General features: G+C 44.3%; 215 protein-coding genes, 2 pseudogenes and 1 riboswitch (1 of these 218 running past the window's edge). Of the genes and pseudogenes, 79 read left to right on the top strand and 138 right to left on the bottom strand.

Annotated features, from left to right (window positions below):
• Positions 1-89: 89 nt before the first annotated feature.
• Positions 90-992: a LysR substrate-binding domain-containing protein gene (locus AYW75_RS09180; RefSeq protein ID WP_067098551.1), complete on the bottom strand. Its 903-nt coding sequence runs from the start codon at positions 990-992 to the stop codon at positions 90-92.
• A gap of 175 nt (positions 993-1,167) precedes the next feature.
• Here AYW75_RS09180 and AYW75_RS09175 point away from each other — a divergent pair, with 175 nt between their 5' ends.
• The gene (locus tag AYW75_RS09175; protein WP_067098548.1) at positions 1,168-2,046 is read left to right on the top strand and encodes a pirin family protein; all 879 of its coding nucleotides are present in this window, start codon (positions 1,168-1,170) and stop codon (positions 2,044-2,046) included.
• Positions 2,047-2,178: 132 nt separating this feature from the next.
• On the opposite strand, the gene AYW75_RS09170 is transcribed toward AYW75_RS09175, so the two are convergent.
• The 11 genes from AYW75_RS09170 to AYW75_RS09120 form a co-directional block, all read right to left on the bottom strand.
• Positions 2,179-2,562: a nuclear transport factor 2 family protein gene (locus AYW75_RS09170; protein ID WP_067098545.1), complete on the bottom strand. Its 384-nt coding sequence runs from the start codon at positions 2,560-2,562 to the stop codon at positions 2,179-2,181.
• 170 nt (positions 2,563-2,732) lie between these two features.
• Positions 2,733-3,155 (bottom strand): GNAT family N-acetyltransferase, encoded by a 423-nt coding sequence (locus AYW75_RS09165; RefSeq protein ID WP_067098543.1) that lies wholly within the window; start codon positions 3,153-3,155, stop codon positions 2,733-2,735.
• Between the two features lie 132 nt (positions 3,156-3,287).
• Positions 3,288-3,809, bottom strand: coding sequence for a cysteine hydrolase family protein (locus AYW75_RS09160; RefSeq protein ID WP_067098540.1), 522 nt, complete (start codon positions 3,807-3,809; stop codon positions 3,288-3,290).
• A gap of 109 nt (positions 3,810-3,918) precedes the next feature.
• Entirely contained in the window at positions 3,919-4,260 is a 342-nt protein-coding gene (locus tag AYW75_RS09155) for a hypothetical protein (protein WP_067098537.1), read from the bottom strand.
• Between the two features lie 75 nt (positions 4,261-4,335).
• Entirely contained in the window at positions 4,336-4,632 is a 297-nt protein-coding gene (locus tag AYW75_RS09150) for a putative quinol monooxygenase (protein WP_067098534.1), read from the bottom strand.
• Positions 4,633-4,635: 3 nt separating this feature from the next.
• A complete protein-coding gene (locus tag AYW75_RS09145) occupies positions 4,636-5,118 on the bottom strand; it encodes a GNAT family N-acetyltransferase (RefSeq protein ID WP_067098531.1) in 483 nt (160 codons plus the stop codon).
• Between the two features lie 98 nt (positions 5,119-5,216).
• Complete coding sequence (locus AYW75_RS09140; RefSeq protein ID WP_067098529.1) at positions 5,217-5,639, bottom strand: hypothetical protein; 423 nt, start codon at positions 5,637-5,639, stop codon at positions 5,217-5,219.
• Between the two features lie 23 nt (positions 5,640-5,662).
• Positions 5,663-6,280, bottom strand: coding sequence for a transglutaminase-like domain-containing protein (locus tag AYW75_RS09135; protein WP_067098526.1), 618 nt, complete (start codon positions 6,278-6,280; stop codon positions 5,663-5,665).
• A 45-nt stretch (positions 6,281-6,325) separates the two neighbouring features.
• A complete protein-coding gene (locus AYW75_RS09130; protein ID WP_067098524.1) occupies positions 6,326-7,531 on the bottom strand; it encodes a DNA cytosine methyltransferase in 1,206 nt (401 codons plus the stop codon).
• Entirely contained in the window at positions 7,518-8,123 is a 606-nt protein-coding gene (locus AYW75_RS09125) for an Eco29kI family restriction endonuclease (RefSeq protein WP_156490834.1), read from the bottom strand. Before AYW75_RS09125 ends, AYW75_RS09130 begins: the two co-directional genes overlap by 14 nt.
• Before the next feature lie 131 nt (positions 8,124-8,254).
• Positions 8,255-8,596, bottom strand: coding sequence for a hypothetical protein (locus tag AYW75_RS09120; protein ID WP_067098522.1), 342 nt, complete (start codon positions 8,594-8,596; stop codon positions 8,255-8,257).
• Positions 8,597-8,824: 228 nt separating this feature from the next.
• Between AYW75_RS09120 and AYW75_RS09115 the strand changes: the two genes are divergently transcribed.
• Positions 8,825-9,049, top strand: coding sequence for a hypothetical protein (locus tag AYW75_RS09115; RefSeq protein ID WP_067098519.1), 225 nt, complete (start codon positions 8,825-8,827; stop codon positions 9,047-9,049).
• A gap of 50 nt (positions 9,050-9,099) precedes the next feature.
• Here AYW75_RS09115 and AYW75_RS09110 read toward each other — a convergent pair whose 3' ends face one another.
• Together AYW75_RS09110 and AYW75_RS09105 are read right to left on the bottom strand one after the other, a co-directional pair.
• Entirely contained in the window at positions 9,100-9,888 is a 789-nt protein-coding gene (locus AYW75_RS09110) for a DUF2971 domain-containing protein (protein ID WP_197478925.1), read from the bottom strand.
• A 129-nt stretch (positions 9,889-10,017) separates the two neighbouring features.
• Positions 10,018-10,881: a hypothetical protein gene (locus AYW75_RS09105; protein WP_067098511.1), complete on the bottom strand. Its 864-nt coding sequence runs from the start codon at positions 10,879-10,881 to the stop codon at positions 10,018-10,020.
• A gap of 727 nt (positions 10,882-11,608) precedes the next feature.
• Positions 11,609-11,707, top strand: a riboswitch (TPP riboswitch).
• 77 nt (positions 11,708-11,784) lie between these two features.
• Between AYW75_RS09105 and thiD the strand changes: the two genes are divergently transcribed.
• From thiD to thiE, 7 genes are read left to right on the top strand one after another with little or no spacing between them, the layout of a single operon-like run.
• On the top strand, positions 11,785-12,597 hold the full coding sequence (gene thiD, locus AYW75_RS09100) for a bifunctional hydroxymethylpyrimidine kinase/phosphomethylpyrimidine kinase (protein WP_067098509.1): 813 nt from the start codon (positions 11,785-11,787) through the stop codon (positions 12,595-12,597).
• A complete protein-coding gene (locus tag AYW75_RS09095; protein WP_067098508.1) occupies positions 12,597-13,346 on the top strand; it encodes an ABC transporter ATP-binding protein in 750 nt (249 codons plus the stop codon). The genes thiD and AYW75_RS09095 overlap by 1 nt, the downstream gene beginning before the upstream one ends.
• Positions 13,339-14,133, top strand: coding sequence for an ABC transporter permease (locus AYW75_RS09090; protein WP_082856459.1), 795 nt, complete (start codon positions 13,339-13,341; stop codon positions 14,131-14,133). The genes AYW75_RS09095 and AYW75_RS09090 overlap by 8 nt, the downstream gene beginning before the upstream one ends.
• Positions 14,134-14,151: 18 nt before the next feature.
• Positions 14,152-15,102: an ABC transporter substrate-binding protein gene (locus AYW75_RS09085; protein WP_067098505.1), complete on the top strand. Its 951-nt coding sequence runs from the start codon at positions 14,152-14,154 to the stop codon at positions 15,100-15,102.
• 9 nt (positions 15,103-15,111) lie between these two features.
• Positions 15,112-15,786, top strand: a complete 675-nt coding sequence (gene tenA, locus AYW75_RS09080) for a thiaminase II (RefSeq protein ID WP_067098502.1) — start codon at positions 15,112-15,114, stop codon at positions 15,784-15,786.
• A gap of 3 nt (positions 15,787-15,789) precedes the next feature.
• Positions 15,790-16,581, top strand: a complete 792-nt coding sequence (gene thiM / locus AYW75_RS09075) for a hydroxyethylthiazole kinase (RefSeq protein WP_067098499.1) — start codon at positions 15,790-15,792, stop codon at positions 16,579-16,581.
• Positions 16,582-16,600: 19 nt separating this feature from the next.
• Positions 16,601-17,233, top strand: coding sequence for a thiamine phosphate synthase (thiE, locus tag AYW75_RS09070; RefSeq protein WP_067098497.1), 633 nt, complete (start codon positions 16,601-16,603; stop codon positions 17,231-17,233).
• A gap of 89 nt (positions 17,234-17,322) precedes the next feature.
• Here thiE and AYW75_RS09065 read toward each other — a convergent pair whose 3' ends face one another.
• The 3 genes from AYW75_RS09065 to dctP all read right to left on the bottom strand — a co-directional run bounded on the left by AYW75_RS09065 (position 17,323) and on the right by dctP (position 20,215).
• Positions 17,323-18,621 carry a TRAP transporter large permease gene (locus AYW75_RS09065; protein WP_067098495.1) on the bottom strand — a complete coding sequence of 433 codons (1,299 nt, stop codon included), beginning with the start codon at positions 18,619-18,621 and terminating at the stop codon, positions 17,323-17,325.
• Position 18,622: 1 nt separating this feature from the next.
• The gene (locus AYW75_RS09060) at positions 18,623-19,135 is read right to left on the bottom strand and encodes a TRAP transporter small permease (protein ID WP_067098494.1); all 513 of its coding nucleotides are present in this window, start codon (positions 19,133-19,135) and stop codon (positions 18,623-18,625) included.
• Positions 19,136-19,207: 72 nt separating this feature from the next.
• A complete protein-coding gene (gene dctP / locus AYW75_RS09055) occupies positions 19,208-20,215 on the bottom strand; it encodes a TRAP transporter substrate-binding protein DctP (RefSeq protein ID WP_067098491.1) in 1,008 nt (335 codons plus the stop codon).
• A gap of 731 nt (positions 20,216-20,946) precedes the next feature.
• On the opposite strand from dctP, the gene AYW75_RS09050 reads away from it, so the two are divergent.
• Together AYW75_RS09050 and AYW75_RS09045 are read left to right on the top strand one after the other, a co-directional pair.
• On the top strand, positions 20,947-21,291 hold the full coding sequence (locus tag AYW75_RS09050) for a cupin domain-containing protein (protein WP_067098488.1): 345 nt from the start codon (positions 20,947-20,949) through the stop codon (positions 21,289-21,291).
• A gap of 299 nt (positions 21,292-21,590) precedes the next feature.
• Positions 21,591-22,877, top strand: a complete 1,287-nt coding sequence (locus AYW75_RS09045; RefSeq protein ID WP_067098485.1) for a cation:proton antiporter — start codon at positions 21,591-21,593, stop codon at positions 22,875-22,877.
• A 73-nt stretch (positions 22,878-22,950) separates the two neighbouring features.
• Here the strand turns inward: AYW75_RS09045 and AYW75_RS09040 are convergent, their stop codons facing one another.
• From AYW75_RS09040 to AYW75_RS09015, 6 genes are all read right to left on the bottom strand, one after another.
• Positions 22,951-24,738 (bottom strand): diguanylate cyclase, encoded by a 1,788-nt coding sequence (locus AYW75_RS09040; RefSeq protein WP_082856458.1) that lies wholly within the window; start codon positions 24,736-24,738, stop codon positions 22,951-22,953.
• 134 nt (positions 24,739-24,872) lie between these two features.
• Positions 24,873-26,189: a GGDEF domain-containing protein gene (locus tag AYW75_RS09035; RefSeq protein ID WP_067098481.1), complete on the bottom strand. Its 1,317-nt coding sequence runs from the start codon at positions 26,187-26,189 to the stop codon at positions 24,873-24,875.
• Positions 26,190-26,281: 92 nt separating this feature from the next.
• Positions 26,282-26,884 carry a flavin reductase family protein gene (locus AYW75_RS09030; protein WP_067098478.1) on the bottom strand — a complete coding sequence of 201 codons (603 nt, stop codon included), beginning with the start codon at positions 26,882-26,884 and terminating at the stop codon, positions 26,282-26,284.
• 21 nt (positions 26,885-26,905) lie between these two features.
• The gene (locus tag AYW75_RS09025; protein ID WP_067098880.1) at positions 26,906-27,997 is read right to left on the bottom strand and encodes an endonuclease/exonuclease/phosphatase family protein; all 1,092 of its coding nucleotides are present in this window, start codon (positions 27,995-27,997) and stop codon (positions 26,906-26,908) included.
• Between the two features lie 218 nt (positions 27,998-28,215).
• Positions 28,216-30,798: a TRAP transporter permease gene (locus tag AYW75_RS09020; protein ID WP_067098475.1), complete on the bottom strand. Its 2,583-nt coding sequence runs from the start codon at positions 30,796-30,798 to the stop codon at positions 28,216-28,218.
• Between the two features lie 87 nt (positions 30,799-30,885).
• Positions 30,886-31,851, bottom strand: a complete 966-nt coding sequence (locus AYW75_RS09015) for a TAXI family TRAP transporter solute-binding subunit (RefSeq protein WP_067098473.1) — start codon at positions 31,849-31,851, stop codon at positions 30,886-30,888.
• Between the two features lie 365 nt (positions 31,852-32,216).
• Between AYW75_RS09015 and AYW75_RS09010 the strand changes: the two genes are divergently transcribed.
• Positions 32,217-33,899 (top strand): transporter substrate-binding domain-containing protein, encoded by a 1,683-nt coding sequence (locus tag AYW75_RS09010; RefSeq protein ID WP_231886175.1) that lies wholly within the window; start codon positions 32,217-32,219, stop codon positions 33,897-33,899.
• A gap of 24 nt (positions 33,900-33,923) precedes the next feature.
• Positions 33,924-35,327: a sigma-54-dependent transcriptional regulator gene (locus tag AYW75_RS09005; protein WP_067098470.1), complete on the top strand. Its 1,404-nt coding sequence runs from the start codon at positions 33,924-33,926 to the stop codon at positions 35,325-35,327.
• Positions 35,328-35,342: 15 nt separating this feature from the next.
• Here AYW75_RS09005 and AYW75_RS09000 read toward each other — a convergent pair whose 3' ends face one another.
• From AYW75_RS09000 to AYW75_RS08990, 3 genes are all read right to left on the bottom strand, one after another.
• On the bottom strand, positions 35,343-36,281 hold the full coding sequence (locus AYW75_RS09000) for an AraC family transcriptional regulator (RefSeq protein WP_082856457.1): 939 nt from the start codon (positions 36,279-36,281) through the stop codon (positions 35,343-35,345).
• Between the two features lie 73 nt (positions 36,282-36,354).
• Positions 36,355-37,404, bottom strand: a complete 1,050-nt coding sequence (locus tag AYW75_RS08995; protein WP_067098467.1) for an NAD(P)-dependent alcohol dehydrogenase — start codon at positions 37,402-37,404, stop codon at positions 36,355-36,357.
• 312 nt (positions 37,405-37,716) lie between these two features.
• A complete protein-coding gene (locus tag AYW75_RS08990) occupies positions 37,717-38,199 on the bottom strand; it encodes a GNAT family N-acetyltransferase (protein ID WP_067098464.1) in 483 nt (160 codons plus the stop codon).
• A 431-nt stretch (positions 38,200-38,630) separates the two neighbouring features.
• On the opposite strand from AYW75_RS08990, the gene AYW75_RS18790 reads away from it, so the two are divergent.
• Entirely contained in the window at positions 38,631-38,768 is a 138-nt protein-coding gene (locus AYW75_RS18790) for a hypothetical protein (RefSeq protein WP_156490832.1), read from the top strand.
• Positions 38,769-38,771: 3 nt separating this feature from the next.
• On the opposite strand, the gene AYW75_RS08985 is transcribed toward AYW75_RS18790, so the two are convergent.
• The 3 genes from AYW75_RS08985 to AYW75_RS08975 form a co-directional block, all read right to left on the bottom strand.
• Positions 38,772-39,650, bottom strand: a complete 879-nt coding sequence (locus AYW75_RS08985) for a GGDEF domain-containing protein (RefSeq protein ID WP_197478924.1) — start codon at positions 39,648-39,650, stop codon at positions 38,772-38,774.
• A 398-nt stretch (positions 39,651-40,048) separates the two neighbouring features.
• The gene (locus AYW75_RS08980) at positions 40,049-40,609 is read right to left on the bottom strand and encodes an LOG family protein (RefSeq protein WP_067098455.1); all 561 of its coding nucleotides are present in this window, start codon (positions 40,607-40,609) and stop codon (positions 40,049-40,051) included.
• Positions 40,610-40,660: 51 nt separating this feature from the next.
• Positions 40,661-40,963 carry an antibiotic biosynthesis monooxygenase family protein gene (locus AYW75_RS08975; RefSeq protein ID WP_067098454.1) on the bottom strand — a complete coding sequence of 101 codons (303 nt, stop codon included), beginning with the start codon at positions 40,961-40,963 and terminating at the stop codon, positions 40,661-40,663.
• 220 nt (positions 40,964-41,183) lie between these two features.
• Between AYW75_RS08975 and AYW75_RS08970 the strand changes: the two genes are divergently transcribed.
• The gene (locus AYW75_RS08970) at positions 41,184-41,927 is read left to right on the top strand and encodes a class I SAM-dependent DNA methyltransferase (RefSeq protein WP_067098449.1); all 744 of its coding nucleotides are present in this window, start codon (positions 41,184-41,186) and stop codon (positions 41,925-41,927) included.
• 25 nt (positions 41,928-41,952) lie between these two features.
• Here the strand turns inward: AYW75_RS08970 and AYW75_RS08965 are convergent, their stop codons facing one another.
• On the bottom strand, positions 41,953-42,993 hold the full coding sequence (locus AYW75_RS08965) for a PLP-dependent cysteine synthase family protein (protein WP_067098439.1): 1,041 nt from the start codon (positions 42,991-42,993) through the stop codon (positions 41,953-41,955).
• Between the two features lie 137 nt (positions 42,994-43,130).
• Between AYW75_RS08965 and AYW75_RS08960 the strand changes: the two genes are divergently transcribed.
• Both AYW75_RS08960 and AYW75_RS08955 read left to right on the top strand, forming a co-directional pair.
• The gene (locus AYW75_RS08960; RefSeq protein ID WP_067098437.1) at positions 43,131-43,598 is read left to right on the top strand and encodes an Lrp/AsnC family transcriptional regulator; all 468 of its coding nucleotides are present in this window, start codon (positions 43,131-43,133) and stop codon (positions 43,596-43,598) included.
• A 51-nt stretch (positions 43,599-43,649) separates the two neighbouring features.
• Positions 43,650-44,081, top strand: a complete 432-nt coding sequence (locus tag AYW75_RS08955; RefSeq protein ID WP_067098434.1) for a DUF3010 family protein — start codon at positions 43,650-43,652, stop codon at positions 44,079-44,081.
• A 67-nt stretch (positions 44,082-44,148) separates the two neighbouring features.
• Here the strand turns inward: AYW75_RS08955 and AYW75_RS08950 are convergent, their stop codons facing one another.
• A complete protein-coding gene (locus tag AYW75_RS08950) occupies positions 44,149-45,351 on the bottom strand; it encodes an MFS transporter (protein ID WP_067098431.1) in 1,203 nt (400 codons plus the stop codon).
• A 146-nt stretch (positions 45,352-45,497) separates the two neighbouring features.
• Between AYW75_RS08950 and AYW75_RS08945 the strand changes: the two genes are divergently transcribed.
• Complete coding sequence (locus AYW75_RS08945) at positions 45,498-46,355, top strand: LysR family transcriptional regulator (RefSeq protein WP_067098428.1); 858 nt, start codon at positions 45,498-45,500, stop codon at positions 46,353-46,355.
• Between the two features lie 115 nt (positions 46,356-46,470).
• On the opposite strand, the gene AYW75_RS08940 is transcribed toward AYW75_RS08945, so the two are convergent.
• The 13 genes from AYW75_RS08940 to AYW75_RS08880 all read right to left on the bottom strand — a co-directional run bounded on the left by AYW75_RS08940 (position 46,471) and on the right by AYW75_RS08880 (position 58,934).
• Positions 46,471-46,737 (bottom strand): hypothetical protein, encoded by a 267-nt coding sequence (locus AYW75_RS08940; RefSeq protein ID WP_067098426.1) that lies wholly within the window; start codon positions 46,735-46,737, stop codon positions 46,471-46,473.
• A gap of 54 nt (positions 46,738-46,791) precedes the next feature.
• Entirely contained in the window at positions 46,792-47,052 is a 261-nt protein-coding gene (locus AYW75_RS08935) for a hypothetical protein (RefSeq protein ID WP_067098423.1), read from the bottom strand.
• A gap of 441 nt (positions 47,053-47,493) precedes the next feature.
• Positions 47,494-48,765, bottom strand: a complete 1,272-nt coding sequence (gene umuC / locus AYW75_RS08930) for a translesion error-prone DNA polymerase V subunit UmuC (RefSeq protein ID WP_067098420.1) — start codon at positions 48,763-48,765, stop codon at positions 47,494-47,496.
• Positions 48,762-49,205, bottom strand: a complete 444-nt coding sequence (gene umuD / locus AYW75_RS08925; protein ID WP_067098417.1) for a translesion error-prone DNA polymerase V autoproteolytic subunit — start codon at positions 49,203-49,205, stop codon at positions 48,762-48,764. The genes umuC and umuD overlap by 4 nt, the downstream gene beginning before the upstream one ends.
• A gap of 166 nt (positions 49,206-49,371) precedes the next feature.
• Positions 49,372-49,641 (bottom strand): hypothetical protein, encoded by a 270-nt coding sequence (locus AYW75_RS08920; RefSeq protein WP_067098414.1) that lies wholly within the window; start codon positions 49,639-49,641, stop codon positions 49,372-49,374.
• 468 nt (positions 49,642-50,109) lie between these two features.
• Complete coding sequence (locus tag AYW75_RS08915) at positions 50,110-51,009, bottom strand: prenyltransferase (RefSeq protein ID WP_067098412.1); 900 nt, start codon at positions 51,007-51,009, stop codon at positions 50,110-50,112.
• A gap of 139 nt (positions 51,010-51,148) precedes the next feature.
• Complete coding sequence (locus tag AYW75_RS08910) at positions 51,149-52,834, bottom strand: SulP family inorganic anion transporter (RefSeq protein WP_067098410.1); 1,686 nt, start codon at positions 52,832-52,834, stop codon at positions 51,149-51,151.
• A 70-nt stretch (positions 52,835-52,904) separates the two neighbouring features.
• Positions 52,905-53,594 carry a pseudouridine synthase gene (locus AYW75_RS08905; RefSeq protein WP_067098408.1) on the bottom strand — a complete coding sequence of 230 codons (690 nt, stop codon included), beginning with the start codon at positions 53,592-53,594 and terminating at the stop codon, positions 52,905-52,907.
• 423 nt (positions 53,595-54,017) lie between these two features.
• Positions 54,018-55,508 carry a methyl-accepting chemotaxis protein gene (locus AYW75_RS08900; RefSeq protein ID WP_082856456.1) on the bottom strand — a complete coding sequence of 497 codons (1,491 nt, stop codon included), beginning with the start codon at positions 55,506-55,508 and terminating at the stop codon, positions 54,018-54,020.
• A 99-nt stretch (positions 55,509-55,607) separates the two neighbouring features.
• Entirely contained in the window at positions 55,608-56,405 is a 798-nt protein-coding gene (locus tag AYW75_RS08895; protein ID WP_231886174.1) for a LytR/AlgR family response regulator transcription factor, read from the bottom strand.
• Entirely contained in the window at positions 56,392-57,513 is a 1,122-nt protein-coding gene (locus AYW75_RS08890) for a sensor histidine kinase (protein ID WP_067098405.1), read from the bottom strand. Before AYW75_RS08890 ends, AYW75_RS08895 begins: the two co-directional genes overlap by 14 nt.
• Positions 57,506-58,192: a hypothetical protein gene (locus AYW75_RS08885; protein ID WP_067098402.1), complete on the bottom strand. Its 687-nt coding sequence runs from the start codon at positions 58,190-58,192 to the stop codon at positions 57,506-57,508. The genes AYW75_RS08890 and AYW75_RS08885 overlap by 8 nt, the downstream gene beginning before the upstream one ends.
• Complete coding sequence (locus AYW75_RS08880) at positions 58,182-58,934, bottom strand: MipA/OmpV family protein (RefSeq protein WP_067098399.1); 753 nt, start codon at positions 58,932-58,934, stop codon at positions 58,182-58,184. Before AYW75_RS08880 ends, AYW75_RS08885 begins: the two co-directional genes overlap by 11 nt.
• A 281-nt stretch (positions 58,935-59,215) precedes the next feature.
• Here AYW75_RS08880 and AYW75_RS08875 point away from each other — a divergent pair, with 281 nt between their 5' ends.
• The gene (locus AYW75_RS08875) at positions 59,216-60,934 is read left to right on the top strand and encodes a sensor domain-containing diguanylate cyclase (protein WP_082856455.1); all 1,719 of its coding nucleotides are present in this window, start codon (positions 59,216-59,218) and stop codon (positions 60,932-60,934) included.
• Between the two features lie 82 nt (positions 60,935-61,016).
• Here AYW75_RS08875 and AYW75_RS08870 read toward each other — a convergent pair whose 3' ends face one another.
• The 4 genes from AYW75_RS08870 to AYW75_RS08855 all read right to left on the bottom strand — a co-directional run bounded on the left by AYW75_RS08870 (position 61,017) and on the right by AYW75_RS08855 (position 63,640).
• Positions 61,017-61,367, bottom strand: a complete 351-nt coding sequence (locus AYW75_RS08870; protein ID WP_067098397.1) for a hypothetical protein — start codon at positions 61,365-61,367, stop codon at positions 61,017-61,019.
• A 222-nt stretch (positions 61,368-61,589) separates the two neighbouring features.
• Positions 61,590-61,862 (bottom strand): hypothetical protein, encoded by a 273-nt coding sequence (locus AYW75_RS08865; protein ID WP_156490831.1) that lies wholly within the window; start codon positions 61,860-61,862, stop codon positions 61,590-61,592.
• A 77-nt stretch (positions 61,863-61,939) separates the two neighbouring features.
• Positions 61,940-62,224 (bottom strand): hypothetical protein, encoded by a 285-nt coding sequence (locus tag AYW75_RS08860; RefSeq protein ID WP_067098391.1) that lies wholly within the window; start codon positions 62,222-62,224, stop codon positions 61,940-61,942.
• 471 nt (positions 62,225-62,695) lie between these two features.
• Positions 62,696-63,640, bottom strand: coding sequence for a hypothetical protein (locus AYW75_RS08855; RefSeq protein ID WP_067098866.1), 945 nt, complete (start codon positions 63,638-63,640; stop codon positions 62,696-62,698).
• A gap of 126 nt (positions 63,641-63,766) precedes the next feature.
• Between AYW75_RS08855 and AYW75_RS08850 the strand changes: the two genes are divergently transcribed.
• Entirely contained in the window at positions 63,767-64,231 is a 465-nt protein-coding gene (locus AYW75_RS08850) for an Lrp/AsnC family transcriptional regulator (protein ID WP_067098388.1), read from the top strand.
• Positions 64,232-64,316: 85 nt separating this feature from the next.
• Here AYW75_RS08850 and AYW75_RS08845 read toward each other — a convergent pair whose 3' ends face one another.
• Together AYW75_RS08845 and AYW75_RS08840 are read right to left on the bottom strand one after the other, a co-directional pair.
• Positions 64,317-64,586 (bottom strand): hypothetical protein, encoded by a 270-nt coding sequence (locus AYW75_RS08845; protein ID WP_067098385.1) that lies wholly within the window; start codon positions 64,584-64,586, stop codon positions 64,317-64,319.
• A gap of 451 nt (positions 64,587-65,037) precedes the next feature.
• Positions 65,038-65,283 (bottom strand): hypothetical protein, encoded by a 246-nt coding sequence (locus tag AYW75_RS08840; protein ID WP_067098382.1) that lies wholly within the window; start codon positions 65,281-65,283, stop codon positions 65,038-65,040.
• A 350-nt stretch (positions 65,284-65,633) separates the two neighbouring features.
• On the opposite strand from AYW75_RS08840, the gene AYW75_RS08835 reads away from it, so the two are divergent.
• Complete coding sequence (locus AYW75_RS08835) at positions 65,634-67,811, top strand: EAL domain-containing protein (protein ID WP_197478923.1); 2,178 nt, start codon at positions 65,634-65,636, stop codon at positions 67,809-67,811.
• Positions 67,812-67,840: 29 nt separating this feature from the next.
• Here the strand turns inward: AYW75_RS08835 and AYW75_RS08830 are convergent, their stop codons facing one another.
• Positions 67,841-68,536: an META domain-containing protein gene (locus AYW75_RS08830; protein WP_067098377.1), complete on the bottom strand. Its 696-nt coding sequence runs from the start codon at positions 68,534-68,536 to the stop codon at positions 67,841-67,843.
• Between the two features lie 235 nt (positions 68,537-68,771).
• Between AYW75_RS08830 and codA the strand changes: the two genes are divergently transcribed.
• Complete coding sequence (gene codA, locus AYW75_RS08825; RefSeq protein WP_067098374.1) at positions 68,772-70,016, top strand: cytosine deaminase; 1,245 nt, start codon at positions 68,772-68,774, stop codon at positions 70,014-70,016.
• 221 nt (positions 70,017-70,237) lie between these two features.
• Here codA and AYW75_RS08820 read toward each other — a convergent pair whose 3' ends face one another.
• The 5 genes from AYW75_RS08820 to AYW75_RS08800 form a co-directional block, all read right to left on the bottom strand.
• On the bottom strand, positions 70,238-70,591 hold the full coding sequence (locus AYW75_RS08820; protein ID WP_067098372.1) for a hypothetical protein: 354 nt from the start codon (positions 70,589-70,591) through the stop codon (positions 70,238-70,240).
• A 132-nt stretch (positions 70,592-70,723) separates the two neighbouring features.
• Positions 70,724-71,344 carry a GIY-YIG nuclease family protein gene (locus AYW75_RS08815; RefSeq protein WP_082856454.1) on the bottom strand — a complete coding sequence of 207 codons (621 nt, stop codon included), beginning with the start codon at positions 71,342-71,344 and terminating at the stop codon, positions 70,724-70,726.
• Positions 71,345-71,379: 35 nt separating this feature from the next.
• Positions 71,380-71,997 (bottom strand): transglutaminase-like domain-containing protein, encoded by a 618-nt coding sequence (locus AYW75_RS08810; RefSeq protein ID WP_067098369.1) that lies wholly within the window; start codon positions 71,995-71,997, stop codon positions 71,380-71,382.
• 70 nt (positions 71,998-72,067) lie between these two features.
• Complete coding sequence (locus tag AYW75_RS08805; RefSeq protein WP_067098366.1) at positions 72,068-72,847, bottom strand: alpha/beta fold hydrolase; 780 nt, start codon at positions 72,845-72,847, stop codon at positions 72,068-72,070.
• Between the two features lie 83 nt (positions 72,848-72,930).
• Positions 72,931-73,443 (bottom strand): DUF6998 domain-containing protein, encoded by a 513-nt coding sequence (locus AYW75_RS08800; RefSeq protein WP_231886172.1) that lies wholly within the window; start codon positions 73,441-73,443, stop codon positions 72,931-72,933.
• Positions 73,444-73,853: 410 nt separating this feature from the next.
• Here AYW75_RS08800 and AYW75_RS08795 point away from each other — a divergent pair, with 410 nt between their 5' ends.
• Positions 73,854-75,641 (top strand): hypothetical protein, encoded by a 1,788-nt coding sequence (locus AYW75_RS08795; protein ID WP_067098363.1) that lies wholly within the window; start codon positions 73,854-73,856, stop codon positions 75,639-75,641.
• A gap of 118 nt (positions 75,642-75,759) precedes the next feature.
• Here AYW75_RS08795 and AYW75_RS08790 read toward each other — a convergent pair whose 3' ends face one another.
• Positions 75,760-76,074, bottom strand: a complete 315-nt coding sequence (locus tag AYW75_RS08790; RefSeq protein ID WP_067098360.1) for a hypothetical protein — start codon at positions 76,072-76,074, stop codon at positions 75,760-75,762.
• A gap of 13 nt (positions 76,075-76,087) precedes the next feature.
• On the bottom strand, positions 76,088-76,312 hold the full coding sequence (locus AYW75_RS08785) for a hypervirulence associated TUDOR domain-containing protein (protein ID WP_067098357.1): 225 nt from the start codon (positions 76,310-76,312) through the stop codon (positions 76,088-76,090).
• Between the two features lie 165 nt (positions 76,313-76,477).
• Between AYW75_RS08785 and AYW75_RS08780 the strand changes: the two genes are divergently transcribed.
• Entirely contained in the window at positions 76,478-77,560 is a 1,083-nt protein-coding gene (locus tag AYW75_RS08780) for a mechanosensitive ion channel family protein (protein ID WP_067098355.1), read from the top strand.
• A 189-nt stretch (positions 77,561-77,749) separates the two neighbouring features.
• Here the strand turns inward: AYW75_RS08780 and AYW75_RS08775 are convergent, their stop codons facing one another.
• From AYW75_RS08775 to msrP, 6 genes are all read right to left on the bottom strand, one after another.
• A complete protein-coding gene (locus tag AYW75_RS08775; RefSeq protein WP_067098352.1) occupies positions 77,750-78,070 on the bottom strand; it encodes a hypothetical protein in 321 nt (106 codons plus the stop codon).
• A gap of 60 nt (positions 78,071-78,130) precedes the next feature.
• The gene (locus AYW75_RS08770; protein WP_067098349.1) at positions 78,131-78,814 is read right to left on the bottom strand and encodes a helix-turn-helix transcriptional regulator; all 684 of its coding nucleotides are present in this window, start codon (positions 78,812-78,814) and stop codon (positions 78,131-78,133) included.
• A 68-nt stretch (positions 78,815-78,882) separates the two neighbouring features.
• Complete coding sequence (locus AYW75_RS08765; RefSeq protein WP_067098346.1) at positions 78,883-81,132, bottom strand: hybrid sensor histidine kinase/response regulator; 2,250 nt, start codon at positions 81,130-81,132, stop codon at positions 78,883-78,885.
• Between the two features lie 9 nt (positions 81,133-81,141).
• On the bottom strand, positions 81,142-82,410 hold the full coding sequence (locus AYW75_RS08760; protein ID WP_067098343.1) for an ABC transporter substrate-binding protein: 1,269 nt from the start codon (positions 82,408-82,410) through the stop codon (positions 81,142-81,144).
• A gap of 186 nt (positions 82,411-82,596) precedes the next feature.
• Complete coding sequence (locus AYW75_RS08755) at positions 82,597-83,202, bottom strand: protein-methionine-sulfoxide reductase heme-binding subunit MsrQ (protein WP_231886171.1); 606 nt, start codon at positions 83,200-83,202, stop codon at positions 82,597-82,599.
• A 1-nt stretch (position 83,203) separates the two neighbouring features.
• Positions 83,204-84,193: a protein-methionine-sulfoxide reductase catalytic subunit MsrP gene (msrP, locus tag AYW75_RS08750; RefSeq protein WP_067098340.1), complete on the bottom strand. Its 990-nt coding sequence runs from the start codon at positions 84,191-84,193 to the stop codon at positions 83,204-83,206.
• A 343-nt stretch (positions 84,194-84,536) separates the two neighbouring features.
• Between msrP and AYW75_RS08745 the strand changes: the two genes are divergently transcribed.
• Positions 84,537-84,875: a hypothetical protein gene (locus tag AYW75_RS08745; RefSeq protein ID WP_067098337.1), complete on the top strand. Its 339-nt coding sequence runs from the start codon at positions 84,537-84,539 to the stop codon at positions 84,873-84,875.
• Between the two features lie 115 nt (positions 84,876-84,990).
• Here the strand turns inward: AYW75_RS08745 and AYW75_RS08740 are convergent, their stop codons facing one another.
• A complete protein-coding gene (locus tag AYW75_RS08740) occupies positions 84,991-85,515 on the bottom strand; it encodes a TetR/AcrR family transcriptional regulator (protein WP_197478922.1) in 525 nt (174 codons plus the stop codon).
• Between the two features lie 64 nt (positions 85,516-85,579).
• On the opposite strand from AYW75_RS08740, the gene AYW75_RS08730 reads away from it, so the two are divergent.
• The 5 genes from AYW75_RS08730 to AYW75_RS08710 all read left to right on the top strand — a co-directional run bounded on the left by AYW75_RS08730 (position 85,580) and on the right by AYW75_RS08710 (position 90,343).
• Positions 85,580-86,527 carry a DMT family transporter gene (locus AYW75_RS08730; protein WP_170756305.1) on the top strand — a complete coding sequence of 316 codons (948 nt, stop codon included), beginning with the start codon at positions 85,580-85,582 and terminating at the stop codon, positions 86,525-86,527.
• A gap of 46 nt (positions 86,528-86,573) precedes the next feature.
• Positions 86,574-87,434 carry a TauD/TfdA dioxygenase family protein gene (locus AYW75_RS08725; RefSeq protein ID WP_331709521.1) on the top strand — a complete coding sequence of 287 codons (861 nt, stop codon included), beginning with the start codon at positions 86,574-86,576 and terminating at the stop codon, positions 87,432-87,434.
• 155 nt (positions 87,435-87,589) lie between these two features.
• Complete coding sequence (locus AYW75_RS08720) at positions 87,590-88,420, top strand: polyphosphate kinase 2 family protein (RefSeq protein ID WP_067098331.1); 831 nt, start codon at positions 87,590-87,592, stop codon at positions 88,418-88,420.
• A gap of 128 nt (positions 88,421-88,548) precedes the next feature.
• Entirely contained in the window at positions 88,549-89,325 is a 777-nt protein-coding gene (locus AYW75_RS08715) for an MBL fold metallo-hydrolase (RefSeq protein ID WP_067098328.1), read from the top strand.
• 49 nt (positions 89,326-89,374) lie between these two features.
• Positions 89,375-90,343, top strand: coding sequence for a GlxA family transcriptional regulator (locus tag AYW75_RS08710; protein WP_067098325.1), 969 nt, complete (start codon positions 89,375-89,377; stop codon positions 90,341-90,343).
• A 42-nt stretch (positions 90,344-90,385) separates the two neighbouring features.
• Here the strand turns inward: AYW75_RS08710 and AYW75_RS08705 are convergent, their stop codons facing one another.
• Complete coding sequence (locus tag AYW75_RS08705) at positions 90,386-91,003, bottom strand: LysE family translocator (RefSeq protein ID WP_067098323.1); 618 nt, start codon at positions 91,001-91,003, stop codon at positions 90,386-90,388.
• A gap of 21 nt (positions 91,004-91,024) precedes the next feature.
• Positions 91,025-92,068: a GGDEF domain-containing protein gene (locus AYW75_RS08700; RefSeq protein WP_067098320.1), complete on the bottom strand. Its 1,044-nt coding sequence runs from the start codon at positions 92,066-92,068 to the stop codon at positions 91,025-91,027.
• A 288-nt stretch (positions 92,069-92,356) separates the two neighbouring features.
• Here AYW75_RS08700 and AYW75_RS08695 point away from each other — a divergent pair, with 288 nt between their 5' ends.
• Both AYW75_RS08695 and AYW75_RS08690 read left to right on the top strand, forming a co-directional pair.
• Complete coding sequence (locus tag AYW75_RS08695; RefSeq protein WP_156490830.1) at positions 92,357-92,515, top strand: hypothetical protein; 159 nt, start codon at positions 92,357-92,359, stop codon at positions 92,513-92,515.
• 205 nt (positions 92,516-92,720) lie between these two features.
• Positions 92,721-93,188, top strand: coding sequence for a CreA family protein (locus AYW75_RS08690; protein ID WP_067098315.1), 468 nt, complete (start codon positions 92,721-92,723; stop codon positions 93,186-93,188).
• 18 nt (positions 93,189-93,206) lie between these two features.
• Here the strand turns inward: AYW75_RS08690 and AYW75_RS08685 are convergent, their stop codons facing one another.
• Entirely contained in the window at positions 93,207-93,788 is a 582-nt protein-coding gene (locus tag AYW75_RS08685) for a 3'-5' exonuclease (protein ID WP_067098313.1), read from the bottom strand.
• Positions 93,789-93,864: 76 nt separating this feature from the next.
• Positions 93,865-94,284 (bottom strand): Replicative DNA helicase, encoded by a 420-nt coding sequence (locus AYW75_RS08680; RefSeq protein ID WP_067098310.1) that lies wholly within the window; start codon positions 94,282-94,284, stop codon positions 93,865-93,867.
• A gap of 295 nt (positions 94,285-94,579) precedes the next feature.
• Here AYW75_RS08680 and AYW75_RS08675 point away from each other — a divergent pair, with 295 nt between their 5' ends.
• Complete coding sequence (locus AYW75_RS08675; protein ID WP_067098308.1) at positions 94,580-96,178, top strand: ATP-binding cassette domain-containing protein; 1,599 nt, start codon at positions 94,580-94,582, stop codon at positions 96,176-96,178.
• A 58-nt stretch (positions 96,179-96,236) separates the two neighbouring features.
• Positions 96,237-96,488: a hypothetical protein gene (locus AYW75_RS08670; protein WP_067098305.1), complete on the top strand. Its 252-nt coding sequence runs from the start codon at positions 96,237-96,239 to the stop codon at positions 96,486-96,488.
• A gap of 83 nt (positions 96,489-96,571) precedes the next feature.
• On the opposite strand, the pseudogene AYW75_RS08665 reads toward AYW75_RS08670, so the two are convergent.
• Positions 96,572-97,104, bottom strand: a pseudogene (locus tag AYW75_RS08665) (YoaK family protein).
• Positions 97,105-97,219: 115 nt separating this feature from the next.
• Complete coding sequence (locus AYW75_RS08660; RefSeq protein ID WP_067098857.1) at positions 97,220-97,972, bottom strand: DeoR/GlpR family DNA-binding transcription regulator; 753 nt, start codon at positions 97,970-97,972, stop codon at positions 97,220-97,222.
• Between the two features lie 128 nt (positions 97,973-98,100).
• Between AYW75_RS08660 and AYW75_RS08655 the strand changes: the two genes are divergently transcribed.
• From AYW75_RS08655 to AYW75_RS08630, 6 genes are read left to right on the top strand one after another with little or no spacing between them, the layout of a single operon-like run.
• Positions 98,101-99,075: an ABC transporter substrate-binding protein gene (locus tag AYW75_RS08655; protein WP_067098302.1), complete on the top strand. Its 975-nt coding sequence runs from the start codon at positions 98,101-98,103 to the stop codon at positions 99,073-99,075.
• 6 nt (positions 99,076-99,081) lie between these two features.
• A complete protein-coding gene (locus tag AYW75_RS08650; protein ID WP_067098301.1) occupies positions 99,082-100,785 on the top strand; it encodes an ABC transporter permease in 1,704 nt (567 codons plus the stop codon).
• Positions 100,767-101,813 carry an ABC transporter ATP-binding protein gene (locus tag AYW75_RS08645; RefSeq protein ID WP_067098298.1) on the top strand — a complete coding sequence of 349 codons (1,047 nt, stop codon included), beginning with the start codon at positions 100,767-100,769 and terminating at the stop codon, positions 101,811-101,813. Before AYW75_RS08650 ends, AYW75_RS08645 begins: the two co-directional genes overlap by 19 nt.
• The gene (locus AYW75_RS08640) at positions 101,803-102,867 is read left to right on the top strand and encodes an MBL fold metallo-hydrolase (RefSeq protein ID WP_067098296.1); all 1,065 of its coding nucleotides are present in this window, start codon (positions 101,803-101,805) and stop codon (positions 102,865-102,867) included. The genes AYW75_RS08645 and AYW75_RS08640 overlap by 11 nt, the downstream gene beginning before the upstream one ends.
• Before the next feature lie 2 nt (positions 102,868-102,869).
• The gene (locus tag AYW75_RS08635) at positions 102,870-103,424 is read left to right on the top strand and encodes a histidine phosphatase family protein (RefSeq protein WP_067098293.1); all 555 of its coding nucleotides are present in this window, start codon (positions 102,870-102,872) and stop codon (positions 103,422-103,424) included.
• Positions 103,421-103,873 (top strand): phosphatase domain-containing protein, encoded by a 453-nt coding sequence (locus AYW75_RS08630; protein ID WP_067098290.1) that lies wholly within the window; start codon positions 103,421-103,423, stop codon positions 103,871-103,873. Before AYW75_RS08635 ends, AYW75_RS08630 begins: the two co-directional genes overlap by 4 nt.
• Before the next feature lie 87 nt (positions 103,874-103,960).
• Here the strand turns inward: AYW75_RS08630 and AYW75_RS08625 are convergent, their stop codons facing one another.
• Together AYW75_RS08625 and AYW75_RS08620 are read right to left on the bottom strand one after the other, a co-directional pair.
• Positions 103,961-105,349, bottom strand: a complete 1,389-nt coding sequence (locus AYW75_RS08625; RefSeq protein WP_067098287.1) for a DUF3999 family protein — start codon at positions 105,347-105,349, stop codon at positions 103,961-103,963.
• Positions 105,346-108,135, bottom strand: coding sequence for a DUF2339 domain-containing protein (locus AYW75_RS08620; RefSeq protein WP_067098284.1), 2,790 nt, complete (start codon positions 108,133-108,135; stop codon positions 105,346-105,348). Before AYW75_RS08620 ends, AYW75_RS08625 begins: the two co-directional genes overlap by 4 nt.
• A 233-nt stretch (positions 108,136-108,368) precedes the next feature.
• On the opposite strand from AYW75_RS08620, the gene AYW75_RS08615 reads away from it, so the two are divergent.
• The gene (locus tag AYW75_RS08615) at positions 108,369-109,217 is read left to right on the top strand and encodes a TauD/TfdA dioxygenase family protein (RefSeq protein WP_067098282.1); all 849 of its coding nucleotides are present in this window, start codon (positions 108,369-108,371) and stop codon (positions 109,215-109,217) included.
• 100 nt (positions 109,218-109,317) lie between these two features.
• On the opposite strand, the gene AYW75_RS08610 is transcribed toward AYW75_RS08615, so the two are convergent.
• The 4 genes from AYW75_RS08610 to lldD form a co-directional block, all read right to left on the bottom strand.
• On the bottom strand, positions 109,318-109,527 hold the full coding sequence (locus AYW75_RS08610; RefSeq protein WP_067035774.1) for a cold-shock protein: 210 nt from the start codon (positions 109,525-109,527) through the stop codon (positions 109,318-109,320).
• A gap of 273 nt (positions 109,528-109,800) precedes the next feature.
• Positions 109,801-111,117, bottom strand: a complete 1,317-nt coding sequence (locus tag AYW75_RS08605; protein WP_067098280.1) for a radical SAM family protein — start codon at positions 111,115-111,117, stop codon at positions 109,801-109,803.
• 259 nt (positions 111,118-111,376) lie between these two features.
• Entirely contained in the window at positions 111,377-111,586 is a 210-nt protein-coding gene (locus AYW75_RS08600) for a cold-shock protein (RefSeq protein ID WP_067035771.1), read from the bottom strand.
• 366 nt (positions 111,587-111,952) lie between these two features.
• Positions 111,953-113,089, bottom strand: a complete 1,137-nt coding sequence (lldD, locus tag AYW75_RS08595; RefSeq protein WP_067098277.1) for an FMN-dependent L-lactate dehydrogenase LldD — start codon at positions 113,087-113,089, stop codon at positions 111,953-111,955.
• A gap of 135 nt (positions 113,090-113,224) precedes the next feature.
• On the opposite strand from lldD, the gene AYW75_RS08590 reads away from it, so the two are divergent.
• A complete protein-coding gene (locus tag AYW75_RS08590; protein WP_067098274.1) occupies positions 113,225-114,124 on the top strand; it encodes a LysR family transcriptional regulator in 900 nt (299 codons plus the stop codon).
• A gap of 30 nt (positions 114,125-114,154) precedes the next feature.
• Here the strand turns inward: AYW75_RS08590 and AYW75_RS08585 are convergent, their stop codons facing one another.
• The 4 genes from AYW75_RS08585 to AYW75_RS08570 all read right to left on the bottom strand — a co-directional run bounded on the left by AYW75_RS08585 (position 114,155) and on the right by AYW75_RS08570 (position 117,562).
• Positions 114,155-114,436, bottom strand: a complete 282-nt coding sequence (locus AYW75_RS08585; protein WP_067098272.1) for a hypothetical protein — start codon at positions 114,434-114,436, stop codon at positions 114,155-114,157.
• Positions 114,437-114,490: 54 nt separating this feature from the next.
• Positions 114,491-114,892, bottom strand: coding sequence for a GFA family protein (locus tag AYW75_RS18635; protein ID WP_082856452.1), 402 nt, complete (start codon positions 114,890-114,892; stop codon positions 114,491-114,493).
• A gap of 88 nt (positions 114,893-114,980) precedes the next feature.
• Entirely contained in the window at positions 114,981-116,573 is a 1,593-nt protein-coding gene (locus AYW75_RS08575; protein ID WP_067098266.1) for a sensor domain-containing diguanylate cyclase, read from the bottom strand.
• Positions 116,574-116,809: 236 nt separating this feature from the next.
• The gene (locus AYW75_RS08570) at positions 116,810-117,562 is read right to left on the bottom strand and encodes an SDR family oxidoreductase (RefSeq protein ID WP_067098263.1); all 753 of its coding nucleotides are present in this window, start codon (positions 117,560-117,562) and stop codon (positions 116,810-116,812) included.
• Positions 117,563-118,208: 646 nt separating this feature from the next.
• On the opposite strand from AYW75_RS08570, the gene trpB reads away from it, so the two are divergent.
• Positions 118,209-119,465 carry a tryptophan synthase subunit beta gene (gene trpB, locus AYW75_RS08565; RefSeq protein ID WP_067098261.1) on the top strand — a complete coding sequence of 419 codons (1,257 nt, stop codon included), beginning with the start codon at positions 118,209-118,211 and terminating at the stop codon, positions 119,463-119,465.
• A gap of 2 nt (positions 119,466-119,467) precedes the next feature.
• Positions 119,468-120,256: a tryptophan synthase subunit alpha gene (gene trpA, locus AYW75_RS08560; protein WP_067098258.1), complete on the top strand. Its 789-nt coding sequence runs from the start codon at positions 119,468-119,470 to the stop codon at positions 120,254-120,256.
• 76 nt (positions 120,257-120,332) lie between these two features.
• Here trpA and AYW75_RS08555 read toward each other — a convergent pair whose 3' ends face one another.
• The 5 genes from AYW75_RS08555 to AYW75_RS08535 all read right to left on the bottom strand — a co-directional run bounded on the left by AYW75_RS08555 (position 120,333) and on the right by AYW75_RS08535 (position 125,366).
• Positions 120,333-121,328, bottom strand: coding sequence for a YeiH family protein (locus tag AYW75_RS08555; RefSeq protein WP_067098255.1), 996 nt, complete (start codon positions 121,326-121,328; stop codon positions 120,333-120,335).
• 87 nt (positions 121,329-121,415) lie between these two features.
• Positions 121,416-122,486: a TRAP transporter substrate-binding protein gene (locus tag AYW75_RS08550; protein ID WP_067098253.1), complete on the bottom strand. Its 1,071-nt coding sequence runs from the start codon at positions 122,484-122,486 to the stop codon at positions 121,416-121,418.
• A 37-nt stretch (positions 122,487-122,523) separates the two neighbouring features.
• Complete coding sequence (locus tag AYW75_RS08545; protein ID WP_067098250.1) at positions 122,524-123,816, bottom strand: TRAP transporter large permease; 1,293 nt, start codon at positions 123,814-123,816, stop codon at positions 122,524-122,526.
• A gap of 46 nt (positions 123,817-123,862) precedes the next feature.
• Positions 123,863-124,417, bottom strand: a complete 555-nt coding sequence (locus AYW75_RS08540; RefSeq protein WP_067098247.1) for a TRAP transporter small permease — start codon at positions 124,415-124,417, stop codon at positions 123,863-123,865.
• 46 nt (positions 124,418-124,463) lie between these two features.
• A complete protein-coding gene (locus AYW75_RS08535; RefSeq protein ID WP_067098245.1) occupies positions 124,464-125,366 on the bottom strand; it encodes an aldo/keto reductase in 903 nt (300 codons plus the stop codon).
• A 319-nt stretch (positions 125,367-125,685) separates the two neighbouring features.
• Here AYW75_RS08535 and AYW75_RS08530 point away from each other — a divergent pair, with 319 nt between their 5' ends.
• The 3 genes from AYW75_RS08530 (at position 125,686) to AYW75_RS08520 (ending at position 128,727) form a co-directional block, all read left to right on the top strand.
• Positions 125,686-126,402 carry a GntR family transcriptional regulator gene (locus tag AYW75_RS08530; protein WP_067098855.1) on the top strand — a complete coding sequence of 239 codons (717 nt, stop codon included), beginning with the start codon at positions 125,686-125,688 and terminating at the stop codon, positions 126,400-126,402.
• 29 nt (positions 126,403-126,431) lie between these two features.
• The gene (locus tag AYW75_RS08525) at positions 126,432-127,556 is read left to right on the top strand and encodes a Gfo/Idh/MocA family protein (RefSeq protein ID WP_067098243.1); all 1,125 of its coding nucleotides are present in this window, start codon (positions 126,432-126,434) and stop codon (positions 127,554-127,556) included.
• A gap of 190 nt (positions 127,557-127,746) precedes the next feature.
• Positions 127,747-128,727: a TauD/TfdA family dioxygenase gene (locus AYW75_RS08520; protein WP_067098240.1), complete on the top strand. Its 981-nt coding sequence runs from the start codon at positions 127,747-127,749 to the stop codon at positions 128,725-128,727.
• Positions 128,728-128,773: 46 nt separating this feature from the next.
• Here AYW75_RS08520 and AYW75_RS08515 read toward each other — a convergent pair whose 3' ends face one another.
• Both AYW75_RS08515 and AYW75_RS08510 read right to left on the bottom strand, forming a co-directional pair.
• The gene (locus AYW75_RS08515) at positions 128,774-129,292 is read right to left on the bottom strand and encodes a DUF7482 domain-containing protein (protein WP_231886169.1); all 519 of its coding nucleotides are present in this window, start codon (positions 129,290-129,292) and stop codon (positions 128,774-128,776) included.
• 81 nt (positions 129,293-129,373) lie between these two features.
• Positions 129,374-131,284, bottom strand: a complete 1,911-nt coding sequence (locus AYW75_RS08510; protein WP_067098850.1) for a sigma-54-dependent Fis family transcriptional regulator — start codon at positions 131,282-131,284, stop codon at positions 129,374-129,376.
• Between the two features lie 454 nt (positions 131,285-131,738).
• On the opposite strand from AYW75_RS08510, the gene AYW75_RS08505 reads away from it, so the two are divergent.
• The 6 genes from AYW75_RS08505 to AYW75_RS08480 all read left to right on the top strand — a co-directional run bounded on the left by AYW75_RS08505 (position 131,739) and on the right by AYW75_RS08480 (position 137,792).
• On the top strand, positions 131,739-132,827 hold the full coding sequence (locus AYW75_RS08505) for an ABC transporter ATP-binding protein (RefSeq protein WP_067098847.1): 1,089 nt from the start codon (positions 131,739-131,741) through the stop codon (positions 132,825-132,827).
• Position 132,828: 1 nt separating this feature from the next.
• Positions 132,829-133,929 (top strand): ABC transporter ATP-binding protein, encoded by a 1,101-nt coding sequence (locus tag AYW75_RS08500; protein WP_067036703.1) that lies wholly within the window; start codon positions 132,829-132,831, stop codon positions 133,927-133,929.
• The gene (locus tag AYW75_RS08495; RefSeq protein ID WP_067036700.1) at positions 133,922-134,788 is read left to right on the top strand and encodes a carbohydrate ABC transporter permease; all 867 of its coding nucleotides are present in this window, start codon (positions 133,922-133,924) and stop codon (positions 134,786-134,788) included. The genes AYW75_RS08500 and AYW75_RS08495 overlap by 8 nt, the downstream gene beginning before the upstream one ends.
• 183 nt (positions 134,789-134,971) lie before the next feature.
• Positions 134,972-135,721, top strand: coding sequence for a carbohydrate ABC transporter permease (locus tag AYW75_RS08490; RefSeq protein WP_197467788.1), 750 nt, complete (start codon positions 134,972-134,974; stop codon positions 135,719-135,721).
• Positions 135,722-135,731: 10 nt separating this feature from the next.
• A complete protein-coding gene (locus AYW75_RS08485) occupies positions 135,732-136,004 on the top strand; it encodes a DUF2160 domain-containing protein (RefSeq protein ID WP_067098237.1) in 273 nt (90 codons plus the stop codon).
• 69 nt (positions 136,005-136,073) lie between these two features.
• Positions 136,074-137,792, top strand: coding sequence for an ABC transporter substrate-binding protein (locus AYW75_RS08480; RefSeq protein ID WP_067098234.1), 1,719 nt, complete (start codon positions 136,074-136,076; stop codon positions 137,790-137,792).
• A 109-nt stretch (positions 137,793-137,901) separates the two neighbouring features.
• On the opposite strand, the gene AYW75_RS08475 is transcribed toward AYW75_RS08480, so the two are convergent.
• Entirely contained in the window at positions 137,902-138,198 is a 297-nt protein-coding gene (locus tag AYW75_RS08475; protein ID WP_067098232.1) for an antibiotic biosynthesis monooxygenase family protein, read from the bottom strand.
• A gap of 204 nt (positions 138,199-138,402) precedes the next feature.
• Entirely contained in the window at positions 138,403-139,887 is a 1,485-nt protein-coding gene (gene glpK / locus AYW75_RS08470) for a glycerol kinase GlpK (RefSeq protein ID WP_067098229.1), read from the bottom strand.
• Between the two features lie 164 nt (positions 139,888-140,051).
• Between glpK and AYW75_RS08465 the strand changes: the two genes are divergently transcribed.
• Positions 140,052-140,816: a DeoR/GlpR family transcriptional regulator gene (locus AYW75_RS08465; protein ID WP_067098226.1), complete on the top strand. Its 765-nt coding sequence runs from the start codon at positions 140,052-140,054 to the stop codon at positions 140,814-140,816.
• A 185-nt stretch (positions 140,817-141,001) separates the two neighbouring features.
• Complete coding sequence (gene glpD, locus AYW75_RS08460; protein WP_067098223.1) at positions 141,002-142,528, top strand: glycerol-3-phosphate dehydrogenase; 1,527 nt, start codon at positions 141,002-141,004, stop codon at positions 142,526-142,528.
• 87 nt (positions 142,529-142,615) lie between these two features.
• Here glpD and AYW75_RS08455 read toward each other — a convergent pair whose 3' ends face one another.
• From AYW75_RS08455 to AYW75_RS08440, 4 genes are all read right to left on the bottom strand, one after another.
• Positions 142,616-143,545 (bottom strand): LpxL/LpxP family Kdo(2)-lipid IV(A) lauroyl/palmitoleoyl acyltransferase, encoded by a 930-nt coding sequence (locus tag AYW75_RS08455; RefSeq protein WP_067098221.1) that lies wholly within the window; start codon positions 143,543-143,545, stop codon positions 142,616-142,618.
• Positions 143,546-143,634: 89 nt separating this feature from the next.
• Positions 143,635-144,816 (bottom strand): AAA family ATPase, encoded by a 1,182-nt coding sequence (locus tag AYW75_RS08450; protein WP_067098218.1) that lies wholly within the window; start codon positions 144,814-144,816, stop codon positions 143,635-143,637.
• A 128-nt stretch (positions 144,817-144,944) separates the two neighbouring features.
• Positions 144,945-146,585 (bottom strand): BCCT family transporter, encoded by a 1,641-nt coding sequence (locus AYW75_RS08445; protein WP_067098215.1) that lies wholly within the window; start codon positions 146,583-146,585, stop codon positions 144,945-144,947.
• Positions 146,586-146,901: 316 nt separating this feature from the next.
• Entirely contained in the window at positions 146,902-148,245 is a 1,344-nt protein-coding gene (locus AYW75_RS08440) for a DUF3422 family protein (RefSeq protein WP_231886168.1), read from the bottom strand.
• A gap of 187 nt (positions 148,246-148,432) precedes the next feature.
• Here AYW75_RS08440 and AYW75_RS08435 point away from each other — a divergent pair, with 187 nt between their 5' ends.
• Entirely contained in the window at positions 148,433-149,932 is a 1,500-nt protein-coding gene (locus AYW75_RS08435; protein ID WP_082856451.1) for a glycosyl hydrolase family 79 N-terminal domain-containing protein, read from the top strand.
• A gap of 19 nt (positions 149,933-149,951) precedes the next feature.
• On the opposite strand, the gene AYW75_RS08430 is transcribed toward AYW75_RS08435, so the two are convergent.
• The gene (locus AYW75_RS08430; protein ID WP_067098206.1) at positions 149,952-150,896 is read right to left on the bottom strand and encodes a LysR family transcriptional regulator; all 945 of its coding nucleotides are present in this window, start codon (positions 150,894-150,896) and stop codon (positions 149,952-149,954) included.
• Positions 150,897-151,036: 140 nt separating this feature from the next.
• Between AYW75_RS08430 and AYW75_RS08425 the strand changes: the two genes are divergently transcribed.
• The 3 genes from AYW75_RS08425 to AYW75_RS08415 all read left to right on the top strand — a co-directional run bounded on the left by AYW75_RS08425 (position 151,037) and on the right by AYW75_RS08415 (position 155,933).
• On the top strand, positions 151,037-152,452 hold the full coding sequence (locus AYW75_RS08425) for an acetyl-CoA carboxylase biotin carboxylase subunit (protein WP_067098203.1): 1,416 nt from the start codon (positions 151,037-151,039) through the stop codon (positions 152,450-152,452).
• A 23-nt stretch (positions 152,453-152,475) separates the two neighbouring features.
• Complete coding sequence (gene oadA / locus AYW75_RS08420) at positions 152,476-154,284, top strand: sodium-extruding oxaloacetate decarboxylase subunit alpha (RefSeq protein ID WP_067036660.1); 1,809 nt, start codon at positions 152,476-152,478, stop codon at positions 154,282-154,284.
• A 185-nt stretch (positions 154,285-154,469) separates the two neighbouring features.
• Complete coding sequence (locus tag AYW75_RS08415; RefSeq protein ID WP_067098201.1) at positions 154,470-155,933, top strand: diguanylate cyclase domain-containing protein; 1,464 nt, start codon at positions 154,470-154,472, stop codon at positions 155,931-155,933.
• On the opposite strand, the gene AYW75_RS08410 is transcribed toward AYW75_RS08415, so the two are convergent.
• The 4 genes from AYW75_RS08410 to glsB form a co-directional block, all read right to left on the bottom strand.
• The gene (locus AYW75_RS08410) at positions 155,923-156,612 is read right to left on the bottom strand and encodes a response regulator (protein ID WP_067098198.1); all 690 of its coding nucleotides are present in this window, start codon (positions 156,610-156,612) and stop codon (positions 155,923-155,925) included. The two genes, AYW75_RS08415 and AYW75_RS08410, sit on opposite strands and share 11 nt — an antisense overlap.
• Positions 156,612-157,592, bottom strand: coding sequence for a sensor histidine kinase (locus tag AYW75_RS08405; RefSeq protein WP_067098195.1), 981 nt, complete (start codon positions 157,590-157,592; stop codon positions 156,612-156,614). The genes AYW75_RS08410 and AYW75_RS08405 overlap by 1 nt, the downstream gene beginning before the upstream one ends.
• Before the next feature lie 24 nt (positions 157,593-157,616).
• Positions 157,617-159,071 (bottom strand): TrkH family potassium uptake protein, encoded by a 1,455-nt coding sequence (locus tag AYW75_RS08400; RefSeq protein WP_067098192.1) that lies wholly within the window; start codon positions 159,069-159,071, stop codon positions 157,617-157,619.
• 108 nt (positions 159,072-159,179) lie between these two features.
• On the bottom strand, positions 159,180-160,088 hold the full coding sequence (gene glsB / locus AYW75_RS08395) for a glutaminase B (RefSeq protein WP_067098186.1): 909 nt from the start codon (positions 160,086-160,088) through the stop codon (positions 159,180-159,182).
• 220 nt (positions 160,089-160,308) lie between these two features.
• Between glsB and AYW75_RS08390 the strand changes: the two genes are divergently transcribed.
• Together AYW75_RS08390 and AYW75_RS08385 are read left to right on the top strand one after the other, a co-directional pair.
• Complete coding sequence (locus AYW75_RS08390; RefSeq protein WP_067098184.1) at positions 160,309-161,055, top strand: siderophore-interacting protein; 747 nt, start codon at positions 160,309-160,311, stop codon at positions 161,053-161,055.
• A 159-nt stretch (positions 161,056-161,214) separates the two neighbouring features.
• Positions 161,215-161,703, top strand: a complete 489-nt coding sequence (locus AYW75_RS08385; protein ID WP_067098181.1) for a hypothetical protein — start codon at positions 161,215-161,217, stop codon at positions 161,701-161,703.
• Here AYW75_RS08385 and AYW75_RS08380 read toward each other — a convergent pair.
• The 12 genes from AYW75_RS08380 to apbC all read right to left on the bottom strand — a co-directional run bounded on the left by AYW75_RS08380 (position 161,700) and on the right by apbC (position 176,169).
• Complete coding sequence (locus AYW75_RS08380; protein ID WP_067098178.1) at positions 161,700-162,830, bottom strand: GGDEF domain-containing protein; 1,131 nt, start codon at positions 162,828-162,830, stop codon at positions 161,700-161,702. The two genes, AYW75_RS08385 and AYW75_RS08380, sit on opposite strands and share 4 nt — an antisense overlap.
• Complete coding sequence (locus AYW75_RS08375; protein WP_067098175.1) at positions 162,823-163,278, bottom strand: hypothetical protein; 456 nt, start codon at positions 163,276-163,278, stop codon at positions 162,823-162,825. The genes AYW75_RS08380 and AYW75_RS08375 overlap by 8 nt, the downstream gene beginning before the upstream one ends.
• 99 nt (positions 163,279-163,377) lie before the next feature.
• Positions 163,378-164,553, bottom strand: a complete 1,176-nt coding sequence (gene fadA / locus AYW75_RS08370; RefSeq protein ID WP_067098172.1) for an acetyl-CoA C-acyltransferase FadA — start codon at positions 164,551-164,553, stop codon at positions 163,378-163,380.
• Positions 164,554-164,580: 27 nt separating this feature from the next.
• Complete coding sequence (fadB, locus tag AYW75_RS08365) at positions 164,581-166,731, bottom strand: fatty acid oxidation complex subunit alpha FadB (RefSeq protein WP_067098169.1); 2,151 nt, start codon at positions 166,729-166,731, stop codon at positions 164,581-164,583.
• A gap of 334 nt (positions 166,732-167,065) precedes the next feature.
• Positions 167,066-167,815 (bottom strand): enoyl-CoA hydratase-related protein, encoded by a 750-nt coding sequence (locus AYW75_RS08360; protein ID WP_067098166.1) that lies wholly within the window; start codon positions 167,813-167,815, stop codon positions 167,066-167,068.
• A 71-nt stretch (positions 167,816-167,886) separates the two neighbouring features.
• Complete coding sequence (locus AYW75_RS08355; protein ID WP_067098163.1) at positions 167,887-169,572, bottom strand: AMP-binding protein; 1,686 nt, start codon at positions 169,570-169,572, stop codon at positions 167,887-167,889.
• A 78-nt stretch (positions 169,573-169,650) separates the two neighbouring features.
• Positions 169,651-169,968 (bottom strand): SCP2 sterol-binding domain-containing protein, encoded by a 318-nt coding sequence (locus tag AYW75_RS08350; protein WP_067036618.1) that lies wholly within the window; start codon positions 169,966-169,968, stop codon positions 169,651-169,653.
• A 28-nt stretch (positions 169,969-169,996) separates the two neighbouring features.
• Positions 169,997-171,796 carry an acyl-CoA dehydrogenase C-terminal domain-containing protein gene (locus AYW75_RS08345; RefSeq protein WP_067098845.1) on the bottom strand — a complete coding sequence of 600 codons (1,800 nt, stop codon included), beginning with the start codon at positions 171,794-171,796 and terminating at the stop codon, positions 169,997-169,999.
• Between the two features lie 174 nt (positions 171,797-171,970).
• Entirely contained in the window at positions 171,971-172,990 is a 1,020-nt protein-coding gene (locus AYW75_RS08340) for a CobW family GTP-binding protein (protein ID WP_067098161.1), read from the bottom strand.
• 165 nt (positions 172,991-173,155) lie between these two features.
• Entirely contained in the window at positions 173,156-174,352 is a 1,197-nt protein-coding gene (gene fdhA / locus AYW75_RS08335; RefSeq protein WP_067036609.1) for a formaldehyde dehydrogenase, glutathione-independent, read from the bottom strand.
• Positions 174,353-174,514: 162 nt separating this feature from the next.
• Complete coding sequence (gene dcd / locus AYW75_RS08330) at positions 174,515-175,099, bottom strand: dCTP deaminase (protein WP_067036606.1); 585 nt, start codon at positions 175,097-175,099, stop codon at positions 174,515-174,517.
• Positions 175,100-175,107: 8 nt separating this feature from the next.
• A complete protein-coding gene (gene apbC, locus AYW75_RS08325; RefSeq protein ID WP_067098158.1) occupies positions 175,108-176,169 on the bottom strand; it encodes an iron-sulfur cluster carrier protein ApbC in 1,062 nt (353 codons plus the stop codon).
• A gap of 228 nt (positions 176,170-176,397) precedes the next feature.
• Between apbC and metG the strand changes: the two genes are divergently transcribed.
• The 9 genes from metG (at position 176,398) to AYW75_RS08280 (ending at position 186,401) form a co-directional block, all read left to right on the top strand.
• A complete protein-coding gene (gene metG / locus AYW75_RS08320) occupies positions 176,398-178,443 on the top strand; it encodes a methionine--tRNA ligase (RefSeq protein WP_067098155.1) in 2,046 nt (681 codons plus the stop codon).
• A 239-nt stretch (positions 178,444-178,682) separates the two neighbouring features.
• Positions 178,683-179,264 (top strand): electron transport complex subunit RsxA, encoded by a 582-nt coding sequence (rsxA, locus tag AYW75_RS08315; protein ID WP_055463267.1) that lies wholly within the window; start codon positions 178,683-178,685, stop codon positions 179,262-179,264.
• A gap of 9 nt (positions 179,265-179,273) precedes the next feature.
• Positions 179,274-179,870 carry an electron transport complex subunit RsxB gene (rsxB, locus tag AYW75_RS08310; protein ID WP_067098152.1) on the top strand — a complete coding sequence of 199 codons (597 nt, stop codon included), beginning with the start codon at positions 179,274-179,276 and terminating at the stop codon, positions 179,868-179,870.
• On the top strand, positions 179,870-182,884 hold the full coding sequence (rsxC, locus tag AYW75_RS08305; protein WP_067098149.1) for an electron transport complex subunit RsxC: 3,015 nt from the start codon (positions 179,870-179,872) through the stop codon (positions 182,882-182,884). The genes rsxB and rsxC overlap by 1 nt, the downstream gene beginning before the upstream one ends.
• A complete protein-coding gene (gene rsxD / locus AYW75_RS08300; RefSeq protein WP_067098147.1) occupies positions 182,885-183,943 on the top strand; it encodes an electron transport complex subunit RsxD in 1,059 nt (352 codons plus the stop codon).
• Positions 183,943-184,560, top strand: a complete 618-nt coding sequence (gene rsxG / locus AYW75_RS08295) for an electron transport complex subunit RsxG (RefSeq protein WP_067098143.1) — start codon at positions 183,943-183,945, stop codon at positions 184,558-184,560. Before rsxD ends, rsxG begins: the two co-directional genes overlap by 1 nt.
• 8 nt (positions 184,561-184,568) lie before the next feature.
• On the top strand, positions 184,569-185,324 hold the full coding sequence (locus AYW75_RS08290; protein WP_082856448.1) for an electron transport complex subunit E: 756 nt from the start codon (positions 184,569-184,571) through the stop codon (positions 185,322-185,324).
• Positions 185,325-185,343: 19 nt separating this feature from the next.
• Positions 185,344-185,979, top strand: coding sequence for an endonuclease III (nth, locus tag AYW75_RS08285; RefSeq protein ID WP_067098140.1), 636 nt, complete (start codon positions 185,344-185,346; stop codon positions 185,977-185,979).
• A gap of 95 nt (positions 185,980-186,074) precedes the next feature.
• Complete coding sequence (locus AYW75_RS08280; RefSeq protein ID WP_067098136.1) at positions 186,075-186,401, top strand: hypothetical protein; 327 nt, start codon at positions 186,075-186,077, stop codon at positions 186,399-186,401.
• A 40-nt stretch (positions 186,402-186,441) separates the two neighbouring features.
• Here AYW75_RS08280 and AYW75_RS08275 read toward each other — a convergent pair whose 3' ends face one another.
• The 4 genes from AYW75_RS08275 to AYW75_RS08260 form a co-directional block, all read right to left on the bottom strand.
• Positions 186,442-187,389 carry a nucleoside hydrolase gene (locus AYW75_RS08275; protein ID WP_067098133.1) on the bottom strand — a complete coding sequence of 316 codons (948 nt, stop codon included), beginning with the start codon at positions 187,387-187,389 and terminating at the stop codon, positions 186,442-186,444.
• A gap of 25 nt (positions 187,390-187,414) precedes the next feature.
• A complete protein-coding gene (locus AYW75_RS08270) occupies positions 187,415-188,308 on the bottom strand; it encodes a ribokinase (protein WP_067098130.1) in 894 nt (297 codons plus the stop codon).
• A 165-nt stretch (positions 188,309-188,473) separates the two neighbouring features.
• The gene (locus AYW75_RS08265; protein WP_067036576.1) at positions 188,474-189,703 is read right to left on the bottom strand and encodes an argininosuccinate synthase; all 1,230 of its coding nucleotides are present in this window, start codon (positions 189,701-189,703) and stop codon (positions 188,474-188,476) included.
• A gap of 153 nt (positions 189,704-189,856) precedes the next feature.
• Entirely contained in the window at positions 189,857-190,795 is a 939-nt protein-coding gene (locus tag AYW75_RS08260; RefSeq protein WP_231886167.1) for a flagellar protein MotY, read from the bottom strand.
• Between the two features lie 68 nt (positions 190,796-190,863).
• On the opposite strand from AYW75_RS08260, the gene rnt reads away from it, so the two are divergent.
• The 4 genes from rnt (at position 190,864) to AYW75_RS08240 (ending at position 195,979) form a co-directional block, all read left to right on the top strand.
• Entirely contained in the window at positions 190,864-191,532 is a 669-nt protein-coding gene (gene rnt, locus AYW75_RS08255) for a ribonuclease T (RefSeq protein WP_067098127.1), read from the top strand.
• Positions 191,533-191,680: 148 nt separating this feature from the next.
• Entirely contained in the window at positions 191,681-192,061 is a 381-nt protein-coding gene (locus tag AYW75_RS08250) for a YbaN family protein (protein WP_067098124.1), read from the top strand.
• Positions 192,062-192,211: 150 nt separating this feature from the next.
• The gene (locus tag AYW75_RS08245) at positions 192,212-195,574 is read left to right on the top strand and encodes a DUF748 domain-containing protein (RefSeq protein ID WP_067098121.1); all 3,363 of its coding nucleotides are present in this window, start codon (positions 192,212-192,214) and stop codon (positions 195,572-195,574) included.
• A gap of 141 nt (positions 195,575-195,715) precedes the next feature.
• The gene (locus AYW75_RS08240; RefSeq protein WP_067098118.1) at positions 195,716-195,979 is read left to right on the top strand and encodes a YdcH family protein; all 264 of its coding nucleotides are present in this window, start codon (positions 195,716-195,718) and stop codon (positions 195,977-195,979) included.
• A gap of 57 nt (positions 195,980-196,036) precedes the next feature.
• On the opposite strand, the gene AYW75_RS08235 is transcribed toward AYW75_RS08240, so the two are convergent.
• The 6 genes from AYW75_RS08235 to arfB form a co-directional block, all read right to left on the bottom strand.
• Positions 196,037-197,704 carry an amino acid ABC transporter ATP-binding/permease protein gene (locus AYW75_RS08235; RefSeq protein WP_067098115.1) on the bottom strand — a complete coding sequence of 556 codons (1,668 nt, stop codon included), beginning with the start codon at positions 197,702-197,704 and terminating at the stop codon, positions 196,037-196,039.
• Positions 197,691-199,388 carry a thiol reductant ABC exporter subunit CydD gene (gene cydD, locus AYW75_RS08230; protein WP_067098112.1) on the bottom strand — a complete coding sequence of 566 codons (1,698 nt, stop codon included), beginning with the start codon at positions 199,386-199,388 and terminating at the stop codon, positions 197,691-197,693. The genes AYW75_RS08235 and cydD overlap by 14 nt, the downstream gene beginning before the upstream one ends.
• A 43-nt stretch (positions 199,389-199,431) precedes the next feature.
• Positions 199,432-199,548 carry a cytochrome bd-I oxidase subunit CydX gene (gene cydX, locus AYW75_RS08225; RefSeq protein ID WP_067098109.1) on the bottom strand — a complete coding sequence of 39 codons (117 nt, stop codon included), beginning with the start codon at positions 199,546-199,548 and terminating at the stop codon, positions 199,432-199,434.
• 46 nt (positions 199,549-199,594) lie between these two features.
• Positions 199,595-200,731 carry a cytochrome d ubiquinol oxidase subunit II gene (cydB, locus tag AYW75_RS08220; RefSeq protein WP_067098106.1) on the bottom strand — a complete coding sequence of 379 codons (1,137 nt, stop codon included), beginning with the start codon at positions 200,729-200,731 and terminating at the stop codon, positions 199,595-199,597.
• Between the two features lies 1 nt (position 200,732).
• On the bottom strand, positions 200,733-202,310 hold the full coding sequence (locus tag AYW75_RS08215) for a cytochrome ubiquinol oxidase subunit I (protein WP_067098103.1): 1,578 nt from the start codon (positions 202,308-202,310) through the stop codon (positions 200,733-200,735).
• Between the two features lie 384 nt (positions 202,311-202,694).
• Positions 202,695-203,111: an alternative ribosome rescue aminoacyl-tRNA hydrolase ArfB gene (gene arfB / locus AYW75_RS08210; protein ID WP_067098100.1), complete on the bottom strand. Its 417-nt coding sequence runs from the start codon at positions 203,109-203,111 to the stop codon at positions 202,695-202,697.
• A 128-nt stretch (positions 203,112-203,239) separates the two neighbouring features.
• Here arfB and hisA point away from each other — a divergent pair, with 128 nt between their 5' ends.
• Positions 203,240-204,004, top strand: a complete 765-nt coding sequence (hisA, locus tag AYW75_RS08205) for a phosphoribosylformimino-5-aminoimidazole carboxamide ribotide isomerase (protein ID WP_067098097.1) — start codon at positions 203,240-203,242, stop codon at positions 204,002-204,004.
• A gap of 138 nt (positions 204,005-204,142) precedes the next feature.
• A complete protein-coding gene (locus AYW75_RS08200) occupies positions 204,143-204,889 on the top strand; it encodes a hypothetical protein (RefSeq protein ID WP_067098094.1) in 747 nt (248 codons plus the stop codon).
• A 33-nt stretch (positions 204,890-204,922) separates the two neighbouring features.
• Here the strand turns inward: AYW75_RS08200 and AYW75_RS08195 are convergent, their stop codons facing one another.
• On the bottom strand, positions 204,923-206,566 hold the full coding sequence (locus AYW75_RS08195) for a diacylglycerol kinase family protein (RefSeq protein WP_067098091.1): 1,644 nt from the start codon (positions 206,564-206,566) through the stop codon (positions 204,923-204,925).
• Between the two features lie 328 nt (positions 206,567-206,894).
• On the opposite strand from AYW75_RS08195, the gene rsgA reads away from it, so the two are divergent.
• Positions 206,895-207,860: a GTPase RsgA gene (gene rsgA / locus AYW75_RS08190; protein WP_067098088.1), complete on the top strand. Its 966-nt coding sequence runs from the start codon at positions 206,895-206,897 to the stop codon at positions 207,858-207,860.
• A gap of 73 nt (positions 207,861-207,933) precedes the next feature.
• On the opposite strand, the gene AYW75_RS08185 is transcribed toward rsgA, so the two are convergent.
• Positions 207,934-209,310: a peptidoglycan DD-metalloendopeptidase family protein gene (locus AYW75_RS08185; RefSeq protein ID WP_067098085.1), complete on the bottom strand. Its 1,377-nt coding sequence runs from the start codon at positions 209,308-209,310 to the stop codon at positions 207,934-207,936.
• Between the two features lie 388 nt (positions 209,311-209,698).
• On the opposite strand from AYW75_RS08185, the gene AYW75_RS08180 reads away from it, so the two are divergent.
• Complete coding sequence (locus tag AYW75_RS08180) at positions 209,699-210,487, top strand: formate dehydrogenase accessory sulfurtransferase FdhD (protein ID WP_067098082.1); 789 nt, start codon at positions 209,699-209,701, stop codon at positions 210,485-210,487.
• Between the two features lie 62 nt (positions 210,488-210,549).
• On the opposite strand, the gene AYW75_RS08175 is transcribed toward AYW75_RS08180, so the two are convergent.
• The 15 genes and pseudogenes from AYW75_RS08175 to AYW75_RS08105 all read right to left on the bottom strand — a co-directional run bounded on the left by AYW75_RS08175 (position 210,550) and on the right by AYW75_RS08105 (position 230,283).
• On the bottom strand, positions 210,550-212,118 hold the full coding sequence (locus tag AYW75_RS08175; protein WP_067098079.1) for a sensor domain-containing diguanylate cyclase: 1,569 nt from the start codon (positions 212,116-212,118) through the stop codon (positions 210,550-210,552).
• A gap of 156 nt (positions 212,119-212,274) precedes the next feature.
• The gene (zapE, locus tag AYW75_RS08170; protein ID WP_067098076.1) at positions 212,275-213,408 is read right to left on the bottom strand and encodes a cell division protein ZapE; all 1,134 of its coding nucleotides are present in this window, start codon (positions 213,406-213,408) and stop codon (positions 212,275-212,277) included.
• A gap of 41 nt (positions 213,409-213,449) precedes the next feature.
• The gene (locus AYW75_RS08165; RefSeq protein ID WP_067098073.1) at positions 213,450-214,490 is read right to left on the bottom strand and encodes a protein-glutamate methylesterase/protein-glutamine glutaminase; all 1,041 of its coding nucleotides are present in this window, start codon (positions 214,488-214,490) and stop codon (positions 213,450-213,452) included.
• Positions 214,491-214,503: 13 nt separating this feature from the next.
• A complete protein-coding gene (gene cheD / locus AYW75_RS08160; protein ID WP_067098070.1) occupies positions 214,504-215,115 on the bottom strand; it encodes a chemoreceptor glutamine deamidase CheD in 612 nt (203 codons plus the stop codon).
• A gap of 10 nt (positions 215,116-215,125) precedes the next feature.
• The gene (locus tag AYW75_RS08155) at positions 215,126-215,923 is read right to left on the bottom strand and encodes a CheR family methyltransferase (RefSeq protein ID WP_067098067.1); all 798 of its coding nucleotides are present in this window, start codon (positions 215,921-215,923) and stop codon (positions 215,126-215,128) included.
• Between the two features lie 38 nt (positions 215,924-215,961).
• Positions 215,962-216,918, bottom strand: a pseudogene (locus AYW75_RS19220) (methyl-accepting chemotaxis protein); the annotation flags it as partial.
• Between the two features lie 1,111 nt (positions 216,919-218,029).
• Positions 218,030-219,913 carry a methyl-accepting chemotaxis protein gene (locus AYW75_RS19130; RefSeq protein WP_067098061.1) on the bottom strand — a complete coding sequence of 628 codons (1,884 nt, stop codon included), beginning with the start codon at positions 219,911-219,913 and terminating at the stop codon, positions 218,030-218,032.
• 92 nt (positions 219,914-220,005) lie between these two features.
• The gene (locus tag AYW75_RS08140) at positions 220,006-220,488 is read right to left on the bottom strand and encodes a chemotaxis protein CheW (RefSeq protein WP_067098058.1); all 483 of its coding nucleotides are present in this window, start codon (positions 220,486-220,488) and stop codon (positions 220,006-220,008) included.
• On the bottom strand, positions 220,466-222,679 hold the full coding sequence (locus tag AYW75_RS08135) for a chemotaxis protein CheA (RefSeq protein WP_067098055.1): 2,214 nt from the start codon (positions 222,677-222,679) through the stop codon (positions 220,466-220,468). The genes AYW75_RS08140 and AYW75_RS08135 overlap by 23 nt, the downstream gene beginning before the upstream one ends.
• Before the next feature lie 36 nt (positions 222,680-222,715).
• Positions 222,716-223,081 (bottom strand): response regulator, encoded by a 366-nt coding sequence (locus AYW75_RS08130; RefSeq protein WP_067098052.1) that lies wholly within the window; start codon positions 223,079-223,081, stop codon positions 222,716-222,718.
• A gap of 8 nt (positions 223,082-223,089) precedes the next feature.
• Positions 223,090-224,748 (bottom strand): ATP-binding SpoIIE family protein phosphatase, encoded by a 1,659-nt coding sequence (locus AYW75_RS08125; protein WP_067098050.1) that lies wholly within the window; start codon positions 224,746-224,748, stop codon positions 223,090-223,092.
• A gap of 9 nt (positions 224,749-224,757) precedes the next feature.
• Entirely contained in the window at positions 224,758-225,036 is a 279-nt protein-coding gene (locus AYW75_RS08120; protein ID WP_067098047.1) for an STAS domain-containing protein, read from the bottom strand.
• Between the two features lie 17 nt (positions 225,037-225,053).
• Positions 225,054-226,196 carry a methyl-accepting chemotaxis protein gene (locus AYW75_RS19125; protein ID WP_082856446.1) on the bottom strand — a complete coding sequence of 381 codons (1,143 nt, stop codon included), beginning with the start codon at positions 226,194-226,196 and terminating at the stop codon, positions 225,054-225,056.
• An 810-nt stretch (positions 226,197-227,006) separates the two neighbouring features.
• Positions 227,007-228,401: a sigma-54-dependent transcriptional regulator gene (locus tag AYW75_RS08110; protein WP_067098044.1), complete on the bottom strand. Its 1,395-nt coding sequence runs from the start codon at positions 228,399-228,401 to the stop codon at positions 227,007-227,009.
• Positions 228,394-230,283: a sensor histidine kinase gene (locus tag AYW75_RS08105; RefSeq protein WP_067098041.1), complete on the bottom strand. Its 1,890-nt coding sequence runs from the start codon at positions 230,281-230,283 to the stop codon at positions 228,394-228,396. The genes AYW75_RS08110 and AYW75_RS08105 overlap by 8 nt, the downstream gene beginning before the upstream one ends.
• A 388-nt stretch (positions 230,284-230,671) precedes the next feature.
• Between AYW75_RS08105 and AYW75_RS08100 the strand changes: the two genes are divergently transcribed.
• Positions 230,672-230,686 carry the start of a cytochrome ubiquinol oxidase subunit I gene (locus AYW75_RS08100; RefSeq protein WP_067098038.1) on the top strand. 1,392 nt of this gene lie beyond the right edge of the window, so only the first 15 of its 1,407 coding nucleotides appear in the window; its start codon is at positions 230,672-230,674; its stop codon lies beyond the right edge, outside the window.

Below are 230,686 nucleotides of genomic sequence, written 5' to 3'. Positions count from 1 at the left end.
AGGCAGCGCAGAAAAAGCTTGATCTGTGCGTTGTCAACGGTGCCCAAATCGAAGATCTACAACCTTTCCTAGTTTTCCGGAAACACCAACTAGATTGCAACAATCCTCGGCAATTCGTCGCGAAGAAAATTTGCAAAATGTGATACCGTCGGCGGGACGCCTTGGCGAGAAGGCATCAGCAGGCTGATATCTGCGTTTCCTGCTGTCCAGTCTGGCAGAACACGTACTAGGCGCTTGGCACGCAGTTCGTCCCGGCAGGTGTAAAGCGGTAAAGCCACAATACCCAGACCCGCCGACGCCGCATGCTTGAGCGTCACCATATCATCACTGCACAGAAGCGGCTGATAAGGTTTCGAAAAGGTAGAGCCATCAGAAGTACGCAGAACCCAATGACCCGTATCCTGCTTCCAGCCAAGTTTTAGTCCAGCGTGACCTTCAAGATCTTCTGGATTCATAGGTATGCCAGCCTGCTCGAGATACGACTGTGAGGCAAGTAGCCCCCAGGTTACGGTGGCCAGTCGGCGTTGTATTAGCGTAGAGTCTGGCAAGGGCGCAGCGTGCGCGCGAATCGCGATATCCACACCAGTGTCAATTATATCTATCGCCTGGTTGGTAACCTGCTGAATGATCTCCACACGAGGATACGATTTCAGAAAACGGGCGACCAAAGGGCTTAGTGCAAATTGCGCCATGCCCACAGAACAGGTCATGCGGACTTTGCCGGTCAGTATGTTGGAGCTTTCTTGAATGGCGGTATTTGCCGCCTCGATCTCATCGACCGCTTTGCGCGCGTGCTGATAAATGGCTTCACCCATCTCGGTCACTTTGAACTGGCGCGATGTGCGCTGAATGAGCCGGACACCCAACTGGTCCTCAAGCTGGCTGACATGGCGGCTGAGGCGGGACTTGGGGATGTTAAGTGCTCTCCCCGCTGGTGCAAAACCCTTTTTCTCGACCACCTTTACGAAATAGAAATAGCCGTTCATATCCATCACTCCCTCCCTCAATAGCCGAAACACTACTCGCCGGTTACGGACTTATTGGCCCATATCGTTCCAATTATAGGATGATAAGTTCGAATATTGCCACTTTTTGCGCTCGTCGTTCCAAAGTATGCTTGCCTTCAACGAGTTAAGAGACTAACCAGACAGCCATTGGGAGATGAACATGAAACTGCAAGCCACTTACAACAATGATCATAAGAGCCTTCAGTTAAGCCAGCCAGCCAGAGGCAAGCCCCTGAACATTGGCGAGGGCTTTGAGGCGCTGAGCTTCAAGCACGACCAATTCAGCGGCCTGATGGACCCGTTGGTCATGCTCGACCATTACACCATGAGCCGCCCTACCTTTGGCGCTCACCCGCATGCGGGTATGTCGGCCCTGTCCATACTGTTTGAGGACAGCGAAGGGGTATTCAACAATCGCGATTCGCTGGGCAATAACATTGGACTGCTGCCTGGCGACGCCTACTGGCTCAAGGCCGGAAGCGGCGCCGTCCACGATGAAAAGCCCACCGAAGGGTCGCGCACTCACGGACTACAGATCTTCGTGAATTTACCGCAGCGCCACAAACAAGATGCACCCACCTCGAGACATGTGCCCTCTAGTGCGATGCCGGTAATCACAGGCGAGGGTTTCAGGGTTCGAGTCGTGCTGGGGGAGAGCAATGGCACGCAAGGGCCGCAATCGCCGGCACTGCCGCTGACTGCACTGGACGCCTTTCTGGATGCCGGCAGCGAATACGCCCACGACGTTGACGCCCATCAGTCACTGCTGGTCTATGCCGCGAGTGGCCATCTCACCGTCCGCCTGGGCGATCAGGACATCCACTTGCCTGAACAACACGCCATTGCCATGCAGCCTGGCGCGAGCACTCAAACCTTGCACTTGGCCAGCGCGAAAGGAGCTCACTTTGTGGCTCTGCAAAGTGCGCCAGTTCATGAGCAGTTCGTCCAGAAAGGGCCGTTCGTGATGAGCACTATGGCCGACATTCAAAAGGTAACCGCTGCATATGAGGCTGGCCAGTTCGGGCCCATAGCCGAATAGCAGCGTTTGCCACATCCGCACTAAGCTGTAGGCGGATAACGCCGTATCGAAATTGTATCTATCCAAACCAATGATTGAGAAGCAAAAGCGCCATGCCTTAGAAGTCCGCTTAAACGCCTTGTTACGTAACGATTAAAACATCGAATTGTTGTTGGCTGATTCTTTTGGGACCGCTTGAATTGAATCCCAATGTTCGACTATTTTTCCGTTTGAATCAAAACGGAAAAAGTCCATCGTTACGTACTCTTCACCGGCTGGCCATGTTTGCCTTGTATGCAAAGCAACCTGATCACCTTCAGCAATAACTCTCAAAAACTCTATATCCTTTTTTGGATAGTCCCGAGACATTTCTTCAAAGTAATCAATAAAGCCCTGCTTACCATCAGCAACAACTGGATTGTGCTGGATGTAATCATCACCAACATACAACTCTACTGCTTTAGCTGGCTCACCCATGTAAGCAGTTCTATAAAAAGCGATTGCATTCTCTTTGTTGTGTTTATGTTTATTCATCATAGCAACCTCATGAAAGATAGTTTTAGACTAACAGTATGAGATATCGAGGTTTTTCACCAGCAATGGATTAATACTTGTCATATAACACCGCATTAAACTGTGACGCATAAGTCCCATACTTCGAGCGAAGCAAAACCGTTAAGCGTTAGGAATCATCCTTAAATGCTTTGTTACGAGCACCCTTGAAACACACACTGAACCTTCTTGCCATTAAATCCGATGCTTTCGTAAAACTTGTGCGCATCATGCCTCTTTTCGTTACAACGTACTCTGAATTTACCTAAATTTTCATCTTGAGCATATTGGACTAAAGCTCGACCAATACCCTGACCACGATTTTCAGGAGAAACAACTAAACCACCAATTTCAAAAAAGTTGTCAGACGCTAGACGTCTAGCATAGAAAAGATGTAGCCAACCAATAATTTGACCTTGCCACTCCGCTACAAATACTTGGTCTTGAGCGGAATTGAGCAATTCTTGAAGTTTTGTAACGGATTCAGTGGAGGATAACCGAGAATAGCCAAGGTGTTTAGAAACTTTATTGATACCGTTGGCATCGGATTCTGAAGCAGATCTGATGATGTATTCCACTCGAAATTTCCTCCTAATTCATAACACCCACCTAAGAGGCTGGCAACGCATTACCACTAAACTCAAACGCAACCACCGCGGTTAATTGGAACTCGAAACGCCGCGCGTTGACAGCTCCTATTGATGACTTTGTTAGCCCGAAGTTAATGTTGTCGTAGAAATAAGCTCAATATTAGGATGCTTAGACAAAGTAAAGCTATGGTGAGCGATAATTGAAGAGGCATCTGAATGAGCTTTATCATGAGTTGTATGGGCGTCATCTACTAAAGTAACTTTATAGCCTTTGGTTGCAGCACTAAACGCCGTTCTATCTATACAGAAATCTGTTGAATAACCGCATACAAATACATGCTCAACCCCATTTTTGTCTAGATACTCGTCTAAATCGGTATTCTGGAACGAATCTGGCGTACTTTTTCGAACCTTGTAGCTGGAAGCATTAATTGTTAAGCCTGAAAACAGTTCCCAAGCATCGCTCCCTGGCACTAATACCCCTGGTATTTCGTGCTGTATAAATACAACCCCAATTTCAGACGAGCTAGCGTGACTCAGTAATTGCTCAATGTTGCTAATTACATTCTCTGATAAATATGGTGGGTTGGTTGATCCAAAAACTCCATTTTGTACATCTATGACTAAAAGTGCCGATTTCATGTTATATCTTCCTTGGTCAAACGCCGCCATATGAGGCATTGTTTATAGAGTGGAGATTTGAGGTAAAGTGGCATAGACACCCCAAATCTCTATGATGGTCTTGTTAGAACTATTGCTTCCGATAGCCACTGAACCCGACTTCTGAATATTGTTTAATTTGTTCTTGGTTACCACAGTGAACCGTCCAAGATGATAGATAATCTGGATCGATAACTGTTTCGCCAGTTGAACGTAGATTATATTCGCCCGGTTTCGCCTCAAATACATTTTCAAAATCAGGAGGAACAGTGAATTCATTTTGTAATTGATTGCGGCAACTTACAATACCATCCGCATCTGCTCGGATTACTGGTCCATAAACTTGGACCTGAGTAATCAATTCTTCATTGTCATCCAACACCGTAATACCAATCAGGAGAATCTTATCCAACAGGCTATCTATGCTTTTCATATTCTGTAATTCTAACGCTCGGGCTCAATGTAGAGCGAGCGAATCCTGTGAAGTCCATCGTTAGCTTGGAAACTATCACACTTTATTTAATTGCAGAACGGTTGCAGGTTTTGCCCTAAATGTGGGGGTTATTGAATCTGCCTCTTGCATGTGTGGCGATAAATCATGCGCCGCTAAATCTTCAGAGGACGCCCAGCGCTCTGTGATTACGAACTCAACGTCGCTACCGGCCACTTTGCTAAGTTTATACTCCATGCAGCCTTTTTCATTTAAAACTAATGGCTGAAGTTTTTTGAATAAATTAATTTGCTCCTCAGCCTTGCCAGGTTGCACTTCAATTAAAACGATTAAATTAATTTCTTTGTTTTTCATAGTTTAAGCCAAATTGTATTTCATGAACAAAACATCGAATGGTAAATGCGGGAATTCCTTCAAGCCACTTTCAACGAATCCAAGACGCAGATACCAGTTTTTCAGAACGTCGTGTTTGGCAATAATACCAATACTAATTTCTTCAACATCTTTAGATTTTGCGTAATCAAGCGTATGGGCAACCAATTTTTCACCAATGCCTTGCTTGCGGTTGTTTGGCAGTACTGAGAGTCTATTCAAATATCCAACATGAGAGTTTGGTTGCTCAAAAGCAACACAACCTACCATTTTTTCATTTTCTCTATAGAGAAAGTACTCTTCTCCTCTTTCAAAATCTGAAAAAAACCACTCTTTATCGTAGAACGATGGATGTTTGGGGTTATTTTGTCGATTGATATTGAACTTTTCAGCAACATCTCCGTTTGAGATTGCTATGATTTTTGCTATCTCTTCAGAGTCGTTAATGCTTGCAGTGATAATGTTCATTTTTTCAGACCTCCTTTTCAAGCTAACGCCGCAATCACGCTTGGGTTTGTAGTAAAGGCGCAGCCGCAACGAAAAAGACGTCGCAGTGCCTGGCCTTGTTAAACGTTGATTTCTTCAATTTCACAGTCATTTAAAAAGTGTTCTTGTAAGACTGAAAGCGCTGCAGATGAAACGACCAACTTTAAATCTTTATCGATTCCGAAATCACCAACGCCTTCTTTACCAACAACCTGCAGCCATACAAAATCCGGCAACTTTTTGTTTGGATATAACTCATTAAACGTATCGGACTTTATGATTGTGCAGTTTGCCAGCTCATAGCCATCTAGATTTGCACGGTTTAACGACTGAGCCAGATCTTCCGTAACTAAGTAGCATGGGAACGAAGTTACAATCGAGTCACCGAGCCAACTCTCAAATTCGAATACTAGACTTGTGATTTTTGGAGGGTGGCATGTTGTATCTGCTTCCGTTTCCTCACCCCAACCTCCTGCTACTTCTGGTTCTATTCTGAAATACATACCTTCCCTAGATGTTTAACGCTTCAATCAGCCGACGCGTTAGCGGTCGGCTGGATTGACTTGTTAGCAGCGACCAGCTCGATATCTGGCAAATTATTAGCAACGTCTTGAACCGTTTTATATTGTTTTAGCACTTGAATCACTATGGGTAATGGTTCTTCCCATATTTCCAGTAAATCTGCTTCGCCTTGCGTAGCTATAGGAAACGCCAACTTTTCAATTGGAGGACAGAACTCCGCTGAAACTCCTTGTTTGTTGCCCCTAGCATCTAAGCGATACCAACCAAACTGCTTGAGATAAACAGCATTTAGACCATGCAGGCAAAATGGGGGAACATCAGTAATGGTTAAGCGTTGATAGCACAACCCTGCGGGAATATTGTTTGCCCGTAGAAGTGCTGCTAGCAAGTGACTTTTTGCATAGCAATATCCCGTTCCATGATTGAGTACATCTGACGCTTTGTATGTAACGGGATTTAGCTTGTAATCCCAGCTATGTTTAATTTCATCTCGGACAAACTCAAAGCACTTTCGGGTAGTCTCCTCTGATGAAGTGGAGCCTTCAGCTAGGATTTTTGCTTGTGTCAATATAGCTGGATTTTCCCAATCTATATACTCAGTAGCTTCTAGATATTTATTCATATACTCAAATCTTTAGTACGGCTAACACCTCAAACACCGGCGCAGCTATGCTGCGTCCGAGTGCTTTGACTTGTTAGGGGCTAGAGCTAGATAGACACTGTTTGCCACTACCTGAGCCAGCGTGACAGGAACAGCATTTCCTATTTGCCTCATACATTCGCTCCATACACCAGAGATGTGGTAATCATCAGGAAATGTCTGAATTCGTGCAGCTTCACGCACTGTAAAGTATCTTATTGAGTCATCATTGTATCGAATCATGTTTTCCCCCCCAGGAACACCATGATCACCAGCCTTTAAAGTTTTAGAGGGTTCGTCAATGGCACTACCTGTATGGCCCGGATATGATTTTGCCCCATCCCTAAACTCATGATTATTAAATTCGTTTTTCTTTTTTGGTGAGGGTAAGTCTTGTATGGCTTCTCTAACAGTTAACCAAGGCTTTTCTTCGGGCTGAAAAAGGCCATATTTTTTTTGGAGCCGTGCAGAAATTTGTTCTTGTTTTTGGTTTAGTATTGGGCGATCTGTTTTAGGAATATTCAAACGCTCCCAATAATTACCAGTAACCCATTGATCCCATAACAAAGCATCTTGAGAATGGGTAGCTTTTGGAAAACTCCATTCGATATTAAGATCGTTACGAAACCCGACAATAAAAACTCGCTCTCTTTTTTGTGGTACTCCATAATCAGCAGCGTTAAGCAACCTGAATACCACATTGTACTTCAAGCCCCTATAGGTCCCTTTTGTATGAGTTTCCTCAAGTCGAGACAAATGATCCTGCCAAGATTCCATTTCTGTTTTAGTTATATTTGGATAAGTCAGCTGTAAAATAATATACTCAAAATATGTACTAAAGTTTTTTCTTAGCAGTCCTTTGACGTTTTCAAAAATAAAAGAATCTGGTCTGGATTCTCTTACAGCTCGGACAGCTTGGGGGAACATATCTCGATTGTCTGTAAAAGCTTTATGTTTACCACCCAGTGAAAATGGTTGACAAGGTGGGCCACCAGCGACAACTGACAATTTCCCTTTAAATTTTTTGAAAGAGATATTGTGTACATCATCATGTCTTATGTCCCAGTTTTTAATTTGGGCTTGACCCTCATCATGATTTTTGAGCAGTGTATCGACCGCATCACGATTAAATTCCACAAGCATTTCATGCCTAAACCCACTTTTCGCGAGACCTAGAGCTAAACCTCCCGCACCAGAGAATAGCTCAACAGAATTAAGTTCATTCTTTAACATGATAGCTGCCTATTTTTTCTTCGATCTTGTTTTCATTTGGTGGTTCGCCTTTTAAACGATCAGCCCAAAGCCTTCCAGGGTGTAGCACATCCCATTCAGATTTCGCCTGCTCATATCGGCCCTTACCAGGATCGTGGTTCCCAAAACCGTCTATATGAGAGTTCCATAGGGGATTGTACTTCCTAGTCAAAGCCGCTTCTACAGTACTGATAAGGTTAACCTCTTGCCCCTGTAAGACAACAAACCGACATGAAAAATCGCTCAATTCTAAATTCCGAGCTGAATGGATGCTTCTAGAATGCTCACTTAATCTCCGATACAAAGCTGGATCGTTTTCTTTGATACTACCTCTCCCTTGTCTCCAGCCGGGCAAGACTGCCTTGCCTACATAAATAGGTAGACTTGGGTTTTCCTCAAAGATCTTCTTATATTGAGGAAACTCTCCTTTGTAATACAGGGCGTATACCCCTCCACCACTAAATCTATCCTCTGGTGGCAGATTTTCAACCGGCGTATTGATCATAAACTCAACCGCCTCGTCGATCAGTTCAACAAAAGACGCTGACCGAAATATATGTTTTTCGAGTTTCATTTTTTTCCTTAATACTCGGAACTAACTATTGCGTGCCCCTAACGCCGCTATCAACTGCGTAGCAACCTGGCGCGTCTTTGTGCGGCACGCACAAAGCGTGACAGGTTGCGGAGTCAGATTGCATGGCCTTGTTAGCTGCTTTGTTCGTAAGCAATTCTAGTGTAGTAAGCGTTCATATTGCTAGATATGCTTTCCGCTTCGGCAGGAGTTAAATAAGTACGCGTCAAGTCAACTTCACACATAATACTAAAGACCCCATCAGAAAAAGCTTCAATCCCTTGCTGTCCTAGAAACTCTAAGTATCCATCAATTATCGCAGGGCTAAGTCTAACTCTGTTTGTTGCATGCTTAATATCTTCAAAACGGATTTGAAAACGCTGAACTTGGAGTCCTGTGCTAAAAATGTTGCTAATGATGCACTGTTTGAATGATGCAACAACGTCTTGAGCATAATAAAAATCATTTTTGTTCATAACTTGACTCTACCTTAACCACCATCGAAGACCGCAGCGTATTTTCGATAGGATAATAACACTAAGATTAACGCAAAGCACTACAAGACTGCCACAACAATCACTTAAGAATGCCATAAGGTTAATATAAGTAAATTGCAAGCAATCCACAACAATGATATAGTGCAAAAACCAATCAGGTTTGAATCTTAAACCTACAGCAATCAACTACTTTGTAGGGTGCAAAATATGACAGCAGTAAATGATACCAAAGTTCACGTATTTACAGACAAGACGCTTCGAGAACGCGATTTAGATATAGCGACCAAGATACATCAAGCCACAGTTGTAAGTACTACCAGGAAGCTGATTAAAATGAATTCTGGCCAGCAGCTAAATGCAGCCAGGAATGATTCTAAGTCATTATTATGGTCCAGTGACCAGTTAAATAAGGTGCTGGATCATATTGAATAATAGAGGGTAAGTTGCGCAGGGCTAATTTTCTGACCCAGCTAACGCCGCATTCAGCGGCTTGTCCGCTGCAATGCATTGTTAGCTGCCGTCTCTAGTTCGAAACTATCCAGCGCCCAAGAGCTATTACTGATTTTGCACCCATACACATTTGCTTGGGGTTGATCGTTGCGAATACTTTTTACTAAATCTAAAGCCTTATCAGCATCTAGAAACTCAGAACGTACTCCAATATATACTTCTTTTATTGCACCTTTCGGTAAACCCAGCAGGTATAAAGGTCGACCACCGACATCAATAGTGGTGAATGTGCCACTTTTAATCGAGCGGTTGGTTTCGATACCCTTTAGACACTTTGCCACTCGCACTTCCTCCTCATATGCCCAACATGCAGGCTTGTAGAGAAACATGCGCTGTAAACGCTCAAGCTGTCCCTTCGGAAAATGAAATGTGCCACCAACTTCAATAGGCTCCGTTGGTTTACTTAAAAATGGAGAATCTGGCTTTATGTTGGTGTAGATCACACTGCCATATTGAATAGGAACAAAGTTTGTATCTTCACATGTAAATTCACTAATTGAAGAATCAATTCCAACGACCATTCCTTTGTGTTCGTCTCCGTAATGTGCCCACATGAGAGGATTGAGCGGCTGTCTTGTCAAGGAAAGCACACCTGTATTTTCCTTCCAAATACTCTTTTTTGCCCCGTTTCGAATGCCATTCAACATAACTTCTATTTGGCTGCTTCCTTCGCTTGAAGGGTATGAGGCTTCTACTTCAAAAGGATCATTAAAATGGCAGGGCTGCGTAAAGCCAACCGATCCATTTTGAAGAATCTTCATACCTGCGTCATGCGACACATACTTGTATAGAATCATGGTTATCCTTCTTGCAGCTAACGTCCGCAACACCGGGCGACTTGAAGCGCAGCGGAAAGTTGGTCCGAGTGCTTGCGCTTGTTAAATGCTCTACTAAATATCCAAAAGTCCTGGCAAATAGGTATGAATGAGCCCTAAATGAACACCGATACGCGTACCTATAATAACTCCGGGCTTACCTGCCTTCTCCCTTCTTTGCTCAATAGTTATAGCGGATAAAAGCTGCTTTGCATTGGATTTTATTGAAAATGGAGGCAACATTTCCACACCTTGAATTTTAACTATAGCTCCGCCACTAACCCCCTTTGGAGTTGGAGATGTTTGCCAGCTCCCTCCCATAAGAACTTGATTTTCATAAGCAAGCGCAATGTGAGTTTTCCGATCAATTCCCAAAATTGAGTATTCGTCGATCCCATACTCAATAGAAGGAAAGCACTCCCTTTTTGCTTTTACTTGATTGCCATCCGTATTCGATTTTTTGACTCTAAATCCAACAGCCATATGCACTGATCTTGACTCATCCGGCTGATCTAGATCTAAATCATTAAGTGATATTGCTATGGATTTTATCTTTTCCGTAAGGCCTGATTGGATATGGAAAACTGAAGCATCAATAGGATCATCAGAATGAGTGCCAGAGGGCCCTTTCTTACTACTGAACCTTTCCCCCGACAACGAAGCTAACTTACTACCCTCTCCAGTACCTAACAGAAGCTGGAACCCCCCAATATCATCAAATACGTGGGATGCAGAAAATACAAAGAACTCATCTTTTATAGTAACCACTACACCTGACCCTACCTGCTCAGGCTTAGTTTCCGACCTTAAAGTCCAATAAATCGGCAGAACTGAATCTTCAACTGTCTGGGAAACGCTTAATGCTTTTTCCATTTGTTTTCTATGTGATTCAATAGCAAACTTAACCCTAGGGTCATCCATGTCAAAGTCTGGTTTCATAGCAATTTCATCAAAGCTCGCTGTACATTTAACAATTAAGGGTTATACGGCAGCGTAGCTGCGGCTATAACCCACTGTTGAACGGCTGCGTTGTCTATATAGGGGATTTGCTTTTTTCATGGTGGGACGTCCCTGTTTAATAACTCGCTTAATACCAAAGTCTGTTTGGACTATGCCGCTTCAGATCATCTTTGATCGCCGCTATGTTGGTTCTTTATTGGCTCTTTTGTAGCGTGATTTAACAAGCAAGGCAAGCGCTTCCCTCAGACTTTATGATCTGATCTATTTTTATACCCTGACCTCACTGAGCGCTAATGCTAACTGCCATTGTCCCATGGCAGCATGACGCGAAGCCGTTCTGTCACTTGGCTCTCAGATACATCGCCAAGATAAGTAACAGTATATTAGAGCATAAATCACCTGATTCAGCTTACATAAGGCGATTCTGCCTTGATGAGAGACTTCATGTATTTGATTCGCGCTGACGCGTCGAAGCATGAGACATTGCGCAAGCGAATTGAATGCATGAATTCTCTCTTCCACGAACATTGAAGCGAAGCGGGGTGAGTTGCTAACAATCTGGCATCTGATTTGCCCCCTATCACCTATAAAATCGGGTCGTACGAAAGATGATTCTGCCTTGATAAGAGACTTTATTTGTTGGAGTCGCGGTCGCGGTGCGATGATGATTGTCTAGTGTCCTTGCGAAAGAGCTGGTAGTATCTTTTACATATAGTCGGGGGGCAGAAATGCTGAGATCGCTGAAGCGAGACCCGTTGAACCTGATTCAGTTAACACTGGCGTAGGGAACTATAGGTAGTGATCTTAAATCCGTTTGACGCCCGTCACTCGTGATCTTCTCTAGCTCTCATACCTGTTCCTTTACGCCGTAGAGGAATAAACATGAGCACACCTATTACACTTAGCATCGCTGGTTCCGACAGTGGCGGCGGCGCGGGTATCCAAGCCGATATTAAAGCCATTTCTGCGACAGGTGGTTACGCCTGCACCGTCATTACTGCGACTACTGCACAGAACACCCTCGGCGTCACCGATGTCCACCCTATTCCGCTCGCGCATATCGAAGCTCAGCTTGATGCAGTGTTTACCGACCTTAATATTCAAGCCGTGAAAATTGGCATGTTGGCCGATTCTGACATCATTAAAGTGGTGGCTAAGAAATTGCGCCAATACCAGCCTAAGCAAGTTGTGCTTGATCCCGTGATGGTGGCGACCAGTGGCGATATGCTGTTGCAAGACAGCGCCATTGAAACGCTTAAAACTGAGCTACTGCCGTTGGTGACGGTCATCACTCCGAATCTACCTGAATCCGCGGCACTGTTAGGCTGCGAAACGCCAACGAGCCAAGAAGACGCATTAGCCTTGATTCCAGCGTTGCAATTACTGCCGACCGCAGCGGTGTTGCTCAAGGGCGGGCATTTAACCGACACCATAAAAAGCGTTGACTGGCTGATTACTCAAGAACAAATGATTTCTTACGCCAGTCCTCGAATTGAAACGAAAAACACCCATGGCACGGGCTGTACATTGTCGTCTGCGCTGGCCTCGTTTTTAGCTCAAGGGTTTGACTTACCCAGCGCGACTCAACAAGCAAAAGAGTACATCAGCCTAGCCATTACCCACGCGGATCAGCTAGACATTGGTCAAGGCCATGGTCCGGTTCATCACTTCTACTCGTTTGCGCAGCGTTCATAATGACAGACGCCTTTGCTATTAAAATCCAGCATGCACAGCTGGCCTATGGACACATTACTGAACCTGTATTACAGGATTTAAGTCTCTCTTTCCCTGCTAATCAGTGGACCTGTTTACTCGGCCGTAGCGGTTGTGGCAAAACGTCGGTGCTGCGTAAGCTGGCTGGATTGCTAGAGGACGCCCATTGGCACGGCGAGATTCTAACCAGTGACGGTCAGCCATTAGCTGGCCGAATCGCTTACATGGCGCAACAGGATTTACTGTTGCCATGGTTAAGCGTGCTGGACAACGTCTGCGTGGGTTATCGTTTAAAAGGCAAACCCGTTACGCAAGTTATTCGCGACCAAGCACTGCGTTTACTTGAGCAAGTAGGCATGTCTGAAAATGCTCAAGCATTGCCACAAACCCTGTCAGGCGGTATGCGCCAACGTGTGGCATTAGCTCGTACGCTGATGCAAGACCAGCCTGTAGTGTTAATGGATGAGCCCTTTTCTGCATTGGATGCGGTAACACGACACAAGCTGCAAACATTGTCGTTTGAATTACTGCAACACAAAACCGTAGTGCTGGTGACGCACGATCCTCAAGAAGCAGTTCGCTTAGGTCATCAGCTGTATGTTTTTGAAGGTAATCCTGCCAGAGCCCGCTCCCTACCGACATTATCCACTCAACCACCAAGACAATTAGACTCAGACACAGCGCAACTGCAAGAACAAATACTGAAACGCTTAGAGGTTGACCATGCTTGATGTACTGACAAAAGCGCCTGTATCAGCTTCTACGCGACGAGGTTCATGGTTTAAAAAGGTGTGGCAAGCACTGTTGTCGATTTCGGTACTGCTCGTGCTGTGGCAAGGGGCAATCACATTATGGGATCTGCCCAATTTTATCTTACCAACTCCTTTGTCGGTCTTTGACGTGCTGACCGAGCGCTACCCAGTTTTGTTAAAGCACACTTGGGTGACAGCACAAGAGATTTTGATTGGTCTGCTGCTCGGTGTATCCATCGGCTTATTCTTTGCCTTACAAATGCTGCTGTTTACGCCGGTTAGGCGCTGGTTGCTGCCTATTTTGATCGCCAGTCAGGCAATTCCGGTGTTTGCCATCGCGCCTATTTTGATGCTCTGGCTGGATTATGGCATCGCCTCAAAAGTCGCCATGGCCGCCATTATTATCTTTTTCCCTGTGACCACTTGTTGCTATGACGGGTTACGCAGTACACCACAAGGCTATTTGGATTTAGCGCACACCTTAGGCGCCAATCGTTGGCGACGCCTTTGGCATATTCAGTTACCTGCCGCCTTACCTGCACTTGGTTCAGGATTGCGCGTTGCAGTGGTCATTGCCCCCATCGGCGCAGTGGTCGGTGAATGGGTCGGTTCTAGTGCTGGACTGGGCTACCTAATGCTGCAAGCCAATGCTCGCATGATGATCGACGAGATGTTCGCTGCACTGTTTATTTTGTCTCTCTTTTCGGTCGCGCTGTATTTCAGCGTCGACTGGCTTCTTAAAAAACTTATTCCCTGGCACGCTTAACAAGGACAATACAACTTTATGAAAACTTTACTTCGCATCACCGCTTCATCGGCCATTGCCGCATCTATGATTAGCCCAAGTTTTGCCGCTGATCATGAGTTGTCTCTGATGCTGGATTGGTTCGTGAACCCAAACCATGGTCCGATCGTGATCGCACATGAGAAGGGTTACTTTGCTGAACAAGGCCTTGAGGTCTCCATACAAGAGCCTGCTGATCCTAGTATGCCACCTAAGCTTGTTGCAGCAGGTAAAGTCGACATGGCGATTTCGTATCAGCCAACACTGACCATTGACGTTGCCGCGGGTCTGCCTTTGATTCGTTCAGCGACACTTGTGGCAACCCCCTTGAATACACTGATTGTAATGGACAAAAGTGGTATTGAGTCGCCTGCTGACTTAAATGGCAAAAAGATTGGTATTGCGATTGCGGGTACAGAAGAAGCGACGGTAGGAACCATGCTTAAGCACCATGGCGTTGCTTACGATAAAGTCGAAATCATCAATGTGGGCTGGTCTTTGTCAGCATCTTTAGCCTCAGGCAAAGTAGACGCTATTTGGGGCGGGCTGCGCAATTTTGAAAGCAATCAACTGGAATTAGAAGGCTACCAAGCCACGGCGTTTTATCCAGAGGAACACGGTGTGCCAAGCTATGATGAACTGGTCTTCGTCGCTAACAGTAATACCTACGATAAAGCCACGATTAAAGCCTTCAACAGCGCAATTGAAAAAGCCACGACTTACATTGTGAATCATCCTGATGCTGCGTGGAATGAGTTTGTATCCTACTCGCCAGACACGTTAGATAATGAATTAAATGCTAAGGCATGGGAAGACACCCTGACACGTTTCGCGTTACGCCCATCGGCGGTGGATCTAGCGCGCTACGATCATTACGCTCAATTTATGTTTGATCACGGCATCATCGACACCTTGCCTAAAGCCGCGGATTACATCCCGACAATCAACTAGGAGCTCAATATGGAATACCAAGATTTGATTGATGCGTGCTTTGAAGAGTGGCAAGCCTATACTGAGCACGATTTTGTATTGCAAATCGCGGACGGCAGCTTGGATGAACGGTGCTTTTTACATTACCTAAAGCAAGACTTTCTATTTCTAAAGCATTACGTGCGTGCTTATGCACTGGCCATTTACAAAGCCGATAACCTAGAAGACATGCGTCGCGCACTACCCAGTGTTCAAGCTCTGCTCGACACTGAGATCGCACATCATGTGGCATACTGCACGCAATGGGGCATCAGCGAAGCTGAGATGGAACAAGAAACCGAGGCCTTTGGCACGGTTGCCTATACTCGCTTTGTTTTGGATGCGGGCATGAGTGGTGACTTGGTCAGCCTTTATGCGGCACTCGCACCTTGTTCAATTGGTTACGCTGCGATTGGCAACCAACGTATGCAATCACCTGACACTAAGCTCGATGGCAACCCATTCCGCTCTTGGTTAGACATGTACGCCAGCGAAGACTTCCAAAGCCATGTCGCCCAAGGCGCGCAGCACTTCAATAGCCTTTTAGAAGAGGTTGAACTGGACAGCCTTAAAGGCCGACAGCTGATCGAGACCTTCCGTACCGCAACACGTATGGAAATCGCTTTCTGGCAACAAGGCTTTGACCACATCAAGCAAGAGGACTAATGCATGACACCTGAACTGATCGCGCAAGCACTAACGTCATTGCGTCAACAAAAGCCGTTGGTGGTCAACATCACCAACTTCGTGGTGATGAACAACACGGCCAATGCCTTACTGGCGGTTGGTGCATCACCGATCATGGCCCACTCTCGCGAAGAGATGGCAGACATGATGTCGTTTGCGGGCGCCTTAGTCATTAACATCGGCACGCTCGATAAAGTCTGGGTGGAACGCATGGCCTTTGCTATTGAGCAAGCCAATGCCAATCAAACGCCTGTCATTTTAGACCCAGTCGGGTGTGGTGCAACAGCGTTTCGTACCGCAACGTCGCGTCACTTTGCTGACTTGGCTGAGCGCTTGATTATTCGTGGCAATGCTTCGGAAATCATTGCCCTAGCTGGGGAGGTGTCGCAGGGTATAGGGGTGGACGCGCGAGACAGCAGCCAAGCGGCGTTAAGTGCCGCGAAAGCTTTGGTCGATGAGTACCAGGCAAATGTCGTGGTTTCTGGTGAAGTGGATTATATTGTGACCAAAGACAGTGTGTTCTCTTTAAACAATGGTCATTCTATGATGCCTCAAGTGACTGGTACCGGTTGTTCTTTATCAGCTTTAACGGGCGCGTTTGCGGCCATTGGTGAAACGACCGGCTTAGCAGCGGCTGCGGTCATGGGCGTGGCTGGGGAAATTGCAGGACAGGATGCGAAAGGTCCCGGAAGTTTGCAAACGGCATTGCTTGATGCCCTGTTTGCACTCGACGAAAATGCCCTGATCGCACGTTTGAAATTAGCACAATTATAATCCAGCAATAGGAGCCTGCATGTCACCTTACACACTGTATCTTGTCACCGACGAAAACCTCGATTTAACATCGCTCGTGCATGTTGTCGAACAAGCAATTGCTGGCGGTGTCACCATGGTTCAGCTGCGTGAAAAGCATCATGATGTGCAGGCCTATATTAAACGTGCCGCGGCAATCAAACCCTTGTTGGCCGACCACAACGTTCCTTTAATCATTAATGATCGTGTCGACGTCGCATTAGCCGTCGATGCCGATGGCGTCCATCTCGGACAAAGTGACATGCCAGCGGCCATCGCGCGACAATTGCTCGGCCCTGATAAATTGCTTGGTTTATCGGTAGAAAGCTGGGCGCAACTGGATGAAGCGAAACAGCTGCCCATCGACTACATTGGGCTTAGCGCAATTTACCCAACGCCAACTAAAACAGATACCCAGTACCACTGGGGCTTGGATGGCCTTATGCGAGCATTGAACGAGTATCAAAAGCCAATCGTTGCCATTGGTGGGATTCGACCAGATAACCTAGCCGAGATCGCGAGTACCGGCGTTCATGGCATAGCTCTTGTTTCGGCGATTTGCGCATCGGTTGACCCTAAGCAAGCCACGCAATCATTGCTAAACTCTATTCAACATACTCGACAGCAATCATAAACAGAAAGACCTCGAACAAAAAAGGCCAGCTACAAGAGCTGGCCAAAAAACTGTCAATCTATTCTAGGACGACACCTTTGAAACCTTGATTATACAAAGCCAAGCCAACGCGGCAAGAACAAGGATAACTCAGGTACAAAGGTCGTGATTAGCATTACCGGAATACCCACGAAGCCCATTAATGCCAAAGCTGGCATCACTGTACGGTGGATCGACACTTTACCAATACGGCACGCCATATAAAGAATGGGGGCCACCGGTGGACTGTTTGCTCCGATCACAACAGAACAAGCCACAATTGAAGCGAAATGCACAGGGTGTACACCACTCTCAACCATTAGCGGCATAAACAAAGGTGCAACAACAACAGTTACTGATACGTCGTCCATGATCATGCCAGCAACGATCAAAAAGATATTCACTACAATCAGGATTATTAGTGGGTTCTCAATCATGCTGCTGACCAGTTGCGTTAGGTCTTGAGGAATACGCTCCATTGCTAAAATACGACCGATCATAAAGCTAAACAGCAAAATCAAGATTACTGTACCAGTGGTTTCAGCAGCAGACACTACACTTCGACTAAAAGTAGGAATCGTCAGGTCTTTATAGATAAAGAAACCAATCATCATAGCTGCGAAAACCGCAACAGCTGCAGCTTCTGTCGGTGTAAAAATACCACCATAGATACCACCCAAAATAATTATGGGCAGAGATAATGCAGGAAAGGCACGAATGGCTGCACGACCTTTACTCGGCGCTTTGTCCATGCCAGCAGAAGCTGCATTGTTGATTTCATCAAAGAAGCGCCCCACGCTAAAGCGGTTTGCTGCGATCAAACCAATGATCAGTAACAATGCTGGCCCTACCGAGGCTGCAAAACATGCCGCCACTGATTGACGTGTCACTACGGCAAACAGAATCATCGTGATTGAAGGTGGTATTAAGATACCCAATAAAGAGGAGATTCCCAATAAAGCAGACGAGTAACCTCGTGGATAACCACGTTGCTCCAAGGGCCCAATCATAATGGTACCGATCGACGCGACCGCCGCTGTTGCTGTTCCGGCGATGGCACCAAAGATGCCAGAAGCCACAACCATGGAAGCCCCCATCCCCCCTCGGCGCTTACCAATCATCACTTCAATAAAGTCTACTAAACGCTTAGCGATACCACCGCTTTGCATTAAGTACCCCGTCAATACAAATAAAGGCAGAGCGATCAAAATAACAGAATCAAGTGAGCGGTAACCTTGCATCATTAACGTATTCAAGTTGGCGTCATAAGCGTATACCAGAAATGCCAACACACCGGCAAATGACCACGCTACAGGCACACCAATGATCATGAATATCAACAGAAGGCCAATTGCTATAAAACCGTCCATACTACTGACCCTCTTTCTTTAAACGACGAGCACCCGCGACCGAGCAAATAAAGTCACGTAATGCATAACAGGTACAACCCACAGCAGCGAGCATAATTGAAGCCTGTGGTAGCCACAGTGGAATCCCCATACCCGGAGACGTTTGTGGGCGGCGCATACCCCACGCCAACATACGATAAGCAAGCACAACAAAGAACACACAAATAAAGAATGTAATCAGTGAAATCAGTGCTTTGTGCATCAATTTCATGCGTTCGTCAGTGATTTTTAACTCAATAAAATCCACTACCAAATGCTCATTACGGCGACTAGCAATCAATCCTCCCAACATATACAGCCACATACCAAACAACATAATGAGCTCAAGCAACCCAACTATGGACCAGCCAAATACATAACGGGCCAGCACCAAAAACAACATTAAACCAACAACCAATAAACTCGACACGAAGGCCGCAGCTTCTAGTAACCAGCCAACACGCTTGTCTAATCCAGAAAAAAATTCACTTATCATGGTTTCTCCAGCGTAAGAAAAAAACCAGCCCGCTAGCGGGCTGGTCTAAAAGGAGGTACTTCAATGTAAAATTTATAACGGTGAAGCGTTTTCGCGAATAACATCCATGATTTCAGAGCCGATTTCTTCATCCATTAGCGGCCAAACTTGCTCACGTGCAGCCTTGGCAAACTCACGGATTTGCTCATCAGAAGGCTCGAAGTATTCCATGCCTGCTTTTTGAGCTTCGGCAATGTAATGATCATCTTGCTCTTTTGCTGCTTTGAACTGATCATTCATAATTTCAGTTGCGGCTTCTTGAACAATTTTTTGCTCTTCTTCACTCATGCTTTCCCATGAATCTGAGTTCATAGACAACACGCCCGTCATAAAGAAATGCTTGGTTTGAACAAAGTAATCCAATGAGTCACGGAAGTACTCGTAATCCCAGTAGATAACGTTGCCAGCTTCACCATCTACCACACCTGTTTGCAAGGCTGTGTAGACTTCACCCCAGTCGATTGCAGCCGTTTGGTAACCCAATGCTTGCATCGTTTGTGGCGCAGGAAATACGGTCATTGTACGAACTTTAAGACCGTCAGCATCTTCAATATTTAAGGCGTACTTGCCGCGTGAGCCGACACCATTAAAGCCTTCTGGCCAAGGTCCAAAGAATTTCAAACCGATGTCATGGTAAACGCCACCCAACATATTGTTAACCCAGCCACCTGGACTATAAGCTTTGAGTGCTTCATCCCAAGAAAGCGTCATGTATGGCGTGTAAATAACACCTATACGTTTATCGTAAGAGGTCATTGGCCAGTTCAACATCACATCAACATCGCCCGCAACGTGAAGATCGAACACTTCTTGTTGACCACCTAATTCATTCTGGTAATAAACACGTGTTTCAATTTCACCATCAGATTTCTGCTCAATCAGCTCACCCCATTTTTTCAGCGCGTCCCCCGCTGGTGATCCTGCTGTACCTGAGTCTGTCGCTAAACGTAGTGTTAGTGCATCCGCACTAGCACTCATCAAACAAGCCGTAGCAACCGCTGTTGAAATCAGCGTTTTCAGTTTTGTCTGGATGCCTTTCATGTAATTTGTTCCTTTTTTTATTGAATGCAATCAACCTAAGTTGTCGCGTTAAGAAGCATTAATTATTGCTTTAGGCACGTCTGCCTTAATCAAATCAATGCCACCAATTTTTATTGGAGCGGTCATACACCCTGTAAGAACGACCGTGTTACACAATGCTTACATAATACATATATTAAATATTACTAATATCTAATAAGCGACACATTAGCACTTTTAAACAGTCATAAACGACAATCCCTGAACACCTACTCCGACTCGTATATTTTTATTGTTAGCACGAATATTCATTGAAAATAGCGACATTTGTCAACATTTTGAAAGTTTCACCATCATAAAGAATCAATAAAAGTGCTTCATTCAACCAATCAACACCACCTTAATCTGTCGCTTAGGGTTAACTATTTCAGCAACACTATGATGCTAGTCATTTAACACAGGGAAAACGACAAAAAATTCACCTAAAAGCGACATGTATAATTTTATTGATCGTTATGGCGGTTTATTTTTATGGCTAAACACAGAACGTGCAGGCTTAATCTTGTAAACCTGACCTTCTTTAAGACCTAAGGAAAAACGAAACAGCTTTTTTTAGCGTCACAGAGAAAACACTGAATACATCGTATTGAGCATAACGACATAATTTCGCAGGAATGCGTCGGGCTAGGACAACCCTTGTATTGATGAGCGCTCTACAATGCTGGTTCCCTTAATTTAATCATGGAACTTACATGTCTGATTTCATCACTGTAATGCGCGAAACGTGCCCAACACCTGTTGTTGACGCAACGAAATGGAAACGCATCAAAGGCGAACCACACACTGTTAACCTAAATGCTTACCTATCTGAAGATGGTAGCAAGATCATGGGTACGTGGATCTGTACTCCTGGTAAATTTGAAGTGGAATACGACAAATGGGAATTCTGCCACTTCCTTGAAGGTTACTGCATCATCACGCCTGAAGGAGAAGAGCCGAAGCACCTTAAAGGCGGCGATGTATTCGTTATCGAACCAGGCATGAAAGGCACTTGGGAAGTGGTTGAGACAGTACGTAAGTATTTCGTATTCGCTTAATCGCCCCATCAAACAGCGCTGCCTAGTAGTGCTGTTTTCTTTCGCCCTATAGATCTACCCGCCCATTTCTTTGATTTAATTCAAACCTTACCTAGCTAGCATTGTTTTTACTTATTTAGCCAGATTAAGCGTATTTTTAGGATTCACCCATTCGGTCGAAACTTTTTCACAGGAGAGGCATATACTATGCGCCGTTCTCGTGTTTAAAACTAAGCGTCGACAGCATGCTGCCAACCTAGCCATTCAAACTCTGCAATTGAGGGCGTTTAGTTGTAAACATGCTTACCCTTGGGACTCTTATGAACGCTTGGTACTTCCTCTGTCTATTATCTGTTGTGGCGATTTTAATCGCCTTCAGTAATCAATATGTCTTAAAACTCCAAACCACCATCGCCATTACCACAGGTTCGGTTGTGATATCCCTTCTTTTGATGGGCTTCACTCAGTTTTATGACAATAGCTTTACCGAATCCATTACTACCTCTGTTGCCAGCTTGAATTTTAATATGCTGTTGTTGAATGGCATGCTTGGTTTTCTTCTCTTTGCCGGAGCCTTAGAGATCGATTTAAAACTGCTGAAAAACCAACGCTGGGAAATTGCCATTATGGCGTTCTTTTCAACGCTGATTTCGACGTTCATTGTCGGCGGTTTATGCTATTTCGCATTCCACCTTTTAGGTTGGGAATTGCCCTTTATTTACTGCTTACTATTTGGTGCCTTAATTAGCCCAACTGACCCCATTGCGGTTTTGGCTATTATCAAAAAGATGAATGCGCCCGAGAAAATTTCCGTGCAAGTTGAGGGTGAATCTTTGTTCAACGACGGTATAGGATTGGTGGTTTTCACTACTATTTTCGCCGTCGCCTTCTCTGGTGAAACCGCAACGATGTCTGGTGTAGCAGAGCTGTTTTTAGTCGATGCAGTGGGCGGTGTGCTATTTGGCTTAGTCATGGCCTTGATCGCTCACTGGTTGATACGTACTAGCCATGACACCAGCATCGAATTACTAATCACCCTGTGCATTCCTACGGCTGGATACGCTCTAGCCAACGTCATTGGCATCTCTGGCCCATTAGCGATGGTAGTGAGTGGTATATTCATTGGTAACGTCACGCACAGCAAAGGTTTTTCGGAAGCAAGCCAAACGACGATGAGCCACTTTTGGCACACCATTGATGCTTTTTTAAATTCATTGTTGTTTATCTTGATTGGTTTACTGCTGGTGGTTTTGCCCGTTACATGGGCGGAGGTAGGCTTAGGGATTTTGATGATTCCCGTGGTTTTGCTTGCACGCTTTATCAGCGTTGGTTCGGTATACACGATTTTTCGCAGGTTCCGCGAGTACGACCCTCATTCAGTCAAAATTCTGACTTGGGGCGGCTTACGAGGCGGTTTAGCATTGGCTATGGCTGCATCGATCCCACAAGGTAAGTTGATGATTAACGGTGCTGACTACCATACGCTGGTGGTGGTTGTGACTTACATTGTGGTGATCTTTTCAATCATCGTACAAGGTTCTACTATTTCACCGATTATCCAACGAAGCATTGAAGAAGGCGCAAAAAAACCAAACCAGTCTAACTAAAAAACTGAGCGCTCGTATATAACTCAGTATTACAAAGATATTAAAGTAAGGCTTAATATGATTTTAAGCCTTGCTAGATCATATTAAAGACCATTACTCGATTTCGACCCGCTGTTTTTGCTTGATACAATGCTGTGTCAGCTCGCTTAAATAATTGATCAATACCAATTGCGTCTTCCTTATCATCACAACATTGCGCCAAACCAGCTGAAATCGTAACTTTCACATGGCCTTGGTTTGATGATGTGATAGCTAATTCACTCACCGCTGCTCGCAAACTCTCGGCTATTTCAAAAGCTTCTTGCTTGCCAATATGAGGCAATATGACGGCAAACTCCTCACCGCCTATTCGCCCAACCAACCCTGTATTGTCTAGTGTTTTTATCATTGCTTGCGCTACTTCTATGAGCACTAAATCACCTATTTCATGCCCATATTGATCGTTCACATGTTTGAAGTAATCTATATCCAGCATGATCATGCTGTAGTAGCCATAACTATTATGTAACGAATTGAGTACTTTGTTAGCGTATTCAAAAAAGTAGCGACGGTTAGCAAGCCCCGTCAAATCATCATAGTACGCTTTACGCTCAAGTTCATCGCGAGATTGTCTATTTTCAATGGCCACGCTCGCTAAGTTGCTTGCGAAAGAAATTAAGTCAATATCGTTATGTGTCGGTTGTGTTGGATAGGTATGGTAGATGGCAAACGTACCCAATACTTCACCAGAAGAAGACAGAATGGGGTCTGACCAGCAAGCGGCAAGATTTGCACGGGCAGCAAGCTGTTCAAAGCCTTGCCAATATTGATGTTCGCTGATATTAGCAACGATCACTCTTTCTTTTAGATAGGAGGCCGTACCACAAGATCCGACTGAAGGACCAATCTTTAAACCATCAATAGCTTTTGTATAAAAATCAGGAAGATCGGGTGCGGCACCGCTCCGAAGTTTGTGCTGTTCATCGAGCAATAACACACTGCAAATAGAGCCCTTCGACTCAGATTGCACCTGGAAAACAATCTTCTCAAGAATACTAGTAAGGGGCTGTCCTTTGGCAATCATTTCCAACATTTCGCGGTGTGCAGACAACCTGTTTTGGATCTGCCAATAATTGGTCATGTCACTGTAATTAACCAAGCACTTATTACCTACTGAGGTTGTACTGATCAATACATTGCGTACAGAGCCATCTTTACAGGTAACATCCAATGGTTGCTGCTGTAGTTCTCCAGTGTTTGATTCTTTCTTTAAGGTTTGCTCACGCCAAAGTGAAAGGGCTTCCTGTCGATATACTTGATCTGGAAAAGCCTTTACGAACCATTGTTGCAAATTAGGTATGTCTGCTAGCTTGTAACCGAACAGTGACTTAAAAGCGGGATTAATGTATTCGATTTCATCTGTTTCAACATTAGACCAACCCATTGGCATAGGTGACGCATCTAAAATAGTTCTTAGATGTAACGGTGACTTTAACTGAATAACATTGATATCATCTAGGCTTTGGTTTGAAGCCAAGAGCTCCTTCTCAACCATTACTTTCAAAACATCAAAAATGCCTTCACGCACTGTATTCACAACAGCTGGTATTGAGAGTGGAAGAGCGAGCTCGACTTCTTGAAAAGGTCTACCATCTAGATGTAAAAAAATCGGAAGGCAATCATCAATTTGCACTACAAACTGAAAGTATAGCGAGGCATCATAGGTAGTTGAACTTGCAACGATCAGTTGCTTGTCTTGTTCTGTTACCCAAAGCGTTAGACCTGAAGCAGATTGAAAACGATGTAGCACATTATGTAAAACATCCACACCTAACAGCTGACTAATGGGGTACTTCTGATCACTCGCCGTAGTCTGCAACATCACGTTTAAACCACCTTTTGTTCGTATCGATCACTTATAGCATAAGGGAGTTGTCGCAGAAAAAACGTAATTTTTTTTTAACATCCTACAATTTTCAGTAACATTATGTGCTGCGACTCAGCGTACTTAAACGATTACCTTTCGGTTGCGACCTGTACTCCGCACTTACCAGCGTGCTTGATCGTATACATTGCATGGTCAGCGGCTTGAATAATATCGTCTAAAGACTGCTGTTCTGAATGATGAAAAGCAACACCAATACTGGCACTCACGGTAATCTGACAACACTTAGATACTTCAATAGGCTGATGAATCAAGCCTAATAGTTTTTCTGCTATATCGGTAGCGACAGCGCGATCTTTGCTATCAGATAACCATATTAAGAATTCATCACCACCCAAGCGGACTGCTTGACCCACCCCTTCAGAAGCCTGACTGAGTCGCTGTGCTATTTGCGTCAGTACTCGGTTACCTGTCTCATGACCGCAGTTATCGTTTACGTCTTTAAAGCCGTCTAAATCAATATATAAAATCGCCAAGCTTAACTGCTGCTTCGATGAATAGGCCATCAAGCTCTGTTCTTGATCCATCAAATAACGCAAGGAAGGAATGCCAGTTACGGCATCGTAATGGGCTAATTTACGCAGTTCCTCCTGTGCGTTTTGTGCCACCTCTAACGCCTCATGCAAAGGTGTGACATCGTATTCAGACATCAATAATAAAAAGTCGCCCGACAATGGGTGTCGAGTCATACGAATATCTAGGTTGTGAATACGTTCTCCATGAGAAGTCTTAACCTGACATGTCCACTCCCCTCCTTTACACTCTATTGCTTGCGCTAATATCGCTTCACCTTCCGCTGGGTTAACAAATCGAGCACTGAAAAAAGACTGGACAGTAGGTAAATCGGTACGTGAGATGTGCTTATAGGCTTCAGTGGCTTCTGGATTTTCAACAACCGGCGCACCGTCAAAATCAAAACTGGTGACCGCCACATTGGTGTAACGCATGGCTTCTACTAGCAATAGGTTTTCTGGTGTTTCCCCGAGGTTTACCTCTTCGTTAATAAACGCAATGATGCCACGATGCTTCTCTGGCCCAAGCAAGACCGCCCGGTGGCGCATATAAAGAGTTTTAGGCTTGCCGTTTGGATACGTCGTCCATGGATCAATGGTGAGGCCATTTTGTACCGCTAGCTCAAAAGTTTGAGCAGTACGGTCTTTTGCGCCTTGAGTATCACCAGACAAGTCTTTATTAATCAGCTCATCCACATGGCTTAAGCCCCAAAACTTTACCGCGGCAGAGTTACCCCACCACCAGCCATGCTTATCCAAATCAAAGAACCACACAACATCAGGAATAAGCTCATATAAAGCCACTTCTGAGTGATCTTTGATATGAACTAGATGCTCGTAAGATGGATTGGCATTTAACGACTCATCGCCAGACATGAAAAGCCTCTATAAAATAATTACCACAGTGTATAGATGATAACTGTATCTTGAACGGTTATCTATGTAGTAAAAAATACGGCCGATCATCGTTATGGACGTGTTAACGCAGTCAACTCTTTAGTAAAACTATAAAAATCGCCGCCCATCTTGCCAACACTGCCTAATGCCTGCTGATCAATATTTCCGTCTTGGTAAAGATCATCCGACACGAAGACCGAAACCACATCCAGTAGCACCATACTGCCTGCGCCGGCCCGGTCTCCAATACGCTTCACTTCACGAAGACGGCACTCATAACGAACAGGTGCATCGGCCACTGAAAGTGGCATTACCACTTTACTTTCTACCGATGCAATGTCTGCAAAATCAAATTCACTCTTCTCTGGAGGCAGGCCTGCGCACGACTGGTTCATCTTCTCTAGAGAGGCACTGCTGACAATGTGAACGACACATTCTTGGTTGTGTAAAAGATTTCTGAGCGTGTCCTTGTCTGATCCTGTACGCGGGTTAACTTGGGTATAACTTAATACTGGCGGCGTCACACTGGCCACACTGAAAAAAGAATACGGCGCAATGTTATGAACGCCACCTTCTGACACTGTGCTAATCCACGCAATGGGTCTCGGCGTAACACCTCCCACAAGCAAACGGTACATATCAGGTGTTGCTAGGGCTTCTGTTGCTATATTCATAAACTATTCCTTAGTCATCCTTTAAACGCTTTTACCTGGCTCGGGCACATCGCTCTTGCTAACATTTTCATCCTTTGCGATGTCTTTCGCTAACTGCTCATCTTCATGATCTCCAGCCACGGCCTCTTGATCAACACCTGCACTGGGGGTTAACGCCAAGCACGTTAACAAAGGAAAATGATCTGAACCAATCGAAGGCATACGTTCGATATGACTCAAGGTGAAATGCTTACTGTGAAACACGTGATCTAACGGCCAACGTAAAAATGGATAATCGGCGTGAAAAGTACAATAAATCCCGCGCCCAACCCTTGGATCTAGCAAACCACTCACTTTGCGAAATAATCGCGTTGTTCTGGACCATGCGACATCGTTTAAGTCACCCGTCACAATCACTGGCATATCGCAGTCCGCGACACTGCGTGCAACAATAGAAATTTCAGCATCACGCTCACCAGACTCTTCATTTTCTGTTGGGCTTGGTGGAGCAGGATGAAGAAAATGCACTCGAATGATACTGCCATCATCCATGGTCATCGTTGTATGTACCGAAGGTACATCGTCTTCAACCAAGAAACTCAATGTAGTATCACCCAAAGGAAAACGAGAGTAGACATGCATGCCATACAGGTTATCAAGCGGACACTTTACGGTATACGGTAGACTTGATTCGATGTCGCTTAGCTGATCTTCCCACCATTGGTCGGATTCCAATGTGACCAGCACATCCGGCTTATGTAAATGCACCAACTCGACCAGTTTATGAGCCTCACGATTCGGTGTTAGTACATTAGCGGTTAGCAGTGTAATCAACCGTTCCGATGAAACCTCATGAGCAGTTTTCACTTCTTTTGGAAATAACGCCGTATATGGCAAAACCCACCAAAGTTGGATCGCTAGACAGCCTGCTGTTAAAACAATTAGAAGCCAAGAAAAAAACCCTTCCCAAGGTAGCATTATGAATTGAGTGATTAATAGCACAGCCGCTAAGACCGCAAACTGTAATCGAGGAAAATCACAACTACGAACAGTCCAATGGGAGATTCGACATATAGGTAATAAAGTCACAAAACAAATCAGTGCAGTAAAAGCAGTTAAAATAATCAAAGTCATTGGGGCTAAGCTAACCATAAGCAATATAAGTTAGAGACAACGCTACCATGACCGAAACAAAAAATCTGATCCAGTATCAAAAGAACATAGTTCATTCAAATTTCACGACCTATTAGGGAGCCTATTGCCTCATAATAGAGACATATTAGATTTCTGAAAGCATAAAAAAAGCCGAAGCATAGCTCCGGCCAATTCAAAACAATACCTAGTGCCTGATATTATTTCACTAAACGCTTTTTCTGACGTCGAATAATCCAAAGCACTAGCAGAAATGCTGGGATAAAAAACCATTCTTTTGCAGGGCGATCATTGGCCACATCAAAGCCCGAAATTTCCCATTCAAAATCCAGCTTCATTTGCTCTGCCACCCCGCCCCACACAAGGTTGTCAATCAGCACATGCCCCTCGTCATTACGCACTTCAAGACCTGCGCCATCAAACAAACGTTCACTTGCTGAGCCTATTTTTGTCAACGGTAAATCGACGGTTTTTTCAATCCAACGACCGTCTAAGTTTTCACCTTCTACCGATAACCGCACACTCTCTAGCGTAGGGTGCTCATCAATGTATTGAATCAACTCAGAACCTTGGTAATGCTCATACGGCGCGATCACTTGGTCCAGCCAAAACCCCGGACGGAACAATGTAAAAGCGACTAAGAGCAACACCGCGCTTTCCCAACGCTTACTTCGAACAAAGAAGTAACCCTGCGTCGCTGCCGCGAAGATCAACATAGCCGACAGCGCAACAATAAAGACAATCACCCCTTGATACCACGTCACGTCAATCAACAATAAGTCCGTATTGAAGATAAAAAGGAAGGGTAACAATGCCGTACGCATCGAGTAAAAGAACGCAGTAAAGCCCGTTTTAATTGGATCCCCGCCTGAAACCGCGGCTGCCGCAAACGATGCTAAGCCCACCGGTGGCGTCACATCAGCCATAATACCGAAATAAAACACGAACATATGGATGGCAATCATCGGCACAATAAGACCCGATTGCGCGCCTAACTCCACTACAACGCTCGCCATCAGCGACGACACCACAATGTAGTTGGCTGTGGTAGGCAAACCCATGCCCAAAATCAACGATATCAACGCCACCATCAAGAGCATAATAATAAGCACGCCACCGGACAGCAGTTCAACAAATTCGGCCATCACCTGACCCACACCGGTTAAGGTGACCGTGCCAACAATAATGCCTGCCGTTGCCGTCGCTACACCGATGCCGATCATATTTCGCGCACCTGTGTTCAACCCTTCAATCAGATCCCAAGCACCTTGTTTAAACTGCTGACCAATACCCTGCTGCTGCCGGAACCAAGCTTTCAGTGGCTTTTGGGTTAACAAAATAAATGCCATCAAAATACTGGCCCAAAAGGCGGATAGACCAGGTGACTTTCGCTCGACCATCAAGAACCACACCAGTACAACCAATGGCACTAAGTAGTACAAGCCGGTACGATAAATGTCTGCAAACACGGGCAACTTAACGATTTCGCCATTGGCATCCCCCATGTCTAGATCTTTATTTTTAGACGAAACAAAGAGCAACCCTAAATAGCCGACGACTACAAGCAACAGTAAGCCGATATTGGACCAATCTCCCAAAACAAACTTGATCGCCAACACTAAGTAGTACAACGCGCCAGCCAGAATCATCATGCTCGATATAATAATGCCGGAGCGCAGAACGGCAATTTTCCATGGGCGAGCTGGCGTTACGCGTGGTAAACCGCGCATATCAGCTTTTAACGCCTCAAGATGGACGATATACAGTAACGCAATGTAAGAAATAGTGGCCGGTAGAAATGCATGCTTGACCACTTCAATGTACGAAATGCCCACGTATTCCACCATTAAGAACGCTACAGCGCCCATCACTGGCGGCATGATGACGCCGTTTACCGAAGACGACACCTCAACAGCACCCGCCTTTTCTGGACTAAAGCCTACTTTCTTCATCAACGGAATGGTAAAAGTACCCGTGGTCACCACATTGGCAATCGAGGAACCTGAAATCAATCCTGTCATTGCCGACGACAAGACCGCCGCTTTGGCCGGACCACCACGCATATGCCCTAATAAGGCAAACGCCACTTGAATAAAGTAGTTGCCCGCGCCAGCTTGGTTCAGCAAAGCGCCGAATAAAACGAATAAGAATACAAAACCCGAAGAAACGCCTAAAGCAATACCAAATACGCCTTCTGTCGTCAGCCACATATGCGTCATGGCTTTTTCAAATGAGGCACCTTTCCACCTTAAAATTTCTGGTAACCAGGACGCATCACCAAAAAACACATAAGCCAAAAAAACAATGGCCACTATCATCAGGGGTGGTCCAAGAGAACGACGCGCGGCCTCCAACGTCAACAGTAAGCCCATACCAGCAACCACTAGATCCGTAGTGGTAGGCAGGCCTGGTCGCATGGCCAGCTCATCGTTAAACAAAAACAAATACGATGCACAAAAGGCTGCAATGAGCGCCAATGCATAATCGATAATGGGGATATGCTTTGTAGGACTACGGCTAAAAGCCGGAAATGCCATAAAGGCTAAACTCAAGGCAAACGCTAAGTGCAGCGCGCGTGACTGAGTGTCATTAATAAAACCAACACCAAATTGAGACGGTAAAGGCGAGCCAATCCATAATTGAAACAAAGACCAGCACAACGGTACGAGGAACAACAAGCCCAACGCAAAACGACCGGTCGGTGAGCGCTTGCCCGTATCAGCTTCGGCTACCATTTCATCTAGTTTGTTGGCATCTACACCACTGGATGATTGTGTCGACATAGAAAATTCCTAAGTTCGAACATTGGGAAGAAAAAAGCGCCAGCAAGGCTGACGCTTTGGCGAACAATGCAACAGAAGTGTTGTGCCTTATTTCAAAAGGCCTTGTTCACGGTAGTATTTCTCTGCGCCAGGATGCAGAGGTGCTACCAAGGAAGTGTGCACCATTTCCACAGGTTGCAGAGGTGCAAATGCTGGATGAAGACGCTTGAATGCCTCAAAGTTTTCAAATACGGCTTTAGTCATTTGATATACAACTTTATCCGATACATTTGCAGACGTCACGATGGTCGCTTTCGGTCCGAAGGTAGCCACATCATTTGGATTACCGTTGTACATGCCACCTGGAATGATAGCCTGTGAGAACTCACCGTGTTTTTGCTGAATGCTTATCGACGCCTCATCCGTTAGAGGAATCATGCGCACGTCACAAGTTGTTGTTGCTTCTTGAGCGGAACCGTTTGGTAGACCTGCAACGAAGATGGTGACATCAAACTTGTCGTCACACAGGGCTTGAGACATTTCAGATGATTTCAGCTCTGCTGCAAACGCAAAGTTATCGGTCGTCCAACCTTTTTCGGACATCAACAACTCCATCATTGAACGGTTGCCTGAACCAGGGTTACCAATGTTAACGCGCTTACCTTCAAGGTCATCAAAAGACTGAATGCCCGAATCCGCACGAGCCATTAAATGAATCGGTTCTGGATGAAGAGAGAATACTGAACGTAACTCTGGAAAAGGGTTGCCTTCAAATTGGCCTTTACCTGCAATCGCTGCAGCTTGCACATCAGATTGAGCAACACCAAACTCTAGCTCACCAGCACGAATGCTGTTGACGTTGTAACCAGAGCCACCTGTTGACTCAACAGAACAACGAATGCCGTGCTCTTTACGATCTTTGTTGATCATACGGCAAATCGAGCCGCCCGCTGGATAGTAAACCCCTGTCACGCCACCCGTACCGATTGATACAAATTGAGTATCTGCAACAGATACTGTTGTTGCAGCAGCAAACGCAGTAGCTAAAACCGTTTTAAGCATTACCTTCTTCATTGAAAATTCCTCGTTGTGTCATTATTTTGTTATTTATTTGTCAAAACGAGTATCTCTATCGCAAAGAAAGTGCCAAAAACCAAAAAAAAAACATAAAGCATTGATTTAATTAATTAAAACAATAAAAAATAGGCTTTTCATAATCCCTAAACTGTATAACTAAGGTTATAGTTCAACCAAGTCAAATCTCTGAATCTGATACTCTGCCACATGTAATGCGGTGCCTTGAGGCCAACGTATAACCTTTTTTATACTTATAACTTTTGTTATAAGGAAAAAATCCAACTGCTTTATACGCCTTCTCATTCCTTAACAGAGTCGTTAAGATTCGCTACCTTACTTATATTTGTAGGCCGTTTGATTACATGATGCGCACGCTTGTTTGGCTTCTTATTGCCCTTATCTTTACGCCACTGACTATGGCAGAAACACGACAAAGGCCCGCGCTTGACGTGCAAAAACGGGTCGTGCACATTGCGGCAGACTATAATTACCCACCTTACGAGTTTGTCAATGAAGACGGCATCCCTACGGGTTATACCGTTGAATTGAGTTACGCCATCGCTGAAGTAATGGGCTTTGAAATCGAGCTAACCATGACCGACTGGCAAAGTGCTTACGCTGGGCTATTGGATGGCACCTTTGATGCTCTACAAAACATTGCATATTCCGACGAACGCGCGCAAACCATTATCTTTTCTTCACCCCACTCGATCGTCAACCAGTCCTTATTTGCCCGTAAAGATGGGCCTCACGTCAACGACATCAAAGAGGCTGCTGGTTACGAAGTGATTGTTCAAAATGCCAGCATCATGCATGAATACCTAGAGCGTAATGTTCCAAATGCCATCATTATTCCGGTTGCCACCCACTCTGCAGCCTTGCGTTTATTAGCTTCTGGAAAACACGACTTTGCGTTAACAGCTAACTCCCCAAGTTTATACCTTAGCAAAGAAATGGGGCTCAGCAATTTAGAACCAATCGCCCGACCTGTGGCCGGACAACGCTTAAGCTACGGAGCTCTACCTGCCCATGAAGACTTGATCGCATTGTTTAGTGAAGGCTTGGCCATTTTAAAAAACACGGGACGACAGCAAGCCATTTATGATAAATGGTTTGGCACTCTAGAACAGTCCAAAGTGCCATGGAAAAAGCTCGGCCAATATGCGTTTTATACGATCTTGGCATTGTTGTTAATCTTGGGTGGCATCATGATCTGGAACCGCATGCTGCGCAAAGAAGTTGAACGCCGCTCCCTGCAAATCAAAGCACAACAGGAGCAACTTATTCAAGCCGATAAAATGACTTCACTTGGCGTACTGGTATCGGGGGTAGCACATGAGATCAACAACCCAACAGGTTTACTGATGCTGAACCTGCCTATTCTTCGCGGCGCATGGGAAGATGCACTTCCTTATTTGGATGAGATCGATCAGGAAAATCAAGGCATCATGCTTGGTGGGCTACCTTACCATCGTCTGAAAGAAGAGATTCCCTATTTACTCGATGAGATGCAACACAGTACAGATCGTATCCGTAATATCGTCAATGATTTAAAAGACTTCGCTCGGGAACAACCCGACGCTTTATCCCAAGAAATAGATTTAAATCAGGTCGTAGAAACTAGTATTCGCTTGGTCGACAAATCCATTCGCAGTGCTACAGATCATTTTAATGTACGTCTAGATCAACGCCAACCGCGCATAATGGGTAACCCTCAACGAATAGAGCAAGTCATTATTAACCTTGTTTTAAACGCATGTGATGCCATTGACTGTTCGAGCGCTAGGTTAACGATTTCCACCAACCTTAGTACCGACCTACAAGAGGTACATGTTATTGTCGAAGATGAGGGATGCGGAATAAAACAAGACGAGCTAGCGCGCTTAACTGAGCCATTCTACACCACGAAACGCGACCATGGAGGAACAGGACTTGGACTATCTGTGTCTGCAGGAATTGTAAAAGCACACAAAGGCCGATTGTCTTTTTCATCGACTTTTGGCGAAGGCACTGTTGCCGTGGCAAGCTTCCCTGTTGCAACTTAATGTTTCACTTAAGAGGACTAACCTTTGAATCAGCTGGCCTACCCACAATTTAAAATCCTGTTAGTGGACGACGAACCTTCATTCCTGCGCAGCATGTCACTGACATTAGAGCGCTATGGGATAAATAACATCCTAACGTGTTCTGAGCCTCAGCAAGTACAAAGCTTGATGTCCGAGCAAACGATCGGTTTAGTGCTTTTAGATCTGACCATGCCCGTCATCTCTGGACAAGAATTATTAAAATGGCTAACGGAAGAATACCCAGATGTCAGCGTCATTATTTTTAGTGGTTTAAATCAAGTCGATGCTGCTGTCGATTGTGTCAAACAAGGCGCTTTTGACTATATCGTTAAAACTGCTGATCAAGAGCAGATCCTTGAATCTATCAAGCGCGCCATTCACACCCAAGAACTGAGCTTAGAAAACCAAGCACTGCGAGCTCAGCTTTTATCAAGTGAACTGAATAATGCCGATCATTTCGCTGGTTTTATTACCGCTGATCCAAATATGATATCGATGTTTCGTTATTTAGAGTCCATCGCCCCTAGCGGCCAACCAGTACTGATTACCGGGGAAAGCGGGGTCGGTAAAGAGTTAATCGCAGGTGCAATTCATGAGCTGAGTGGCCGAAAAGGTCCCTTAGTTACAGTCAACGTGGCTGGTCTTGATGATAATATTTTCTCAGACACGCTCTTTGGGCATGCACGTGGTGCATTCACAGGCGCTGACAAAGTCCGCCCAGGCTTAGTTGAAAGCGCGGCAGGGGGCACTTTATTCTTGGATGAAATCGGTGATCTGAGCTCAACGTCTCAAGTGAAATTGTTGCGTCTGCTGCAAGAGGGAGAATACTACCCTATCGGCAGTGATCGCCCAAAGCGCATCCAAGCAAGAGTCATCGTTGCAACGCATCAAAACTTAGCTGAGCAACAGCAAAAGGGCACCTTTCGTAAAGACTTATACTATCGCCTGCGTACTCATATGGTCAGCGTCCGAGCACTGCGCGAGCGTTTAAACGATCTCCCCTTATTGATCGATCATTTTATGCGCCAAGCTTGTCATGAACTGCAAAAACCTTATTTAAACATTCCCAATGCATTGGCACTGCATTTACAAGGCTACTCCTTTCCTGGCAACGTACGTGAGTTGCGCGCCTTAGTCTTTGATGCAGTGAGCCAAAGTGAACAAGAGACATTGAATATTAGTGTCTTTGAACGATTGCTTGGAAACCACTCAAAGGATGTATTTGAGCGATCTGTGCGCTTCCCAGAAGACCAACCGCTGCCGACATTGACGCAACTAAGCAAATTGTTAGTAGAAGAAGCGATGAACCGATCCAATCATAATCAATCACTGGCTGCACGTATGTTAGGTATCTCTCAACCAGCTTTGAGTAAGCGCTTGAAAAACATGAAAGAAGGTGAAGACTAACTGAGTGATCATACGTTAAAACGGCTGCACATCACGACTTGGGGATACACCAAACGCTCGGGAGTATTCACGACTAAACTGTGAAGAACTGATATAACCCACCTCAAATGCGGCGCGACTTACATCCATACTTTGTGAGCGGATCAAATGACGAGCGTGCTGCAATCTAACCGTTTTTTGATACTGCAAAGGACTCATCGAGGTAATCGATTTAAAGTGCGTATGGAAGGACGACACGCTCATACCGCTTAGCGTAGCCAACTGCTCCATTTTAATTGGCTGAGCATAGTGATCTTTGAGCCAAGTAATCGCCTTTGACACCTTCTGGGCATGGGAATCCATCACCCCAAGCTGAGCGATAGCAGGTCCGACTGAACTTTTTAGCAGTCTAATCAGAATTTCATCAATGGCCAGCGGCACCAACAAATCTACGTATTCCTGTTCGACAATCAGCTCAAGTAAACGCACGCAGGCTTTCATTACTCGTTGATCATTGCCTTTGACGTACACAGAACTGGCTTTGTCAGTTTTTGGCACACCATTAGGAAACACTCGAGGAATCAGTTCAATTAATCGGTCTTTATTAAGCGGCAACATCAAACAAAAATACGGTTCTTCCGGACTTGCCTGCATGATTTTATAATCTAACGGCACTTCTGCGGCATAGACCACCATAGTGCTAGCATCTTCAGTATATTCCACACCGGCTTGCATCACCGACACATGTTTTGCGCCTTGCGGTACAATACAAATACTTGGAAGGGCCAACAGGCAATGCTGTTGACTTGAAAGTGTTGCGGACCGAGCAACGTGTACTTGGTTTTCTAATAATGGAAAGTACCCATCATAAGGCGTCAACGTTGTTAACAATGACGCCATCTTCTTCAACGTTCGACTGAGCTCTACAGACAACTCACTGTTTGATGGCATTTGCGTAAACGTTTGTGGAGCCACTGCACACCTCACCTTAACAATAGAAAAGAGCAGCGGCGATCACCACTGCTCTACGCATTCGCTTAACTGACGATTACTCTGCCGCTAGAGAAGCCATGTCGATGACGATACGGTGCGCCATATCCCCTTTCGCCATACGCTCGAAAGCATCATTAATTTGATCTACGTTAATCATTTCACATTCAGGATAAACATTATGTTTGGCACAGAACTCAAGCACTTCTTGAGTTTCTTCAATACCGCCAATTAAAGAGCCTGCGATACGGCGTCGACCAGTGATCAAAGGTATTGTCATCGGTTCTTCTAATGGCCCTACCTGACCGACAATGACCAAGGTGCCATCAATGTCCAGCAGTTGTGTGTAAGGTGTGACATCATGCTTAGCAGGCACTGTATCAATAATCAGATCAAAAGAGTTTGCCGCCGCTTGCATGGCTTCCTCATCAGACGATGCCAAGATACCAAGTGCGCCCATCGCTTTTGCATCTTGCTCTTTTTTCTTAGAGCGACTCAATACCGTTACTTCAGCACCCATGGCAACCGCTAATTTAACCGCCATGTGCCCAAGACCACCAAGGCCAATCACGCCAACACGAGAGCCTGCTTTCACGCCCCATGTACGCAGCGGTGAATAGGTAGTGATACCCGCACATAAGATTGGCGCAGATTTAGAAAGATCCATATTTTCAGGCAAGCTCAGAACGAACTCTTCACGCACAACGATATGCTTTGAATAGCCGCCCTGTGTGATGTCCCCCGAAATACGGTCTGGTGAGCCATAGGTCATGGTTAATCCGTTGCGACAGTATTGCTCTTCGCCCTTATCACATTGATCACAGGCTTGGCAGCTATCGACCATGCATCCTACGGCTACTTTATCGCCAATCTTGTATTTGGTTACATCAGTACCGATGGACTGCACCACACCTACGATTTCATGGCCAGGTACTAAAGGATAGGATTGTGGGCCCCAGTCACCGTTTACCGTATGCAAATCTGAGTGACAGACACCTGAGTATAAAATCTCAATCGCCACGTCATTGGCACGCAAATCTCTGCGTTCAAAATGATACGGCACCATATGTGCATCAGAATTATGTGCGGCGTAACCTACAGTTTTCATAACACTTTACTCCCAGTTATTCTCAAGTTCGCTATCAATTTAGTACTGACATGGTAATAAAGTAGCACTGGAAGCGCCTGCCTAATCCTATTTAGATTATGCCCAAAGCTATGATTCCTAAAAGGACACATAAAACTGTGAAATAAAAAACACAAAAAAAAGTGCCTAATTAATGCTAAATATGTATAAAAATTCACTTTTAATTAAAAGTTCGCAAAAGCATCAATCGGTACCAGCCTGCTTATTTCTTCAAAAGCGTTGTTTGAATAATCAAGTAACGTTAATTAATTAGACTGTCAATCATCTATAATCTTAAGCAATATCTTTGTACATGATCAGGCAGTCTACTTTACCTAAACGGCCGTGACGATACGCATTAGGTACAGTACCGATGATGTCGTACCCAAGTTTTTGCCAAAGCTGCACTGCCACGCGATTAGTAGAAACAACCGCATTAAACTGCATCCCAGTAAAACCCAAATTTCGAGCAACTTGCTGGGAATGCTCGCACAACTTACGTGCAAGACCTTTTCCTCGAGCTTTTTCACTGACCATATAACCGCAATTACACACATGATCTCCTGGGCCCATGGCATTCGCTTTTAAATAATACGTCGCTAATACCTCACCCTCTTCTTCAAATACATACGTTTTTGCGGGTAACGTACACCATATTTCATACGCTTGCTCTTGAGTCATATCAGCACGATAAGCGTAGGTTTCTTGTGCTTTGATAACGGCAGAAAACGTCGGCCAAAACGCTTTAAAATCTGCTTCGGTCATGGCTCTTATCATCTTAGATTCCTTACTTTGAAAGGCTACTATCTCTCTGTCATCATCGCATAAAAAAGCGCCTATAAGAGGCGCTTTTTAAGATCACAACATAGGCTTTAAAGCCTTACACTATAAAACGATCCAACAGCGCTTTCTGAGCGCTGCTTTTGCATTGAAATACAAGAAGAATTGCCCTGATCAAAAACCTGTTACAACCTTAACCAACGCTTTTTACTGTTCATTTCTAATTTGAGGGTGTTTTCACATCGCGTACCATTTCTTTTATATTATTTAATACTAAACTTTCAATTTCACTTCTAACTGCAATGAGCTGCTGTATAATTAGACTACTTTTTACTGAAATTATGGCCAGCGGCAACTCTTTGAAAAACTCTATAAGTACTAACAAAGTTTTTAATATTCGATATGCAAAATTTCCGCAGAAGATACGAATGACAATAATGTTGACTGCACTTATCGCTGGGGTAGGCTTGTTTCATGAAACTTTAGCGGACTTTGCTATGATGATGTTCGACCGTTATCTTGCAGCAATGCAGACATTGGTTGATCTTCAGTATTTTGCCTGCTGACGGTTACTTTTTTTTAAACCAATTGCATTGATTAAACTGTGTGTATTCACGCTCGCTTGAATTTGAGTATTTACAGGTTCTATTGCGTCCTTCCTTTTTCGCTTGATACATAGCTTTGTCTGCACGTGAGATTAAAGCGAGGGTATCTTGATCATCCTTATTTACCTGCGTCACGCCCATACTCACCGTCACATCAATTTCGTATAGCTCTGTTTCACATGGTGATTTTTCAAGCCTTTGCCTCAACCTTTCAGCAAGCTCATAAGCTCCCTGTATGTTTTTATGAGGAAGCAATATCGCAAACTCTTCTCCCCCTATTCGGCCAAATGATACTTGCCCGTCAAGCTCAGAGCGAAACACTTTAACAACATGTTGAATCACTTCATCGCCAACGGTATGGCCTAAGGTATCGTTTACCCGCTTGAATAAATCAATATCGTACATAATCAATGAAAATGGCTCGCCACTGTAAGGATAAGCTTGTACGTATGTTTTTAAAGTATTTGAGAAGGCGCGACGATTTAGAATCCCTGTCAATTCATCAATTTCAGATAAAGTCTTTAGCTCTAATTCTAAGTAATGTTGCTGCGTGATGTTTTTTGCAATCCACAGTGCAACGCGCTCACCATTCTCAACGATAGGTAAATGCTTAATGATCCCTTCAAACCAAATTTCCTTTGGCACCACCACATGATTGGGTAATTCAATCATCTCATCTTCATCAAACTTATATTTGACGGACTGAGTTTCCCGCAGATTTATGGCATTTTTAATATGGGATAGAAAGTCATCTGCCAGATGGCGAGGCATGACGTCATGAAGGTACTTGCCTATGAATGGCTTACAGTCAAAACCTGTCTTGTTATCATCGCCACCGTACACATCAAGGTAGCAGCCTGTTTCTGAAAATAGGAACATGTGGTCAGGTAATGTATCAATTACCGCATAGTATCGATTTAGCAAACCCATTGATCACCTAGTTAGGTAAGGTTTTGCATACGCATGTCCCTAATAAATGCACGCACGCTGTGACGTAATTTAAACGACAGTAATCGATATAACAACTTACAAGTATCTAATAATAACGTCCTTGTATTCACTAACACTCATTACCATTTACTGTCGAGATATACTAACCAGCTTACTGTAAAGATGAAAATATACGCAACTCTAAATAGCTTTAAGACTGAATTTAAAGTGTTTATGAACAACATACGCCTATTTAAAATGGTAAATAGGCGTTTTTCACTTTGAAAAAATGGCTTATGGAGAAAAATCGTTTAATCCCACTTTTTTTGAGGTGGCTGGTAAGCTTTCAATGCCGCCAGCAGTTCATCACCTTGATCGGTTTTAATCAACATATCAATGTATTGAGGACGAATGAAACCTGCATCACTCATCTGTTGCACCATTGCCAAAAGTGGGTCATAAAAACCCATGACATTGTAAAAAGCACACGGTTTAGCATGATGGCCTAATTGTGCCCATGTCCATACTTCAAAAATTTCTTCTAATGTGCCAGCACCCCCTGGTAGCGCAACAAAAGCATCTGCAAGATCGGCCATTTTCGCCTTACGCTCATGCATATCGGCGACCACATGTAACTCTGTTAGATGTTCATGTGCGATTTCTCTGCTTTTCAAGTACTCAGGGATAACACCGTATACTTTGCCACCATGAGCCAGCACGGCATCAGCAATAGTGCCCATTAGACCGACATCGCCACCACCATAGACAACGTCCACTCCCTGCTCTGCAAAATATTTCCCTAACGCCTTAGTTGTTTCGACATAGCGCGGATCATTGCCACTGCTGGCACCACAAAATATTGCAACTTTCATTGTGAAACCTACTTTATTGTTGTTGATAAAATGCTTTCTACGATAGGCAATTTAGATGACAGCTTCAAAACACTCTAACTGAGGATGCCCCAAATAGATCTCACGTCGGCTACCAGCATTCGCATGGGCTTTGCGAAAAGCATCAGACTTTGTCCACGCTTCAAAAGCCTCACGTGATTCCCACGTAGCATGGGAGGAAAACAATGTGTACTCTTCCGTCGTCGGCCCCTGCAGTAAATTAAACGATTTGAAGCCAGGCACACCTTCTAGATAAGAGTCGCGGTTGCGCCAAATATCAAGAAATTCATGCTCACACCCTAACTTGACTTTGAAACGATTCATCGCAATAAACATATACACTCTCTCTTAGCCGTTAATATCGGCGTTGTTTCAATGCCCTTTATAGAGCAGTATGCTTTATTAATGGTGCTGATATAGCGTATTAAAAGCCCACCCCTTCATACAGCATGCCATCGACTCTTTTGATCACATTAAAAAATTAATTTTCTAAGTGGATTTAGCCTATTTTCGACGCTATGATGCACGACCTTTTTCTTCTCCCAGAGCTGCCAATATGTCTGAAACGGTTTTGTATACTGACTTGTCAGCTTACTATGACTTAATGTGTGCCGATATTAATTACCAAGCACAAAGTGATTGTGTCCACCGCCTCCATCAAATCTTTGGTAATAAAGGCGTATCTCATCTCGATATTGGATGTGGTACTGGCCCTCATATCCGACATTTTTTAGATCACGGTTACCAATGCCAAGGTCTAGATCTGAACCAGCCAATGCTTGATCAGGCGCAAATCCGTTGCCCAGAAGCCGCTTTCACTTTACAAAATATGTGTGAATTTCGCATTGATCAGCCAGTCGATTTGATTACCTGCTTTTTATATTCAATTCACTACACTGGCGAGCTGCAACCGCTACAACACTGTATTGGTGCAGTCGCTAATGCACTGAATGCGGGCGGGGTATTCTGTTTTAATGCTGTCGACAAAGACCATATCGACAATCAATCTTCTGTTGCACATTCAACACATCAAGATAACAGCTGCTTTGATTTTCGTTCGGGTTGGTATTATGAAGGACAAGGTGATCAACAAAAGCTGCGTCTAAGCATCCGTAAAACAACAGATGAGCACGTGGAATGCTGGCAAGATAGCCATCCGATGGTCGCCATCGACTTTGCGCAACTGACAAAGATGCTCGATCCCTACTTTGAGGTCACTGTTCTGGAGCACAATTACGACACCCTGCAACCATTAGAGGTTAATTCAGGTAACGCATTATTCGTCTGTGTTAAACGCTAAGACAACTATTCTATTAGCGCATTCCTTACGAGCTGAATACACTCAGCTCGTTTAGGTAACGCTCAATATCACCTAATTCGCGCGCCACCCATTCAGGGTTATAGTAGGTGTCCTGATAACGCTCACCACCATCACACATCAAGGTGACAATAGAACCAGCCTCATGATTTGCCTGCATCGCTTTTGCAACCTGTAACACGCCCCAAAGATTGGTGCCTGTAGAAGGCCCAGCTTTGCGCCCAGTTTGTTGTGCTAACCAATGCATCGTTGCCACACTCGCTGCATCGGGCACTTTTAGCATGGCATCAATTACATCCGGCTGAAACGACGCTTCAACCCTAGGACGTCCAATACCTTCTATTCGACTGCCTCGTCCGATGGTGACACTTGAATCTTTGTTTGTATAACCGTCGTAGAATGCTGAGTATTCTGGATCAACAACGACTAACTGTGTGTCTAAGCCTTGATAACGAATATAACGCCCAATCGTTGCTGATGTGCCGCCAGTCCCGGCACTCATTACCACTGTATGCGGCACCGGATGTGGCTCTAATGCCATCTGACCGAACATACTTTCCGCGATGTTATTGCTCCCGCGCCAGTCCGTCGCTCGTTCTGCATAGAGAAACTGATCCATAAAGTGACCTTGTACCTGTTGCGCCACATTAACGGCCTCATCATGCATACGCGTCGCGCAAGTAACAAAATGGCATTGCCCTCCATACTGTTCAATTTGACGAATTTTACTTTGTGCCGTTGAACTAGGCATCACCGCAATAAAGGGTAACCCAAGCATTCTTGCAAAATACGCTTCCGATACGGCTGTACTACCAGACGATGCTTCGACCACAGTCGTGCCTTGCTTTATTTTTCCGTTGCACAGTGCATAGAGAAATAATGAACGTGCCAAACGGTGTTTTAAGCTGCCGGTTGGATGCGTGCTTTCATCTTTCAGGTAAATATCAATGCCTCGAAAGCTTAACCCCTCCAGTTTGATCAAATGCGTATCCGCAGAGCGTTGATAATCCGCATTGATTTTCGCGATGGCATCACTGACCCAGTTCATATAGCTCTCCTCATTGACTGTTTTAGCTGCTTTAAATGTAATCTTTCGGCGAGAAAATGCTTGGCTATTTTTTACCTATAAATGCTATTTTTAAGAAAATTTTACTTCTAAATACACATTAAATAGAAAAAATAACCATGGACAGCATTGATCTAAAAATTCTAGATATTCTACAGCGTGATTGCACTGTCTCCATTCAAGACGTCGCCGAACGGGTCAACCTTTCGACATCACCTTGCTGGAAGCGTATTAAGCGCATGGAAGAACAAGGCATTATCAAATCCCGCGTTGCCTTACTAGACGGTAGTCAGATCAACTTAGGCATCTCCGTTTTTGTTCATATCAAAACTCTACGTCATGATAATGCTTGGCTAACATCCTTTTCAGAGCGCATCTTGAGCTTTGATGAAGTTGTCGACTGCTACCGTATGTCTGGCGAGTGGGACTACTTATTACGCGTTGCCGTAAAAGACATTCATGCCTTTGATACTTTTTATAAAAAGCTCATCAAAGACATTGATGGCTTAAGCAATGTGTCGTCAAGCTTTGCTATGGAAGAAATTAAGCACACAACTTGTCTGCCAATCGATGTTGGGACTTTATGATTACTGACGATGTGCGATAATGCGGCTCAGACATTCAGCTAGGACATTCTTATGGTTACATGTGGTATCGAAATCAAAGGCAGCGAAATCATTCTTTGCCTATTGTCTAAACAAGATGGGTTGTTTCAACTGCCAGACTGCCGTCAGGTGCGCCATGCAATGAAGCACTCCGATGACGCAGAAGCCATGCGTAAATTTCAATTTATGCTGAAGAAGCTGTTTGAAGACTACAAGGTTGAACATGTCGTTATTCGCGAACGCCCTACTAAAGGTAAATTCGCCGGTGGTGCTGTTGGATTCAAAATGGAAGCGGCCGTGCAGCTCATTGATGGCTTAAGCGTTGAGTTAATGAATAACGCTACGATGAAAGAAATCATTAAACAAAACCCACTGCCAATCCATTTCTCTGATACTGGTCTAAAAGCCTTTCAAGAAGGCGCTTTCACAGTGGCGTATGCAGCCCTAAGCAAACAACCAGAGTGATGCTATCGCAATAAAAAAGCCCCGCTAAGAACAACTTAGCGGGGCTTCGTCTTTTTAAATCGATGGTTTAAACAACACCGACTAGAGGTTGCTCATCTACTGGCTTACGATCACTTAAATAAATGTACGCCGCCAACACAAACAGCACACACCCCATTGCAGTGATCAACCAATATACATTCATCAAACTGCCGGTGAATTCATTAATCGCACCCGCGGCCAAGTTACCCAATGCACCACCTAAACCAAAAGCCACCATACCAATACCGTTGATCTGCATGGTTGCTTTTGAACTGTAGTGCTTGCTTACCCAACCGGCAACAATCCCCCAAATTGGGAAGTACATCAAGCCGTAACCCAGTCCCGCTAATAATACAAATCGCGCAGGGTTATAAGTGAAGGCTAACAAACCTAATGCAAAAGCCCCAAAGATGATTAACAGTGCAATGCCATGACCTTTACTATCGGCAAGCTTACCCGCAAAGAAGCCGACAACCATGCCGGTCATACCAATTACACTCCAAGTGTAACCACCTAATGCTGCAGGCAAATTCAGTTCTGCTAAGAACGTATTCAACCAAGTTGAAAACGTCATTGTAGAAAGACCAACTAAGAACAACACCAAACAAGATAGAAATGCAGTACGCTCTTTCAGCACCGTCATAAACAATTGGCGAGACGTCATCGCAAAGGTCACTTCAATATCATGCTCCTCTTTATTTTGACGCATGTGACGTAGTAATGTGATGGTTGCAAATAAAGTAATCAGACCAAACACTGACGCTGCGATCCAACCACTACGCCAACCAAATACCGGCACGACAAGCAGAATTATTAAACCGTTTAAGCTGTAGCCCCATGCAGTACCGCTTGAAGCAATGGATAAATTAGTTGAGGTACGGTCTAAACGGCCATAACTGGTCACCATTTCTACGATACCACCCCAGCTAATCGCCGCACTCGCCGCCATAATCGTCAACACACATGTGATGATCAAAGGATCGTTTAACCATGCCATAGAAAATAGTAAGCAGCTGGTTAAGATTCCCGTACCAATCAAAAGGCGACCTGAATCCATACGGTGACCAATAATGCCGAGAATCATAGCACCCACTAAATACGACAATTGCGTCAGCGCCCCAATGGTTGCTAGATGCCAACTGGTAATGTCAATTGACTCTTGCATCAGCGGCACCAGTGCAGCAAACAAGAACAGACCGAAGCCATGACTAATAACTTGATTAAACCCAAATGTAATCGCCATGCGCATAGCACATTCTCCTACTCTCAAACGATATAATGGAAGCTCAGTAAGTTGCCCATACAACCTATGAGCGCCATATTAGGGGCTTGCTTTTATTCAGTAAATCGATAAATATTCAACTCTACGTTCAACTTTATTGAAAACTAAACACCATGCATGATTTACCTATTAATTTACTGCGAACCTTTATGGTTGTAGCGGATACACTGAATTTAACCGAAGCAGCAAAGCTGCTACACAAGGCACCGTCCACGGTAAGTATGCAGCTGAATCGCCTAGAGGATTTAGTGGAAAATCCATTGATGGAACGGGGTCAGCATGGGGTGAGGCTTACTGCCGTGGGCGTTCAATTAACTACCCATGCGCAGCAGCTATTGAATCTGCATGATCAAATCGTTGGCTCTTTTCAAAATATGGACATTAATGGCGTGGTGCGTCTTGGTACACATGATCAATACGCAAGTCGAACGCTTGCACCGATCTTACAAGACTTTATTTTGAGCTACCCAGAAGCTCAACTTGAAGCTTTTTGTGACTACCGTCCAGATCATTTAGTCGACTTAGTGAATAAAGGTAAACTTGATATAGCGTTGGTTGAAATGGCCGCGGACACAGAAGGCGGTATTCGACTTCGCCGTGACGAATTAGTATGGGTTGGCTCAAAAGACCACTTTGTTCATACGCAGGCAACTTTGCCATTAGTCGTTTTTGACGAAGGCTGCAAGCATCGACATTTTGCTTGTGAAGCGCTAAAAAAAGCAGGAATTTCGTATCGTATTGCGTTTACAAGTCAAAGCCGATCCGGCGTATTAGCTGCTGTTCGTGCAGGCATAGGCATTGCTATTGTGCCTTATCATACATTAGAAGAAGATTTAGTCGTTCACCGAGAGTTTCCAAAACTACCTGATATGGACGTTACGCTATTTATCTCTAATAAAATCAACGAAGCCACTCGACGACTTGAACAAATTATTATCAATAGCCCTGTTTTTAATCCAATGAATAATTAGTTAAGCTTTAGAAGATTTTTTGACCCATAAAAAAGCCCTGATTAATGAACAATCAGGGCTTTTCTTTATTAAGAGCTAAAGGGGAATAAAGCTCTGTTACTTTAGACAATATTAATTATTGAGCACTATGCATATTATATTGGCTTTGTAATGTATCTATCTTTTCTTCATAAGCGTCAACTTTTTGCGATAAAGTTGTCGGACTGTTAAATTCAACATTTGGGTTGGTATCAACGCCCATTGTTTCTAATTGAGCTGATATAGCTTTTGCGTGAGACTGAGCATCTAGATAGTCATCTTGCAAGTTGTTATCACCTGCTGCAAAAGTGGCTGAAGCGGCTAATGTTAATGTTGCAATCATTGCTGGAGTCTTAAAGTTCATGTCGTCACCTTTATGCTTGAAAAAATAATAGTTTAGAAAATTTTAGCTGAGTCATTATTGAGACGTTTCAAGGCTATTTAGTACGCCTTTCAGCTCCATATTCTTTTCTTTTACAGTGTCTAGCTTTTGTGAAGTCGTCATCGGTTCTGCATACAGCTGATCAACTTGATAGCCTTCGGACTCCACTTCGGTTGCCATTGATTCATAACGTGCTTCGGCAATACGGAGATCATCAGTTATGTTGTCGGCAAACGCTGGCGATGTAATGGCAGAGGTTGCTAAAACAGCTGATGTGATTGCGATTAACTTTTTCATGATGAGCCTCCTGTAAGGTCTCTTTATTAAACATTAAACATTAAACGTTTGTACTTTAACTCTCGTTGCGAACAACGTTTCGCGTTTCGATGTAATTAATATTAGAGGTCTTCATGAATTATAAAAGAGTTAAAAAGACCGTTTCAATTTTCCTCCATTAATTTCAGTAAATATGCTGTCTACTACTATTAATGCAAAAATAATGAAAGTAGCTCACCATTCTCTCTTCAAACCAACAGAAGTAAGCAAATAAAGCTCAATTTAATTTTAGTTATAACCGAATTTTAAACGGTCGGTGTACATAGTGTGCGCAATAGCCCTTTATATGCACATATTAAGCTCAACAGAGTACGATTAATTGAGTATAAAACTAAGCAGCTTACTCATTTGAAATCGATTCTTTCGATTACATTCAATCAACTTCTTCGATATAAACCGTGCTTAGCGCACAATCGGCAAATCGGACCATTGCGTCGTGTACGCCGGAGACAAATAATCACGCTTCATTGACCAAGACGTTGCAGTGCCTTGCGCTGCTAGAAAAACCTTACCAAGGCGACTGCGGTTGATGTTATCTATCACCTCCATGAGAGTGTTCGACTCTTTACGCACAGGATCCTCTTGGAACATATCTTGCTGGTAGGCATGATGCTCATAAAAATCTGTCAACATAACCCCAGCCTTTGCATACCGGAAACCTGGACGATAAAGCTTTTCGAATACGTCATAAGCCGCTTTGAGTAAATCACGAGAATCATTCGTTGGATGAGACAGCTCAATGGTCAATGCGTTCGCATAATAAGCATCATTGGGGTTAAACGCTCCAGTCCGTATAAACACTTGCACCACACGTGCTAAACGCTGCTCAACGCGCAGTTTTTCCGCTGCACGTCCCATATATTTAGCAATTGCTTCTTTTAAGGATTCTTTTTCAGTAATCCGTGTGCCAAATGAACGACTGCAGACAATTTGTTGCTTAACCGGCGCCACATCTTCAAATGCTAAGCATGACACGCCATTAAGTTCTTGAACGGTTCGCTCAAGTACAACTGAGAATTCGCTTCGAATGACTTTAGAACTGGCATCGGCTAAATCCAATGCCGTGAAAATTCCTCGTTCATATAGGCGCTTACTTAAACGTCGACCGACCCCCCAAACCTCAGATACATCAAGCAACGCCAATAATCGTCGCTGACGATCACGCTCCATTAAGTTAACCACCGAACCTGTCGCAGGATAAGTTTTTGCTGCGTGATTGGCAAGTTTAGCCAACGTTTTAGTAGGTGCAATGCCCACCCCTACGGTAATGCCTGAACATTGATCAACTTTGGCTTTGAGATGTTGCCCAAAACTTAAAATATCTACACAGCCATCTAATCCTGTTAAGTCCAGAAAGGCCTCGTCAATTGAATAAATTTCGACGTGTGGCACTTCTTCTTCCAGTAAAGACATTACACGCTGAGACAAGTCAGCATACAGTGCATAGTTCGAAGAGAAGCACACGATGCTATGCTGCTCAATCTGATCACGTATTTGAAACACGGGCACGCCCATTTTAATGCCCAACGCCTTTACTTCTTTTGAACGTGCAACAACACAGCCATCATTGTTTGATAGCACAACCACCGGTCGATATTTTAAATCAGGACGAAAAAGTTTTTCACAACTGGCGTAAAAGTTATTACAGTCTACTAGGGCGAAAATGGAGCTCATTGCTGCAACCTGCGCACTACCCCCGTCACAACGCCAAATATTTCCAACTCGGAATGCTCTGAAATCGGGATCACGGGATACGCTTTATTATGAGGGCGCAAAACCGTTGTCGGTTTTAGCTGCAACTCTTTAACGGTTAACTCACCATGAATCGAGGCAATCACAATATCGCTGTGTTTGGCACTTAAAGATCGGTCAACGATTAACACGTCTCCCGAATGAATGCCCGCTTCAATCATAGAGTCACCTTGCGCCCGTACAAAAAAAGTCGAACTAGGGTGCTGAATACATAATTCGTTCAAATCCAGAGAACGCTCAACAAAATCTTGAGCAGGGGATGGAAAACCAGCAGACACAGATTCTACATAGAACGGAATAGACATCTGTTTCGTTGCAAGAAAAGCGGCCGACTCCGCAGAACCAAGGTATGTCACACGCATAGCGACTCCAATACTGTATATTTATACAGCATTATAGCTCAGTTTTTAGAAAGTCCTACCTACTTTTAACGTTTAAATACAACAAAACCCCGATAAGCTGAGCTCATCGGGGTTTTGTTGATCGGGGTTAAAGGGGGGATCCCGATATTTAAAACATCACTTTGACTTATTGAGCGGCGCGAGCTGACTCAAATTGACCTTGAAGATCAGAAATTTTGTCGTGGTAAGCTTCAACTTTTTGCGACAACGTCACTGGCGAGTTGAAATCAATTGTTGCATCAGCGTCTACACCCATTGTGTCTAATTGAGCAGACAGTGCTTTAGCATGCGCTTGGGCATCTAGGTAGTCGTCTTGTAAGTTGTTGTCGCTTGCTGCGAAAGAAGCAGTAGCTGAAAGAGTAAGAGCTGCGATAAGTGCTGGAGTCTTGAAGTTCATAATATTCACCTTTAAGTTGTTAAGCTGCGGGCTTAATTAGATGTCCGCTGCGTTTCGATAAGATTAATACTAGCCTTCTGTGAAAATAAAAAAAGATCTCAGCAGCGCGTTCCAAAATGCTTCCTATAAACCTGTAAAAACGTCTTAATCAACACTAAACGCATCAATCAAGGAGCGACGTTCTCAGTTGCGCCTAATTGCCCCAAACAGGGAAGCAATATTCATCAGGTACAGTAGAAAACGTTCTTAGCAAGTAAACTTTCTCTGACATTATGCAAAACCATGACAACACCTCATGCACAATAGGTTCTTAAAAACGTAATGCTTAATAAAAAACAACCCATCACTTACGCAATTGAAATCGAATAACTGCATCATCATTGATCAAATAAATCGATCCATTCTAGAAAACAAGCTGAGCCAAGGGCAAAAACATGACCACAACTTTAATAGAGGAGAGCTAATTGACTATCCCAGCAATAGAGTCGCCCCAAAAAGAACAGGAGTAGCCAACGTAATCAACACATTACGCCCTAAGAAAGGTAACCATGTCTCTGCGCTTTTTCGTAAGCGGGGCTTTAAGCCTGTCACTATCGTTACGGCCACCAATAACGGTATCAAAACCAATAATGACAACCACGGTAATAACCCCATCACGCACCCTATCACTATGACCAGCGCGGCGACCAAAACCCCCAAACTGTAGAGTGCTAAGCCCGCTGTTTTACCGTATGCAATCGGAATATGATGTCGGCCGCAAGCACGATCAGCGTCTATATCAGGAAACTGATTTAACAGCAGTAGATTATTTGCCAACATAAAAGGTATCAGTGAGGTGACGATCGCTAAGGTATCCAATTGCCCAGTAAGCGAAACATGCGTACCAATTACCATAACAGGACCAAACCCTAATCCCGGTGCTAACCAACACAGTAGTGGGGAGCGGTTTATCCATGGCGTATACCCTACTACAAGCACTAAGCCGATCCCCCCTATCCACATTAACAGCTCTCCTCGTAACCATACGAAGTACAAACCGATAAAAACCGTCAGGAATAATGTCACCCATGCCATGATGAGTACACTTTTAAGAGCATCCGGGTTTTGAACTAAGCCACCGCTGCCACCGCTAAATGGCGTACGCTCAGTTTTCAAATCTAAGCCTGAGCGAAAATCCATGTATTCGTTAAAAGCATTCACACTCACATGAGCGAACAACGCCGCCACTACGGTTAATACTATGTGCAATAATTGGATGTCTGGGTGACTTACATAGGCAGTGCTAACCCCTAAAAAGACGCTCACAGGTGCCAAGATAAGAAACGGGATACGCGCTGATTTCATCAAGGTTGGAAGCTTAGCACTCATTCAATCATCTCTTTATGGATTCACTGTAGACATTAGAACAGATCAAAATACGATAGCAGTCTTCCGATACCTGTCCTATGTCAAAGCCGTAGAACATAGAGCTAGATCAGTGTTTATAGAATCCAACATATCGGCACATTCATGAACGAGTGCGCACTTTATAAGCTTCAACAACATCGGAAACGGATTGATAGTAAGCGTCTTCGCCCACCTGTTCGGTAATTCCAGAACGATCCAATTCTTCGCGAACCCGATCCGACACTTCTGCAAACACAAGCCTTACGTGACGTTTTTGTAATTCGTCGGCAAGAGTGAGCAAGGTTTTTGCCGAGGTATAATCCACATCATCCACCGCATTTGCTTCAATGCAAAACCAATCTAATGCAGGTCGAGCACTGTTCACTAAGTACAAGACCTCTCGACTCATCAACGCCGCGTTGGCGTAATACATCCCATGAGTGAAGCGGTACACCTGTAGCCCCGGCATCAGTTGAGCATTATTGTTAAGCGGAACCCCACGCCAACGACCATGACCATTGGGTACAATGACACTGTTCACCGGCCGATAACCATGGCGAGTATGTACCAGAAGAGACAAGGCAATGGCAGCCAAAATACCCAGTTCAACCCCTAAAACGACAACGGCTATCATCGTAGTCAACGCCACCCAAAATTCCCAACGGCGCTCATACCACACATCTCGAAGTCCTTTAATATCGATCAACTCAATACCAATCAAAAACACAATCGTCGCCAGCGTAGCATGAGGCAAATACGCTAAAGGCTCCGTTAGAAACAACAGCACCATCACAACCAATGCCACTGTGATTAAATGAGACCATTGACTACGGCCTCCAGCACTGTCCAGCATTTGAGTTTTGGTTGGACTGCCATTGACCACAAACGCACCGGATAAACCCGCGCCTAAGTTGGCCATACCAAGGCCAATCAAATCAGCATTATCATCGACTGTTTCTTGATGGCGTGCAGCATAGGCACGAGAGGTAGCAGAGCTTTGCGCAATAATCACCATAAACATGGCAAACGCGGTTGGAATCAGCTGTGTAAACTGCTCCCAAGTTAACGTAAACACAGGGAGTTGGAGCGAAGGTAAACCACTTGGCACGGCCCCTACCAATGCTAAACCATATACATGTAGATCCAATAACCAACTAATGGCCATTGCGCCGATTACAGCGAGTAACGCACCAGGTATTCGTCGTGACCATAAACGCATCCCAACCACCAAAATAAGCGTTAATAAAGACACAACCAGCGTGTAGATATTCAAGCTCTGCAATGCCGGCCAATGCAACACTAGGTGTGCTAACGAGCTAACCCCCTCATACTCAATACCCAGCATTCCCGATACTTGGCTTAAGGAGACTTGTATACCAACACCACTAAGAAAGCCGATCAATACGGTGCGCGATAAGAAATTGGCTAACACGCCTAAGTTGAGTAAGCGTGCAATAAGCAACATCGCACTGACCAACAACGCCAGAGTTCCAGCCATGGCCATGTAATCATCCGAACCAGCCAAAGCCATACCTGCTAATGCCGTGGCTAACATCGCTGCGGTAGCTGAATCAGCACCGACCACCAGTTGTCTCGATGCCCCAAATACTGCGAATAACAACATAGGCAGCAGCATGGTATACAACCCAGTCACTACCGGCACTCCTGCAATTTGCGTATAACCCATCACTTCAGGAATAGCGAGTGCGGCCAATGTTAGGCCCGCAATGACTTCTTGCGTAAAACGGGTTTTAGACAAAGGCAGTAGCCCTTGGAATAGGCGGTAACGCTGACGTCCGATGGTCATGTATCGACTCTATATAGAATTGTCAGTATATCTTTGCGAGATAGTGAGGAAGAGTCAATTAATCAATAACTTAACGAGCAAAAGATTGCACTTCATCAACGGTTAAATAGCGCCAGTCAGATTCAGGGACATCGAGTACGACATCACCAATGCGCTCACGATGCAAACCAACTACTCGATTACCCACCGCAGCAAACATACGTTTTACCTGATGGAACTTGCCTTCAGTTAAGGTTAAACGTACTTCAGTTGACGTGATTACCTCTAACTGCGCTGGTAATGTCGCAGCTGATTCACCTTGCAGTCGAATCCCCTCAGTAAAACGCTGCGCTACATCGTCCGCAATGGGGCGTGATAACAAAACATGATAGACCTTACTACAGCCTCGATTCGGCTGTGTAATATGAAATGACCAGCGGCCATCATCCGTAATCAACACAAGCCCTGTCGTGTCCGCATCCAAGCGGCCGGCAATATGCAGCTCATTTGGTTTGTCGACTGACAAATGTTGGAACACCGAGGGATACGCTTCATCGATATTGGAACACACTGTGCCTGCGGGTTTATGCATCATGATGTAACGAAAAGAACGAGCAACCAGCCGCTCGCCTAGCAGTCGTACATCATTATTTTCATGGACTTGAGTTGCTTCCAGCACAACAGGCTCACCATTAACCGTCACCCTGCCCTGCTGAATATAATGAATCGCCTCAGTTTTTGTGAGTTCAGTACTTTTGCAGACAAATTTATCCAAGCGCATGAGCAAGCAACGTGACTATTAAATTGGCATCGTATTATGAAGGGCCCATTTTAAACTGCAAGCTGTCTGGGCTACTTTAAGACCAACAGCTAAGGAATATGCGAATAAGTCACACCTTTAAAGCATATAAAAATATAATTTAATTTCAATAGAATAGAGAAGCTAATTTTCTCTTTAAATGACTTGTTCGCATTATCCCTAAGCAAACCATGGACAAGTTGAGTCTAATTATCTTTAACTTCAAACAGGTGCCTTAATGAGAATAAAACTTTATATTTTATAACTTTCTTAACCCTAAGCAGGATGAATTAATAATTTTTAATCAATTAATCCCTCGCACTTAGGATTACCTAATAAAAACGAATCGCGCTAGCAAAAAAAGCAATTTCATAAAAACTGTAACAGATGAAATATCCATTGAGATTAAATTTTAAATGAGGTGGCTTTTTCCTCGTACTCCTGTGTCACTTTGTGAATATCGTGACTGCTTTGCGTTAGTTTTTTCATTAACTCTGATAGAAGCTGAATAGTTTGAGCGTCGTCGCTCACTTTTTCGCTGATCATAGCTACAACTCTATCTTGTTCAGATGTGCTTTCTGCAACGGATCGACTATTGATTGCAACTTGACTAACATCTTCGGCTCTTTTTTGTAGACCATTAGAAATGCTCAACGCGTGCTCTACATTAATATTGGTTCTTTCCTGACCTGATGCCATAAAACTCACTGTTTTATCCACGCTGATATTCAATCTTTCCAGTACTTTTTCAATGTCGTCTGTAGCATCGCCAGAACGTTTAGCAAGCGTTCTTACTTCATCGGCAACAACGGCAAAACCTCGGCCTGTCTCACCAGCTCTAGCCGCTTCAATAGCTGCATTTAATGCAAGCAAATTAGTTTGCTCGGAAATACTACGAATAGACTGCAAAAGCTGAGTAACTGCGTCTACTTCAGAGGTAAGAGCTTGAAGCGAATCTGAAATGGATATGGTGTCTTGGGACAGCAATTCCATGTCTTGAATAATAATGAGAGCTTGTTGTCTGTCACTTATTATGTCTTGCTCTAACTGATGAACAATGTCAGCTGACTGCAAACTGCTATCAGATACTGACTTCATGGATTGAGAGACTTCTTCAGTCGCTGATGCGGTGTCCAGAGACCGACGTTTGCTTTCTTCAACACTGGTGCTGGCTTTGTCGGTACTGGAGTTTATTTGCTCGCTTGCGTTTACCAACACTTTAGCAATTTTTTGATAGTCACTAAACAAGGAGGACAACTTGCCTAATAAATTGTTAAAAGCAATTTCAGCACTGGAAGTCGGTTTTTCAATGCGAAGGGACAAATCGTTTTGATTCGAAATCCGTTCAATAGCTATGGATATATTACGGTTTGCCTTAGATTCTTTTGTCATCAGATGAGCCATGTAGATTAGAATACCTGCTTCTGATGCTGCGAATACACAATGAACAATCATAATACCCATATTGTGATGTCCTGTGAATATCATAATAGGCATGTCACCAATATGAACACCTGCCATTTGTACATACATAAAGCTAATGTGGTATAAGGCTGTAGTGGTAAGCGCAGCGACTATAGGCTGCCATTTTTGATATATAAGGAGCACCGCCATCGAAGCAAAGATATGGAAATGCATTTCAGCGAGCCCCAGTTGACTTTGAATAAGAGATGATGAAACAAACATCATCAGAATAGCTGCGAAAACAGAAAAACCTAGAGTGCCTTTACACAGGATATAAATTGCGTTGGTAGCAATAATTAAAATCACTGCCACTACCACAGAGAACAAAAAAAGGTTTTCCCCCAAAAGCCCACTGAGTACCAATATTGGCGCCTGTGCCATCAATGCCCGATATACAAATAAATCGTTTTTAACAGTACTCTGTTCTTTCATTTTTACCCCACTGAAATAATAAAAACATCAAGATTGCAGTCTATGCCCTATAAATTCTATTTCACTTACTAGCACCTTCCCTAATGTTCACATATGATTCTACATTTGTTTAAACAGTTGGGTGTTATTACGACTCACAGGAAGAACACGTTCCAAGTCTTTAATTAAGACAAAGTAGTGCCCTTGATCATCTTTTTTGACGCACTCAATACAACTAACTTGAACAATAGCTGATCGATGTATTCGCCAAAATTTATCTGGATTTAGCTCATCTACCAATTGTTTAATCGTTTTACGAATAAGAAACTCACCATCGGCGGTGATCACAGAGGTATATTTATCTTCCGCAATAAAACAAAAAACATCTCTAACTTTGATGACATGAATGCTGTCTCCTCGTGAAGCATTTATCCATGAAAGGGTATGTGCATTTTCAGTTGGAGGTAACAATCGCGTCAGCTGATCTGAATCAAGCTCGTACTTGATGGTTGTTTGAGAGCGATTTTTTAGGCGTTTAACACATTCATAAAGTCGTTTTTCCTCAATGGGCTTTAGTAAATAGTCTAGTGCCTCATGTTCAAATGCAGCTACTGCGTGTTCATCATAAGCTGTCACAAAGACTAAATGCCCACTAAAGCCACTTTCTCTAAGCTTTTTAGCGGCTTCAATGCCACTAATACCTGGCATCTTAATATCCATAAAAATAGTATGGATATCAATTTCCTGAGCCATACTAATCGCTTCTAACCCTGAGCCTACAGTAATAACTTGATCAATATCTTCCCAAAGCTCTTGCAGCAATCTTTGCAAATGAAACCGCAATAATGGTTCGTCATCAACGACCATGACACACATAGAAGACGCATGTCCTGAGTTGGTTAGATTAGCGCTGGCCATGTACGCCTCCTGAAGAATGCAAATCACCCACCGCTGTATCGTTGAAGATAGGCCAACTTAAAGTGACTAAACAGCCATCGATATGCTGCTTCTCATTGTAGACATTACGAATTGAAAAATTCGACTTATCACCATAAATAAGTTGTAAACGCTGACGAATATTTTTCAACGCAATACCATGACGAGTGTCTGTCTCACTAGTTTGATTCCAGTTAGGCTTCAGCCCTAGACCAGTATCTAAAATAGTCACGTAACAGGTGCTTGCATCCACTGATACTTTTACATCTATATCCCCACCTTCCAGACCTGGCTCAATACCATGAACAACGGCGTTTTCAACCAATGGTTGTAGCAAAAAAGGGGGGCACTCAACGGCACTAATATCACCTTCTTTTTGTATCTGAAAAGTTAATCTTTCTCCCATTCGGACTTTCTGTATAGACAGGTATGAGGCTACTAAATCAAGCTCTTCTGTTAGCGTAATACGCGGTTGTTTCACTTTGCTCATAGATACTCTCAACAAACTTGTTAAGTCATCTAACATTTTCTGAGCATCATGCGGACGAATATGAATCAACACCTGAATATTGGCCAACGTATTAAACAAAAAATGAGGTTCTATTTGAGATTGCAATACCTGATAGTTGGACTCAGCCAACTGCTTTTCTTGCAAAAGCGATTTCATCTTCTGTTTTTGGAGCTCTCTTTCTTTACGACTCAACCGGTACGCATTATAAAATATATACGTAACCAGCATACTGAACACAACTTTCAGCAATAAGTCCGACCAAGAAGCGTCTAGAACCGCCTGAAAGGAGTCGTATATCTGATAAAATAAGTACGCCATACCAATGACGAAACCGCCCAAATACCCCAAAACCGCCGCGGTGCGAACAGATATACGATCTTTCAGATAATAAATGCTAAGACGTATACTAGATAGGCAAGCCACACCAAAAACCAGTGAGATTTGCAATGTCATCCAAAACTCACCCGCTTCGGTAATCCAGATCACCACAGCGATCAAACTACAGTAAAATATGAGCGTCATACTGTCTTTTAATAGTTCATGCCGTTGCCAGAAACTGGCAAAAGGGGCTTTAAACATAACGCTTACTCGTATGTTTAATCATTAATGCACCTGTTATTAAAAACCAAACAATGCAGCCTAGGCCAAAGACTCCTCCCAACATGGACAACCCTGGAGCAGAAGAAAGCACACCTATAGAGCCAATGATAAACGCCAAAACTTTTAAACCTAACCCATATATATCAAATGAAATAAGTGCTGCACCCAATGTCAACATCCATACGCCGCCCACTATCTCATTCCCACCGCCAAGACCATCGATCAGCATTTGTAAGACATACCACAAATACATGGCCGAGCTGCTATCGAAACTGACAATCTGCAAAATCATAGTGTTCCCTACATTCGCTAACATCCCTGTCGTAATCGTTAAACCAACCCAAAGATAGCCCAATACAGCACAAGCCTGCTGCATACCACCTATTTTTAGGTAGGGCTGCACCCCTATTTGATAACCTAAAAGCGCCAACCCAAACACAATATAAATGATGAAATACCATCCATAAAGCAGTAACGCATGCTCAGCCATAATACGAACTTGCGACGCGAAAGGCTCGTTTATGTCGCCAAAGCGATACTCCATTAAAAAGCAAACATAAACCAACATCCCAAATAGGAAACAAAGACCTGCGATGATGCTGCAATATCCACCAATCATTACTTTTTGATCTTGGCTTTTTAGCCTATTAAAACGCATAAAAAACCGTCATAGCACCGCTCCAATAGCCTGATTCCTTCACGATTGTGCTGTCACTGATGCCATCACCTAAATAATCATAGGCAACACTTGTCGCCACATGCCACTGATCTGTCATTGGGTACACGTGAGTCATGGATACATTGGCGTTGGTACTCGCTTTTCCTTTGTAAGCGCTAAAAGAAGAGTTGGCTTCAACAGTGCGAACACCATAGTAATAATCAACCAAATCATCAGACTGATATTGAATAGCCGCCGCAGGGATCAATGAACCGAATGTTGTTTCTATTCGTTTCGACAACATCAGTTTAGCCTCATAACCGTCATGAGTATCCGACACATCCATGGACACTGCTCCAGTAATGTCAATGAACGGCGCAAAGTGTGTCCAATGCAACGCAAGCTCAGTCGCATCCTCCCGCTTACCTAAGTGAGCAAGTTGTTTATTATCATCACGGTCAATAACTGACCCTCGCATTAAAAACAATGCACTGAGCTGATCACTTTCGCCTACATTAGTTGTTATTCCGACCCCTTCAGGGCTTGCCACAAACATGCCGTATTTTAGATTAAGATACGGATGAAGCTCAGCTTCATTCTCTTCACCTATTACATGGTTTTGCTGTCCTGACAGCGTTAAACCAAGATCCGCATCAAACTCTGCCGCTTCGACAAAACACGCTAGAGGCGCAACGGTAAGTACACATACCCTGATCGCACGAGTCATATTTAAAAACATCATTATTCTATCTATCTCACAGTTTAAAAGGGAACGCCTTAATCAGCGTGGAACCAATGTCCCACACAACTGCCTTTGAAAATTGCGGATATGATGAACGGTTAAATAAAAGGATGATTAGCGCTATAGCAGGATAACGGGCACACAAAAACGGTACTGAAAGCCAATAAAAATCGCTTATATTCAATTCAAAGGCGTTTAATTCGATCCCAACTATCTTACGCTTATAAATTAAGGTAATAATAAACCTTCAAAGAAACGTCTTATGCCCAAAGGTGACATACGTGAGTCATGCTTCCCAAAACGAAGCTCGTCCCAGCATCCAACCCCCTAACCACCCAGCTTTACATTGGTTCAATAGCTTTCGCAATCGCATTGCTGTGTTATTCGGCTGCTTGTTACTTATGCTAGGCATCATTGTCGTGACCTACATTTATCAAGCCTCATCTAGCCGACTAACCAATGCCAGTGGTAAATCTTTGGCGATCATCGCTCAATCGGTTGCCAATACGCTGGCATTAACGTTGAAAGAGCGAGAAAGGGAAATAATTTTATTGAGCAAACGACCTTTGTTCGCGACTGAGCGCAATCAAGAAAAAATGCAAGCAGCGTTGGATCGCACAAAAGATTCTTATCAGCATTATGCTTGGATTGGATTTGCTAATGCCGACGGCAAGGTTATGGTCGCTGGTAAAAAGATGCTACAAGGTGCGGATGTCAGCCAACGGCCTTGGTTCGTTTTAGGCAGTCAGGGGCCTTTCGTCGGTGATGTGCACGAAGCGCTTTTATTGGCCAGTATGATTGAGCCAATGGACGATGGCTCCTTGCCCCGCTTTGTTGACTTTGCCGCACCTGTCTATGGTGAAAACGGAACATTTGAAGGCGTCATTGCAGCACACTCTAACTGGGACTGGGTACGAGGTGTTTTGAACTCAGCGTTACCTAATGAACATGATAACATCGAAATATTTATCGTCGATAAACATAAAGAAGTGTTGTATCCCAATGCGCTTACCCATTCAACAGAAGTACCTAACAACATCCCCGCTCCAGGTGAATTTCAATACAACGAATGGAATGACGGAAAACGCTACTTAACCACATTGGCATTGGTCAACTCTTCAATATCAACCGATCTGGGATGGAAGATTATCGTGCGTCAACCTAGCGATGTAGCACTGTCTACTGTGTACAACATGAGAGTAGTGATATTGCTGATCAGCATTGCGGCAACCTTGATTGGCGTCTTTATCGCCTATCAGCTGGCAGGAGCATTAAGCCGCCCGATTGAACGCCTAGCCGCGACCGCCCTTAGGATTAAAAATGGTGATCGAAAAATGTCGTTTACGGAAACAGACAGCCATCTCAAAGAAGTCATTAGTTTAAGTAACTCGCTACAAGGAATGATGACATCTCTACTGGATCGAGAACAGTCACTGGTTGAAATGAACGCCAATTTGGAAGCCAAGGTACAAAAGCGAACTAACGCACTCGAACAGGTAAACAAAGAGCTGGCTGAACTGGCGCTAAGAGATCCGCTCACGCAGTGTTTCAATCGATTAGCACTAGAAGAAGCCATGTCACAAATCTTTGCGCAAGCAGCCGATGACGGTGACGCCTATTCCGTTATCATGATCGACATTGACCACTTCAAAGCGGTAAACGACACCTATGGCCATCAGGCAGGTGACGAAGCCTTGAAAAAATTGGTTGAGCTAATGCATGACAATACACGAGACGGCGATTTTGTGGCACGCTACGGCGGTGAAGAATTTACCATTTTACTGCCCAAGACTGACACCAAAACAGCTGCAGAACGAGCCGAGCAAATTCGAAAAATTGTTGAGCAAACCGAGATTGAAGAAATTGGGCACATTACCATTAGTTTAGGTGTTGCCACATATCAACAAAGTGATGAACGCGCAGAGATCATCTTAGATCGATCTGATGAAGCATTGTATCAGTCTAAAGAGAACGGTCGAAATCAAGTGTCGGTAAACTAAAAACAATGTAACGGCTTAGTTACGTATGCGTATCAGGACAAGAGAAAGGCAAATGTTGCCAGCCTTTCTCTTTTTTGTTCTGCTAGCGAATCCAAGATCCTATTACTTTAACGTCATCTTCGATACTCTTCAGATACAACATCACTAAAAAGTCACCTTCTACTTTTGTGCTCCATTGCTTCCACAGCACCAAAACGTGATCCATTTGCTTCAAAACCCCCATGAACTCGCGCTCTTGCGTAAGTGAGCTAAACATCTTGCTGTATTGCCATTGATGCTCAACTCCTGCTCTTGCCTGCTCAGTGATCGACTCAACAAGCATATGTTGGGAGTAAATCTCCCAATCTCTGCTATTCGCACCTTTCACCATATCGTCCCAAATTTTCTCAGCGATGATTCGAATATCATCATCTGATTGCTCTAAAATATCCATTAACTGCTCCCCATTCGGCAAAAGTAATCAATTACGACACAGCCATTTAAATAGCCGCTCTACACCAGAGATTTCAATAATTGGCCAATAGAACACAATGATAGGTCGATTGGAAAGCACCAATATGAATGAGATAAAATAACAAAGCCCCGATCAGGAATGCCTGTCGGGGCTTTTGTTGCTCAATAGCTTTTAAGTAGTTGACCTACTCTGCTAAGCTTACTAGTTAGCGTTACGAACAATGTCGAACTGGCCTTGAAGATCATCAATTTTCTCTTCGTAAGCATCAAGCTTCTGTGACAACGTCGCTGGAGAGTTAAATTCAACGTTTGGGTTTGACTCTACTCCCATGGTTTCCAACTGCTCTGAAATAGCTTGAGCGTGTGCTTGGGCATCTAAGTAGTTATCAAGCAAATTATTTTCGTCGCCTGAAGCAAATGATGCAGAAGCGGATAATGTTAAGGCAGCGATAAGTGCTGGAGTCTTGAAGTTCATAATGATCACCATATAAATCGAAAAATGTGTCTGGCAGAAACGCTCTAAATACAATGCTTGCGTTACTAAACTAAAAATTAGTTAGCGAGAGTCGCTGAAGATGTGTGCGCATCAAACTTAGATTGAAGTGAATCGATTTTATTTTCATAAGCGTCAAGCTTCTGAGACAACGTCGCTGGAGAGTTAAATTCAACGTTTGGATTTGACTCTACTCCCATGGTTTCCAACTGTTCTGAGATAGCTTGAGCATGTGCTTGAGCATCTAGATAGTTATCAAGCAAGTTATTTTCGTCGCCTGAAGCAAACGATGCAGAAGCAGTTAATGTAAGGGCTGCAATAAGTGCTGGAGTTTTAAAGTTCATAATAGTCACCTTTCCATTTAGACTAATCAATTTATGTTCAGTCAATTGTTTGTTTGGCAGCTGGTATTGATTACTGTCCGCTGCGTTTCGATAAGATGAATATTAGACTTCTTGAAAAATAAAAAAAGAGTTCAAAGAAGCGTTCCAAAATACTTGCTATAAGCTATACAACACGTCTTATTTAGGGATAAAAGCATCAATCATGCATGAGCAGTGCAATACGTTCTTTATGCCTCACAATTAGCAAACATTATTCACAAGAACAACGCCAAAACTATTTGAAAACACAGTCTATTCAGAAAATTCGCAAGAAATTCTTAAGATTGCGTCCATAATCCATACTTAATAAAAAACGAATCAAAAATAAACAGATGAGCACTTACATAATTGAAATCGAATTAATAGGTTGAGATTGATCGATTAATTCGATCAATCTCAACCTCACGCTATTATTGCTTAGTTGGGAGGTCATTAATTAACAGCATCTAGTCGCTTTGCCACGAAAGATACCCTTGCCAAAATAGCAATAACGATCAATGCAAATGCCAAACGCGCCCACAACACACCAGATAAATCAGCACCAAGCAGCAAAACCAAAGTAGTGTCTTCAATAACACTGTGACACAAGCTTAAAAAACCAATAGTTAAGAAAATATCACGTTTACTTAACCGTCCTGATTCTGCCTCTTTAATTAACAACCCCGCCCCGAATGTGAGTCCAAGCACTGTTCCAATCACAGCAACGTTAGCAGCGTCTTTACCAATACCCAGCATCCTTAGTACGGGATACAACACAGCATGCATCAATCGCTCTACTCCCAAAACTCGCAATAACTTAAGTAATGTCATCAACGCAAGAATAATTACGTAGATCCAAGCAAACGTTTCGATCTGATTAAGACACCAACCGATAAAACTAGGATCGGTACTGACTGGCGGTTGCCATAACAGCTCGCTCGGCTGCTGCAGTAAATCAAAGTGGCTATAAAACTGATGCAATATAAAGCCAAGCACTAACGCCCCACCGAAACGCAGTGCAAGCGTCGCTCGCCAGCCGACACCCATTCGTTTTGCCACCGCACCTTCAACTGGCAGAGAGTGTCCTAGCAGTGCTAATACGCCTAAGACCGTTACTTGCGCCACGCTTAGACTTTCCGAGATGCCTAAATTGAAAAACACCAGCATGCCAGCATAGATATTGGTAAGCATAAATGTCGCCCACACAATACCCACTTCATCAGGCAATCCTACCAATTGCATAAGCGGCGATAACAGATGGCCGAGTAGAGTCACACCACCTAACATATCTAACACTTTGACGACCAACAGTGCAGGCACCATCACTTTCAGCAATGTCCAGTACACTCGACCCGACTCTTTAATTAAGTAGCCACTTTCTCGAAACACAATATTCATACCTGCCATCTCAACCCTGTTACTGTGCGGCTATTGTAAGCGACATCAAAGAAATTATTTCTCTTTAATAGTCCAGAACATGCTGATAAATTCGTTTTAATCGCACTAAACAAAATTTTATGAATCATGCCAGAACTTGACAACATTGATCGCAACATACTGCGCCAACTACAAGTAGACAGCCGTCTGACAAATGTTCAATTAGCTGAAGTGATTGGGCTGTCACCGCCTGCTTGCTTAAAACGTGTGAAGCGCTTAACTGAGGACGGCTACATTGCTAGGCAAGTCACACTGCTTGAACCAAGCAAGCTTGGACCCATGTTACACATGGTAGTGGAAGTTTTTATGGAACGAGATCACAAACATCTATTTCAAGCATTTGTACAGCGTGTGCAAAATACACCGGAAGTAAAACAATGCTATCAAGTCACAGGGGAAGTCGACTTTGTCTTAATCGTGATGACCAGCGATATGGTGGCCTATGAATCGTTGTGTGATCGGCTACTTTACAGCGATCCCAATGTGCGTAAATTTCGTACGTTAATTTCAATGAAACGAGATAAATTTGAAACCGCAATCGATATTCCATAAAACAACAAAACCCCGACAAGCAACGCTTATCAGGGTTTTATAGATCGGGGTTAAAGGGGGATCCCGATGGAGGTGTTGCTTTAAATTATTGAGCAGCGCGAGCTGACTCAAACTGACCTTGAAGATCAGAAATTTTGTCATGGTAAGCTTCAACTTTTTGCGACAATGTCACTGGTGAGTTGAAGTCAATCGTTGCGTTCGCGTCTACACCCATAGTGTCAAGTTGAGCTGAAAGAGCTTTAGCGTGCGCTTGAGCATCTAAATAGTCATCTTGTAAGTTATTGTCGCTTGCTGCAAAAGAAGCAGTAGCTGAAAGAGTAAGAGCTGCGATAAGTGCTGAAGTCTTGAAGTTCATAATATTCACCTTTAAGTTGTTAAGCTGCGAACTTGGTAAGAAGTCCGCTGCGTTTCGATAGGATTAATACTAGCCTTCTCTGAAAATAAAAAAAGAGTTCAGCAGCGCGTTCCAAAATGCTTCCTATAATAATAAAAAACAACCATATTTGATGATTAAAGCACCAATAGAGCATGCAGCAATAAAACAGTGACCTATTCATGAAAAATTGCATTGAATGGTCAAAAACATCTCTCGATATTATTAAAATATACCGACCCAATCACTTAACTGTGCACACAGCCTTTAAAAAATGAACCTCAATTGGTCCTTATAAAATAGGCATACGGCGTTTGGAGCGCCGCACTTACATAATTGAAATCGAATAAATAGATAAAGAATCATCAAAGAATTCGATGATTCTTTATCTTAGGGATAAAAAAGAGGAAGGGATAACTGTCATTATCATAGATTAATGCTTTCTCGGCCCCTGTCGAACCATGTCTTTGCCATTATCAAACACATCTTGTGTCACCCACCGCCCCATCAATAGCTGATGGTTGTCATCCAAAACTGCAACAAAAGGGCGCCCATCTGAGTTATTTGTAGCTAATGCAATACCAGCAACATTATTAAGGCCCAAACCACCGTTCTCAACTGAGATTAAAAAGGCTTCTAATTCGTCTAACGTCTCAATCACTTTGTCATCATGAATCATTGTCTACTACCTAGTTGCTTGAAACAGTTAAGGATATCAGCTCTTAGCCAAAGGCTAAACAGACGGTTACAAAGAACCGATAGCATCATCATGAGCAATCACTTATCCATACATAACGTCACTTTAACTTACAATCCGCAAGACTCTTTACCTGATAAACTTTACTATTACGTTATTAATAGATTACTAGACAACTAAATTTGCTCTGTAAAAAATGCTTTATGTCGTGAACTGGTAATGTTTCGAGCGCTTACAATACCTCACTTACAAGAAGCGCCAATCATTTGAATCTAGAGATTGACTCAGTGCCTCTAATTGACCGAATTAAAAAAATTTCACTCTGTTCGAATATGAATAGCCTCGACAGGTTTGCAAGGGCAATTCTCGGTGCTTTACTTATTTCATTCAGTCCAATTGGGATCAATGCATCAGGAAATGATGTCATTGGATGGTTTTTTGCCATTTTTGGTATCGCAAATATCTTCTCTGCTATCACAAGCTGGTGTTTTATGTACTCACTGGTGGGTCTAACCAGCTTATCTTCCAAAGAGGAGGACAGTGACGATCAAAGCTTTGAACTCGATTTTAAGTCAATCAGGAAAAAGGCACTTGTCGGATTTGGAACGGTCTCCATATTAATCAGTGCATTTTTTATTGGTGAAAGCTACGAATCAGGCAAAGCAACAGTCCAAGGCATGGAGCTACAACAATTACACCATCATACGGCATTGATAATTAATGAAATTGAAAAAAGATTAAACCAAGAAGACCTTCAAGTAATAGACCTAGTAAATACATTGAGTACGATCACTCAAGAGCACTTTATTAACGATACAAAGATGTTTATCGCAATCGAACAAGCAAACAACAATTGGGTATTCGACGCAAAAAATATCGACCAAGCCTCTCAACAGAACATATTAGAGGCACTTAAAAGCCATATCAGTAACGAACCGGATCATTTAATGTCGCCAAACATTGAGCATGATTTTTTTCACAGCATTGATAGCGTAGAAGACTACTATTACGCCATAAATGATAAGCAATATGCCATTACTCATCATAACTTTTTAGCACAAAAAACTTCGCCAATCCAAATTTATGTCGGTGAATTAAGCCTTAGCTCTGCCCACCTGATCGACAGCATTATTTCTCGTATGCTGATTTCATCTGTTGTTGTCATTTGGATAGCCCTATGGGGAGCCGTTGCTGTGGCATTCTTTATTTGGAAGCATGTGGAAGGGTCCAACCGTCGGGCGATAAAAGCCGCCAACACGGACTCGCAAACAGGCTTATTAAATGAGCGTGCACTAAGAGAGATATTCTCAAACGACCTAACGATTCAGCCCAGTAGAGAATACACAGTTTATGCGGCGAAGTTCCGAAATTTATCTCAAATACTTGCAACCAATAGCTCCATTATACTTACACAAGTATTACAACGGCTCGCAACAAGATTAAAACAAGAGGTGGATCCTGAGTGTATTTTAGGGCGCCTGAATGACAGCACCTTTGTCATTATTACACCCGTTGCCAAAGCAAACTGCGTTAACCGCTTCAAACAACTCATCAATGAAACTCAGCACTTAGATAACTTTCAATTTTCTCTGGAGCCCACCGAAGTAGAATTAAGCTACCCAACAGACGTCAGTGATTTTGAAAACCTCATTTCATCTGTTTCTACATTAATCTATCATGCCAATCAGCAACGCTTACCTTATTTGCGCTACCAGCAACACTTAATTCAAAACAGCCAAAAAGTGTCGCAATACTCAGCCGCATTAAAAACGGCCATTGAAGAAAAGCAGTTCGAACTGTTCCTACAGCCCAAAGTAGACATGCGCACAGGTGATATTGTCGGTGCTGAAGCGCTGATTCGCTGGAACCACCCTGAAGACGGACTGCTTTCCCCCTATCACTTTCTAGACTTAGTTGAGCAAAGCAATATACGCTCGTCATTTGCTTTATTCGTGGTGAACGAGGTATGCCGTATGGCACTTGCATTACAGTCAGCAGGCTATCAACTACCATTGTCATTGAACTTAAACGGCTATGACGTGTTTGACCCTAATGTTATTACGACCTTAGAAAAGGTTTCCAAAGAGCTGCTGGTCCAGAAGCACTTAATGCTGGAAATCGAGTTAACGGAATCCGAAACCGCACTTGACGTTGACCACATCGCAACGCAGTTGGATTATATCTCTAATCTAGGGTTCGCGATTGCACTCGACGACTTTGGCACTGGTATGAGTTCATTCTCTTACTCTCATGCATTGCCTATTAACACGATAAAAATCGACCGTTCATTTGTTTTGAATATCAATGACTCCGATCAATCACACATCCCCATCAAAGCGATTTTGTTCTTAGCAGAAAACTACGGCTACAGCGTTGTCGTTGAAGGCGTGGAAACTCAACAACAGGTCAATATCTTAATTGAATTGGGCTGTACTGTTTGCCAAGGATACTTCTACTCTAAACCCATCACTTTCGATGAGTTTGTTACATGTTTACCCGACCTTCATTAAGCAGTCATAGTTATCTACTTGAATCAAGATTAAGACGCGCGGCGGCATTGCCAGGTTTGATCACCAGATGCCAAGGTCGCTTCAGAGCCTTTGTTCCAAAAATTAACGTGACCTTTACTGTATTTCGCTCCCGATGCGTTTTTAACTCGCGGTAATATTAACGTCTGCTCTGCTAACAACAACTCAACGGTATCAGGGCCTACAAAACGCACGCCCAAATTGGCGATGCTATTAGCCTTTCGACAGCTATACTCAGTGACCTGATCTATTGCCGCATCTTGCTTTGACGCAGTCGGAGCCATCTCAATCATCTTTAATCTCTGGGTACCGCTCGCATCCTCAGCCACTAGCCACGTATCAGACAAACGACGAATCGTGACCGTCTCTTTAAGCGCACTCAAAAAGCGTTGTTCTTGCTTCATCAACGCCGGAGCACACGCCATACGTGTTGACACCGCCTGACCCACTTTTAAAGCATTCCCCTGCTCACTCAAGTTTGCTGAGTAGCGATTACAGCTTGTCGAACCACTGATACGCCCCTGTTCTGAGAACAACACCGTGACATGAGAATTGTCTATGATGCCTCCCTGATCAATGCTTTCGACTTGCCACTGACCAGACAGCTGCGCCAACGACTTATCGTCATATTCAGATGACACCTGATGTGAAGAACACCCTGCTACCGTCAGAGCGACCAATGCTCCACCAAACCAATAATGCTTCATAATGCCTCCTGCTCATTTTGTCTGTTCACTACGCTAATGAAATACATCGACCATGAACAGCATCACTGCACCGAATCCCACCATTCTGCAAAAACCTTACATCTCACATGCAAATAGAAAGATCTAGATTGGCGGGTTGCGTCTGCATAGGTACGTAATAAGAAAGCACTAACGATTCTCAAATTTCATAAAACGTGCAACTATAAAACTATTAACTCAATCCAAGGAAGCGGTTATGAAAATCATCAACGCTCGGCTACGTCATCAAAAAACACTCTTTACCCTTGAATGTGAGCACGGCGTGTTCAAAGCGATCACACCTCAAACTTCCGTTATTTCTGAGCCCTGCGACCTCGATGCGCAAAAAAAACTGGTCTGCACACCGTTTATCGAACCGCATATCCATCTAGACGCGGTGCTCACCGCTGGCGAACCGCGCTGGAATAAAAGCGGCACGCTGTTTGAAGGCATCGAATGCTGGGCCGAGCGCAAGCAGCAACTCACTCAAGCCGATGTGCAAAGCCGAGTGCTCAAAGCCGCCGAGCTGTTGATTAGCCACGGGGTTCAGCATGTGCGTACGCACATTGATGTCACCGACCCTGAGCTGACCGCTCTAAAAGCCATCGTGCCACTAAAAGCGCAGCTCGCGCCTTATCTTGATTTGCAGATCGTCGCATTCCCTCAAGAAGGCATCTTGTCTTACCCCAATGGCAAAGCCTTAATGGAACAAGCCCTTGAGCTGGGCGCTGACGTGATTGGCGGCATACCGCATTTTGAATTCACCCGCGAATACGGCGTTGAGTCCATGCGCTGGGTGATTGAGCTGGCGCAGAAGCATAATAAACTGGTGGACGTACACTGCGATGAAATCGACGACGAGCAGTCGCGCTTTTTAGAAGTCCTCGCCACCGCCGCGCTGGAAAGCGGTCTAGGGGATCGCGTCACCGCCAGCCATACCGTCGCGATGCACTCTTATAACAACGCCTACTGCTCCAAACTGTTTCGTTTGTTGAAGCTCTCCGGCATTAACTTTGTTTCCTGCCCAACCGAAAACATTCACCTACAAGGCCGCTTCGACACCTTCCCTAAACGCCGTGGCATCACTCGCGTCAAAGAACTGCGCGATGCCGGCATCAACGTCGCCCTCGCCCAAGACTCCATCCAAGACCCTTGGTACAGCCTTGGCAACGGCAAACTGCTGCGCCAAGTCGACTTCGCCCTGCACGCCTGCCATATGATGGGCTACGACGACTTCACCCAAGCGCTCGACTTCATCACCGACAACAGCGCCAAAGTGCTGCACATCAGCGACCAATACGGCATTGACGTTGGCAAACCCGCCAACTTCATCGTACTCAACGGCGCCGACGACGTCGAAGTCATCCGCGAACAAGCCGACGTGCTTTACTCGGTACGTGGGGGCAAGGTGATTGTTGAACGCCAACCAGCGGTATTAAAGACAAGCGTGGAATTGAGGTGAAGTTTTAGATCCAAGCCCCATCGGTGAGAGATGGGGTATTGGGGTGGGGATTTGGAGTGTTGGGAGAGATAGTGGTTTGTAATAGTATAACGCCAGCTTAAACCGCAGACAACGCAACATGAAACCTGCCGCATTACACCCTAAACACTAAATTCACCGCAAACCAAAAATGCCACGCGCGAGTTGGCTGTCGGTTTGAAGCTTTTGTTATGTGCTGGATTTTAGTCTATCAAAAAACCAACTTCTTTAATTTGTTGATCTATTTCTTTGATGAAATAACGGGCTAAGAAATCGCCCGGCACTTGACTACTAGTTTGCCTCCAGACTATTTCAGCAACTTCACCGTTACGCAGTACTCCTAGAATTTCACGATCTTGGTTTAAAGATGTAAACAACGCATGTTCTTCCCAAGCCTTAAGAACTGTAGCTTTATTCTTAGGGTCAAGTGCCTCTTCCTTTGTTTGATAAGCACAAAAAGAAGCCCAGTCTTGTCGATTGGAAGCATTAACAACAGCATCAATCATGGGTGTAACGATTGCAACAATCTCTGCATCCGATTTAAGTGTAATTGACATAATAAAAACCTCATAACTTGATGATTGCAAATCACATAACGCCGCCAGCAACTGTCGGTGTAAATTGGCTGATTTCTTGCGTCTTTTTGCAAAAAAGAAGACAGTTTACGGAGGTCAGATTGACTGGCTTTGTTAAGTGTTTTCATCTGAATATACTGACTCATAAATATCTTTTAAAAGCTTGCCTTCGTATGTCCAATGTGGCGAAGGCTGAACGGAATAATCTATACCCATCACTTCTCGGGTGGCTGCCGTAAGAGTCATTTCTTGACCAGAATAGTTCACTTTCTTGTCACTCGTGACCTCTACAGCAGTCGTTCCGTCTTTGTAGGTAAGCGTAGAACCAATAGGAATTTCCATTTCTCCAAAATTCATATTTGGTCTTTTCTGTAGCCTTTTTCCAGAATCCTTCTCTGCTTGGCTCACATTACTATTTAGATCTCGACGTACGTCCGGGGTTACATCTCTCTGGTCGAGAAGCTTTAAAATTGCAATGGCTTGCTCGGCTTCTATTTTAAAAAATTCTCGATTTGGGTTCACACGACTCGGCCCGAATGCTATGTGTAAGGCTGCTTCAACTTTGGAACAATCATCAACTTCAATCGCATATACACACTCAAATGGAACAGGAACACCGGTGGTGTATAGCTGGTTCATTCGTAAGGAAACATCTGCTTGTGTAGTTTTACCAATTTTTAGAATTCCTGGCATAGCTGAATTCGATAAAACATAAACTATTTCTTTTGATTCCAAGGTGATTTCCTATATTCGTGGTGACACTTAACGCTTCAATCAGCCGACGCGTTAGCGGTCGGCTGGATTGACTTGTTAGCAGCGACCAGCTTGATATCTGGCAAATTATTAGCAACGTCTTGAACCGTTTTATATTGTTTTAGCACTTGAATCACTATGGGTAATGGTTCTTCCCATATTTCCAGTAAATCTGCTTCGCCTTGCGTAGCTATAGGAAACGCCAACTTTTCAATTGGAGGACAGAACTCCGCTGAAACTCCTTGTTTGTTGCCCCTAGCATCTAAGCGATACCAACCAAACTGCTTGAGATAAACAGCATTTAGACCATGCAGGCAAAATGGGGGAACATCAGTAATGGTTAAGCGTTGATAGCACAACCCTGCGGGAATATTGTTTGCCCGTAGAAGTGCTGCTAGCAAGTGACTTTTTGCATAGCAATATCCCGTTCCATGATTGAGTACATCTGACGCTTTGTATGTAACGGGATTTAGCTTGTAATCCCAGCTATGTTTAATTTCATCTCGGACAAACTCAAAGCACTTTCGGGTAGTCTCCTCTGATGAAGTGGAGCCTTCAGCTAGGATTTTTGCTTGTGTCAATATAGCTGGATTTTCCCAATCTATATACTCAGTAGCTTCTAGATATTTATTCATATACTCAAATCTTTAGTACGGCTAACGCTCTAAACAGTGGCGCATTTATGCGTCCACCTGCTTTTGCTTGTTAGCCTTCTTGTGAAAGCTCGTTATGAATAAAATTTGAAAATTGTTCAGCTTTCTCTTGAGGCAGCATATGATTTTCATTAGGTATGATTTTTAGCTCAGAGCTTTTTATTAGTTTGGCTGTCGCAACAGTTACTAGCTTGAATATATCTCTGGTATTTTGACCATAACTCAAGACAACCTTGTGCTGTATTTTAGAAATTGAAGTTTGGCTAATAGCAGGTTCTTCTTGCTGATTCAGCTGATTTTTCAAAGTGTGTTTTTTAGCAAGCTGTAGTTCTTGCACCTCTTTTTTTTGATATTTGAAATAACCTTTTTTATTACCAGAGCCATCTATAAGTGATTCGACAGCCAGATTGAGGTTACCGACTGAAAAATGCTCAAAGACTGGGCCGAACATGTTGTTAGCGTCGGATTGCCAGGTACTCATGTCTTGTTCTTGTAGACAGCCCGGAAAACCCGGTTCGTATACGACAGCCTTAGATATGGGTAGATCATTCTTTGCAAGTGCATTCAATATTACATCCGCACCATAAGACCAGCCAACAATGTTGACGGGCTTAATTTTTGTAAGCTCTTGAATCAAAGCAGACAAATCATCAGCGTGAGTATTTAAACCAAACCCTTCTAAGTCAGATTCATTAAAGTTGCGCAAAGTTACAGAGACAACATCGAAATCAGATTTCAAGTGTTCTATATGCTCATGCCACATAGAGCCATCAGTAAGTGCGCCATGTACTAAAATGAGATACTCTCCGTTACCTTCTTGTATGTATTCCATCTATGTTCCTTATATAAGGCTAACGCCGCCAGCAGGGGCAGGCAAAGCGCGCAGCGGTTTGACTGTCCCTCTGACTGGCCTTGTTAGCTGCACACTGCATGTTTAATACACTTAACTCTGGGGTCAGAAAGTATTGGCCCCTTGAGTATTAAAATATGAGCATTTACATGCTCTCGATACGAAGCATATTCACCAACCACCTCATGGGGTATGAGCAAAGCCTCAATTACATCAAAGTTTTCGTTATATATTACCGCCGCCAATTCATCGAAGTCTTTTTCATCGTACTTTCGGATGGCACTAAGTTGCCTGGAATTGTTTTTGGAAGTAACTCTACGCCCTTTAATTTGTATTCGGACACCAGCCTTACTTACGCCGTCGTATCCGGCCTTGGAGTTAGCCTCAAGTTCTAAATCTAGTGCATTTGCCACAAGCCATTCTGTGTAATCACCCAATGGATTATTCTGGGTTCTCACTACACGTCGTTCTTTGAGCTCATTGGTTATTGAAGCTTGCAGTTGCAACAGCTCTTTAACTTCCATTTCTTTGAGATGCACTTGAATCCTCTTGGCAGCTAACAGCTTAATAGTGCGCATGCGCGTTTCGCCAAATAACCGTGCGTGCGCACTATTCTGTATATTACATTTAACGTAAAGTACATTAACCCTATGATTTTTAAAAGGTTATGCATTTAATTAAGGCTACCCATTTTTTAAAAAACGCGCATGCGCGTTTCGCCAAATAACCGTGCGAGTCAGGGAGGTGCAGATGGTAGGCTTTGTCGTCCTTGACTGTTTATTGACGATACCCAATTTTGAGAGTTTTCCCAATAAAAAGTCGGTGTTATGAGACCAAAAGCTAGTTTTTTTGATTAAAAGCGGATGCTTTGGTCGCGGGTGCAATCCGCTCGTACAAGGTGTTTGTAGTTGATCTTTGCGATCGCTTTTAAGTTTAGCGCGGTTGTGCCGATACGAAGGAGATCTAGGTACTTCACAGGGAATGGATCATGGCACATATTTCGTTGACGAGCTTACAGACGACGCATATTTCCGCGACGTCACGCACCAGTGAATCGCGTGTAAGTAAAGCCAGTGCTCAAGACATGCAGGACGCTTTGTCAGAGGTTCGAGCTGCGCAGTTGGCGCAACCAGCCCCAGAAATTGAAGCGGTCGATAGCTTTTCTTTGATCCGCCCCAAGGGTGACCCTTATCACCTTTACCAAAAAACGCCTGAGCTTTTAGAGCAAGCCAAAGCCCTCGCCGAACGCTTAGATGGCCCCATTCACGATGCCAACGATGACCACTTTTTCTATCAAGACAGTATGCGTGATTTTCTGCAGGCTGGCTTGCTGACCGATCCTGATTTTCTCGATCTGAGCGAGTCGTTAAGTGACGAGGAGCTTGGGGAGCTGGCGATGACGGTATCAGCGATGAGGTTACCCGCGTCTGCCAACTACACGATTCCTAACGAAGCGGATCGATCTTATCAAGGTAAGGTCGCAGAGTTTATGGACGTCTTGGAGAATAGCTCTCTAGAAGACCGAGCGGCTATTTTGAGTCGGTCCGCAGAGTATGCTTCGAAAGTGGATACCGAGGCCGTCGCGAACTTTAGAAAGAATGTCTATAGTCAGACACCGAACGACATTAAGTTTACCCCCTACCCTAGGGAAATCTCTGCTAATCCTCTGCATAATTACATTACGGCAGTTCTCGCAACCGACGACCCTGCTGCGCTTACAGAGCAACTCGGCCAACTGCCTCCCGATGCTGAAGCGGGCTTACTGAGTGTCTATGGCTTAGACCCCTCGCTTGGGGATAGATTATCGCAGCTGGCGGGGCCTGATGGTCAAAACCTGCCCGACTCGTTACTCAGCGCTCTAGGGAGCATGGCTGATAAGGTTAAGGTCTCTAACTTCGCCTCTGATGTCGACAAGCAGCTAGGGGTTGCATGGCACGGTGATGAAGCGCTGTTAAAAGATAATGAACAAAGTCAGGGGCGCGATTTTGCCTTAGATTCTGTGTCTAGCATGATCGATATGCTGGAAACCTATAACTTTTCTGATGAGCAATTAAACACGATGGGCACCGAGCTAACGAGCCTTTCCAACCCTGAAAAGCGTGCTTACATCGACATCACCACCCTCGGGCTAGAGGACATGTTGCAAAGCAAAGTCACTGAGAGCTTTGACAAAAAGAACTTAGACGAAGCCATCGAAGTGGTCAGCGAGCTACGCAGCAACCCAAAAACCCTTTCCTTGGTCAATAGCACGCGCTATCACGATGTCACTTTGATCGAGCGCCCTGATATTGATGAAGGTCTCACAGTGGTGGCCTTAGAAGGCGCGGCTGTGTTCCAAGGTTTAGAGACCGCGGTTAAGCAATCTCGTCTATTGCTTGGCGCTCTTTCTGACAACGCAAACATGAAGAATGGCCATTCTGTAAAAGGCCATGAGTCAGGCAATCTTTATAGCGCCAAAACCCTTGATGTGTATAAACAAGACGTGGGCAATCTCGTCAGTACCTTAGTGGCCTTTGAAAGCATGCGCGGCGACAGCACGGCCAGCGAAAAAGTGTCGTTAAATGAGTTTAGTGACCACCTTTCGGACATGCACTCTGGCATTCGCGATGAAACCTTGAGTCGTGTCAAACAAGCTCTGGACACGAATGTCATACGCGACAAGGCCACCGAAAACACACAGTTTGCGTTCTTATCTAACCTCATACAACAAATGGCGTTTGAAACAAAGCGTGATTTCAAAGATGAGATCACTTCAGCCATGGACGACGTTGTGTAGCAACCGATAAAGCTGATGCTTTGATCGCGGGTCCAACCCGCTCGTACAAGGGCGCATGATTGAGTGATTCAAAGCTACGCTTTGATCGCGAGCATCCTCTACTCGTATCACAAACCGCTTATTCGAGCTGTTGGAACCATTCATGGTACGGGGTGTTTTTCACGAGATAGCGATTGTAGTCTTTGGCCCCATCTTGCCACCACACTGGGCCGCGCTCGCCTAAGGCTACCTTTGCCTCATTCACCGCCTGCCGCGCGGCACTCATGCGCACATCATCTTCGGTAGCTTTGGCGGCTTTGACGTCGCGGCGGGCATCCATCAGCTGTTTGACGTAGGCCTCACGCGCACTGTCAGAAAGGTTCGGGTTGGAGACGCGCCACAGTCGCCCTTTGACCACCATGTAACGACCGTCTGGGGTGATGGGATAATTCATAGCGCCCTCGCCATCATTCAGAAGGCTGGCGAACTTCGGAGTGCAATTTGAGCACCTTGTCACCGTCTGATTGCTCGATCAAATACGCCGGATCGTCATCGCTACCGTTGCGGGTGATTTCGGTCCCTTTGATGGTTTGGGTGGTTTTTTCGCGAAACACGTTGCGCACATAGCCTTCGCCCGTGCCGTTGCCCCAGTCCCATGCCACTTTCGTATTGGTTTGATAGGCCTCTGTCATCAAAACCTCTCCATTGTTACGTTGATATGAGATTGATACTACCTTTGCTCAGGCGAAGAAAACACCCGCTTCTGTCTGGTTCATAATTATTCAGCAAACGACTCAGCTTGTCTCAAGGGTATGGATTTTGCAGCGCTCCAAAGACTTACTAACTAGGGCGCTTATATGAATGATATCCGTGCGTTTACCGAGTTGTTGCCCAGTTGGGTGATGCCTGTAGTGATTGTTTTGGTCGTTATCGGTGCGCTGCTGTTGATTAAGCGGTTGGTGCTGACTCGATTGAATCGCTTAGCAAGTACAAGCCCCTATTTCTATGATTCCCTATTGCTCAATGCACTGAAGATCCCTTTGTACATGCTGATCTTTTGTATCGGTTTGTTTGTATTAGAACGGATGCCTGCAAAAGACTCTGAATTTAGTAAGATGATTGAAGGTAGCACACTCTATGTGATGCCGATTTTATTGGTGATCGCCGCGGTGTTTTTCTTTGATCGTATGATCAGCGGCATGATCAACCACTACAGTCATAAGTCATCGGTGCTTTATAGCAGCCGCCCGATTGTTAAAGGCATTAGTCGATCATTTGTGTTTGGTATTGGCATTTTGGTGTTGTTGGGGACGCTGGGGATTTCGATTACACCCTTGGTGGCTTCTCTTGGTATTGGGTCGTTAGCCGTGGCGCTGGCGCTGCAACCCACCTTGGAGAACTTCTTCTCTGGTGTGCAGTTATTGGTGGATCGGCCGATTCGAGTCGGGGATTTTGTTGAGCTGGACTCCGGCGAGCAGGGCTTTGTCGAAAAGATCGGGTGGCGCTCTACTTGGATCAAGACGTTACCTAATAACACGGTCATTATGCCTAACAGCGTACTGTCCGAGTCAAAGATAATTAACTACTTCTATCCTTCAAAAATAATGTCTGTACCAGTGGAAGTCGGCGTACATTACGACTCAGATTTAGACCATGTAGAAACGGTCGTACTTGAAGAAGCAAAACGCTTAATGCAAGAGCATGAGTTTGGAGTGCCGACCCATGACGCAGTGGTGTTTTTTCATACCTTTGATAATTCCAGTATCAATTTCACCGTCATTCTTAAAGGACAAGAATTCTTTCATCAGTTCTTTTTACGCGCCGCCTACATCAAAAGACTGCATAAGCGTTTTAAACAAGAAGGCATCGTCATTCCCTACCCTATTCGCGCGATTAACACAGAACAAGAGCAGCCACGGTTTGAGAATAAATCTAATTAACACTGCAAGCGGATAGCTCTCGTCCAATCTAAATATTCGATATGGATTTGTTCTCAGTCTCCTTAAACTAGAAGGCCGTATCTACTACAGCTCGCTTATTAAGCCATGACAGACTGGGCAAGACATACCACTCCGTCAGGTGAGGCTTCTAGAACGTTTACAGTGCTCATCAAGATTGTCCTGGCGAGCTTAGTTGATCCGTGTCCAAAAGGTCATATCCACGCTTTCGGAGTCAAGCAGCTCCAAATACTCCAGCGCCACCGCATTAGACAGCCATTGCTGGCAGTACTCTTCAACTTTTTCTTGCGTGCTTGCCATGGCTACGTCGGCGTATACACCATCGGCTCGCTTTAACAAAAAATGCGCCACCAGCTCTGATTGCTGACTTAAAAACTCGACTTCAACGCGTTTTGAAAGCGCAACCAAGTCCTGCTCAAGACAGCCCTCTTTTAGCTTAAAGAATGCGATCTCAACACCGCCCATTGTACTTAAGTTGTTTGTATCGATCATGGGGAACCTCCTCGTTTGTTAGAAGGTTCACTATAGAATGCCCCTACTGACAACATTGTGTCAGTAGGATTCGCCTTGTCGAAGATTAATATAATGAGATAACGATACGTTACTGGGGATGGGGTGTTGTTCGGCTGGCAATAGCGCTTGAATACGGTCAATACGAAAATCACGGTAGGCATGGCGCTTGAAACACCATGCACCCAACGTCCATTTGCCGCCCCAATAAAACAACCCCAAGGGGTAAATAGCACGCTGCGTCACGCTTTCATCGGCACTTTGATACTGGAGTGTTATCTGACCTTGGCTTTGAATCGTTGTATGCAATCGACCCCAGATCGATCGATTCTCTTCTCTTGCGGCCAACACTGGCGTGCGCACTATACGTTTGTCATCGGTTTGCAAGATGTGTTCTGGCAGGGCCGCTTCGATCTTCGCCAACAAAGACTGTGCGCTTTGCGAAAAACTGTCCGTTGTTAACGCTGCGACAAAGTTTACCCCCGATATCAGCGCTTCGAGTTCCTGTGCCGTCAATGTTAAAGGCGGCAGCTCATACCCTTCGGACAAAGAATAACCTACCCCAGCTTCACCATAGACAGGCACACCGGATACAGATAAGTCGTCCATATAACGATAAATCGTACGTTCACTGACACCGAGCTTTTCCGCCAAGATTTTAGCCGTTACCGGCTGATGCTTTCTGAGGATATTAGTAAGCTGGAATAAACGATCGGATTTTCGCATGGACACTCAAATAAAAAAAAAGGCTTATAAAACAACATACTAAATACTAAAACCGAAAATCGATACCTTTAAGATTGTCTAGACCATTTATCAAGAATGCTTTCTAACTGGGTAAGGTTAATTGGCTTGCCCACAAAATCACACATTCCAGCCTCTTCACATTGTTTCTTGTCTTCTTCAAAAACGTTAGCTGTTAATGCGATGATGGGGACATTACGATAGTCATCCATTTTTTTTATTTCCATGGTCGCTTGTAGGCCATCCACTACTGGCATTTGCATGTCCATAAAGATCAAATCAAACACCTCTTTTTTACAGATATTGATAGCTTGCTCACCATCTTCGGCAAGTGTAATCGAGCCAACTTTTAGCTTACTTAGGAACCCTTTAACAACAATCTGGTTAGTTTTGTTGTCTTCGGCCACCAGTACCTTTAAATTCGAATAGTCGGCCTTCTCTGATGACGTATCATTCTTTTCAGCTTGCGTATCTGGTACGGCTAGAGAGCATTGTTCGGTTTCAATTTCAAAAAAGAACCTCGACCCTTTTTTGACGTCACTCTCGACTTCAAGTTTAGATCCCATTAAAGACAGCAACTGACTGGTGATGGTTAGCCCCAGCCCTGTACCACCAAATTTTCGCGTTATGGATGTGTCCGCTTGTGCGAAGGCACCAAACAGCTTTTCAATGTTGTCAGGGTCAATACCAATACCGGTATCGGTCACGCTGAACAACAAGGTCATTTTATCGTCCGAATCTACTTCAGCGTGGGCTGTTAAGGCGACTTCACCGTGGTCTGTGAATTTGATCGCATTCCCCAGCAAATTCATCAGTATCTGCTTGATTCTTGTTTCATCGCCGACAAAAGCTACGCTCTGGTTTGTTGGGCACGTGCGGACTGATAATTGAATGCCTTTAGCAGTAGCTTGGCCTTTAAATAAAAGCTCAATGTCTTTTAATAATGCATTCAAGCCTATGGGGCGTTGCTCAAGCTCGATTTTACCTGCTTCAATCTTACTCACGTCTAAAATATCATTGATAATCACCAATAAGCTTTCCCCGGATGACATAATAATATTGAGCATTTCTTTTTGTTGCGCGACTAGGTCTGTGTGCGAAAGCTGCGATGCCATCCCCAAGATACCATTCATGGGTGTGCGAATCTCGTGACTCATATTTGCAAGAAATTCCGACTTCACTTTAGACATGTGCACAGCAGCTTGTTTCTCTTTGTCCAAGTCTATACTCATATCTCGAAAACGACTGGCCGCCTGAGCTAATACACCGATTTCGTCTTTTCGGCTGGTGTGATGTACTGACGCTGATAGATCACCACTAAGAAATCGACTAAAGCTAGCTGTTAAAAGCGTAATGGCTTTAGTGATATGGACATGAAGAAAAAATGCCAGAAATATCAAATACAAGATAATTGCAACACTCAGCATGTTTAGAATATTTTCTGTTGTAATGATGCTTTCGTTAGCACGTTCTTTTATGTTCTGTAGTCGTAATTGAGAATGTTCTCTTAACACATTGGCTAAGATACTAAATTCGATGGCATTACCAGCCATCACCACATTAACGAGATTAAAATAGTTTCGATTAATCTGTATGCTTTTTAAGAAGTATTTTTGATACTCTTTTGCAAGGTCACTTAGCCTTATGGATTCTTCACTTTTGCCAAACAAACGACTAGTCGCTATTTCTTTTAAAACGGAAGAGACCTGTTTTCTTTTAAGGTAGTCTTTTTTAGATAAAAACAACCAAGCGTTACGATGTAAGGTATGCCATTTGTTCATTTCCTCTACTATTGCAAGCTCATTTTCTACGCTACTAGACATTTTATTTAAGTTATAGAGCTCGGTAATTGCCGTTTGATAGACGCCCTCTAGCACATCATCTATGAGAACTGATCTTGACTTATAAAGAGAGGTAAGGCCCTTTAGGTTTTGTCCTAGCTCATCGACTAACATTACAAGCGAGCTAATGTATTGACGTTCTACTTCTGAAATATCGACATCAGATAATAAATCTAGCCTAACTTTTATGTCCTGAAAGTTTTCATCTATTTTTTCAAATACAGCATCGCTTCCCGATAAGCTATAGACAGAAACATCTCGTTGTATTTCAATAATATCTTTGTTTATACGTATGATTGAAGTGGTATAGCGATTGATATCAGCAACATTATCCATGGCCTCGCCGATTGTATCGAGACGCTGTGCCATGACCATGTAACTGACGGCAAGTATCACAGCAACAAAACTGAAGGCTAAAGCAACCTTTGCGGCTATAGAACGAGTGATGATTGAAAACACATGTATTCCTTAAGCGTTTAGTAACTCAAACCATTTGTCTAAACTGTAGTCGTAGTTTTGCATGACGGTATTCCAGACAGCAATGTTTGATAAGCGTGACACATAGCTACCACCGTGTCTTACTTCCCCTGCTTTCACCGAAATATTACCATCCGTTCCTCTTAAATCGGTGACCGCTTCTTTTCCATCATACCAGTAATCCCACTCTGCCTGAGACATCAAGTCTCGACTGCGCTCTGGGTTAGAAATGTAATAACCTTGACGCGCAATAAAGGCACCAGGATAACCAGATAACCACCAATTCATATACCTATAAGCTGCATCTTTCACTTCTTCACTGGCGTTCGAAGACAAACACATCACACCATGCCAAGCTCGATAGCCTTCTTTTGGCGCTGCATAGACAACAGGGACACCTTGACCTCGACAGGCACTAACCGCTGGCGAAAACATGCTTTGAATATTGGCGCGTCCAGATGTCATAAACTCTACCGATTGCGGAACGGATGTCCAAAAACCTGAGAAATGCCCTTGTCGCTTTTTCTGCAATAAAATTCTGAACAATTGATCTATTTCATCGATGGTCATATTGCCAATATCACCAAATGTCATCAGCCCTTGTGCTTGGGCGGCCAATGCTGCATCAAAGATACCAATCGTTGGTGCATTAATGAGTGCTACTTTTCCTTTGTTTCGCTCGTCTAGCAGCCACGACCAAGACTCTGTCTCATACGCGATACCTTCAGGAATATATTGGGTGTTGTAACCAAAGGAATCCACATTATGAACATACGGCATAAAACTCAGCTGATTAGTCGGATTCGAGCCGAGAGATCCATCTGACTGAACATAAATAATCTTGTTGGGCGCATCGCCCGCACCGGCATGAGAGTTTTCCGTTAACTTTCCTGTTTTAGTCAGGTTGTTAACCTCGTGCCAGTATCTCAAGCGATCCGTTTCAAGGGGCTGAATGGAGCCAGCTTGCCACAAGATGTTAATCGAATCAGACCAGTGCTCATACAGATCAAAGGCGCTGGGATCGGAGGACGCTTTTTGCAGTAACGCCGCGTCCCCTAGGGGAGTAAATTCGAGGTTAATGCCTAATTCTTTCATGGCCCGTTGACGAAGCTCTTCTTGCAACGTGACGTGCGTCCCCATCACTCGTAATGTAACCATCTTGTTGGAGTAAGCGTAAGGTGCTTTCAGTGCAACAGTCGATAATGCAGCACCGGCTCCAAGAGTTCGCAAAAAGCTTCGACGATCGATTAAATCACTCATATTGCTTGTCCTATCACAGCTCTAAAGAATTACTACAGTGTAGATCGTAAAACAGACAATGCATTAAAGGGACTCTGTTTAAGTTCTACTGCTCACTGTTAGCAACGGTGATCTTTTATTGTATTAGAATAAACTGAGTAGGATGTAATATTCTGTAATCGAGTGATTCAAGGTATCGCACTTTCTCTAGTGCATCCGTTTGAAGGTTAAATACTTCCGATTTACGATCAGCCTGTAACCTAAAAGCACAGCAAAAATCACTGAAAAAATCACCGCGAGCGAGGTATCGCTTTTCACTTGCCACCACAAGTGCAAAAGGATGGCGAGCGCTGCGAGGTAAACACAACGATGCAGACGCTTCCAATTGCGTCCGAGCCGTTTCATCATTTTCTTAGTGCTGGTGATGGCTAATACAAAGAGAGCCACAAGTGCGAGCACACCCGCGTAAATATAAGGTTTTTCGAGCAAATCTGAGCGTATCCAACGCCAGCTTAATCCGGCAAACAGTACCAAATAGATCACAAGGTGCAGGATGGCATAGAAAAACGCAGAAAACCCAACAAAGCGCCGATATCGAGTCAGTGCTTTTAAACGCTTAAGTTTCATCAGCGGAGTAATAGACAAAGCAGCCGCCATAAACACACAGGCCCAAATACCGCTTAATCGCATTAATAGTTTGCCCGGATCCGGAAAATAGTGACCTAATAATAAAGAGCCTGACATCCAAAAAAACGGTAGTAGAAAAACAATCAGTACGTACGGCTTTTCTTTACGATCCCAAAATTTCTTCACGTTAAAAGTTCTTCTTCAGGTCCATACCGGCATATAAATCCGCGACTTCCTCTTGGTAGCCATTGAACATTTCGGTTTCAATGACATTCGGAAAAAGCACACCGCTCGGTAATCTTCGCTCTTCCTTTTGCGACCATCTTGGGTGATCCACTTGAGGGTTCACGTTGGCATAAAAGCCATATTCTTTCGGCGCTAACATCATCCAAGTGGAGGTCGGCATCTTCTCAACAAAGCGTATTTTGACGATGGATTTAATACTTTTAAATCCATATTTCCATGGTAATACCAACCTAACTGGCGCGCCGTTTTGATTGGGTAAGATACTGCCATACATGCCGACACTGAGTAACGCCAAAGGATTCATGGCCTCGTCCATGCGTAAGCCTTCGCGGTAGGGCCATTCGATGGAACCACCTCGCTGCCCCGACATTTGTTTTGGGTCATAGAGCGTTTCAAAATAAACGTATTTGGCTTTGGAGGTCGGTTTGAATTTTTTCAGTACATCCCCAAGCGGTATGCCCACCCAAGGAATCACCATTGACCACGCTTCAACACAGCGAAGACGGTAGATTCGTTCTTCTAAAGCCGCTTCTTTGATGATGTCATCTAAATCAAACACACCCGTAACCTCAGCTTCACCTTCAACGGTAATGCTCCAAGGACGCGTCTCTAGCGAGCCTGATTTTTTTGCAGGATCATCCTTACCATATCCAAATTCATAGAAGTTATTGTAGGACGTCGCCACATCATAAGGTGCAGGCGTTTCACCTTTGCCATAGGTCGTTTCAGCGATGTTTTGAAAAACATTTTGCAGTGCTTGTGGCTGCGCTAAAGGATTGCCAGATTGCAGTGCTGCAAAGGCATTACCAAAGCTTAATCCTAACGCAGCGCCTCCTGTGACCTTCATAAACTGGCGTCGGTTTAGATAAACCGACTGATCAGTGACCTCATTTTCAGAACAATCGGACCGTTTCTTATTTTTAATCAACATAGCTCTCTCCTCTGCCATCGACGCTATGGACTGCTAAAGTACGCACTGGTTCGACCAACCCACTAAACATCACATTTACGCCACACTTACAAGCCAATGAATCACCATAGACAGGCAAAGTAGCAAAGACTCTGCTTAAGTTCTATGGATTCAATAAAAGGACGTTAAGAATGGCACATATCTCAGTGACTGGCATGCGAACTTAGCGATAGAGTCTTATTCATCCCAACCACCTAGCCAATCTCGACTCAGCAACACCTCCTCTGAGTTACAAAATGCGCTCGGGGCCATAGTCGACTCGGTCAAAAAGAATTTTGGCATTGCATGCCACGGTAACGAAGCCTTGTTAAAAGATAATGAAGAACGCCATGGTCGAGAGTTTGCTTTGGACTCGGTGACCAGCATGATCAATATGTTGGAGCAATATGACTTCTCTGAAGAACAACTCGAGACCATGGGATCGGAGTTAAGCAACCTATCTAGCCCAGAAAAACGCGCTTACATTGAGATCACCGCCATCGGGGTCGATGATATGCTAGAAGCCAAGGTCGATGAAAAATTCAATAAAAAGAACCTTGATGAAGCCCTCGCTGTGGTCAGTGAGCTGCGCAATAACCAAGATGTACTCTCGTTGCTCTCAAAGATTCATGACGGTTGTGTGGTTTGGGATCGCGCCTACTAGCGATAAAGTGGCACGCTATAGTCTTATATAAATAGAACAGGGACTAATGATAATAAAGCTATGCATGGGGACAACACCAACTGAGGGCTTCTACACCCTACGAATAAGCCCTATGCTAAGAAAACAGCGCTCGTGAAAATGTCGTCGCGGTCTTTACAGCGCTCTCATGCATTAGAGGCCAGCTTTGAGTTATACCTTCATGCAATAACATCAGCTGATCCCTCGCAGACACCAAGCCCGTGATTAGTACCATTTTGTTTATCACTTCCATTTTATGACGCTCTAACATGGTTCGGATAGCCAAGCTGTTTGGATGCGACGCACAGGCACCATGAAACAAACACCCGTTGGCCGCGTTTTCTAACATCCAGGTACCAACACGCCCCCAAATTTCGTCAAGTGCTTGTTCAGAGTTTAACGGCAAATCATCAAACAGGTGTGTCATATACCGCATGTGGCGATAGTCTAACGCCGTAATAATCATCTCTTCTCGAGAAGGACAATATTTATAAAGCGTACGAAGGCTTACTTGAGTTGCATCACGCAAGCCATCCACGCCTATTTCAGTGAAGCCATTTTCCGCAAAGGCGTGTTCTAATGCCGCGGCTATTTTTTGCTGTGTTTTATTCATGGTTGACATTGTAGAACGATCTCTTTACTTTTGCAAAAGTAAAACGATCACTCTACTTTCTATGGACCCATTTATGCCTCAAACTATTTTACTACCACTCACCTTGGAAATAGGGCTCGTCATTGCATGGAGCTCAGGTTTTATAGGTGGCAGCCTTGCATCAATGACTGCATCAATTTTCGGGGTCTTGTTTTGGCGCTTCCTATTGGCAACACTGATACTAGCTCCTTTTACAATCCGAGCCATTCGACGCACTTCCTTTGCTGAGATAGGCTTACAGGCCTTAATCGGAAGCTTTGCCATGTTTGGCTACCTTTCAATGATGATTTCAGCAATTAGCTTAGGAGTTCCTGCGGGAATCGCGGCACTGATTGCAGCACTACAACCATTAGCCACGGCTGCATGTGTTGGTTTAGTGTTACGTGAAAAAGTTATTTTAAAACAGTGGATAGGATTGGCCTTAGGGTTTATCGGTGTAGCTATCCCAGTTTTAGGCAGCATCGATGATGCCTCATTTGCGGGCTATTTACTCGCTTTTGGCAGCATGATCTCCATTGTGATTGCGACTTTGATTTCAAAGAAAAAAGCAACTAACAGCCCGGTACTGCCCTCCCTTACCATTCAGTGCTTTATGTCTACTGTATTATTCATGCCACTGGCCATTATTGATAATGCTTTAATGCCAGAGTTAAACCGACCATTTATCTATGCCGTTATATGGTTTGTCGTATTTTCAACCTTCGCTGCATATGGCTTATATTGGGTAAATCTAGCACGTACCTCGGCCACTAGAGTGTCTAGCCTTATTTATCTAACACCGCCTGTCACATCAGTATGGGCCTACATGATGTTTGATGAGCCCATAACGAAGGCAATTATAATAGGGTTTTCACTTAGTATTTTCGGAGTGCTATTAGCAAGGAGCAAAACAACCTTGAACAAAAGCACAATTCCTCACTGCAAACAGACATTAGACGGCAATTATCAATGCCGAAGTATCAATACAAACAGGGATCACTAAATTGTATTATGCAAGGAAACCTCACCATTAAAAATGAGTCAGGGTCATTATAGAGATCACTGCGTTAACGAAGACAATTGGTGCATTAGTAGAAAATATTCAATTGTCTTCCATGTCTGACGAGACGTTTAATACCTTGTATCAGGCTTTTCTACGCCATAAAGTGCTATTCTTTCGAGATCAAAAATTATTGGCCGAAGCGCATACAGTACTGGGGCAGCGCTTTGGTATACTCGAGCCGCCTCATCCCTTCTTTCCTCACCTAATCGATAACGACCAAATCGTCATCATTGAAACCGCTCGCGGGAATCCCCCCGGTCAGAGTTATTGGCATACCGATATGACATGGCAGACCGTTCCTCCAAAATGCTCAATATTGCGCGCTCAATACGTTCCTGAAAGTGGTGGCGATACTATTTGGTGTGATATGGCGGCTGTATGGTCAGACCTTCCCACTGCTGACCAATCCGAGCTACGTTCATTAGACGCTGTCCACACATTACATGCTTTCACAGGTAGCCGATATGATCATCTAGATGCAAACGGCAACAGCGTTATCACTGAGCGATCACAAGCTTATCCCCCTATCCGCCGTCCAATGATGCAACCCCATCCTGAAACAGGCCAAGAAGTCCTGTTTATCAATGAACAATTTACTCGCTCAATCTTAGGCCTCTCGGAAGCTGACAGCCAAGAGCGTCTATCAAGGTTGTTCAGTAAGGCTCGACAGACGCAATATCAAGTGCGTTTCTCATGGCAAAAAGGCTCGGTCGCGATTTGGGATAACCGCGTCACTCAGCATTATGCCGTTACGGATTACGGTGATGAACCTAGACGACTCCATCGTGCCACTATCAAAGGTGAGCCGTCGTTAACAGGCGTGCCAATACAGACCAAACTAGTATGATCAAGGGTCATAGATCGGCCAATATATAGCGTTAAAACGCTCGACGTTTATCCGCAAGACGTTGGTAATTTGATCAGCACACTGGTAGCGTTAAACTGGCCTTTTTATCAAACCTAATACAGCCAGACTTTGCCGGCCGTTAGAAGGATACCAACGTGCATACACCCAGCCCGATCGTACTAAGCCCAGCGCCCTCTTTAGACGACATTGATCTGAACGACGACCGCTACGCTCTCGCCGACAAGCGCAGCTATAAAAAGCAGCTAAAGCGAGCACAAAAGGCTATGAAAGAAGTTCAGCAAGCTTACTTTCACCAAGGTAAGCGGGCAATCATCGTATTTCAAGGATGGGATGCCAGCGGCAAAGGCGGTGCGATCCGACGCGTTACAGAAAAGCTCGACCCAAGAGGCTATCGCGTACATCCTATTGCCGCCCCCTCCAAAGAAGAGCAAGGCCGACATTACCTCTACCGTTTTCAAACGCGCTTGCCCAAACCTGGCACATTGGCGATCTTTGACCGCTCTTGGTACGAACGTGTACTCACCGAGCGCGTGGAAGGCTTTGCCACCGCCGAACAATGGCAACGCGCCTACCAAGAGATCAATGAATTCGAACGCTTACTCATGGACGATGGCGTACGCATTATCAAACTGTTTATGAACATCTCAAAAGACGAACAGCTGGCTCGATTTGAAGAGCGTTTAAGCAACCCTATGAAACAGTGGAAACTCACCGAGGAGGACCTACGTAATCGTGACAGCTGGTCACACTACGCCCAAGCGACCGACGACATGTTTCAACATACCAGTACTGACCAAGCTCCTTGGCAACTGATTCCCGCCAACAAAAAATGGTATGCGCGGATCACCGCCTTAGACACCATCGTCTCCGCCCTCGCTTCTGGCGTTGACCTGACACCCCCACCAATCGATGAGGCTCTGGTAAAACTCGCGAAGCAGAAGCTCAGCATCACTGTATCGAACTAACGACTTTGATGCCTCAAGCGACTGTTTGGCCCGATCTCATCGAACAATGTCCTTAAGGCCAGTATTGCCCTAGCACTCCTTCTTTTACGATAGTGACTTCATCGCACTTATCGATACAGGAGCTCACTATGAACATCACCCAAATTCGCAATGCCACCCTCATCATTGAATACGCAGGAGTCAAAATCCTCATTGACCCCATGCTGGCCGACAAAGACGCTTTTCCAGGACTCCCCGGCACAGTGAACTCTCATATCCGCATGCCAACCGTCGACCTACCAATATCCATCAAAGAGATCCTAGATGTAGATGCCATATTGCTCACCCACTTACACCCTGACCACTGGGATGAAGTCGCCAGCAAAGTCATTGTGAAAGATATGTTAATCTGGCTCCAAAACGAGAAAGACCAAGCTATTCTTCAGCAACAAGGCTTCAGCAATACCCATATATTTAAAGATGGCACTTACTTTAAGGGCATCACTTTCACCACCACACAATGCCAACACGGCTATGACATGTTGTTTGACAACCCCGCTATGGCAGAGCGCTTAGGCGAGGTAACAGGAGTTATCCTTTCTCACCCAGAGGAGAAGACTGTGTATTTAGTTGGTGACTCCATTTGGACGCCGCAGATCGAAACAACCATGAAAACGATTCAGCCGGAAGTAGTGATCCTGAATGCGGGGTGGGCACATGTTTTGGAATTTGGCCCCATTATTATGGGCAAAGAAGATGTGCTAAAAACTCACATGCTACTGCCCAATGCCAAGATCGTCGCTACACATATGGAAGCAGTGAATCATGTCCTACTGAGCCGAGCGGAACTTAAAGACTACGCAGAGGTGAACCAGATCGATTCTTTTGTCTCCATCCCAGAAGACGGCGAAACCGTCGCCTTTTAAGGCGATTGCGTTAAAATATCCTACATCGACATATCACTAGGAACAGAGAATGACTAACCGTATTGACACTTCTAATCACCTCCCCAATGTGATGGTTGTGGCCTGTCACCAATTCAGTCCGTTTCATATCTCTGTTCCTTGTCTTGTCTTTGGCTCTGAAATGCTCAAAGAGACTTTATTTAACGTCACCATCGTTGCCGCTGAAAGTGGCCCGATTGTGTCGAAAGAAGGGCTGCAAATTCACGCCCCTAGCACACTCACACAGCTTGCAAGCGCTGACATCGTAATCGTACCCTACTGGCGCAGCCCAGATGAACGCCCAAGTCAGACGTTGCTCGACGCACTGCAACAAGCTTACCAAAATGGTTCAACTATCGTGGGATTGTGCTTAGGCGCGTACGTACTTGGCTATGCGGGCTTACTCGACGGCAAACGCGCCTCAACTCACTGGGGACTAGAACAGGATTTTATGCAGCGGTTTCCCAACGTCACCATGGACACCAATGCCATGTACGTAAACGACGACCGACTTATCACCTCTGCAGGTGTCGCGGCAGGTATGGATTGCTGTTTACATATATTTCGGAATGTTTATGGTGCAGAGCGCGCCAATACCGTCGCGCGCCGAATGGTTATGCAACCCCACAGAGAAGGCGGACAAGCACAATTCATTGAACGCCCTATCGCCACGAGTAATGACCATCGTATTAACCAACTGCTTGACTTCCTGCGTCAAGACCTAAGACAACATCATTCACTGGACGAATTGGCTGACCAAGTCGCCATGACTCGGCGTACTTTTACGCGAAAATTCCATCAGGCCACAGGTCAGTCACTTGGCCAATGGTTACTCGCAGAAAAACTACACCACGCTCAAACTTTATTGGAAGGCAGCAATCTTTCCATCGAACGCATCGCGGCTGATGTTGGCTTTCAATCCACCAGTAGCTTTCGAGAAAAGTTCAAGCAGCAGTTTCACGTTTCTCCAAGTGCTTGGCGCAATACATTTAAAATATAAAAGTCAAAATACCTAGTAGATAGAGCTTTCAATTTAGGTCTATTACACCCGTTCACTGAATGCCAGTTTAAGACCCAGAGCAGCAAAACTTGTCGCAAACACTTTTTGCATCACTGTGCTGGCTTTTTTTGACGAGACAATAAATTGACTAAAGCTGCCAGACAGAAATCCATACACAACAAATACAGCAAACGTCATTAACATAAACACCAAACCAAGCGTCATCATACTCATAAGTACACTATCAGCCGTACTGGGAATAAATTGTGGCAGGAATGCCAAAAAGAAAATAGACAGTTTCGGGTTTAAGATATTAAGTAGAAAACCTTTGGTAACAATGTCCAAGCCTTTCATGTCTGACTTATTATTGTTAACCGACAGTGGACCAGAAGAGCGCCACATTTGCCATGCAAGGTACAATAAATACATTGCGCCTGCATACTTCACCACCTGAAACGCCAGAGCGCTGGTGTGAAAGATCGCAGCCAAACCAAAACCACTGGCTAACAGTGCCGGAATAATGCCCAGTGTGCAGCCAAACGCTGCAAACAAGCTGGCTCGCTTACCAACAAAAAGCCCTGTTGCCACGGTATACAAAACGCCAGTTCCTGGAATCAAAACCACCACAAACGATGTAAGTAGAAATTCTAAGGTAATCATTTAAAACTCCCTTTATTGAAATTAAGCCAAATCGGCTAACTTAATACAGTTTTTACCAGACATTTTGGCATCATAAAGTGCTTCATCCACAGAACGTAACGCCATTCGATGCTCTTTAGCATTGTGACGCACACCTCCTAGGCTGACGGTAACTGGGCGATCAACACCAAACGAATGACTCGATATATTCTTCAAAAGCTCTGACATTTGTGTTCTAAATTGCTCTGCGCTTAAATCATGCATCGCAATTAAAAATTCCTCACCGCCCCAACGCCCAACAATGCCGTCTGTATCAAAAGTAGATTGCATTATACGGCTAATGTTAACCAATACTTCGTCTCCTGCTGTATGACCAAATTTGTCATTAATGCTTTTGAAATCATCAACATCCACCATAGCGATAAACATATCTGCTTTTGAGTTGAGTAATAGATCTTCCATAAAGCGTCGATTGAACAGTCCAGTTAGAGGATCCGTTGTCGCCAGTATCGTCAGCTTTTTATTGGACTCTTCCAAGAGTTTTTGTGCAGCTCGACGACTGGCTTCGTAGTAACAAGACAAAATAAACAGCAAAATGTAGATCGCTATCAGAGTAATGTAAGAATCAAAGTCCCACTCAGCAGGTTGCCACGTACCTAAATTACTTCCTGCGAACCATGCAATGACTATTAAATACAAAAAACTGTATAAACTTCCATATAAAAAACCCAATAAGAACACACTCAGAACAGGTGCAATCAAAGCCCATGCTAATGAATTAGCTTCATTTTTTAGATCAAGTATGACCATAAGACAAATGCCCGTCACCATCAGTACCAAGATAAATGAAGCAAGCATGACGTAACGAAAGCGAAGAAAAATTAAGAGTGTGAAAAGACCGATGAGAGTTCCCACAAAATCGACGTAAAAGAGAGATGGGTAATAATCTATGACTAAATTATAAAAAGCGAAAAAAGCTGCAGCAACAGTACAGGTGATAATAGAAATAAAGACCAAGCTTAACTGTCGATATTCATGATGGCTTTTGGATATGCCGTGATACTTAGATAAAACAAACTCAATCATTCTAGTAACGTCTCATACCAAAATAGACTTCCCAACCAAGAAAAAAACTACAACAAGCATAATACACAAAAATGGATTAAAAACCTGATTAAAAAATCTGAGCACTGCTTCAAGTCACTTTGATAACACACTTATTCAGCTAAGTATTTCATCCTGAGACAATCATATAACACCAATCAAGTTCCATTCTGAAAAGTCGCTATAAGTGTATTAGAGTTTATAAGGATGTAAGGATTCGAATACAAGCAAGATGCCGGCAATATGGTCAGCACGCTGGTGGCGCTCGAAGTGACAGCCCCCCCGTCTCTTAAAGCTTTCGCCGATACCTTAGCGGACATGCACTCGGCCATTCGCGATGAAACTTTACAACGTGTCCGCGATGAAATAGTAACGGACTCATTCCGCAATAAAGTCACTGAACACACGCAGCTCGCGTTTTTTATCTAACGTTGTCCAGAAAATGGTGTTTGAAACACAGTGTGACTTCGAAGAGTCAGCGAATAGAAGTGTTTAAGGTGTTATGGTCAGCACTAACATTTTGTCCTCTACCAATTAATTATTGCACTGTAGCGTCCAAATTATTGAGTGGCAAAGAGTGTGTTACGTAATACACTGGGGAAAGACTTAGACGAGTTATAAAGGATAAATAACCATGCGAAAATTACTATTAGCAACCTGCTTCTCTTTAGCGCTTGTTGGTTGCTCTGACGACGAAGTGGGCGATGTGTCTCTGGGCATGTTTACCTTAAAAGATATCAAAATTTCGAAACTAACCGATGACAAAGTCCTCGGTGTCACCTGTCATATTGCCTCGATTGAAGCCAATTTGAGTTTTTCCGATCCTAGCGACAGTTCCATTGCCTGTCGTCAAACCGGCGAAATTACACCGGCGATGATCGCAACCATCGACAAAAGCTCCTCGGGTGAAGTCGTCTTTCGAAAGTCGAAAAGTATTTTCTTTAAAACAATGAAAGTACGACGTATTTACGATGCCGAGAATCAAACTCTGATGTACGTGTCGTATACGACGAAGGAAACTGACGGCAGCTTTAAGCACAGCCTGTCAACGGTACCATTGTGGGGAACACAAGCCTACGTCGAGCCAAAAACATCTCGCTAGAACTGCTTAAAGCAACTTTTAGCGTTTTTTCAACGCATTTACGATAGCAATGGCGCAGTGAGCGTCATTCGCCGCATAGAGAATTTGGTGCTCACGTAAAGGATAAGCTCCCCAGTTCGAGCGTTGAGCACCTTTTCCCAAACGTGCCCCCAATACCATGGCGACAGCCGCACGAGCACCGATGCTGTCTTTGTCACCTGCAAGACGTTTCAATGTCATCGATAAATCTTTTGCATTGACGATATCGATATCGAGTTTATTACGCAGCTCTTTGTTGTCGTCTTTAAGGCCAAACCCTACTTTTTGAATATCGGGGTTTGATAATAATGCTCTCGCAGCGTTTACCGCTGCAGTAAATCTTGCGGGGAATAGAAACGCCTCTGTTTCAGTCGCTAACTGAATTAGCGACGGGCCAGGACTCACCTCACCTTTAACAAAAATAGGTTTGCTTTCCGTATCGTATCCTAGACAGGTTTGATGCTGTAGAACCTGCAACGCATGACTGGCATCCTGCTCAGTTTCAACGATCCAAATATCAGGCAAAGTTAAGCCAACATATAAAGGTAATTGACGAATCTGTTCCTTGGACGGACGTTCCATATGATGTCTCTTTTCTTATCATCACAAAGCTATTATGAACCACGATCTATTCGTTTCGAGCTCAGAAACCTAGGCTCTATGACTCTTTAAGTTCGGTTAATAGGTTATTAATCTCAGCTTTAAGTTCTTTATCTATGATCTTGTTACTGTGAATTTTAGCCTGTTCTAAGTATTCAATTGCAGCGGCTTGATCGCCCAATTCGACTTTTAAGCGCGCGGCCGACATACCAATTGAAGACAGGTAGTCCTTCGAGTTAATCGCTGCGGCTTTTGCCAGAGCCTTATCGTAGATGGCGATCGCCTGCACCAAATCATCGGTAAAGTCGCCCAACGCTTCCCACTGGACAGGGTGATCCTTGTCCGTGTTCTCATTGTCATCGCACAATTGTTTCAGTTCTTGATAAAACGCATCGAACTCTGCTTGATTTTGATTATTCGCACTGGCCATTAACTCATTGGCTAGATACAAAACTTCTTTGTATATCTTTGTGTTCATCGTTTACTCGAATACTATCGCCTTGTTAAGGCGTGGGAAGAAGCTTTTCAGCGTAAAGCTGCGCACTATACGGGCGTTGTCAGAGATTAATCAAGGAGTAATAAGTAAAAGCACAAAAAGCGTAATATGGTAACCTGCTCAGTTGTTGCGGTATCAACATAGCTGATCTACACTATCTTCATCTTACCACTTGCAGAGGAGCATAACGCGCCGTGAACAACTAAGCCTTTTTTCAAACTTTTCTATCTATGTTGAATCAAGGTGAGGAAGTCGCAGACTTCTAAGTGAGCGTGTTATGTTGGTTATCTCCGATCTTTATCATGCATTGCCAAATGGCGATGTGCTGTTTTCAAATCTTTCTTTTACTTGCCCCCGCTCTAATCACATTACGGCGATTATAGGCCGCAATGGCATCGGTAAATCCACGTTACTCCAATGCATTGCCGATCAAGTCTCGGGCGTTTCAGTAAGAGGTTCTTTTCTCTTTTATCAGCAAAAATCTGCGGAAGCTCTCCAAGACCTGCGCGTCATTGATTCGTTAGGGCTTGGCAGTTATTACGATGCTTACAAACGTGTCGAAAAAGGTTTTCCTCATGATACGGATTTTGATTTACTTGCCCAGCATTGGGATGTCATCGAACGTGCTAAGTCTTGGCTAACAAGCGCCGACCTTACGCTAGCGTTAGAACAACCGATGCTTACGCTAAGTGGTGGGCAGCGGACAAAAGTCCGCTTAGTAGGCTTACTGAAGCACGCGCCCGATATTTTGCTCCTAGATGAGCCGAGCAACCACTTGGATCAAGTAGGCACGCAATGGCTTATTCACGCTTTAAAAGAGACCTCCAGTCAGGTGTTATTGATAAGTCATGACACCTCGTTACTGCAAAGTATGAACCACTTTTTAGTGCTTAGTGAACAAGGTATAACACCCTATCACATGGGCTTTTCCAACCTACGTTCTCTGCTAGAAAAACAGCGCCAAGAAGCACTCAAAGCTATCAGCCAAACCAAAACTCTGCTCAAGAAAGAACAACGTGCACAACAAGCACGAGAGCAAAAAACATTACAACGGATGCGTCAAGGTAAAGAGGCGCGCAAATCAGGCAGCCAGTCTAAGTTATTGCTGGACCAAAAGAAGAACAAAGCACAAGTTCAAAGTGGTGCTCAAAAGCGATTGGCGCAACAACGCCACCAATCACTTCGCACCGACTTAAGACAAAAGCAAAACCTACAAACTAATGTATCAGATTTGCCACTGTCTTTATCTGAGCGCCAAAACGGGCCACGGCGTGTGTTAGATATCATCAATGGTATTTTGCCTTATGGCGATAAAACACCTATTACTATTACTCTAGAACACGGTGAGCGTCTGTGCTTGGAAGGCTCTAATGGCAGCGGTAAGTCGACATTGATTCGATGTATTTTGCGCCAACAGTCGCTTTGCTCAGGCACACTGCAACGCTATGGTGATGCACTTTACCTCGATCAACATTTAAGCCTATTAGAGCAGTTTTCATCGGCTTTTGAATTGTTTCAACATCATGTCCCAACGATGGAACACAGTACTATTCGAACGCTTTTGGGCTGTATTGACCTACAGGGAGATCGAGCATTTCAATCTTGTAACAATTTGAGTGGCGGTGAGCGTATGAAAGTGGCTTTACTATTGATCAGCCAGTTACCCAGTAAAGCACTATTAATACTCGATGAAACAGACAATCATCTTGATCTAGACAGCCAAGACCAACTTGCCTCACTACTGGAAGAATTCCAAGGCTCATTGATTTTTGTAACACACCAAGAAGGTTGGATAAGCGCTGACAAGGTACTAACTTTGCATCAGCAATGGCATCACAACCTTAATCAGACGAGTATTGATGGCTCAATTTTTTGACACAGGCTGCTAAACTCGTCACGATGCACAAGATTTTTGTCTCAATGAGTAGTTTCTTATGGCGAAACCGAATAAAAAGGGCCCAACGAAAACCGTCGATATCTTTTGCAAAAGTTGCGATACCGCTCTTTTTAAATACCGAAAAGGCGGCAAAGGTGCTTTAGTAAAGTGCTTTAAAGAACGCATTGTAGACGATTTCACCACGACGCCTTGCCATTGCCCAAAGTGCGAAAAAGAGTTCGCCCGCGATACATTAGTACGGGGTACACCGGCATACAAATTTATCGGCGGCAAGGTGTGGTTTAAATAAGCACTTATCAGCAACCAAAGGTGCGTGACTCAGAAATGGTATAAGAAGATTTAAATGGCTTTGTTATGGTTATTTTGCGTAAATTAGCCGCAGCGTTTGGCATATTCCCGATAGACAATGGCCAGTAAAATACAGCTGACGATCGGAAACAGCAGTGCCATAAACTGATATTTCACGAACAATAATGCCCCCAGTGTACCGCCTGAAACAAAACCAATGATAATAAAGACAAACAATTTCGCTTTGCGTTGATCAAGTGGCTGCCCTCTAAGTAGCTTGCCTAGCATGATGCCTAAATCTGTAAATATGCCCGTTACGTGTGTGGTTCTTACGATCGCCCCGCTATATGTGGTTGCTATAGCATTTTGTAAACCACACGCAGCCGACGCAAAAAAATGCCATAGAATGACCCTGAATATAACAACCCCAAAGAAATAGATAACAGAACGGCCTCTAGAAATAAGGCCGTATCATAATGCCTACCTAGCTTTAGGCTTGCCCCTAACAATGTGGCCGTACCAGATAAGTGAGACACGGATTGGTGCTCGAAGCTGAGTAAACCAATCGCGTTGATAAAGCCGGCAACGAGCGCCAAAATAAAGGCCCCAACTTCCACCCACTTTGGTAGTTGTGAAATCACTTAGAGCACTCCCTATGGACTTACACTGGCTAAGTTCAATATCTCTTGATGTCAAAATCACTAAGTAAACAGATACAGTGTAAAACCTAAATTAGCCGACCACAATCTCTACCCCCAGTGAAGCAATTTTGCTTTGTAAATACGGTGCCAAAGGCCGATCTGTAATGATGCAGTCAATGTCACTGAGGCGTGTCCAGACACAGCGCGATGAGCGTTCGAATTTGGTACTGTCGACCACTAAAATACGGTAATGACAATTATCGACTATCGCTTCTAGGGCGTTTATATCATCATCCGTAAAATCGTATAGAACGCCCTGCTTATCAATGGCCGAAACAGAAAATACACCGACATCGGCTCGATACCGCTGAAAGAATTTCACTGCATCTGCACCAACAACATCCTGATCACGCTTGCGAACTCTGCCACCAGCCACTGTCAGCTCGCCATCCATATGTTGGCTTATGATACGTGCAGCGTGCAAGTTAGGCGTCATTACGTGCAGTCCCTGTTTGTGATGTAACACCTTTGCGAGCTCGGCCACGGTTGATCCTGACCCTAAAAATACCGATTGATGATCAGTGATACGCTCTAAGCATTGCTGGGCGATGCGCTCTTTGCCTGCTGCGTTGTGAATCTGTCGTTGGGTGAAGCTGATGTTTTCTCGGTTCGGAAATGGCACCACTTCCCCATGACTCCTCAGTACTAACCCCTTTTCGTGTAGTAAGCGAACATCACTTCTTATGGTTTGCACAGACACATCGAAAGCCGAAGCAATGGCTTGAATTGACTGGCGCCCGTGCTGATTAATCCATTGAACAATGTCTAGCTGGCGGTGATTCATAGGGCCCAACTCCTCGGCGATAAATAAAACGAAAGCCATTTCGCTCAAAACGAAAGTACATCGTCATCTTAATGTCAAAGTGTGGCGTTAGTGTTGCAGTACATCTTAACTAAGAAGGTATTTCACCCATGAAACAGCTCCATAAGATTCTTGTTACTGGTCTATTCGCAACACTCCCTGCTCTGGCCTCTGCTGAGACATTGATGCTGTACACTAGCCAGCCAAATAAAGACGCACAAATGACCGTCGATGCATTTGAAAAAGCTAACCCAGAGATTGAAGTTGAATGGGTCCGCGATGGCACGACAAAGCTAATGACGAAGCTACGTGCTGAACTAAGCAGTGATGTGGTAAATCCAGATGTGTTATTAATCGCCGATAGCGTCACCATGGAATCCATGGCAAAAGATGGTTACTTACTACCATACCTGAGTCCTAATCGCAGTCAGTACGACACGTCGTTGTTTAACAAAGATGGCTACTACTACGGCACTAAGTTGATTACGTCTGGGATCGTACGCCACCAGCGTGCGCCCGAGACTCCAACGGACTGGTCTGACCTAACGAAGCCTGAATACAAAAATCAAGTGGCCATGCCAAGCCCTTTATACTCAGGTGCAGCCTTAATTCACCTTGCGACACTGACCTCTGAGCCAACTCTTGGTTGGGATTACTATGAAGCACTGCACAACAATAAAGCCATGGCACAAGGTGGCAACGGTAGCGTACTAAAAGCCGTGTCTTCGGGTACTAAACCGTATGGTGTGATCGTTGATTTCCTTGCGATTCGAGAAGCACAAAAAGGGGCCCCACTAGAATTTATCTTTCCTAAAACAGGTGTCAGCATGGTGACTGAGCCGGTTGCAATTATGAAAGGAGCAAAAAACAAAGACGCTGCGAAGAAGTTCGTCGATTTTGTATTATCCAAACAAGGCCAGCAACTGGTTCTCGATCAGGGCTACTTACCAGCTCGTTCTGATATGCCTGTACCAAAAGGTTTCCCAGCACGTGAACAGATCAGATTGATGGACTTTAATGCCGCTCAAACACTAAAAGACAATGAGGCGAACAAACAACGCTTCAGTGATGTGTTTGAAGGGTAATTACAAATGTTGTTAAAACAACCCGACAGCCAGCTACGCTGGCTGTCACTCTCCATATTTTTATTGATTGCATTGCTTAGCTTGCTGCCCAGTACACGTTTACTGATTGAGGCGCTCAAGGGTGTGAACTTTAGTATGCACTCCCCTTTAAGTGACATCTTGAGTAGCTCTCAAACATGGACGGCAATGGGGCACAGTTTTTACACATCGGGCATCGGTACTCTTATTGCTGTGATTTTAGGCGCTGGCTTTGCTTTTATTATCACCTTAACCAATATTCCTAGACGTGCGATTTGGGTGTTTCTATTCATGCTACCGATGATGATTCCACCACAAGTGTCAGCACTTAGTTGGTTGCAACTGTTTGGTCCTGCAAGCCCCATACTCAATACTTTTGGGCTCGCACCTGCACTGGGCAGCTCCAATCCAATGTACTCGGCTGAAGGCATTGCTTTGCTACTTGGAGTGCAAAATGCCCCGTTGGTATTTTTAGCCCTTCGGTCTCAGCTTTTGTGTTTACCACAAGACCTTATCGAAGCCGCGAAAATCGCCCGCGCTTCACAGCTGACCATTTGGCTAACGATTATTTTACCTCTTACACGCGGTGCTCTGATCGCTGGTGCTGCCCTTGCATTTGTGTCATCACTGGGTAATTTTGGCATTCCTGCAATGCTAGGAATTCCAGTGAATTACTTAGTGTTGCCAACGCTTATTTATCAGAAAATGGCGGGCTTCGGGCAAAGTATGCTGGGCGAAGTAGCCAGTCTTTCTATGTTGATTTCGGTATTGGTACTGGGTGGCATGGTGGTCCAACAATGGCTGCAACAGCGCAGTCAATATGCATTAGCTGGCCAGAGCACTCAGCCGATTTCTTTTCGTTTAGGTAAATGGCGTACATTAACTGAAATCAGTATAGGTACAGTGTTGCTGTTTATTCTGGTCATTCCGTGTATTGCCTTAATCGTCAGTTCCTTTGTGCCTGCACTGGGCATGCCGTTAAACAGTCAAACTTTCACGTTGTCTGCTTACATCGAGATGTTGTCAAATCAAGGCGTGACGGCACGTGCATTCAGTAACAGTTTACTGCTCGCTGGTGGCGCATCAATCGTACTGATGGTGATCTGTTTACCTCTTGGTTACATCCTATTAAAGCTCCCGCTCAAAACACGCATATTGGTCACTAGCTTGATAGAAGTACCGTACGCGATCCCAGGTATTGTTTTAGCCATCGCCTTTATCTTGCTGTTTGCACGCCCGATTCCGATTCTGGATATCACCCTCTATGGATCGATGAGCATCATCTTCTTGGCGTATTTGTCCTGCTTCTTAAGTGTGTGTTTAAAGCCTATATTCAGCGCTATGTCGCAAATTGATACGGCACTTGAAGAAGCCGCGCAAATGACGGGAGCCAATGCACTACAGCGTCTTCTACATATTATTTTGCCACTCACTGCCCCGGCTTTCTTTGCAGGCGCCTTACTGGTCTTTTTGATCGCAGTGAATGAATTAACGGTGTCAGCTCTTTTGTGGAGCGCTGGGAACGAAACGCTAGGTGTATTGATTTTCAATTTAGATGAAAGCGGCGATACAGTGCTCGCGTCCGCGATTTCAGTTTTAGTTGTATTACTTGTGGCCACCTTAATGATGCTTTTAAGCATTCTTGCACCACGCTTACCAAAAGGGGTAATCCCATGGCACGACTCAGTTTAAATCATGTCAGCAAATCCTTCGGCGAGAAAACAGTCATAGATGATCTATCACTTGATATTGAGCCGGGCCAGTTTGTTGCTTTGTTAGGACCCAGTGGCTGTGGAAAATCAACTATTTTAAGAATGCTAGCAGGCTTTGAAAGCATCACTCTTGGCAACATTCAGCATGGAGAAATGTGTTTATCCAGCGAAACGACACATGTTCCAACGGAAGCGCGTAATTTTGGAATGGTGTTTCAATCCTATGCATTATGGCCACACATGACGGTATTAGAAAACATTGGCTATCCCTTAAAAATACAAAAAGTTTCTCGCAACGAACGCCAACAACGTATTCAAAATGTATTGGATATCGTGCAGCTCGATGACTTTAAAGATCGCTTCCCTAGCCAACTTAGCGGTGGACAGCGTCAACGCGTGGCGTTAGCACGTAGCTTAATTACGGAACCAGACGTGATCTTGTTTGATGAACCCCTGGCAAACTTGGATCGTCACTTACGTGACAGCATGGAAATGACCTTTCGTGACTTTCATCGACGCACCGGAGCCACCATGGTGTACGTAACTCATGATCAGGCCGAAGCCATGGCACTGGCCGACAAAATTGCCGTTTTAAAAGAGGGGCAGTTGATGCAATGGAGCACACCTGAAGACTTGTATTTGAGGCCAGAAAGCGAATGGGTGGCCAATTTTATCGGCCAAGGTTCAATTCTTCGATCACCGTCGGTTGTGCCTCAACAGCGCCTTAGTCAAGCTGACATTGAAGGATTACTACAGCGCCTAGATGAGCATTCAGATTCAGGCCGATTATTAGTTCGCCCCCAGCACGTAGACTTGAATACTACGAGTAATGGTCTGACCGGCACCGTTAAAGAGAGCATTTTTCGAGGTGAACGCTATGACATTTATCTCGTTCTTACGAACGGTGACCTTTTACATGCCTATCACCCTACGCCATTGAAGATTGGACAAACTTGTCAAATCACTCTTTCACAAGCTTGGACACTCACACCTAACCATGAAGACTAATGTATCAATATTAAGTGGATTTAACCGAAAAGCTGCGGCGGCGATTTTGGTAAGCACCTATGACCACACCCACAAACCAGTTAGGTTGTTATTAGATGCTGGTGGCAGCTTAGAAGGCTTTGACGACAAGGGCTGGGAGATTCCAGCTGACTTAGATGCCGTTCTGATCAGTCACGATCACCATGATCACATCGGTGGCCTACAAGATTTGCCACAGAATGTTCCAGTGTTTGCGACAGAGCAAGTGCAAGCCTATCTGCCAAAACACTTAGATTTACGTGTGTTGCCCCATTCTGGTCAAACATGCATCGCAGGTATCACAGTCACTACTGGTGGCGCTGGACACTCCTATGGTGGTGTATGGATCCACCTCGAAGTAGCCGATGGTATTTTCTACAGTGGCGATTTCTGCGCAGAATCCGAGCTATTCCCCTTTGAGCAACCGCCATCGGCAAAAACCGCCCTGTTGGACGCGTCTTATGGCTTGTACGATCGCTTTCAAATGCAAGCAAAACAAGACATTCTCAATGCTTTATCAAATGACAAACCAAATTTAATGCCTGTCCCTCAAACTGGCAGAGCATTGGAAATGGCACTTTGGTTTGATTCGCAGAATCTCTATGACTGGGTGCTAGGTTCTGACTGCCTTCAGCCAAGTGACATTCTACAGGCTTCAGATACATTGATTTGTTCAGCACGAAGTCATCAAGCAAAAATGATTTGTGATCGAGATTTTCGTGATGATGCACATATTATTCTATGCGGCGATCCTGAAGGGTTTTCTGGCGACGCTGGACGGCTTTTACAACAGACAGAGCGTTACAATGTCATCTACACAGGGCACTTGCCTGCGCATGCGCGATCCGCAGTAGCCAATAATACGGCGCATTTTGTTCGCTGGAATGTCCACCCAACCACAACCCATTTAGCTCTGCTAATAAAGCAACTTCAATGTGAACGATGCGTTCCCCTCTTTTGCCCGATGGATGAGCTTTCACTCTGGCGTCAATCCTTGGGCAATTGCATTTTAGCCACGTCTCAACTGGAACTTTAACCATGCAACTGATCAAAAAACCTTTTGTTTTTGCTCGGCACGCCCAGAGTGCTGACAATGCAGCGGGCATAATAGGCGGCTCTACCGATAGCCCGCTTTCTAATCTAGGTGTTTTGCAAGCAAAAGCCGCTCGTCCCTATCTAGACCGACCTTGGTCGGCTATCTATACCAGTGATCTAATGCGCACCATACAAACGGCCGAACTAGCCTCACCTAGACATACACTGACTCAGATGACAGAACTACGAGAACGACATTGGGGCGTTTTTGAAGGTCAACCTATTATGGATGATATGAATTACTTTGAAACGCCACCCGAAGGCGAGCCGTGGAGTGACTTTTTAGAACGCACGGTCAACGCTGTTAATACGATATTACTCACACATGAAGCGCCTTTAATCATCGCCCACTCTGGTATCTATCGCGCCCTTCAACATGTTATTTCTGGATCGCCTTATGGTCCCAGAATTGGCAACGCCGATCCCGTGCTCATAACACCCAACACTAACACCTCCCATGGCTGGGACATTATTCCATTTAAAGGACAACTTCTATGAAACACAGCGCAGTCATTGTCGACCTAGACGGCACTCTCGCCCAATTTAACCCTGAAGAGGTCAAACATTGGGTTTTGGGCAAAGAAAAACACTGGGACCCTTTCTTCGAGTACATGCAAAATGCCCCAGTTATTGAAAACGTACTCAAGTTGGTCAACATCTTAAAAGCCAGTGGGGAGAAAGTGCTTATCTGCTCAGGACGGCCAGCGTCGCATCAGCAACATTCAGAACAATGGATGTTAGAAAACAACATACCATTTGATGGCGTTTATCTTCGTCCGGTGAATGCAGATCATTTGCCCGATGAAGTGGTAAAGCAGCAATTACTTGAACGTATTCATTCCGATGGGTTTACGCCTTGGTTAGTATTGGATGATCGAGATGCGGTCGTCGCTCAATGGCGCAAACTTGGATTAACCTGTTTACAGTGTGCGCCAGGGGATTTTTGATATTAACAGCGTGTGGGCAGCGAGATATCTAGGCTGCTTACACGCTATAAGATTTATCAACGACAAGGTGTGGTTTAGGTAATTAGATTAGTCTTCATGTTGTAACTGTCGCAACAAGCGCAGCGCACAGACAAGCAAGACAACCACCGCCAGTACCAATGTGATCCAAAATAAGACATCCGTCCAGTGAGTTAAGGATTCAGAGTTATCAGGCCGCGCTATACTGTCAAGCTTAATCAAATCAGCATTGATCCAATCTACTTGTTGTCCCTTCATTACCTGCGTAAACACCTTAGCGGATGCGCGCTCAGCAGGTACCTCTGCAACGACGGCTACCTGATAAGGTCGATTATTGTTGGCTATAAATTGTAGATTTTGCGATGGGTACTGGAACACCAATTTAGGTTCGGCTGAGCGGCTCAGGTTCGGGTTAAACTCGACTCGCCAATAAGGGTCAGCATTAGGTGATAGGTTCATCGCATCGCTGTGTTGCCACGTATCACCTACTTTTGCGTTAAACCAAACACCGTTGAACCGCACCCGCCAGTCGCCGTTAGTAAGACTACGAGAGTATATTCGCACTGTGTCACCGTGCGTTGTTTGGCCTAGATTGATGTTGAGTGCTTGCACGGGCGCTTTATCGTTGCGCTGATATTCCCAAGCAGACACTGGATTATCATCGTCCGCAATGGAACGCTGTTTCTCAGCAAGACGACCTTGAACCTGCCAATGCTGATAGGACGGCGGCTCAACCGAATGCGGCTGCTGGCCTAACACTTCGGTCAGTTGAACCTCTCTATTCTCGGGGAAATCAATCCGTAGATATTGGTAACGCTGCGCAGCAAGGTTGATCTGAACTTTGTTACGCAATAACGCCTGACCCTCTTTGTTAAGTTTGACTAAGGTATCTTGGGTTAATGTCGTCCAACGCACTAAGTCATTACTGCCACTTAAAGTAACCGGTAAATACTGGCTTGATGTATCCGCCACCCACTCTAACGCTACGCTTTGCAGTGCTTGCGCTCTTTCACTCAAATCAATCAGATAAAATGGTTCTTCCGAGCTTTGCCCTTGACCTTGCTCCATCGAAATGGCAATCACACCTTTCTCTATTTGCAACTGCGTATTACCTTGTATGCTGTCGCTCGGCACGTAATCGGTCGATACTTGGAAAAACTCCAATGCAACCGGCTCGCTTTCTTTGCGCTTCGCTTGGGTACTTTTCACTATCTTCGAAGGCAGTGCGTTGCCATCACGATCCAGTACCACCACATCCGTCAGCTGGCTGCTGTTGGAGTAGCGATAAATACTGTGCGGCAGTGTTGCTTGTAAGTAGACGCCTGCCATGTCTTGCACTTCATAAACAGCCGTAACAGACAACTGCTCTTTTGCTCGTATTGTTTGGCTAGCAAAGGCAAGCGCCATAAGCACCACTAAAAGCCACGCGGACAAACTTTTATTAAACACAGTGCTCATACCTGTTCATCCTTTGTTTCTGCGCTGACATCAGATTCATTGCGGCTTGGAATAGGTGAAAGATAGCCAATAAGCAACATCAAGCCCCCAACAACCATAAAGGACATAATACGAGCTAGATTACCGGTTCCCGTGAGGTCTTTGGTAAACAGCTTCAGCAACACAAGCCCCAATAACGAGGCACCTAGTATCCATAGTTTTCGATTCTGCAGACGACGGGAAGCATTCATAATGACTAACGCACACAGACTCCAAAGAATAGAGAGCGCCATGTGTACCGTGCTGGATTGCCAAAGATCAAACGCGTTGTAAGCAACCTCGTCGTAATGGTGCATCATACGCAGCACCAAAATATTGAGCCAGACAAAACCAAGTAGCGCAGGCGCTCCGATACGATAGACTCGATCAACATGAGCAAGTCCAAATACGTTACTCTTAAACAAGTAACCCAATAATACGACGATAGCCAGCTGCATTAAGTCCAGCGGGTTCAATATTGGTAAATAGAGAAATCCAATCTCACCAGATTCAATGCTCGCCGCCACAAACCAAAATCCAGTGAAAACGACCAGCGGTATTGGCAATCTGTCTTTGTACTCAGTGAGGTACGCTTGGAACGGCCAATGGGTACGTTTTAAGGCAACCATCAAAGCAACCAATGGCCCAGTAAACGCAATAAACCAAAGCAACAGCGTTAACACGGGGTGCCAATTCATTGCTTGTTGCCACCACTGCATTTCCCAGTATGCCGTACCTAACAAAAGCCATGCTGTGAGCACATGCCAATACTGAGTCAGCTTCGATTCAATCGCGGCTTTAACGCCCTCTTCTCGGCATTCACGTTGCAACCAAAGAAAGCGGTATTGCACGACAGTAAACACGCACAACGCCAACCAACCTAGACTCGCGAACGGGTGCATTGAGCTTAGACCTGCCCACCATACCACCGCAAAGCCGCTTATCCAGAGCGCTACCAATGGCAACAGGCTGTAGGTAGCACGCAATAAATTAGGCCAACGTAAACGGCCACTAAGCACCATGACGCCCAGCATAGACAACGATATGAAGACGATAATTGCAGCAAATACCCAATGCTCAGCTAGACGTGTTAACAACTCTAATAAGCCAAACATCATCCACCAAGTGAGACCAAATGTAATTCCCACCCACTCAAGATAACGCTCATGAAGCGAAACAGATCGACCTTGACGCTGTAGCACTAAAGCGATCGCCAATGCGGATACCGCTAGAATCAGTAAGCCAATACCATTGTTTTTAAAAATCGCTAACAAGTCGGACTGGAAATTGGCATCAAATTGCAGTGAGATCACGCCCAATGCATACATTGCATAACCGGCAATACGAGGCAATAAGCGTTGTTGGCGTGCACCTATCCAAACTAACCCTGCCGCTTCAATACACCATGTGGCAGAGGTCCAACTCGCATCCAGTGCCAGTGGTACCGCCAATGTGGCAAACACTGCACCGAGTGCAATAAACGATTCAATCAATAAACGATGAGTCTCTGGGTATTTCTTCCATAACATGCTGGCAAGCGCGATGTAGATAGCCGACAACAGCAATGCGCTGATCGCCAAGCCGTATTCAGTATGCTTTAACAACATGGTTTGCAAACCGAAGGCCACGACCGGCAGGCCGAAAACAAGGCTGCCGTCGACTAAGCCTTTCAGCTTTGGCGGCTGCTTCATCGAAAACAATACTGAGATCGTTAAGTACAACGCAAAAAAGGCGAGTAAAAATGGCTGGGTGGTAACGTAAAGATCCGGTTCATAGCTCAGTACGCTCCAAGTCGACGTAATAACAAAGGTAAATATGAAACCAACCCAGTTCAGCAGGCGCCACGACTTGAACCACGCGATGGTCAGTACACCCATGTTTAAAATTAAATAGAAGCTAAACAACCCGACGTGGCTACCGGTGCCGTCGGACGTCAGAATCGGTGCAAAAAAGCCGCCCGCAGTCGCCATCAATGCCAGTATTTGCGCGTTTTGTAAGATCGCTAGAGCGGCGCCAAGCAAGACAATGACAAACATTAAGCCAAAAGCGAGGCTGGTCGGCATCAAGGTGTACAATTTTCCAGCCGCGAATAGTGTGAGATAGAGTGCGGCAATACCACCGCCCTGCAATATCAAACCATAGCCATTATGTCGGACTCGAGTTTTCCACCCTAAACCCAGCAAGGCAATCGCAACTAACGCAATGACAGTCAAACGTAACTCGATAGGAAACAGACCTGCACCAGAAGCGTACTTCGCTAAAAAGCTAAGTCCAAAGAACAACACCAGCATGCCCACGCGAACGACGGGGTTTCCCTGAAAAAAAAAGTCGCGTACTTTGTCACACACTTTCGTAAACAAACTTGGCGCTTTAGAGTCACTATCATAAGCATCAAAGGTAGAGACCGAGGCCTCATTCCAGTCCGACTCTTTATAGGTTTTAGATGTTTTTTCTGCGCCTGAGCGAACAGATGTGTCAGGTTCTAGATCAGGGCTGGAAGTCAAGGCCGTGGCAGGCACCGTGTTGTCGACAGCAGGCTGATTGTTGGAAGATGGACTGTCTTGGGCGACCGTTTCAGATGTATTCTGTGTCATCAAGGAGTTTAAACGTATTACTTCACGCTCCAAACCTTTGACTTGAATTGAACCCCCCCAAGCCTGACCGAGCAAGAACCCTAATATGCCACCGACCAACCCGCCGAATGGATCTTGGGAGCAAACTGCTCCGAGAATCAATCCGGCTAGGGTTAAGATCACTTTCTTATCCATCAACACGACTCCTTCGCTTTCCCTTTATAGTAAGGGAAAATCCTTGACGCAAAATATGAAGCGCTCAAAGTAGCACAGCACGCAAATAAGCTCTATAAAACGACCACTATCTTATAAATACCTTACAATCAGCCACATCAGTAGAACCCGTTATGGCTCATTCAAACTGATGGCAGACCACGCTTTTTCTATTACTATGGTATCTACTCACGCCATTTAACATTAAGGACTTTATGAAGATCACGCCTGTTAATGAAAAGATCGGCGCATTTGTGGAAGACGTTAACCTAAACAGTCTAGCCATCCATGAGTTTGAGACTCTGTATCAAGCTCTACTACGCCATAAGGTACTGTTTTTTCGAGATCAACCCTTATCGACAGAAGAGCACATAGCGCTGGGCCAACGCTTTGGCGCGTTAGAACCACCCCATCCGTTCTTCCCCCACCTGACTGATAATGACCAAGTCGTGATCATTGAAACCGCTCGAGGAAACCCGCCCAGTAAAAGCTATTGGCATACCGATATGACATGGCAAGTGGTGCCACCAAAATGCTCGATTTTGCATGCTCAGTTTGTCCCCGAACAAGGGGGCGATACTATTTGGTGTGATATGGCAGGTGTATGGGCAGACCTTTCGGCTGCAGAGCAATCCGAGCTACGATCATTAGAGACCATTCATGCATTACATGCCTTCGAAGACAGCCGGTACGACCATTTAGATGCCAATGGGGAAAGTATTGTAATCAAGCGCTCTCGAGACTACCCACCTATTCGCCGTCCGATGATGCAAGTACACCCAGAAACCGGCCAAGAAGTACTGTTTATCAATGAGCAGTTCACGCGTTCTATTATAAATTGGTCCGAGAGCGCTAGCCAACAGCGCCTGTCAGCGTTGTTCAGCAAGGCTCGACAGGCTCAGTATCAGGTGCGCTTTTCATGGCAGAAAGGCTCTGTGGCCATTTGGGATAACCGTGCCACTCAGCATTTTGCCGTCACGGATTATGGCGATACTCCAAGAAGGCTGCACAGAGTCACCGTGCAAGGCGAACCATGCCTAGCGGGTAAGCCTGACTTGCCTTAGCCCCACTTGATCTCACCAACATTGCGACAAAAATATTAAGCATAAAAAAAGGGCTACCTTACGGTAGCCCCTCCTTTTGTATCGCTCTAATCGGTTACGATTATAGCGCTACGATGTTCTCAGCTTGTGGGCCTTTTTGGCCTTGAGTTACAACGAACTCTACACGTTGGCCTTCAGCCAAAGTTTTGAAGCCAGAGCTAGAAATAGCGCTGAAATGTGCGAACACATCTGGGCCAGATTCTTGCTCGATGAAACCAAAACCTTTAGTTTCGTTAAACCATTTTACTGTGCCAGTAGTTGTATTAGACATAATATGTATCCTGTGTAAAAAATAAAAAGTGCCAATAAAGGCGGAATAGCGTGGAAATTAAGACAAAGTTTTAAATACTACAGGACGGAGAACTACGAATAACGCTACGTGATGGAGATATGTAAAAAGCCGCTAAGTTTCTAGCTGCGTTTAATGTACATAAAACACTTGTCAGAGTCAACTCTTATTTTAACTTATAAAAAATAAGAGCGATAACAATCTCCTATTTAATACAGAAAAATAAATTGTTCAGTTATCAATAAATAACCTAAATCACATTTTTAAAAATGGGATAAACCTTGATTTTTCATTGATAATAGGAATGTTGTAAGAGATCGCCTCCCTATCTGTAAGAATAGATAATTGAATTTTGAAATTTTCAGTCAATTCAGTTTCTATTGGAATTTGTACAACAAAACCGCAACCCATTTTTTCAGGTAAACCTAAACTTTCAGCAACATCAACTCGAGGTTCAGAGACAGAAATAGCTTGATATGGCCTTCCAGACTCAATGCTCATGCTAAGCCCAGCAATTAAATCATTTTCAGATTTAGAAAAAGCCCAACCCTCACAAACTAACAGCCCACCATTGGTGGAATAAAGTTTATCAATCCACCCTATTATAGACGACTTATTAAGACTCTTATTTTTGCAGCTACTTAAATAACTTCTCTCAATTTTCTGTAGAGCAGCTGCATTAACAACTCTAGCTTTAGACGATTTAATAGGGACATCACTCACATTTTCTGCACTATATCTCAGTGACTGATTATCTGTGTTTGTAAAAACAAAGTGTAGTTCATCTATATCACATTTATCAGCAATATTCTGAGCATCAATTATATGTTCATCGCTATCATTATGATTAAATAAAATATATTTCCAAATTATTTTAGTCACATCCGACTTATATGTTCTAGAGTCTTCCATGAATTTAAATACATTATTTATAACACCATTGCGGCGATATTTTTCATAAGCACTTTGTGTCACACCGTCACATGAAATGGTAATCAGATCAATAGGCACGTTACCAACAACAGACTTAAAGTCAGCTTGAGCAACTGTTGTAACCTCTTGATAAGCATTAGGATAATAGTTTTTTACGACGGTAATTAGTTCAGAAAAATTAGGATGATTTAGCGGTTCTCCCCACCCTAAATAAGAAACCATAGAAACATCTATCTTATTTTTAAGACAACTAGATACTAATTGCTTTAATTTCAATGTCGATAAATGCCAGTCACCATCTCGATTTCTCACTTCTCTTTTACGTTTGCAATATGCACAAGAAAGCTCACATGCAAGTGTTGGCTCAACTCTAAGAGCAACACTATCTAGAATAGTTTCTTGTGGTGAATCTCCAATATTAAACAAATCACAATTCCGACATGTATCACCCCAAGGTGGTACCCCATTAGAAAAAGACCTTCTAATATGTTCATAGATAGGCCCTTGAAGAATTGTTTTCACATTCCAGTTAGGTGATTCACTTAAGGCACCTAAATGTATGGAGTAACCATTGCTGTCATCACAATGAATATACCCATCAGATTTAACACTGATTTCCCTCAATACCCTACAATCCATGAACGCTCCTTGCAGCACATAATGTAACCTTATAAAGCTGCATAATTTACAAAGCTCTATTTAGTACTACAACTACCTAAACTAAACTTCCTTCAACATTGCGCTTTAGCTCCGTCAAAATTCTAATTATCCGGTTTGTCATTTAATGAATACAAATAAGCCTTGTAGCATGAACTCTATCCGGCTTATATATTTCCAGGCAAAAAAAAGGGCTACCTTACGGTAGCCCCTTCTTTTATAACGCGTTAATCGGTTTCGATTATAGCGCTACGATGTTCTCAGCTTGTGGGCCTTTTTGGCCTTGAGTCACAACGAACTCAACGGCTTGGCCTTCAGCCAACGTTTTGAAGCCAGAGCTTACAATGGCGCTGAAATGTGCGAACACATCTGGGCCAGATTTTTGCTCGATGAAGCCAAAACCTTTAGTTTCGTTAAACCATTTTACAGTGCCAGTAGTTGTAGTAGACATAATATGTATCCTGTAGATCAAAAATAAGTGTGCCTGCAAGAGGCGGAATAGCGTGGGAAATAAAGACAAAGTTTTAAATACTACAGGACGGAGAACTACGAATAACGCTACGTGATGGAGAATGTAAAAAGACGCTGTGTTTCTAGCTGCGTTCAATGTATAGACAACGGTTAACCACGTCAATGTTTATTTTATATAATGACTTCGATCTCATGCTCTATTTTTGACACTCTAGGCTCATTTTCAGCACGTTATTACTACCTATAGAGCTGGATGATCGCTTCCGACAATCCTGTTTATAACCCGAGAAAAAATGCCTCATTGATACAATTAATGAGGCAAATAACACATTAAGGACTTGTAATGCTACGCCATCACCAATGCTTCACGATTAAGTTCATGAATGTTTTTGGCGCCCGTTAGGGTCATAGCGACCCGCATTTCTTTTTCAATAAGATCCAATACATTTTCCACACCTGCTTGGCCCGCAGCGGCCAACGCATAAACAAATGCGCGGCCTAGCAAAGTACAGTCCGCCCCCAACGCCAACATACGTACTACGTCCAAACCAGTACGGATACCAGAATCCACTAAGATTTCAATCTCGCCTTTTACAGCATCAGCGATCTCTGGCAAGGCTCTAGCTGAAGACAAGACGCCATCTAGTTGACGACCACCGTGATTAGACACAATAATGCCATCAGCACCAAAACGCACCGCATCTTTGGCATCTTCGGTATCCAGAATGCCTTTAATAATCATCGGGCCATCCCAGAACTCACGTATCCATTCTAAGTCTTTCCATGAGATCGATGGGTCAAAGTTATTCCCCAACCAACCAATGTAGTCTTCTAGCTTGGTCGGCGAGCCGCGATAGGTAGAGATATTACCTAGATCATGTGGCTTACCATTGATACCGACATCCCATGCCCAAGCTGGATGCGTCATGGCTTGCACGACTCGGCGCATGGCGGCATTGGGACCGCTCATACCAGAATGCATATCACGGTAACGCGCACCAGGCACAGGCATATCCACGGTGAAGACTAAATTCTTAATGCCTTGAGCTTTAGCTCGCTCCAACACATTTTTCATAAAACCACGATCTTTCAACACATACAGCTGAAACCAAATAGGCTTGGTCACGGCGGTGCTCACCTCTTCGATCGGACACACCGACACCGTAGACAAGGTAAAAGGAATACCTTTATTTTCAGCCGCTTTAGCAGCCTGAACTTCTCCACGACGAGCATACATCCCTGTTAACCCTACTGGCGCCAACGCAATCGGTAGGGACATTTTTTCACCAAACAGCTCAGACTCTAGACTTAAGTCCGACATATTTTTCAAAATCCGTTGACGCAATGCAATGTCAGCCAAATCACCTGTATTTCGTTGCAGGGTATGCTCCCCGTAAGAGCCGCCATCAATGTAGTGAAATAGAAACGGTGGTAATTTTGCTTTTGCTGCGGCACGGTAATCTGTCGATGCGGAAATAATCATTGATTGCGCTCCAAGAAAATAAGAATAGAGGACTCTGCTGGGCTGATTTATCTATATAAGACCTAATCTAAAGGTTTAAATTTGTTGAATATATACTCATAATTAAAAACATTATTTCCATATGTGACACAATAAATGCATTCAGATGACCTTATCTTATTCTCCCAAGTAGTAGAGCTTGGAAGTTTTAGTAAAGCTGCAGAACAAAATAACCTGACCAATTCGGTGGTCAGTAAGCGCATTGTGCGCCTAGAGAAAGCGCTTAACGTCCAACTTTTATACCGCACCACACGAAAACTGACACTGACTGAAGCAGGCCAAGCTTTATTTGCAAAAGCCAAACAGGTGGCTCTCGCGACGCAGGAAGCCACGAGTTCAGTCGCTGGGTTTGGTGAAGCCATTCAAGGCCATATCAAGATGTCCGTACCAACGATTTCAGGGGAATTACTACTGGCGGATGCGGTAGCAGAGTTTTGTGGGATGCACCCAGGCTTAAGCGTGGACATGTCTCTCGACAACCAATTTGTAAATCTTGTTAAAGAGGGATTCGACCTTGTGGTTCGCACAGGTCATTTAGAAGATTCCAGCCTGATTGCGAGACATATTTTGGACTCTCATTGGATCGTCTGCGCCTCTCCAGCTTACATTAAGCGTCATGGACGACCAGAAACACCTGAGTCTTTAGTGACGCGTAATTGCTTGCTGTACTCTTATCAGACATCAGGTGCAAATGAGTGGGAGTTTAAAGGACAAGAGCAAAACTACATTGTGAAAGTAGCAGGCTCATTTTCAAGCGACAACGCAACTGCTTTGCGCAAAGCTGCATTGGCAGGGCATGGTATCGCTTACTTACCCCGTTGCTTGGTGTATCACGACCTTCGCAACGGCGAGCTGATCGACATATTACCTCAACAGGTGGGTAAAATTCTCGGCGTCTATGCAGTATATCCTTTTACCCGCCAACTGCCGAAAAAGCTCAAACTATTAATTGAACACATTCGACAGTGCTACATGTCGATCGAGCATTATTTTTAAGGGGAAGCACGATACGGGACGGCAACTTAACTATAGCTTTGAGACACCAGCTATTTCAGACACACTGCTGGCATCCGCTCTCTCAATGATTTTTAGCAATACCGTCTGAATCGTTTCGTCATTACGTACATCATGTTCCGCACTGAACTTCTGTTCTTGAGGCTCTGACTCCTCTTCGGCAATAAACTGAATAACCACCTGCGTCGCTAACACTGGCGTCTCACCAAAGTATTCAATCGAAACCAACGGATACCCTTTAAAACCTTTGCTTACTTGTTTTGCAATACGCTTCTTTGCTTTATCGACGTTCATTTTGACCCTTAGGCGGTGTGGCAATTAAAAATAAAGCTTCAATTTCTGGCAATCTTACTCAGGCAACCCATCAAACGTGGGCACACTTATTAGCTCTTTATCCCAACCCCTTTTCCGAGATGCGAAGATACGTGCTGTTGGCACTATCGAAATCGGAGTATCCAAACATCCAGCCGGAACAACTAAAACATCCTTTATCGCGGTGCAAGGCAGCGCTGAGCCACACACTTTACAAAAGCTTTTATTGTGACGGCTACCTTTAAGCGTAAATGACGTTACAGCTTCCTCACCTGATCGCCAAACCAACGTCGCTGAATGTGAAAATAGATTCGACGCATGGGAAGTTCCCGTATCTTTTTGACAATAGTGGCAATGACACAGATAAAAACTGTCAAAATCACCTTGTATCTCGAAGTTTACGATACCACATAGACAAGAACCTAAATGGTTTGCCATATAAACACCTTTTATTTGCAGACTTAATAATGAACTTAGTAAAACAACAGACACTGAATGCTCAATATATCAGTCACGCACAAAAGCATTATGACTTAATCTGATTACGGCCTGCTTGTTTAGCACGATACATTTTTTGATCTACTTCTACTAAAATGCTTTCTAAAGAGTGTTTGGCGGTAAACTCTGATAGCCCAAGGCTAACGGTAACGTCAACCTGCATGGGAAAACTATGTGAGTGAATTGCGGCAAACACTTTCTCAGCAATAATCAGTGCCATTGTCTGATCGGTATTAGGACACACGATGACAAATTCTTCGCCACCCCATCGCCCTACTGTATCCGTATTTCGAACCGTCGCTTTGACAACTTGAGCAAGTTCGATAAGAACCTGATCGCCTACTTCATGCCCAAACGTATCATTCACTCGCTTAAAATGGTCTATATCGAACATTAGTACGCTAAAAGGACGATGCTTTCTCTGAAAACGACTGACTTCCGCATGGAGCACTTCCATCATTTTGCGACGATTGGCAATCGATGTTAGCTGATCAGTGTGAGAAATAGCACTCAACAGGGCATTTGTATCTTTCAGTTCAATATTTTTCTGAATTAACGCTTTTTCTGTGAGCTGCTCAATGGCTTCGGAGATCTTGCCTATTTCATTTTTCGGCAATACGTACTTGTCTAATTCGTCTTTCCCTTCAGTAATCTCTTGCACCCTGTTTTGTAATTTTTTCAGTGGCAAAATAATATGTCTACTTAAGATAAAACTCATCAACCACGTCGTGAAAAGTGACCCTATTACTATCATCAATACAGTAGAAGCAATGGTCTTTATAAGAGGCTGACGAATATCGTCCAAATTTACTTCGGTCACTACAATCCAGCCTAATTCATCAATGCGCTCAAAATGAGCCAATTTATTTTGCTCACCATCGCTGTAAGAAAGCTTCCCTGAAGCATTCAGTTCCTTTGGCAAATGAGAGAAAATTTCTCGGTGAAGCTTATCTGGAAGTGTCGCATCTGGATGAATAAGTATTTTGCCTTCATTATCCATGACAAAGTTGTATATGGTCGGGTACTGTTCATCCCGAATAGCCAGTGCTTCAACAATCGCATCCATTCCTGCATCAATAGAAATCACCCCTACAACCTTATCATCAGGGTCGACTAATGTTTTTCCAAATGAAATTAGCCACTTTTTGGAGTTAATGTCTTGATAAGGAATGCCATCAGATATCAATGGATGCGACTTTATCGCAGCTTGATACCAAGGTCGAATGACGGAGTTGAAATCTTCAGGTGGGGTATAATCATTAATCAGTAAAGAGCCATCTTCGTAGCCTGAAAAGATATAATGTATATTAGGTACGGTGTTTTGAAGTACCTCAAATAGAGTCAGAATTTTATCTTGTGTTTCTTGCTCACGGAAGTGGTTATGATCAATGCCTGAAGCAGAACCACTAACGTATTCAACGGCTTTTCGAAAGGGTGCAACATAGCCGTCAATTAGTGTTGTGACAGACCGGTTTTTATTGCGCAGTACTGATTCAGCTTTATCTATACCTTGTGTATATAAAAGAGAGGCAATACAGACACTAATAATAACAATGGTTATTAAAGCTAACGTGGTAGTGATCGCAAAAATTTGATGATGTAACTTTGAGAACTGCTTCATATATAAATGTTAAATAAGCTCGATCATTTGCTTAAAAACAACGTTTGCTTTTGCGCTCAGATGGCATTCCGATTAAAAATCGTTCGATATTGTCAAAACGAACTCATCTTGTCTATCTATTCTTAAGACACTTCTTTCATCCCAGCTCCCCGAGACATTACACGCCCCAAGCGTAAATCAATAGTGAGGAAGAATACCTAGCGCTGACGCCTTTTCATTTAAGCGTTTTTGATGTGTTACAAACCACCGGATACATCCAAAAAGCTACCTGTGGAAAAGGATGACTTTTCAGACGCCAACCAATAAATAGCCTCTGCAATTTCATCAGGCAAACCGCCCCGCTGCATTGGGATTTTGCCTTTTAGCCTTTCAATACGCTCAGGCTCTCCGCCGTCAGCGTGCATATCAGTATAAATCAGCCCCGGACGAACACAATTCACTCTAATATCTTCTGCTGCCACTTCTAACGACAGACCTTTTGTCAATGTGTCGATTGCTCCTTTTGACGCTGCATAATCTATGTATTCATTAGGTGAGCCCGTTCGAGCCGCGCCCGAAGAGACGTTGATTATGACACCGCCTAAACCGCCATGACGAGTGGACATTCGTTTCACGGCTTCGCGACAACATAAAAAGTAACCCGTCACATTAGTTTCGAGAATTGAATTGATCCTATCAGCATTCATTTCTTCTAAGCGCATCTGTTTCTTTAAGATGCCCGCATTGTTGACCAAAACAGAAACAGCACCAAGCTCTCGATCCACAGATTCAAACAGCCGAATAACATCATCCTCTTTGGAAACGTCAGCCTGTATAGAAATACAATGGCCACCTAACGCTTTAATGTCTTCAGCAAGTGCCTTAGCTGACTCAGCATTAGATTTGTAATTAATACATAAATCATAGCCATTTTGAGCAAAAAGTCTTGCCGTAGCAGCCCCGATTCCTCGACTACCACCCGTAATAATTGCCACTTTTTGATTGCTCATTTTTTCATCCTTTCAAAGCGATACTCGAAATAATACATTGCTCAGTGAGCTATATCACTCCGTGTTCGTTAACGGTGTAGTGTTTGACTTAGTTCACTTCATTTTAGTTGCTAGTGTCCTTGTAGCACTTTTTCTACCCTAAGGCTCTCTATTATCGATGACATTAACTCTTGGCAACTCTAGTGCTTAAGGCTCTGACATCTGATTTGCTGGCTTTTGATATACGTTCTGTCCGTTTAATACGAGCCCGTTTTCAGATATGACTTTTTAGTTTTCTGTAGTACCACGGACTAATGCACTAAACGACATGGAACGAAATGCAACAGCAAAGCCACTGACAATCAACCAAAATTAATCACTCTCCTACACAAAAGGGTTTATTAGGGAAACCCTTTAAACAACATCGACTGACTTAGTTAGATTTCGTATTTGCGTTGGTATTCTCTTATTTTATAACCGACCTTTGATGCTACAATTCACCGCAAATACAAATCCTATAGCGGTACAACCAATTAACTAAACGCAATAGTAAAGAAATTTAGTTCTCACCTCTTGACGAGGTGAGTTCTTTCTATTAATTTTACTGTATCGTTTAGTTATTAAATTTTAGTGTTTTACACACTGCATTATCCGAGAGGAGTCTTTCATGCAAAGCAATAATGGTTACTACGGTGAGTTCGGCGGGAGCTACATTCCTGAGATTCTCTACTCTAGCCAGCAGCAAATCCTTCATGCCTTTGAAGAGGCGAAGAACGATCCAGCGTTTATTGCGGAGTTGAAAGATACTTGGCAGAACTACTCTGGCCGCCCTACGCCGTTGACTTTTTGTAAGAACTTAACAGATCACTTCGGTGGCGCTCAGATTTACCTAAAACGCGAAGACTTAAACCAGTCTGGCGCGCACAAGATGAACAACGTAATTGGCCAAGCTCTGTTAGTAAAGCGTATGGGCAAGAAACGTGTCATCGCAGAAACCGGTGCTGGTCAGCACGGTGTCGCGACGGCTTTGATTGCTGCACGCCTTGGCCTTGAATGTACCATTTACATGGGTGCTAAAGACGTGAAGCGTCAGTATCCGAACGTATTTTGGATGAAGCAGTTAGGTGCGACGGTCGTGCCGGTTGCTGAAGGTGCTCAGACATTGCGCGACGCGTTAGACGAAGCATTACGTGATTGGTCTTCAAGCCATGAAGACAGCCACTACTTGATCGGTACGACCTGTGGTTGTGCGCCATTCCCAGAAATGGTGGCGTACTTCCAGTCGGTGATCGGTGAAGAAGTGAAAGAGCAAAGCCAAGCGCAGTTTGGGCAATACCCTGATCGTTTGTATGCGTGTGTGGGTGGCGGTTCGAATGCCTGCGGTTTGTTCTTACCATTCCTAGAGGAAAAAGAAGTAGAAATGATCGGCGTTGAAGCCGGCGGCAAAGGCTTGGAGCTTGGCCAACACTCGATCCGTTTGTCTAACGGCTTGGGTCAAAAAGGCATCGCTCAAGGCTTTGCGACCATGTTCTTACAAGATGACAATGGTCAGCTACAAGAAACACACTCCATCGCAGCGGGTCTTGATTACGTGGGCGTGTCCCCCATCATTGCTCACTTGGCGCAAGAAGGTCGCATTCAGATGACCTACGCTATGGACGACGAAGTGGTGGCGGCGTGTTCTTTGTTGCTGAAAAAAGAAGGGATCATTCCTGCATTGGAGTCGTCACACGCCCTTGCCGGTGCGTTTAAAGATGCGCCAAACTTGCCAAAAGAATCACGTATTGTGATCAACTTGTCAGGTCGTGGTGATAAAGACATCTTTAACGTTGCTAAAGCGATGAACGATGCAACCTTCCCTGAGTTCTTGGAAGATTACATGGCCGATTACAAAGATCACTTGAACAATGAAGGGGAAGCATAAGCATGAGTCAGTTAGCACAATACATTGCTGAGAAGCGCCAGCAAAAACCAATTCTGTCCATGACACATGTGGTTTATGGCTACCCAAGCGTGCAAGAAAGTCTGGATTGGATGGCGACACTTCTGGAAGCCGGCGCGGACTTTATTGAAGTTCAATTCCCCTTCTCTGATCCCGTAGCAGACGGTCCAACCATCGTTGCCGCATGTCACGGTGCGCTGCATGATCAAAGTCTTTCGGTTGAGCAATGCCTAACAGACATCGGTCAGTTAGGTCGTGATTACCCGCAAGCACGTATTGCTCTAATGAGTTACTTAAACCCGATGTACCGTTACGGTTTAGAAAAACTTGTTAAACGCTGTGCCGAAGAGAACATTCAAGGTTTAATTCTTCCCGACCTTCCTTATGAGCAAGCAGCCGACCTGCGCGCTTATTGTGAAGCAAACGGTGTTGATCCTGTGTGGTTGGTCACGCCAGTAACACCGAAAGACCGTCTCGCCTTTCTTGCAAAAGAAGCGACTGGCTTCTTGTACTGCGTCGCACGCTCAGGTGTTACAGGTAACTCAAACCATAATGGCGGCGATCAGCAATCGTTGGATGAATACCTAGCTGAAATTAATTCACACACTAGCGCGCCGATCGGTGTAGGTTTTGGTATTCGCGAAAAAGCCCATGTAGACGCACTTAAAGGCAAAGCCGATGTCGCTATCATTGGTTCTGCTCTGCTAGATGCCTACAACAAAGGCGGCAAAGAAGAAGGTTTGAAACTGTTCAACAATTTGTTTAACAGCTAAAACAAGCTACTTTAGCATTCAAAAAGCCCCATGCTGATTCAGTATGGGGCTTTTTCATTTCTGGGCCTGAGGTGCGTTAAATAAAATAATACGCCAACAGAGCGCCACATACAGCCATGACAACTGTTTCCACTAGGAGCAAGACCAATGGGGCCATGCCCACCTCTTTCAGCTTATTTAGTTGCGTACGCATACCAATGGCTGCAATCGCAAACACCAAACACCAACGTGATACATTAGCAATCAGCTCTACAACAGCTACTGGAATCCAGCCCATTGTGTTCATCATCATGAGCGCAATAAAGACTAACAAAAAGGGAGGAATTGGAAAGCGGCTAACGGCACTTTTGCCTGCTTCCTTACGCGAAAAAATAATCGCAAGTACAAATACAATCGGCGCTAAAAGTGCCACACGAAACAGTTTTACGACTGTAGAGTTATCACCTGTATATTCTGATACACCGTAGCCAGCACCCACAACTTGGGCAACATCATGAATCGTAGCGCCTAAAAAGTACCCAGTCTGGCGCTCATCAAGACCAATCCAATTGGCAATCATAGGGTACACAATCATAGCGGTTGTACTCATCGCAGTAATGCCTACGATGGTAAACACAACCGATCGATTGGTATTTTGATTCTTAGGTAACACTGCCGCTACCGCCGCAGTGGCCGATGCACCGCATATTGCGACAGCACACCCTGCGAGTAACCCCATATTCTCAGGCAGTTTTAGCAAACGCCCAGCTATCACACCAATCGAAATAACAGCCAACACCAAACAAGCCGTTAGCATCAATATGGGCCACCCAAAATCGGTTAACGAACTTATCGTGATACGAACCCCTAATAAAGCCACACCGATACGAAGCACTGTCGATGCACTGAATTCTAAACCTTCACCTGTCTTTTCCGCATCGGCCATAAAGTTAAAACTCATACCTAACAGCAAAGCCATCAACATTACAGGGGCGCCGTAATGCTCACTAATAAAGGCGGCAGACAACCCCATAACCATCGCAAGCATGATTCCAGGAATTTTAGGCGTAAAAGTTCTTGCAGGGTTATACATGAGATACCCATTTCAATCATTGACGTTAGTAACGAGGAGAGAAAAAGGCGGAGAGTTCCGCCTCTTAATAAAGTCAGAACACTTAGCTTAATTCAGGTCCGAAACGTATTCAGCTTGAACTTTTTGCTCTGCTTCTTTAGCAGCCGTATCTAGTAGAGTAAACCACTTATCACCGTCTTCAATGTTGGTTTTAAACCAATCATATACAGGCTCTGCAGCTTTCGCGAATTGCTCTTTTTCTTCTGGAGACGGTACATAAAGCTCACCACCTGCTTCATCAAACGCTTTATATGCTTCGATAGATTTACGTTTTGGCGAGGCAAACGTGGCTTGCTGTAAAGCAGAGAAACCATCAACCACGACACGACGAAGATCTTCTGGCATGTCCATGAAGGAATCATTGTTCATGTACCATAAAGCCGACATATAAGCATGACCATCCAATGTCACGTACTTCAAACCGGCATCGGTGAATTTCATCCCCATGATGTCAGTTATGCCATTTTTAGAACCTTCAACTACCCCTGTTTGAAACGATGTGAACAGTTCAGGCCATGGGATTGGCGTTGGGTTAGCACCCATCGAGCGCACTAATTCCTGCGGTAAATCCGAAACGACTGTGCGAATCTTTAATCCATCTAGATCTTCAGGCGTTTTAATCGTTTGCTTCGTGTTAGCAAAGTTACGCCAGCCTCCCGTATTACCGATTGTCATTAGACGAACCGTGTTATCCGAGTCTTCTAGAATTTGTTTACGTAATGCTCGAGTAAAGTCACCAGTAAATACTTCTTCTGCAATGCGGTCATCACGCAAAACATAAGGTAAATCTAACACTTGCACGTAAGGGTACATGGCCGATGCGCCACCAGAGGTTGAAATGTAGATATCTAGCGAGCCATATTCTAAACCTTCTAGACATTCGACTCCGTTACCACAGAGCTGAGTGCCCATGAAAATATCCACTTCAATACGACCATTTGAGTGAGACTCGACAAAGTCTTTGAATACGACTAAGCCATCGTAGTCTTCATCGTTCTCATTCGAGTTTGCTACTGCACGTAGATTGAAGTCAGCGGCTTGCGCGACACCGCTCAACATAACTCCAGCACCAATCAATGTCGCTGCAACAACGCTATTTATTTTTGTTTTCGTGAACATTTTAAAGTCCTCATTTAGGTTTTGCTTTGCGTTCTTTCTATCCAGCCACTAAGCCAAGCATTCTTGGCACAGTCATAGACAGAGAAGGGAAAAAGGTCACAAGAAATATCACTGCCACCTCAACGGCTAAAAATGGCAAGATAGCCTTTGAGATCGACTCTATGCGTTCACCAGAAACGCTTGAGGCAACAAACAACACCAGCCCCATTGGGGGTGTGGCCAAGCCTACTGTTAAATTGACGCTCATAATGATGGCAAAATGAACAGGGTCGATCCCTAAATTAATAAAAATTGGGCCAAGTATTGGACCTAAGATAATAATGGCAGGGCCCGCATCTAAGAACATACCTACCACAAACAGTAATAGGTTGATCAAAAACAGCAGCATCAATGGATTTTCACTAATGGTCAGCACCCAATCTGCTAAAATCTCGGCACTGTGAGATAAACTGACCACGGTTTTAAATGCGATCGCTGAGCCAACTAATAAAAGCACCACAGCAGAAGCTTGTGCGCCTTTGATGAAAATTTCTGGCAGGTCTCTCAGCTTGACAGTTTTCATCACCCAAACACTGATGATCAATGCGTAAGCTGTTGCTACAGCAGATGCTTCAGTTGGGGTGAAAATCCCTCCTATGATACCGCCCAAAATGATGACAGGTGCGAACAGTGGAAAAATAGCATTGCGCGTTGCATTACCACGTTCTTTCCATGTGGACTTCGGTCCTGCCACAGGAAAATCATACTTCTTCGCCATTAAGGCGATCATAAGCATTAAGCCACCACCGACCAAAATCCCGGGCACAATGCCTGCTGCAAACAAAGCTGCAACAGAGACTTCCATGGTGTAAGCATAAATGATCATAATGCCAGAAGGCGGGATGATAGGCCCAATTACCGACGATGCAGCAGTGATCGCTGCGGCAAATTTTCGGCTGTAACCATTCTTTTCCATCGCAGGGATCATCATCGAACCGATCGCAGAGGTATCTGCAACAGCCGATCCAGAAAGCCCTGCAAACAACATGCTCGACAAAACGTTAACGTGCGCTAAGCCGCCACGCACATGACCAATGAAAGATTGGGAAAACTGAACCAAGTTCATTGTTATGCCGCCGCGATTCATCAACTCACCCGCCAACATAAAGAACGGGATCGCCATCAGTGGAAATGAATCAATACCGTTATAGATATTACGAAATAGTAAGGATATGTCTCGCTCCATACCTGTGGCATAAAGCATAAAACCAGGAGCTGCCAGCATCGCAAAAAACACTGGCATTCCGATCAAGAGTAAGACAAGAAATAAAGGTAAAAACAGAGCTAACATAATAGGTTTCTCTTTTTATTGTTGTTCTTTTACTAAAGAGCAAACATCAGTCTGCTGCTGCATCCGCACGCACTTCAGTAGGTATCTCAAACTCTTGCGTATGCCCAAGCAAGCTTCCCAATTCACGTAGGCACAGTTCTATATTCGCTAACAGCATGGTGATAAAACACACCGGCATGGCGAGATAGATCCAAGCGCGAGAAATGTGAATAGACGCTGCTCGAGAGCGGAAACCACGCTCAAAAAACTCAACGCCCATGAATGACAACTTCACTAATACCGCACCCGCAACAAGTAGTAAAACAAGCTTTAATATACTCGACACTTTGGTAGGTAATAGCTGCAAAAACATATTGATCGCAACAAAAGAACCGCGACGGTAAGCCTCTCCTGCTACCACTGCCATCATCCAGATCATTAAAGCTCTTGCTGCCTCTTCTGGCCAAGGCAAGGCATTACCCAGTACATATCGACAAAAAACCTGCAGCAAAATAACGCTGATCATCGCCGCGACCAACACCCATGCGATGTTACGCCCTACTCTGTTAAGCAGTTGGTTTACCCAAGTAAACACCCCCACTAAAGTTCGAAGAATCGCCATAAGTAACGCCCTCTAAATAATTTTTATTTTTATAGAGTCTTGCAGTTTATGCTACTTCTTGACCAGCTGCCGCTGTCCAAAGTTCAAACCACGTTTCGCGGTCGATCTCAATGTCCAGAATATTAGACAGGCTCTTAATTCGAGATGGATTATTTGTTCCAACCACTGGTAGGATATTTGCAGAATGTGCCAGCAACCATGCCAAAGCAACGTGATCAACAGAGGCCCCCTGTTCTTGTGCTAAACGCTCGAATATTGGTGCTAAGCGACGTGTCTCAGGCGTATCACCAAATAAGGCTCCGCCTCCTAGTGGGGACCATGCCATCGGCGTTAAAGAGTCCAGCTGCATAGCACTTAGGTTACCATTGGTAAATGCATCGCGTTGCAATAGGCTCATTTCAACTTGATTGGCCACTAAAGGATGACGCATATTAGCTTGTAGTAAGCGCCAATCCCACACTTCAAAGTTCGATACCCCAACGGCTTTGACTTTACCGCTGTCGATCAACTGATCCAATGCTGCCCCAGTTTCAGCAGCGTTCATAAAAGGATCAGGACGATGAATTAGCAATAAATCTAAATAATCTGTAGAAAGGTTTTGCAAGCTCTGCTCGACGCTTGCACGCACATATTCGGCGCTGGTGTCGTAAAACTTCACGCGACGATCAGAAAATTTATCCGACATCAAAGCTATGTCGCATTTTGAAATCAGTTGCATCTGCGAACGCAGACTTGGATCGTCCGCTAGCGCCTTACCAAATAACTTCTCACACTCGTAGTCACCATATATATCAGCATGGTCAAACGTCGTAATGCCTTGGTCAAGGCATAAGTCGATTTTCTCTCTGACGTGTTTAATGGAAGTATCTTCAGCATCAGCTAAACGCCATACGCCGTAAACCAAACGACTGAATTGTAGATTAGATTTACCCATTTGAAACGTTCGCATTATGTTCTTTCTCCGAATTTTGAGCGCTATTGGCTGCTTAGATGACGCTCTGAAACTTGTTTTTTTTCTATAGTTCGCCATGGATTTTGTAGCATCCGATGATATGACGAAGGTTGTATAATTACCCTAACAGTGTATTCTAATGATGTAAATCAATAGTGAATGAATTTATCTAAAAACTTATTTTTTAGACATCCTGCGATACGAAAGACGTATTGAAATCACCTTTAACATCAATGATAGCAAGCATTTAGAGCTTACAGATGCTTGCATCGCTTGTAAGATAGTGACATTAACGATCGCAGTATTAGGTGAATCAGTGGACAAGAAAAATAAGACAAAACAGCTACCGTTGTATATCCAAATTAGTGAGTTACTAAATCGAGAAATAGCAGCAGGTCACTGGCTACCTGGGGATCGCCTCCCCATCGAAGCCGAATTAGCCACTAAGCTTGGCGTTGCCATTGGAACGCTACGTAAAGCCTTGAAAAAGCTAGAAGAAGACGGCTTTCTGGAACGTCGGCAAGGCTCTGGAAATTACGTTAAGCGAGCACCTGGTGGTCGTGCAATTTATCAATTTTTTCATTTGGAAACACTCAACGGTGGTGGCGTTCCAACAGCAGATACGCTGTCTGTGACAATTGATGATAACGAGTTTGTTTTACGCCAACTGAATATCGAAGCAGACGGTAAGCTTTGGTGTATCAGGCGGGCACGGTATTTAAATCATGAATTAGTTGCCATGGAACAAATTTGGTTTAAGCACACTCATGCACCAGATCTAAAGCCGAAGGATTTACACGAATCTTTGTATCTACATTATCGGGAACACTTTTCTTTTTGGATTAGCCGAGTGGAAGACGAAGTAGATTGCGCACCCGCCCCTGAATGGGTAACTGAGCGCTTGGGGCTTCCCCAAAACACAATTATGCCCAAGGTACATCGTAGAAGTTGGTCAAACGAAGGCAGTATCGAAGAGTTTTCGTTCACGTGGTACAACCCGGCCAAATGTCGTTACGTTGCCCGATGGCACTAACAATTCAATAAAAACAAGAGGTTAGAAAAATGGCGAATTCCGTTCGATATGGCATACTAGGTTGCGGAATGATGGGCCAAGAGCATTTGCGAAATCTTGCTCTGATCGATGGTGCGCATGTCGTTGCCATTACCGAGCCCGACAAAGACATGCAGAAACGCTGTGCTGAACTCGTCCCTGACGCACGCTTTTTTGAAACGCTTGATGATATGCTCAATGCTGACTTAAACCTAGAAGCACTGGTTATCGCTACTCCAAACTATCAACATGCTGATCAATTACTTGAACTGTTTGCACGCACCACCCTACCAATCCTAGTTGAAAAGCCAGTGGTCAGCAGCCTAGATCAAGTCGCGAAGGTTCGTGATGCAGCGGCTGAGCATCCAGCTCCTGTTTGGGTGGCTATGGAATATCGTTACATGCCACCCGTTGCTCAGTTCCGCAAGCAACTATTAAACGATGATATTGGCTCCCTAAAAATGCTCAACATTCGAGAGCACCGCTTTCCATTCCTTGGAAAAGTGAACGACTGGAACCGCTTCAACCACAAAACTGGTGGAACATTAGTTGAGAAATGCTGTCATTTCTTTGATCTGATGCGATTACTCATGCAAGGTGATGTAAAACGTGTTTATGCGTCTACAGGTCAAGACTGCAACCACTTAGATGAGCGTTACGATGGCGAAATGCCTGATATTATTGATAACGCCTTTGTGATTGTCGATTTTGAGAACGGCCAACGCGCATGCCTTGATTTAAACATGTTTTCCGAAGGCTCTCGCTACCAAGAAGAGATCTGCGCTATTGGCCCTAAAGCAAAACTGGAATGTTTTGTTCCAGGACCTGGCCGATTTTGGCCAACAGACACACTTGGCGCGGCGCCAATTCCTAAAGTTGTATTAAGCCCACGTAACCCGAAAGGTCCAATTGAAGCCGACATCCCTGTTGATGACAAACTACTGGATGCTGGCGATCACAACGGCTCAACGTACTATCAGCATGTTGGCTTCTTTAAAGCCATTACTGAGAAGGCTACGGTTGATGTCACAATTGAAGATGGACTGAAAGCAGTTGTTATCGGCCTAGCAGCTCAGCATTCTGCCAAAACAGGACAAGCCGTTGAATTGAAAGACTCCGGCTTTTCTTTCTCTTAAACTCTTAGCGAAAATAATACCAAGTAAATCAATAGATCAGAACTTATATAGTCATCGATTACAATAAATTCATTCACTATTGATTTACTTTTTCATTCGGTGTGATTAGAGTTACTTATGATTCATTCACTATTGATTCATCTCTTGATATGAACCTCTAACAACACGAATACTTAAATTGGAGTAAACAATGAGTGTGGTAATTTCCAAACTAAAAGAACAAAAACAAGTAAATGGGTTGGATTTTCCATTGCTGGTAACGCCTCACAACTCTGACGTTCAAAGCGATAAAATGGAGTTTCTTAACTGGGTAAAAAGTAATAAAACGGAGCTACACAAACTACTTATTAAGCACGGCGCTGTTCTATTCCGTGATTTTCCAGTTGGAAGCTCTGATGAATTTGAAAAAATGCTTGATCAGACAGATTATCAAAACATGCCCTACGTGGGAGGTGCTGCCCCTCGCGCCCAAGTCACAGAATCTCGAATCGTCACCGCCAACGAGTCTCCTGCTTCAGAAACCATTCCGTTTCACCATGAGATGGCGCAAGTGCCTACACCTCCAGGTTATATCTTCTTCTACTGCGAAACGTCTGCAGCGAAAGGTGGTGCGACTTCCATCTTACATTCAGGAGAAACCTGCAAAAAATTCTTTGAACTGGCACCTGATTTTGCCAAAAAAGTTGAAGAACAAGGTGTACGCTATGTTCGAGTGATGCCCGAAGTAACAGATAACACATCTGCAATTGGTCGCTCATGGAAGGATACATTCCAAGTGAGTACCCGTGAACAAGCCGAAGAAAAAATGAACGAAGCAGGCATGAACTGGGAATGGCTTGATAACGGCGATGTACGCACTGAAACACGAGTCTTACCTGGTATTCGTTTTGATGATGAAACGCAACAAAAAGTATTCTTTAACTCTATTGTTGCGGTATTTACAGGCTGGGATGATGCACGTAACGAAGGTAAAAAAGCTGTTACGACAGCAGACGGCGAACCAATGGATGAAAACGCTCTCGAGCAATTGGTTGAAGCCATGGATGAACTTTGCGTGAACTTCCCATGGCAAACAGGGGATGTGTTGTGGATCAATAACCACACTGTCCTGCATGCTCGTCAACCATTTGAAGGCGAACGCCGCATCTTGGCGTCAATCTCCTTTAAATAATAGCATGCGATAACACATAGAAAGAGGGAGCCAATGGCTCTCTCTTTTATGGTGCAGGAACCACCGGACAATTGACGACTATATTAGTGCGCTCGATATTAACCAGCCCTTTTGCATCGGCATCGAGTACAGCATCTTCTGACGTCAACTCATAAGCGTTTTTAGGATCGACCCACTTCACTGCATACATTAGCCAAATAGGGGAATAAGCCGTATCAGTACTCTGAAACCCTGTAGGGGTAGGCGCAGAAGGGAAAACATTACGCTGCTCTCCATTAGGAAAGCCGTACACCCGCTCTATAACAGTCTTCTGTCTTGGCGGCTTAGGATAATTTGGAATAGCGTCACGTAATCGAGGGGCATAATTAGCCCCCATCTTTTCAGCCATTGCTTGATCAGATACATCTGTTGTCACATAGAAAACCGTTTCACCTTCAAACCATGCTTGCTGCAACGGAAGACTGTATTGCAAACCCGTTGGCTGATTTGAACAGGCTGTCAGCATCATGACTGCACTGACCAACGAAACATAACTTAATAATTTTCTCAAAGACATCTTGTCCATGTGCTTTCCAGTTTAGTCAACCAATGATAGTTGCTTATCCTAACGACTTGAGTGGTTTTCACAAGGCCATTTTTGACTAGCCTAGTTATCTGAACTTTGGCGAACGTATTTATAGACCGTATTACGGCTCACTCCGGCTGCTTTTGCTGTTCGAGAGACATTCCCTTGATACTCTTCTAGTAATCTAGCAATGGTCTCTTCTATAGGTTCTTTTGACGTGTCTGAATGACTAACACCAGCATCGGCTTGATCAGTACTGCTATTCATATCGTCAAAGAAATCATCGGGCAAATGCCACTCTTCCAGCTCATCTTCATCTGCCATGGCCATACCGACTTTTAAAACATGGACTAACTGGCGCATGTTACCAGGCCAAGGATGCTCTTCTAATAAGTCCAACATGGCTTCATTCAATGCGGGGCCAGGCTCTTCAGCGCGCAAACGCTCATGGACATATGCAATTAGCTCACGCTTATCTTGTCGTAATTTCAGGGCGGGGAGCTCGATATTGAGTCCAGAAATACGGTAATACAAATCTTGCCGGAACCGCCCTTCGGCGACTTCTTCTTTCAAATGTCGATTGGTCGCAGAAATCAGTTTAACGTCTACCGGATACGCCTCGGTCGACCCCAATGGGGTCACCACTCGCTCTTGCAGCACACGTAATAATCGTGATTGCACAGCAATGGGCATCTCGCCTATTTCATCAAGAAATAAAGTCCCTTTGTGCGCACGACGAATGAGCCCGATAGAACCTTTATTTTGCGCGCCAGTAAATGCCCCTTTCTCATAGCCAAACAACTCTGATTCTACCAGCTCCGCTGGAATCGCCGCACAGTTAACAGCAACCAACATCTCTTTGTAACGTGAGCTGTGATAGTGCAGGCTGCGTACGAAAATTTCTTTGCCCGCGCCAGTTTCACCATGAATTAAGATCGGAATGTCCTTCTCCATGATTTTATGCGCTTGCTTTACAGTGCGGCGAACACGCTCATCACCATGTTCGAGTTCATCCAATGGAATGACATTGTCGGGAATCTGCGAAGGTAAAGGCGCTTCTTGAGAGGGCAAAGACGCAGGTGGCGCCTGATAGTGACCACTGGTGCGATAGTCAGGCACCTTCATCACGTGTGTCACGGGTGGCAGCGCTTTAACGTAGAATTGATAGCGCCCCAGTGCCCGTAGCTTCATCGGCATATGCAATGGTTGGTTCTTTATTTCGCGCATATCGCAGTCGAATATTTGCGAGATGTTGAGCAAAGACAAGTCCCGTGCGAGCACGACTTCCGCGCGACGATTCGCCGAAATAATAGTGCCACGATCGTCCAAAACCAATAGACCTGACCAATGGCTATCCAAGCTGGTCAGATTGGTGTTAAAGCTCAATATAAAGTGGTCTTGCTGGAAAGCAGTAAAGATTAAGCGATTCTCTACACTCAGTGACATGAGCTTTACCATGCCTAGGGTATGGTCTTGCGGTAGATACGCATCGGAAGAAATATCGAGCACACCAAGCAGCTCATTGCCGGTGTCAAAAATGGGCGAAGCAGAACCCACCATATACCGATTCGCTCGGAGAAAGTGTTCATCTCGACCAACTTGAATGGCGCGACCACTGATTAAAGCCGTACCAATAGCGTTAGTACCAACGCCTTGCTCAGTCCACTGATTACCTTCTACTAGACCATGATATTGCCCGCGACCAAAGCGCTTTTGCCCCCATGTGTTAAGCACATGGCCTTGGCGATCGGCTAACACAATCATGCACGCAGAATTGCTGAGGATGTTCTCGTAATAAGGAATGATCTCGTTTTCTGTGGTTTCCAACAGGCTACGATGTTGATCCCTTAAATCGTTCAATTCCCCAGAGGGTAAAGTCGAGAAATTTGGCTCTGTGGCGTGCTCAAGACCAAATTGTTCACAGCGATACCAAGAGGCTTCAATTTGTTGTTTGTGTTCTTCGTCAGTTAAGTTGACGTTAGGCCTAAGCATTGCCGTGTCGTCACCTATTGTTTCTTCTTGTTTTTTAATTGTCATTACAGCTCCAGAGCAAGGAGCGACAAGCCTTCGCTATTCTGCGGCTACCTGTCCATAAGGTCAATGTAAATAGCCATTGCAACTCAAAACCCTGAACAATTTTTAGCGAAAGTGTTCAACAAAGTGTTCAACTGAACACTTTATTTACAAACTTGAACAATTATCTTCACAATTGAAAAAACAAGAAAGACGTCCGGAAATAAATTTATTCCCTTTTAAATCATAATCTTAAATTCAAAATTCGTATTTTTTACTGGATTGGCACAGGGATTGTATAGTTAAGCCATATCATTGATACGTGTTCATTTGCGAAAAGCGACAAGCCAATCTCTTACTGCACAGTGAAGAACGTATCACACAAAAACCGCTTCATTGTGGCGGCCATAAAAACAACAAAGGGTTAAAAACAATGTCACTGACGCTGAACAACGTGTCCCGCGTTGTCGACGGAGAAACATGGATTGATAACGTCAATCTGTCGCTGGAGCCTGGCTCATTTAATGTGCTGCTTGGACGTACGCTCTCTGGAAAGACAACGTTAATGCGCCTTATGGCGGGTCTTGATCGCCCCACCAATGGGCAGATTATGATGAATGGTGTGGATGTCACGGGGGTTCCGGTTCGAGAGCGGAACATCTCTATGGTCTATCAACAGTTCATCAACTACCCCAACATGACGGTGTATGACAACATCGCTTCCCCGCTTCGCTTGGCAAAAATGTCTAACAGCGAAATAGATCGCCGAGTTCGAGAAACCGCTGAAATGCTACGCATTGACAGCTATCTGGATCGCATGCCCTTACAACTGTCCGGTGGTCAGCAACAGCGCACCGCCATGGCAAGGGCGCTTGTTAAAGACTCTCAAGTTATCTTATTTGACGAGCCACTGGTGAATCTGGATTACAAACTCCGAGAAGAACTACGCCAAGAGCTGCGCGCGCTTTTTAAAGCACGTAACTGTATTGCGGTGTATGCAACGACTGAACCAAATGAAGCCTTAGCGTTATCCGGCAACACTGCCGTACTTCATGAAGGCAAGCTGCTTCAATTTGGAGAAACCGCTGAGGTGTACCATCGTCCCAAAGACATCATTACAGCGGAAATGTTCTCTGAGCCTCCGATCAATGTGGTCCCCGGACGCGTTAGCGAAACGGAAGTCACCTTTGATGAGACCGTGCACTTTCAGCTTAACAATGATTTACGTCCGCTGGAGCCAGGCAATTATCGCTTTGGGGTTCGGGCTTCTCATATAGGTTTAGTGCCGCGCTCCGATGACGATTTAGAACTGCCCGTACAAGTAGATCTTGCTGAAATTAGTGGTTCAGAAACCTTTTTACATGTCCACAATCCACACTTCGACTTGGTGCTGCACCTTTCGGGAGTACATGAATACCACGTTGATCAGCAAATCAAAGTGTATTTCCCCACCCACAAACTGTACGCCTTTAACGAAAGTGGTCGACTGGTCCACGCGCCAGCTGGCTTAGGAGGTCGTTAACATGGCAGAAATCACTCTTAATTCATTAGCCCACACGTACAGCGACAATCCGACTAAACCGGAAGATTACGCGATTCGTGAAATGCAGCATATTTGGCATCAAGGCGGCGCTTACGCCCTACTTGGCCCATCAGGCTGTGGCAAATCTACGTTATTGAATATAATCTCAGGTCTCTTGGAACCGTCGGATGGCGAAGTACTGTTCGACGGAAAACGTGTCAATGAACTTAAGCCTGAAGAGCGCAACATTGCGCAAGTCTTCCAGTTCCCCGTGGTGTACGACACCATGACGGTCTATGACAATCTTGCTTTCCCATTACGCAACATTGGTGTACCCGAACATAAGATTCGCTCAAAAGTACTCGAAGTGGCAGAGATTCTAGAGCTCTCTGATCAGCTTAAGCGTAAAGCCAAAGGCCTTTCTGCGGATCAAAAGCAAAAAGTCTCCATGGGCCGCGGTTTAGTTCGTGATGATGTTTCAGCGATTCTGTTTGATGAACCTTTGACGGTTATTGATCCTCAACTGAAGTGGAAACTGCGCCGCAAACTCAAGCAAATTCACGAGCAGTTCAACATCACCATGGTCTATGTTACCCACGATCAGCTGGAGGCCTCGACCTTCGCTGATAAGATTGCCGTGATGTATCAAGGCCAAATCGTTCAGTTTGGCACACCACGGGAACTGTTTGAAAACCCTGCCCATACTTTTGTTGGCTACTTCATTGGTTCCCCCGGTATGAACTTCATTGACGCGACGGTCACTGAAAAAGAACTGTCGTTTGGTACCCACACGTTGCCATTACACCCGTTACTACTGAAGCGTTTGCAGGACATGGATGCGCAGCAAGTAAAAGTGGGCATTCGCCCTGAATTTGTTCATGTCTGGGACGGCGCGAATGACGACGCCTTCCTTGTCGATGTGGACTTCGTCGAAGACCTTGGCACCTACAAGATCCTCACGTTTAACTTTCACGGCATTCTTATGAAAGCACGTTTAAGTGAAGACCAGAAGGTACCTCAAGGAAAAGCCTACGTCAGCTTTCCAGAACAGTGGACCAAGGTGTACGTCAACGAATTTTTGGTGGAGGTTGACCATGACTAAAGTCGAAAACAACAAAGCATGGTGGTTGGTAATGCCGGTCTTTTTGATCGTTGCGTTCTCCGCCATTATTCCTTTGATGACCGTAGTGAACTACTCAGTTCAAGATATTTTTGACCCATACACACGCTACTTTGTGGGTACTGAATGGTTCAAACAAGTCATGACCGATTCGCGTCTGCATGACGCACTGATCCGTCAATTCATCTACTCTTTTACGATTCTCGCTATTGAAATACCTTTGGGCATTGCGGTAGCACTGATGATGCCGACCAAAGGTCGAGGTGCATCATTAGCCTTGATTCTAGTGGCCATTCCATTGCTGATTCCTTGGAACGTTGTGGGAACGATTTGGCAAATCTTTGGACGTGCTGACATCGGCTTGTTTGGTGCCATGATGGCGGAGTTGGGGATCAACTACAACTACGCGTCCGAACCCATGCACGCTTGGTTAACGGTGGTACTGATGGATGTTTGGCATTGGACGCCATTGGTAGCACTGCTCTGTTACTCCGGCTTGCGCGCCATTCCTGAAGTGTATTACCAAGCTGCACGCATCGATAAAGCCTCCCGCTGGGCTGTATTCCGTTACATCCAGCTGCCTAAGTTGACCAACGTATTGATTATCGGTGTGTTACTTCGATTTATGGATTCTTTCATGATCTACACCGAACCTTTTGTCTTAACAGGCGGTGGCCCGGGTACTTCGACTACGTTCTTGAGCCAATCTCTGGTTCAGCAAGCCATTGGTCAATTTGACCTAGGCCCTGCGGCAGCGTTCTCGCTGGTGTACTTCCTTATCATCCTGTTGGTGTGTTGGGTGTTCTATACCACCATCATGAACATGCAAAAAGACAAGTAGGAGTCGATCATGTCAAATGAAACGACCATTGCAGGTCGCGCGAATCAAAATGAAACGATTGCGGAGGCGACGTACACACAAACAGCGCCTCAACAGCCAGTCTTCTCTCAAGCAGAACGTAAGGCCAAATACGCGACTTGGCGAGGGCGCATAGGCTTAACGGTCTATCTTATATTGTTACTGATGCCAATTTATTGGCTCATCAATATGTCCTTTAAAACGAACACTGAGATTTTGAGTGGTTTATCGTTTTTCCCGCAGGATTTTACCCTAGAGAATTACGCAAAAATATTTGGTGACGCGACGTGGTACATGGGGTACGTCAACTCCATGATTTATGTATCCATGAATATGGTGATCAGCTTAATTGTCGCACTTCCCGCGGCGTATGCCTTCAGTCGCTACAAGTTTGTTGGTGACAAGCATATGTTTTTCTGGCTGCTGTCTAACCGAATGGCGCCACCAGCAGTGTTTTTGCTACCGTTTTTTCAACTGTATTCATCCGTAGGGTTATTCGATACGCACATTGCGGTAGCGTTGGCCCACTGTCTTTTCAACGTGCCGTTAGCGGTATGGATCTTAGAAGGTTTCATGAGTGGCGTGCCACGTGAAATTGATGAAACAGCTTACATTGACGGTTACTCATTCCCGAAATTCTTTGTGAAGATTTTCATCCCATTGATTCGCTCAGGGATCGGTGTGACGGCGTTCTTCTGTTTCATGTTCTCGTGGGTCGAACTGCTGCTTGCACGAACACTGACATCAGTGGATGCCAAACCGATCGGCGCAATTATGACCCGAACCGTATCGGCGTCAGGAATGGACTGGGGGCTACTGGCTGCTGCGGGGGTGTTAACCATCATCCCTGGCATTTTAGTGGTGTATTTCGTTCGAAATCATGTAGCTAAGGGCTTCGCCCTAGGCCGAGTGTAGGAGAAAAATCATGGCTTGGATGTCTTGGACATTACCCACGGCGGCTTTCTTTGCCGGCATCGCACTGATACTCGTCGCTATGACGACTTGGCAAGTGATCTCACCTAGCGTGGAACGTCGAGGCTTTCTGCCCCTCGATACCACCCGCGGAGATCGCTTGTTCATAGGCCTGTTGACCAGTGCCTTTATTCACCTAGGTTTTGTGGCATTGAGTGATGTTTCACTCTATATCGCAACCATGCTCTGCGTCATTTGGATGATTATCCTAATGCGTTGGGGCTAGTCAGCGTGAGAGACCAAGGACGATCTAGTACGGAAGCTAACTAACTAAAATCAACTGTTGAGGTAAAACATGTACAACAATAAAAAGAAGCTCGTTTTAGCTGCCATCCCATTTGCTGTTGCGTTAAATTCCGCATCACTATGGGCTGACCAGTATTCTGATGCGGCACAGAAATGGGTCGACAATGAATTCACAGTTTCAACCCTATCAGAAGCTGAGCAGCTTAAGGAACTCGCGTGGTTTACAAAAGCGGCCGAGCGTTTCCGTGGCATGGAGATCAATGTCGCATCGGAAACACTGACAACGCACAAATATGAGTCCCAAGTATTAGCCAAAGCATTTGAAGAAATCACTGGTATCAAAGTCAATCATGATTTGATTCAAGAAGGTGATGTGGTTGAAAAACTGCAAACTCAAATGCAATCTGGTCGAAATATTTATGATGCGTACGTCAACGATTCGGATCTTATCGGTACCCACTTCCGCTACGGTAAAGTCGTTCCTATAACCGACATGATGAAAGAAGAGCCTTCTTTGAAATCCCCGACGTTGGATTTAGCGGATTTCATTGGTTTGAACTTCACGTCTGGACCAGACGGTAAGCTTTACCAACTGCCAACACAGCAGTTCGCAAACTTATATTGGTTCCGCTACGACTGGTACCAACGCCCTGAGCTGAAAAAGCAATTTAAAGAAATCTATGGCTATGAACTGGGTGTACCTGTTAACTGGTCAGCGTACGAAGACATTGCAGAGTTCTTCACGGTTCATGTTGGCGAGATTGACGGTGAAAAAGTCTATGGCCACATGGATTACGGTAAAAAAGACCCTTCTTTAGGCTGGCGTTTCACGGACGCATGGTTCTCCATGGCGGGCGCGGGTGATAAAGGCTTGCCAAACGGTTTGCCAGTAGACGAATGGGGTATTCGAGTAGAAGGCTGTAACCCTGTCGGCTCCAGTGTATCTCGAGGCGGAGCGACGAACGGTCCAGCGGCCGTTTATGCAACAACTAAATACGTCGACTGGTTACGTCAATATGCGCCACCAGAAGCACAAGGCATGACATTCTCTGAAGCTGGCCCAGTACCAGCACAAGGTAATGTGGCTCAGCAAATCTTCTGGTACACCGCATTTACCGCTGATATGACGCAAAAAGGTCTGCCTGTTGTGAATGAAGATGGTACGCCTAAATGGCGTATGGCACCGTCTCCACGTGGACCATACTGGGAAGAAGGCATGAAGCTTGGCTACCAAGATGTGGGAGCGTGGACATTCATGAACTCAACGCCTGACGATCGCCGCAACGCCGCATGGTTGTACGCACAGTTCACAACGGCAAAAACCGTCTCTTTGAAGAAAACATTGGTGGGTCTAACGCCAATTCGTGAGTCTGATATTAACTCACCTGAGATGCAGGAAGCCGCGCCTTACCTTGGCGGTCTTGTTGAATTCTACAAAGGACCTGCACGTGAGCAATGGTCGCCAACCGGTATTAACGTACCTGATTACCCAAAACTGGCTCAACTTTGGTGGCAATACATTTCTCAAGCAGCCAGCGGAGAAGCATCGCCACAAGAAGCACTTGACGGCCTAGCCGCCGCACAAGACAAGGTTCTTAACCGTTTGGAGCGTGCTAACGTTCACGAAAACTGTGGCCCTAAACTAAACGAGCCAAAAGATCCGTCTTACTGGCTTAACCAACCAGGTGCACCAAAAGCCAAACTTGCCAATGAAAAAGTACAGGGTAAAACCGTCGATTACGACGCCCTACTTCGCTCTTGGGAATAAGCTCTTCTTGATCACCACCTTATAAGTCTTGACCGGCCATTGCGCCGGTCTTTTTTATGCAAAAAAAAAGCCGCCCTAATTAAGGCGGCTTTCTTATAAAAAAAACAGTTTAGAATGTGTGATTGCCGATCTCATCATATGTTTTGATGGAAATTAGCTTACCTAAAGTACTCATGCGTATCACTTCTGGTGGGTTATCTGTCGACCAAAAATCGCGCCACTCTTCTCTAGAATTCCAGCGTGCAATAGCAAGAAAGTAACTTGGCTTGTTGTCTTCTTCAAGTAAGCAGCTGCCATGCGCACCGGGATGTGTTTCACGTACAATTTGTGTTGTGGACTTCCAAGCGTCGCAGAATTCGGCAATGTTTTCTGGGCTAACGTGCCATTCGTATACCACTCGAATCATTTTTATCTTCCTTATTACACAAGCTATAAAAACTAATTTTAAATTTATAATATGACGCTTAAAGACGTGTATGAAAACAAACTATACGTGCCAAAAGAAGCATCAGATTTAATGTAGCTAGGGCAACCCTCATCTCGCCGTAAATGAGAAAGGGAGCTTATGATCCCTTTCTATATGATTTAAAACCGAATTTACAGTAAAAATTTAGAGACTAGAGCGCACACGTCGCACAGCGTCCAGCCAACCGTCGTAAAGAGTCTGTCGGTTGCCATCGTCCATGTCTGGCGTAAAGCAATGCTCTGACTGCCACAGTTCACTGATTTGCTCTAAAGACTCATAAATACCAATTCTCAGGCCCGCTAAATAAGCCACCCCAAGTGCAGTGGTTTCTGTTACTTTAGGGCGCTCAACTGTAATGCCCAAAAGATCACTCAAAAACTGCACCACAAGATCGTTCACGACCATTCCGCCGTCCACCCTCAGGGTATCAAACTCCGCACCATCTTGTGCCATAGCCCCCACAAGATCCTTTGTTTGATAACACACGGATCTTAAACCTGCACTGATAATGTCCGAGGCGCTGGTATCACGGGTTAAGCCAATCATTGCACCACGAGCATCAGGATCCCAATAAGGCGCACCTAAACCAGTGAACGCTGGAACTAAATACACCGTATCAGCGTTTAAGGCTTTCTGAGCGAGGCTTTGTGTTTCCGATGCATCCGCAAACAGCTTCAACCCATCACGTAGCCATTGAATCGCTGCACCAGCAACAAAAATACTGCCTTCAAGAGCATAAGTGACTTTACCATTGATACGATACCCCACCGTGGTCAGCATTTTATGTTCCGATTTAAGCGCTTGCTCACCGGTATTAAGGATCATAAAGCAGCCAGTACCATAGGTACTTTTCACCATTCCCGGTGTAAAACAGGCTTGACCCACTAAAGCCGCTTGTTGATCACCGGCAATACCGTTCACAGGAATCTCCGCTCCTAACCACTGCTTATCGATGACGCCAAAGTCGTCACTTGAATCCATAACTTGTGGAAATATCACATCACCAATGCCTAGCAGCTCAATCAGTTCTTCATCCCATTGTTGTGAATGGATATTAAAGGCCATTGTTCTTGCGGCATTGGTTGCATCTGTGCGGTGATAGCGGCCACAGGTTAAGTGCCACAATAAAAAGCTATCCACCGTACCAAAGGCAATATGACCTTCTTTAGCTCGCTCTTTCACACCGTCAACGTTTTCCAAGATCCAACGAATCTTGGTGGCAGAAAAATATGGATCGATTAACAAGCCAGTTTTGGCTTGAACAGTTTCACTGTGGCCTTGATCGACTAAAGATTGGCAGAACTCACTGGTACGACGATCTTGCCAAACAATCGCGTTATAAACTGGCTTGCCCGTTTCAGTGTCCCATAATATGGTCGTTTCACGCTGATTAGTAATTCCAATGGAGGCTACCGCGTCAGCGGTGATGTCTGTATCCTTAAGAACATCACGACACACACTTAAAGTTGATTGCCACAGATCATTGGGGTCATGCTCAACCCAACCATCGTTAGGAAAAATTTGCGGGAATTCTTGTTGTGCTTGACCGATGCGCACACCAGAAGTGTTGAATAGAATAGCGCGACTACTCGTCGTGCCTTGATCAATCGCAAGTAGATACTGGCTCATGGGAACATGTCTCTTTATCTGCGAGCCCATGACCATTTGCATTGGCTTGGTTATGGGCGTTTGTTATTTTTGTTATTCGAACACAAATGTTCAAAATCGAATATTTCTATTAAAACTGTAATTGATCACTTTAGCAAGATGTCATCAAGGAGTTTACGTCACGTATGGGCCAACAAACACGCCAAGATAGAATCGTTCAACTGGTACGCGAAAAAGGTTACACCTCTATCGACGAGCTGGCGGAACAGTTTAAGGTAACACCACAGACGATACGTCGAGATATCAACTCTCTTGCCGATCAAGATTTAATCCGACGTCACCATGGCGGTGCAAGTTACGATTCCTCTACAACAAATGTTGACTACAACACGCGGCAAGCGCTTCATCAAGATGCCAAAAAGAGAATCGCCAAACACCTCGCCAAAGAGATCCCAAACGGTGCTTCGCTGTTTATCAATATTGGGACAACCACAGAAGAAGTAGCGAAGGCCCTACTCAATCATAGTGCACTCAAAATAATCACCAACAACATCAATGTTGCATCGATCTTGCGTATAAAAAACGACTTCAATGTCATTGTGGCAGGTGGGTCGGTTCGCTCTAGAGACGGTGGTATCATTGGTGAAGCGACGGTCGACTTCATTAATCAATTCCGTGTGGATTACGGCATTATAGGTATTAGTGGCATTGATCAAGAGGATGGTTCGCTGCTTGATTATGATTACCAGGAAGTACGTGTTGCGCAAAGTATTATTGCCAATTCACGCAATGTTTTCCTTGCTGCCGACGGCGCGAAGTTTGGTCGTAATGCCATGGTTCGCTTAGGTAATATCACTCAAGTAGACCAACTGTTCACCGATACTCAGCCACCGAAGACAATCCTATCATTGCTTAAAGAACACTCAGTGAAACTAGAAGTGTGTGACTGACCACTCGCCTTTAAACCGTTGTCAGCGCTAGAAGGCCAATTTCCCTAGCGCTTTATGGCGCAAAAAAGAATAACTTTGATGTTTATTTTCCTATCATCTGCTTGAAAAACCACCTATACACGTCTAATATCGAAACTGTATTTTCGTTTTTGAACATATAATTTTCGTTTTTCAAGAGGTAAGCCATGAATCAAACGCATTTCGATCTCTTCGTCGTCGGGGGAGGCATCAACGGCACAGGGATCGCAGCAGATGCTGCCGGGCGCGGCCTTACTGTCGCCCTGTGTGAAATGAATGACCTTGCCAATGCGACGTCTTCAGCGAGCAGTAAACTCATTCATGGCGGCCTACGTTACTTGGAGCATTACGAATTTCGATTGGTTCGAGAAGCACTCAGCGAACGCGAAGTGCTACTTAAAATAGCACCGCATTTGGTCACCCCTATGCGTTTTCAAATGCCTCACCAACCTCACCTTCGACCCGCATGGTTAATACGTTTAGGTTTGTTTTTATATGACCACCTAGGTAAACGTGAGCAACTACTTGGCTCTAAGGGCGTCAAATACGATGCTTCAAGCGCCCTAAAATCTGAGATAAGCCAAGGGTTTGAATACTCTGACTGCTGGGTCGATGACGCTAGACTCGTTATCGCTAATGCACAAAGCGCGCAAGAAAGCGGTGCATTGATCATGACCCGTACGCGCTGTGAGTCCGCTCATAGAGAAAATGGCAAATGGACCATTGAGGTCAACAACACGACCACAGGCGAACGTCAGCAATTTACCGCCAATGCTATTGTTAACGCGGCAGGTCCTTGGGTATCGAGCTTTATTGAGCAAAAGGTACAGCGCAAAGCACCTTATGGCATCCGTATGATTAAAGGCAGTCACATTGTTGTGCCTCGTTTATACGAACAAACCAATTCCTTTATCATGCAAAATGCAGACAAACGGATCGTTTTCGCCATCCCTTATCGTGATAAATACACCTTGATTGGTACGACCGATGAAGAATACAAAGGAGATCCAAAAGACGTTGCCATCAGTGACGAAGAGACACAGTACATTCTAAGTGTTGCCAATCAACACTTTAAAAAGCAACTGGCAAAAGAGGATATCGTCTGGACCTATTCCGGTGTGCGACCACTGTTGAATGATGAATCTTCCGATGCATCCTCTGTTACTCGGGATTACACCTTACATGTAGAAGACGACCATGGAAAAGCGCCTTTATTAAGTATTTTTGGTGGCAAGATTACGACGTATCGACAGCTAGCCTTGTCAGCTATGAGTGACCTGAAGCAGTACTTCCCATCAATGGGAAAAGAATGGACACACGCCAAACCTCTTCCGGGTGGAGATATGAGTAATGACTACACCGTCATGATCAATAAACTTATGTCAGAATTTCTGTTTCTATCGCCTGAACTGGCCCGTCGATTTACAGGTAGCTATGGAACGCTTTCATACGTTCTGTTAGGGGATGCTCAATCTATTGAAGAATTGGGCGCTTGCTTTGGCTCGGATTTATATCAGAAAGAAGTCGACTATCTTGTTGAGCATGAATGGGCGGTCACTGCGGAAGATATTCTGTGGCGTCGTACTAAGCTAGGTTTGGAGCTAGATACGCAAGAAGTGCAAGCCCTAAAAGATTATTTAGCCGATAAGCTTAACCGCCCTATCGACAACGAGTTAGTCGCCGCAACCGTTTAACCCGATTAAAAAATGCCCCATAAAAGTTCTGCCGCGAGGTGCGGATAAACCCACCTCGCGAGCTAAACCATTTTAAATAGGGTTAGCTTACTTACTGTAATGTGATGGATCATCTTGGTTTGGGCGCGTTTTAAAGCGGCGATGCAGCCACATGTATTGCGCTTTATTTCGACTAATAAGATCTTCAATAATGTGATTTCCACGAATGGCATCGGCCAATTCGCTCTCACCAGGAAAGTCTTCCAGAGGTTCACTGATTTTAATCGAATAGCCTTTGTCGTCTGCGTTACGCTCTACGAAAAAAGGCAAAACTTTTGCTTTGCCTAATTTTGCCAACATAGTGCCGCCCGTAATCGTCGCAGCTTCAGGCATTTCGAAAAACGGAATAAACACAGCACTTGAACGCCCAAAATCCTGATCGGCGGTATACCAAATCACATCAGGTGCACGCAGACTGCGGACCATTTGACGAACGTCGCGTTTTGGAATCAAAGCCTTATTAGAACGAAGACGACCTTTGACTTGAAGATATTCCATGACAGGGTTGTTGTGTGGTCGATAGACACCAATACCTGGATTAAACTGACCGAAAATACGCGCCCCCATTTCTAGCGGTAAACAATGCACCGCAAACAAGATCACACCCTGTCCATTCTCCAAAGTCTTTTGCACATGCTCTTGCCCAGTGATGTCCATATGACGCTGCACTCGACTATCGGACCACCACCATGCACTGACCGTGTCAAAAATGGCCTTGCCAGTTTCTTCAAAGTTTCGTTCAAGCAACTGTTGATGCTCTTCTGCAGTGGCATCAGGAAAACACAATTCCAAGTTACGTCTAGCCGTATGAACTCGCCCTTTGGCAAATTTCATCATCAAACGGCCAGTACCCTTGCCTATACCCATTTGCCAATTCAGTGGCAACATAGACACTAAACGCCCTAGACCGATTCCTAGCCAAAGTGTCCAATGCTTGGGATGAAGCAATGCTTTTGAAAATTGTGCTTTTTCTACCACGACGAGATTCACCAATAAAAAATTCGCAGGTATTCTAACGTAAAATGCATAAGAAATTGAGCATAGCGAAGCTTAAATGTTTTCTTACTTTAGGACGGCCAATGCCATGGCGGTAAATCTAACATGCCCATGCTTGGGATTTGAGTTTCGCCAAAGTCTTTTTCTAAACGAATGGAATGGCACAGCTCTGATTGTTCCAAAGCAGTAATAAGGCGCGAGGCATGGGACACAACCCAGACTTGGCAGTGATCCGCTGCAAAGCTAATTAAGCGAGCTAAGGCTGGCAATAAATCAGGGTGTAGGCTCGTTTCAGGCTCATTCAACACCATTAACTCAGGCGGCCTAGGCGTTAATAACGCAGCCACCCACAGAACATACCGCAGTGTTCCATCAGATAACTCTGAAGCGTTTAACGGGCGTAATAAACCATGCTGATAGAACTGCAGTATAAAACGCCCTTCGTCGGTGCGAACAACCTCAACTCGCGCACCCGGAAACGCGTAATCAATGGCATCATGTAAGGCATCCGCATCGCCTATTTCAAGGATTGTTTGAATCGCCGCCGCCACATCGCGTCCATCATGACTTAATACGGGGGTAAAAGTACCTAAATGATGCTGGCGTGCAGGTGCCGCCTGATCCGTACGAAAATGATCGTAAAAGCGCCACTTACGAATTCGGTCACGCATAAAAAACACTTCAGGGGCTTGTTGGGAGTCTGCCGCCAGATCAAACATAGAGTCAAAACTGGACGCATGATACGACACTACCTCCCAACTTCGCCCAGCGCGGCGCTTTATGGCATTGTCCTGTCGATCCACTAATGCGCCTGCCGGTCGATAATATTCTCCGTGCCAAATCGTCTCATGCATTATGCCGGGATCGAGCTTGAACAGCGTGGGGGTTCTAGTGGGCATGGCCACGCCAAATTTGGGCAAACCAAGTGCCACGGAGTAACCATAGTCTTCCCCGGCAAAACCTAACTTTAACTGGCGTTTTGTTTGACGTGGTCCGCCTTGAACTGGCACCTCACCTGAACGCATACGTTTAGTGATTTTCTCAGGCCCGGCCCAAAAAACTGATTCTAATCCACCGTCTGCGGCGAGTGATCGAACCAAACCACCATCACCCACTTTGGCGAGTAATCGCAATGCTTTATAGAGGTTAGACTTACCACTGCCATTCTCACCTGTGACAAGATTCAGACGTCCAAGCGGTATGGTTAAGTTGATAATCGAGCGGTAGTTTTCAATCGCGATGGTTTTGATCATCAGGCATCCTTGTCCTTAACTGACGAAAGGCAATAGCCATTTACAATAACATAAGTACAAAAAAACCTCTGGTTCTTAAAGCCAAACAGCCATGAGAACCAGAGGTTTAAGTGACGCTGTCAAAGATATTAAGATCTAATTAAACGACGCTCACCAATCAGTGCTTTGATGATGCAGTAACACATCGCAAGCATCAGCAAAGAGAATGGAATCGCGGTTGCGGTTACACCTGCTTGGAGTGCCGACAAACCACCACCAATCAAGAGCACGATGGCAATTAGCCCTTCTACGATCGCCCAGAAAATACGCTGTGGACGCGGTGCATCGATTTTACCACCAGAGGTAATAGTATCCACGACCAACGATCCTGAGTCAGACGACGTCACAAAGAACACCAACGCCAACACAATCGCTAAACACGATACAACACCGGAGAATGGGAAGTCATTCAACAAACCAAAGATCGACAATTCTGGGCGGTAACTGTCAATTACGTAACTCTTAACCAGGCTGCCAGATGGATCAGAATAGATTTGATCTAACGCCATGCCACCAAAAACGCCCATCCAAATAAAGATGAACAGACTCGGTACCACCAAGACACAGAAAATGAACTCACGCACGGTACGACCACGTGAAACACGTGCAATAAACATCCCTACAAATGGAGACCAACTAATCCACCATGCCCAGTAGAAGACTGTCCAACCTTGACGGAAGGCATCATCATCACGGCCTACAGGAGCAGATAAAGGAATAAATTCCGTAACATAGGTTGATAAACCTGACCAAATGCTTTCCAAGCCCACCATGGTCGGTCCAACCAATAGAACGAACAAGAAGAACAGTACGGCCATGATCATATTAAACTCAGACAGTTTCTTTAAACCGCCTTCCAGTCCACGCCAAACCGATACCAAAGCAACCGCAGTTACGACCAAGATGACAATAACCTGAGTCATTGTAGTCACCTCTAAGCCAAACACAAAGTTGAATCCGGCATTCGCCTGCTGTGCACCCAGTCCTAATGAAGTCGCCAAACCAAATAGCGTGGAAAAGACGGCCAAAATATCGATAATGTCGCCCCACCAGCCCCAGACACGGTCGCCAAGGATGGGGAAAAACACAGAGCGAATCGAAAATGGTAGCCCTTTATTATAGGTAAACAGGGCCAAACCTAATGCCATGATCACATACACAGCCCAGCCATGAATGCCCCAGTGCAAAAATGTTCCGGCTAATCCCATCGCTGACGCCTCAGCCACCGCATCAGGGTTTAGCTGACCATCCGCACCAAAAGGAGACGTAATGCCTAGCGGCAAGGAAACGTTAGCATGGTAAACAGGCTCTAGCACGCCAAAAAACAACAGGCCCACTCCGATACCAGCGGTAAACAGCAACGCAAACCAAGACAAGTAGCTGTGATCTGGTTTCGCGTCTTTACCGCCTAATCGAACTTTGCCAAAAGAAGAAAATGCAAGGAACAAACAGAATAGTATGAAAAAATCGACAAGACCAAGAAAGTACCAATCCAGCGTTTCATTTGAAAATGACACGATAGATTGGAAAAGTGTCCCAGCTTTTTCAGGAAACACTAATGTAAGAATTATAAAAACTATTGCTGCAAGTGCAGAAATAATAAATACTCGGTTGTGGATATCGAAGCCTAACGGGCCTAATTTTCCGACAATATTATCTTGTCCTACAACATAATCCGTCTTCATATCACTGTGCTTATGAGAGTGGGAAGACTCATGCATATCTGTCATAACCCCCTCCATAGATACGTTAGATTAATTTTAATACGGTCGGTTTTATACCTCATCTGAGATCCTTTTTTCAGTTCGTAGTAGCAGCCATTTTTTAATGCTTTAAACATTGAGACCTTCTCCACCAAGGATTAGAAAACTCAATAAAAAAAGAAAAATGAAATAACCTATTTAGAGTTTACCGTTAGTTGCATCGACATCAGACACATCGGTAACACCCTACTCCCAATGCACTAACATGCATTATTATAACCCCTATAAAACTAGTTTATTAAATTTACGAACATTAAATTAGACCAATGACCGCTCACTCCCACTAATGATGCTCTTCGCAGATATCTTGCTGCTCTTTTGCTAACTGCATAAAACGCTTGTGGATACGTCTAGTTGCCCACCACACACCACCGATAACCAAAGGCACTGACAGCCCGACAGCAAGGCTTTTATCTATGGGAGCACCGTTTTCATAAGCGGCTTCAATTAAGTATTTGATCAAACCCACACTGTAATAAGAAATCGCAGCGACCGATAAACCTTCAACCGTATGTTGCATGGCAAGCTGAATTTTTGATCGACGATCCATAGAGGATAATAAATGCTGATTTTGAGATTGGATCGACATTTCAACGCGAGTCCGCATCATCTCTGAAACACGATCGATACGACGCGACAGATTTTCTAAATGCTCGCCGGTTGCCTTACATGTTCTAACGGCAGGCGTTAATCGACGCGTCATAAACTCGGTAATCGTTAAATGCCCAGAAACCTCGTCTTCACGCAGCTCCGTCAAGCGCTTTAAAACTAAATCATGGTAAGCCGCTGTAGCACTGAAGCGAAAGGTGGTACTGGCACGGGCCGACTCGACCCATGCCGCCATATCGATAATTTTACTTAAAACTTCCTGCTCATTTAGATCGTGACTTGCATCCGACAGCTGAGTTGTTAGTTCTGCAAGATTACGATCCATCTGCGCTAAATGTTGGTTGTAATGTCGCGCTAAGGGCAAACCTAACAAAGCAATCAAACGGTATGATTCCACTTCGATCAATCGCTGCACCATTCGGCCCAGTTGACTGTTACTCATCTCACGGTTGTAAACTAAAATACGCCCGCAGCCATCGCTGTGAATTCTAAACGTAGTCCAAACTTGCGCCGCCCCAGCCTGAGGTTGACTGCCCACCAAACGCATCCCTTCAAAATAGGATTTAACTTCAGCAAGATCAGGCTCTGGCAGTTGCGTTGCATCCTCAACTGCTACATGAAAAGCAGAAACAACCGTACCATCTAGCCTCTCAAGCCATTCCTTTGGTAATCGACTTAACCCCGTATTGAGAAATGGGTCCGCAAGGAACGGTAGACCTTGGTTAACAACAGTATACGAAACAAACTCAAGATGCGTTTCTCGACGAATACGCACGTCACCAAAATCGGCTTCCAAGCACACCGAATCATGACTTGGCGGAATTTGATCGAAGTAGCTGTACAGCTCACAGAAATGCTTAAAGTCAGCGTGCTTTTTAGACACATCAACCATTACAGCGAGGTAGCTGATTCGTGCTGGACTGGGAATAACATGGAAGGGGCGCGAATGCAGCTCTGCGTAAAGTGCGTCGCGTTGCTCGTGCATGGTCAATCCATAAGGGTTTGCAGCGGAGTTCACAGTTAAATCTCTATTTTTTTAGAATATCTAAATCATTGACTTTATTGAGTTTCATTGCAACTTAATGGAGTCACAATGAGCTGAATTTTTTAATAGTTCCATTAATATCAATTTTGCATGCATCTCAAAAACTTCACTGTGGTGTCATATTTACTTGGCAGACTGAAGCATCAAAATGGAGAATGTTATGTCCCTAAATCCGTTTCGCCGCTTTATGACACCGCGGGCACAATCAATTAACCTTATCAAACTTGAGCATGAGCACCCTATTCATGAGGTTGATCTTTGCTACTTATCGTTCTCTATTGACATTTCACTGATTGTTGGTGGACAGTGGTGGGAAGGCAGTAACAACTCAAGCCGTGGTCTCGGTACTAATCGCGTCCCTCCTTTGGAATTAAATCACCCTAAGCTTAGTCAATACGTTGAGCACCTAAAGCCTGCTTTCCTTCGCATCGGTGGCTCTGAAGCCGATACAATCCATTATTTTTGCTGTCAGCAATTACCCCAAGATAAAGAACCGGAACTCAGCGAAGCTATTTGGAATCGCTTATTAGCTTTTATCAAACAACATGAATTAAAATTCATGTTTACTTTTAAATACGGTGCTTTTGAACGCAATCAACATGGTAAATGGAATGGGGCAGACAGCGCTGCACTTCTTCAATATACGCTTGATCGCGGTGTCAACATTGATGTCTGCGAGCTAGGCAACGAGTTAAACGCTTATTGGGCGTTTCATGGATTAAAAGCTCAACCTAGAGCAAAGCAACTGGTGCTCGATTATCAACGCTTTATTAATCAGGTCAGACTCATCAACCCAAACAGTCGCATTGCTGGACCAGGCAGTGCTTTTTGGCCCTACTTGGGTGAGACCATTAAATATCTATCGAACATTACGCCTAGATTTCTGGAACAACTAGAAGGGCAACTTGATATAGTCGACTGGCATTACTACCCATTCCAAAGCCAGCGTTCCCCTGTCAGAACACGTACAGCACGAATTGAAAAGTTGCTCGATCAGCGATCTTTATTGGATTTTGAAGCTTTCTCAAATCAATTAGAAGCCTATCGCCAAAAGTATCAGCCTCAAGCCGAGCTCTGGACCGGGGAATCAGGCTCAGCTCAATGCGGCGGACAACCTAAGCTCTCAGATCGCTTTGCCTCTTGCTTTTGGTGGGCAGATCAACTTGGCCGTGGCGCAAAATTGGGTCAAAAAGTCATGATTCGCCAATCCCTTATTGGCGGAGACTACGGCTTAATTCAACGCGAGAGTTTAAAACCTAATCCTGACTTTTGGGTGAGCTGGCTATGGAAGCGTTTGATGGGACAACAGGTCTATCAAGTGAGCTGCCAAAATCCTGATTTAATTGTTTATTGCCACGGTGGCCACAAACAAGACCGTATGACCTTGTTAATTATTAACATGACTGGGCGCGTTCACCGACTGCGCTTCCAGTCTTTTGGCTCGCCAAAGAAACGCTATGAAATCACGGCGGACTCACTCACCAGCAAAAAGGTTTTAATTAATGGTGTTAACCCACGGTTCCGAAAGGGGAAAGTACGCTTAAAAGATTTCCCCAAACTCCCGAAGCTAGATTTGGTCGCACCCTACAGCATTAATTTCTGGACCTTCGCCGACTTAGAGAACGAGAAAGAAGCCATCTTTGGCGAAGATGTTTTCTAATTACACACCACCTCTGTTATCAGGGATAACTAAACTGCTTCGACAGGCAGCGGTCTCCTTCCTCACGCAAGTGATCTAAAAAAGCCTGCATAACAGGCGTTGGTTGCTTGCTGCTTGGATATACCGCACACCAGCTACGCTTCAAGGGGAAACCTTTGATCGTTGGCATCACCAAGGCACCCAACCGCAACTCGGCAATCACATTAGCAAGCGGCAATAACGCAACCCCTAACCCCGCTAATACGCCATGCTTAACCGATTCATTTGAGCCTAACTCCATAATAGGCTTCAGCTGAAGACGATGGTCTTTGCAAAACCCTTCTATCGCAGCGCGAGATCCTGATCCTTTTTCTCGTTGCAAAAAGCCTACATCAAAAAACTGCTGCGCAGACATCGCTTGACGCTGAAGGATGGCGTGATCTTGACGCACAACAGGCACCAATAAGTTATCAAAGAAAGGCTGCCGATTAAGCAGTCGAGTGTCCGGTACAATACCGGTAATCGCCATATCGTCTTGGTTTTGCAACAACCGTTCAGTGGCGTTGGTTCGATTGAGTACCGTCAGACGCGCTTCTACTTGCGGATACTTTTCTAAAAAACCTTTCAGTAAATATGGCACAACAATCTCTGCAGAGCTCACCACACACAAACGTAGCTCCCCTCTGAGTTGACCTTCTAACTGATAAAGATCCATTTGTAGCGTTTCTAAATCACTGAAAATTTCTCGCACCACTCGTTCTAGCTGAGCACCTGCAGGGGTGACATAGAGCTGCTTACCGACATAATCGAACATGGATTGACCAAGTGCCGCTTCTAATTGTTTCATCTGCGCGCTCACCGCAGGCTGTGTTAAACCCAACTCCTCAGCCGCCCTGGAGTAACTAAGCTTATGAAACACCACCTGAAACACCTGTAATTGACGAAATGTCAGCCTATTTAAAAGCTGGCCAAGCGTGTAAACCATATCTTAAGCCTATGAATTATATAATATTTAATTTAAGTATAAGGTATTACTTATGGTATGCCAAAAAAATATCAATTATTTATTTTTGTAACTTTAGAATACTGTAAGCCCATGCTTGATTTGAGCGCATGGAGAGAATAATGCTGAAGAAAATATTGATTGCTAACCGTGGAGAGATTGCCGTTCGTATCGTACGTGCATGTGCCGAAATGGGTATTCGCTCGGTGGCAATTTTCACTGAGCCAGATCGCCACGCACTTCACGTAAAGCGTGCTGACGAAGCTTACAGCATGGGTGAAGACCCACTTGCAGGCTACCTTGACGCACGACGTATCGTTAACCTTGCCGTTGAGACAGGCTGTGATGCCATTCATCCAGGCTATGGTTTTTTGTCGGAAAATGCTGAATTTGCTCAAATCTGTCAAGATCGCGGCATCACCTTTATCGGCCCTAAAGCAGAGGTGATCTCGAAGATGGGCGACAAAACCCAAGCCCGTAAGAGCATGATCTCTGCAGGCGTGCCGGTGACGCCAGGCTCTGAAGACAACCTTGCCGACATTGAAGAAGCTATTACGCTGGCGAATAGTATCGGTTACCCGGTAATGCTTAAAGCAACGTCAGGCGGCGGTGGCCGTGGTATCCGTCGCTGTGATAGCGAACAAGAATTGCGTGACCAGTACCCGCGTGTCATCTCGGAAGCGACAAAAGCCTTTGGTTCTGCGGAAGTTTTCCTTGAGAAATGCATCGTTGATCCAAAACACATCGAAGTTCAGATTTTAGCGGACAGTCAAGGGGAAGCAATTCACCTATACGAACGTGATTGTTCGATTCAGCGCCGCAACCAAAAGCTGATTGAGATTGCGCCAAGCCCTCAATTAACACCAGAACAGCGCTCGTACGTGGGTGAGTTAGCTGTCAAAGCCGCCAAAGCAGTGGGCTATGAAAACGCTGGGACCGTGGAGTTTCTGGTAACGGGAAATGACATTTTCTTTATGGAGATGAACACTCGTGTTCAAGTAGAGCACACCATTACCGAACAAATTACCGGTGTTGACATTGTTCGTGAACAGATTCGTGTTGCCTCTGGTTTGCCTTTGAGCTACCGCCAAGAAGACATTTCGTTTCGCGGTTATGCGCTGCAGTTCCGTATCAATGCGGAAGACCCAAAAAACAACTTTTTACCAAGCTTCGGCCGTATTACGCGCTACTACGCACCTGGCGGACCAGGCGTACGAACTGATACTGCCATTTACACAGGCTACACCATTCCACCGTACTTCGACTCCATGTGTCTAAAGCTGGTTGTCTGGGCATTGAGTTGGGAAGATGTATTAGATCGAGGTACTCGTGCACTCGCTGACATGCGCTTGCAAGGGGTTAAAACCACTGCCAATTACTACCAAGAAATACTGAAAAACGACGAATTTAGAAGCGGCTTCTTTAATACCAGCTTCGTACCGAATCACCCTGAACTATTGAATTACTCGGACAAACGCGCCCCAAGTGAAATTGCCTTGGCAATCGCTGCAGCCATCGCTGCGCACTCAGCGGTCTAAGAAGAGAACAAGGAGAATACCTAATGAGCAAAGTACAGGTTACAGACGTCATCTTAAGGGATGCACACCAGTCTTTGATTGCGACACGCATGCGCACCGAAGATATGCTTCCTATCTGCGACAAACTTGACGCGGTTGGCTTCTGGTCTCTTGAAGTTTGGGGTGGCGCAACGTTTGACGCGTGCGTACGCTTCTTAAAAGAAGACCCATGGGAACGCCTACGTGAGCTACGCAAAGCGCTGCCTAATACGCGCTTACAAATGCTTTTGCGCGGTCAGAACTTACTGGGTTACCGCCACTACGCTGACGACGTTGTTGAAGCATTTGTTGCCAAAGCCGCTGAAAATGGCATCGACGTATTCCGTGTATTTGATGCTTTAAATGACCTACGCAACCTTGAAACGGCGATCAAAGCTGTCAAGAAAGCAGGCAAGCATGCTCAAGCGACCATCTGTTACACCACTAGTCCAGTGCACACGCTAGAGCTGTTTGTGGAACAAGCGCAAGCGCTAAAAGATATGGGCGCTGATTCCATTGCCATCAAAGACATGGCAGGCTTGCTGACCCCTTACGCCACTTACGATTTAGTGAAAGCGATTAAAGACAATGTGGATTTACCATTGTTTGTACACAGTCATTCTACGGCAGGTCTAGCACCACTGTGTCAGCTAAAAGCAATCGAAGCCGGTGCCGAGCATATTGATACAGCGATTTCATCGTTTGCATCAGGCACCAGCCACCCAGCAACAGAGTCTCAAGTCGCCGCACTTAAAGGCACTAAATGGGACACGGGCTTAGACCTAGAGCTGCTGACAGAAATCGCGGATTACTTCAAAGAAGTGCGTAAAAAATACCATCAATTTGAAAGCGAATTCACCAAAGAAGACGTATCAGTACAGATCAACCAAGTGCCAGGCGGCATGATGTCGAACCTTGCGAATCAGCTGAAAGAGCAGCAAGCATTAGACCGAATCCGTGAAGTGTTTGCAGAAATCCCACGCGTACGTGAGGATTTAGGCTTCCCTCCTCTGGTGACGCCAACGTCACAAATCGTAGGGACTCAAGCGGTTATGAACGTACTGGCGGGCGAACGCTACAAAACCATCACTAACGAAGTAAAACGCTACTTACAGGGCGGTTATGGTCATCCGCCGGCAGCCGTTAACCCTGAGGTTCGCACCAAGGCAATTGGCTCTGAGCTTCCGTTAGAGGGCCGACCTGCAGACGCTTTAGGCGCTGAAATGGACCGCCTACGAAAAGACATCGGTGATTTAGCCAAGAGCGAAGAAGATGTGCTGACTTACGCCATGTTCCAAGACATTGGCAAGCAATTCCTAGAACAACGCGCAGCTGGCACTTTAGTTCCTGAAGCACTAGAGCCTATTGCTAATGCTGGAGCGACTAAAGCATCAGCGCCCGTTTCAACGGAATTCAAAATTGATGTGCATGGTGAAACTTACCAAGTTGAAATCACCGGCATTGGCGGCGACTCTTCTGGTAAACGCCATGTTTACTTAACGCTTGATGGTATGCCTGAAGAAGTACTGTTTGAGTCACTCAACGAATACGACGGTGGTGCAATCACTGGTAGCAAACGTGGCAAAGCAACAGGACCGGGTGACATTACGACCAATATGCCAGGTAACATTGTCGATGTATTAGTAAAAGTTGGTGATGATGTTAGAGCCGGCCAATCGGTTTTAATTACTGAAGCCATGAAGATGGAAACTGAAATCCAAGCGCCTATCGCCGGTAAAGTGGCGGGGGTTCATGTAATCAAAGGGGATCGCGTTACACCAGGCGAAACCTTAGTCGAGATAGTTCCGCACTAACTTATAGTGTGTTGTTCTTTACAGGAGGCCTTTGGCCTCCTTTTTTTTGGCAAGTTGTTTGCTTGTTAACTATGCTAAAGCACGCATATAAAACACTATGTGCTACCTGCGTCATGGCGAAGGTTTAGTGGCTATGAGAACATCGGTGGAACTTGATAATGATCAGGCTCGACAGGAGAAATCGAATGAACTGGCGTAAAGGAAGCATAAGCCCATTTTTAACTTACTCTATTATTCTATTTTTTATCTTTGATGGTACAGCACTGGGCTTAAACATATGGCTAACACAACGTATCCAAAGCCAAACCATTGAACTCAACCTTGCTGGCCGCCAACGTATGCTGTCACAAAAAATGGTAAAAGAGTTTCTCTACGCCCCACCCAGCGCTACGAACCAGACGCAACTCACAACACTGAAAGAAAGCGTGAGTTTATTTGATCGCACATTAAGCGCTTTTCGTAATGGCGGCACGACCATTAACACGGACAATACATTGGTCACCATTGAGTCATTTCAACACCGTCCTTACTACCATCTTATTGAACAAGGCTGGAATAATTGGCTGCCGCTTAGGACGCAAGTGCTGAGCTACATCAACACGCCATCCCCAAGCCTATATATCGCTCTCAACCAAGCATTTGCGGAACAAAACAATCTTCTGTTAAGCAATATGAATGCGCTAGCACTGGCCATAGAGCAACAGGCTCGTTATGAAACAGGAAAGATACGCATCCTCCAAGCGATTGCACTCTTATTAGGTATGATCAACTTTGTTACTGCGTACTGGCTCTATCGCAACCGTCTAAACAGACTCGAACATGACAAAACATTGATTGAAGCACTTCTGCAAGACATGCCTTCAGCAGTGGCTTTTACCAATGATGACGGCCGGATTGTCCAAGCAAACCGAAAATTTACGGTGCTTCTGGCTATGGATTCTGACGCCCTATACCGACACAAGATGTGTGACCTAATTGTTCCTTTAAACGATCAGTCTAATTTATATCAGCGGTCAGAGCAGACTTTTAACCGCGTCATCTTCAAAGTAGAAAAATCCAGTGCTTTTGATAATGGTCGACACATGACCATCTGGCAAATCGAAGATGTTAGCCATGATATGGCTGAACGCGAACATCTTGCGAACCTTGCCTATAAAGACCCATTAACCGGTTTAGAGAATCGCGCAGCGTTTGAGGATCACCTCAAAGTACTTATCCAAACATCTGGTAATGATGCACTACATGCCATCATGTTTTTAGATTTAAACAATTTCAAACATATAAACGATAACTTTGGTCACAACAAAGGCGACATCATTTTGCGTGAGGTTGGATTGCGTCTTAAACAATTCATCAGCCCTGATATTAAAATAGCTCGTCATGGCGGTGATGAATTCACCATCCTGTTACAAAATATAGAAGACGAAAAGCACGCTATTTGTTGTGCAAAAGAAATCATTGAAGCCCTCAAGACGCCTTATTACATTGGACTTGAAACATTGCACATCGATGCAAGCATTGGCATCACTTCTTTTATAGGGCAACAAGAAGATCCATCAGATCTCATTACAAACGCCGATAGAGCCATGTATCAGGCTAAACTACAGCCAGATACACCCAACATTCATTGTGTCCCCTTTAATGGTTAAGACGATAGCCAATACCAGGGGCATTACTAATTAAAGTTGGTGCTGACGGCATCTTTTCGATTTTTTGTCTAAGCTGGGCAATATGTACGCGGATTTTTTCGGTGCTACCCGTAAACTGATTGCCCCATACGTCTCGACCTATCTGGCTGTAAGTTAGAACTTTATTGGGTTGTTTTAAGAAGAGTTCGAGTAGCCGAAATTCAATCGGTGTCAGGTGGATAGCATCATCAACGCCGTCTAAATATACGGTTCGAGCATCAAGGTTTACGTTTAAGTGCTGAACTTGAAACGTCGAGGGAATTGCTTCGCTCTCTTGTACTAAACGCCTTAAGGACACGCGAATACGAGCTAACAGTTCCCCTGAACTAAATGGCTTAGCCACATAATCATCTGCCCCCAAATCCAGTGCTGTGATTTTATCAAAATCCGTATCCCTAGCTGAAATAACTATAATCGGAGCTGTCATCTTCGGTTTAAACGCACGAATAAAATCGTGACCGCTACCATCAGGTAACCCTAGATCTAACAAGCAAAGATCAACGAATAAAGACCCTGACATGACAGCCGACGCTTGCTCAATAGTATCAGCAAGAGAGACTTTAAAGCCTGCTGACTCGCACAGTGTTTTCAAAAAACTTTGCATGGGTGCATCATCTTCAATTACTAATATGTGCTGCATTACTGCTCCTCCCAACAAATTCGTGCGCTGACTTGATTCGACTGTTTCTGAAAAACAAACTCTCCACCATGCAGCTTCGCAATGGCATCACATATCAAAAATCCCAAACCGTTACCCGAGTCTGTTTGAGGTTTATTTTGTTCACCCAGTCCATTGATCACTTCAAGGCAGTAAGCAGTTTGAATACGACTAAATTGGATTTTGCATGGTGCGCTCCCATGGCGACTCGCATTATCAATCAAATTGGCTAACGCAATCTCTAACAACGCACTGTCGCCTTTCACCGAATCCATCCCATAGTCCACCGAAAAACCGTCAATTTGGCTCGCTTTAATACGAACAAAAGCTGAGCTGACTAAATCCACACAAGGCAACGTGAGCCAGTCATTGGTTGTTTGTAAATCACGAATACGACTGAGCTCCAACATTTTATCGATCTGGTTTTTTAGAATTAAACTTTGTTGGTAAATATTGGATATTTGCTCTTGCTGCTGCGACTTAGATAACACAATCGAATCTTCCATTAGCAAACTGGACGCCCCCATAACAGTTCCCAGAGGAGTTCGAAGATCATGCCCGATCGAGCGAAGTAAATTTGCGCGAATCTCTTCTCGTTCTTTTAAGCGCATAGTGGCTTGCTTTTCAAGCTCAACTAGTTGATTGCGTTGAGCAAGTTGTGCAATGAACACGCCCACCGCGAGCATTACACCAAAACTCACAAAATAATCAAAATTATGGACCGCCAAGGTGTAGTATGGATCTACAAATAATACATCCACAAACAGTACGCTGGTCACACTTGCGACTATCGCTTCACTCTTACCGAAACGAAAACCAATAAACGCGACACAAGCCACTCCCAACAACATAACATCACTCACTGTTATGTATTCTCGAAGGGGCAAAGCCAGCAAAATAATGCCAGCAGGAACCGCCGCCGACACAGCATATTGGCCCCATGGTTTAGTGAATTTATTCAAAACAAGCTCCCAAAGGTATTGGCACTATGCACGCCATAAGTAAGGCGTAAAAATAGCAATGACAGTGAAGTACTCCAAGCGCCCCAAAATCATCGTGAACGACAACAGCCATGTGGCGACATCCGTAAGCGGCGAAAAGTTATTTCCCAACTCACCAAAACCTGGCCCCAGTACATTTAAACACGCAGCAACACCGCTCAACGCACTGAAAAAATCCACACCAGTTAGCATTAACAACAAAGTAAGCAAAATTGTTGTTAATGCCGCTAAACACATAAAAGCCATCACACTATGTCGTATCTGTTCATTCACTGGCCGTCCCTGATAACGCATGGTAAACACGGCACTGGGATGAATCAGTTGCTTTACCTCCAGCAGTATGGCTTTAAATGAAATAATATTTCGTACTACCTTATTACCACCTGCGGTAGAACCTGCACACCCACCAATATAACCAACAACTAGTAATAAAATAATCGATGCACCCTGCCACTGCGTGAAATCGCCAGCGCCGTACCCCGTACTGGTCATAAACGACAATACGTGAAATGTTGCTTGAGTAAGGGCTTTTAAAACATGTGTTTCATCTGAAAATTGCAGTAGCTGCTGCATTACCAATAACGAAAAGAATAGCGCAATGAGTAAAAACCAACGACACTCCTCGTCTTTCCAATACAGCGCAAGGCATTTTCCCGCGACAACCCTATAATGTAACGAGAAACTAATCGCCCCAAGCGTCATAAAAATACAGCTCACCCATAGAATTAGACTGCTTTCAAAATACCCCATACTGGCATCATGGGTTGAAAAACCACCTGTAGAGACGGTTGTTAAACTGTGAGCAATGGCATCATAAACATTCATTCCTGCCAGCCAATAGCTCATTGCACAGGCTACGGTAATCAATAAGTACACATACCAAAGATAATGTGCGGTATTCTTTACCCTTGGTGTCAGTTTTACATCTTTTACGGGGCCAACTGTCTCAGCTTTAAGCAGTCGCATACCACCAATATTAAGCATTGGCAGTACTGCGACAACAAAAATCACAACCCCTAGCCCTCCCATCCATTGCAGAAACTGACGGTACATTAAAAAACTTTTAGGCATTGCATCTAAGCCACTTAAGATAGTCGCGCCTGTCGTCGTTAATGCGCTTATCGACTCAAACACTGCATCCGTCCAGCTTACTTGCGTAATACTATAGATGGGAACCGCGCCAAGTAGACCAACAGATATCCAGGTAAGCACAGCAAACAGAATCGCTTCCTTAGTATTTACGGAAGAGAAGCGATATTTTCTTGCCCCAAACAGTACCGCTAAAGAGCATGCAATGGTTATTAAGGCACTTGTAAGAAACCCCTTAGTCACACCATCTTGAAACAGGTAGTGTGACAACTCCGCAAATATTAGCTGGATGACGCCCATCCACAGCATCGGCAAGGAGAGTAAGCGGGACATTAGAATAAAACGGATCATAAAGCCTCGTAATACAAAGTAACGAGGCCATTCTATTAATTGACTTATTAATTAGGTGTAAAGCTTTTAGACAACCTATTAAGAAACTATAAAGTTTGGCTTACATCGCTAATAAACCGACCAGCCTATATGCTTAGTCATGGACTCCAATGCCGCAACGCCCGCAGTGGAGTTGCCTACTTTATTCAAGGCTGGGGACCAGACGCACACCGAAAAACGATTCGGTACAATCGCAACGACACCACCACCGACACCACTCTTCCCGGGAAGTCCGACTTGAAAGGCGAAACTGCCTGCTTCATCGTACATACCACTGGTAGCCATTAACGCATTCACTTGTCGCGCCTCTTGCTCCGAAAGCACCTGTTCATTGCTAATGGAACAAAACCCTTTATTTGCTAAAAAGTTAAATGCTTTCGCCAGATCAACACAGCTCATTCTCAATGCGCAATTAGCAAAATAGCTTTTCAACACCTCTTCAACGTCATTCTCAAAATTACCATTGGACTTCATTAAGTGAGCCATCGCCGCATTTCTATGACGAAACTCATACTCTGAGTCTGCAACCTTCAAGTCTGTTTTGAGTTCTGGATTGCCTGATATACGGCGTACAAACTCGCTCATTGCGTAATGTGGCGATGCAAATCGTGACTGGTTCATATCACTTATCACAAGAGCCCCAGCATTAATAAATGGGTTACGAGGTACGCCGTTTTCATATTCAAGCTGTACCAATGAGTTAAATGGCAAACCGGAGGGTTCTCGTCCTACACGCTGCCACATATCTGGCCCGTAGTGTTTAATCGCGAGTGTTAAACTGAATACTTTTGAAATACTTTGAATGGAGAACGGCACCTCTGCATCGCCTATTTGGAAAAGCTCTCCTGTATTACTGTATATGGCTATACCAAATTGATTAGGATCGACACTTGCAAGTGCTGGAATATAGTCAGCCACTTTGCCCTGCCCAACAAGAGGTTTTACATCGTTATAAATCGTGCGCAGTAAGGATTGCATAAAGAGCCTTAGTTCTTGGGGGATTAGTCTTATAATTTTGGCCACAGATTGTGCCAGAACTGCTTCGCAAGCAGAACGAAAAATTATAGTCTCTATGGAACAGAACCAAGCTTTCCTGATCAGTTACTATTTTGCAACAGTGCGTTTCATTGCTTTTAAGCAGTCGCTAGTATAAGTTGATACCCATTCTCAATTAGATCCAAACTTTGAGGTCACTGTTGTGTCAAAGCCAACATCGCGTTTATTAAAGGTCATTCGTAAAGAATACGTTACCGCCAATATGCTCAGGGTTACACTTGGTGGTGAAGCACTAGCAGACTTCCCTGAAGATCAAGAAAGTGGCTACATTAAGTTTATATTTCCTAGTGCGGATGGTAGACGCTTGATGCGGACTTACACTATCCGTCAACAACGCCAACATGAACTAGATGTCGACTTTGCACTGCATGGGGACTCAGGTGTGGCATGTCACTGGGCGTTACGTGCACAAACAGGAGACCAGATTAAAGTGGGTGGCCCTGGACCAAAAAAACGCATTTCAGAATCCGCAGACTGGATGATTTTTGTAGGCGACATGACGTCTTTACCCGCTATCAGCGTTAATTTAGCTCACTTACCTAGCGAGTCTAAAGGCTATGCCATTCTGGAAGTGCAAACCGAGGCTGATATCCAAACACTGCAAAAACCAGACGACATTGAACTCAAATGGATAATAAACCCGACACCTGGGCAAAACAGTCAATCGCTATTAGAACATGTGAAGGCTCTTAAATGGTTAGATGGCAACGTTGCAATTTGGGCCGCATGCGAATTCAGCTCTATGCGTGCGTTACGTGCGTTCTTTAAAGAACGTAGTGATGTTGAGAGAGGTAATTTATACATCTCAAGTTACTGGAAGCACGGTCTCAACGAAGATCAACACAAACTTGAAAAGCGCGAAGACCTAGATAAAAATGATACTGCTTAATACAACCAAAACACATAAACCAGAGCGCTTTTCCATTTAGTTTAAGTCTAGAAAAAACTAGGAATTGCATAACACTGTGCAAGCAACACTAAGTGGATTGCGAAGATAGGCGGAACTCAATAATCTCAATATGACAAACCTTGCTAGGGAGACTGCTTGATGAAACTTATCATACCTAAAAAACAGCTCGGCTCATTATCTTCCATTTTAATGTTATCTTTATTTCAGCCTTCTGCAAGCGCTGATGAAACGCTTTCTACCTCCACTTCTTCAGGCTACGAAACATACCTTGAAGAGCGTCCTATAGAGACTTCTGCTTATAAAGCTCCACCGTCAGCTTATCGTGTACACAGCCGTCTCACTCACGATGCATCAGATATAGGCCATTACACTTATAAGGCAAATATTAGCCAAGTATTTGATGACTATCACCAGGCTTTGGAGCAATTAGAAGAGCACTACCAAGACGGCATTGACAATATTTTAGATCAGTATGAGTCTGAACTTCGTTTAGTTCAATTAGAACCAAGCTATGATCCGCACCAAATTTCTGCAGCAAAACAAAATGCTCGTAAGAATCTTAAAATACTGAAGCAAAAGCATATCTCAAAACGCGCAGAGCTAGAATACAGGTTACATGTTAGCTAACCATCCAACCCTGTAAATTCGTCAATCACACGATTACGACCATGTTTTTTAGCGACATAAAGTAGCTCGTCTACTTTAGTGATCAATTCCTCAGCTGTATAGTTTCGCTGCTCCAACATATATACACCAACACTGACCGTTAGAAAGCCTGTTTCACTGTTTGGGTTTTCAATGTTCAGTTTTTGTACTGTTGATAATATCTGATCAGCCAGTTCAACAACTTCTGAGTGCTCTGTTTCACGATTGACGATAAAAAACTCTTCCCCCCCAAATCGATAATGGTCTGAGGGCATAGGTAGAAGTTTATTAACCGTATCGGCAACTTGGCGCAATGCCTTGTCCCCTGCTACATGCCCGAACGTATCATTAAATTTTTTGAAATGATCAATGTCGTAAAACACTAACCCAACCGATTCCCCAGCCACTGGCCATTGCTCTACTAATGACTCAAGCGTTTCATGCAGCGCCATTCGATTATACGTAGACGTTAAATGATCGGTCATCGCTCTACTTTGCCATGCTTCTTTTTCCGTCTCACTCTTACGTCCAAGGCGATGTTGAATTTCAAGCAAAAACCACAGCATGATAGCGAGAACATATACAGCAATGACACCAACGTTCATCCAAAATTGATTTGCTCTAGAGTCTATTAATGCACGTTCAATTAAATTGGCTTTTAGCTCATCTTGGCTTTTATCTACTTCATCATAACACGTTAAAATTTCAGCCCATATTTGATATTGAAAAGTCTGATTCGCACCTTTCTCTATATCATTTCGAAGCTTCAAGATATTATCCAACGCTGGCTCTACACAGCCGTAACGCTCTAAATAGCGGCCAATATTTAAATACGCATACGCAAGATCAAATTGCATCAAGACTTCTTCACGGACAGGTGAGATTTCTTCTACAGAATCATTGAAGTCTTCTATTAGAGGAAGGGTGTTCAAAAGGTACTTTTTTGAGCGATCAACCATAGCATGGTCATAAATACCGTGGTCACGATTAAACAGTGCGCGCAATGATCCATCAAATCTCACAGTATTTAGCAACACCAGAGTAATAACGACCGTTACAGACAATAAACCTACACTTACAACACTCAGTGTTCTAGAGGGTTTAACCATCGACAACCTCAATTTTCTTAATCATCCATATCCAGTCATCGAATAAAGAGATATTTCGGACATCTTTACCGCCCAAATCCGTTTCGATAACCCTAGAAGGTCCATGTTCTCGGATAGATAAAGGTCTACCGTCTTCTTTTAAAACGAGCATTAAAGGGCGTGAGTCGATGTTTTTTAGAGTCATTTTGTAGCCATCAATGGCATCTATAACGACCGTTTTTGCGTCAACCTGCAGATGCAGTTGTAGAAACTGGGAAAGATTATATCCCTCATAAATGACCGTTTGTCTGCGAAAAGGCCCATACATTTCATGAGTAATATTGCTATTTTCAACAAGTTCTTGCTGAGAAAGGATGACTACTTTGCTTTGATATTGCAGGACCAATGCTAATGCTGGTTGGCTAAATGCTATAAGAGTAAAACACAAAAATGTAATCGTAGCTTTCATAATGATTGCAATCCTTAATAGGAATAAAGCAGAAATAGTTTAGGCTTTTTCTGCTTTATTCATCCCACAAAGTATTACAATTTTGCATTAAATGCGCAGTTAAACACGTTCAAAAATCGTTGCAATACCTTGCCCCATACCAATACACATGGTCGCCAGACCAAACTGAGCATCACGCGCCTGCATCTGATGCAAAAGTGTTGTTGATATACGCGCACCTGAACAACCAAGTGGGTGACCAAGAGCAATAGCGCCACCATTTAAGTTGACTTTATCGTCCATCTGGTCAAGAACCTTTAGATCTTTTAACACAGGAATGGATTGTGCCGCAAACGCTTCATTGACTTCGATCAAATCCATGTCGGTAACAGTGAGTCCAGCGCGCTTAAACGCCTTCTTAGTGGCTGGTACTGGACCATACCCCATTATCGCCGGATCACAGCCTGCTACCGCCATGCTTCTCACTTTCGCAATCGGCGTAAGACCGAGCTCTTGAGCTTTAGCAGCAGACATCATCAACAATGCTGACGCGCCGTCGGATAAAGCCGAAGACGATCCGGCTGTAACCGTTCCACCTTTGGGCATAAAGACTGTTGGCAAGTTCGCCAAGCCTTCCATTGATGTTTCTGGGCGAATCACCTCATCTACTTCCACCAGCACTTTATTGCCTGCGCCATCATGTCCTTCAATAGGAATAATTTCGTTTGTAAAACGTCCATTCAGTGTTGCCTCATAAGCCTTCTGGTGAGATCGAACGGCAAATTCATCTTGCGCTTCACGACTGATACCATGCATTTTACCTAACATCTCTGCAGTAACGCCCATCATCATAGAAGCTTTCGCCATGTGCTTGGACAACCCCGGATTAACATCTACCCCATGCATCATAGGCACATGCCCCATGTGCTCTACACCACCGACGACAAAAATATCCCCTTGCCCTGTCATGATCGCTTGAGAGGCTGTATGAATGGCAGACATCGAAGAACCACATAAACGGTTTACAGTTTGCGCTGCGGTCGTCACTGGCATACCGGCTAATAGCGCCACAGCACGCGCCATATTGAAACCTTGTTCAAGCGTTTGATTAACGCAACCCCAAATTAAGTCCTCAATCTCTACAGGATTTACCGCAGAGTTACGCGCTAATAAGGCTTTTACCAACTCAGCTGATAAGTTTTCTGAGCGAACATTACGGAACACACCGTTTTTGGACTTCCCCATCGGAGAGCGAACTGCGTCGACAATAACGACATCGTTTGGATTTAATTTCATGATTAAGCTCCTATCTTCCTATGGGTATTAGTACTGGTGGTAATGTTTTTGTTGAGCAGCCATATCACGCATCGTGGTGGTAGGCTCATACAATTTACCAAGGTGTTGGTACTGATCAGCCAACTCACAGAAAGCCGCTAGCCCCATTTCATCCATATAGTGCAGCGCACCGCCTAAATATGGAGGAAAACCAATCCCGTATACCAATCCCATGTCCGCCTCGGCGGCAGACGCAACGATGTTATCTTCTAGACAGCGCGCGGTTTCAATGCACAAAGGAATCATCATACGTGCAATGATATCGCTGCCTTCAAACGCCTTCGTTTCACCACTTAGATCTTGCAATATACTTTCGGCTTCAGCAGATTTAAGTTTTTTCGGTTTACCTTTACGGTCCTGTTCATATTGATAAAAACCACTACCCGATTTCTGACCAAAGCGGCCCAATGAGAAGAATCGATCAATCGCATTTTCACCGTCATGGCCCATACGCTCAGGGAAACCTTCTGCCATCACCTGATCTGCATGGTAAGCTGTATCAATACCTACCACATCCAGTAAGTACGCTGGCCCCATAGGCCAACCAAAGCGTTCCATCACTTTATCAACCGCTTGGTAATCTGCGCCATCTCGTAGCAAGGCCGAAAAGCCTGCAAAATATGGGAACAACACACGGTTTACTAAAAAGCCGGGACAGTCATTAACAACAATCGGGGTTTTGCCAAGCGCTTGAGCATAAGCAACGGTCTTGGCAATCGTGGCATCAGAGGTTTTTTCACCACGAATGACTTCGACTAGCGGCATGCGGTGCACAGGGTTAAAGAAATGCATACCACAGAAATTCTCTGGGCGTTTCAGAGCTTGTGCCAGTAAGTTGATGGAAATCGTTGAGGTGTTTGATGCTAAAATTGCATCGTCACGCAGATGAGACTCTGTTTCCGCCAATACAGATTGTTTGATTTTTGGATTTTCGACCACCGCTTCAACCACTAAGTCCACATTCTCGACTTCACCGTAAGTCAGCACTGGCGTAATTTTACCTAACCCCTGCATGGCCTTGTCTGTGGTTAACTTACCGCGTTCGACTTGCTTACCAAACAACTTACTCGCTTCATTCATACCCAGCTCAAGAGCATCTTGGCGAATGTCTTTCATCACAATTGGCGTACCTTTAGAGGCAGATTGATACGCTACGCCACCTCCCATGATACCGGCTCCGAGCACCGCCGCGTGCGTCACACGCTTGGTATTTTTTGTGTAAACAGATGCCACTTTTTTAACATGCTGATCATTTAAGAACAAACCCACCAAAGATCGCGCAACGGGTGACTTTGCCATTTTCACAAAGCCTTTGATTTCAGTGTCAACAGCTTTATCAATCGATTGAAAAATACCTTTTTCGACAGACTTAATCGCTTCCATCGGCGCTGGATAATGCTTTCCAGCTTTAGCTCTAACGACGGCACGTACGGTCTCAAAAATCATCATTTTTTCGATCGGCGAAAATTGCATAGGCTGTTGCAAAGCATTACGACGCGCTTGGTAATCTAATTTACCGTCTAGTATCTGCTGCATAAGATGCTCTGCGGATGCCACAACCTGATCTGCGGCGACAACGGCATCAACCGCTCCATCTTTCATCGCATCATCGCTGCGCTTCTGCTGACCGCCACAAATCCACTCACAGGCATTATCTACACCAATCAAGCGAGGCAAACGAACGGTTCCACCCCAACCAGGGTAAATACCCAACTGAGTTTCAGGCAAGCCGACTTTGGCTGAGTCTGCCATCACTCGGTAATCACACGCTAGGCAGAGTTCAAAGCCGCCCCCTAGTGCAAGCCCATTAATGGCCACAACTGATGGTATGGGTAAGTTTGAGAGCTTGGTGAAGATATCATGTGTTTGCTTGAGCTTTTGTGTCAGTTGCTCATCATCAAGCTGGAACCAGCCCATGAATTCGGTGATATCTGCCCCCACAACAAAGGCGTCTTTAGCGCTGCTAATGATTAAACCTCTTACAGTGCTGCCTTGCTCTAATTGAGTAACTACGTCTGCCAATTCTGCAAGCGCTTGAGCACCGAATTTATTGACAGAACTGTCTTTAAGATCCAACGTCAGGGTCGCAATCCCTGACTCGTTCGTTACCACTCGAAGCGTTTTTCCTTCGAACTTCATACTCGCCTCCACCTTTTATTTTTATGGCCTTAGAGCGCTTTTGCGCACTTGAGCGCAGTCTTAGCATTTCATTCATTAAGCTTAGAGAGATGGTATCTTTCCTCAATAACAAAAAAGACTCTGTTTAGTGACATTTTGTACCAAGATTTAAGCGGCTCAGGCTAAAATTGATACCTAATATTTTCCAGAACGTAGCACAAATAAAAACGCCCCAATCAATAAATATCAATTAGGGCGCAAATTTATGGCGGCGAAACCAGTAGGATGTTAAGAGCTTTTTCACTCAAAACTGTTATTTAACTATAGTTAAGTTTTGTAATTCAGCCAGTTTTTATCACTCTTTTTTTAAGAAGCGCTTAAACTGAACCTGCGCTTCGTCAGACAGTAAACGATCCTTAAAAATGCGCCCTTCGCGCATAAGTGCCATTTGGATGTCATCTATTGTACGGCACTTCAGTAAGTCTTTAGACAGCAGCACCGCTTCGGTTGGCAACTTGGTTAACCGATCAGCATAATTCATGGCTAGATTTAATGCTTCTTTGGGTTCACACAAGTGATTGACCATGCCCAGTTGATAAGCCATTTCTGCATTGATCGGTTCACCGAACATCAACATTTCAAATGCCCTCTGATGACCAACAATACGGGGTAATAAAAAGCTTGAAGCGGCTTCAGGCACTAAGCCCAGCTGAACAAACGGGAACACAAATTGGGCGTTTCGAGCAGCAAACACCATATCACAATGCAACATCATGGTGGCCCCTACACCAACAGCCCAACCTTCTACGCAACCAATCAGAGGTTTTTTGTAAGAGGTTAGAGTCTGTAAAAATGACATAATGGATGCCATTTTCTCTGGAACATGAGCGATTTCAACAAAATCATGAATGTCATTACCAGCAGAGAAATCCGGTCCTATACCGGTAATGATGGTCACTCTAATCGTGTCATCCAACTCCGTTCGATGAAGTGCATCACTTAAGGCTTGATACATATCGACAGTGATGGCGTTTTTCTTTTCAGGACGATTTAACGACAGGATTTGAATGCCATGCTCAACCTGCTCACTGATATAATCCGGCATTGCTATCTCCATCTGTTCTGATGCTGTCGAAAAACTTTATTGAAAAATACCGTTACTGGGCGATCGCACAACTAATTCGCTTCGGAGTCACGTAAGGCGCGGCGCAGAATTTTACCAACATTGGTTTTCGGTAACTCTTGACGCACTTCGTATTGTTTAGGCACTTTATAAGCGGCTAAGTTTTCTCTGCAGAAGCTGTGCATGGCATCATGATCTAATGTAGCACCATCTTTCAGCACTAGAAACGCTTTTACCCCTTCCCCCGTTTTTTCATCGTCAACACCAATCGCCGCAGCCTCTAAGACATCGGGATGCTGCGTGATCACATCTTCTACTTCTGTTGGATAAACGTTAAAGCCAGATACGATGATTAAGTCTTTGGCACGATCAACAATCGTCAAATAACCGTCCGATTGCTGTGTAGCCACATCCCCTGTGATCAAAAAACCATCTGCTGTCATCACATCTTGGGTCGCCTGTTCGCGCAACCAATAGCCCCGCATTACTTGTGGGCCTTTTACGCATAACATGCCCGCTTCACCAAGCTGAACTGTATTGCCATTATCGTCGACAATCTTAACTTCAGTACATTCAACGGCGAGGCCTATCGTACCGATCTGCTCTCGGCCAATAGGGTTAAATGCCACCACTGGCGATGTTTCCGTCAAGCCATAGCCTTCGGATACCGTACACCCCGTCACCTCTTTCCAGCGATCGGCCGCAGCATGAGTGAGGGGCATCCCACCAGAAGCCGTTAGCTTTAGCGCTGAAAAATCAACCTCTTTAAAGTCCTCCCGATTACATAACCCTGAGAATAAAGTGTTTAAACCAATAAAACCGGTAAAGCGCCAGTTCTTAAGCTCTTTCACAAACGCTGGTAAATCCCGCGGATTAGGAATCAAAATCGAATGGGCACCATATTCGACTAACGTCATGGCATGAATTAAGAATGCATAGATATGGTAAAGAGGGAGTGGCGCGATGAAGGTTTCTTGCCCCTCTTCAAGCAAATAATCCAATCTATTTTTCAGCTGGTGCATATTTGCAATCAGGTTTGCATGGGTCAACATAGCCCCTTTTGCGACCCCGGTTGTTCCACCAGTGTATTGCAAAACGGCGAGATCTGTTCGCTTCAAATCCGCGATTTCAGGATGATACTTTGCGCCTAACGCCAACGCATCATTCAGCGTTATTGCCTGAGGCATCGAGTAAGCGGGGACCATTTTTTTCAGGTACTTAACGACTGAATTGATCAGTAAGCGTTTAATAGGGCTGTGGAAGTCCGCGATTTCAGTCACAATAACGTGTTTAATCGCCGTCTTGGGTAAAACTTTCTCAACATTAGCAGCCATATTAGCGAACACAACAACGGCTTTTACACCCGCATCATTAAACTGATGCTCCAGCTCATGTGGGGTATACAGTGGGTTCGTATTCACAACGACTAAGCCTGCTTGCATAGCCCCAAAAACCACTACTGGGAATTGAATAACATTTGGTAGCTGTACAGCGATGCGATCCCCCGGCTTTAGATCGGTATGACGCTGTAAATAGGTCGTGAAGGCGTCTACTTTTTGTTTCAGCTCACCATAGTGAAGAGTTCGACCAACACTGGTAAAAGCAGGTAAATCTTTAAAGCGTTCACAAGCATCAGACAGCACATCAACGACCGAGTTAAACCCTTTTGGGTTTAACTGATCTGGAATATAGCTACCGGGCTCTTTATCTTGGGGTGTGTCTACATCGGTGTTCAGCATAAAGCGTCTCCGTTATTGTCGTTATATGGAGAAGTAAAATATATATACTTTGTGATGCTCATTACTGAGCAAAGTTCATTACGGCACAGGAAATATCTGAGTCAATTTTGTGGCAAGCATAATATCACCATCTGCCCTAATTTTGCCCTGCATAAATGCTTGCATGCCATCAAGCTCACCGGACATAACCTCTTCTAAAGTGTCGGTATCCATCGATAAGGTCACCGTCGCATCATCATGTTCACCCTGCTCATAAACTGCAGTGCCTTCATCAATGGTGACAAAGTACGGATCTGCATCGTCTAGTTCAAATTGAAATATAGCATTTAAGCCAGAGGCGGCGTCACTATCAAAGCGCGTTAACATGGTGTCAAAGATCTCTTTTGCATTACTCATAATTGTCTCCCTTATTTTTTGGTCGTTATTAACGTAAAAAGAACTGCTCTTCTTCCATTGCCATCAAGCTACTCGAACCTGCTAATACCATTTCCGCATGTGCCTTGGTGCGTGGCAGAATACGCTCAAAGTAGAAATTAGCCGTTTGTAGCTTGGCTTTGTAAAACGCTTCTTCATCTGTCCCTTGCGTAAGCTTATCTTGGGCCGTCTTCGCCATACGAGCCCAGAAATACGCTAACGTAACGTAACCTGAATACATACAATAATCGACTGACGCCGCACCAACCTCATCACGATTTTTCATCGCTTTCATGCCCACTTTCAGTGTTATCTCCCCCCACTCTTTATTCAAAGCCGCCAGAGGTTTTACTAAATGCTTGATGCCCTTATCACTGTCATTTGCTTTACAGAATTTATGAATGATTTTAGTAAACGCTTTAAGCGTATCGCCCTGAGTCATCAGAACTTTACGGCCGAGTAGATCCAGTGCTTGAATACCTGTTGTACCTTCATACAGCATGGCAATACGACAGTCTCGTACGTTTTGCTCCATGCCCCAGTCGGCAATATAGCCATGCCCACCAAATATTTGTAACCCGTGGTTGGCCGATTCAAAACCAGTTTCAGTAAGAAAGGCTTTGGCTATTGGCGTTAATAATGACAACTGCGTCTCGGCTTGATCTTTTTCTTCCTGAGACCCTGCCTTCACGGTATCGACCAACATTGAGCAGTAATGAATTAACGCACGACCGCCTTCAGAAAACGCCTTTTGTGTCAGTAGCATTCGACGAACATCGGGGTGAACAATGATTGGGTCAGCTGATTTTTCAGGCGCTTTAGGCCCTGTTAAGGAACGCATTTGCAAACGATCTTTAGCGTACGCTAAAGAGTTTTGGTAAGCCCATTCAGCATGCGCTAAGCCTTGTAATGCTGTTCCTAGGCGAGCTGTGTTCATAAAGGTAAACATGCAATTAAGACCTTTGTGAGGCGGGCCAATCAAGAAACCTTTAGCATCATCGAAATTCATTACACAGGTCGCATTGCCATGAATCCCCATTTTATGTTCGATGGAACCACAACTGACAGTATTACGCGTACCGATTTCACCTGCTTCAGTCACATTAAATTTTGGAACGATGAATAACGAAATACCTTTGGTGCCTACTGGAGCATCGGGTAAACGAGCCAATACAATATGAATAATATTACCTGCCATATCATGCTCACCAGCAGAGATGAAGATCTTCGTGCCAGACAGGTTGTAACTGCCATCGTCGTTTGGCGTTGCTTTGGTTTTAAGCATGCCCAAATCTGTACCACAATGCGGCTCGGTCAAACACATAGTGCCGGTCCACTCACCGGTAACCAGTTTCGTTAGGTAGGCTTGCTTTTGCTCTTCGGTACCATGCTGCTCAAGCGTGTTCATTGCGCCGTGACTTAACCCAGGATACATGCTCCATGCCCAGTTAGCCGTTGAGACAAACTCTGACACCATCATGCCCAACGACTCAGGCAATCCTTGACCGCCAACTTCAACATCATGAGAGAGTGATGGCCAGCCGCTTTCTACGTATTGCTGATACGCCTCTTTAAATCCATCTGGAGTGGTGACTTCGCCATTCTCAAATCGGCATCCTTGTTGATCACCAATTTGGTTCAGAGGGGCCAGCACACGCTCTGAGAACTTCGCCCCTTCTTCGATAATGGCATTGACCATATCAGGTGTTGCTTCCTCCGCACCCGCTAGCGCGGCGTAATGCTGATGAATCCCCAATACTTCGTCAGTGATAAATTTCAGATCACGCAATGGCGCTTTGTAGTCAGGCATGGTACTCACCTCAATATTATTTTTATAAAAAAGATTGTTTAACAACATGCCCTTAAGCGTTGTCGAAAAGCGTTCTTCTCTCAATAACATATCGAAGCAAGTTAAATAACAAAAACGCGCCAGTGACATTCTATGCCATGTCACGCGCCAGCAAGATGAAGCCTTAAAAACGTCTTAGAAGAGGATTTTATGAAGCGTATTTAAATGCTTTTCATAACCATCATCTATGGAAAAAATACATTCAAATCTTGAGGTTAGCACCTCATCGGTTGCTCTTCTCTGCATTTCTGTTTGGGTCATATTGATCTGTTCAAAGGTATCATCAACACGAATGATACCTTTGAAGCGCCAAAAGTCAGATGCTTCAGATAAATACGCCAAAAACTGTTCAAACCGCTCAGACGAGATAAACCAATTCGAATCTGCAACCCAACCAATACTGGCCATATCCAGATCTCGTTTTTGATAACACATTACTCCATCACTAGGTTCGCTAGTAACGGCATCGTGGTCGTGGTCGTGGTCGTGGTCGTGGTCGTGGTCGTGGTCGTGGTCGTGGTCGTGGTCGTGGTCGTTATGAATATGCTGCTGCGCCCTAACTATATCTAACCATGATTGATCAAAAAGGCCATTCTGACTCAACGCGACTACTGACTTAGCTGGTTCAAATTGTTTAGCAAACTGTAGAAAACGTAACTCATCATCGTCGTTGTACAAATCGGCTTTACTGCCAATGAGTATGTCAGCGTCATCAATCTGATCAAAAAAGGCAGGATGCCCCAAATAACGCGGATCAGACAAATTGCGCACATCCATTAAGCAAATCGTTCCACAAACCTCTAAAACACCACGATAATACTTGGCTGAGAGCTGCTCTACAATTTGATGTGGATGCCCAATACCAGTTGGCTCAATAATGATCCGATCAGGCTTAGTGGTTTTAATCAATTCATTTAAACCTACACTAAATGCGGCAGACGAAACACAGCACAAACATCCACCTGGGACTTGCTTGATGGCAATTTCATTAGATTTTAGCAAGTCACCGTCAATACCCACTTCGCCAAACTCATTCACTAAGACCGCCCAACTCTCGCCTTCAGGCACCGAACTTAGCAGCTGTTTTATCAGGGTCGTTTTTCCAGAACCTAAAAAACCTGTGATGACGTTTACTTTGATATTTTGGTACTGCACGATCGCTCTCATTTACGTTGCTACTAAACGCTAACTACCATTAATTTGTTATAATATAACAAATTATATTTTCTTGCTATCTACGAAAACCGCAGAGTTACCTTGCGCACATAAAAAATGCCACGCTAAGCGTGGCATTTTTTTACAGCTAGAGCGAAGCGTAAATTACGCTACGAACTCACCATGTGGGTCCATAACGAATTTCTTCGCAGCGCCGCCATCAAAGTCAGCGTAACCTTGAGGAGCTTGATCAAGAGAGATCATTTGTACGTTTACAGCGTCAGCAATCTTAACTTTATCGAAAAGAATCGCTTGCATTAGGGCACGGTGGTACTTCATTACTGGACACTGACCAGTGTGAAGAGAGTGAGACTTAGCCCAACCCAAACCGAAGCGCATGCTTAGTGCACCTACTTTCGCTTCTTCGTCTTCTGCACCTGGATCATCAGTCACGTAAAGACCTGGGATACCAATTTGGCCACCCGCACGAGTGATTGTCATTGCAGAGTTAAGTACTGTCGCTGGTGCTTCTTTACCAGCGTTACAGCCACAACCGTGTGCTTCAAAACCTACACAGTCAACAAATGCATCAACTTCACGCTCACCTAGAATGACTTCTAGTTTGTCTTCCATGTCGCCTTCTTCACGTAGGTCGATTGTTTCACAACCAAAGCTACGTGCTTGAGCTAGACGATCTTCGATCATATCACCAACGATGACACAAGCTGCACCTAGAAGCTGAGCAGAAACCGCTGCTGCTAGACCTACTGGGCCTGCACCTGCGATGTATACAGTAGAACCTGGGCCAACACCTGCTGTTACACAGCCGTGGAAACCAGTCGGGAAGATATCAGACAATAGTGTAAGGTCTTGGATCTTCTCTTTTGCTTGGTCAGCATCAGGGAATTTCAATAGGTTAAAGTCTGCGTAAGGAACCATTACGTAGTCAGACTGACCACCGACCCAGCCGCCCATATCTACGTAACCGTAAGCAGCACCCGCACGGTCGCCGTTTACATTAAGACAGATACCAGTCATGCCAGCTTTACAGTTACGGCAACGACCACAAGCGATGTTAAATGGTACAGATACGATGTCACCAACATTTAGGAATTCAACATCGCCACCTTTTTCAAGGACAATACCCGTGATTTCGTGGCCAAGAACCAAACCTTCTTGAGCAGTAGTACGACCACGAACCATGTGCTGGTCACTACCACAAATGTTAGTTGTAAGAACTTTCAGGATAACACCGTGGTTACATTTACGATCACCAAGCGCTAGCTCTGGGAAAGGGATAGACTCTACAGCGACTTTGCCTGGGCCTTTGTATACGACGCCACGGTTAGACGGTTGAGACATAAAGTACTCCTTAACTGAATGTGGTTATTATTCTATGAATTGCACCAGAGAAAGTAGCCCTATGACCGAAAAAACAGATGCCGAATACCGCCGTTAAGCTGCGCATTTACGACATCTGTATGTTTTTTGACCACTTTCATCCCGATAGACTAGCTAAAACTCTTACTGATCGCCACTAATTCGACTTCCCACAGCAGAGTTTTGCCCACGGTACTTAGCATTATCACGTTTATTGTATGGACGATCCGCAGGGCCAGACATGGTTTCAAAATTGATCGCACCAATGGTCATTCCAGGTCGCAACGCAATAGGTAATTTACCTCCATTGAGGAATTCTAGAACAATACCACCACTCCAACCCGGGTCAATCCGGTGCGCAGTGACATGAACCATTAGCCCTAATCGCGCCAAAGAAGAACGCCCATCTAACCAGCCTACTAAGTGATCAGGTAAAGTGACCGATTCCATTGTCACCCCCAACGCCAACTCACCAGGATGAATAAAGAAAGGTTTGTCTGCATCGACAATAATTTCTTCACTCATTACGGACTCGATAGCGGCATTTAAATCTGCTTTTGGGCCACTTAGATCTAAGAAAGGCGCAGGATGCCCTTGAAATACTCGAAATGAGTTCCCTAGGCGCAAATCACAAGAGACACCACTGATAACACTGTTATCAGGGCGGGGTTCAATGGAAATGACACCATCGTCTAGTGCTTGGATAATGTCACGATCACACAATCGCATGGTTTACCTCAATCATCACTCATGCCGATTGTCGGCATTGAGAACTGTTCAGAACGGGCCGCAAGAGTAGCACCAACCTTGCGCGCAATCGACTGATAAATCATCGCAGTATCAGAATCAGGCTCACTCAACACTGTAGGCTTACCGGCATCAGCCAGCTTGCGAATCGACAAGCTTAACGGCAATTTACCCAGTTCTTCTACGCCGTATTCCGCGGCCAATGCCTTACCACCTTCTTCACCGAAAATTGCTTCTGCATGGCCACAGTTTGAACAAATATGTGTCGACATATTTTCAACAACACCCAGAACAGGAATATTCACCTTGTTAAACATCTCGATACCACGACGAGCATCCAGCAACGCAATATCCTGCGGCGTCGTTACCACAACTGAGCCTGCAACAGGCACTTTTTGTGACAACGTTAGCTGAATATCACCTGTACCCGGCGGCATGTCCACAAACAAGTAGTCCAAATCGTCCCAGTGCGTTTGCGTTAGAATTTGCATTAACGCACCAGTAGCCATAGGGCCACGCCACGCCATGGGGGTTTCGCTGGTCGTAAGAAACGCCATCGACATGACTTGAAGACCATGCGCCATAGGCGGCACAAAGAATTTTTCATCACGCACACCTGGACGAGTATCACCCGCAAAGCCTAACAACAGACCTTGACTAGGGCCGTAAATGTCCGCATCTAAAATTCCGACTTTTGCGCCTTCACGGGCCATCGCTAGTGCAAGGTTCACCGTGGTCGTTGATTTACCAACGCCCCCTTTTCCTGAAGCGACGGCAATAATGTTCTTAACGCCGTTCATGCTCGCAGCAGCGCCTTGCGTAGACGCAGCTTTTACATCTTGCTGAAGCACCAAGGTAACACTTTGCCCCAACACTTCTTCAATACGCAGCTGCAGCGCATCACGTTCCGTTTGTGCATGGTAAGGTAACGTAGCAATAACTGCCAAACCGGATGCATTTTCTTCCACTTGCCAAACATCGCCGTAAGGCTTGTTCGTGTTAAGGTCGACTAACGCTGACAGTTGCGCTAACACCTGAGGTGATACAGACATGTTTTCTCCTAGGAATAGACTTTTAAGCGTCTACTTATTCATATGTTCTTTCGATGAAGCCGATTGTGGGGGCAAAATGCGGAAAAGCAAGCCTTAAGCTTGCACGTTAAGCACGTCCACTTATAATGTCGCGTTTATATTAATACAGACAATTCGCTCCGTTTAACTTTCAACGACACGGAGCGTCGTTTATTCGCTTACACTTTATTTCCAGCAGGCTTATTCATAATGGCTCAATCGCAACGAAAAATTCTAGTTACCAGTGCCCTTCCCTATGCCAACGGCTCTATTCACTTGGGTCATATGCTGGAACACATACAAACTGACATTTGGGTTCGCTTCCAAAAACTTCGCGGCAATCTATGTACAGCAGTCTGTGCCGACGATGCACATGGCACTGCGATTATGATCAAGGCCGATCAAAACGGCATTACGCCCGAAGAGTTGATTGAAGGTGTACGCCAAGAACATATGGCAGACTTCAAAGATTTCGGCATTGGCTATGACAATTATTACTCGACCCACTCTCCAGAAAACCGTGAGTTCTCTGAAGCCATCTATAAAGCATGTCGTGATAATGGCAAAATTTCTGTGCGCTCAATTACTCAAGCGTATGACCCTGAAAAAGAAATGTTCCTAGCGGATCGCTTTATTAAAGGCACCTGCCCTAAATGTAAGGCCGAAGACCAGTATGGCGATAACTGTGAAGTCTGCTCTGCAACGTACACGCCGATGGAAATGATCAACCCGCGTTCGGTTTACTCGGGTGCGACACCGGTTGAAAAAGAATCTGAGCACTATTTTTTCAAACTGCCTGAGTACCAAGCCTTCTTACAAAAGTGGACGCGTAGCGGCACACTCCAAGACCAAGTCGCGAACAAACTAGCTGAATGGCTGGATTCTGAGCTGCATGAATGGGACATTAGTCGTGACGCACCTTACTTTGGTTTTGAAATTCCTGATGCACCAGGTAAATACTTCTACGTATGGCTAGATGCGCCAATTGGTTACATGGCGAGCTTCAAAAATCTTTGTGATCGTACTGAAGGCTTAGAATTTGGCGACTACTGGAACAAAGATTCTGACGCTGAGCTTTATCACTTCATCGGCAAAGACATCATTAACTTCCATGCTTTGTTCTGGCCAGCGATGTTAGATTGCGCGGGTTACCGTACGCCAACCGCAGTCAATGCACATGGTTATGTCACCGTTGACGGTGAAAAAATGTCTAAGTCACGTGGCACATTTATCAAAGCACGTACTTACTTGAACCACTTAGATCCTCAATACCTACGCTATTATTTTGCTGCCAAACTAAACTCTCGTGTCGACGACATCGATCTTAGCCTTGGAGATTTCGTACAGCGTGTGAACTCTGATGTGGTTGGCAAAGTCGTAAACATTGCCAGCCGTACCGCCAGCTTTATTAACAAGAAATTTGATGGTCAATTGCAAGCAGCACCTGCGCAAGAAGCCATGATTCAAGAATTCATCGATGCGGGTGATCTGATCGCCGATCTTTACGAAACGCGTGAATACGGCAAGGCAATGCGTGAAATCATGCGTCTTGCAGACATAGCTAACACCTACATTGCTGATGAAGAGCCTTGGGTAAAAGCGAAAAGCGAAGACACTTTGCCTCAGGTTCAAGAGATCTGTACTGTGTCACTCAATCTATTCGCTATTTTAGCTACCTACCTGAAACCGGTTATGCCTGACATGGTGGCCGATGCCGAAGGTTTCTTAAACAAAGAACTGACATGGGACAACCGTGTCGAGCTTCTTTTCGGCAAGACTGTAAACAAATTCAAAGCCTTGATGCCGCGTATTGAAGCGGCACAAATTGATGCAATGATCGAAGAAGGCAAAGAAGAAGCGGCCAAAGAAACACCAGCCGCTGAATCTACGCCAGCTGAAGAGACTGAGCTGAGCAAAGAACCGATCGCGACAGAAATTACTTTCGATGATTTCGCTAAAGTAGACATGCGTATTGCGAAAATTGCCAAAGCCGAACACGTTGAGAAAGCCAACAAGCTTTTGAAATTGACATTAGACCTTGGCGGTGAAACGCGCACGGTATTCTCTGGCATTAAGTCCGCCTACAAACCAGAAGACCTAGAAGGCAAGCTAACGATCATGGTGGCTAACTTAGCGCCACGTAAAATGAAATTTGGTTTATCAGAAGGCATGGTTTTAGCGGCAGGACCTGGCGGCGAAGAGATCTATTTACTTGAACCGCATGATGGAGCTAAGCCCGGCCAACGCGTCATGTAAGCGGCTTGATCATTGAGCACTGATAACACCGTTCACTCCCCTGTGGGCGGTGTTATCACGTTAAGTGATTAGAAAATTTTATACTTGCTGCGTGCTATTCATATTCTAAAATAAACTAGATTAGGTGGCGCTTTAGTCTTGTTAGTTATAAGCAGCTTGGTATAGTTACGCTTAGCCGAACTTTTTTGGACGGCTGCTCTTTTTATCCATAAACACCCACTGTATTTATTGGACGCGAGATGACCGAATATCTCTTAATACTCGTCAGTACCATACTGGTAAACAACTTTGTATTAGTACAATTTCTTGGCCTCTGCCCTTTTATGGGCGTTTCTAGCAAGCTAGAAACCTCTATTGGCATGGCCATGGCGACAACGTTCGTGCTGACGCTATCGAGCTTATGTAGTTACCTTACGTTCGAATTTATTCTTGAGCCATTTGGGCTTGAGTATTTAAAAACAATTTCTTTCATTCTAGTAATCGCCGTTGTGGTGCAATTTACAGAAATGGTTGTACACAAAACCAGTCCGCTACTTTATCGCGTACTGGGTATTTTTCTGCCTTTGATTACGACCAACTGTGCTGTTTTAGGTGTCGCACTGCAAAATACCTCTAAACAGAATGGCTTTGTTGAATCAATCCTCTATGGTTTTGGTGCAGCGGTGGGGTTCTCATTTGTCTTGGTGCTGTTTTCTGCCATGCGTGAGCGTATTAACGTGGCTGATGTGCCCGTTGTCTTTAAAGGCTCTGCTATCGGTATGATTACCGCAGGCCTAATGGCATTGGCATTTATGGGCTTCACTGGTCTGGTACAAATCTAGGAGCCGCTTATGTTTACTGTATTACTCGCCGTCGGCATTCTAGTTGCACTTGCTCTCGTATTTGGTGCCATCCTTGGCTACGCTAACGTTCGCTTCCATGTGGAAGGGGACCCGATTGTTGACCAAATAGACGCCATTTTGCCACAAACACAGTGTGGCCAATGTGGTCATCCTGGTTGCCGCCCTTATGCGGAAGCCATTTCTAATGGCGAAGCCATCAACCGCTGCCCTCCGGGTGGCCAGACCACAGTTCAAGCATTAGCTGATTTGCTTGATGTGGAAGCAATACCGTTAGATGGCGGTGAAGCAGAAGAGCCTATTAAGAAAGTAGCTGTTATTCGTGAAGACGAATGTATTGGCTGCACCAAATGTATTCAGGCATGTCCTGTGGACGCTATTCTGGGTGCTGCAAAACAAATGCACACCGTTATTTCAGATGAATGTACGGGCTGTGATCTATGTGTCGAGCCTTGTCCTGTAGATTGTATTGATATGGTTGAAGTTGGCGTGACATCACGTACTTGGTCGTGGGAAAAACCACAAGGTGTGGGCATCGCGCCTGCACACATCATTGCCTCAGATCGTCAAACGGAGGTTACTAACTAATGGCTAAGCAGTCTAATCCTCCCGTATATGCATTTCATGGCGGCATTCATCCACCGGAAAATAAAGCGCAGTCACTGGCATTGCCGTTAGGCAAACCAAGCTTGCCAGGTGAGCTGGTTCTGCCTCTAGGGCAACACATTGGCCAAGCATCACGCCCATTAATCAATGTTGGTGATCGTGTTCAGAAAGGCCAAGCGATTGCCATTAATAATGGTTTCTTATCGAGCTTTCTGCACGCCCCTACTTCGGGTCAAGTCAGTGCAATTGAATCTCGCCCTGTCGCCCACCCATCTGGGCTAAGCGACATGTGTATCATTCTGACGCCAGACCAAGCGGATGAGTGGATTGAGCTGGAACCTCTAGAAAACTGGCGTGATATTAGCAAAACTGATGTACTGGCCTTTTTAGCTGAGAAAGGCATCATCGGCATGGGCGGTGCTGGCTTTCCAACCCAAGTTAAGCTGCAAGGTGCGCACAAGCACCCACTAACCCACTTCATTATTAACGCTGCTGAGTGTGAACCCTACATTACCGCGGACGACATGCTGATCCGTGAGAAGACACTTGAGCTGATACTTGGCATTGAGATTTTGCAACATTTGGTCGAAGCCAAGCATGTTGTTATCGGTATTGAGGACAATAAGCCAACGGCCATTGCTGCTTTAGAAAAGCTTTTAAAAGAGCGTCAAAGCTCTATTCAAGTCGCAATTGTACCGACCAAATACCCATCCGGTGGCGAAAAGCAATTGATCCAATTGCTGACTGAAAAAGAAGTACCGAGTGGACAATACCCTGCAGACATCGGCATTTTGTGTCAAAACGTTGGCACCTGTGTGGCCGTTTATGAAGCCATTAAACATGGTCGCCCTCTCATTTCTCGTTTCACAACGCTCACAGGCGATGCGCTTAAAGCACCGCAAAACGTAGAAGTCTTGCTTGGCACACCGATCAGCCATTTGCTTGACTATGCGGACTTACAAGATAAAAAACTCACTCGTCTTGTCATGGGGGGGCCGATGATGGGCTTTACTCTAGACAGCAGTGACGTTCCTGTTGTCAAAACCACCAACTGCGTTTTGGCGGCCACGAAAAAAGAGCTGCCTCAGCCAGCCCCTGAGCAAGCGTGTATCCGATGTGGCATGTGTGAACAAGCGTGTCCAGCTAGCCTGTTGCCACAACAGCTGCTGTGGTTTGCGAAAAGCCAAGAACATGAAAAAGCCGAACACTACAATCTATTCGACTGTATTGAGTGCGGAGCTTGTTCCTACGTCTGCCCTAGCAGCATTCCGTTGGTTCAGTACTACCGTCACAGCAAATCGGAAATCCGTGAAGCACGCGAAGCCGCTGTTAAGTCAGACATTGCGAAGCAACGCTTTGAGGCGCGTAAAGCGCGTCAAGAAGCCGAAGCCGCTGAAAAAGAAGCTAAGCGTTTAGCACGACAAAGCGCTTCTGCTAAACCTGCCGCCAAAAAACCTGCTAAGCCAGCGCCAGAAGCACCAACGCCTGCAGCACCTGCGGTAGATGAAGCAGCTAAAAAAGCTAAAATAGATTTAGCCATTACCAAAGCGAAACTTAAAAAATTAGAAAAGGCATTACTTGAAGCACAAGAAAAAGAACACACGGAAGAAATCAGTGCACTGCAAACTCAAGTAGACGAAACCAAAAAAGACATCAGTGAACTGGAAACAAAAGTTGCCAGTACTCCTGTTGCACCGACTAAAAAAGCCACGGCTCCAGCTATGAGCGATGAGGCTAAAAAAGCCAAAGTCGATGTTGCTCTCGCCAGCACTAAATTGAAAAAGGCAGAGAAACAGCTTGCAGAAGATCCAGATAACACCGAACTTAAAGCCAAAGTTTCAGGCTTTTCAGCAGATCTTAAAACTGCCCAAGAAGCCTTTGAAAAACTAGGCGGTAACAACACAAAACCTGCAACAGGGTCGAAACCTGTGCTTAGCGATGAGGCAAAGAAAGCCAAAGTCGATGTCGCGCTTGCCAGTACGAAATTAAAAAAGGCTCAGAAGCAATTAGTTGAAGCCCCTGACAATGCAGAAATAAAAGCCAAAGTTGCTGGGTTTGAAAAAGATCTCAAAGAGGCTGAATCTCGTTTTGCACAGCACAATACTGCACTCGCAGATAATGCTACGCCAGCTGTAAAACCGGCTATGTCAGACGACTACAAGAAAGCCAAAGTCGATGTTGCGCTTGCGAGCACCAAACTAAAAAAAATCCAAAAGCAGCTTGCAGATGATGCCGATAACGAAGTGCTAAAAACCAAAGCGGCCGATTTCGAAAAAGCTTTAAAAGAAGCTGAAGCTCGCTTGTCATCCCTCGATAACAATCCGGCACCCGACACACCACCGGCTAAAAAGCCAACCATGTCCGATGACTACAAAAAAGCCAAAGTGGATGTTGCGTTGGCCAGCACCAAACTTAAAAAGATTCAAAAACAATTAGCAGAAGACCCGCAAAACAGTGAGCTTCAAGGTAAAGCGGTTGAATTTGAAAAAACACTCAAAGACGCCGAGGCGCAACTTGCAGCATTAGATGTGCCTGTGACACCCGAACCTGCCAAAAGCAAAGCTCAGGCCACAGACGAAGATGCAACTCGTAAGCTTAAAATTGACGCAGCGATTGCCAAAGCGTCACTCAAAAAAGCGGAAAAAGCGCTCTCAAAAGCCAAAGAGCTGAACTCTGAAGACACCTCTAGTCTTGAGCAACAAGTTGAAAAAGCCAAAGCTCATGCTGATGAGCTAGAGCATGCCCTTCAGAATGGCACTGCGAGCGCAGAGCCCGTAGCCCAAGCAAACGAGCAAAGCGCTGAGTTCAAAGAGCGCCTGAAGAAACAAAAAGTGGCCGCGGCACTCGCCAAAGCACAAGTTAATAAACTAAAGCGGCTGCTGGCAGCAGACCCTGAGGTTGAATCATTGCAACAGGAGTTAGCGGCTGCTGAAAAAACACAGCAAGACGAAGAAGCTAAACTCGAACAATTAACTAACACGCAAGAGAATCGTTAAATGTCATTATTGCGTATTACATCGCCCCATACTCACCGAGCAGGCCGCCGTACATCTTGGGTCATGCAAATGGTGATGTTGGCTACTGTACCGGGCTTAATCACACAGACGTATCTATTTGGCTACGGCACCTTGATTAACCTTGTTATTGCCTGTTTAACGGCATTAGCCAGCGAAGCCTTGATTTTAAAATTACGCAACCGCCCAATCGGTTTTTCTCTAAGTGATTGCAGTGCGTTATTGACGGCCGTCCTCTTGGCTCTGGCACTTCCGCCTACTGTACCTTGGTGGTTAACCGTGACCGCGGTGTCATTCTCGGTGATTTTCGCGAAACAAGTTTATGGCGGCTTGGGCAATAACCCATTCAACCCAGCCATGGTCGGCTACGCGATTTGTCTGGTCTCTTTCCCTGTTCCAATGACACAGTGGATTGGCGCTTCTGAGATTATTCAAGCAGGCGCCGTACCAAGCTTTAGCGATAGCTTAGCGGCTATTTTCGGTAGCTTACCAGCCATTGATTCGTACACGATGGCAACGCCTCTTGATGCTTTTAAGCATAAAGATGGCATGATGAGCTCCGAGGCCTACGCCTCTATTGCTGGCTTGCAATCAGCAAATCTAGTGAGCTGGATGTACGTTAACTTAGCCTACTTAGCCGGCGGCTTGCTACTGATCTGGCTGCGTATTATTACATGGCACACGCCGGTTGCGATGATCGCTGGACTAGGTTTAATGGCCAATGTTTTCTATGGACTCGACCCCGACAATGCGGCCTCGACGATTTTCCACCTAACATCAGGTGCCGTGATGCTTGGCGCGTTCTTTATCGCCACAGACCCTGTTAGCTCTTGCACCAGTAACCGCGGTAAATTGGTATACGGCTTAGGCATTGGTATCTTAATTTATGTGATTCGCACGTGGGGCGGCTACCCGGACGGCGTTGCGTTTGCAGTATTGTTGATGAACTTTGCAGCACCACTGATCGATTACTTTACTCAGCCACGTGCTTACGGTCATAAGAAAGCCAAAAAAGGCTTAACGATTGGAGGTGAAAAATAATGAACATCTTTACCTCTATTCGCCAAAACAGTGTTGGCTTAGGACTTTTTGCGGTACTAACAGCAGGCCTAATTGCATTAACACACCAGCTAACCGAACACACGATTGAAGATAATATCGTTCAAGCACAACTGTCTGCGTTCAATGAAATTTTGCCTGCAGATCGTTACAACAATAACCTTGCCGAAGCGAAAGTATTGTTACCTGCTGATCCGTTATTAGGTTCATCTGAACCCGTGCCTGCCTTTTTTGCTCGTGAAGACGGGCAAGTGACCGCCATTATTTTTGAAACGATCGCGCCTGGTGGTTACAACGGAAACTTGGATCTCTTGGTGGCGATCGACCGAAATGGCGTCGTTACCGGATCACGTGTAATCAGCCATAAGGAAACACCCGGGCTGGGTGACAAAGTGGATTTACAGAAGTCTCAATGGATCTTATCCTTTGCTGGAAAATCTCTTGATAATACCTCTTTGAAACAGTGGAATGTCAAAAAGGACGGAGGCTCATTCGACCAGTTTACCGGTGCAACGATTACACCTCGTGCAGTCGTTCGCGCAGTCAAAAACACGCTACTTTACTTTAATGAGAACAAAGACGCGCTGTTGTCGCGTTAGGATTTGCTATGAGCGCTCAAGACACACTTGCACCCGATACACCTGCGGAAAACCCCGCACCAGCGGGGCCAGATTACCAAGAAATTTTGTACAACGGCCTCTGGAAAAACAACCCAGCCCTAGTCCAATTACTGGGTTTATGTCCGCTTTTGGCCGTGACCAGTACGGTTGTTAACGCCATCGGTCTTGGCTTAGCGACTATTGTGGTGTTACTGGGTTCCAACATTGCCGTTTCATTGATCCGTAACTATGTTTCTGAAGCTGTTCGTTTACCTGCCTTCGTGATGATCATTGCCTCGTTTACCACGTGTATTGAGCTAATCATGCAGGCTTATACTTACGAGCTGTACCAAATTCTTGGTATCTTTATTCCTTTGATCGTGACTAACTGTGCCATCCTTGGTCGTGCCGATGCATTTGCGAGCCGTAACCCAGTGTTACCTTCCGCGGTGGATGGCTTGATGATGGGGCTTGGCTTTATGTTTGTGTTGGTTGTCTTAGGCGGTATGCGTGAGCTAATCGGCCAAGCGACCTTATTTAGCGATATGCACTTACTGTTTGGTGACATGGCATTAGGTTGGAAGATTACGTTTTTCAGTGATTATCCAAATGTTCTATTCGCCATCTTGCCACCAGGTGCCTTTATCGGCCTAGGTCTTCTAATCGCCATAAAGAACTACTATGACGAGAAAGAAAAACAACGTGTTGCTAAAGCACAAGAAGGCCAAGAAAAAGTCTCTCGTCGCGTACGTGTTACCGATTAGTCAGGTCTAGGAGGGGATTGTGAACAAAGCCAAGCGACATGAGATTTTTACACGATTACGTGCCGAAAATCCCAATCCAGTGACTGAACTTGAATACAACTCCCCTTTTGAACTGTTAATAGCCGTTTTGTTGTCTGCTCAAGCGACGGATGTGAGTGTGAATAAAGCCACACGCAAACTTTTCCCTGTCGCGAATACGCCGGAAAGTATGTACGCACTGGGCGTTGATGGCCTTAAGCAATACATTAAAACCATTGGTTTGTTTAATGCCAAAGCTGAGAATGCAATCAAGACCTGTCATATGTTGATTGAGAAACATAACAGTGAGGTTCCGCAAACCCGTGCTGAGTTAGAAGCATTACCCGGCGTTGGCCGCAAAACGGCTAACGTCGTACTGAATACGGCCTTTCGCCAAGTCGCCATGGCTGTTGATACACATATTTTTCGTGTTTCAAATCGTACTAAAATTGCACCCGGTAAAAACGTATTAGAAGTGGAAGACAAACTGATTCGCTTTTTACCAAAAGAATTTCTACTCGATGCCCATCACTGGCTCATTTTACATGGGCGTTATATCTGCACCGCAAGAAAGCCAAAGTGTGATGCCTGCATCATTGAAGACCTCTGTGAATTTAAAGAGAAAACGTCTTCTTAGGCTCAAATCAAGTGGATCTAAATTTTCGCTGTGATACCCGCTAGAAACCACTATAATGTCGCGTGATGTAATTTCTGACTCTAACGGATAATGCTGTGACTAAACATACCTCGCCTTATGTTCGCTGCTTCTGGACAGGCACGCTTTACCTTACCAACGGTAAGAGCACTGCCATTCACTGTACGCACATCTCACATAACTTAGTGGAAGTTGAATCCCCTTTTGGCCTGATGGGCTCAAAAAAAGTAAAACTAGAGTTGAATGCAATACACGAAGGTAAGCAAGCAACCATCAAAGCGATTTGCATCCCCTCAGCAGATATTTTAAACGAGCACGATAAACACTATATCCAAATGCAGTTTCACTCCATTGCAGAGAAAGAGCGCGCCTTTATCGACACATTTGTAAAAGCACACAGCTAAAAAGGCGCCGAGGCGCCTTTTTAAGTTCGTATATCTTGTCTTAAACTGCGACCATCACGTCTTCAAACAACTTCAACATGCGCTCGCCATCCACTTCCATGCAGACTTGAGTCATTGGGACGCCATCCCAATGGGGTTCTGGGTACTCCATGCCTTGTGGTGCAAAGATCGTTTGCCCTAACGCAATGCCTTCACATGCTACACGAATAGCGCCCAACTCGATGCCAAAGATGCTTGGGTCTAATAGATAGGCAATGGTTGATGCATCATGGAAATAGCAGCCTTCCACACCAAAACGGTCACTGTAAAACTTAATATAAAACTGAGCGCAGTCGTAAAGGAAATTACCCTGCTCTGGATTCTTGGATTTGATGCGCTCTAGAATAGTATTGTCTAGCAACACTTGGTGAGTCACATCCAGCCCCACCATGGTCACTTGCCAAGGAGCCGTAAACACTTTATCTGCTGCATGAGGGTCGTTGATGATATTCGCTTCGGCTACGGGTGATACGTTGCCATACTCAACAGCCGTGCCGCCCATCAATACCACTTCGTCAACTAAGTTGGCAATCTCCGGGTCCAATTCTAGCGCTTTGGCAAGGTTACCTAATGGCGCTAAAGCAACAATTGTGACTTCGCCAGGGTACTTACGCACCTGCTCAACAATAAACTCGGCCGCCGTTTGATCCGATGCTGTTTTCGTCGACGCCGGGTAATCAATGTTACCAAAACCATCGGCACCATGAACAAAGTCAGGGAACGGACGCGGGGCGATTGCAGAAGGGACAGAGACACCTCCGGCTACCGGCGCATCCACACCAGCGATCTCGGTAAGTATCAGGGCATTTTTTGTCGCAATGTCGACAGGGACATTGCCATAAGTGGTTGTTAGGCCCAGCACATCAAGTTCTTTTGCTTGAAAAGCAAAAAATATGGCCATTGCATCATCAATGCCAGGATCCGTATCAATAATAATTTTACGTGTCATAGGTTCACTCTTATGTGTTCTGGTTCTAATTATGTTGAGCTAAAAAGTCGTTTACTTCATTCATCGTGGGAATGGAGGGTGCCGCTCCCATACGCGTCACACAAATGGCTGAGGCGGCACATGCTTTCGTCATCGCTTGTTGCATTGGTGTCCCCTGACTTAACTCCGCCAAGCAGAAGCCTATAAACGTATCTCCTGCCGCGGTAGTATCTTTTGCTGACACCACAAAAGCAGGTACGTGAATGTCTTCTTGCGCCGAGAAATAACGCACGCCCTCTTTGCCCAGCGTCATCATGACCGCGATATCAGGGTAATCCTTAGGCAGTTTCTCAGCAGCCGCTTCAATCGTATCCACTTGAGCTAAGTCCATGGCCTCAACTTCATTAACGATTAAAAGGTCAAGATAAGGCAATACCTTACGCGTCAATTCAACGTCCATCGGTGCAGGGTTAAACGCAACCTTAGCACCTGCTGCTTGAGCTGCTTGCAGCGCCTCCGCTACGAGATTGGTCTCATTTTGCAACAACACCCAGTCCCCTTGCTGAAGCTTGTCGAGCACGCTCTTAATCTGGCGACTTGTCAGTGTATGGTTGGCCCCCGCATGCAGGATAATAGCGTTCTCAGCTTCACCAGTAAGCTGAATGATCGCATGGCCTGTAGTTTCTTCTACCTTAGCGACCCATTCTGTATTAACACCATAGCTTTGCAGCTGCTCAATAATGTGAGTATCACTGTGGCAAATCGCTCCGACATGTTTAACCTTCGCGCCCGCTTTGGCGAGCGCAACCGATTGATTAGCACCCTTACCTCCCAGTAATTGCTGATAACTGGACGAGCCCATGGTTTCACCTGGACGAACAAAATGGTCAACCTGATAAAGATGGTCAACATTTATCGAGCCGACATTAAATACGGTCATACAACACCTACATGGATTTAATTTTTTAACCAAACGGTCAATCAAAACATTTTTTCACTGCAATTAAAATAGCTGACTTTATGGCATAAAAAAACGCCCATCTTTTACAAGGTGGGCGTTTTCATTATCTTATGACTAGCGCAGTGCTAATCACGCAATAGATTATTACTTACGGTCTAGGAATGTACGACCTTTTTGCGCTGCAATACGCATGCGCAAAGCATTTAGCTTGATAAAGCCCGCTGCATCTTTTTGATCGTAGGCACCCGCATCGTCTTCGAACGTTGCAATTGTGCTGTCGAATAGGCTGTATGGAGACTCACGACCTTCAACAATTACGTTACCTTTGTACAGTTTCAAACGCACTGTACCCGTTACGAATTCTTGAGAAGCATCGATCAACGCTTGCAGCATACGACGCTCTTCAGACCACCAGAAGCCGTTGTAAATCACTTTCGCGTATTTCGGCATGATTTCATCTTTCAAGTGAGCCGCTTCACGGTCCAGCGTGATAGATTCCATCGCACGGTGCGCTTTCAAAAGGATAGTACCACCTGGTGTTTCGTAACAACCACGTGATTTCATACCTACGAAACGGTTTTCAACTAGGTCGTCACGACCGATACCGTTCGCGCCACCAACCTTGTTTAGTGTTTCAAGGATCGTCGCTGGAGACATTGCTTCACCGTTGATAGAAACGGCATCACCTTTTTCAAAGCCAAGCTCGATGATCGTTGCTTCATCTGGTGCTTGCTCTGGCGATACAGACCAACGCCACATATCTTCTTCAGCACCTACCCATGGATCTTCTAGTAAATCACCTTCGTATGAGATGTGCAGAAGGTTAGCATCCATTGAGTAAGGTGATTTCTTCTTAGCATTAGAGAAATCTACTGGGATATCATGTTCTTTACAGTAAGCCATAAGCGTTTCACGAGACGTTAGGTCCCATTCACGCCATGGTGCAATCACTTGAACGCCTGGCTTAAGCGCGTAAGCACCTAGCTCGAAACGTACTTGATCGTTGCCTTTACCAGTTGCGCCATGAGAAATCGCATCCGCACCTGTTTCGTTAGCGATTTCAATTAAACGCTTAGCGATAAGTGGACGAGCGATAGATGTACCGAGCAGATACTCACCTTCGTATACTGTGTTCGCGCGGAACATTGGGAATACGAAATCACGTACGAATTCTTCGCGAAGGTCTTCGATGTAGATTTCTTTAACGCCCAACGCTTGAGCTTTCGCGCGAGCTGGCTCTACTTCTTCGCCCTGACCCAAGTCAGCGGTAAAAGTTACCACTTCACACTGATACTCTTCTTGAAGCCACTTCACGATTACTGAAGTGTCTAGGCCGCCAGAGTAGGCTAGCACTACCTTCTTCACGTCAGACATTATATTCCTTCTCCTTAACGAGACTCAGCGCAGCCTCTGAAACGGGCTGTGCGCAGTTAAAATAAAAATAGGCGGTAAGTGTAAAATTTCGCCCCCTGCATAGCAAGAGGCGTTCCCGAAAATAGAAAGGATTGTTGCGCTAAGCCCTAGTCTTTAAGGGCTTGGTTCTGATAGTGACTGCGCATTATTGCTTGAACGTTCTAAACGAATGGTTACACGACGGTTTCGCTCACGTCCATCGTTCTTACGATTATCCGCAGCGGGATAACGCTCGCCATGATAACGGGACACAATTTTTTCAGGTGCAATGCCTTTCTTGAGCAAATACTCCGTCACTCTTTCTGCACGCTCTTTAGACAATTCACGGTTATCACGGCGCGAACCAATAATATCGGTATGACCGTCTATGTAGATGTATTCTATAGTGGGATCTGCATCGACATACAACGCAACTAAATCCAAACGACGCTTAATTCGATCCGTCAACTCTACGCCGTTTGTGGGGAATAACGCGGCAGTTCGTGCAATCTGTTCAAAATTAACTGGCAATAAGCTGGCAGTACAGCGACGAAATTCATCGTAGGCAGGGTTAAAATTAATGTTACTTAATGCAACTTCGACGCTTTCACGACCATTCTCCCACGCTGAACCCGTAACAACAGGGTGGCGACCTCGATCAAGAGACGTCAGCATTTGCTCGGCGACTTTGCCACCCACTTCAACGGTCAAGCCATAGCCTGGATATGGCATGATCTCCAGCGTCTCTGGTGATATGCCCGGTATCCAGCTTGGCGCTTGAGAAATAATATACACTTGCCCTGGCCCAATCTTTTCATTATGCGGATGCAAAACAAATTTCATCGGTTCGCCAGCTTCTTTTATAAACTCACCAATGCCAAAGTGCGGAATAGGATGTGCCAAAGTACATTCAAAGATATCACCGGACAGGGACCACCTTGACTCGCCGATGTCAGATTCGTATCGAGTCAACGCATGACTGTTCATTGCGGCTAAAAGACTGGCCGATAAAAGCATGGTTTTGATTAAAGGTTTCACTATCACGGTTAAGAGTTCTCGTTCTAGACTTAGCATGTATGTTATCATCTTCCGCCAACTACTCATTAATTTTCTGAGCATACGGCAGAATTAAGGATTCTCTTTTGTCTAATCACGAAATCAAAGATCGATTCCGCGGCTTCCTACCTATTGTTATCGACGTCGAAACGGCTGGCTTTAATGCAAAAACAGATGCACTTCTAGAAATGGCTGCCAGCATCCTAAGAATGGATGAGAATGGCGAGCTTTATATCTACGAAACCATGTCATTTCACATTAAACCATTCGAAGGTGCGAACCTTGAAAAAGAAGCTTTAGAGTTTACTGGCATCGATCCATTTGCGCCTGATCGTGAGGATCTTCCTGAAAAAGAAGCACTAAGCCAAATGTTCTCTAACGTTCGTAAAGAGCTAAAATCCACAGGCTGTAAACGTGCGATTCTAGTGGGTCATAATTCTGCTTTTGACCAAGGATTCTTAAACGCTGCAATTGAACGTAACGAAGTTAAACGCAATCCATTCCATCCTTTCTCAAGCTTTGATACAGCGTCTCTTTCTGGTTTGGCTTTCGGGCAAACGGTTTTAGCGAAAGCATGCCAAGTAGCAGGCATTGATTTCAGTAACGCCGAAGCGCACTCTGCGGCCTATGACACAGAAAAAACAGCTGAGCTTTTTTGTGAAATCGTCAATCGCTGGAAACGTTTAGGCGGCTGGAGCCTGGTAGCCGATAATGAAGGTGATACGATGGAATCATTATTCGGTGCAGCTAACTAGTTACCCGACAGAATAGAGATAGCAAAAGAGTTAATGTTTTGGCCTACAAGCCTTTATTCAAACTCAGCCTTGATTATAAACGCTGTGCAGAGCAGTATTGTTTAAACCAGTTGGTGCAGAGCCATCTACATTAAGATAGAACCTTCGTATGACGGGTAAGCGAATTGCATTATTAACCTTTGGATGGGTCTCACTTGTTACGGGCATTATTGGAATTTTTTTACCCTTACTTCCGACAACACCTCTAGTGCTTCTTGCTGCATGGTGCTTTTCTAAGTCATCCGAGCGCTTCCACACATGGCTACTTAGTCATAAATACTTTGGTCCGATTGTATCCGATTGGCAATCAGACCAAGGCATTCCTAAAAAAGCTCGCAATCGCGCCCTCATTTTCATGTGGGCAGGCATGGCTTTATCGATGTTTATTGTATGGCGTTTCTGGGCTACCGTTGGTTTATGCATAATAGGTTTAGCTGTCAGTGTTCACCTGCTACGCATGCCATTACGCAAAGAAACGCCCCCGCAGTGACGCCAAACTGACTGTAAATGTTAGACTATCTAAATATTGTTCAAAAAATCACCATTACTTACTACATGTTTGGCTTACGATCGAATAGACAAGCCAGTAGAATCGTTTGAGTAGGTTCATCCTACACAAGTCAATCAGTAAGGAGTACGCATGACTAACTTGTTTATCTCGATGAAACCATGGCAGAAGAAGACCTTAATCATCTCAGCGTCTACTTTGGTTATCATGTGTACCATTTGGACTTTGATTCCATCGATCACTAAATGGGCTGCTAACAAATACCTATCCGAATATGAAGGCAAGTTAACTGCGACTGAAATCAATCCTGACCTTTTCCCTATTGGGCTGTCTCTTAAAGATGTTGCGATTACGGTAAAAGAGCAACAAACCTTATCTCTGAATGAGTTAAGCATTGGCTTAGATTTTTGGCCACTGTTTACTGGCGCTTTCGATGTAAACCATATAATCATTGATGGTTTTTCGATGGACGCAGACCAGAATGAAAGCGGCTGGGTTATAGCTGGCATTCCAATTGCTAAGAACGATAAAGATACACAAACAGAAGAACCAAAGAATAGCGAAGCCCCTCAAGATAATCCTATTGCACCTACATTTTTTATCCATAACGTATCCATCAATAACACCTCTGTTCGCCTAAATACTTTGGCAGGTGATGATCAACTTGCTATTACCAGCCTTAATATTAGTGAGGTGTCACACGATACGTTTAATTGGCGCGGTGTATTTGATTTAGAGGCAAAAATAAATGATGGTACAGCCAAAATTGAAGGCGACATTACGGCTAATAAAGAACAATTAAATGCCAGCATCGATATTGGTAACATTCAGTTATCCAGTTCCGATATCAATCACTTTTTACCACAAAATATTGGGTATTATTCCGTTTCTGAGGTCAGTTTAGAAGGTCAGACAACGGCTACTTATCATTTCAATAATTCACCAAAACTCTCATTCAGCTCCCCACTAATCACACTAGACTCTCAGGCATTTAGTTTTTCTGACCAAGATAAAAAGGCTGCATGGCAAACACTTGAAACAGAAATATCAGACGTATCAATTGATATGAACAGCGCCTCAGAGATCAACCTTAATGCAAATACTGGGTTGAAGTTTACGGGGTTAGAGCTTTCCTATGGTGACCAATCTTTGCAGGCAGATAATTTAGCCTTTTCAAACAATTTAGAGGCATCTAAAAAAGGCGACTCATTAGAAATCAAAAAAGGTGATTCAAAACTAACGCTTACAAAAGCTTCAGCAAAAAGTGGTGGCAATCAAATCAATCTGGCTGAAGCATCTGCCAGTATTTCAAGCTTACTTGCGAAACTGTCTGTACCTGAAGCAACAGGGGATATCTCTGGAACAATTGATATCAGTACAAACAACCTTTCTGGGCAATTATCAGACAACAGCGAAGCGGATTTAGAGGCATTTAAAATGTCAGCGCCTGTTAACGTCAATTTAACCAAAAGCAGCAAAACAGCTGTACTAAAAACTTTTGACCTGTCCTTAGATAACGCCTCATTCGAGAAAAATGACTTAAATGCTCAACTGGCATCTTTTGGTGCTCAATTGGCAAACATAGCTTTAAAGCAATCCGACAATGGCATTAGTGTAAACAGTAACCGCTCTGATCTTGCCTTTAAGCAGGCCAATTTAACAAGCAAGGACATCACTGGCTCGCTAGACTTACTCGCCATTAACTTGAGCAAAACCTCGGTTCAACAATCTGACGAAAGCTTAAAAGTAGTCAGTGACACTGCTGTCACTTCACAGTCACTAAACACAACGCTTCGCAACTTACCTAATACGCAACCTGAAACGACTCTTAAATACGACACCTTTGACTTTAAAAACCAAGTTTCTTGGCAGCAATCTAGCGATAAAAGTGCCCTAAATGCTAAACAGAACGCACTGAATATAGACAATGTTTCAGTGGACCAAAATGACACAATGACAAGCCTACTAGACACTATAAAAATTAAAAATGATGCCGTAACTGTGACGTTAAATCAGAACCAAATGACAGACCTAAAGGCCGACAATAGCGAAATCGCCTTAGGCAAGCTAAGCGCCAAGCTTCCTGACGGCGGCACTTTACTTAGCTGGAAAGACTTTCAAGTTAGCAGTTCTCAAGCAAGTTTTAACAAGAATGGAGCAGTTGCTTCGCTCGAGTCAATCAGCATCAAAAATCTCATTGCATCCGAGCCAAAGCTGGAGTCAGGCTTGCCCCCCCTTGGCAAGTTTGAAAAACTGCTTGTTAGCAATGTGGATTTACGAACGCAAGGCGTTCTGATCGACAGCGTAAAAATTGACAAACTCATTACTGGCATTGCTCTTACAGAGTCACGCAATGTAGCAAATTTGATACTACCAAACTCGGTGAAATCAGCCAAAGAGGACACTGAAAAGAACAACAACCCTGTTGAAGACAAAGCGACAAGTGGCCAAAAGAGCATTGAAAACAAGGAACCATTTTACGCAGTTATAAACACCGCTGAGGTATCAACTGACTCACAGTTTAGCTTTTCTGATCAAGGCATTACGCCAACGCTGAGCCGAGTTTTAGATATTGAGCAGCTAACCGTTACAAATTTCAATACTCGCTCGCAAGGTGAAAAAGCACATATTCTCCTGAAAGCTAAAAATGGCAACTATGCAACGATAGAAAGCGATATATCCATTGTGCCAACAGCTGACCGCCTCACAATGACGGCCAAAGCTAAAATACGAGAAGTTGAGCTCCCGCCTATCTCCCCTTATGTTTCAAACGCATTAGGCTATAGAATTAATTCAGGTCAATTAAATATGGACCTTGATTTAAAATCGACTGAAGGTGAGCTGGATGGCAATACGCACATTGTGCTTCGCCAATTCGACTTAGGCGGTGAAAAAAGCAGCAACACAGTACTAAAAGTAGGTGTCATTCCATTGAACCTAGCCGTCGATACCTTAAAGAATCGTGACGACAACATTATTTTAGACTTACCTATGAGTGGTGATATTGCTAATCCAACTTTCCAATGGCAAAACTTTTTCCTTTTGCCTATTCGCCAAGGGCTCTTTAAAGCATCTAGCTCCTATTTAATACAGACTTTCGTTCCTTATGCCAACGTCATTTCCTTTGTACAATTTGCTGGCGAGCAAGCTCTAAAACTGCGTGTTGAACCCTTAACATTTGACTATGGCAGCAGTGACATCAACTCGTCGCAAGAGTCATTTTTGGATCAACTCGTTAAATTAATGAAAGATCGAGATAATGCGGAGTTAAGAGCTTGTGGTTTTGGTGTACCAAAAGACTTAGACGAAGAAACACCGCCAAAGAATTTATCTGGCGATGATCAGCAGGCGCTGTTACAACTTGCGAACCAACGAGCAGAGAGTCTAAAAGCCTATTTAGTAGAAGCCGATATCAAGTCATCTCGAATTTTCCTTTGCTCGCCGAGCATTGATTCGAGCAGAAAAGAACAGCCTCGAGTTGAGCTCAATTTTTAGTGAACAATAAGCAAGCTCTGTACAAATTTGTACAGAGCACGATAATAACAAGCAACTATAAAAGAACTGATTAAAATCAATTTACCTTGTGGCCAAGAAGCGTAGTCTAAAGTCAAAGAGAACAAACAAGGAGACTTACAAATGCCAATTGAAAACCACAGCTTAGTAAATGAGTTACCAGAATTTAAGGAACAGATCCACGAGCTAAAAATGAATGATGCGCACTTTCGTCGTTTGTTTGAGGAATACCATTTCTTAACTCATGAGATCGAAAATATTGAAAAGGAAATTGTGCTAGCTAGCACATTGGAAGAAGAAGAGTTTAAGAAGCGTCGCCTTCTCCTGAAAGATACTTTAGCTGACATGCTGCGTAAGGCGAAAGCTGAGCAAAAAACTGAAGCCTAATACTCAATAGGTTTACATCGATTTAAAAGGCCTGTTATTAGCAGGCCTTCTTGTTGATTACAACGCAACAAGGGCTGAATGACGATCCAACGGTGAATCAATATGACTGACGTATATTAAAAACTGAGGTTTGTATAACGGTCTCTCTAACGCTTTACAGACTCGGTCAACACTATCACTGTCTAACCCATCAAAGGGTTCATCTAAAATTAGGGTGGGCGCCTTCCTAAGTAGAATTCTCGCTAAACATAAACGTCGTGCTTGCCCTCCTGAAATATCCCTTCCTTGTCCACCCAGTAATGTATCCAACCCACTAGGTAAAGCGTCTACCCACGTTTTCAAGCCTAACAGCTGTAGTACGTCGAACAATTCTGTCTCTGTCGCATCAGGCTTACCTAATAACAAATTAGAGCGTAGACTCTGCTGAAAAATAACAGACTGTTGGGATAGATAAGACACCTTTTCACGCCAACATGAGTTGTCGTATACCGAAACAGGCGCACTATTAAGCCTCACCTCACCGCGGTAACCTAAATCACCAGCCAAAGCCGCTAATGTCGTACTTTTACCAGCACCACTGGCGCCAACGATTTTAATCTGTTCATTGCTGCTTATCGTAAAATTCACGCTTGGCAAGGCTGAAGATACAACATCATTATGGCTACCTGCAAAGTTTCGAACATTCAATGACTTGATAGAAGGCAATGACTTAGACTTATCCGCTGTTTCCAATACACTGCGCTGTAATTGATTTAAGCGCTTCAGACCGACTTTAGATTGGCCTTGGGCAAGAAATGCACTGGCAATAGGTTGCATCAGCTCATTTACTCCCAATGTCGCCAATACTAAGGCAACCAACCAAGTCGCTGATATAGTCGGCTCAATAGCAAGACTTTCATTTTCAACGCTAAGGCATAGAGCAAACATAACGCCAACCAACAACAATGTCATCGTATGTCCAAGCAGCTTAACAAGGGAAGTTACACGTTGTAGCTGAGCTTGAAGCTTGCGCTGTTTTTCATCCAGTTGTGTTAATCGCTCACTGTAATGCTGCCAATGCCCACGTATAGTCAACGTAATCAACGCAGAAAACACTGACATAAAACGACTTCGACGGTGTACTGATAAAGCCTGCATGCTATAAACTGAGGACATGGCTAATTGCTTTGCAAGCCAAGGTAGGCAAAGCAATTGCATAATGCTGTAGGTGATTATCGGCCACACGAGGGAAGCCTCAACCCACACGCCTAAAGTCAGTAATGCAATGCAGCCCAATAACCCATAAACCCACGGCATGACCACAGCAAGTGGCCACTTTATAATCTGATCTAGGTCGCCAACTAAGCGCTGAAGCAAGTCTCCTTTAGTTTGGCGATGAACCTGATTAAGCGGTGTATTAACACGCTGATCCCAAATCCATAATCGCAAACTACGTAGTAAGCCTAATAAATGATCGTGAGAGAACACCTGCTCACCGTATCTTCCAGCAGTTCGCAGAATAGCCATCAGGCGCACTAAGGCACCAGGTGTGAAGTAATTAAACGTGAATGCGGTACCCATTGCACTGGCGAGCCCAGCCGCTGATAAGAACCAACCAGAAATACCTAACAATGCTACTGCAGCCAAACTGCCGACAATACCGATCAGCAATGCCACCAATAAACCAAAAGGATTATCCAGTAATAAAGACTTAAACGTAAGTGATTGGGGATTATGCTTCGACATACACTCCATCCTCCTTCATCAACCATTTTTGGTCTGCCCAAATAACAGGGTGTGTATCGTGACTAATAATCAAAACGGTTTTCCCTGAACTGACTTCGTCCAATGTATTAAGCACTTGCCCTGCAGTTTCTGAATCCAATCCAGAACATGGCTCATCGAGCAGCCACACATCGGCTTGACTAAGTAGAGCCCGTGCAATGGATAAGCGCTGCATTTGCCCACCAGAAAGTCCTGTGCCTGCTTCATTAATTGGCGTATCCCAACCAAAACGCAAACCATCGACAAAGTCCCAGCACTGTGCTTTGATTAGTGTATTACGCAGCTCAGCATCATCACACTTCCCTAAGCCTAGTTCTAGGTTCTGACGGATCGTACCTTGTATCCATTCAGGCGTTTGCGGCAACCACGCTAAGCGGCGTCGCCATTCATTAAGCATTGATGCGTTAAACGGCTGGCCTTGAATCAAAAGTTGCCCATTAAATTGTTGATCAAAACCTAACAGAATAGACATTAGACTGGATTTTCCTGCGCCCGACTCGCCCCTTAACCACACTCTTTCACCTTGCGCAATGGAAGCCGATAAATCAGTCAGTCGCATGCGCCCAGCGGTTGACCAACTGATGTCTTCAAATTGAATCAGCGGGCTATTTTCCTGCTTTAGAGGTGCGGTGGAAGAAAATGTAGTTTTAAGGTCAGATGGCTCAACAGCAAAGACTTGTTGCAGATTGGTCGCTGCGGCTTCTGCTTTTTGCTTAGCATGATAGTCACTGCCTAACTGACGTAGTGGTAAATAGAATTCTGGCGCAAGCAGCAACAGATAAAAGGCGGTAAATAAACTCACGGGCGCAATGCCAATTTGCCAAGGCAATTGCTCTAATAACCCTAAGCCTAAATACAGGGCTACCATGGCAATGGCCACTGACGAAAACAACTCCAGCGTCCCCGTTGAAAGGAAAGCTAAGCGCAAAACGCCCATGGTTGTTTTTTGGTACTCACTCGCGGTCAAAGACAAACGCTCACGAGCAAGATCGGTTTGACCTAAACGCTTAAGCTCAGCCATCCCTTGGTTTAAATCCATGAACTGATTCGACAATAGTGATAGTACTTTAAACTGCTTACGATTCGCGTTGGCGGCTTTATGTCCAACCAACACCATAAAAAAAACGACCAGCGGTGCGGTCAAAGCAAAAATGAAAAAGGCGATCAAAGAAACAGGAATGACAGCAATTAAAATCGTCAATGGTATAAAAAGCACCAGAAAAACTTGTGGTACATAACGACTGAAATAATCGTCAAGTGCATCAATCTGCTCATATACCCTAGTAGAAAGGCCTGCATCTTCATCAATCTGCAAACGATTTGGACCAAGATGCGTAAGATGTTCCACTACACGTTTTCGTAAGGAAAAACGAATGGTTCGGCTTGCGGTTGCACAAATTTGCTCGCGCACATACTGCATAACCGTTTTGAAAAGAAAGGCGGCGCCTGCTAGTAAAGCAGCATTGAGGGGAAAACTCCCCTCAAGCACCAGTTCAGCGAATACCTTTGCCAGTCCTAAGGCTTGTATAACAACGGAAAAAGCAATTAAGACACCCAACCATTTAACTATTTGAAAGCGCTTTCTTTGCTGCTGTTGCAGATCAAATAGAAATTGCTGCTCCGATGACTTAACGCGTTTTCGCATGTTGAAACCTTACTAAAAGGCAATGTACCCTTTTTCTTTAAAATTATTGTGAGTCTTCAGGAGACTCGCCATCGTAACCAGAAAATTCTAACCACACCGCATTAATGATGCCGAATGAACATGCTAATAGCACACCTAAAACCCATGCAAAATACCACATAATAACTCCTTCATAGTGGGGCAAGTTGCCCTACCCCACTTTAATCTTAGTAAAGTGAATGCGAGTTTTTAGCGATGTGCTCTTTAGTCAATCGACCAAACATCACAAAGTAACTCCAAACAGTGTAGGACAATACAATCGGTACAAAAATACACGCCACGACAAACATGATCATCAGTGTCGTTTCACTTGATGTCGCATCCCACATAGTCAAACTCATACTAGGGAACGTCGAAGACGGCATTAAGAACGGGAACATTGAACCACCCGCTGTCATAATAATGCCAGCGATACCCAGTGAAGACAGAAGGAAAGCTAAACCTCCACGTCCAACAGCACTCATTAAACCAGCTAAAAGCATCCCAACAATTCCCACAACTGGAGCGAGTATTAAGGCTGGAAATAGGCTGTAATTAGCAAGCCATGCACCAGCTTGTACTTCAGCTGTTTTCATTAAAGGCGTCATCACTGAGTTACCATCGAACTCACTGGTAATGACATAACCGTCAATGCCATATGCTAGCCAAACGCCAGCAAGTGCAAACAAAACAGCCGTTAACACACCAGAAATCATTGTTGCTTTACGCACCTTGGCAAATAAACTGCCGTCGGTCTTAAGAAGTAGCCAAGCACCACCTTGAGTCACTAGCATTAGTAAACTTACTAGGCCGCAAAGGATGGCAAATGGGTTAAGCAATGCAAAAAAAGACCCTGTGTAAGAGACACGTAGATATTCATCAAACTGAAATGGTACACCTTGCAGCAAGTTACCAAACGCCACGCCAAAGATGATCGGCGGCACAGCAGAACCAAAGCCAATTCCCCAGTCCCAATTTTGACGCCACTTAGTTCCTTCTAGCTTAGATCGGTAATCATACCCGATCGGACGAAAGAACAGCGCTGCCAGAGTCAAGATCATGGCCATGTAGAAACCTGAAAACGATGTGGCATAAACCACAGGCCAAGCTGCGAATAACGCACCACCCGCTGTGATAAACCACACTTGGTTACCATCCCAATGAGGCGCAATGGAGTTAATCATAATACGACGTTCAGAATCGTCTTTGGTAATGACATTCAACAAACTACCAACGCCCATGTCGAAACCATCAGTAATCGCAAAGCCTATTAGCAATACACCAACCAACACCCACCAGATGACTTTTAAAAATTCGTAATCCATCTTACACCTCCCGCGCTTTAAGCTGGTCTGTTTCTTTTTCTAGCGCATAACGGCCAGTATGTAGACTCGATGGACCCTGCTTCGCAAAACGAATCATTAGATACATCTCAGCGATCAAGAACACCGTATAAAGTGCTGTCATCAATCCCATTGAGAGCCATATTTGACCCGTTGTAAGGTCAGATACCGCCACATGAACAGGAAGAATTTCGCCAATCGCCCATGGCTGACGACCATACTCTGCAACAAACCAGCCTGTCTCCACGCCAATCCAAGGCAGTGGTAACGACAGCATAACCAGCTTTAAGAAGGTACGACTCTGACCGATGCGACGACGAGCATTTTGATAAAACGCTACCGCAAACACCAAAAGCATCAACACGCCCGATGCCACCATTAGTCGGAATGCGAAAAACAAAGGCGCCACTTTCGGGATGGAATAGTCAACCGCCATTTGCAGCTGCTCTTCGGTAACATTATTAATGTCGTCCGCAAAAGCGGTCACGAGCAACCCATAGCCAAGGTCATCTTTAACTTTATCAAAATTTTCTTTTACTAAAGGATCTTCGTTTCCTTGTCGCAATTGCGCCAATAATTGATTAGCGTATATACCATTGATGATACGCTGACGGTGATACTCTTTGAGCTCTTTTAGACCAATGACTTCTTCGTCTAAAGATCGCGTAGCAATCAAGCCCATGAGACCTGGAATCCGAAGTGCATATTCAGTGACTTCAAGTTCTTGGTTAGGAAAACCAATAACAGTGAATGGGGCTGGCGCTTCATGTGTTTCCCACTCTGCTTCAACCGCAGCCAGTTTCACACGTTGAACCTCACCCAACTCGTAACCTGATTCATCACCTAATAGAATAACGCTCAAGGTTGCAGCTAGGCCAAATGCCGATGCAATCGCAAAAGAACGACGAGCAAACGCTAGATCACGGTTTTTAAGTAGATAATAGCTAGATATAACCAACACGAAGATCGCACCGGTTACGTAGCCCGCAGAAACAGTGTGTACGAATTTTACTTGAGCGACGGGATTCATCAGTAACGCGCCAAAATCTACCAGCTCCATACGCATAGTCTGGTAATTGAACTCTGACCCGACTGGATTTTGCATCCAACCGTTGGCAATCAAAATCCACAGCGCAGATAAGTTTGAACCTAGGGCTACCAGCCAAGTCACCATCAAGTGCTTCACTTTGCTTAAGCGGTCCCAACCGAAGAAAAACAATCCAACTAAGGTAGATTCTAGGAAAAAGGCCATTAAACCTTCTATCGCTAATGGCGCACCAAAGATATCACCTACATAGTGCGAGAAATATGACCAGTTAGTCCCGAATTGAAACTCCATAGTCAAACCGGTCGTCACACCAAGAGCGAAGTTGATACCAAACAACTTTCCCCAAAAGCGCACCATATCTTTATAAATCTGTTTGCCAGTAATGACATAAACAGATTCCATAATAGCGAGTATGAAAGAAAGGCCGAGGGTCAGAGGTACAAACAAAAAGTGGTACATAGCCGTTAGCGCAAACTGTAATCGCGAGAGCTCTACAACTGCTTCATTAATCATGATCTTAACCCATGTCTAACGTAATAGAACGGCGGCTTTTTTCCTAGGCACTGTCCGTGCTCTTATTTGTTCGGTCGCCAACAAATGCCAATCATTCACAATATGTATGGTTGGCATACACGTGAATTATCGATTAGCGCTGCTTATGGGTCATTGCGATAGATCAATAAATGATACTAATAGCTTCACTCACATTAAACTTACACAATCCTTACTTTAATCAAAGATTGCTTATCGCCTTTCAACACAAAGCTGTATAACGCCCACAATGCATCGCACTTGCATATTAGATTATCTTTATACACTAGAGTCAATGCAAAAAGTAATAAGCTTATTCTATTTAGGAATTTAAGGCATTTTATATAACCTACGACAATTAATACGTTAATCCCACTTCTGCTGACGCTGGTTTTTGAGCTGTCCTCGCTGCTTTTTGCCATCAATGCGTTTGCGCTGTGAACTTCTAGTAGGCTTAGTTGGACGACGCACTTTAGCGGGCGTCTTAACTTGATTGATTAATTCTAATAAGCGTGCCAAAGCATCTTCACGGTTAGCTTCTTGTGTTCGAAATTGCTGAGCTTTAATCACTAGAACGCCATCTTTGGAAATCCGGCTGTCTTTCATTGCCAATAAGGGCTCTTTAATACGGTCGGGCAAAGATGAATTGACAATATCAAAGCGTAAATGAATAGCACTGGATACCTTATTAACGTTCTGGCCTCCTGCTCCTTGTGCTCGAATGGCGCTCATTTCTATTTCATGATCCGGAATTTCAATCGTATTGGATATTGTGATAGGCATACATAAACTCGTGCAGGTTATTCGTACGAATCAATTGTAACAGGACATCTCGATTGCATATTGCTACTTCGCATCTTTTGACAAGTTCGTTACAATCAGCCCCCTTTTGATTAAAACTGGAGTCATAAGTGACACTATTCCGTCCGTGTATCGACCTACACCAAGGCAAAGTGAAACAAATTGTAGGCGGTAGCTTGAATGATACTGGCGCTAAAGAGAACTTCATTAGCGAATACGATGCCGCGTATTACGCTAATCTTTATCGTGAACACCAAATTAAAGGTGGTCATGTGATTGCGCTGGGTAAAGACAAACTGAATAAGTTAGAAGCATTAAGCGCATTACGTGCCTACCCTAATGGCTTACAGTATGGCGGCGGTGTCACTGTACGAAACGCAGCAGAGTATCTTAAAGCAGGTGCATCTCATGTGATCGTGACATCTTACCTATTTGAAGATGGTGAGTTCTCATGGGATCGTTTAGATCAAGTCAAACGAGAAACAGGGACTGAACGCTTGGTTCTAGACTTAAGTTGTCGTCGTGTTGACAACAGCTGGTTTATCGCCACGGATCGCTGGCAGACCGTTACCTCAACTGAAGTGAACCTTGAAAATCTTGTTGAATTAGCCAATCACTGCGACGAATTCCTCATTCATGCAGCTGATGTTGAAGGGCTTCAAGCTGGTATTGACGAAGATCTCGTCACACTACTCGGTCAAGGATGCCCAATTGACGTCACCTACGCTGGTGGCGCACGCTCTCTTGAAGATCTCAAACGTGTGCATGAATTATCAAAGGGTGAAGTCGACCTCACGATTGGCAGTGCACTGGATATATTCGGCGGAAAAGGCATTACACTTAACGATTGTATTCAGTGGAATTCGCAACAATAAACCATCTCTAAAAAAGTCGAGGGATCTTTACGCATCCCTCGGCTCGTTAGGCGTCTCGTCACTCGACATCACTCCCCCATTGCCGCATACTTGCTAAGTATAACTATCCCCATTTCACCACTAGGAATCATTTCGACCATGAGGATCTTACGCACAGGTTTTGTTCTTCTTCCGATCTTATTGGCAGCATGTTCATTGCCAACAAAACCCACCTCCTCTGCCTCAGCTCCTAGCGAACCCGATACAATTAACAGTTCGCAAAATTCTAACGATGCAGAAGATGTAAACGAGCCGGTTGTTACCAAAAAGCTTGAAACACCCCAATTATCAAAAGAGGAATTGCTGGCAAAGTATAAGTCATTACAGACATTAGCCATGCAGAATATTCACGAGCTAGAAACGCGCATTGGCCGTCCATTGGATGAGACAAGCCTTTCTATTCCATCAACAGACGATATAGCCATGCTAAAAAGCAAAATTGCTGAGTTATCGTCTTACACAAACGACCTAACTAGCAAGATCATCGAACTTGATAAACGTGTTGAAAAGCGCCGTGAACTTCCAAACAAAGGCGATTTACTGCAAGTACAATTGTCTAATCTTGAAGTGACAGAATCCACATCATTCAGTGCCCAGCCTCTTGTTGGAAACTGGGTTCGCGGAGAATCACGAGTTGTTCGTTTGAAAGAAGATTTTCTAGTTGAAAACTCCATATCTGAACCTTTAAATTTAATCTTTACAGAAACCTACCAAATTATTATTAACAATAAATTGATCGGTACTTTTGGCCCAAATCGCAGTAAATATGAGCTAGAGTTCGATGCGCCAACTGTTGACGATAATGGTCAAATAATTGGCAGCCTTAAGATTCGCATTCCACAATAACAAAAGTAGAAGACCGTTATATTAAGCGGTCTTCTACTTTTTCCTAATGTTATTTAGCTTTATAGGAACCATCACAGACAATGATTTTGGAATCATTTCTATGCGAAGTTCATCTGCCTCTCTATTCTCACCGTCTAACACATATGAAATCGTTTCATCGGACGTTAGCAACACCCGACAAGCCGTATCATGATAAATACCTTCATAATCATGATCTTCCAGCCTATTAGTCAACCCATGTCCCACAAGCTCTATTAAGTTCAGTATCTGTGCTCTATCTGGCGATAGCCAAGTTAAATCCATGACACCATCCGTAGTATCAGGTGCCCCACGACCTTGTGCTAGTAAAGTTGTAACCGGTGCTGCATTGGCAATAGTTAAGCTTGGCGTATTTATGGTAATGACAGGATGATCATCCAACTGTAACTGATATTTTGTACTCTTATTGTCTCCGACGGCTTCAGACAAACCTTGCAAGTAGGCAAGCTGACCACTGGCATTCTTTTTCTCGCGATCCGCTTTTTCAATCATTTGTTGCTCGAAACCAACACCACAAAGCATGAGCATCACCTCATCGTTACAAAGAGCTGTATCGATTCGGCTTTCAACACCTTCAATTAGCGCCAAGCAAGCTGTGTTAATTGGGTTTAGTTTAACGCCAATGCCACATAGAGCATAGCTAAGCGCATTGGCTGTTCCTAGTGGAATGATCCCCAATTTAACATGAGTATTCACCAACTCTTGTGCGACTTCGGCAACAGTTCCATCACCACCACATGCGATCACAACATCGGAGTTATTCTGCAATGCTTTTCGGGCCCAATAACCACCGTTATGCTCTTTCGATGTGGTTCTGATTGTTAAATCATAATAGGGTGAGAGAAGCTCTAGAATTTGGGCTTTACTCTCCTTCCATTGACACGTACCAGCCACAGGATTGGCGATTAACCAAGCACTATTGCGAACCACAAGCTGCTTTTGATGGTGCATTTTAGTAATCACATGTAGCTGACGCTTATTCAAATGGGCACTTTGACGTTTGATTTTCACTAGCTTAATGATCGCAGCTGGAGTTTTATCAGGATGTTGACTTAATAAATAAGCCGCTAACATGAAAACTGAACGACCTCGACCTAATGCACAGTGCACAACCACACTTTTGCCATCTTTTCGATGAGTTTTGATCCAATTAAGCGCCCGCTTAACTTGAGTCTCAGTTGGCACCGAGTGATCCAGAATAGGCACATTTAGGTAATCAATGTCCTCCCCTAACAAAGTCCAATTTAATGAATTAAACTCCGCGGTCACATCAAGTACTGCACAAATGTCATTACTCTTTAAAAAATGGATATCGGAAGGAAACAAGCGACGGGCAAGAAAAAGACCAGGTTCAATTTCTTGAATAGCTGGCACTTTATCATGGCTTCGGGCAACCGCATTGTATATCTGAGTTGTCCATAAAAAAGGCCATAAGATCCAACGAACGGCTAACGGTATAGTACCATCAGCACGTTTGCGAAAAATAGTTGGCTTATTCAAAACATACGCTAAGCTAACGACAAAAAACGACAATGCAGCCCACACCCAGGCACTGCGAAAATACAAATCAGCTGTCGTAGCACTTAATACGACGAAAATGAGCGCTATTAACAAATAGAAATTGGTTTGTAACAACATACTTTTTCTCCCTACCCTCACTACGTGAAAGTTTGTTTATCGCGCTTCTTACGAGGTCCTTTTGATACATTAACGGTTAGACATTAATAGGTAAATCTATGCAGAAAATATGCCCACTTTTATCCTTGATATTGCACACTTAGAAAGCGTTAAAACACTAAAAATACATTTGTGCTGATCAAACACTGTGCTAATCTCGAGTTAATTGGCTGTCCATTATTGTATGACCTTTAATTATAGCCAATAGCTCATGGGAAAAGCGGCTTTATGCATCTAGTTGCTTTTCTTAATTTAGTTCGTTGGTGCTTGTGCGCCTGGAGTTATCTTAATGGATGCGTCGATCTCAATGTTTGATCTAGGATGGCAAACCTACTTCCAACAGCAATTGTCATTGGATGACCTTGAAACACACAACATTGCACGTGTTTGCCAAGCTGAACCTTCACAATATAAGTTACTGTCCGAACACGGACTGCTTACCTTGACAAAGCAGTCATACCAACCAGAAATGACCATTGGCGACTGGGTTGTTGTAAACAAGGAAAATGAATTTGTTCGCAAACTTGATCGCAGTGCTCTATTTAACCAAGGTGAACGTTTAATCGCTTCTAACGTAGACACCGTACTGATCGTCAGTGCGTTAGATGATACGTTTAATTTGGATTTAATTAAGCGCTATTACGACTTAGTTCATGATGCCGAAGCTGATGCCATTGTGGTACTTACCAAAGCTGATTTGTGTGACACTGTTGATGAAAAGCGCGACTTGGTTCAACGCTTGAACCCTTTGCTAATGATAGAAACTGTCAATACAAAGTCAGATGAGCCCTTAGAAGCACTGAAAGGCTTCTTTAAGCAAGGGAGAACGGTTGCGATTTTAGGTGCTCCTGGTGCCGGTAAATCACGTCTAGTGCGTAGCCTCATTGATGTCAATGATCCTCAGACTCAATTTTCAGAGCCTCAAGAGTCGCTTTTCAGACTGCCAAATGGTGCGGTTTTACTTGACTCCCCGGCACTTCGTGAACTGCAAGCAAATGAAGCCATGAGTGCAGAATCAGATTTTGAACTAGTAGCAAAGATCGCAGAAAAATGCCGCTTTAATGATTGCACTCATATGAATGAGCCAGGCTGTGCTGTACTGCAAGCAGTCGAACAAGGTAACTTAGAAGAGTTTCGTGTAAAGGCCTATAAGCGCGCTACGTTTTCATATACAGATGACGTAACGACTAAACAGAAAACTCAGCGTCACGCTCACTCTGATGCCCGAGCTAGGAAACATAGCTTAGCGGACTAAAATAAAACAAGGTATTCTTATCAAAAAAAACCGGCTTTTAACGAAGCCGGTTTTTTTTGATTCTGCGACATCACTACAAAAGATCTTTTGCGTCCATCATCTCAGTCCAAGCAGCGATCGCTTTATTGAATTCCGCTCGCTCATTTTTTGGAATGGCTTGCATCGTTGGAATTTTAGCCCGCATTGGATTAACTGGGCGCTTATTTACATGCAGTTCATAATGCAAGTGTGGTCCAGTAACTCGCCCTGTAGAACCTGATAAAGCGATAACCTGCCCGCGTTTAACGCGCTGTCCTTTACGCACTAAAATCTTACTCAAATGTAAAAAACGCGTGCTGTATTTTCCGATATTGTCTATATCGATATAGCGGCCCGCATAACGATGATTTGCTGTTCGAGTAACAATACCATCACCAGTCGCTAACACCTTAGTGCCACTTGGGGTGGCCAAGTCGGTTCCATTATGAGGCGATGCACGACCAGTTACTGGGTGCTTACGGTTTGGGTTGAAGCCAGAACTGATCCGATACTTCACCGACGTAGGCCAACGACGTAATGCTGACGTTAAACTGTTGCCATCTTCATCATAAAAACGTCCATCAGAGCTGTTTAAGAAGGCTTGATAATATTGACCACGCACTTTGATGCGAACGGCTTCAACCTGCTCACTACCAACTTCTTCTCCATCAACATCACCTTGTTTCAACACCACATCAAACGGATCACCTGCACGAATATCTCGACGAAAATCTAAGCGATTTTTGAGCAAATCACTGATTGTCATAATGTTGGCATCAGATAGACCTGCACGTTTAGCAGACACATAAAACGTGCCTTCAACATTGCCATGCTTAGTGAATTGACTCCAAGTAATAGGCTTACGCTCTTCCTTGTAAACAAAGCCACCATTTTCATGCTTTACATAAGCAATGGTTCGACTCGGGTCGATACGACGGGAGATTCGAACCAGCTCATCTTGATCATTGGTTTGAAAACGCAAGCGATCTCCCACTTGAAGAGGCTCTAACACCAAATATTCTTGGTCTGCTTCTAAAACATCGTACAATGTTCCAATGGGAAAACCATAGCGCTGGAAAATGCCTTCAAGCGTATCACCAGACTTGATTATATGTTCAACAAGGCGAGGCTTAGGAAGTGACTGAGTCACTTGATCTACAACGGACTGATCTTCATTCTGTCGCACACCGATAGACTCAGGCGGAGCCAAAGAATCCAAAGATGGCGGTGGAGGCGCATTAGGCGTTTGAGTTTTTATTGGCGCTAATGCAATCCGGCTATTAGGTAATGCATCATAATTTTCAGCACGCTGATCATCTTCAACTGCGGAGTCATAAATCATTAAGAATAATACAAAAACTGATACCAATATCAGCGCCCATAAACGAGGGCCACTTGGTAGCCAGCGGGGTTTCCTTTTCGGTTGAACCATAGAGAGTAAACTTCTTTCCGTGGCAGCTCTCTGCTGCCGTCTTAAGAGATATAACGCCTAATAATACAGGCACGATATCAGTAGTTGTTAAAGTGTTGTGACATCTTGCCTGAGTCTCAAAAAAAATGACAGCCTCAAATATCATACAATGTTACGAAAACCCTTCTATTACAGTATCTTGATATAAAGAAGTTTATTAAATGCCCAATACTCTTTTATTTCGATCTTCGCCTCAAATAGATAAAGCACAGCTAAAAAGCCACAATTCAAGCCTTTCATTTATGCTACAAAAGATATTTAACTGTCTGAAACAGACATGTCATAACCTGTCTATTTACGTTAAATTGAGCATAGGTTGTTTCCATCGGTTTAAGGCACTGAAGATAATATGAACAATAACGGTACACAGAAACTACATTACGCAAATGAATCAGGCCAACATCAAATAGATTTAGTTGAAGAAGTACCGATTGCCATCAGCGTCAATGACCTAAATTATGCCGTCATCTTAATAACGCCTGTCGACATTGAAGCCTTTGTCATTGGTTTTGCGCATTCAGAAGGTTTAATCGAACAGACCAGTGAAGTCTTAGACATCGACATCAAAACAGATAGCGGTGAACAGAAAGGTGTACCGACCCACATAACGGCCAATCTAAAACTGACAGGAAGAGCACAGCACCGCTCATCTAGCATTATGCGTCAACGCAAAGGCTCTAGCGGCTGTGGTTTGTGTGGAATAGAAGCCATTGAGCAAAGTTTTCCTTGCCTCATACCGCTTAGCTCTACACCAACTTTAACGGATGAACAGTGGAGCATTGCAAAGGAAGCGTTTTCTAATCATCAGCTTGTCGGTGGGATTTCAGGTGCCATACACGGAGCTATGCTCATGAACTCACAAGGCGAGTTTTTATGCTTTGCAGAAGATATTGGACGCCACAATGCATTAGATAAGCTCGTAGGCAAAGCTCTCACCGCGTCCATTAAGTTAGAAGGTTGTCACATCTTAATGAGTAGCCGCTGCAGCACTGAATTGATTCTAAAAGCAGTACGCGCACAAGTTGCCAGTCTCGGTCATCTTGCTTCACCCAGCACGCTTGCGGTTGCTCAAGCAAAACAATACGGCTTACATTTAGTACATATTCCTAGACGAGCAACCCCACGCCATTACAATTAAAAAACGCCTTTAGTATGAAAAATAGGACTGGTATGTTTCCAATCGATCAACTACGGAAGCCTTCAAATAAACCTAACACAATTACGCCCAGCATTTTTTGCATCGTACAACGCAGTATCCGCATGCTTGATCGCCATATCAATTTTGGTCGACTCAACATCGCCCTCTACGCAGCCAACACCAATCGAAACCGTAATATTTTTAACCTTTGGCATAACAGTACTGGCAACATGTTCACATAATGATTCAGCGACATTTAAAGCACGTTCAGCCTTTGTATTCGGTAAGAAAATCAGAAACTCTTCACCACCTACTCGACATGCTGTATCGCTGTCTTCAATGAAGTTCTGCATTGTCATAGCAAGCTCTTGGATAACCAAGTCACCTATATCGTGCCCATAACGATCGTTTACTAATTTAAAGTGATCAATATCCAAAGCTAAAACAGAAAATTGCTGATGCTTTGCTTCAAAATCATCTAATAAGCGCTGCATGCCTCGACGATTATAAAGCTGGGTGAGCGGATCGGTATGACTGTCAACATCAAGCTTATGGATTTTATCGTTCAATAAGCCAATAGCATTTAGAACAGCCATTTTCAGCTGTGATGCCTCAAAGTACCAAGACCGAATCGAAACGATCTGTCTTTGCATATCTGCATCATTAACATTTTCAGCACTGTGCGCCAGCTGACGAAGCGGTTTCGATATAAGATAAGCCAGCACCCAAATAACAATCAAAGTCAAAAAAGCAATCGGTAAACTTGCCCACAATACATTCAACATTTGATCATTAAGAGAATGCATGATTTTATCTTTAGGGCGTTGAACGACAATCGCCCAATTTGCCACCGGAACTGAAGCATAGCCAGCAACCATCTCAATTCCTAAAGAGTTTGTGGCTACTTGACTGCCTTCATCGTTCAAAATAGCTTGCTTCACAAGAGGCATTTGCGAAACATTTTCACCGACTCTGTTTGGATCAACATGAAAAAGTAATTCACCAAATTGATCCACTACATAAAGGTACGTTTGATCTGTAAAAAAATGGTCCCTCATTAGACGAGATAATGAGCCATTTTTATTTAGATAGATGGTGCCTGACAAGTAGCCTAAATAATTACCGTGCTCCCCCCATATAGGGTGAGAAATACTTATCAGGGTTTTCCCACTTACAGAATGGAAAGGATTTGTAATAAGTGGCTTTCGCTCATAATAAGACTGGCGTGTATTTTCAGGTAGAACATAACCTTTCTGAAGAATTCCATCAGGATAGCTTGCAACCACTTCCGCTTGATTATTTACGATAATCGCAGAGTTAAACACTTCAGATTGCTCAACAAGCCGATATACTTCCTCTTCAGGTTTACCTGCAAAATAAAAGTCGCCTGCAAGCAACGATGCACTAAAAGCAACCGAGTTCTGGGCAGATGTTAGCAGCATTTCTGCTGACTCTGCGACTTTCTCTGCGTAGCGCTGATTGGCATCTAATGTGCTATTAATCAAGAGGTCACGCTGAACATTGTAGATGGCTTGGAAGCTATTACCAGAAGTGACAATCACACACCCTATTGTCAGTACCAAAATAAGGTGTCGCAAGTCTGTGCGAAAGAAAAACCGAAAAACTTGCATCGAACATTTACCGTTTTTTTATAATGAGATTTTAGAGCAAAAATTAGTTTTGTGAATATAACGTGCTCAACATAGTTACGAGCAGAGCGTTTTCTAATTACGCCATTATAAGTTACAGCTCATCAGAAATTTTCTTATTATAAAATCGCTGAATTTCTAGATCGATAAATCCAAGTAGCCTTTAGTCTGCATCTCGGTCATTCGACTAAATGTACGCTGAAATTCAAATAATAAAACACCATTAGTATACAGTTTATCTAGCGTAACCTCGGCCTGAAAAACCATATTTATACGTTGATCATAACATTCATCAATTAAGCTAATAAAGCGTCTTACTGCATCATCGTTTAAACCATGAACAACCTCTCGATCTCCTGTATGGCCAGATCCCACAGCCCCGTCTTCAGTCCCTCTCGCCTTAATATGTTCATAAGGGCTACTACTAAGTTCGGGAATGCTAGATACATAGATACGTTCATACTGCTGGGCTAAAGTAATGTAGTCATGAGCTGAGCGCGGGCTTTCACATAAGCTATTAAAATCACACCATATAGCGTATGCATTTTTTGCCAGAACAGGAAACTTGCGATGATTAATGGTTACATCACTTTCTTGCCTTTCAGACACCGAGAAGACATCAGATATCAATAAATTAAAACTTTCTTTGTCAGTGAAATAGGTGGCCTGATCAATTGGGAGCCTAAACCTATGATCAACGCTTCCCGTTAAATGAAAACTATGTAAATGTTGATCAAGGGTTTCAATTGCGGGAAAAAATCGATCCTTTTGCAGTTGATTTTGAAACAAATCAATTACCGCAATATTAGACGTCGCCACAAGGCTGCAACCCTCTTTAAAAAGTGCTTGTACAAAGTTCCCCAGTAACATGGCATCAGCAATGTCTGAGACAAAGAACTCATCAAAGCAGATAACTTTAAATTCTTTTGCTACCCGAGCCGCAATCCTATCAAGCGGGTTAGAAACGCCAAAGGTCGTATTAAGCTCACGATGAAGGTCTGTCATAAAATGATGGAAGTGCTGACGCTTTGCCATTCCTTCAGGCAATGACTGAAAAAAAAGATCCATCAGCATTGTTTTACCACGACCGACATCCCCCCAGAGGTAAACACCTAAATGTCCATCCGAGATGCCATCTTTACTGATTAGCTGACACCATAGTGCATCAAGTGCATGTAAAGCATTCGCTTGGGCTGGATCATCTTCGATTTTGTCTTGCGCGAGGAGGTCGAGATACAGAGAGCTGGGGGAAGCAAAAGGTTGATCATTCATAAAGGAATACTTCAATGCTTAAACAGTAACGGTCACGCTGTTTATTTTTTTCTGTTGGAAGTGAGGCTTTCAATTAACGTTTCGCCAATCTTCTCAAGTGGTGCAACCGCATCCGCAGCGCCAAGCTCAATCGCAGCACGAGGCATACCAAACACAACACAGGTACTTTCATCTTGAGCCACTGTATAACCCCCTGCATCATGTATCTTTTTAAGGCCTTTAGCGCCATCTTTCCCCATTCCCGTCAATAACGTTGCCATGGCAAATTTTCCGATTTCAGAGGCAATGGAATCAAATAGAACATCAACAGAGGGTTTATGACCGCTTACTTTCTCTCCGTCGAATACCTCTGTATACAGTTCATTACCTTTGCGTTTCACGCGCATGTGATACCCACCTGGTGCTAAATAAGCGTAACCTGGGCGAACCAACTCTCCACCTTGAGCTTCGATCACAGTAAACTCAGTGCTGCGGGTTAAACGGTCAGCATAAGTGGTGGTAAACCCTGCTGGCATATGCTGAGTCATTACCACCGCAAAATGGCTCGCAGGTAATTGTTGGAGTACATGCGCAATAGCTTCTGTGCCACCTGTCGAGGCGCCAATTGCAATGACCCGATTGGAACGAGTAGCCAATTGAACAGGGGCCTTAGGTGGTTTAGCTGCATGACCAACATGACTCTTTGCAGCCATTTTCACTTTATTAATTACTGTACCTGAGTAACGCTGGAATACCGCAATATCATCCACAATAGGCTTGGCAATATAATCAACCGCGCCCAGCTCAAGCGCTTTCAACGTGATGTCAGCCTTTGAGCGCGTTAATGTTGATATCATAATGACTGGCGTTGGTTTAGCCTTCATTAATACTTCTAAAAAGCGAATACCATCCACATCAGGCATTTCCACATCAAGTGTAATCACGTCGGGCTGTAGCTTATTCACCAATGTCTTTGCTTCAAAAGCATCTGCTGCGGCCCCGACTACTACTATATCAGGATCAGAATTTAAAATTTCCTTTAACAGCCTTCGAATTATGTCCGAATCATCGACTACTAATACTCGAATCGGAAGGTTTTGCATGGATATCCCTTAATTAGAAAAGATCAATATCGCCAGAATCAACCTGACTTTCAACCACTGCTTTTTGATAGCGCTGCTCTTTATCGATCAGTTCATCGCTGTAATGGTTTTTAAGCTTCTTCATCATCGCCTTTCCGGTCACAGGGAAGAAGTTAACACGCCTCGGATAAATATCTAGAAGGTCTGATGCATCAATCGGAATGCCTTCATTATGCAAGTAGCCTTTAATAAACTCTGCATTATTCTGACCTACATTACTGTGAACCATGCCTTTAATGACAGCCCCTCCACCGAATATTTTGGCTCTAAATCGATCTCGGCGACCACCGATCTTAACTAAATGATTGATTAGCATTTCCATAGCATAGACACCATAGCGACCTGAAGCAGATAACAAATCGTTAGGGTCCCCTTCTGGTAACAAAAAATGGTTCATACCTCCCACCCGAGAGATAGGATCATATAAACACACAGCCACACACGAGCCCAATAAAGTCGTGATCATCATTTCGTTGTCGGTGGCGAAGTATTCGCCTGGCAGAACTTTCATTGCATCTATGTCAAACTGACGATCAAAGTAATGCTTGGTTGCCAAGTGCTCCTGCGCGGCATCTCTTAAAGCCATAAAGCCTCCTTTAAACCTTTCTATAAGCGGTTCGGCCAACAGGTGTCATCAAATGCCCCAAATGATTGAAGTTTTCTGAATGACCTGCAATATACAGCCCACCTGGACGAAGCTTCTCGAGTAATTTTTCGAGGATTTGTACTTGCGTCTCTTTATCAAAATAAATCATTACGTTTCTGCAGAAAATCACATCCATACCGGATTCGATCGGATAACTGCTGTCTAACAAGTTTACTTGCTTAAACTCGACTAAATTTCGTAGCTGAGGAACAACACGAGCCTTACCGGTATTTTGGCCTTTACCACGCAAGAAGAAATTTTTCTTATTGGCAATGGCTTCTACTTTATCCATGGGATAAATACCGTCACTGGCTTTATTCAAAACACTGCTGTCAATATCTGATGCCACAATCTTTATAGGTGTATCAAATTGACCTAACGACTTCACTACCGTCATAGCGATCGAGTAAGGCTCTTCGCCAGTACTCGAAGCAGCGCACCAAATATTCCTACACTGCTCACCTGACTGAATAAACTCACTTAGCAATTCAAAATGATGGGGCTCGCGAAAAAAAGATGTTAGGTTCGTCGTTAGAGCATTAATAAAGCTCTCTTGCTCTGCGGGATGGTTTTCTAAATAGCTTAAGTACTGCTTAACTGAATTTAAGCCTAACTTGCGAACTCTAGGCGCCAGCCGACTATAAACTAAAGAGACTTTACTCTCTGCTAGGTTAATACCAGCAAGTGCACGAAGCTCTGCTCGGACCTTCTTAAAGTCCGAGTCTGTATAAGAAAACTCACGATCCATAGCGAAGAACCTTTACTAGCAATAGGAAGTTAATGCTCTCAATGATTTGAGAGCATTAATGTTGAGTCAGAACGTCCTTTATCGATGTTGAATCGTTGGACATGCTGTTGCAAATTTGAGGCCTGAGAACGCATACTATCAGCAGAAGCAGAAGCCTCTTCAACAAGTGCCGCATTCTGCTGCGTCATTTCATCCATTCGAACAACCGCTTGGTTAATTTCGTCTAGACCTGTCGCTTGATCTGAAGAGGCAGAGGATACTTGAGACATCAATTGATTTACTTGGCTGATTGAGCTTTCAATCTGTTCCATAATTTGACCAGATTGATGAACCAACTTATTACCTTCCTCAACCTTTGATACAGAGTCAGAAATAAGTTCTTTGATATCTTTCGCTGCATTAGCAGAACGCTGCGCTAAGGTACGAACCTCCGATGCGACCACAGCAAAGCCTCGACCCTGCTCGCCTGCTCTTGCCGCTTCAACCGCGGCATTCAATGCTAAGATATTTGTTTGGAAAGCAATACCGTCGATAATACTGATGATGTCCGAGATTTCTTGAGACGCATCGTTAATCTTAGACATTGTCGCAACCACATCTTTAATCTGTAAACCACCCTGCACTGCAACGTTAGAAGCATCATTCGCAAGTGAACTCGCGCTGTGGACATTTTCTGATGTTTGACGAACATTACCTGTCATTACATCCATACTTGATGCTGTTTCTTCTAAGTTTGACGCTTGACTTTCTGTACGAGCTGACAAGTCTGCATTACCTTGGGCTATTTCAGATGCCGCATGATTTATAGTATCAGCGGCCTCTTGAATCTCACCTACCATGCTGGTTAGATTTTCGCAGGTTTCATTACAGTAACGTTTAAGATTATCAAACTGACCTTCATAGTCTTTAGTAATCCGTTGTGTTAGATCGCCTTCAGAAAGCGCCATCAACACTCGACCTACATCCGCAAGACCATGGTCTGCAGTCCCCATCAGTTCATTCAAAGATTTCGCCATAAATAACATGAAGTCTTGCTTGTCTTCTTCTTTCGCTCGAACAGTAAAGTTACCAGCTGTTGCCTGGCTAACAAGTTCACTAATTTCTCGCTGGGAAAGTACTTCATTTGTACGGTCTAACCACTCGACAACAGAACCTATACGACTACCGTCATCGGCAAAAATAGGGTTTGCAGTCAAACGAAAATGCAAACCAGCCACTTGGATCTCAGCTTGGTGGCGACTCTCCAGCATGCTTAGAAGGTCAGCTTGATGTTTAGGGTTTTTATGAAAGATATCCATTTTTGAGCCGACAATGGTATCTACTTTGAAATGTGGTAATACAACTTGCAGCTCTTGCTCTACACCTCGAAGCATTTTTTCAACTGAGCGGTTCATATACACAATCGTACGTTCAGCATCTGCAATCATCACATTCGTAGACGTTGCATTTAACGCCTGAAGAATACGAGTAGATTCAACTGCTCGCGCAAGACTGTCAGCTTCAGCTGTAGAGATATCGTCTTGTTTAATCTTTAACTCTCTAGCCACTTTCTGCAGAGGTTGCATCAAGCCTTCAAAAACACCATCACTTTTAAGCTTAGCCAAATCTGCATAACGCCCCGCTGAAATAGACGCCGCCGCTGTAGATACTTGACTTACAGCCGTCCTCAAGCTGCTCATGATCCAGAAAATCAATAGCAAAGCCAGCACACCCGCACCGATAGACAAAAGCACTGTAAGGCTATTATCTAACATCGTTGAAGATGAATTAGATGTAGCTAATTGCACTTCATTCAACAAGCTATTAACGATCATGCTTTGCTGCTCAAAAGCTTGCGAAGCTGAAATAGACCCTGTTTCCACGCTCGATTGCACAAGCTCATAAGTTAAAGCAAGTTCATCTACTCGAGACTGTCCACCTTGCATTAACGAATCTGAAGACATCGACTGATTGTCTAGTAACGTCCAAGTCGGTAAACCGACCGCAAACAACGTCACCACCAATAATAATATAAACTTCACGGATAGCTGAGAATTCACGGCTCGGTTCCTTAACTTTCAATTTTAGTGACTAATAGCTTTTAGCGACCTTAAACTAGGCTATTTATTAAAACTCCTCCCAACCATCTTCATCTTCTAAGCTTGGTTTAGGGATAGGCTTACTTTTTACAGGTGCTTTAACCGGAGGTGCTTTCTTAGGTAATGCAGGCGTTTTTCTTGGCGCAGGAATTTCAGCTCGCTTAGCAGGAATCGCTCTTCGCTGAGGCACTGATCCAGAATCATCGATGATGAATTGACTCATGTTTGTGGACAACTGATCCGCTTGATTCAGCAAGCTTTCAGATGCCGCAGCAGCTTCTTCTACTAAGGCTGCATTTTGCTGTGTCATTTCATCCATTTGAGAAACAGCTTTACCAATTTCATCAAGGCCAGAAGACTGCTCTACTGAAGCTGAAGAGATTTCAGACATAATACTGCTTACTTTCTTAATTGCTGCGACGATTTCTTTCATGGTATTGCCTGATTTATCAACCAGATCGTTACCCGTTGAAATTTTCGCCCCCGATTCAGAAATTAAACCTTTAATATCTTTTGCTGCATTCGCAGAACGCTGAGCCAATGTTCGAACTTCTGATGCAACGACAGCAAAACCTCTGCCTTGCTCACCCGCACGAGCCGCCTCAACGGCAGCATTCAGAGCCAAAATATTCGTTTGGAAAGCAATACCATCAATCATACCAATGATATCGGAAATTTTTTGCGATGACTCATTAATAGAAGCCATCGTCACAACAACCTCATCAATCAAATCTCCGCCTGCCATAGCGACTGTTTCAGCATTTTGCGCAAGTCCAGTTGCTTCTTTAGCATTATTCGAATTTTGACGAACTGTGCTGGTTATCTGCTCCATACTTGAAGCCGTTTCTTCAAGATTCGCCGCTTGCTGCTCAGTACGACGTGATAAGTCAGTATTGCCGTTCGAAATTTCTCTCGCACCGGTGTAAACCGCATCAGAAGCGTCTTTAATTTGAGCAATGATGTCAGTCATTGATAAAAGCAGGCCATTTACACCTTGGCATAATCCCAACAAAGAGCCTGTTTTACCATCAAGAGGTACACGCTTGGTAAGATCATTCGATACTGCTGCTTCAATGGCTTCGTTGACTTCTTCTACCGCAAGCTGCAATTGCTGCTCCGCTTCAACTTGAGCGGTAATGTCTGTGGCATACTTAACTACTTTATAGAGATTACCCAGTGCATCTCGAATAGGACTGTAGTTAGCTTGAATCCAAATAACTTTGCCGTCTTTACGAACTCGAGGAAAGCGCCCCACAAAATGTTCGCCACTCTTGAGCTTGCGCCAGAAATCTCGGTACTCTTCTGATTGACGATATACCTCGTCGACAAACATGCTGTGATGTTTACCGCGAACTTCTTCTAATGAATAGCCTAAGGCACTTAAAAAGTTGCTATTTGCAGTTTGAATATTACCGTCAAGATCAAATGAAATAACTGCCTGCGCATTCGATATAGCTTCAAGCTGGCTAATAAAATCAGCAGATTCGTTTTTCTTTTGAGTAATGTCAGACGCAAATTTAACAACCTTAAACGGCTTACCTTCCTCATCAAAAATAGGATTATAGCTTGCCTCAATCCAGATTCGCTTGTCTTGTTTTGTGATGCGACAAAACTCTCCCGATTGAAAATCACCACGAGCAAGTTTGGCCCAGAAATCACGATACTCAGTACTGTTGCGGTAAGCGTTATCCACGAAAAGGCTGTGATGTTTACCAACCACCTCATCAAGAGAATAACCAAGTGCATTTAAAAAGTTGTCATTCGCAAAAAGGATATTACCTTTTAAGTCAAATTCGATAACCGCTTGTGATTTTGACAGTGCATCAAGTTGACCTCGTAAATTAATCAACTCAGTTTGAGAGACAATAGTTTGCCCCTCTTCTAATGGTTTCGCAAATAAGCCTTTAAACATAATATTCAGCCTTCCTACCTAAATTTGTTGTCATTAAGGCACTTATACAGAACCTTGAATGATAAGCACCAAGTGGCAATACCGTTGCCTAACTAGGCAGTTTCAAAAATCCCTAACTCATCACTTGAAATAAGCGCTTCAATATCCACAATGATCACCATGTGATCTTCCAAAGCCGCTAAGCCATGTAGATACTGACTATCAAACGCCACACCAAATTCTGGCGCTGGTCTGATGTCATCCTCTTCTAAATTCATTACATCTGAGACACCGTCAACCACAATACCAACTATACGCTCGTGGATATTGAGCATAATGACGATCGTCCATTCGTTATAAGTCGCTTCACCAATACCAAATTTAATACGCAAATCAATAATTGGAACGATATCACCACGTAAATTAATTACGCCTTTAATAAAGTCCGGGGCATTTGCAATTTTAGTTGTTGCTTCATAACCGCGAATTTCTTTTACGGTCATAATATCCAAAGCATAGGTTTCATCACCTAGAACAAACGTTAAAAATTCGCGAGTTGGCATAGAAGAAACATTACCCTGCTGCTCTGACGGCATATGATGCGCCTCCTAAATCTGAACTAATAAATTGCGTCAATGAATCGACATCGAGAATAAGCGCGACGCCACCATCCCCCATGATGGTTGCACCTGCCACACCATCAACGCGGCGATAGTGACGTTCTAAACTTTTGATAACTACTTGCTGTTGGCCTTCAAGCGTATCGACGACTAACCCGAATCTGCTTTTAGCCGTTTCCACCAAAACGACGATGCTTTGAGTCAGATCTAGTGAATCGATGCTTTCTGCCCGCCCCCCGAGTCGTTTGCCAATATCAACCAAGGGCCAATATTCTTCACGAGCCCATAAAATTTTACTGCCTTTAATGACTCGTATTTGGTCGTTCATAGGTTGAATACTTTCAACTATGTTTACTAAAGGCACGACAAAGATTTGCTCTTCTGCTTGTACACACATGCCATCTAGGATCGCTAGCGTCAAAGGCAAACTGATAACAAATTCAGTTCCAATACCCTGAGAAGAGTTTATTTCAACACGACCGCCTAGAGACTCTATGTTTCTACGAACAACATCCATACCGACACCTCGACCAGAGACATCTGTGACCTCAGCCGCCGTAGAAAAGCCAGGTGCAAAAATAAGTTGCCAGACAGCTTCATCGGTTAAAGGATCTGGTAAATCAATCCCTTTTTCCTCTGCTTTGGCAACGATTCTTTCTCGATTCAAACCTGCCCCGTCATCCAAGATAGAAATAACAATTTCCCCACCTTTTTGAACGGCTGACAGTCTAACAGTGCCTTTTTCAGACTTCCCGCTAGCAGCACGAATCTCGGGGCTTTCGATACCATGGTCAACACTGTTGCGGATTAAATGCGTTAATGGATCGGAAATTTTTTCAACTAAATTTTTATCAATCTCTGTGCTCGCACCTTCGATTACAAGCTCTATTTGCTTCTCCATTTTGACCGACAAGTCACGAACTAAACGTGGGAACCGGTTAAATACAAAAGAGATCGGCAACATGCGCACAGACATAACGGCTTCTTGAATTTCTCGAGTATTGCGCTCAAGCTCCGCTAATGCGCCCAGCATTTTCTCAGCTATCTCTTCCTGAACATCTTTACCAATCAAGTTAAGCATAGACTGAGTAATTACAAGCTCACCAACTAAATTCACCAACTTATCAATTTTGACCGTTTCTACACGAATACTGGTGGCTTCGGTATTTTTAGCTTCGCTTGCACTTTTTGCAGGTGCTTTAGATTTTGTTGAGAGTTTTGAAGACTGTAGCTCATTTTTAGGTGTTTCTGCACTTCCTTCATTCTTGGGATAAAGCCCATAGCCATTCGCATTATCAACTTTGTCTTGTACTTGGCGTGCTTTCATCTTTTCATCAAAGAAGCCATAACCTTCTTCTTTTGATTGAGCACTTTTCGGCTCTGCTGAGCTATCGCCCTCAAGCTGATCAACAGTTTCTGAGGTCGTTTCAGGGTTAGGTTGATCATCCTGGTCAAAGAAGCCAAAACCTTCTATTTCTTCATCAGGCTGATTAGACTCAGGCTCGCTGTTTTCATCAAAAAAACCAAAACCTTGATCATCCTCTGTCTCAGACGCCTCTGCAGAAATATTCTCATCAAAGAATCCAAAGCCGTCACCATCATTTGAAGATGAGTCAACTTGAACAGGAGGTTCATCATCAAAAAAACCAAAGCCTTGATCTTCGTCTGAATCAGATGGTGCGTCCTCAAAGAACCCAAATCCATCTTCCTCATCCGGCTCAGAGGTAGAAGCCTCACTTGAATCAATATCGTTGGGACTTTCAACAGGCAAACCACTCGCAACAGCGGCCAACTCATTCTCTAAGCGCTGCTTACTAACTTCTACTGTATCCCAATCAATCTCTTCATCATTTCGGTACCTATTGAGAATATCTTTAAGTACATCTACCGTTTCGAGTAAGACCGTAATCAGTTCATTTGTTAATTCAAGCTCCTCATTTCGAGCCAAATCCAACATATTTTCCATGACATGAGTTAACCCAGTCATGGCAGTAAAGCCAAAAATTGCACTCCCCCCTTTTATGGAGTGGGCGGCCCGGAATACACTGTTAAGCTCCTCAATGTCTGGAGCATCAACGTTATAATCCAGTAACAATGTTTCCATTGTTTCTAAGTGCTCTTGAGCCTCTTCAAAAAAGGCATCATTAAACTGACTTAAGTTATCCATCTTACTCTCCGAGTAGACCGTTACCGGTTTATTTCGTTAGCGCAAAACCTTCGACACAACTTCTAGCAGTTTTTTAGGATCAAATGGCTTAACCATCCATCCCGTCGCACCAGCAGCTTTACCTTTTTGTTTCATCGCATCACTTGCCTCTGTTGTTAGTACAATCAGTGGCGTACGAGAATAAGCAGGTATTGCTCGTAATGACTTAATCAAAGTAACGCCATCCATATTCGGCATGTTTTGGTCTGTTAATACAAAATCGAATCGCTCAGCCTTGCAAAAGTTCAACGCCTCTTGGCCGTCCTTTGCTGCCTTGACCGAGTACCCAGCCCCTTTTAATGTCATTTCAACCATTTGACGAACTGATGGTGAATCATCAACGATAAGCAGCTTCTTGCTCATAAAGACCTCTAATATTCCAAAGTAACATGGGTAGTGTTTGTTTCTTGATCGTAGAAAAATGTTTCGCACATAGAGGTGATTAATTTGATTCCACGTCCATATGCTGCTGTATCATCAGCTTTTTCAATATTTTCTACTACGTAACCGGCGCCGCTATCGCTTAAGGTGATAGATAAAGTATGTTCCATATCATTCCACTTAACCTCTATCATCACTTTATCTAATGATGAAACGGCAACTTTTTTTTGCTCCCTCATTGAGAGATACGTAATAAAATCTTCTTCTTTTAAATTTGACGGTATATTAAAAATACCGTGATCTACAGCGTTTACCAATAACTCTGTAACAACTGTAAACACTTTTTGACAAAACTCTTTATTAAAGCCGTAAGTACTTAATAAATCAGACAGACTAAACGCAAATTTATCGTTATTTAAAGAGGAACCACGTAACTCAAACGAGAATTCAAAACTTCCTGGTACCTGTAAATCTTCTGGCTCATCTTGTCTAAGCTCTTCTTGGATACGTACAAGGTCCAGCACAGCGAGTGTCATATCGTCATGGTCCTTTGTCTCCCCTTCGAACTGCTCATAGCCATGCATTAAGGATAATAAAGCATGTGAATCGTCTAAGTTTTTGGCAATGATGTCATACCCTTCGCTAAATGGAATCGTACGACCATCAATAGCTTTGTTTTCTATTAATCCATCGCTAAACATCGCTAATTTACTGATTTTACTTAAATCAAAAGACTGCATTTTTGTACTGATTAAATCTTCAGGCAAGATACCAATGGCAACGTTTTTCGATGTCACTTTTGTTAGCTCGCCATCTTGATCAAACATTAGCGCAGCTGGCATACCGCCGTTCCAGACCTTCAAAGTATTTTCTTTTGGCGCAATCTCAAGCAAAATCGCGGCAACAAAACGGTTCTGAGGAATCGACTGATTATGCTTAGAGCTCAGCTCTCTCAGTATTGCTCCCAGTGACAGCCCTTTACTTACCATCGCTGCAAACGTTGACACCATAGGGTAGATAGTAAGTGCTGCAGCCATGCCATGCCCAGTAGCATCCGCTAACATTACGATCAAACTTCCATTAGGCGCCTTAGCCGAAAGCAACATGTCACCACAAAAACGGCCTGATGATCGAATAACAACGTCTAGCCCATCAATCTTAGTTGTGTGAACTTTAAGTATATGATTGTAGACATAATGCGCTAGCTCTTCTTCTTGCTCTTTTTCATGCGCAATTTTTTGGTACATTTCATTTGCGTCGAAGAGCGCTTTTTCGGTTTCATAACTTTTAATGAAACTACGGACTCGGCTTGCAAGTAAAATTGGGTGCACAGGTTTATTAATAAAATCTCGCACCCCTAATTCAAAAAACTCAGAAACACGATTTTGCTCATAGTCTCCGGTCATAACAAGAATTGGAACAAGGGCGTGACTGCTTCTAAGTTTAGCGACTAATGAGGTGGACTCACCATCAGGTAAATGTACGTCAAGCAAAAACAAAGAAATATCATGCTTTTGAATAAGCGCTTCCGCTTCAGCTATACTCGCAGCAACGACCGATTTAATCCCTTGCGTTGTTAGAGACTTCGAAACGATTAGTCGGGTACTGAGATCATCTTCTAAAATTAGAACACAGTTTTCAGATGGCATTATTTCGACCTATTCATACTCAAACAAAGTATTGAAGTTCGCCATTTCAAGAATGTCTTTAGCAGTACCTGATGCATTACGAATGTAACCTTTACCACCAACACCACTCAACTTTCTACGAAGCAACACCATCATTCCTAATGCAGATGAATCAATATAAGACACTCGAGAAAAATCCAATACAATTTGATTAGTGCTATCCATAGCGCTCTCATAAGCTTCTGTAAACCATTTATGAGTACTGAAGTCGAATCGCTCTGGAATGCTGATTACTGCTGGTTGAGACATAGCGTTTCCTAAATAAATTAAAATAAGTCGATATCGCCGCTGTCCACGTCTTGCTGTGATACAGGGTTATGACGTTCTTTACTGCGAAGCTTGATCATTTCTAGCTTATCTTTAAGTACATGCTCAAGATCTTCAAAAGAGGTGTGTTTGATACTCTCTAAATGTTCAGCAATGAATCTTAACGTATCAATCGTGTACTCAACATTTTGTCGATTAATATCATCAAACTGAAGCCCGCGTGTCGCTGAGAAGATAGCCTCATCAATACTTGTGGCCAAACCGTCTAATTCCTGAGTAACAACCGAGTCACTCTCAGCTTTTTCTACTATGTGCTGAAGAACCTGTTGCATATTGCGCTTAGATTCCATGATATAAGTCACATCATGTGCAGCCAACGTCTCCATTGATCGGGTTAATTCAGTTACTTGATTTTGGATTTTTTGAAGCTGCCCTTGAATCGCAACGCTGAATCCAGCAGAACGATTCGACAGACTTCGAACTTCGTCGGCAACCACCGCAAAACCTCGGCCAGCTTCACCTGCACGAGCAGCTTCAATTGCAGCATTTAAAGCAAGTAAATTTGTTTGTTCAGCGATGTCATCAATATCTTTAAGAGCCTTTGTGACAATCGGCATCTCTTCGTGTATTTCACTTACCTTACTAAGCAAGTCCATTGATTCAGCAGACATTTCAACAGTGGTATTAATAAAGCGATCAAGAGTCTTAGCGGTTTGATCAGCAAACTCTTGCATTACCTCACTGTGACTACGTGACCCATCGTGACCATCATTAATCAATGATCGAATGCACTCTGCTTGTTGACCGATCAATCGATGAGTATCGTCGAAAGAGCTGCTTAATACATCAATGGCACTCCGCTGAGTAGTCAATACATTTTCAAGGTCATCATTACAGATATCCAATAATGGTACTAACTCATCATGAAATAACTTATGCGCTTCAGTATGATCGTCAGAAGACACATCTGATGAAACATCGAAGTCGGAATCAGTTGCATGAGTAGCGTTGGGACGAGCTAGAAAAACGAGCAAACTTCCAGAAAGGAATAGAACAAAGAGCGCTGGCCAAAAGAAACCAGATAAAGCCAAACTAATCGCGACTGCGACAGCAAAAATGTGTGTCATAGACAACTTTAGCATAAAACAATCCTTATGATTATTCATAATTGCTAGGCGCTTCGTGCTATTAGCAATTATATAATCAAGCTAAATGCACCCTTCTTAATAAAAGTGATTATAAGCTATTCCTAATTCTTTTCATCCTTGACTAACGAAACATTACAATTTGTAAGTTGTTATTTTCAATACAATTTACATTAGAGCTTACAAATATTACACATAGATTAACACCTCAAAACAATAATGATTAAAGTGTCACTATGAGCAAGATAGCGTGCTCGCACTATTCTGGCCAATGTATCGAACTAGTGACATTCACCAAGCTCAAATTCGCTAAATAAAGCGATAACATTAACTCCCTCAACAATGCACAGAAAACTATTAATAATCTACAACTATAAACATAAAACCATTAAACCTAAATCATAGCTTAGTCTAAATTGGCTTTTTTGACTAAAAAATACTTATAAACCTTCCTCCAATAAATCATGATTAAAAACAACCTAAAATCACTTTGATGCGTTTAAATCCTTGCTACAGTCATTAAGATGATTTATGACGGCCCTCAATCCCCGAACTATTTGAAATAATTTCAATGTAAAACATTGAGGTTAGATTAGGTTGCATTGACACTAAGTGGCTCAAAGACATATTTGATAGAATACAATCCTATAACCCCAACCTACTATGCTGAAGCACCGAGACTAGATAACATATATTGGCCCGTTTGGAGTGCAATATGGTTTTCATATCTGTGGGTGAGAACTGGTCCATGTTTAACTTCCTTGTCTGCTTGTGCTCATTAGTCTTTTATCATGTATTCATCATCCGTCACACCCCATAGCGCTCAATCTTTTTAATCAATCCTTGGCGCGATAAACCTAGCATTTTTGCGGCTTGGGTTTTGTTGCCAGCCGACTGTTTGAGTGCATGTTGGATCAGGCGGACTTCAAGCTTTTGCACTTGAACGTCTAACGATTCCTCTAGTGTTATATCCGCATGATCAAGAGTTAAGCTGGCGTTATGCGATGGTTCAATTGGTGCTGCAGGTGCGTCAAAATTCAAGAGGTTGATTTCATCCAGTGTTATCTGACCAGCCACACAAATAGCGGCGACGCTTTCAAGGGTGTTTTTAAGCTCTCGCACATTGCCTGGCCACAATCGGTTTCTAAACCAATGCAGTGCGTCGGGCGACAGTGCCAACGAACGAGCGTGCTTGCGCTCCAAGTCGCTGATAAAGGTTTGCAGTAAAATAGGAATATCTTGTGGGCGTTTATCTAACGCCTGCGTTTCAATCCCAACACCTTTAATGCGGTAATATAAGTCTTCACGAAAGGCATTTTGACTGACTAGCTCGACTAGGTCTGCGTTGGTTGCGGACACGATACGCACGTCAATGCTCTGCAATGTTCGGCCACCCACGGCATAGAAAGTGCCTTCTTGCAGCACACGTAATAACTTCACTTGCATGGGCGCTGGCATTTCAGCGATCTCATCAAGGAACAAGGTCCCTTTGTCCGCTAACGTTAACAGCCCTTGCTTGTCTTTCTCCGCGCCAGTAAACGTACCTTTCACATGACCAAACAGTTCACTTTCCAGCAGTTCAGCCGGTATCGCGCCACAGTGCACTGAGATAAAAGGCCCTTGCGCACGCGTACTTAAATCGTGCAGCGCCCTAGAAATCACCTCCTTGCCTGTCCCCGAAGGCCCTGTTACTAAAACGCGCACGTCGGTCGGCGCGATACGCTCAATCAGCGCACGAATCTTTTGAGCATTATCGGATAAACCAATATAGACCTCTGCACCATGCTTTGTTGCGGTGCTTTGTAAGCGCTGCAACTCTTGCTCCAAACGTGTTTTCGCTAATGCGCGACGCACCACAACGGCCAACATATCGGGATCAACAGGCTTGGCAATAAAGTCCCAAGCGCCTTGAGCAATCGCTTGTAGCGACAACTCTCGCTCAGCATGCCCCGTAATAATAATAATTGGACAACCCTCAAATTCAGGCATTGCCAACAATGTTTTTTGCGGGTCAAAGTGCGGTGGCAACGATAAATCCAGCAGCACTAAATCAGGCCTTCCATGAATCTGTTTTGCTTCTAAAGCCTCTGAGACAGAGCCGACACTTTTAACCCTGAAGCCTTGCTGGGATAACCAGCTACCCGCTAATTCACGAAAAGCAGGCTCATCATCCACTAATAAAATATAATTTTTATCAGACATTTAAAGGTTCTCCTGAATGCTGATGTACAACATTGAGTGGCAAGCTAAATTCAAACGTCACCGGCCAACCGCAGTCATGTCGATGGACAACCTGCCCTGAATGGGCGTCTAAAATTCGCCTTACGATGGCCAACCCCAAACCACTGCCTCCGCTTCGTTTGGTAACAAAGGGGCGAAACAATTCACCACCTTGAAGCGATGCCTCCAACGCTGGGCCATTATTATGAATTCGACAAATAAATGATTGAGCATCGGTTTGAGCTTCAACACAGATCGAGCCATCTGTTTGATTGCGCACATACGCCAAAGCATTGTCGACTAAATTGATGAACACTTGTTGTAAACGATGGGGATCGGCTTGCACCGTTACGTCATCTGTCAGTTGCAGCGTCATTAAAACGTTTTCCGTATTAAGGGATGAAATCACGCTGTTTATCAGCGGCTTTATTGAAACCGGTTGGTATTGCAGAGTTATCTTTCCAGAGTAGACCAGCATGTCACTTACCAGTCGATCGGCTCGAGTCAGTTGCTCTTGGATGTGTCGTCGAGTGTCCGCAGGCGCATTGTAGGAAGCCATGGAAATAATGTTCAAAGGATTACGAAGCTCATGCGCCATGGCCGCAGACAAACTGCCCAATTCAACTAAATGCTGTTCATCAAGACGCTTACGCTCTGTTTCAGCTAACGCTAACGAGCGCTCTAAGGCAGCGCAACTGGTGGCAAATAACGAGCCAAACACCTCCAACGTTAAGCGCATACCGGGGCTTAAGTCATCGCTGTTTTCACTGTGTGAAAACCAGCCGGACTCGGCTTTATCAAGTACTAGATAGTGCCCATCAGACTTGGCATGACCGGATAAACAGATACTAACTGGCAAACGCAATTGCTGTAGTAATAATGACTCCCCCTCTGCCACCAAGTCATGCCAAGATTTCGCCTGTCCCAACTGGCGATTCCAGTGTTCCAGTATCTGCTCATTGAGCACGGCGCCAGGAAACACCATCCGCTCGGACAATTGTCGTGCCCATGGATAGACCACAGCCGCAATTAAGAGCACCACAAGAGAATACAACCAGAGCTGCCAGATCGGTACGTTGGTTAACGCAACCAGCCCGATTCGCCCAGAAAAAGTCCCCAAGACCGCAATCACACACAGGACAACCAGCATCATGACCAACACCAGCAGCGCTCGGTTAGCGAAGCGGTTCACCGCCAATATTTGATAGCGCACAACCCCGTAAACCAACAACAGCAAGTAGCTGGGTAACAGCAACATTGGATACGGAAAAACGTTAATCCCCAAAGAAGGGAAAATAAAACTGGTGGCCAATAGTAAGCCCCATGCGCCTACCCCAAACATAGCGAGAATGGAGCGACGCTTATTCCCCGAATGCTGCTGCCACCCTAAAAGTAATACCCCGTGACCTGCGATACCCACCAACACCGTGTAACCTAAATTTATCGCGCCAAGCTGGTTAAAGATGAAAAATGGTCGCCCATCAATCAACGGAGTAGTATCCCCTGCCCCTACCCAAACGCTGTAAATCATCACCATCACACTGGTCAGATAGACACAGGGCATATAGCGAGAAAGAGCGTTTAACCAAGGGCGCTGAGCTGGGCCTTCATTGACAAAAAGCACCGCGAAATGCAGAAAAAAGGTCGGCATAAGAGGATTAGCCAGTAACAGAAACATACCTATTGCGTGCTGTTCATGAAAGAGCGCTAAGTGCCCAAAACACCACAGCGCCATCATCACAGCAAAGCCTGCTAAAGCCATTAAATCGCGCTGCTTATCGGCGCGCCATATCAACCAGCCCGCTACCAGTACACCACATACACTGGTCACCCAGATAGAAAGCTCAAACACTGTCGACAACATCAAAACGTAAACCTCGTTTACACCTAAAACCCAACCTTAATCGTAAACATAGTTTACACTCTCTTCAAATGGTATTTTTTATACTTTAAATTCAACAACTTAAAACATATAACCACTTTGGCACATAGGTTGCTTTAACCAATTAAACATGACTTATCTCATAATCATAACGAAAACCGAGGCAATCCCTATGGAACTTCAAACTTTACTGATCGATAGCATGGTACTTATCAGCATTATCTTATTAGCGATTGCACCCCTTGCCGTTAGGCGCTGGCAAGGGAGGCATTTAAAACAGCCGACGCTATAAACGTGAATGCCTAGGTATTCAAATTATTTATCTCAATTTAAGACGATCACCCTTCACGGTTTTTAAACGGATTCTCTTATGGAACTCGATACA

The organism is Marinomonas atlantica, from assembly GCF_001639725.1.
In the GTDB taxonomy this organism is placed as follows: Bacteria; Pseudomonadota; Gammaproteobacteria; order Pseudomonadales; family Marinomonadaceae; genus Marinomonas; species Marinomonas atlantica.
This window is presented reverse-complemented; position numbering and strand designations above follow the sequence as displayed.

Bases quoted from the DNA above. Each gene is read 5' to 3' on its own strand.
- AYW75_RS09180 (WP_067098551.1), bottom strand. From the start codon at position 992: ATGGATATGAACGGCTATTTCTATTTCGTAAAGGTGGTCGAGAAAAAG.
- AYW75_RS09175 (WP_067098548.1), top strand. From the start codon at position 1,168: ATGAAACTGCAAGCCACTTACAACAATGATCATAAGAGCCTTCAGTTA.
- AYW75_RS09170 (WP_067098545.1), bottom strand. From the start codon at position 2,562: ATGATGAATAAACATAAACACAACAAAGAGAATGCAATCGCTTTTTAT.
- AYW75_RS09160 (WP_067098540.1), bottom strand. From the start codon at position 3,809: ATGAAATCGGCACTTTTAGTCATAGATGTACAAAATGGAGTTTTTGGA.
- AYW75_RS09155 (WP_067098537.1), bottom strand. From the start codon at position 4,260: ATGAAAAGCATAGATAGCCTGTTGGATAAGATTCTCCTGATTGGTATT.
- AYW75_RS09150 (WP_067098534.1), bottom strand. From the start codon at position 4,632: ATGAAAAACAAAGAAATTAATTTAATCGTTTTAATTGAAGTGCAACCT.
- AYW75_RS09145 (WP_067098531.1), bottom strand. From the start codon at position 5,118: ATGAACATTATCACTGCAAGCATTAACGACTCTGAAGAGATAGCAAAA.
- AYW75_RS09140 (WP_067098529.1), bottom strand. From the start codon at position 5,639: ATGTATTTCAGAATAGAACCAGAAGTAGCAGGAGGTTGGGGTGAGGAA.
- AYW75_RS09135 (WP_067098526.1), bottom strand. From the start codon at position 6,280: ATGAATAAATATCTAGAAGCTACTGAGTATATAGATTGGGAAAATCCA.
- AYW75_RS09130 (WP_067098524.1), bottom strand. From the start codon at position 7,531: ATGTTAAAGAATGAACTTAATTCTGTTGAGCTATTCTCTGGTGCGGGA.
- AYW75_RS09125 (WP_156490834.1), bottom strand. From the start codon at position 8,123: ATGAAACTCGAAAAACATATATTTCGGTCAGCGTCTTTTGTTGAACTG.
- AYW75_RS09120 (WP_067098522.1), bottom strand. From the start codon at position 8,596: ATGAACAAAAATGATTTTTATTATGCTCAAGACGTTGTTGCATCATTC.
- AYW75_RS09115 (WP_067098519.1), top strand. From the start codon at position 8,825: ATGACAGCAGTAAATGATACCAAAGTTCACGTATTTACAGACAAGACG.
- AYW75_RS09110 (WP_197478925.1), bottom strand. From the start codon at position 9,888: ATGAAGATTCTTCAAAATGGATCGGTTGGCTTTACGCAGCCCTGCCAT.
- AYW75_RS09105 (WP_067098511.1), bottom strand. From the start codon at position 10,881: ATGAAACCAGACTTTGACATGGATGACCCTAGGGTTAAGTTTGCTATT.
- thiD (WP_067098509.1), top strand. From the start codon at position 11,785: ATGAGCACACCTATTACACTTAGCATCGCTGGTTCCGACAGTGGCGGC.
- AYW75_RS09095 (WP_067098508.1), top strand. From the start codon at position 12,597: ATGACAGACGCCTTTGCTATTAAAATCCAGCATGCACAGCTGGCCTAT.
- AYW75_RS09090 (WP_082856459.1), top strand. From the start codon at position 13,339: ATGCTTGATGTACTGACAAAAGCGCCTGTATCAGCTTCTACGCGACGA.
- AYW75_RS09085 (WP_067098505.1), top strand. From the start codon at position 14,152: ATGAAAACTTTACTTCGCATCACCGCTTCATCGGCCATTGCCGCATCT.
- tenA (WP_067098502.1), top strand. From the start codon at position 15,112: ATGGAATACCAAGATTTGATTGATGCGTGCTTTGAAGAGTGGCAAGCC.
- thiM (WP_067098499.1), top strand. From the start codon at position 15,790: ATGACACCTGAACTGATCGCGCAAGCACTAACGTCATTGCGTCAACAA.
- thiE (WP_067098497.1), top strand. From the start codon at position 16,601: ATGTCACCTTACACACTGTATCTTGTCACCGACGAAAACCTCGATTTA.
- AYW75_RS09065 (WP_067098495.1), bottom strand. From the start codon at position 18,621: ATGGACGGTTTTATAGCAATTGGCCTTCTGTTGATATTCATGATCATT.
- AYW75_RS09060 (WP_067098494.1), bottom strand. From the start codon at position 19,135: ATGATAAGTGAATTTTTTTCTGGATTAGACAAGCGTGTTGGCTGGTTA.
- dctP (WP_067098491.1), bottom strand. From the start codon at position 20,215: ATGAAAGGCATCCAGACAAAACTGAAAACGCTGATTTCAACAGCGGTT.
- AYW75_RS09050 (WP_067098488.1), top strand. From the start codon at position 20,947: ATGTCTGATTTCATCACTGTAATGCGCGAAACGTGCCCAACACCTGTT.
- AYW75_RS09045 (WP_067098485.1), top strand. From the start codon at position 21,591: ATGAACGCTTGGTACTTCCTCTGTCTATTATCTGTTGTGGCGATTTTA.
- AYW75_RS09040 (WP_082856458.1), bottom strand. From the start codon at position 24,738: ATGTTGCAGACTACGGCGAGTGATCAGAAGTACCCCATTAGTCAGCTG.
- AYW75_RS09035 (WP_067098481.1), bottom strand. From the start codon at position 26,189: ATGTCTGGCGATGAGTCGTTAAATGCCAATCCATCTTACGAGCATCTA.
- AYW75_RS09030 (WP_067098478.1), bottom strand. From the start codon at position 26,884: ATGAATATAGCAACAGAAGCCCTAGCAACACCTGATATGTACCGTTTG.
- AYW75_RS09025 (WP_067098880.1), bottom strand. From the start codon at position 27,997: ATGACTTTGATTATTTTAACTGCTTTTACTGCACTGATTTGTTTTGTG.
- AYW75_RS09020 (WP_067098475.1), bottom strand. From the start codon at position 30,798: ATGTCGACACAATCATCCAGTGGTGTAGATGCCAACAAACTAGATGAA.
- AYW75_RS09015 (WP_067098473.1), bottom strand. From the start codon at position 31,851: ATGAAGAAGGTAATGCTTAAAACGGTTTTAGCTACTGCGTTTGCTGCT.
- AYW75_RS09010 (WP_231886175.1), top strand. From the start codon at position 32,217: ATGATGCGCACGCTTGTTTGGCTTCTTATTGCCCTTATCTTTACGCCA.
- AYW75_RS08995 (WP_067098467.1), bottom strand. From the start codon at position 37,404: ATGAAAACTGTAGGTTACGCCGCACATAATTCTGATGCACATATGGTG.
- AYW75_RS08990 (WP_067098464.1), bottom strand. From the start codon at position 38,199: ATGATAAGAGCCATGACCGAAGCAGATTTTAAAGCGTTTTGGCCGACG.
- AYW75_RS18790 (WP_156490832.1), top strand. From the start codon at position 38,631: ATGACAATAATGTTGACTGCACTTATCGCTGGGGTAGGCTTGTTTCAT.
- AYW75_RS08980 (WP_067098455.1), bottom strand. From the start codon at position 40,609: ATGAAAGTTGCAATATTTTGTGGTGCCAGCAGTGGCAATGATCCGCGC.
- AYW75_RS08975 (WP_067098454.1), bottom strand. From the start codon at position 40,963: ATGTTTATTGCGATGAATCGTTTCAAAGTCAAGTTAGGGTGTGAGCAT.
- AYW75_RS08970 (WP_067098449.1), top strand. From the start codon at position 41,184: ATGTCTGAAACGGTTTTGTATACTGACTTGTCAGCTTACTATGACTTA.
- AYW75_RS08965 (WP_067098439.1), bottom strand. From the start codon at position 42,993: ATGAACTGGGTCAGTGATGCCATCGCGAAAATCAATGCGGATTATCAA.
- AYW75_RS08960 (WP_067098437.1), top strand. From the start codon at position 43,131: ATGGACAGCATTGATCTAAAAATTCTAGATATTCTACAGCGTGATTGC.
- AYW75_RS08955 (WP_067098434.1), top strand. From the start codon at position 43,650: ATGGTTACATGTGGTATCGAAATCAAAGGCAGCGAAATCATTCTTTGC.
- AYW75_RS08950 (WP_067098431.1), bottom strand. From the start codon at position 45,351: ATGCGCATGGCGATTACATTTGGGTTTAATCAAGTTATTAGTCATGGC.
- AYW75_RS08945 (WP_067098428.1), top strand. From the start codon at position 45,498: ATGCATGATTTACCTATTAATTTACTGCGAACCTTTATGGTTGTAGCG.
- AYW75_RS08940 (WP_067098426.1), bottom strand. From the start codon at position 46,737: ATGAACTTTAAGACTCCAGCAATGATTGCAACATTAACATTAGCCGCT.
- AYW75_RS08935 (WP_067098423.1), bottom strand. From the start codon at position 47,052: ATGAAAAAGTTAATCGCAATCACATCAGCTGTTTTAGCAACCTCTGCC.
- umuC (WP_067098420.1), bottom strand. From the start codon at position 48,765: ATGAGCTCCATTTTCGCCCTAGTAGACTGTAATAACTTTTACGCCAGT.
- umuD (WP_067098417.1), bottom strand. From the start codon at position 49,205: ATGCGTGTGACATACCTTGGTTCTGCGGAGTCGGCCGCTTTTCTTGCA.
- AYW75_RS08920 (WP_067098414.1), bottom strand. From the start codon at position 49,641: ATGAACTTCAAGACTCCAGCACTTATCGCAGCTCTTACTCTTTCAGCT.
- AYW75_RS08915 (WP_067098412.1), bottom strand. From the start codon at position 51,009: ATGAGTGCTAAGCTTCCAACCTTGATGAAATCAGCGCGTATCCCGTTT.
- AYW75_RS08910 (WP_067098410.1), bottom strand. From the start codon at position 52,834: ATGACCATCGGACGTCAGCGTTACCGCCTATTCCAAGGGCTACTGCCT.
- AYW75_RS08905 (WP_067098408.1), bottom strand. From the start codon at position 53,594: ATGCGCTTGGATAAATTTGTCTGCAAAAGTACTGAACTCACAAAAACT.
- AYW75_RS08900 (WP_082856456.1), bottom strand. From the start codon at position 55,508: ATGAAAGAACAGAGTACTGTTAAAAACGATTTATTTGTATATCGGGCA.
- AYW75_RS08895 (WP_231886174.1), bottom strand. From the start codon at position 56,405: ATGGCCAGCGCTAATCTAACCAACTCAGGACATGCGTCTTCTATGTGT.
- AYW75_RS08890 (WP_067098405.1), bottom strand. From the start codon at position 57,513: ATGTTTAAAGCCCCTTTTGCCAGTTTCTGGCAACGGCATGAACTATTA.
- AYW75_RS08885 (WP_067098402.1), bottom strand. From the start codon at position 58,192: ATGCGTTTTAATAGGCTAAAAAGCCAAGATCAAAAAGTAATGATTGGT.
- AYW75_RS08880 (WP_067098399.1), bottom strand. From the start codon at position 58,934: ATGATGTTTTTAAATATGACTCGTGCGATCAGGGTATGTGTACTTACC.
- AYW75_RS08870 (WP_067098397.1), bottom strand. From the start codon at position 61,367: ATGGATATTTTAGAGCAATCAGATGATGATATTCGAATCATCGCTGAG.
- AYW75_RS08865 (WP_156490831.1), bottom strand. From the start codon at position 61,862: ATGAACTTCAAGACTCCAGCACTTATCGCTGCCTTAACATTATCCGCT.
- AYW75_RS08860 (WP_067098391.1), bottom strand. From the start codon at position 62,224: ATGAACTTTAAAACTCCAGCACTTATTGCAGCCCTTACATTAACTGCT.
- AYW75_RS08855 (WP_067098866.1), bottom strand. From the start codon at position 63,640: ATGAATATTGTGTTTCGAGAAAGTGGCTACTTAATTAAAGAGTCGGGT.
- AYW75_RS08850 (WP_067098388.1), top strand. From the start codon at position 63,767: ATGCCAGAACTTGACAACATTGATCGCAACATACTGCGCCAACTACAA.
- AYW75_RS08845 (WP_067098385.1), bottom strand. From the start codon at position 64,586: ATGAACTTCAAGACTTCAGCACTTATCGCAGCTCTTACTCTTTCAGCT.
- AYW75_RS08840 (WP_067098382.1), bottom strand. From the start codon at position 65,283: ATGATTCATGATGACAAAGTGATTGAGACGTTAGACGAATTAGAAGCC.
- AYW75_RS08835 (WP_197478923.1), top strand. From the start codon at position 65,634: ATGAATAGCCTCGACAGGTTTGCAAGGGCAATTCTCGGTGCTTTACTT.
- AYW75_RS08830 (WP_067098377.1), bottom strand. From the start codon at position 68,536: ATGAAGCATTATTGGTTTGGTGGAGCATTGGTCGCTCTGACGGTAGCA.
- codA (WP_067098374.1), top strand. From the start codon at position 68,772: ATGAAAATCATCAACGCTCGGCTACGTCATCAAAAAACACTCTTTACC.
- AYW75_RS08820 (WP_067098372.1), bottom strand. From the start codon at position 70,591: ATGTCAATTACACTTAAATCGGATGCAGAGATTGTTGCAATCGTTACA.
- AYW75_RS08810 (WP_067098369.1), bottom strand. From the start codon at position 71,997: ATGAATAAATATCTAGAAGCTACTGAGTATATAGATTGGGAAAATCCA.
- AYW75_RS08805 (WP_067098366.1), bottom strand. From the start codon at position 72,847: ATGGAATACATACAAGAAGGTAACGGAGAGTATCTCATTTTAGTACAT.
- AYW75_RS08800 (WP_231886172.1), bottom strand. From the start codon at position 73,443: ATGCGCACTATTAAGCTGTTAGCTGCCAAGAGGATTCAAGTGCATCTC.
- AYW75_RS08795 (WP_067098363.1), top strand. From the start codon at position 73,854: ATGGCACATATTTCGTTGACGAGCTTACAGACGACGCATATTTCCGCG.
- AYW75_RS08790 (WP_067098360.1), bottom strand. From the start codon at position 76,074: ATGAATTATCCCATCACCCCAGACGGTCGTTACATGGTGGTCAAAGGG.
- AYW75_RS08785 (WP_067098357.1), bottom strand. From the start codon at position 76,312: ATGACAGAGGCCTATCAAACCAATACGAAAGTGGCATGGGACTGGGGC.
- AYW75_RS08780 (WP_067098355.1), top strand. From the start codon at position 76,478: ATGAATGATATCCGTGCGTTTACCGAGTTGTTGCCCAGTTGGGTGATG.
- AYW75_RS08775 (WP_067098352.1), bottom strand. From the start codon at position 78,070: ATGATCGATACAAACAACTTAAGTACAATGGGCGGTGTTGAGATCGCA.
- AYW75_RS08770 (WP_067098349.1), bottom strand. From the start codon at position 78,814: ATGCGAAAATCCGATCGTTTATTCCAGCTTACTAATATCCTCAGAAAG.
- AYW75_RS08760 (WP_067098343.1), bottom strand. From the start codon at position 82,410: ATGAGTGATTTAATCGATCGTCGAAGCTTTTTGCGAACTCTTGGAGCC.
- msrP (WP_067098340.1), bottom strand. From the start codon at position 84,193: ATGTTGATTAAAAATAAGAAACGGTCCGATTGTTCTGAAAATGAGGTC.
- AYW75_RS08740 (WP_197478922.1), bottom strand. From the start codon at position 85,515: ATGTCAACCATGAATAAAACACAGCAAAAAATAGCCGCGGCATTAGAA.
- AYW75_RS08730 (WP_170756305.1), top strand. From the start codon at position 85,580: ATGCCTCAAACTATTTTACTACCACTCACCTTGGAAATAGGGCTCGTC.
- AYW75_RS08715 (WP_067098328.1), top strand. From the start codon at position 88,549: ATGAACATCACCCAAATTCGCAATGCCACCCTCATCATTGAATACGCA.
- AYW75_RS08710 (WP_067098325.1), top strand. From the start codon at position 89,375: ATGACTAACCGTATTGACACTTCTAATCACCTCCCCAATGTGATGGTT.
- AYW75_RS08705 (WP_067098323.1), bottom strand. From the start codon at position 91,003: ATGATTACCTTAGAATTTCTACTTACATCGTTTGTGGTGGTTTTGATT.
- AYW75_RS08700 (WP_067098320.1), bottom strand. From the start codon at position 92,068: ATGATTGAGTTTGTTTTATCTAAGTATCACGGCATATCCAAAAGCCAT.
- AYW75_RS08690 (WP_067098315.1), top strand. From the start codon at position 92,721: ATGCGAAAATTACTATTAGCAACCTGCTTCTCTTTAGCGCTTGTTGGT.
- AYW75_RS08685 (WP_067098313.1), bottom strand. From the start codon at position 93,788: ATGGAACGTCCGTCCAAGGAACAGATTCGTCAATTACCTTTATATGTT.
- AYW75_RS08680 (WP_067098310.1), bottom strand. From the start codon at position 94,284: ATGAACACAAAGATATACAAAGAAGTTTTGTATCTAGCCAATGAGTTA.
- AYW75_RS08675 (WP_067098308.1), top strand. From the start codon at position 94,580: ATGTTGGTTATCTCCGATCTTTATCATGCATTGCCAAATGGCGATGTG.
- AYW75_RS08670 (WP_067098305.1), top strand. From the start codon at position 96,237: ATGGCGAAACCGAATAAAAAGGGCCCAACGAAAACCGTCGATATCTTT.
- AYW75_RS08660 (WP_067098857.1), bottom strand. From the start codon at position 97,972: ATGAATCACCGCCAGCTAGACATTGTTCAATGGATTAATCAGCACGGG.
- AYW75_RS08655 (WP_067098302.1), top strand. From the start codon at position 98,101: ATGAAACAGCTCCATAAGATTCTTGTTACTGGTCTATTCGCAACACTC.
- AYW75_RS08650 (WP_067098301.1), top strand. From the start codon at position 99,082: ATGTTGTTAAAACAACCCGACAGCCAGCTACGCTGGCTGTCACTCTCC.
- AYW75_RS08645 (WP_067098298.1), top strand. From the start codon at position 100,767: ATGGCACGACTCAGTTTAAATCATGTCAGCAAATCCTTCGGCGAGAAA.
- AYW75_RS08640 (WP_067098296.1), top strand. From the start codon at position 101,803: ATGAAGACTAATGTATCAATATTAAGTGGATTTAACCGAAAAGCTGCG.
- AYW75_RS08635 (WP_067098293.1), top strand. From the start codon at position 102,870: ATGCAACTGATCAAAAAACCTTTTGTTTTTGCTCGGCACGCCCAGAGT.
- AYW75_RS08630 (WP_067098290.1), top strand. From the start codon at position 103,421: ATGAAACACAGCGCAGTCATTGTCGACCTAGACGGCACTCTCGCCCAA.
- AYW75_RS08625 (WP_067098287.1), bottom strand. From the start codon at position 105,349: ATGAGCACTGTGTTTAATAAAAGTTTGTCCGCGTGGCTTTTAGTGGTG.
- AYW75_RS08620 (WP_067098284.1), bottom strand. From the start codon at position 108,135: ATGGATAAGAAAGTGATCTTAACCCTAGCCGGATTGATTCTCGGAGCA.
- AYW75_RS08615 (WP_067098282.1), top strand. From the start codon at position 108,369: ATGAAGATCACGCCTGTTAATGAAAAGATCGGCGCATTTGTGGAAGAC.
- AYW75_RS08610 (WP_067035774.1), bottom strand. From the start codon at position 109,527: ATGTCTAATACAACTACTGGCACAGTAAAATGGTTTAACGAAACTAAA.
- AYW75_RS08605 (WP_067098280.1), bottom strand. From the start codon at position 111,117: ATGGATTGTAGGGTATTGAGGGAAATCAGTGTTAAATCTGATGGGTAT.
- AYW75_RS08600 (WP_067035771.1), bottom strand. From the start codon at position 111,586: ATGTCTACTACAACTACTGGCACTGTAAAATGGTTTAACGAAACTAAA.
- lldD (WP_067098277.1), bottom strand. From the start codon at position 113,089: ATGATTATTTCCGCATCGACAGATTACCGTGCCGCAGCAAAAGCAAAA.
- AYW75_RS08590 (WP_067098274.1), top strand. From the start codon at position 113,225: ATGCATTCAGATGACCTTATCTTATTCTCCCAAGTAGTAGAGCTTGGA.
- AYW75_RS08585 (WP_067098272.1), bottom strand. From the start codon at position 114,436: ATGAACGTCGATAAAGCAAAGAAGCGTATTGCAAAACAAGTAAGCAAA.
- AYW75_RS18635 (WP_082856452.1), bottom strand. From the start codon at position 114,892: ATGGCAAACCATTTAGGTTCTTGTCTATGTGGTATCGTAAACTTCGAG.
- AYW75_RS08575 (WP_067098266.1), bottom strand. From the start codon at position 116,573: ATGAAGCAGTTCTCAAAGTTACATCATCAAATTTTTGCGATCACTACC.
- AYW75_RS08570 (WP_067098263.1), bottom strand. From the start codon at position 117,562: ATGAGCAATCAAAAAGTGGCAATTATTACGGGTGGTAGTCGAGGAATC.
- trpB (WP_067098261.1), top strand. From the start codon at position 118,209: ATGCAAAGCAATAATGGTTACTACGGTGAGTTCGGCGGGAGCTACATT.
- trpA (WP_067098258.1), top strand. From the start codon at position 119,468: ATGAGTCAGTTAGCACAATACATTGCTGAGAAGCGCCAGCAAAAACCA.
- AYW75_RS08555 (WP_067098255.1), bottom strand. From the start codon at position 121,328: ATGTATAACCCTGCAAGAACTTTTACGCCTAAAATTCCTGGAATCATG.
- AYW75_RS08550 (WP_067098253.1), bottom strand. From the start codon at position 122,486: ATGTTCACGAAAACAAAAATAAATAGCGTTGTTGCAGCGACATTGATT.
- AYW75_RS08545 (WP_067098250.1), bottom strand. From the start codon at position 123,816: ATGTTAGCTCTGTTTTTACCTTTATTTCTTGTCTTACTCTTGATCGGA.
- AYW75_RS08540 (WP_067098247.1), bottom strand. From the start codon at position 124,417: ATGGCGATTCTTCGAACTTTAGTGGGGGTGTTTACTTGGGTAAACCAA.
- AYW75_RS08535 (WP_067098245.1), bottom strand. From the start codon at position 125,366: ATGCGAACGTTTCAAATGGGTAAATCTAATCTACAATTCAGTCGTTTG.
- AYW75_RS08525 (WP_067098243.1), top strand. From the start codon at position 126,432: ATGGCGAATTCCGTTCGATATGGCATACTAGGTTGCGGAATGATGGGC.
- AYW75_RS08520 (WP_067098240.1), top strand. From the start codon at position 127,747: ATGAGTGTGGTAATTTCCAAACTAAAAGAACAAAAACAAGTAAATGGG.
- AYW75_RS08515 (WP_231886169.1), bottom strand. From the start codon at position 129,292: ATGGACAAGATGTCTTTGAGAAAATTATTAAGTTATGTTTCGTTGGTC.
- AYW75_RS08510 (WP_067098850.1), bottom strand. From the start codon at position 131,284: ATGCTTAGGCCTAACGTCAACTTAACTGACGAAGAACACAAACAACAA.
- AYW75_RS08505 (WP_067098847.1), top strand. From the start codon at position 131,739: ATGTCACTGACGCTGAACAACGTGTCCCGCGTTGTCGACGGAGAAACA.
- AYW75_RS08500 (WP_067036703.1), top strand. From the start codon at position 132,829: ATGGCAGAAATCACTCTTAATTCATTAGCCCACACGTACAGCGACAAT.
- AYW75_RS08495 (WP_067036700.1), top strand. From the start codon at position 133,922: ATGACTAAAGTCGAAAACAACAAAGCATGGTGGTTGGTAATGCCGGTC.
- AYW75_RS08490 (WP_197467788.1), top strand. From the start codon at position 134,972: ATGCCAATTTATTGGCTCATCAATATGTCCTTTAAAACGAACACTGAG.
- AYW75_RS08485 (WP_067098237.1), top strand. From the start codon at position 135,732: ATGGCTTGGATGTCTTGGACATTACCCACGGCGGCTTTCTTTGCCGGC.
- AYW75_RS08480 (WP_067098234.1), top strand. From the start codon at position 136,074: ATGTACAACAATAAAAAGAAGCTCGTTTTAGCTGCCATCCCATTTGCT.
- AYW75_RS08475 (WP_067098232.1), bottom strand. From the start codon at position 138,198: ATGATTCGAGTGGTATACGAATGGCACGTTAGCCCAGAAAACATTGCC.
- glpK (WP_067098229.1), bottom strand. From the start codon at position 139,887: ATGAGCCAGTATCTACTTGCGATTGATCAAGGCACGACGAGTAGTCGC.
- AYW75_RS08465 (WP_067098226.1), top strand. From the start codon at position 140,052: ATGGGCCAACAAACACGCCAAGATAGAATCGTTCAACTGGTACGCGAA.
- glpD (WP_067098223.1), top strand. From the start codon at position 141,002: ATGAATCAAACGCATTTCGATCTCTTCGTCGTCGGGGGAGGCATCAAC.
- AYW75_RS08450 (WP_067098218.1), bottom strand. From the start codon at position 144,816: ATGATCAAAACCATCGCGATTGAAAACTACCGCTCGATTATCAACTTA.
- AYW75_RS08445 (WP_067098215.1), bottom strand. From the start codon at position 146,585: ATGACAGATATGCATGAGTCTTCCCACTCTCATAAGCACAGTGATATG.
- AYW75_RS08435 (WP_082856451.1), top strand. From the start codon at position 148,433: ATGTCCCTAAATCCGTTTCGCCGCTTTATGACACCGCGGGCACAATCA.
- AYW75_RS08430 (WP_067098206.1), bottom strand. From the start codon at position 150,896: ATGGTTTACACGCTTGGCCAGCTTTTAAATAGGCTGACATTTCGTCAA.
- AYW75_RS08425 (WP_067098203.1), top strand. From the start codon at position 151,037: ATGCTGAAGAAAATATTGATTGCTAACCGTGGAGAGATTGCCGTTCGT.
- oadA (WP_067036660.1), top strand. From the start codon at position 152,476: ATGAGCAAAGTACAGGTTACAGACGTCATCTTAAGGGATGCACACCAG.
- AYW75_RS08415 (WP_067098201.1), top strand. From the start codon at position 154,470: ATGAACTGGCGTAAAGGAAGCATAAGCCCATTTTTAACTTACTCTATT.
- AYW75_RS08410 (WP_067098198.1), bottom strand. From the start codon at position 156,612: ATGCAGCACATATTAGTAATTGAAGATGATGCACCCATGCAAAGTTTT.
- AYW75_RS08400 (WP_067098192.1), bottom strand. From the start codon at position 159,071: ATGATCCGTTTTATTCTAATGTCCCGCTTACTCTCCTTGCCGATGCTG.
- glsB (WP_067098186.1), bottom strand. From the start codon at position 160,088: ATGCAATCCTTACTGCGCACGATTTATAACGATGTAAAACCTCTTGTT.
- AYW75_RS08385 (WP_067098181.1), top strand. From the start codon at position 161,215: ATGAAACTTATCATACCTAAAAAACAGCTCGGCTCATTATCTTCCATT.
- AYW75_RS08380 (WP_067098178.1), bottom strand. From the start codon at position 162,830: ATGGTTAAACCCTCTAGAACACTGAGTGTTGTAAGTGTAGGTTTATTG.
- AYW75_RS08375 (WP_067098175.1), bottom strand. From the start codon at position 163,278: ATGAAAGCTACGATTACATTTTTGTGTTTTACTCTTATAGCATTTAGC.
- fadA (WP_067098172.1), bottom strand. From the start codon at position 164,553: ATGAAATTAAATCCAAACGATGTCGTTATTGTCGACGCAGTTCGCTCT.
- fadB (WP_067098169.1), bottom strand. From the start codon at position 166,731: ATGAAGTTCGAAGGAAAAACGCTTCGAGTGGTAACGAACGAGTCAGGG.
- AYW75_RS08360 (WP_067098166.1), bottom strand. From the start codon at position 167,815: ATGCCGGATTATATCAGTGAGCAGGTTGAGCATGGCATTCAAATCCTG.
- AYW75_RS08355 (WP_067098163.1), bottom strand. From the start codon at position 169,572: ATGCTGAACACCGATGTAGACACACCCCAAGATAAAGAGCCCGGTAGC.
- AYW75_RS08350 (WP_067036618.1), bottom strand. From the start codon at position 169,968: ATGAGTAATGCAAAAGAGATCTTTGACACCATGTTAACGCGCTTTGAT.
- AYW75_RS08345 (WP_067098845.1), bottom strand. From the start codon at position 171,796: ATGCCTGACTACAAAGCGCCATTGCGTGATCTGAAATTTATCACTGAC.
- fdhA (WP_067036609.1), bottom strand. From the start codon at position 174,352: ATGTCTCAACCGTCTAACCGTGGCGTCGTATACAAAGGCCCAGGCAAA.
- dcd (WP_067036606.1), bottom strand. From the start codon at position 175,099: ATGCGATTGTGTGATCGTGACATTATCCAAGCACTAGACGATGGTGTC.
- apbC (WP_067098158.1), bottom strand. From the start codon at position 176,169: ATGTCTGTATCACCTCAGGTGTTAGCGCAACTGTCAGCGTTAGTCGAC.
- metG (WP_067098155.1), top strand. From the start codon at position 176,398: ATGGCTCAATCGCAACGAAAAATTCTAGTTACCAGTGCCCTTCCCTAT.
- rsxA (WP_055463267.1), top strand. From the start codon at position 178,683: ATGACCGAATATCTCTTAATACTCGTCAGTACCATACTGGTAAACAAC.
- rsxB (WP_067098152.1), top strand. From the start codon at position 179,274: ATGTTTACTGTATTACTCGCCGTCGGCATTCTAGTTGCACTTGCTCTC.
- rsxC (WP_067098149.1), top strand. From the start codon at position 179,870: ATGGCTAAGCAGTCTAATCCTCCCGTATATGCATTTCATGGCGGCATT.
- rsxD (WP_067098147.1), top strand. From the start codon at position 182,885: ATGTCATTATTGCGTATTACATCGCCCCATACTCACCGAGCAGGCCGC.
- rsxG (WP_067098143.1), top strand. From the start codon at position 183,943: ATGAACATCTTTACCTCTATTCGCCAAAACAGTGTTGGCTTAGGACTT.
- AYW75_RS08290 (WP_082856448.1), top strand. From the start codon at position 184,569: ATGAGCGCTCAAGACACACTTGCACCCGATACACCTGCGGAAAACCCC.
- AYW75_RS08275 (WP_067098133.1), bottom strand. From the start codon at position 187,389: ATGACACGTAAAATTATTATTGATACGGATCCTGGCATTGATGATGCA.
- AYW75_RS08270 (WP_067098130.1), bottom strand. From the start codon at position 188,308: ATGACCGTATTTAATGTCGGCTCGATAAATGTTGACCATCTTTATCAG.
- AYW75_RS08265 (WP_067036576.1), bottom strand. From the start codon at position 189,703: ATGTCTGACGTGAAGAAGGTAGTGCTAGCCTACTCTGGCGGCCTAGAC.
- AYW75_RS08260 (WP_231886167.1), bottom strand. From the start codon at position 190,795: ATGCTAAGTCTAGAACGAGAACTCTTAACCGTGATAGTGAAACCTTTA.
- AYW75_RS08250 (WP_067098124.1), top strand. From the start codon at position 191,681: ATGACGGGTAAGCGAATTGCATTATTAACCTTTGGATGGGTCTCACTT.
- AYW75_RS08245 (WP_067098121.1), top strand. From the start codon at position 192,212: ATGACTAACTTGTTTATCTCGATGAAACCATGGCAGAAGAAGACCTTA.
- AYW75_RS08240 (WP_067098118.1), top strand. From the start codon at position 195,716: ATGCCAATTGAAAACCACAGCTTAGTAAATGAGTTACCAGAATTTAAG.
- AYW75_RS08235 (WP_067098115.1), bottom strand. From the start codon at position 197,704: ATGTCGAAGCATAATCCCCAATCACTTACGTTTAAGTCTTTATTACTG.
- cydD (WP_067098112.1), bottom strand. From the start codon at position 199,388: ATGCGAAAACGCGTTAAGTCATCGGAGCAGCAATTTCTATTTGATCTG.
- cydX (WP_067098109.1), bottom strand. From the start codon at position 199,548: ATGTGGTATTTTGCATGGGTTTTAGGTGTGCTATTAGCATGTTCATTC.
- cydB (WP_067098106.1), bottom strand. From the start codon at position 200,731: ATGGATTACGAATTTTTAAAAGTCATCTGGTGGGTGTTGGTTGGTGTA.
- AYW75_RS08215 (WP_067098103.1), bottom strand. From the start codon at position 202,310: ATGATTAATGAAGCAGTTGTAGAGCTCTCGCGATTACAGTTTGCGCTA.
- arfB (WP_067098100.1), bottom strand. From the start codon at position 203,111: ATGCCTATCACAATATCCAATACGATTGAAATTCCGGATCATGAAATA.
- AYW75_RS08200 (WP_067098094.1), top strand. From the start codon at position 204,143: ATGAGGATCTTACGCACAGGTTTTGTTCTTCTTCCGATCTTATTGGCA.
- AYW75_RS08195 (WP_067098091.1), bottom strand. From the start codon at position 206,566: ATGTTGTTACAAACCAATTTCTATTTGTTAATAGCGCTCATTTTCGTC.
- rsgA (WP_067098088.1), top strand. From the start codon at position 206,895: ATGGATGCGTCGATCTCAATGTTTGATCTAGGATGGCAAACCTACTTC.
- AYW75_RS08185 (WP_067098085.1), bottom strand. From the start codon at position 209,310: ATGGTTCAACCGAAAAGGAAACCCCGCTGGCTACCAAGTGGCCCTCGT.
- AYW75_RS08180 (WP_067098082.1), top strand. From the start codon at position 209,699: ATGAACAATAACGGTACACAGAAACTACATTACGCAAATGAATCAGGC.
- AYW75_RS08175 (WP_067098079.1), bottom strand. From the start codon at position 212,118: ATGCAAGTTTTTCGGTTTTTCTTTCGCACAGACTTGCGACACCTTATT.
- zapE (WP_067098076.1), bottom strand. From the start codon at position 213,408: ATGAATGATCAACCTTTTGCTTCCCCCAGCTCTCTGTATCTCGACCTC.
- AYW75_RS08165 (WP_067098073.1), bottom strand. From the start codon at position 214,490: ATGCAAAACCTTCCGATTCGAGTATTAGTAGTCGATGATTCGGACATA.
- cheD (WP_067098070.1), bottom strand. From the start codon at position 215,115: ATGGCTTTAAGAGATGCCGCGCAGGAGCACTTGGCAACCAAGCATTAC.
- AYW75_RS08155 (WP_067098067.1), bottom strand. From the start codon at position 215,923: ATGGATCGTGAGTTTTCTTATACAGACTCGGACTTTAAGAAGGTCCGA.
- AYW75_RS19130 (WP_067098061.1), bottom strand. From the start codon at position 219,913: ATGTTTAAAGGCTTATTTGCGAAACCATTAGAAGAGGGGCAAACTATT.
- AYW75_RS08140 (WP_067098058.1), bottom strand. From the start codon at position 220,488: ATGCCGTCAGAGCAGCAGGGTAATGTTTCTTCTATGCCAACTCGCGAA.
- AYW75_RS08135 (WP_067098055.1), bottom strand. From the start codon at position 222,679: ATGGATAACTTAAGTCAGTTTAATGATGCCTTTTTTGAAGAGGCTCAA.
- AYW75_RS08130 (WP_067098052.1), bottom strand. From the start codon at position 223,081: ATGAGCAAGAAGCTGCTTATCGTTGATGATTCACCATCAGTTCGTCAA.
- AYW75_RS08125 (WP_067098050.1), bottom strand. From the start codon at position 224,748: ATGCCATCTGAAAACTGTGTTCTAATTTTAGAAGATGATCTCAGTACC.
- AYW75_RS08120 (WP_067098047.1), bottom strand. From the start codon at position 225,036: ATGTCTCAACCAGCAGTAATCAGCATTCCAGAGCGATTCGACTTCAGT.
- AYW75_RS19125 (WP_082856446.1), bottom strand. From the start codon at position 226,196: ATGCTAAAGTTGTCTATGACACACATTTTTGCTGTCGCAGTCGCGATT.
- AYW75_RS08110 (WP_067098044.1), bottom strand. From the start codon at position 228,401: ATGTCTGATAAAAATTATATTTTATTAGTGGATGATGAGCCTGCTTTT.
- AYW75_RS08105 (WP_067098041.1), bottom strand. From the start codon at position 230,283: ATGTTGTCGACAGTGTTTGAGCTTTCTATCTGGGTGACCAGTGTATGT.